Origin of the sequence: Arthrobacter sp. ERGS1:01, assembly GCF_001281315.1 — a bacterium.
Lineage (GTDB): Bacteria > Actinomycetota > Actinomycetes > Actinomycetales > Micrococcaceae > Specibacter.
This window is the reverse complement of record NZ_CP012479.1, coordinates 2,809,791-3,036,823: the sequence shown is the minus strand read 5'-3', so window position 1 is coordinate 3,036,823 and position 227,033 is coordinate 2,809,791. Positions and strand designations below refer to the sequence as shown.

Here is a 227,033-nt window from a genome sequence, read left to right as displayed (position 1 = left end):
GAGTTGCTCGTGCCGTGCCCGCTCACCGGGCGGGTGGTGGCATCAGCGCTGCCGGCCGGACAAGTGGCGATGACCGTTCACCATGGGCCGTACTCGGGCCTGGGCGCCGCGCACCGTGCCGTGACTGACTGGTGCGCCGCACAGGGAAGACAACGGTCCGGCACGCTGTGGGAGGTTTACGGACCCCACAACGACGATCCCGCCAAGGTATGGACCGAGGTCTACCACCAATTGGCCTGAACGCGCTGCCGGCTGATTCTGGCTCAAAGTCTGAACTATTTGGCTTTGAGGCTGAGATCGCAGCATTCGGTCGGGGTGGGGCGGTTGGCGTGGATAGGGTTGCAGCCATGGAAACAGTTCTTAAGTTAGCGAAGCGTTGGGGCGCCCTTTGGTGGCGATCGTTTTCTTTTCCCTGTGGTGCGTGGGTGAAGCCGGCAGGATGAACGGATCCTTTCTTGTCTGGGAGGGTGGCTGGCCGCTGGTCTTGATGACCCTTGCGATTGCGACGGCTTCTTGGCTGCCGGTGGTGTCAATCGGCTTCACGGTGGTGCTTCTTGTCGGCCAGTTGACGCATGTCGTACCGGTCATGGAATCCAACCATTGGGCGATCTATATTGGTTCGTTCTTCGCCCTCGCCTTCATCTTGTGGAGCGGATCGCGCAGGGTGCGTTGGATCGCTGCGGGGATCAATGTGGCGGCCGCTGCGGTGATGGCCTTCCTGATGCTTTCGTGGAGGTACAGCGACGGCGTCGGCTGGTACCAGCCAATGTATTACGGGGACATGCCGATGCTCAGGGCCTATGGATGGCAGCTTTTTGCACTCCTGCTCCTCATCGCTGCGGGCTGCGCCGCTGTTGGTCTTCTCCTGGCGCAATATGAGGAACGAGGACGCCTGTTCCGTGCAAAGGAATTGGCCCAGCGCAGTCTCCTGGAGGCTGAAGTCAACTTGGTCGTGGAGCAGGAACGAACGCGTATTTCCAGGGACCTCCATGACGTTTTGGCCCACTCGCTCGCCGTCATCGCAGCGCAGGCTGACGGGACACGCTATCTGAGCAAGGATCAGCCCACGTCGGTAGTCAACGCGCTGGAGACCATTTCCAAGGCCGCACGTCATGCATTGGTTGACGCCCAGCGGGTCATTGAGGGTATCGGCGACGACGGGACGGCTTCACCGCAGCCACAGCTAAGTGACATCCCGGCACTTATCGACGGCATGCAACGCGGCAGTTTGAAGATCAATTCCGGCGAATCCGGGAAAGCGGTGAAACTTTCGTCGGGTCAGGAAGTGGCCGTTTTCCGTATCGTCCAGGAGTGCCTGACCAACGCGCTCAAACATGGCGGCCGGGGTACTGACGTCAGGCTCCATTTCGACTGGTCCGGTCCCGGACTTACCCTCCATGTCGCCTCGGCCATGGTTTCCCCCGAACCCGACGTTCACGGCGATTCCGCCCGACCCGTGTAGGCCGTGGGCTGCCGGGAATGCGAGAACGCGCCTATATGGCTGGCGGCTGGCTGACGGCCGGCCCTGATGGCGAGCACTTCCGCGTGACGGTCTTCGTTCCTTACGGAGTGCTGGAAAGCAGCCCCGACGATGACGACGCCCTGGTTGCGGCCTGGGCACCTGTTGCCGCCATGGCGGGAATTGACGGGACTCCCGCCCTTGCCGGTGTGGGACTGCCGCAGTCGGCAGGAACTGAAGGGACGACGTTTTACCGTGGGTGATGCTGATTTGGCCATTTCCGTGGCCATGGTTGATGACCAGCCGATGTTCATTGCGGGAATACGCATGCTCATCGACAGCCAGGAGGACATGGAATTTGTTGGGGAGGCCGGTAATGGAGAACTCGCCATTGCGTTGGCGTCCGCCAAACGTCCGGACGTCATGCTGATGGATCTGCGAATGCCTGTCATGGACGGTGTGGAGGCGACCCGAAGGATCGTTCAGGAGGCAGATGCGGCCGGTGCCGAAAAGCCCAGGATCATCGCGCTAACCACCTTTAACCGGGATCAGGCCGTGGTCCAGGCGGTTCAAGCCGGTGCTAGCGGATACCTGCTCAAGAGTGCCGAGCCGGAGTTTCTCCTGGCCGCCATTCGCACGGTTCATACCGGGTATTCCGTCATCGCGCCCGGATCCATTCACACGCTCTTTGAGCATGCTGCCCGGAACGTCCCCTCCATGGGTCCTGACCTCTCGGTCCTCGACGTCCTCTCCGTCAGGGAGAGGGATATTTTTGTCCTCGCGGCGAAGGGACTAAGTAACAGTGAAATGGCGCAGAGCTTGTTTGTCTCGGAAGCGACCATCAAGACCCATCTGCGCAGCGTGCTGGACAAGCTTGAACTCCGCACCCGGCTCCAGCTGGTTGCGTTTGCGTACGAACGGCGCCTTTTGGGCAGCTAGATAAAACTGAAGCTATCGCTACGCGGGGAGGTGACACGTGCGTATGTGAAGCGTGACCCTCCTCATCGTGTGTCCGACCTAGCCTTGATCCTTGGTGGCATGCAGCCGGGCTAGGTCGGTGAGCAGCGCTGAGATTGCTCCGAGGTCGACAGCCCCGCTGCCGGCGGCACGCTCTCCCGCCGCCGGCCGGAGAGCGTCGAACGCACGTCGCCCTGCGGCCCCGTGTCCGCAGTCGATCGCGGCAAGTCCGATGAGGGACCATGAAACTTCGAGCATCAGATCGTGCGGCGGATCTGGAAGAGTGTCGAGAGCTGCCATGGCATCCTCCCGGCGCCCGCCTCGGGCAAGAAGAAGGGGGCGCACCCACGACTCGTATGGCCCAAAATGTCCGTCAGGAAGCGCAGTTCCAGCTCGGACAGCGTCGGAGAGTCTCGTCAGTTCGCGGAGCCCGATCCTGAATCCAGGCATCTCGCTTCCTCCCGGCGGAGCAGGTCCATCGGTGAAGACCCAGCGAAACCAGGCGGTGAGGACGGATGCAAGGGGCCGATCGAATCGGGCTGCAAGTAAGTCGATCCGCCCGGCCTCGTCCGAGGCGGCAATGACATTGTCCCGGGCGCAGAGGGCCTGCATCCTGATCAAGCGCCCCTGGATCTCGAAGGTCGGCAAATCTGCGTCCATGGCTAGAGCTATGATCTCGGAGCCGATGGATTCGCGTGTTCCTGCCCGGCCGGCCGTTTCAAATTCCTGCAGGTAGAGAGCGCTGAGCGCGAAGCACAGTAATGCCGGATCAACGAGTCGCCTGGCAATTCGTTCTGCCTCGACAGCCTCAGCGTGCCGGTTGGCGGTGCCACGTGATTCCATGGCAACGGTGGCGAGGAGCGTCGCCCGTACCCGGTCCGACGTCCCGGATGGCAAGGCCGCGATCGTCCGCAAAGCTGCGTCAACGATCGCTGCCGACCGCTCGGGATCGTCGGATCGGGTCCAGCAGCCGGGCACGGCAAACCCGCCTATGACGCGGGCTGTTAATTCCGGGTCACCGAATTGCTCGGCAGCGGCGATAGCGGCCAATCGTTGTTCATCCGCGAACTGGACCGAGCCGGACACCGCGAGCAGCGGAAGGAGTGCGGTAACGCTCTCCAATTGGGATCGTGCACCTGAAAGCGCGGCAACGGTCTGGGAGAGGATCGTTTCCCCGTCGTCGGCGAGTTCGAGTGAGGGATCACGACGCAGGATACCGTGCTCCAGCTCAGCCAGCCGGTCACTGGGGTCAAGGCCTAGTTCTTGCCTGAGGGTGGCACGAGCTTGGGAGAGCACACCGAGCGCATCTCCCTGGCGCGCGGACCGATATAGGGCGAGTGCGAGCAACCTCCAACCTTCCTCTCGCCAAGGATGTTCACCGATGTGGTCATTGAGAAGCGTGACGACGTCCTTCGGCCGCCCGAGCGCAAGCCGGGTTTCTGCCAGGTGTTCGGCCACTCCGGCCCGGAGTTCAGCGATCCGGACCCTCTCGCTCTGGGCCCAGAGGCGCGTGCCGAACTCCTCGAAAGCGACCCCGCGCCACTCCTCCAGTGCAACAGTCAACAGCGATTCGCGCGTGCCCAAGCTCATTCCATCCGCGGTCTGAACAGCCCGCTCGACCCGCCAGAGGTCGACGGCGGTCAACGTGAGGTTGAGAGCATAGCCGTCACCCATGGTGATGAGATTCGCGGGGGGCGTGCGAGCAGGACGCTCCGGCTCGAGGATCCGGCGCAGCTCACCGACGAAGGTGCGAACGGCGCCCACCGCGCCGGCAGGGGGTCCTCCCACAACTCGTCGACCAGCCTGCCCGTCGACACCGTCCTGCCGTGAGCAGCCACCAGGATGCCCAGGATCTCGCGGTGTCGTGCTTTGGAGAGTGGAAGAGAGTGGCCGTCGATCTCCGCACCGATAGGACCTAGAACACGGACTCGAAGCTTGCTCACCCGCCCAGTCTAGTTCGCAGGCATGGCCGGCTGATCGGGCGCTGATCCAGGTGGGGCATGATCGCCTTGAACCCGTGCTGGAATTCCCGGCATCGGAAGTGATCGCAGTTTTTATTGTGCGATGTGAAGGAGACATGAGTGGATCTGCAACTCAATGGCAAGAAGGCTTTCATCAGCGGATCAACCCAAGGAATCGGCTACGCGATCGCAAAAGCATTGGCCCAAGAGGGCGTCGACGTGACGCTCAACGGACGTGAGGAGGCGAAGCTGTCAACAGCAGTCGAATCGCTGCGCCTCGACGTACCCGGGGCTTCCATCGAGGGTATCGCGGCCGATTTCTCCGATCCTGCCCAGGTGAACCGGCTATGCGCCGACCTTTCCGACATCGACATCCTGATCAACAACGTGGGACTCTTCGAGTTGAAACCCTTTGACCTCATTTCGGACGACGATTGGCGAATGTACTTTGAGGTCAATGTGCTCAGTGGTGTGCGCCTTTCCAAGCGTGCAATGCCGGCAATGCTGGATCGAGGGTGGGGCCGGATTATTTTCGTGAGCAGTGAATCGGGTGTCAACATCCCGGCCGAAATGATCCACTACGGCGCGTCAAAGACGGCGTTGGTGGCGGTTGCAAACGGCTTGGCGAAGCTCACCAAGGGCACCGACGTCACCGTGAACTCGGTTCTTGGGGGTCCCACGTACTCAGACGGCGTCGCTCAAACAGTCGAGACACTTGCTCATCAATCCGCCATGGCAGTGGCCGATATGAAAAGGGCGATCATCGCCACGAACCAAACCTCACTGCTCGAACGGTTTATCGAACCGAGTGAGATCGCGAATATGGTGACGTTCCTGGCAAGCCCTGCCGCATCTGCGACGAACGGATCAGCGGTGCGCGTCGACGGAGGCGTGCTGACAGCGCTGTTCTAAGCAAGCAGGCGCACTTTCCAGCTAAATTCGACTACCTGCAGAGAGCAGCCGCCGGATGGGTCGTTGAAGTGGACCATGAAGCCCCTTACTTCGGTCGATTCCAAAGCCCCTGTGATTGACTGACAAGAAGAACAATCATTTTTGAACGCACCAGTTTTGTAGTGATCGTAGAAAAAATCCGGGGGATTCTGAATGTCTGAGCCAATACGCATCGCATCACCACGCATGTTCCTGTGGCGTACAGCGTCCTGGTTGTCTGCACTTTTCGCAGTTCTTGCGCTGCTGATGCCATTGACGGCCCTGGTGGGGGCGGCGCTCGCGGCCCTCACTCTGGCGTTGGGATTCCCCACCTGCAGCTCGATCCTCCGACAGGGAGTGGCTCGTCGACTTGTTCTCTGGTGGCTCGTCCTGTCCGCGGTGTCGATACTGGCACTGGTAGCGAAGGTGGGCCTATTGATCATGCCTGTCCCTCGCTACGCGGATTACTATCCCCATGAACAAGTCTCGCCGCTGAGGCAAGCCATTCTTGATAACGCATCGATTCTCTATGGGGGCGCCGGCTGGACGTCGGTCATCGCCACCGTCGCGGGGGCAGTGGTTCTTGGGTGGGTGTTCCAACAATTGCCGTCCGTCCGCAGCAAGACGGCAAATTACATCAATCAGTAAATCCCCGGGTTTTGATCGACGGCCGGTACATTCAGCCTATGAATAGTGTCGTGCTGGCCAGAATTGGTGCTGTTGCCGGGAGCCTTGTAGCGCTGATGGTGATCGGAGCCTGGTTCTACGTCCGGCTTTGGATGGGGTTGGACGCCGAAATGCCGGCCCAGTGGCAGCTGTATCGTTTTGCCGTGGCCGCCATCCTGTGGGCTCCTCCCGCCGTTGTCCTGGTTATTGCGGCACGAGGCAACCGAATCCGGCAGCCCGGAGCCAGCCGGGACTACCTTTTGCTGGCCGGCTTGAGCATTTTCTGGATTTTCGCGGCAGGCATGGCATCGGCGGTTTTGGGTTTGTAGTCCGTCCGATAGATTCGTGCCAACAACGCGCAATGAAGTGGAGTCGACATGTTGCCTGCGGCCAGCGGCTGGGCTTTTGCCCTCGCAGCCTTCGCCCTCATCGTCATTCCCGGCCCGAGCGTGCTCTTTGTCATCGGCCGGTCGCTCTCCCTGGGTCGCAAAGGGGGCTTTCTCAGCGTGCTGGGGAATGCACTTGGAATGCTCCCGGCCATAGCTCTCGTCTCACTCGGCGTTGGTGCCATTGTTGCCGAATCCGTGGTCGTTTTCGTCATCATCAAATTCGTCGGAGCCGCCTACCTGATCTACCTCGGAGTGCAGGCGATCCGGCACCGCAACGACCACACCGGAACTATCGCCTCGCGACGCGGGCGACCGTCGTCGTTCCGCCTCATCCGTGAGGGATTCTTCGTCGGAATAACCAACCCCAAGACGATCGTTTTCTTCGTCGCCGTGCTGCCTCAGTTCGTCAACTACGGGCACGGCGGCATCCCGCTTCAGATGGCAACGCTCGGGATGATCTTCTTCGGGATCGCCCTCGCTAGCGACAGCATGTGGGCACTCACGGCCGGCACGGCACGAGAATGGTTTGCCCGCAACCCGAAACGCCTCTCCCGCATGGGTGCCAGCGGCGGAGTGGTGATGATCGGCTTGGGCGGCGCGCTGGCACTCACCGGCAACAAGAGCTAGGTTCGCGCAGAATTGGACGGCCCGGTCCGGGGCAATAACTCTTGACATAGCTTGATCACAATAGGGCAGAGGGGCGAGGTTGGCGCGGCGCGAAGCCCTACCCATGCACCGTGTAAATCGCCAGGACAGCTTTGTGGTCCGTCGGCCAGGGCATTTCGGCCAGCACGAATGAATCCTTCCCGGACTCAACCACCCGCTGACTTCGCACAATTGATTCTCGCGGGCCCGCGAGCCGTGCATCCGTCAGCCGCAATCGGTGATCGGGATGGTGGAAAACAAAATCAATCCGGTCCCGCTCGTCGGCCTCCCTTGCCCAGCTCAGCTCGTTGGCTTCAACCAGGGGATTGCTCGCGGGCCACGTGAATCCGGGATGAGTGGCGGGGTCCGGGTGTTGGTGCCGGTAGGCATCCACAAACCCGGCATCGCCCAGCGCCTGCGTCGACGCCCACGGCAGAACCACCCCATTGTGGTCGAACAGCTGCGCCGTGCGGGACGTCCAATCCAACGCCGAGGGCTCGTTGAAATCGCCGCCCATGATGACCACGCGGCCATGCCGCCGCTCGTTGTCAGCATCCTCGAGGAACTGGGCGATCGCCTGTGGCCGACCGGAATCTTCATTGACCCGGGCAACCCTCGCCGTGTCGGTCACCGGACCGCTCGGAATCTTGGCCCAGCCGTGCTCGGAAAACTCTCCACTGGGTGCCCCCGGGCCATAACCGCGGGGCAGGTACGTTGCGTACCACCGGTATTCCAAATGGGCCGCATAGGCCGCGATCTCAACAGCACCTACCCTCACGATCGCCTTGGTCATGCCCGGAAGCGGGGTCGCTTCGCCGATCGGGTAGGCCGAAATAATCGCGCTGTCCCCGGTCGTTCCGTGCTGGAAGTTCAGTCCGTGCGCGTTGAGTGTGGCCACGATGTCCGGCGTCGTCTCCGTGGCCTCCGGGATAAGGACCAGGGAGGCGCCGGATTCCCTGATGATGTCCGCGATCATGCCAACCCCGCCGGGGACCTTCGTGCCGCCGTGCCAGGCGTTAAGCACCAGGACTTTGAGGGTGACCTGGGACGACGACGACGGCGTCGCGGCGCAGGCGGTTCCCGGCATCGGCAATGTCTCCGCATCAGTGGCACCAGCCGGTTCTCCAGCAGCGCTTCGGCGAGATGCCGGGTGCATCCTGTTCCTTTTCCATGGATCGTATGGTTCACCCGCTTGGGCAAAGTTTTTACCTGGGAACCGTTGGCGCGACCGTTGAGTAAAGTGCGCTCATCTTGATCACGAAATTGATCGTGAAAACCAGGATGACGGCCACAAATGCCCAGAGTGGTTCGAGCCCGCGGCCGGGGGCAATCTTATGGACGACGACTGTGCGGCCAATAATGTAGACCCCGGGCAGAAATCCCCAGCCCCAGTGAAACGGGCGGACCACGCCATCGCGTCGGAGCCTCTGCCAGTCACGGTAGGCAAAGAACACGCAGAGGCCGGTGATGACGAATGAAGCTGTAAGCAGCAAAAAATACACCGGATTGAAGATGGTCGTTGCGTCTGCGAGCGGAACTTGGCCGGTGTCGAAGGTTCCGCCACCAAAGGCCGGGTTCCAAGCAAACAGAAGCAGGTTTGAGAGCGGCGGAATCAGGACCATGAGCCAGATAAACGGGTTGAGGACCGGAGTCTGTGGGCTGATGAGTGGACGGGCAGGGAGGACATGCGGTGCGGTTGGAGTTGGGGCCGCACGGTAGTGGTTGGTCCAGGTGATGCCGTCCCACCACCGTGAGCGGTTTGAGCCGGTTGGGTCCGGATACCAGCCAGGCCCCATGGGGTCCGGATCCCACTCGGAATCCAGAACCGCGTCGTTTGGCGAGTCCGTCATTTTTCCCCCAATGTCGATTTCACTAGAGGGTACAGCATGGGCTATCGCCGAGGGGGCACGGCATGCGCCCGAGTATTTTGCGCCCTGCATTTGAACGCTTGGCGGGCCGGCCTTAGCGGGGGAGATCGTCCGGTCGCGGCGTTCGACGTCGAAGTTCAACCAGGTGCAATGTGGCGCCGATGAGCAAACCGAGCAGCGCGCAGAGAAGACACGACGGCATGCCACGTGGGCTCAACGGATCAACCGGCCGGACCTTCCAGGGCACGAGCTTGGGCCTGCAACAATGGGCGTATGGCGTTCCAGTATTATCCGGTCCGGGGGCTGTCGGAGGACCCCAGCAATGTCCTTGACCGTGCCCAATGGCCGGCAACCATGCCGCCCGTCGCGCAGGTGCTTGATCACGGACTGGATTTGACTGCCGCCACCGTCCTCGTCGGCGAAAACGGCTCGGGCAAGTCAACCCTCGTTGAGGCGATCGCGATCGCCTATGGTTTGTCACCCGAAGGCGGATCCACGGGTGCCCGCCACACCACGAGGTCCACCGAATCGGTCCTCGCCGACCACTTGCAGTTGATCAAGAATGCCGGAACAACAAGGCGGGGGTACTTCCTGCGGGCCGAAACCATGCACGGATTCTTCAGCTATCTGGAGGACAATCCGGGCAGAAACGGTGACCTTGAGTTCCACCGCATGTCCCATGGTGAGTCATTTCTGGAACTGGCCGTCGATCGATTCCGCGGAGCCGGGCTCTGGGTCCTCGATGAACCGGAGTCCGCGTTGTCCTTTTCGGGATGCCTTTCCCTGCTCGCCGTCCTCAAGGACCTTCTGGCTACCGGCAAGTCCCAGGTGATCCTGTCGACGCACTCGCCACTTCTGGCCGCTCTGCCCGGCGCCCAAATCCTGGAAGTCGGGCCATGGGGCCTTCGCCCACAGCGTTGGGAAGGCCTGGACCTGGTGACGAACTGGAAGTCATTCATGGACCGGCCCGAGCAGTTCCTGCGACACATCTAGGTATATTGTGCCTTCCACTGAGGCGAGCCAGTCCGACGTCGTTCTACCGCGGCCGCACGAGGTCGAAGCGGCCCTCGGCGAGGATCTCGAAGTAGGCGGTCGGCCCTCCTGCGCGCAGGACCGGGTGCGCGAGGGCCGTCTGGTAGATCCCGTCGGAAAGCATGGCCTCATCGATGTGCACCGCGACGACCTCCCCGATCGTGAGCACACCGGCAGAAGGGCGCCCGTCTGCGCCGCGCAGGGGAATGACATCGCTGACCCGGCACTCAAAACTCACAGGAGAGGCAGCGACGCGGGGTGCGCCGATATCAACGGAATCCGCGGCCGCCAGTCCTGCGGCGAGGAATTCGTCGACGTCGGCCGTCGTCGACGTCGCGTTCATCTGCACGGCGAGGTCGCGCGTCACAAGGTTCCAGGTGAACTCCCCGCTCAGCCGGGCGTTGCGGGCGGTGTGCTTGGGCGTGGTGCTTGAGAAGCCAATGAGCGGAGGCTCGTAGGAGAACGCGTTGAAGAAGCTGTACGGAGCGAGATTGCGAACCCCCGCAGGGGAAAGGGTGCCAATCCATCCGATCGGACGCGGCCCGACAATTGCATTGAACGGGTCATGCGGAAGACGGTGGCCCTCGGCGGGGCGATAAAAGTGCGAACTCACCCGACCAGCTAACCACCAATCGGGCCCGGTGCCGCATAAATGCTGCGATCGACGGGGCGGCCGTTCGAGTCGCTGTTGTGTCGGGGGAGCGGCGCACGGCAGGATGGGTCCATGACCATCGACGAACTGTACCGCGACCTGCACGCCCATCCGGAACTCTCCTTTCAGGAGACTCGCACAGCCTCAATCGCCGCCGTCGAACTCCGTGCCGCGGGATTCGATGTCATCGAGGGCATTGGGATCACCGGGGTGGCCGGGGTGCTTCGCAACGGTGACGGACCGACCGTACTGCTGCGGGCCGACATGGATGGGCTGCCCGTGACGGAGGCTACCGGCCTCGCGTACGCGAGCACCGAGAACGGGGTCATGCATGCGTGCGGGCACGACGTGCACGTCGCGTGCCTGATCGGCGCGGTCCGGAACCTTGCCGCCACGCGAGCGGACTGGGCCGGCACGGTTGTCGCCGTGTTCCAGCCGGCCGAGGAAGCCGGCGGCGGCGCCCAGGCGATGATCGAGGACGGCCTGTATGAGAAGGTGCCGGTGCCGGACGTGGTGCTCGGCCAGCACGTCGGTCCGGCGCCTGCCGGGATGCTCGGCGCCCACCCCGGCGCGGCCTTTGCCTCGGCCGACAGCATCGACATCACGCTGCGTGGACGCGGCGGCCACGGCTCCCGGCCCGAGACCACGATCGATCCGATCGTCATTGCGGCGGCCGTCGTGGGCCGGCTGCAGACGATCGTCTCCCGTGAGATTGCACCGCAGGAAACCTCCGTTGTGACCGTCGGGCGGATCAACGCCGGCACGAAGAACAACATCATCCCGGAGTCCGCCGAGCTGGGGCTGAGCGTGCGCGCCTACAGCGAGGACATGCGCCAGCGCATCATCGCCGCGATCAAGCGGATCGCCAACGCCGAGTCCGCGGCGTCGGGAGCACCCGAGGCAATCGTCGAATTCGCCGAATCCTTCCCGGTGACTGTCAACGATCACGGTGCCACCGAACGCACGATGGCCGCATTCCGGTCGGCGTTCGGCGAAGAATCGGTGCTCGACCCCGGCCCCGTCTCCGGCAGCGAGGACGTTGGTCTGCTCGCGACGGCGGTGGGCGTGCCCCTGGTCTACTGGATACTCGGTGGTGCAAACCAGGAAAAGTACCTCGCAGCCGCGACGGCGGGGACCCTCGATCGCGACATTCCCTCGAATCACTCGCCCTATTTCGCTCCGGAAATCCAACCGACCCTTGATCGGGGAGTCGCGGCACTGGTCGCCGCAGCCCGCGAGTGGCTGGGATAGTAGGGCCGCTGAACCCGTCCCTGACCGCCGTCGTCGTTGAACTGGCAGCGTTGAACCGGTGGCCCGGAGCGCGAATGCTCAGATCGTCAGGATGATGGGGCCGTCGTCGGTGATGGCGATGGTGTGCTCACTGTGCGCGGCGCGGGCTCCCGTGGCACTTCGCAGTGTCCAGCCGTCCCGGTCCGTGACGAGGTCGGCAGTGCCCGCCATGACCCATGGTTCGATGGCCAGCAGCAGGCCGGGTCGAAGTTGGTAGCCCCTGCCGGGACGGCCCGCGTTGGGGATGTGGGGATCCTGGTGCATCGTGGTCCCGACGCCGTGCCCGCCGAAATCGGTGTTGATCAGGTATCCGGCCGCTGCAAGGACGGTTCCGACTGCATGGGAGATGTCCCCGATGCGGGCCCCGGGGTGGCGGCCGCGATGCCGGCGTCCAGCGCCCGCTGGGTCGTCTCGATCATCGCCGCATCTGTCGGGTTGGCGGGCACTCCGACGATAAAGCTGACGGCGGCATCGGCGACGATTCCGTGGAGGGAAGCGGCCAGGTCAAGGGTGAGGAGGTCACCATTCCTGAGGGCGTAATCGTAGGGCATTCCGTGCAGTACGGCGTCGTTCACCGAGGTGCAGATGAAGTGGCCGAAGGGCCCGTCACCAAATGAGGGAGCGTAGTCGACGTAGCAGGATTTGGCGCCTGCCTCCGCAAGCATCTCGCGCGTCCACTGGTCGATCTCCAGGAGGTTAGTGCCGACCCGGACCCGTTCCCGCAAGGTCCGCAGAACTGTCGCAATGAAGCTTCCGCTCCGCTTGGCATTCTCTAGCTCCATGGGGCTGAATAATTCGATCATGCGACCGTCCTTCCACAGTTTCCAATAACTATACCGGTAAAACAATACCGGTACTATAGTTGGAAGCATGGTCAGACTCCCGCTCACCGCCGCCGAGATAGAACGCGGACAACATTTGGGCGCACTCCTGCGCCATGCGAGAAAGAACCGCTCCATTCTCGAGGTGGCTGTTGCCGCGGATATTTCACCGGAAACACTCCGGAAGATTGAGACGGGCCGCGTGGCCACTCCCGCGTTCTCGACGATTGCAGCGATCGCGACCGTCCTCGATCTCTCCCTCGACGAGGTTTGGTCCGCAATCAACCCGCCGGCGCAAGCGTCCAGGTTCGGCCAGGTTCCGGACCAACGGGCCGATCGGCTGGCGTCCTAGGATCCGGGCGGGCGTCGCGGTCCTTCTCGGCCGGTACCCGGCTCTTAGCCGCTCCAGCTCCTCTTTCCTTCGATTGGGCAGCATCGTGACCGTGGCCAACGGAGCATGCTGGTAGGTTCGTGGACATGTCACTCAGCGGGCCCAAATCATCAAAGACGCATGCCGCGAGGATCGCGGAGATCGAGGGCGTGCAAGTTCCTGACCGTCAGGGAGCTGATGCGCTGACCCTTGCGCAGTTGCTGGACCACTTTCGGGTTCCAGGGGTCAGCGTTGCCGTCATTGACGACTTCGAGGTCGCATGGACCAAATCGTGGGGCATGGCCGACGCGCAGTCCGGTGCGCCTGCGACCGATGAAACGCTCTACCAGGCAGCCTCGATCAGCAAACCGGTGGCGGCCATGGCAACCCTGAAGGCGTCCCAGCTCGGGTTGTTCGGTCTCGATCAAGACGTCAATACGATCTTGAAGAGCTGGAAGCTGCCGGATGAACCATTCGGTGGCGGCGCCGTCGTTACGCCGCGGATGCTCATGAGCCACACCTCCGGGCTTGGAGATGGCTTTGGGTTCCCCGGATATGAACCGGGTGAACCTCTGCCGACCATCCTGCAGATCCTTGATGGGCAGGCGCCCTCACCCCTGCCCGCGGTTCGGCTGGCACGCCCAGCCATGACGGCCTACCAGTATTCCGGCGGCGCCATCGAGATCGAACAACTCATGCTCACCGACACCGTGGGAGCGCCCTTTGCGAAGATCATGCACGACTGGGTCCTTCAGCCGCTCGGGATGACCAGCAGCACCTTCGAACAGCCGCTACCGGCCCGACTCGAAGACCGGGCCGCCTGCGCCCACGACGTATCGGGTGCGGCGATGGGCGCACCGTGGCACGTCTATCCGGAGCAGGCTGCTGCAGGCTTGTGGACGACGCCGGGAGACGTGGCCAAATTTGTGGTGGACGTCCAGAGGACACTGTCCGGCCGGTCATCTCTGGTGCTGGACCGCGCGACGGCGCGAAACCTGATCACGCCGGTTGGTGTGGGCCCGTTTGCTGTCGGTTTCCTCGTGTCCAGGAAGGGTGAGGGCTGGTACTTCGAGCACGACGGCGACAACTGGGGCTACAAGGCTCAAGCCATCGGGCACGTCGCCAAGGGCTACGGTGTGGTGATCATGACAAACGGCGACAACGGCGGGTCAGTGATGGCGGAAATCCAGGGCCGGGTTGCGGCGTCGTACGGCTGGGACCTGCTCGACAAGCCCTTGCTCCGCTGAGCCCCAAGTGGACGACTCCAGGGTACGCACGGCGGCGTCACCAGGCGAGGTCTGTCTCGCCCAGTGAGCAGAATCGCGGCGAAGTCGGGTCCCCGGAATCGACCAATTCCCGTAGCTGCCGTGCCGCAAGGCGGGGGTCCTTGGATGCATCGGGCTGGCCCATGCCCGTGGACAGCTTCCCGGGGTGGACGGCCCAGGCCCTGATCCGCCCCTGAAGCTCTTGGGCCAGGGAAATCGTGAGCATGTTCTGCGCCGCCTTGGAGATCTTGTAGGCGTAACTGGTTGAAAGGTCGGAAAAATCATCCCTCGCCTGGGCTGATACGGAGCCAAGGCGCGAGGTCACGTTGATAATGATCGGCTCCGATGCAGCCAATAGATTCGGAAGGAGCGCTTGCACCAGGCGCAGGGGCCCTCCCACATTGACATCCACAGCGTTCATCACGCCGTCGGTAGATATGGATCCCAGCCCTTGATGCTCTGCGCCTTGGGCGGCATTGTTGATCAGCAGGTCAACCGGACGCTCGCCAATGACGGCATGGAGCTCATGGAAGTCATCCGCCCGGACATCGTGCATCACTGTCTCAACCATGCCAGGCGACGTCCACGCCAATGGGTCGGGCTGCGACCGACTGGCAGCAACAACAACCCAGCCCGACGCCGAGAACTCATCAACGAGCGCCTTGCCCCATCCCCGAGCTGCTCCGGTAACTACAACCAGTCTCTTCATAGCTACGAGGCTAGTCGCCCGGACTGCATTGCCATGTGGAAACCCTGCGACAGCGACCAATAACGACTCCTTTCGCCCGGACTAGGCTGGTGGCATGCCGAAATTTCGCCCGCTTGCCAATAACCTGGAGACCGCGCGCCTTCGTATGCGGCCGTGGACCCCTGCCGACAGCACGTCGATTCGCCGGCTCTGGGAAGAACGTGATCCACGCGCACTTCGTCGGATCGACTCGGATGGGCGGCCCACGGTCGAGGAATTTCGCACCAACATCGAAAACCAACTCGCGGAATCAGCGCTGAACGGACTGGAGCTGCTCGCCATCGAGACGAAGCACGACGGCGAATTCATCGGCTATTGCGGCTTGGTCGTTGGCAATTCGACCCTGGACGAGCCCGAGATCGCGTACGAGTTGTTCAAGCACGCACACGGCAACGGATATGCGACGGAAGCATCACGCGCGGTCCTCTCAGCCGCCCAAGACACGGGGCGAACCCGCCTCTGGGCCACGGTTCGCGCGTGGAACCTCGCATCGTTTCGCGTCCTGGAGAAGGTCGGCTTCGTCGACAGTGGAAAGGTTGATCCCGATCCCGTGCGCGGCGACTCAGTTTGGATGACCTGGCCTGCCCTGCCCAGCGGCCACAACTGAGCAAAGGTCGACGCCGGTGCACTGGCGCAGCGCCGTGGCCGCGGTCAGCCGAGCCGTTCAGCCAGGGCCACGATGATTCCCTCCGGGCCGCGCACATAGGCCATGCGCCAGACGCCTTCATACTCGCCGACGCCACCGACAAGCCCGTACCCCTCCGTGGCCATCCGGTCTACCTGTGCCTGGAGATCCTCGACTTCGAAGGACAAACTGCGAAGCCCCAGCTCGTTGGCCATGGCGGCGGGCGATCCCTGTTCGGGGTCGGGGCGAACAAAGCTGGAAAGCTCTACACTCGTACCGCCGCCCGGCGGCCGCAACATGACGATTTCCGTCTGGGAATCCGGGATCGCAATGACCGTGTCGATAAATTCGCCTTCCACGAACGCCCGGCCCTCGACCTCGAGACCGAGTCCGAGGAAAAACGCCGTCACCCGGTCCAGGTCCCGAACAGTGACACCGACGTGGTCGAATCGAATCGTTCCCGGCATGAGCGGCCCCTCCAAGCGTTTGTCCCGCGCGGTCTGGACCCGAGTCTAAGGTGGGTTCCGCGAATGGCAAAGAGTCTCAAGCGGTGAGGTGACGCACCTGCCGCCACGCCGGGACGCTCGCGGATTCGACGGTGAGGCTGCGAAGTGCCTCAGGGCGGCGCCATCGGCAGTCACGCCAGCCCCGAAAGGAGGCTCCCCGTGGCCCGGGACCCTAGCGGCCGATCGTGGTGAATGCGTCGTCGAGCAGGGTTTGGACGGGGGTGGATCCTTCCCGGCGGGTCCACTCGGCGAGGGCGACGTCAAGGCAGGACAGGGCTGTGTGGATCAGGGTCTGCGCGCGGAAGCTGCGGGTATCCTTGTCGCCGTCGAGCCGGTCGATGATGACGGGTTCGAGCATGGCGGCCCAGGCGATGTGTTTTTCAAGATTGCGGGCACGGAGCGAGGCGGTGCTCATCATGACGCGCATGGTGCGCAGTCCTCTGGTGACGTCCTCCGGCGTGTCGAGCTCGATCGGGTCGAAGGCCCGCCGCAGGACTGTCCAGACCGGTTCGGTGCCGGGCCTGGAAGCGGCCGCATCCCTGACCTGCCGACCGACGGGCAGGGGGTCGCCAATGACCACGTCTTCCTTTGCCGGGAAGTAACGGAAAAAGCTGCGGGCGGAGATCCCCAGATCCGCGGCAACGTCGTCGACCGTGGTTGCGTCGAAGCCGTGCTCGTCGAACAGCTGGAGCGCCTTTTCGGCGACGTGGGCGCGCACGGAAGCCCGGGCCACGTCGCGCAGCCCGGCCTTGCCCTCACTTTTCAGGTTCGTCACTCGTCAATCCTAGTCCAATTTCGTCACCTTCAGCAGAAGCTGTCAGTTCATGACACGAAGGGCGTATGCTGACTGAACCTCGATTGAAAGGATTGCGACCATGCAGAAGCGAACATTGGGTCAGCAGGGACTGGAAACGTCGGCGCTCGGCTTCGGAGCGATGGGTATCTCCATCGCCTACGGGCCCGGAGATGAGCAGGAGGGTATTGCGACCATCCAGAAGGCGCACGATCTGGGCGTCACCTTCTTCGACACTGCGGAGCTGTACGGATGGGGTGCCAACGAGAAGATCGTTGGGCGGGCGGTGAAGGGATTCCGGGACGATGTGGTGATCGCGACGAAGTTCGGATTCACCCGTGACTATGGCCAGGACAGCCGCCCCGAGCATATCCGTGAGGTCGTCGAGAACAGCCTGCGGTACTTGGGTGTGGACTACATTGACGTGCTGTACCAGCACCGGGTGGATCCGGCCGTTCCGATCGAGGACGTTGCCGGCACCGTCAAGGAATTCATCGACGCCGGTGTGGTGAAGTACTTCGGCCTCAGTGAAGCCGGCCCGGAAACGATCCGCCGCGCCCACGCCGTCCAGCCCGTCTCGGTACTCCAGACCGAGTACTCACTCTTTGAACGGGACGTCGAGGCGATCTTCCCCACCCTCACGGAACTGGGCATCGGCTTCGTGCCATACTCACCCCTGGGACGGGGCTTCCTTACCGGCACGGCCAAGCCCGCTGACGAGTACGGAGAGACCGATATGCGCCGCACGGACCCGCGCTGGCAGCCGGGCAACTACGAAAAGAACCTTGAGGCAACACGCCTGCTGGGCGAGTTGGCTGCCTCCAAGGGCGGCACCGTTGCACAACTGGCCCTCGCCTGGCTCCTGGCCCAAGGCCCGGACATCGTCCCGATCCCCGGAACCCGCAGCCCACAGCGACTCGCGGAGAACCTTGGCGCCGCTGACCTCGTTTTGACCGCGGCGGACCTCGCTCGCATTGCCGAAATCCTGCCCACCGGCGGATTCGGCGCCCGCTACGCCGGAAAGATCCCCGTTTGGATCTAGTCGTGACAAAGCCCGTCGACGCGCTCCAGGGGTGAACCGCTATCGGTGGTTTTGTGTGAGTGCTTGGCCCAGGACCCGGGCCCCCTGCGGATAGGCTCCGGGGTTCGCTCCGGAGTAGTTGAGCCGGACAAAGGGTCCGGTCGGCTCGGCGGGGAACCATTCGTTGCCTGCGGCGATGATGACCCCTGCGCTCTCGCATTCATTGGTGAGCCGTTCAAGGTTGGTGCCATCCGGCAGTCGCAACCACAGGTTGAGCCCGCCCTTGGGGACGCTTTCGATGTGGGCCAGGGGTGCGTGCTCCCGGATGCTGCCGATCAGCAGGTCGCGGCGGGTTTGAAGCTGGTGGCGGAGATTGCGCAGGTGGGTTTGCCAACCCGGTTGAGTGACGACGTCGAGGGCTGCGGCCTGCAGGACGCCGCTGACATACATGGTTTCGGCACCCCGGTCGGCGAGGATCCGCTCCCGGGCCGGGCCGCGGGCAATAACGGCCGCGATGCGTATGGCCGGGGAAACGCTCTTCGTCAGGGATCGCAGGTAAATGACGTGGCCGGAATCGTCCCGTGCGGCAATCGGGGCGGGGGTGGTGGTGATCCCGAAGTCGTGGGCCCAGTCGTCTTCGACCAGGAACGCGCCGTGGTCACGGACGACGTCGAGCACTTGGCTGCCGCGTTCCGGAGACCATTGCGCCCCCGTGGGATTGGCGAAGTGGGGCTGCGCGTAGAACATGCGCGCGCCGGTCTCTTCGAAGGCCCTGGCAAGTTCGGCGGGGTCGGGGCCGTCGGGACCACTCGGCACGGGGACGAGCCGGACGCCGGCGTTGCGCGCGGCCAGGATGGCACCCCAGTAGGTGGGGGATTCGATGAGCAGGGGCTGCCCGCGACCGACCAGGGCGCTGAAGATGGAACTGAGACCGCTTTGGCTTCCCGGCAGCACGATCACGTCACTCGGTGTCGGAGGGTTGATCCCTGCGGGTGTCACGGCGCCGAGTTCCCGGGCGAACCAGGACTGCAGCTCCGGCAGGCCCGCAACGGGTGGGCGGGAGAGTGCCGCGTCGCCCCGTGCAGCCCTGGCCAGCGCCGCCTGGACGAGGCGTTCGGGCAGCAGCTCCCTGTCGGGATAGCCGGAGTGGAAGGAAATGGCTTCGTTCGAAACGCTGCGCATGGTGGAGGAAGTGGTGGGCAGCACCGCCCGGGGGGAGCCCAGAGCGGCACTTTGCCAGCCGTAGTCCGACGGGCGGGCTGTTCGTACGGCGCGTACGAACGTCCCCACGCCTGGCCGGCTTTCGATGAGCCCTTGCATGGTCAGGGTCTGCAGGGCTTTCTGAACGGTGACGGGACTGGCCTGGAACTCATTGACCAAAGACCTCGTTGACGGCAGCCGGGATCCCGGTGCGGAGGTGGAGATTCGATCTTTCAGTCGCGCCACAATACGGGAACTGCTATCGTTGTTCATGAGAACCAATGATAGCGCTACTGTTGAAATTCGCCCAGCAATACCGCATCAGGCGCCGACCGGCCTGTGGTGGGGGCTGCTTGGTGTAGCGGCATTCTCCTTCACGGTACCCCTCACCCGGGTCGCCGTCGGCGGGTTGTCGCCATTGTTTGTGGGGTCCGGGCGGGCCGTGATCGCAGCCGTTTTGGCCGCACTTGCACTTGCCCTCACCCGGGCGCGCCTGCCTCAGGGAAGGCAGTGGTTGCGGCTCGCGGTGATCGCCGGCGGGATCGTGGTGGGCTTTCCGCTGCTCACCTCCTTCGCCCTCACCTCTGTTCCCGCCAGCCACGGCGCCGTCGTAATTGCCCTGCTTCCTGCCGCAACGGCAACCGCGGCCGTCCTTCGCGGCCGCGAACGCCCATCCAAGGCCTTTTGGGCAGCCACCATGGTGGGAGCATTGGCCGCAATCGGCTTCGCATTCCTCCAATCGGGAGGGTTCGGCACGCTTGGTTGGAGCGACCTGCTGCTCTTCGGTGCGGTCATCGCCGCCGCCATCGGGTACGCCGAAGGAGGCCTGCTGGCCCGCGAGCTCGGCGCCTGGCAGACCGTGTCCTGGGCGCTGGTCCTCTCCTCGCCACTGATGGTCATCCTTGTCGGACTCGCCGTGGCACAGCAGCCGCCATCGGCAACCCCCGTGCAATGGGCCTCGTTCGCCTATTTGGGCGTGATCAGCATGTTCCTGGGCTTCTTCGCCTGGTACCGCGGCCTGGCCATCGGCCCCATGGCCCAGGTCAGCCAAATTCAACTCGTCCAACCCGTCCTCAGTCTTTGCTGGGCTTGGCTTCTTTTGGGCGAGACCCTCACCTGGACCACGATCCTCGGCGGCCTCGCCGTCATCCTGTGCGCGGGCGCCGCCGTCCGCGTCCGACTCCGTCCGGCAGGGGCGCCGAGGAGCCTCTAGCCACCCGCATCCCCTTCCGAAGGAGCATTGCCATGTACATCCCGGAGCACTTCACCGCCGGCCCCGCCGCCATTCAGGACCTCCTCAGCGGTCCGTCCGCCGCCAATTTGGTCACCATGAGCGCCAGCGGCTTGCTCGCAACACTGCTGCCGTTCGTCTACGACCCCACGATCGGCGAGCACGGAGCCCTGCACGCCCACCTTGCACGCAACAACACCCAATGGTCGGAAGCTGCCATTGGTGAATCGCTGGCCATCATCCAAGGCCCGGACTCCTACATCTCGCCCACCTGGTACGCATCGAAAGCCGACCATGGGCGGGTGGTGCCAACCTGGAACTACACGACAGCCCACGTGTACGGCCACCTCGCGATCCACGACGACGTCGACTGGCTGGGCCGGCACGTCCGCGCGCTAACCGTCCTCAATGAAACCGGTTCGGAACACCCCTGGGCGGTGGATGACGCGCCCGAACGCTTCATCTCCGGCCAGCTCAGGGCGATCGTTGGAATCGAGCTCGTCATCACCAGGATCGAGGCAAAGACAAAACTCAGCCAGAACCGGCCGGCCAAGGATATCGCGGGCGTTGTCGCGGGACTCCAGGGAACCGGCCACGCCCAAATGGCCGCCCAGGTGGAGCAAGCCGGCACTTCCTGACGCGCGCCGAGCTTGCGAGCGGTGGGAGGGGGTGGGGAGGAACGAGGTCGGATGTGCTGGTTGGGCCCACAGCGGCAGGGTTCCCTGGCCGAGGCACGAGGTTAGGGTGCCGCTGGGGAATAGGCTTGGCCCATGGAGACTGAAAAGCCGTTGGCGCCGTTGGAAGATGCCTGCACCGTGGTGCTGTTGCGCGACGGTGCCGAAGCCCTTGAGGTGTTGATGCTTGAACGCCCCGGCACCAGCAGTTCTTTCGCCGGGGCTTGGGTTTTTCCCGGCGGCAAGGTGGATCCGGAGGACCGTGTTGGCGCGGACGGTGCCGAGCTGGCCGACCTCCCGGCGGCGCACGTTGCGGGACTTCGCGAGGTCGCCGAGGAAACGGGTCTGCGACTCGCGCCCGAAAGCCTGGTGTGGCTTTCGCAATGGACGCCCATGCAGCGGCTGCCCCGCCGTTTCCGCACCTGGTTCCTGATCGCCGCGGCCCCCGGCGCGGAGGTGGTGCTGAACCCCGGTGAGCACGAAAACTTCGCATGGCTGGCACCGGCCGAGGCGCTGCGACGGCACGCGGCAGGGTCCATGACCCTGGCGCCGCCCACTTGGGTCACCCTGCACCACCTCGCGGAATTCGGCACCGCAGGCGACGCCCTGGCCCAGGCCGCCGCATCCGTGCCGTTTGCGTATGAGAGCCTCCTGGTGGAGGGCGACGCCGGAGCGTCCGCGTCCGGGGCGCAGGCCGGCATCATGTGGCACGGGGATGCGGAGTACCCCGGCCACGCACCGGTGGGTGCGCGCCACCGGCTGACCATGACGGCCCTGCCGTGGGTGTTCGAATCAACCCCGGGCAACCCGGGCCCAGGGCGCTAGACTGGCCACATCCGCACCACCTTCCGTCAGGAGAAACGATGGCAGCCAAGCAACGCTGGAGCAATCTGAGCAAACGGGCCAAGGTCCGGATCGTGGTGGGAGGATGCGTCCAGATAGCACTCCAACTGGCCGCCCTGCGGGACCTGTCCCGACGCAAGCCGCTGGAAGTCAACGGGCCCAAGCCGGCCTGGGTGGCGGCGTCGTTCATCAACTTTGCCGGACCCATCGCGTACTTTGTGTGGGGTCGGAAGAAGTAGCCGCCGTGACTTTCGCCAGGGATCCCCGGGTCGATGACTACATCGGCGCCCTGCCGGCCTGGCAGCAGGAGATCTGCGAACGCGTCAGGGGACTGATCCACGACGCCGATCCCGCGGTGGTCGAGACCATCAAGCGCACCGTCCAGCCGTACTTTGTGCTCGACGGCAATGTGTGCGCGCTGCTCGCCGCCCGGGACCACGTGAACGTCTTCCTGTACGACGGCGCCATGGTCCCCGACCCGGAGGGCATCATTACGGCGGGCCACGACAACGCGACAGCGCGCACCGTAGCATTCCGGGAGGGGGAGCCCATCAACGAGCGCGCCCTGCTGGCCATGTTCCGCGCCATCATCGCCAACAACCGCGCCGGCGGCTGGCGGAAACTCAAGGCTGACCCGGACCGCCGCCCGGGACTTTAGGAAAATTTTTGTGAAGCGACTGGACAGGTATGCCCTGCGGATCTATATTTAACAAATCAGCTAAATAACAGATTGGTTAAATAGGAAATGGCAACGGACCGGCTCAGCTTGATCTTCGGAGCCCTGGCGGACCCCACCCGGCGGGCCATTCTGGCCCGTTTGAGCGAGGGCGAGGCCACGGTTAACGAATTGGCGGAGCCGTTCAGCATCTCACTCCCGGCCATCTCACGGCACCTGAAGGTGCTTGAAACCGCCGGACTCATTTCCCGCAGCCGGACCGCCCAATGGCGATCCAGCCGACTCGAAGCCGCACCACTTGCGGAAGTCACCGCATACATGGAGAAGTACCGCCGTTTTTGGGACGACAGCTTCAACCGGCTCGAACGCCACTTGGAACAGATCCAGACAGAGGACAAATCATGAGCAACGAACCCACCACCGATTCCCAACGCACCGGCGAGAGCATGGATGCCGCCGCGAACACGCTGACGATCGTGCGTGTTTTCAACGCGCCCCGGGAACTGGTTTTCGCCGCCTGGACCGACCCCGACCAGCTCGCCCAGTGGTGGGGACCGAAGGAGCTGTACACGCCGCGGGAAAAGGTCGCCGTCGATCCGACCGTGGGCGGCACCTGGACGGCCACCATGGTCATGAAGGAAACCGGCATGGAGTTCCCCAGCACGGCAAAGTTCATCAGCATCGACCCTCCCCGCGGCTTTGAAATGCGCGAAGAGGCCGGCGACATCTTCCCGTTCGCCGTGACCATGACGGCCACCTTTGAGGAACTCGATGGCCGCACCACCATGACGGTTGTGCAGCACTTTGACGTGGACAACTTCGACTTCTCCAATTCCATCCTGGGCTGGGGAAGCCAGATGGAGAAGCTGCGCGACCTGCTGGAAGGCTGATGCCCGAACGCTAGGGTACCGCCCGAAACGCCATCCTGGCACCCGGCGCAAGCTGGGCCGCCTTGTCCAGGTCCGCCCGAAGGACCACCCCGATCACCGGATAGCCGCCGGTGACGGGGTGGTCGGCCAGGAACAGGACCGGCAGGCCGGACGGCGGCAGTTGGATGGCGCCGGCCACCATGCCCTCACTGGGCAGTTCCCCCTTCCGGGCAAGTTCAAGGGCGACGCCGTCGAGCCGCAGCCCCACGCGGTTGGACTGCGCCGTGACGGTCCAGTCCTGGCTCCGGAAGGCGGCCACGGAATCGGGGGTGAACCAGTCCTCCCTGGGGCCGGAGATAAATCGGAGCACCGTAACGCCGTCCCCCGGCGGCGGCTCGGGCTCGGGGAATCCCACCGCGCCGGCATGGGCCGCGGCCACCGGCAGGAACATGCCCGCCGAAAGTGGTGCCGGGCCCGTGCCGGACAAGGCATCGGTGGACCGGCTGCCAAGGACGGCCGGGACGTCCAGCCCGCCGCGGACGGCCAGGTAGCTCCGGAATCCGGTTGCCGCATCGGGACGCATGAGCAGGGTGTCGCCGTCGCGGAGCTGGATGGGCGTGCCCGAAGGGGTGGCGTTTTCCAGCCCGCCCGAGACGGTCACCCATTGTGTGCCGCTGCCCGTCACGGCCACGATCTGGCTCCCGACGGCCTGCAGCGCCAGGGCGCCGGCAACGATTTCCAAACCGGCGTCTCCGGTGCCCACTCCCGGATTGCCCACCAACCGGTTGGCGCGGCGCAGGGCGGCCCGGTCAAGGGCGCCGGAGGCTGTGAGGCCAAGATGGGCAAGGCCGGGACGGCCCAGGTCCTGCACCGTGGTGTGCGGTCCCGGCGACAGAACCCGGAAACCCCGCAAGCGATGCCCCGCGGAGTCACGCTCCGCCGCGGCACCGCGCCCCGCTTCGGCAACGGGCGTGGCCCTGTGTCGGGACACCACGGCCACCTCGCGCACCGGGCGGAACCGCACGCGGTCCCCGGGCTGCACCAGCGCCGGGATGGTGCGCTCCGGATCCCACAGCGACTCGCCAACCCGCCCGATCAACTGCCAGCCACCCGGCGACGGGCCGGGATACACGGCCGAAAACCCGCCGCCCAACGCCACGGAACCGGCAGGCACCACGGTGCGCGGGGATGCCCTTCGCGGCATGGAGATCGGTGTTTGCGTGGGGGAGAGGTACATGAAACCGGGTGCGAACCCGCCAAACGCGGCCACCCACTCCTGCCCGGAGTGCCACGCCACCAATGCATCGCTGGATACGCCCGCGTGCCGCGCGGCGTCGGTGAGGTCATCGCCGTCGTACACGGTCTCCAGCGTGAGAGTCGCTCCAGCGGAAGACGGCGCCGCGACGCCGAGGTCTGCCCGCCGAATCCAGCGCACCGCCGCCCGCAGCGCCGCCGGTGTCTCCGCCGTGACCAGCACTGTTTGGGCGGCACCCACCACATCGATGACCCCGGGAAGGGCCGCATTGCGCAGCAGCAGCTGCAGGCCCGTGGCATCGGAAGGGTGTTCGAGTTCCACCAGGACGGCGGCCTCGCCCATGGGTAAGAAGCGCAAGAAAGTCACCCGGTTCCGTTACGCGAAGCTGCGGATGGCCACGCCGGCCTCGACAAGGGCCCGCCGCACGGCCGCGGCCATGGCGACGGCGCCGGGGGTGTCCCCATGCAGGCAGATACTTTCCGCGGACACGGCCACCTTGCTGCCGTCGACGGCCCTGACCTCCCCGCGCAGGGCGATGTCCAGGCATTGGGCCACCACGGCATCGATGGTGGTGAGCAAGGCGCCGGGGAGCATGCGGGAGACCAGCGTGCCGCCCGCGTTGTAGCCGCGATCGGCAAACGCCTCCGTGACCACGCGCAGTCCCGCCGCTCCGGCCAGCCGGGCCACCTCCGAGTTCGGGGCCACCAGCAGCGGCAGCGCCGGGTCCGTGGCGAGGACGGCGTCGACCACGGCCTGCGCCTGTCCGGCGTGGTGCACGATTGCGTTGTACAGGGCGCCATGCGGCTTGACGTAGCTGACGGTGACGCCCTCGGCCGCGGCCAGCGCTCGCAAGGCGCCTATCTGGTAGATGGTCTCGTCGCGCAGTTCGGCGGGCTCCATGTCGATGAAGCGGCGGCCAAATCCGGCCAGGTCGCGGTAGCCGGGGTGGGCGCCCACGACGACGCCGGCTGCCGCCGCTGCGGCGCACGCCTTGCGGATGGCGGAGGGGTCGCCGGCGTGGAAACCGCAGGCGATGTTGGCGCTTGAGGTGGAGGCCATGACGGCCGCGTCATCGCCGAGCGGCCACCGGCCAAAGGATTCGCCGACATCGGCGTTCAGGTCGATGCAAGGCAGCGTGGAGTTGTTCATCATGGGCAGGATTCCAGCGTCGGCTAGAAGAGTCCAAGCTCCCTTACGGCGTCGCGTTCGGCGGACAGTTCGGCCACGGACGCATCGATCCGGGCACGGGAAAAGTCGCTGATCTCCAGTCCCTGCACAATGGAATACTCGCCGCCGGAGGTGGTGACGGGGAAGGAGCTGACCAGCCCTTCCGGCACGCCGTAGGAGCCGTCGGAGGGCACCGCCATGCTGGTCCAGTCGCCGTCGCGCGTGCCCTGTACCCACAGCCGCATGTGTTCGAGGGCGGCATTGGCTGCCGACGCCGCGGAGGAGCCGCCGCGCACCGAGATGATTTCCGCACCCCGGTTGGCCACCCGCGGAATGAAGTCCTCCGCGATCCAGGCCTGGTCCACGAGCGAGGCGGCGGGCCGCCCGTCCACGGTGGCGTGGTTGATGTCCGGGTATTGGGTGGCCGAATGGTTGCCCCAGATGGCCAGCTTCCTGATCGCGGACACCGGTGCGCCGGTCTTCGCGGCCAGCTGGGCCAGGGCGCGGTCGTGGTCCAGCCGGGTCAGGGCCGTGAAGCGCGACGCCGGGATGTCGGGGGCGTGGGAGGCGGCAATCAGCGCGTTGGTGTTGGCCGGGTTGCCGACCACCACGGCCTTGATGTCGTCCGCCGCGCCGTCGTTCAGGGCCCGCCCCTGGACGGAGAAGATGCCGCCGTTGGCGCGCAGCAGATCGGCCCGTTCCATTCCCGGCCCGCGCGGCCGTGCCCCGACCAGCAGGGCGATGTTGGCGCCGTCGAACGCCTGGGCGGGGTCGTCAAAGACGTCCATGCCGGCCACCAGCGGGAATGCGCAGTCCAGCAGTTCCAGTACGGTGCCTTCCGCGGCCTTGGCGGCCTGCGGCACCTCCAGGAGGTTGAGTTTGACCGGGACGTCGGGGCCCAGCATTGCTCCGGAGGCGATGCGGAACAGGAGGGCGTAGCCAATTTGACCTGCGGCCCCGGTGACCGTGACGGTGACGGGGGATTTCGGCTGTGCGTTCATGCCGCCAGTCTAACGCCAGGGGTTTGGGGGGTCGGGAGTATTTTCGGCATGTTCCCAGCGCATGTCCATGCGATTCCCAACAACGCGTCTGTATAATCGTCTGCGTTGGGGTCTATAACATGGCTGTTCCTCGAGGAGTTGAACGGATGCCGCTTTGGCTGCTTATTGCCATCATTGTGGTGGCGTGGCTTCTTGCCGTGGCCATCATCGTCATGTTCATGATGGGCGCTGCCCGTGGACGAAACCGGGCACGGCAGGACAAACTGCGCCATCTCCAAGCGGCACGCGCCGAAGACGCGGACCGCGAAGCCTAAGCAATCCCGACTGATGTAGCGCCACTGACCGAGGGGACCGGCCATGCCCGGTCTGCCGGACACATCGAATTACGCCACGCTGCCGCTTTAGCCGCGCTTTGTCGCAAGGAAATACGAAGGGGCGGGTTGGCCGGTGAATTTCACTGGCCAACCCGCCCCTTGATCTTTATGCTGCCGTTGCGGTGTCCCTGCCCCTAGGCGTGGGTGGACTTCCGCTTGCGGCGGCTGGTGAAGCTCACCACGCCGACCAGGACCAGGACCAATCCGCCCAATAGGAACGGAGTGGTGTTCGCACCCGTGCTGGCCAGCTCGTGGTCAGTTGACGGGGCGCTCGTAGCCGATGGCGTGCCGGCCGGGGCGGCGGCCGAAGACGTTGCCGGCGGCGTGCCGGTGGCGGACTTCGTTGCGGCCGGTGACGTGCCGGACGTCGTCGGCGCCGTGGAACCCGTCGGGTCGGACGTCGGGTTCGTTGTCGGGTCGATCGTCGGGGTGGTCGACTCGGTCGGATCCGTGGTGGGAGTGGCGGAATCCGTCGGATCCGTGGTGGGAGTGGCGGAATCCGTCGGATCCGTTGTGGGATCGGTTGTCGGCGTCGTGGTCTCCGTGGGGTCCGTCGTCGGGGTTGAGGTCGGCTCCGTCGTCGGCTCGGTGGTGGGAACGTCGGCCGGGGCCACGGTCAGTGCGAAGGACGCCGTGATCGCGCCGGCGGTGGCGACGATCGTGTGGTTGCCGGCCTCGATCGTCGACGGGATCGTGACGGTCTTGGTGGCGGCGCCGTTTGCGTCGGTGGTCACCGTGCCCAGGTCCACGGGGGTGGAGTGCAGGGACAGGCTGACCGGCGTGTTGGCCGCGAAGCCCTTCAGGGACAGGTCCACCGTGCCGCCGGCCTTGATGGTGCCAACGTTGGCGCTGACATCGGGAACCGTGGCGCCCGGTGCGATGCCGCCAACATTGAGCTCGGCAGCTCCGCCAAAGGCGTTGCCGGCCATAGAGTTCAGGCCGACGAACTTCACGTACCGGCCAACCTTGCCGCCGGAAATCGTGACAACCTGCGCACGGTTCACGTCAAGGAACGTACCCGAGGCAACCTTGGTGCCAAAGTCCGTGAGGCTGTCGGATACGTAAATCTCGTAATCCTTCATCTTGCCGTTGGTGTTGGACTGGCGCTGCGTGTACTCAAAGCCGGTGACGTTGAAGCTCTTGCCCAGGTCCAGGACCAGGGAGTGCGGGAACGGGTCGGAACTCCCTGACCACTGGGTGTGCCAGTACGTGTTGGGATCGCCGTCGAGGGCTGCCGCGGCGGGGCCGTTGGGAGCGGGCTCGCCCGTCATTTCCTGGGAGTCCACGGACTTGATGGTGAGCTGGTTCTGCGGGATCTTGTTGGCCAGCGGAACAAGGGTGGAGGTCACCGCCACGTTGCCGGTGGCCACCCGGGTGCCCTGGGTTGCCGTCAACGCGTAGCTGCCCGAGTAGATGCTGGGGGGTACTGGCAGCTGGAAGGTGATGGTGCCGTTGGCGTCGGGCAGGACCGTGCCAACCACGTTCGTGCCCACGGCCATGGTGACGTACTTGCCGGGCTCGAAGCCGCTGAGCGCGGTTTGCAGGCGGTCGCCGGCCTTGGTGGTCGGGGCAGCCGTCATGGCCGCGGTCTGCGAGGTGTCCCACGGGGTGGGTTCCTGCGGATCGGCGGTGCCGGCCGCAACCGTGACGGTGAACTTGGCCACCGTGCCGTCGCTGGCCGTCAGGGTGCCGTTGAAGTTGCCGGCCGCCGCGTAGCTGTGGGTCGACTTGAGGGTGTAGAGGCTGCCTGCTGACAGTGAGGTGCGGTCGCGCTTGGCTGCGAAGGTTGCCGGCGTTGCGGCAGTGCCGTCACCCCAGTTGACGGTGACGCCCAGGTTCCCGGCGACCGTGGAGGCGCTGACGCCGTCGGCGTCGTCGACCGAGTCAACCGCAATGGTTGCGCCGTTGGCGGCGACCTTCGTGCCCGGTGCCGCGAGCTGGCCCACGGCCAGGTTCAGTGCCTTGCCGGGAGCAACGGCCACCGGGGAGCCGGCCATCGACCAGCTCCACTTGGCGTTGTTTCCGTCGTAGAAGTTGGTGCCCGAGGTAAGCATGCGCTGGCCCATGGCCGCCATGCGGACCTTGAAGTCGTTCACGTTGCGCTTGGCCTGCGGGGTCCAGCCGATCTCGGCGAAGGAGACCACGCGGGGGAAGGCCATGAACTCGGCCTGGTCCCCGCCGCGGATCGTCTCGGACCACTGGGCCGCCTCGACGCCGAGGATGCTGGCGTCGGGCAGGTTGGCGCCGGCGTTTTGCACGGTGGCGGCCGGATCCCAGTCGTAGTACTTGGGGAAGTCCCCCGTGCCGGCCCAGGTCAGGCCGATCGGGGTCTTGGCGTTGTACTTCATGTCGATGTAGGAGGTGGAGCCGTTGGAGACCATGAGCTTGGCGCCCTTGGTGTTGATGGCGGAGAGGGTGTCCGCCGTGCCGCCGGTCCAGTACTGGATGCCGTCGCCGGCCTGCAGCCCGCCCACGGCGGCCTCGTTCCAGCCGATCGGCTGCTTGCCGAGGTCGTGGATGATCTTCACGGTCTTGGTGATGAAGTTGACGTAGTCGTCGTGTGGGGTGGCGTGGGATTCGTCGCCGCCAACGTGGATGTACTTGCCCGGGGTCATCGCGGCAATCTGGGTGTAGACGTGCGTGAGGAAGTTCCAGGTGGCCGGTTCGGCAACATCAAGGGTGGAATAGCCGACGTCGCCGGTACCGTTGGCCGGCACCACGCCGCTTTCGTCCTTGCCCGGCTTGGATGCGGCCGTGTTCAGCTGCGGGATGGCATGCAGGGCGGCGTTCGTGTGGCCCGGCACGTCGATCTCGGGGATGACCTCGATGTGCCGGGACGCGGCGTAGGCGACGATGTCCTTGTATTCGTCCTGGGTGTAGAAGCCCGTGTGGCCCAGTTCGTCCTGGAAGCCCATGGCGCCGCCGCTGGAGTTGCGGGTGGCCGCCGTCTTGCCGGACACGCCGGTCAGCAGCGAATAGTCGATCGTGTCGCCGGCGACCTTGCCGTCGTTGGTGATCTGGATCCGCCAGCCCTGGTCGTCGGCCAGGTGGATGTGCAGCGTGGAGATCTTGTAGGCCGCGAGCGAGTCGATGACGTGCTTGACCTCGTCGGGGCGCTTGAAGTCGCGGGCGACGTCGAGCATCATGCCGCGCTTGTCGAAGCGGGGTGCGTCGGTGATCTGCACGGCGGGCGCGGTCCAGTCGGCGATGACTTTCTGCTTGGACTCGATGAACGCCGGGAAGAGCTGGCGGAGGGTCTGCACGCCGTCGAACACGCCGTCGGAGGTGGCGGAGGTGATTTTGGTGCCCGTGACGGGGTCAACGCTGAGCGAGTAGGCCTCGGACTGCAGGCCGGCACCAAGGTTGGCGATGTCGCCCGGGGTTTGGGAGAGCACGATGTCGTCGCTGTCGCCGGTGGTGCCGTCGACGACGGGCAGGGCCAGCCCGGTGGAGGCGCGGAAGATGCCGGCCAGGTAGTTGCCGGTGGCCTTCGTCTCGGCGTTGTTGGCCACAATGCGTGAGCCCGCGCCAAGGACGAAAGGCGCCTTGTCCGGGGTAGTCATGTTCACGGGCATCGGGATCAGGTTGATGCCGGCGGCGGGAACCACCGGGACGGGCTCGGGGCCGGTCCACACCTCGAATTCCCACATGGACATGCCGTACTTGACCCCGCCGATGGGCGTGCGGGCGATTCCCTGCATGCGGATGTACTGGTACGGGGTGGCTGCCAGGGCCGCCTTGATCTTTTGGCTGTCCCGCCCGTCACAGGTGGGGGAAATGACGTCGGTGGCATCGGTGAAATTGTTGCCGTCGTTGGAGACCTGGAGCTTGTACTGGGCGGCGCAGGCCTTTTCCCAATCGATGGTCACGTGGTCGATCAGGGTGGGCTGGGCCAGCTTGACCGTGATGGCGGCGTTGTCGGCGGTGTTGGAGGACCAGCGCGACTGCGAGGCGTTCGGCTTGGAGCGGTCGGCGTCGCCGTCGATGACCAGTGCCGGTCCCCACTGGCCGGCCACTTCCTGGCCCGTGGCGGTCACGGTGGCGCCGGAGGCGGCCAGGGCCACGTTTGCGGCAGGGGCGGCGGGGGTGTCCCACACCTCGAACTCGAACAGGGAGATGCCCCACTTGGCACCGCCAATCGGCGTGCGGTCAATGCCCTGCATGCGCACGTACTGGTACTTGGTGGTGGAGATCCCGGCGTTCAGTGCAGGGGCGTCGTTGGCCGCAGCGGCGCAATCGGGACGGCTCTGGACATCCGTGGCATCGATGAAGTCGACGCCGTTGGTGGAGACCTGCAGCTTGTACTTGGCGGCGCAAGCGGCCTCCCACTTGATCACGACCTTGCTGATGAGGGTCGGCTGGGCCAGCTTGACGGTCAGTGACGCGGTGTCCGAGGTGTTCGAGGACCAGCGCGAGGTGGCGTCGCCGTCGATCGCGTCGCCCATCTGGTGGACGCCAACCTGCTCATTGCCCGAGGCGGTCACGGTGGCGCCGGCGCTGGCCAGGGCCACGTTCTTGCTGACGGGGTCGCCGGGCGCCGCGACGACGGGTGCCGCCGTCATGGTCAGCAACATGGCCGGGGCAACCACCGCCATCGCCAAAGTCTTTTTCCACATGGAGTGCACGTGTTCATCCTTTTTTCGAATCGGGAGACATAAATCACACGACTTCGATGTTATCGATCACACATGGGATTGGAAAGGGTGATTGACGCGCACTGGCGCGGTTTGACGGGCTTTGAGCCCCGAATTTCAGGGCTTCTTTGGTACGGGTGGCCGGTGAATTCCTGAAAATCAGCCAGCTTCGCCGAGGGTGAATATGCTATATTCCGGCGGCCATGGGAGCCATAACAGCAAAAAAGCACCACCCTCCGACATTGTGCGGAGGGCGGCGCTTTAGTGCTGAAAGTTTATTTTTCGCCGGGACTTATTTGGCGAAATAAATTCTCTAGAGGGTCTCGGTGGCCACATCGAACTCGAGGCGGGCCAGGCGGTCGCGGTCCACGACGCCGTTGGGCTTGCCCAGGTTGACCACCATGAACACCTGGTGGGTGGAGTCGGCGTTGAACTCGGCGTCCATGCCTTCCATGTCGAAACCGGTCATCGGGCCGGCGGCCAGGCCTGCCGCACGGGCTGCCATCACGAAGTAGCCGGCCTGCAGGTGGGCGTTGTTCGCGGCCATCGCGTGGCGGACGGCGACGTTCTCCTCGAACATGGGAATCATGCCGGCCATGTGCGGTGCCGTGGTGGGCAGGAGTTCGTGCCAGTCCTTGTTGTAGCTGAGCAGCGCAACCACCGGGGCGGTCAGCGTCTTGGCCTTGTTGCCGTCGCCCATGTGGGCCACCAGGCGCTCGCGGGCCTCGGCCGAACGGATCCAGCTGATGCGCAGCGGCTGCATATTGAAGGCGGTCGGGCCCATCTTGGTCAGCGCGTACACGGCCTGCAGCGTCTCGTCCGAGATCTCGTCGTCGGCCCAGCTGTTGGCCGTACGCGCATCCAGGAACAACGCCGCCGCAGCATCCGCATCCAAGATGAGTTCGTCCTGCAGGTTGATTTCGGTGGCGATGTCGACGCTCATGCTTTCACACTTTCTTCGAAGAATTTGCTTTCGTAGTGGTTCAGCGCCGGCGGGCGACGTTTTGTTTCCATCCCGGCCGTGAGTTGTGTCACGCAGCCGTGTGCTCGCTAGGCTTGGGCGGTGGGAAATTCAAGTTCGACGCCGGCCCGTGCCTCCTCCTTCAGCCGCGCCCTGGCCCTTTTGGTGGCCGGCACCTACTTCATGGAGATCCTGGACGGCACCATCATCTCCACCGCCGCGGCCGGCATGGCCGCCGATTTGCACGTCCGGCCCGTGGATATCAACCTGGCCATGACGGCCTACCTTATCACCCTTGCAGTGGGCATCCCCATCAGCGGCTGGCTGGCCGAAAGGTACGGTGCGCGCCGCGTGTTCACGGCCGCCATTGCGGTCTTCACCCTTGCGTCGTTGCTGTGTGCGCTGAGCCCCAACCTGGCGTTCCTGTGCGGCGCCCGCATGCTCCAGGGCATGGGCGCGGCCATGATGGTGCCGGTGGGCCGGCTGGTGGTGCTCCGGGATGCCGACAGGAAGGAGTTCCTGGACGCCATCGCGTTCCTGACCTGGCCGGCACTCGTGGCCCCCGTCATCGCACCGGCGCTGGGCGGCCTGCTGACCACCTATGCGAGCTGGCACTGGATCTTCCTTATCAACGTGCCGCTCGGCATCATCGCCTTCGTGACGGCCCTGCGCGTGGTGCCGGACATCCGCGCGCACAAGGTGCCGCCGCCGGACTGGACGGGCTTTGTGTTGTGTGGCGTGGCCCTTGCCTCGCTGGTGATCGGCCTCGAACAGATTGGCGCGGCACCCACGCCCTGGGTCGCCGTCGTGCTGTTCCTTGGTGTGTCGGTGGCGAGTGGCGGCGGGGCGCTGTGGTGGTTCCGGCACTCCCGCCACCCGCTGCTGGACCTGCGGGCGCTGCGCATTGCCACGTTCCGGATCGGCAACGGCGGCGGCGCCCTGTACCGGCTCGTCATCAACGCCGTGCCGTTCCTGCTGCCGCTGATGTTCATGCTCGGTTTTGGCTGGAGCGCATTTGAAGCCGGGCTGATGACCATGGCCGTCTTTGCCGGCAACGTGCTCATCAAGCCCGCCACGACGCCGCTGATCCGGCAGTTCGGCTTCCGTGCAATCGTGCTGCTGAGCGCCGGCGGCGGCGCGCTGGTGCTCGGGGCGTGCGCCCTGTTGCAGCCCGCCACGCCGCTGCCCGTCATTGCCGCCGTCCTGTTTGCCAGCGGCGTGCTGCGCTCCATCGGCTTCAGCGCCTACAACACGCTGCAGTTCGCCGACGTGCCGAGGGCCCGGATGTCCGGCGCCAACACGCTCTCGTCCACAATCGCGCAGATCGCCACCGGGCTGGGCGTGGCCGTTGGCGCCTTGATCCTCCGCGCCGCCGAGACATTGCTGGCCCCGGTCCAGGGCACGACGCCGGTGACCGCCTACCAGTGGACCTTCGCCGTGCTCGGGGTGCTCATGCTCTATCCGGTGGTGGAGGCACTGCTCATGCACCGCACGGCCGGCGAAGCGGTGCAGGCCCGGTAACCGGGCGTGGCCACTTTCCTTTATGCGACCGATTCGCCGTGAGTTCGATGCAGAGTTTCACGGGCCGTCCACCTTATGCGCCAAACCCGAACTGGGTCTGGCGCCCGTGTGGTGCGTGCGCCGGACCCGCCGGGGGTTCGGCGCATAAGTGCGGACGCCTTGGCATATGCGCAGCGCCCCGGGCCACCCGTGCGCATAAGGGAACGGCCGCCCGTGGACACCCCTCGACCCACGCGGGCGGGCCGTGCCATGATGCCTAGCACGGCAACGCAAAGGAGCGCTGGGCAATGACATCGTGGAAGATCCGGGATTTTCACTCGCAGGACGTGGAGGGGATCCTGTCCCTGTGGCAATCCCTGCGCGCCAGCGGGGTGGAACCCGTCTATGACCTGTCCGAGGTGCTGGCCTCCTGCGAGAAGGACCACGCCGTGGTGGCCGTCCAGGGCGAACAGATCGTGGGTGCCGCCGTCGGCCGGGCCGCCCACGACCAGGGCTGGATCGTGTTCCTGTCCACGCTGCCCGAGTTCCGCGGCCGGGGGATCGGCACGTCGCTGCTGGCCGCCGTCGAAAACCGCATGGCCGCGCACGGGCTGAACAAGCTCTCCGCCCTGATGCCGGACACCGAGAACCGGGTGGAGGCGTTTTCCAACCGCGGCTTCGTGGTGAAGAAGAACCTGCGCTACTTTGAGCGGCGCATCCCGGTCCAGCGGGCCGAACTGGGCGCCCTGGAAGAGCTGGGCGGCCGGCTGCTGCCGCGGGACTTGTGGCACCGGGTGGCCGGAATGACGGCGGAGAAGGAACTGCTGGAACGCCGGCTCGTGCTGCCGCTGGCCGAGTCCGAGCTCGCCGAGGAGTTCGGCGTGGTGCCGCCGCGCGCCGTCGTGCTGTTCGGCCCGCCCGGCACCGGCAAGACCACCTTCGCCAAGGCCATCGCGTCCCGGCTGGAATGGCCGTTCGTGGAGGTCTTTCCGTCCCGGCTGGCGGGGGAGCCCGGCGGCCTGGCCGGTGCGCTGCGCCAAACCTTCCTGGACATTGCCGAGCTGGAGCACGCCGTGGTGTTCATCGATGAGGTGGAGGAGATCGCCTCGCAGCGCTCCGGGGAGCCGCCCTCGCCCATGCAGGGCGTGACCAACGAGCTGCTGAAGATCATCCCGGCCTTCCGGGACCAGCCCGGGCGCTTGCTGGTGTGCGCCACGAACTTCATCCGCTCACTGGATTCGGCGTTCCTGCGCCACGGCCGTTTCGACTACGTCATCCCCATCGGCCTGCCCGACGCCGAGGCCCGCACCGCCATGTGGTGCCGCTTCATCCCGGACACCGTGCTCGAACACGTGGATGTGGCCGGCCTGGTCGCAGCCAGCAGCGGCTTCTCCCCGGCGGATATCGAGTTTGCCGCACGCAGCGCCTCCCAGCGTGCCCTGGAAAAGGCCGTGTACGACGTCGATGCCGGGGTGGGCGGGCCTCTCACCGACCCGCGCGGTCCGGTCACCGCCGACTACCTGGAGACCATTGCCGACACCCGGGCCACCGTCAGCGAGGCCGTGGCCGCGGACTTCCTCGAGGACATCGACGCCCTGGCCCGGACGTAGCGAGCCGGACATAGTTAGCTGAACGCACCAAGCCGGACGTAACAAGCTGAACGCAGCAACGGCGCGGCGGCGGGCTTCGGCTAGACTCGCTGGCAGTGACACGGGGTGCCCCTTGCGGGGCTGAGAATCACACCCGTTGAACCTGATCTAGTTAGCACTAGCGAAGGGATGTCCCGCCGGTTTTTGTGCGCCCGCCTTTCGCGGCGCAGCATCGCCGTGCCCATCTTTTCGCCTTATTTCAAGGTGGAGTACCATGCAGTTTTCAGAACAAACAGTGCTCGTCACGGGTGCCGGCCGCGGCCTGGGCACCCACATCGCCCGGGCGTTTTTGGGTGCCGGCTCCAAGGTGGTGCTCAACTACCGCAGCAGCGCCGACGGTGCCCGGGAACTGGCCACCGAGGCCGGGCCGGACCGGGCGCTGGCCGTGCAGGGTGACGTCACCAGCCCGGAGGAGGTGGCGGCCATGTTCGCGGCGGCGGAGCAGCACTTTGGCGCCCCCGTCACGACCGTCGTGAACAACGCCCTGGCCGCGTATTCCTTCAACGGCGACGCCCGCGCCACCGCCGCCGGGATCGCCTGGGCCGACTTTGACGCCCAGTTCTCCGGCAGCGTCCGCGGTGCCTTGAACACCACGCAGGCGGCCCTGCCCGGCATGAAAGCGCACGGCTTTGGCCGGGTCGTGAACATCGGCACCAACCTGTTCCACAACCCCGTGGTGCCGTACCACGACTACACGGCGGCAAAGGCGGCGCTGCTGTCCCTGACCCGCACGCTGGCCGCGGACCTCGGCCCGGAAAACATCAGCGTCAACATGGTCTCCAGCGGCCTGCTGCGCACCACCGACGCGAGCGCCGCAACCCCCGATGAGGTGTTCGACTACATTGCCGCAGCCACGCCGCTGCGCCGGGTCACGACGCCGGCCGAGCTCGCCGACGCCGTGCTGTTCTTCGCCTCGCCGTGGGCCCGGTCGGTGACCGGCCAGAACCTCATGGTCGACGGCGGACTGGTGATGAACTGATGCCCGGCACGTCCGCCCGGCAACTGCACCTGAACGTTTTCCTGCACGGCTGCGGCCACCACGGAGCGGCCTGGCGGCTGCCCGACTCGCCGATTGCGGAGCTGGGCGACATCCGCTTCTACGAACGGCTGGCCCAAGTGGCCGAACGCGGGCTCTTCGACGCGGTCTTCTTCGCCGACGGCCAGTCCGCCGGCGATCCGGCAAGTGGTCCGCTGTGGCACCTGGAACCCCTGACCATGCTGGCGGCCATTGCCCGGGCCACCGATCGGATCGGGCTGGTCAGCACGGTGTCCTCCACGTTCTATGAGCCGTTCCACGCCGCCCGCATGCTGGCGTCGCTGGACCACATCAGCGGCGGTCGCATGGGCGTGAACGTGGTGACGTCCATGTTCGACGCCGAGGCCCGCAACCACGGGATGCCCGCCATGCCGCCGCACGAGGAGCGCTACGCCCGGGCCGCCGAATTCATTGACGTTGCACAGGGTCTGTGGGACTCCTGGGACGGCGACGCCCTGCTGCGGGACCGGGCCGGGCGTTACGCGGATCCGTCCCTGGTGCGCCCCGTGCTCCACCAAGGTGCGCATTTCAGTGTTGACGGGCCGTTGAACGTGCCGCGCTCGCCGCAGGGCCGGCCCGTGCTGTTCCAGGCCGGAGCTTCCGAGCCCGGCCGCGCACTCGCCGCCAGCTATGCCGAGGGCGTGTATGCGGTGGCCTATGACCTGCCCAGCGCCCAGGCGTACTACGCCGACGTCAAGCGCCGCATCGCCGAGGCCGGGCGGGATCCCGACGCCGTCGCCATCATGCCCGGTCTGGTCACCTATGTTGCCGCCACCCGGGAGGAGGCGCTGGCCAAGCAAGCCGCCGTGGACGCCGCCCTGCCGGTGGAGACCTCGTTGGCCCAACTGGGCCGGTTCGTCCAACGCGACTGCAGCGGCTGGGAGCTTGACGCTCCCGTGCCGGCCCTGGTGCCGGCGTCGGACTTCACGGGGCCGGCGGGCCGCTACGCCACGATCCTGCGGATCATCGAGACCGAGCAGCCAACGGTGCGCCAACTCCTGGGCCGGCTGGCGGCCGGCGGCGGCCACGCCACCATGGTGGGCACCCCGGCCGAGGTGGCCGGTCAAATGCAGCAATGGTTTGAGGAGGGCGGTGCGGACGGTTTCAACCTGATGCCGCCGCTGCTGCCCGAATCTCTGGAGGACTTCGTGACGCTGGTGGTGCCGCAACTGCAGCGGCGCGGATTGTTCCGCACGGAGTACACGGCCACCACCCTGCGCGGACACCTGGCCCAGCGCACCGCGGCCTAGTCTCAGGCCGTGCGGGGGCCGCTGCCCTCGCCGGCCAGCCCGGCGAGGAACAGCTCCAGGCCGTAACCGAACGCCGCATCGGTGTCGGAGTCCATGGCGTCCAGCAGGCCCGCCCGGGTGAAACCGGCGCGGGTCTGCTCCTGCGTGACGGCGCCCAAAATGTAGTTGACCACCGCGTCGGCGGCCCACCGCCCCTCCTGGTCCGTCAGGCCCTGCGCGTCCAACAGGCCCCGTACACGCAGCAGGGCGGAAGGCCCCGCCGGCGCCAGCACATGGGCCAGGGCCACCACCTCGGCGCCGTCGCGGACGGCCAAGAGGGCGGTGCGGATCGACACGGCCAGTTCGCGCAGCGTGGCCGCCTCGCCCACGGGTGCCAGAATCCGCCCGGCCAGCACCGTCAGCAGGTCCTGCTTGTTCTTGATGTGCCAGTAGAGGGCGCCGACCTGGACGTCCAGGTCCCGGGCCAGGCGGCGCATGGAGAGGTCAGCGAGCCCGTATTCGCGCAGGATTCCCAGGGCGGCGTCGACGATCTGTTCGCGTGTCAGCGCCATGGCCAGCTCCCCTTCGGCAAAGTCCTAGCGCCCCTGCGGCGCCCCTTTATCTTCCCCCATGCCGGGGTGCCCCGATTGACAGCGGGGCCGCCGCCTCACACACTTGAACAGTGTTCAATTACTTTAACGACCTTGCCGACCGGCAGCTGTCCGGTGCCGAGCTGACCCGTGAAGAGGCGCTCGCCGTCCTCGAATCCACCGACGACCAACTGCTGGAGGTGGTGGCGGCCGCTGCACGTTTGCGTCGCGCCCACTTCGGCAACACCGTCAAGGTGAACTACCTCGTCAACCTGAAATCGGGGCTTTGCCCGGAGGACTGCACCTACTGTTCGCAGCGCCTGGGCTCCGCCGCCCAAATCCTGAAGTACACCTGGCTCAAGCCGGAGGAGGCGCTGGCCCAGGCCGCCACCGGCATCGGCGCCGGGGCATCGCGCATCTGCATGGTGGCCAGCGGCAAGGGCCCCAGCGATCGCGACGTGGACCGCGTGGCCGGGATGGTCCGCGAGCTCAAGGACGGCAACCCCCACGTCGAGGTGTGCGCCTGCCTGGGCATCCTCAAGGACGGCCAGGCCGATCGCCTGAAGTCCGCGGGGGTGGACGCCTACAACCACAACCTCAACACCAGCGAATCCATGTACGCCGACATTTGCTCCACGCATGAATTTTCCGACCGCGTGCGCACCGTGGAGCACGCCAAGGACGCCGGCCTCTCGCCCTGCTCCGGCGTCATCGTGGGCATGGGCGAAAGCCATAACGACCTCGTCGACGCCGTCTTCGCACTGCGGGCACTGGGCAGCGAATCCATCCCCGTGAACTTCCTGATGCCCTTCGACGGCACCCCCCTGGAAGGGACTTGGCTGCTGACCCCCGCCGCCTGCCTGCGCATCCTGGCCATGGTCCGCTTCGCTCGCCCCGACACCGAGCTGCGCATGGCCGGCGGGCGCGAGATGCACCTGCGCACGCTCCAGCCGCTGGCCCTGCAGGTGGCCAATTCGCTGTTCCTGGGCGACTACCTGACCAGCGAGGGCCAGGCGGCCAAGGCCGACCTCGAGATGATTGCGGACAACGGTTTCACCGTCCTGGGCAGCCGGGAGCCCGGCACTCAGGACCCGGACGACGCCGTCGCCTCCCCGGGCGGGTCCCTTGCCATCCGTCGCCGCGGGGCCGGCACGGCCATGGCCCCCAATGCCTAGGGGAGCACTCCTGTCGCATCCGGAGTCCGCCGTCTCGGAACAGGCAACGACTCCCGCGTCCCTCATCGCCCGTGACCGCGGGCTGCTGTGGCACCCTTATTCACCGCTCGACGGCGATGCCCCCTTCGCCGTGAACGCAGCGGAGGGCACGAGGCTGAGCCTCACCGCTGCTGACGGCACCGCCTTTGAGGCCGTTGATGCCATGAGTTCGTGGTGGTCGGCGATCCACGGCTACCGGCACCCGGCCCTGGACCGTGCACTGCTGGACCAGGCCGGCCGGTTCAGCCATGTCATGTTCGGCGGCCTCACGCATGAACCCGCCGTACACCTGGCCGAACGGCTCGTCGACCTGGCACCGGAGGGCTTGGCGCACGTGTTCCTGGCGGACTCCGGGTCCATTTCCGTGGAGGTTGCCCTGAAGCTGGCGCTTCAGTACCAGTTAGGCATGGGCCGGCCCCGGCGCACCCGCTTCCTTGCACTGCGCGGCGGCTACCACGGCGACACCTTTGCGGCCATGGGCGTGTGCGACCCCGTGGACGGCATGCATGCCGCCTTCCCGTCCGTGATTCCCCAGCAACTCTTCCTGCCCCGCCCGCCCGCCGCCCGGCTGGTGGACGGCGAACTCGTGGCCGACGCCGCAGAGGTGGCGGCCTGGATCGGGATCCTCGAGGAAACGGTGGCCCGCCACCGCGACGAGCTTGCCGGCATAGTCCTGGAGCCCATACTCCAAGGCGCCGGCGGCATGTACATCTACGCACCCGCCGCGCTCGCCGCCGCCCGGCGCGTGGCCAGCGACAACGGCCTGCTGCTGATCTGCGACGAGATCGCGACCGGGTTTGGCCGCACCGGGACGCTGTTTGCCGTCGAATGGGCCGCCGTTGTCCCGGACATCATGTGCGTGGGCAAGTCTTTGACGGGCGGCTACCTGACGCTGGCCGCCATGCTGTGTTCTGCGGCCGTGGCCGACGTCGTCACCGCCTCGCCGCTGCGTTCCCTGCTGCACGGCCCCACGTTCATGGCCAACCCGCTGGCCTGCGCCGTGGCGGGCGCGTCCCTGGAACTGCTGGCTTCGGCCGGCTGGCAGGGCCAGGTTGCCCGGGTCGGGGAGGGGCTGGCCGCCGCGCTGGCTCCGGCCGCCGGGCTGGCTTCCGTCCGGGACGTGCGCACGCTCGGTGCCGTGGGCGTCGTCGAGCTGTCCGGCCCCGTCGATGTCCCGGCCGTGACCCGCGCAGCCCTGGAGCATGGCGTGTGGGTGCGCCCCTTCCGGAACCTGGTCTATACGATGCCGCCGTACGTGAGCACGGCCGAGGACATCGCCGCGATCGGTGCCGGAATCCACGCCGCGGTGGCCCGGGTGCACGGCTGATGGCGGTCACGGAAACGGCCATGGATTCCTGGTTGCGCTCACGGGCCGCGGTCCGGGTGCGGCGCGGACTCGTGCGCCGCACGGAACCGCAGGCCGGGCTGATCGACCTCGCCTCCAACGACTACCTGGGCCTTGCCGGCGATCCCCGCCTTGCGGCCGCCGCCGCCCGGGCGACGGACGAACACGGCACGGGAGCCCGCGCGTCCCGGGTGGTGTGCGGCACCACCGGCGCCCACCAGGGACTCGAACGGGCGCTGTGCCGGCTCACCGGACAGGATGCGGCCCTGGCATTTTCCAGTGGATACACGGCAAACCTTGGCGTGCTGACGGCGCTGGGCGGACCCGGCACCTTGTTCATTTACGATGCCCACGTCCATGCCTCCCTGCTGGATGGCATCAGGCTGTCCCGTTCCGAGGCCGTCGAGGTGCCCCACAACGATCTGGCCGCAGTTGCGACGGCGTTGGCCGCACGCGGCCAGCCGCGGGCCGTCGTGGTGCTGGAATCCATCTATTCGGTGTTGGGCGACGCCGCCCCGCTGGCCGAGGCGGCAGCACTCTGCGCGGAGTTCGATGCGCTCCTGCTGGTGGACGAGGCCCATGGGATCGGTGTCGCGGGGGACGGCCGCGGTGCGGTGCATGCGGCCGGGCTGGCCGGTACGCGCCATGTTGCCGTCACGGCTACATTGTCCAAGGCGCTTGGCTCGCAGGGCGGCGCCGTCCTGGGCTCAACCCTGTTGCGTGAGCACCTGGTGAACACGGCCAGGACCTTCATCTTCGACACCGCCCTGGCACCGGCGGCCGCGGCGGCAGCGGCCGAGGCGGCCGGGATCGTGCTGGCCGAACCGGAACTCGCCCACCGCGTCCTCCGCAACGCGCAGGTGCTGGCGCTCGCGTGCGGCACGGAGCCGTCGGCCGGGGCCGTGCAGTCCATCCCCGTCGGTTCGCCCGAGCGCGCCGCAACCGTGACCGCCGCCTTGCGCGCAGCCGGTGTTGCCGTCGGCTGTTTCCGGCCACCCAGCGTGCCCGACGGCGTGTCCCGGGTGCGGCTCACGGCCCGGGCCAACCTCACGGATGCGGAGCTCCGGCGGGCCGCTGCCTCGGTGAACCGGGCGCTGGAATCCGGGCTCCAAGAGGTCCCGGCATGAACTACGCAGGCATGGATTATGCGGTCATCGGCGATCCCGGGCAGGTCCGGGACATCATGCGCCGCACGGAGGACTTTGCCCCCACCAACGCGCTCACCTCGGTAGTTCCGCTGGCACCGGCCACCCTGCGGATCCTGAGCAAGGCGCGCTTTGCCCTGCCGCCCGTCCTGGCCTCGGCCACGGGGGACCGGCACCGTGCCGTCCGCACCATGGTGGCCCGGTTCTTCACGCCCGCCAAGGTGTCCGCCGTGGCGCCCCGCGTGCGGGAGCTGGCCCGGCAGCGGCTGGCCGCGACCGGCGTCGCCCTTGAACGCGGCCATGTGGACCTGGCCGACGCCGTGGGCCGGCACATCCCGCCCGTCGTCATGGCGGAGCTGACGGGGCAGGCAACCCCGGAGTTGGAGTTGTTGAAGCGCTGGAGCCAGGACTCACTGGAGCTGTTCTGGGGCTGGCCCGATCCGGAGCGGCAACTGGTGTTGGCCCGCAGTGCCGCGGAATTCTACGGGTGGCTCCGTGACGAGGCCGCGGCGGCCCGCGGCACGGATTCGCTGTTTGGCGTGCTCGACGCCGCCGGGCTCAGCCAGGCCGAGGTCTGTTCGCTGGGCTACTTCCTGGTCATTGCGGGCCAGGAGACCACGGCGCAGCTGATCAACACGGCGCTGTACCGCGGGCTCCACGCCCCGGACGGCTGGGCGTTGCTGGCGGAACCGGACGCAGCCCGCGCCCATGTACGCGCGGTGCTGGCCACGGAATCCTCGGTCCACACCTGGCGGCGGGCCGCGCTCCGGGACACCCGCGTGGGCACCCTGGAAGTCCCCGCCGGGGCGGAGATCCTGCTGGAGCTGACGGGGCGGCACCCGGCCGACGCAGCGCCCACGGCGTATTCACTCGCGTTTGGCCACGGCCTGCACCGTTGCCTGGGCGCCAAGCTGGCCGAGCTGGAAACCGCCCTGGTGGTCGAGGAAACCGCCCGCGCCCTGCCGCGCCTGCAACCCTTTGGGCCCGATCCCGGGTGGCTGCGGCTGCTGTCCTTCCAATCACCGCTGACCGTGACCGCACACCACCCGAACGAGGGATCTCCATGAAACTGCCCGCCATCACCTATGTCACCGGCACGGACACCGACGTCGGCAAGACCATCACGACGGCGGCCCTCGCCGCGGCACTGCTGGCAGGCGGCGCCACCGTGGCCGTTTACAAACCGACCCAGACCGGCGTTGCCCCGGACGGGCACGGGGATATGGACGAGGCGGTCCGGCTTTGCGGAGTCGCGACGGTCCGCGAAGGGGTCCGGCTGTTGCACCCGATGGCGCCCGCGGCCGCGGCGCTGCGCGAAAACCGGACGCTGCCCAAGCTCGCGGACCATGTGGCGCACATTGCCGACTTGGCGCAAGGGCACGACCACGTGCTGGTGGAGGGCGCCGGCGGACTGCTCGTTGAACTCGACGACGCCGGGCACACCATCGCCGATCTGGCCGCGGCCACGCCCGGCGGAGTCCGCCCGGGCATCGTGGTGACGTGCCGCAGCGGGCTCGGCACGCTCAACCACACCCTGCTGACCCTCGAGGCGTTGCAGCACCGCGGGCTGCCCGCACCGGCCCTCGTGGTCGGCTCCTGGCCCGCTGCGCCGTCGGACATCGACCTCAGCAACCGGGACAGCCTGCGCGCCTGGGGAAAACCGTTCCTTGGGAGCATCCCCGAAGGGGCGGCCCTGCTGGACCCGAGGGACTTCCAACGGCTGGCCCCGCAATGGCTGGATCTACCCCACCGGACCTAAGCCGGATGGTGGGCGCAGGCCGGCATTTGCTCGGTGACTATCCGACACCACGGCCGCGGGCGGCCTTAGGTGTCTCCTTTACGTCACCTACGCAAACACCAGCCTGCGCCCCCAGAGCTTGCGGGCCGCGAGCCGGGCCGCAGGGCTTGGAGATCAGTTGAACTGGTTCGGGTGGGGCCCCACGCGGCCGTTGTTGTCCAGGGCTGCGATCGCTGCCATGTCGGCGTCGGTGAGCTCAAAGTCGAAGACGTCGAAATTGGCGGCGATGCGCTCCGGCGTGACGGACTTGGGGATCACGATGTTGCCCAGCTGGAGGTGCCAGCGGATGATCACCTGGGCCGGGGCCTTGCCGTGCGCGGCGGCGATGGCCGTGATGGCGGGGTCCTCGAGCAGCTGGCCCTGGGCCAGGGGGCTCCAGGCCTCGGTGTGGATGCCGTGGGCGGTGTTGAATTCCCGGAGCACCGACTGCTGCAGGCGGGGGTGCAGTTCCACCTGGTTGACTGCCGGGACGGTGCCGCCGAGGTCGATGATGCGCTGGAGGTGCTCGGGCTCGAAATTGGAGACGCCAATGGCCTTGGCCCGGCCGCCGGCCAGGATCTCCTCAAACGCCCGCCAAGTGTCCAAGTAGGTGTCCTTTTCCGGTGTCGACCAGTGGATCAGGTACAAATCCACGTAGTCCAGGTCGAGCTTGCGCAGGCTCTCATCGAACGCGAGCAGCGTCTTTTCGTAACCCTGGTCGGTGTTCCACAGCTTGGTGGTGATGAACAATTCCTCACGGGGTGTGCCGGATTCGGCCAGGAACGTCGCGATGGCCTCGCCAACGCCCTCCTCATTGCCGTAGACGGCGGCGGTGTCGATGCTGCGGTACCCGGCCTGCAGGGCTGCGGTGACGGCCGCCGTCGACTCCTCGTTGGGCACCTGCCACACGCCGAACCCGAGTTGCGGCATGGCAACGCCGTTGTTCAGCGTGACGGTGTTGATCTTGGCGTGTCTGCCCATTGCAGGCTCCTTGGGGCTTGGCGTAACAACAAAATTTCAACCATTGTGTCAGCCAAATGCCGCAACTGCGGGCAACGAGGGGCAGACAGGGCCGCTACAACCAGGATTTCTTCTTGAAAATCACGTACATGACGAAGCCCACCAGCAGCATTAGGCCGATGGCGAACGGGTAGCCCCACGGCCACTCAAGCTCCGGCATGACCTTGAAGTTCATGCCGTAGATACCGGCCACGAACGACGGGGCGAACAAGATGGCGGCCCAGGAGGAGATCTTCTTCAATTCCTCGTTCTGTGCCGCATTGGCCTCGTTTTGCCGGTTCGCGGTCAGGGTGCCGTCCACCGTGAGGGCGTTTTGCAGCAGTTGTCGGAAGGAATCCGCACGCACCGTCAAGGACTCCACATGGTCCTCCACGTCGCGCAGGTTGCGTTGGAGCTCCACGTTCACGCCGTACTTGGCGAAACCGCCCTTGAGCTGGTGGAGAATTTCCTGCAGCGGGTGGATGGCGCGCTGAAAATGGATCACCTCGCGGGAGAGCTGGTAGATGCGCCGGGAGACGTTGGGGTCGCCGGCAAACAGCTGGTCCTCGATCTCGTCAATGTCGTTCTCGAGCCCGTTGACCACCGGCTGGTAGTCGTCCACCACCTGGTCGAGGATGGCGTAGAGCACGGCCTCCGGGCCCATGGCCAGCAATTCCGGATCCGCTTCCAGCCGGGTCCGGGTGGAGGCCAGCCCGGGGGTTTCGGCGTGGCGAATCGTGACGACGAAGTCCTCCCCCGTGAAGATATGGAGTTCGCCGAACTCCACGGCCTCTTGTTCGTCGAGGTACCGGGCCGGGCGCAGGACGGTGAACAGGACGTTGTCGTACTTCTCCAGCTTGGGGCGCTGGTGGGCCATGATGGTGTCCTCAACGGCCAGTTCGTGCAGCGAGAACTCCGACGCGAGCGTGGCCATTTCCGCGGCATCGGGCCGGAACATGCCAATCCAGGCCATGCCGTTGCAGGAGGCCATGACCTCAAAGGTTTGATCGAGGCTGCTGGGTTCGGCGAAGCGCCGGCCGTTGACGTAGACGGCGTTATCGATGATGGTCACAAGCCCATTATGGGTGCTGGCGGCGGGCGCCCTGCACGTCAGCCGTGGCTCATGCCCTCAAGGAGCGGCTGGAGGCGGTACGGGATGTGCTCGTGGAGTGCCAGGGACGTTTCGGTGCGGATCACGCCCTTGATGCGCAGCAACTGCCGCAACGCACTTTGCAGGTGCTGGACGTCCCTGGCCACGAGCCGGCACCACACATCGCCGCGGCCCGAGATTTCATACACCTCCAGGATCTGCGGGACGGCGCGCATGGCGGCAATGACGCCGTCGAGGTCCCGGTGGGTGACCTCGATCGTGACGAAGGCGACGACGTCGTAGCCGATGGACGCCAGGTCAACGTCCCGTCCCCCCTGGCGCAGGGCGCCCGTCCGGGCCAGCCGGCGCAGGTGGGCCTGGACGGTGTTGCGGGCGACCCCGAGCGAATCGGACAGTTCGCCGATTTGGGCGCGCGGATCCGCGATCAGCGCCAGCAGCAGGCGCACGTCAAGGGGGTCCAGGATGCTCATGGGGATCACTCCGGGTTCAGGTTGAGGGCAATACTTGATCATTTTGATTCAAACAGAAGTAAAAAACGAATCAAAGCGGGCTGTCTCCATCATTCTATAGAAGCATTTGCGGCGGCCGGCGTGACGGGTGGCGCTCGGCTAAATCGCGGCACACGCCGCCCAAAGAACTTGAAGAGGAGGGGCCGTGACGGTCCTGCAGGAACTGGCCATGCGCCCCTCGCCCGCCCACCGGTGGTCCTGGGACGCATCCGTGGCAACCCGGCTGTTTCTGGCCGGCACCGTCATCTTCACCCTGCTGGTGGGCGCCAACCTGGCCACCCCGTTGTATCCGCTGCTCCAGGCGCGGATGGGGTTTGACTCAGTGGGCGTCACCGTCGCATTCACCGCATACGTCGGGGCGCTGATTGGCGGGCTGGTGGCCTTTGGCCACTGGTCCGACCACATCGGCAGGCGGGCCGCCCTGGTGCTCGCCGTCGTCGTCGGACTGGCCGGCGGGCTTGTCTTCGCCACAGCCGGCGCCCTGCCGGAACTGGTGGCGGGGCGTGCCCTGCAGGGCCTGGCCGTCGCCATCGGCACGGGCGCCAGCGCCGCCGCCCTGCGGGACCTGATGCCCGGCAAACCGGAGTGGGCCTCGCGTTTCACGCTCCTGTGCTCCTCGGGCGGCGTGGCCGCCGGGCCCGTCATTGGCGGCCTGTTGTCGATGTTGCCGGACCACACGCAGGCGCCGTTCCTGGTGCACTCCGCGATCCTGCTCCTGCTTTTGGTGCCGTTGCTGTTGCTCGACGCCCGCCCGGCCATCAACCCGGCACCGGCCGGCCAGGGCCGGAACTACCTGCGCCCGCGCGTGCCCGCACTGGAGCGCAACGCGCGCGGCACATTCTGGTTGGCGGCCGTCACGGGGTTCGTCAGCTTCGCGGTCTTTGGCTTCTGCCTGTCCCTGGCGCCGGGATACTTTGCCCAGATCATGCACGCCGATTCCCGGCCGCTGATCGGCCTGCTGGCTGCCGTCACCTTGGGATGCTCGGCCCTGAGCCAGCTATTGTCGCTGCGCGGCCGATTCCTGGTGCCCGCCGGGCTCGTGTTGCTGGGCGTCTCGGTGCTGCTGATTGCGGCGGCCGGCACGGCGCATTCGCCGCTGCTGCTGGTACTGGCCAGCATCTGCGCCGGGCTGGGGCAGGGTGCCGCGTTCCGGGTGGTGTTCAACGACGTCGCCTCGGCCGTGGACCCGTCGCGGCACGCCCAGATCATTTCCGCCGTGTACATCGTGACGTACCTGGGCAGTGCCATCCCCGTCCTGGGGCTCGGCCTGGCCGTGAAGGCATGGGGGCTGCAGGTCTCGGTCACGGGTTTCGCGATTCCCATTGCGGCCGCCTGCGCCGTGCTGGCCGTCGTGGCGCACCGCCGCTCCCGGTCCGCCGGAACGCAGCCCGCCGCGTCCTAATGCGCGTTCAGTCCAGCGGACCGGCGTGCCCGGGCATGTGCTTGAACACCAGGGTGGTTTCCGTGTGGCCCACCACGGGATCGGTGGTCAGGTTGTCCAGCACCCAGTCCCGCAGCGCGTCGGTGTCGCGCACGGCAATGTGGAGCAGGTAGTCCACCGAGCCCGAGGTGTGGAACGTGGCCAGGACCTCGGGCAGGTGCGGGACCCGGGAGGTGAAGGCGTCGATCTGGTCGCGGTCGTGGGCGCGCAGCCGGACGGCGATTAGCGCCTGCACGGCCCGCCCAATGACGGACAGGTTCAGCTTCGCCTCAAAGCTTTCAATGGCCCCGCGTTCCATCAGGGACCGGGTGCGCATGAGGGCCGTGGACGGCGCAATTCCCACGGCGTCGGCCAGGTCCCGGTTGGTGATGCGCGCATCCGCCACGAGTGCGTCGATGATTTGACGGTCGACGGCGTCGAGCGGCTCCGGCGACGGGGCCGCCGCCTGATCGCGTCGAACGTTCTTCGATATTGACGCCATTGTGTCCTCCGCTTTGATACAAAAATGCGAACCCGCCGAATGGTTCAGCTAATAGTTCGAAATCCTACCAAATATCTGCACTTCTGAGCCATACTTGCTTCCAAACAAAGTTCTTTGTGACCGGCAAAGGTGCCGGGAAAGCGGGTGTCCAATGGTGGGATGGGATTCAAGGGCGGTTCACGCCGGGCGTGAGGATTTGGCCGGGTTGGGTGTGCACGCCCTGCCGCTGGACTTGTCCACGACGGCGCCGCTGACAACCGTGGCCGAGGGCGGAGACGCCTACGAACTGCTGGCCACCGGCGGTGTCCCCGGCCCCGGGCAAAGCACCGTCTACCAGAGGTTGTGGAACCCCACCGTGGCCCGCTTCGAGGCCGGGGTTTCGACGTTGGAGGGTGCCGCCGAATCCGTTTCCTTTGCGACCGGCATGGCCGCGCTGACCGCGGTGCTGCTGGCCGCCGTCGCCGGTGGAAAGCCCCACGTGGTGGCGGTCCGGCCGCTGTACGGCGGTTCCGACCATGTGCTGGCCACGGGGCTGCTGGGCACGCGGGTCACGTTCGTGGGCCCCGGCGGGGTTCGTGCGGCCTTGCGCCCGGACACCGGCCTGGTCCTGGCCGAGACCCCGGCCAACCCGGACATGCGCCTGCTGGACATCAAGGCCCTGGTGGCCGAGGCCGACGGCGTCCCCGTCATGATTGACAACACCTTCGCCACACCCGTGCTGCAGCGTCCTTTGGAGCTGGGTGCCGCGCTGGTGCTGCACAGTGCCACGAAGTTCCTGGGCGGGCACGGCGACGCGATGGGCGGGGTGGTTGCCACGGACCCGGAGTGGGCGTCGCGGCTGCGGCAGGTCCGCGCCATCACCGGCGGCCTGCTCACACCGTGGCCGGCGTACCTGCTGCACCGCGGACTGGCCACCCTGCCGGTACGCGTGCGGGCCCAGCAGGATGCCGCCCACAAGGTAGCCATGGCCCTGGCCGGCCACGAAGCCGTCACCCGCGTGCTCTACCCGGGCCTGGCCGAGTGCGATCCGATGGGGCTGGTGGGTACGCAAATGTTGGGCCCGGGTTCACTGCTGTCCTTTGAGGTGGAGACCGCCGAGCTCGCCGAAGCCATTCCGGCCCACGTGGAACTTGCCACCCATGCCGTGTCCCTGGGCGGGATCGACACCTTGATCCAACACCCGGCCGGGCTGACCCACCGGCCCGTGGCCGCCGAGGCCAAGCCGCACGCCACCATGCTGCGGGTTTCCATCGGGCTCGAGGATCCCGACGACATCATTGCGGACCTGGTCCGGGCCGTGGAGGCCGCCGCGGCCGCGGGCTGAGCGGCGTCGCACGTCATTCCTGCGCACGGTTGTCCCGCAACTCTGCGCCACTTTCGCAGTGGCGCAGAGTTTGCGCTCAACTCGCCGCTGGCGTCACGGCCGCGGGTACGCCCCGCCCGCCGGGCAGCAAGGCCACGGCGACGACGGCGGCAATCACGGCCAGCGCCACCAGTGCGCCGGCCAGCGCGGACCAGCCAAACCCCTGGAAGAGGAATCCCGCGCTCCAGCCCACCACGCTGGAGCCGGCGTAGTAGCTGAGGTTGTACAGGGAGGACGCCTGCGCCCGGCCCGAGGCGACCATGGCGCCGGTCCAGCCCGAGGCAATTGCGTGGGCGCCGAAGAACCCGGCCGTGAACAACACCAACCCCGCCAAAACCGCCGGCAGCGGCGACGCCAGGGTGACGGCCAGCCCGGCCACCATGGCCGCGATGGAACCCAGCAACACCGTCCGTCTGCCAAAGCGGGCGGCCAGGCCCGCCACCATCCGGGACGACGCCGTCCCGGCCAGGTAGGCCAGGAACAGCAAGGCCACGGCGGTTGCCGGCAGCAGGTAGGGCGGCGCCTCCAGCCGGAAGCCGAGGTAGTTGTAGACACTGACAAACGAACCCATGAGCAGGAAGGCCTGGGCATACAGGGCCACCAGCTTCTTGTTGCGCAGCGGGGGGCCCAGCCGGGACAGCAGGGCTCCGAACCCTCCTCCCGACACCGGAACGAAGCCGCGGGAGCGCGGGGCCAGCCACAGGAAACCCGCGGCCGCGACGGCCGCCGTCAGCGATACCACCAGGGTGGCCGTTCGCCAGCCGGCAAGATCGGACACGGGCCCGGCCAGCAAACGCCCGGACAGCCCGCCCAAACTGGTGCCGGCCACGTACGCGCCGGCGGCCGCTCCCGCATGCAGTGGGTTGATTTCCTCGTTGAGGTAGGCGATGGCAAGCGCCGGAATCCCGCCCAGCGCGGCACCCTCCAGCGCTCGCAGGACGATCAACACCTCAAAGTTGGGGGCCGCGGGCACCAGCAGTCCCAGGATCGTGGCCAGGATGACCGCCAGCCCCATGGTGCGGACCCTGCCAAAACGGTCGGCCACGAAGGACCAGGGCAGCACGGCAACCGCCAGCCCCAACGTGGCCGCGGAAATAGCCAGCGATGCCTGGGCCGCGCTGACCCCAAGCTCCCGGGACATCAGCGGCAGCAGGCCCTGCACCGAGTACAGCTGGGCGAAGGTGGCGACCCCCGCGCAGGCCAGCGCCGCCATGATGCGCCGGTAGCCGCGGCTGCCCGGCGGGTGGCCGTTCCACGCGGGGGCAGGGTTCGCTGGTGCAGTGTTCGCGGGTGCTGGGTTGAGGATGGGAGTCACAACATCAACGGTAGAACTCGCCGAGTCATGCGTCTAATGCATAAATGATACCTAAATCATGCTCATTTCGGATGTGAATCCGGGTTAATGTGTGGTTCAGTGAACCATGCGTGAGGAACAATCCGAGCTGGCCAAACTGTTGCCGATCCTGCCCATCCTTGCCGAGCTGGGGGTTAGCGGCCATGTGAGCGCCACGGCGGAGATCCTGGAAATCCCACAGTCCACCGTGAGCCGCGCACTGTCCCGGGCGGCCGCCGTCGTCGGCACGCCGCTGGTGGCCCGCAAGGGCCGCGGCATCCAGCTGACCCCCGCCGCGCTGGTTCTGATCCCGCGCATCACCGCCGCCCTTGAACAGGTGCAGGCGGGGCTGGCCGAGGCCCGGCAGGAGTCCGGGCGCTCGTTTGGCCGGATCAGCCTGGCGTTCCAGCACACCTTTGGCGAGGCGGTGCTGCCGCTCCTGCTCCAACAGTTCACCCGCGACCACCCTGGCGTGACGTTTGAGCTGCAGCAGGGGAGCCGGGCGTTTTGCCTCGAGACGCTGGCCGCGGGCGGCGCGGACCTGGCGATCGTGGCGCCGCCGCCGGCCCCGAGCCGTTCGATCAACGCGGAGGTGCTGTATTGGGAGGCGTTGAAGCTTGTGGTGCCGGCCGGGCACCGGCTGGCCGGGCGGGAAAGCGTCCGCCTTGAGGAGGTCCGCGGCGAACGCTTCGTGGTGCTCGAACCCGGTTACGGCATGCGCGGCATCGTGGAGCAACTGTGCAAGAGCGCCGGGTTCCGGCCCCGGGTGGCGTTCCAGGCGCAGGACGCGCACACCATTCGCGGCCTCGTCTCCGCGGGCCTGGGCGTGGGCGTCGTGCCGCCGGCCGAGAGCGTCAACCCCGAACCGGCGTCGGGTCCGCTGGGGTGGCGGGAGCTGGACATTGAATTCCCGCCGGCTCACCGCGACATCGGCCTGGTGTGGCGAAACCGCGGCGACGAACCCGAACAGGTGGGCCGCTTCAAGGCCATGGTGCTTGGCGAGGGCAAGGAACAGCTGCTTGCCGCGTCCGCCGCCCGGCTCAAGGCTCCACCTGCTGATGAGCCTGTCTAGAGTCCCTTCAGGAACCCCTCGATGATGTCCGCCACGGGTCCGTCCTGCGCCTGGCGCCATGAGGTGCCCGCCCACAGGTTCAGCGCCTCGCGGTCACCGGCAGCAGCGGCCGCGGCGCGCAGGGGCGCCGTGAGGAAGTGGACCTCCGGATAGGCCTCGGGCGCGCCAGCTGAATGGCGGCTCACAAAGTCATTGACAAGCGCCCGGGCGGCCTTGCCCGTGAAGGCGCGCGTGACGGCCGTCGCGGTGAACGCGGGGTCCGCCAGCGCATCCTTGTGCAGGGCCCTGGCCCCGCTCTCCTCGGACCGCAAAAGCGCCGTGCCAAGCTGAACCGCAACGGCTCCCGCGGACAGCACCGCCTTGGCTGTTGCGGCATCGCCGATCCCGCCGGCCCCCACCAGCGGAAGAACGACGGCGGCACGCACCGCGGCGACCAGCTCCACCACGCCGCCGGGGCCGGGAGAAGCTCCGGGGCCGGGTGAAACCGCGGGCAGGAACGCCGCGCTGTGCCCGCCGGCGTTGCCGTGCTGCACCACCAGGGCGTCCACGCCTGTTGCCGCGGCGGCCACGGCCTCCGCAACGCTGGTCACCGACGCCACCACCCGCGTGCCCGCCCGGTGAAGCGCCTGAACCACGGATTCCGGAGCAAGGCCGAAGGTAAGGCTGACCACCGGCACGGGATCGGCCAGCAGCAGCTGGATCTTCTCATCCCAAAAGTCGGTTAATTGTTCATTCGTGATGGTTGGCCCGGCGCCGCCCGGCAGGCCGTCGTAGCCCGCGGCGGCCAGCTCGTCCCGGTAACGCAGCAGTGCGGCAGCGTCCGGGGCCGCCAGCGGTTCGCGGCGCGGCACGAACAGGTTGACGCCAAAGTCGGTGCCCGCGGCCCGCAACGGCGCAAGGTGTTCGGCGAGGGCCTCGGCGGTCTTGTAGCCGGCGGCCGCAAACGGAAACGCCCCGGCGCGGTCGGCAGCCAACGCAAGGGCCGCCGTCGTCGTGCCCCCGGCCATGGGTGCGGCAATGATGGGGGAGGAGAACATTCCATTAGTCTAGATGAGTGACTTTCAACACTTTCAATCATGTGACCTCGTCGGACGCCGTGGTGGGCCTGGACATTGGCGGCTCAAAAACCCGCGGAATCCTGTGGGTGGACGGTGCCGTCGTGGCGGACGCCAGCGCGGGCAGCGCCAACGTGCAAAACGTCAGCCCCGAGACGGCCGCCGCCAACCTGGCCGAACTCTTCGCCCAGCTCGGCGACACGCGGGCCGGCGTGGTGTTTGCCGGGGCCGGGGGAGTGGACACGGACGACGACGCCGCCGCCCTCCGCGACTTGATCGCCCCCTTCGTGCCGGGCGCCAGGATCACGGTGGTCCACGACACCAGGCTGCTGCTCGCCGCCGGCGGCGCGTCAACCGGCGTTGCCGTGATCTCCGGAACCGGATCGGCGGCCTGGGGTGCGAATCCCGCCGGCGACGAGGCTCGCGCGGGGGGCTGGGGATACCTGCTGGGGGATGAAGGCAGCGGTTACTGGCTGGGGCGCGAAGCCGTCCGGCACAGCCTCCACCAGATGGACCTCGGCGCCGAACCCGACGAGCTGACCCGCGGGCTGCTGGACTACTGCGCCCTGGCGACCCCCGGCGAACTCATCGGCCATTTCCACCAGGGCACCACGCGCCGTTACTGGGCCGCGGCCTCACCCGTGATCTTTGCCGCCGCCGCCAACGGCCATGCGCACGCCCTGCACCTGGTGGACCAGGCCGGGGCCGACCTCGCCGGAATGGCCGGCCAGGTGGCCCGCCAGCTGGGGATTGCCGGGCCCATCGTGCTGGGCAGCGGCCTGGGCAGCAACGTCCCGGCCCTGCAACAGGCCTTCGTCAAGCACCTGGCCGCGGCCGGGATCACCGATGTGCGGATCCTGGACCAGGACCCCATTTTTGGCGTGCCGCTCCTGGTGGAAAACCAGGAGCGCCTGGCGCCGCGCTAGGCGGACGGCGGCGGGGCCGTGCTGCCACGCACCACCAGGGTCGGCGCCACGAGGTCGGGCAGGCTTTCCATCTCCGGGTTGGCGATCTGTGCCACGAGGCGGAACACGGCCCTGCGCCCGGTGTCCTCGAAGGACTGGCGGATGGTGGTCAGCGGCGGGTTGGAGTATGCGGCCAGGTCGATGTCGTCGATGCCCACCACGGACACGTCCTCGGGGATGCGCCGGCCCAGCTCGCTGAGGGCGCGAATGACGCCGAACGCCATTTCGTCGCTGGCCACCAGGATGGCGGTGACCTCGGGCATGCGGCCCAGGATCAGCCCGTTGCGGTAGCCGGACTCCGGGCTCCAGTCGCCGTGGAGTTCAGGGGGAACCTCCCGGCCGGATTCAACAAGCGTGCGGCGCCAGCTTTCCAGGCGGCTGGAGGCGTCGGACCAGTCGCTGGGGCCGGCCACATGCCAGACCGTTTTGTGGCCAAGATCGAGCAGGTGCTTGGTTGCCAGGACCGCGGCGATGTCCTGGTCCACGCCCACCAGGCTGTTGCCGGCCCCGGAGGAGCCGTCGGTATTCACGGTGGGGATCCGGGACGTCAGCTTGCCCACCTTTGCGGCGGCGTCCTGCAACGGTGCGGCAATGATGATGCCGTCCACGCCCTGGTGCACCAGCCGGCTGACGGCGTCGGTCAGAGCGTCGACGCTCAAGACGGATGTCACTGAGTTGACGGTGTAGCCGGCCTCGCGGGCGCCAAGCTCCACACCGAGCGCCAGGGAGGAGCGTGAGTAGTTGTTGGTGGCCAGCGTCAGCACGCCGATGGTTTTGGACTGGCCCGTCACCAGGGCACGCGCCGTGTTGTTGCGCCGGTAGCCCAACTCCTCCACGGCTGCCAGCACGCGGCGCCGGGTGCCTTCCTGGACGTTGGGGTGGTCGCTAAGAACCCTGGACACCGTCTGGGCGGAAACGCCCGCGGCATCGGCGACGTCCCGCATGGCAGGACCCCTGCTGAACTTGCGTTCCATGATGTACGTCCTTGCTGCTTGGGAGTGGCGGACCGCCGGAGCTGACCGGTGGATTTTATCCTGGCACCAGTGTAATTGTTCCTTGTAACATGCCATGAAAACGTCAAGTCTTGGCGGGTCGGGTTCAAAAACGCTGGTTGGTGAGGCTATTCTTGTTATCCATAACAGTATGTCCATATCCGCATCCAGGGAAAACAAGCGCCAGGAGTTTAGTTGTCTACGCACGCCATCTTGTCCGGAGTTGAACGGGACCTTCCCGCAGAACCAGACGGCCTTCCCGTCACGACGGTCCCCGGCTCCGCCCCGGCCCTGAGCTACGCCAACCGGACGCTGTTCAAGAACGGGCAGACGCACCGCATCATTGCCGGCGCCATCCACTACTTCCGCGTCCATCCGGACCAGTGGCAGGACCGGATCGAGCGCTTGGTGGCGATGGGCGTGAACACCCTCGACACCTACGTCGCCTGGAATTTCCACCAGCCGGCCAAGGAAACCGCCCCCGACTTTACCGGCTGGCGGGACCTGGCCCGGTTCATCACGCTGGCCGGCGACGCGGGCCTGGACGTCATTGTCCGGCCCGGACCCTACATCTGCGCCGAATGGGACAACGGCGGATTCCCGTCCTGGGCCGTCTCCGACCCGGACATGGTGCTGCGCTCCTCCGACCCGCTCTTCACCGGCGTCGTCGAGGAATGGTTTGACGTACTGCTGCCCGTCATCGAGCCGCTGCAGGCCCGCCACGGCGGACCGGTCATCGCCGTGCAAATCGAGAACGAATACGGCAGCTACGGCGACGACAAGGAATACCTGCGCTGGAACCGGGCGGCCCTGCAGGCCCGCGGCATCACCGAAATGCTGTTCACGGCCGACGGCGGCACCGACTACTTCCTCGACGGCGGCGCCCTGCCCGATACGTGGGCGACGGCGACCCTCGGCTCCCGCGGTGACGAGGCCGACGCCGTTTGGGAACGCCGCCGTCCCGGCGAACCGTTCTTCAACGTGGAATTCTGGAACGGCTGGTTTGACCACTGGAGCGAGGACCACCACACCCGCCAGGCGTCGGAAGCGGCCGCGGAAGTCACCAAGATCCTTGACGTTGGCGGCTCGGTCTGTCTGTACATGGCCCATGGCGGCACGAACTTCGGGCTCGGCGCCGGCGCCAACCACGACGGCGTCATCCAGCCGACCATCACCAGCTACGACTCCGACGCCCCCATCGCCGAAGACGGCAGGCTCACGGAGAAGTTTCACGCCATGCGCGAGGCCTTCTACGCGGCGTCCGGGCGCGAACTCACGCCCGTTCCCGCACACCTGGCGGCCCCCGCGCCGGTGCTCCCGACCGCATCGATTTCACTGACCCGCGGCACCGCGCTGCTGGACTTCGTCCGCGCCATTGCCCCCGTCAGCAGCGTCAAGCCGCTGTCCTTTGAAAAGCTCGGACTCGACCGCGGGCTGGTGCACTACAGTGCCAAGGCGGTGCTGCCCAACGGCGAGGCAACCATCAAGGTGCGTGGCCTCCATGACCGCGCCTACGTCTGGGTCAACGGCGATTACGCCGGCGTGCTGACCGACGGCAACGGCGCGGACGGCCTGAAGTACCCCGGCACCGGCGAGTTGGTGGAGCTGGAAATCCTGGTGGAAAACCAGGGCCGCATCAACTACGGCCCCCTGTTTGGCCAGGGCAAGGGAATCCTCGACGGCGTGCTCATCAACCAGCGCTTCGTCTTCCACTGGGAACAGCGCCCCATCAACCTGGAGCAGCCGCTCACCGAGCTCCTCACCGTGGGGGCGGGAACGGCCGCGGCCGCCGGAAATGACAGCGACGCCGGATACTTCCACGGCGAATTCGCCGTCACAGAACCGGCAGACACCTACCTGGCCCTGCCCGGCTTCGGCAAGGGCGTCGTCTGGCTCAATGGATTTCTGCTCGGCAGGTTCTGGGAAATCGGCCCGCAGATCACCCTCTACGTTCCGGCCCCGCTGCTCCAAGCCGGCACCAACACGCTCACCGTGCTGGAACTCGAACACGGAGGCACGCACGCGCAGCTGCTGGAAGAGGCCAAGCTCGGCTCCGTCGGCTCCACCCACGTGGAGGACTTGGGCTGACGACGCCCACACACGCCACCTCGTAATCGCTCACGCGCCCCACCGGTAGGATTGACTGGTGGGGTGCGTTTTGCGCGCAATCCCGTATTCAGAGAATTCCGCGCCCGCCACGTCCGGGCTGCACACCAGCAAAGGGGAGAGCGTGCATCTGCGCCGTCTTACCGCAACCCTTGGCGTGCTTGCACTGGCACTGGGGAGCCTTACGGCCTGCACCTCCGGCCCCATCGTCGTCATTCCCAGCATCTCCCACACCGCCGGGCCGGCCTATGTGGTCGGTATCCCGGCCGTCCCCGACGGTTCAAACCCGTTGGAAGGGGCGCTGCTGGCCCACGTCTACGCCGCGGCCCTGGACGCGGCCGGGGCAAAGGCGACCATCGCGGCCGAAGATCCTCAGGATCCCACCCTGCTCGACAAACTGGGTACGGGAGCGGTGGACCTTGTGCCCGGCTACTCCAGTTCGTTCCTTGACGTCCTGGACCCGCACGCCCAGGTCACCACCACCGGCCAGGTCCTGGACGCGCTCAAGTCAGCCCTTCCGGCAAAAATTTCTATGCTGGACGCGGCGAAGGCGCAGGACAATGACGGCATGGTGGTCACCACGGTAACGGCGCAAAAGTACAACCTGAAGACGATCGCCGACCTGGCCAAGGTATGCGACAAGCTCGACTTTGGCGGTTCCGAGAACTTCCGCACGAAGGAGCACGGCCTCGCCACCCTGGGATCGGACTACAACTGTGTCCCCAAAGCCTACGAGGAACTGCCCAACACCAATGAGGAGCTCCTGCTGGCGTTGTTGCGCGACAAGATCCAGGTCGCTGACATCCACAGCTCCTCACCGGCCATCGAAGACAACGCGCTGGTGGTCCTGACGGATACGAAGCAGGTATTCCAGGCCCAAAGCATTGTCCCGCTGGTGTCCACCAAGAACGTGCCGGCGGACATCCAAGCGGTGATCAACAAGGTCACGGCCGCCCTCAGCGACGAGGAACTGATCAACCTGAACCGCCTTGCCGACGGCAGCAACAACGCCTCCCTGGACCAGGCGGCCCACGCATGGCTGGTGCTCATGGGCCTCCTCAAGGCCACTTCTTAGGCATTGGCCCGGCCCCTGGCGGCGTAGCATCCGCGCTCCCGCGCCGCGCTATGCGATATTGGGTGCATGGCAGATTTCAAACAATCCAGCAAGCTCCACAACGTTCTCTATGACATCCGCGGTCCCGTGCTGGAACGGGCCCAAAAGTTGGAGGCCGAGGGCCACCGCATCCTGAAGCTGAACATCGGCAACCCCGCCCCGTTCGGCTTCGAGGCGCCCGACGCCATCCTGGTCGACATGATCCGCCATCTGCCGCATGCCCAGGGCTACAGCGATTCCCGCGGCATATTCTCGGCGCGCACCGCTGTGGTCCAGTACTACCAAACGCGCGGCATCCACAACATCCACGTCGACGACGTCTATCTGGGCAACGGCGTCAGCGAACTCATCACGCTGTCGCTCATGGCGCTGCTGGACACCGGCGACGAGGTGCTGGTGCCCACGCCGGACTACCCGCTGTGGACCGCCTCCGTGAGCCTGGCCGGCGGGCGTCCCGTGCACTACCTGTGCGACGAGGACAACGAGTGGTGGCCCGACCTGGAGGACCTGGAAGCGAAGATCACGCCCCGCACCAAGGGCCTGGTCATCATCAACCCCAACAACCCCACGGGCGCCGTCTACCCGCGCCACATTGTGCAGGGCATGGTGGATTTGGCCCGCAAGCACGGCCTGGTGGTGTTCTCGGATGAGATCTACGAGAAGATCCTCTACGACGGCGCCGAGCACCTCAACACGGCCACCATCACCGGCGACGACGTGCTGTGCATGACCTTTAGCGGACTGTCCAAGGCGTACCGGATCTGCGGTTACCGTTCCGGCTGGCTTGCCATTTCCGGCCCCAAGAGCCGGGCCGCCGACTACCTCGAGGGCATCAACCTGCTGGCCAACATGCGCATGTGCGCCAATGTCCCCGGACAGCACGCCATCCAGACCGCGTTGGGCGGGCACCAGAGCATCGAGGACCTCATCCTGCCCGGCGGCCGGCTGAAGGAACAGCGCGACATCGCCTACCGGCTGCTCAACGAGATCCCCGGCGTGTCCACCAACCAGGCCCACGGTGCGCTGTACCTGTTCCCGAAGCTTGACCCCGAGGTCTACCCGATCAAGAGTGACGAGCAGTTTGCCCTGGACCTGTTGGAGCAGCAGAAGATCCTGGTCTCGCACGGCACCGCCTTCAACTGGATTCGGCCCGACCACTTCCGGCTTGTCACCTTGCCCAACGTCAAGGACCTCGAAGAGGCCATCGGACGGATCGCGGAGTTCCTGAGCACGTACAAACCCTAAGGAAAGGCCCCACAGTGTCATTGCCCCTTGGTTTCAGCGATCATCCCGCCGGTCTGTTGCGGGTGGGTCCCGGCTTCACCCTGGCCGGCCACTCCACGAACGCCTCGCCCGGTTTCTCGGGCAAGAAAGCCGACGGCGCCGCGGCCCTGGCTGCGCGGGCGCCGGTCTTGTCCCAACTCCAGGAGCAACTGTTCGCGGAGAGCCGCTTTGGCGGGAAGAAGTCGATCCTGCTGGTGTTGCAGGCCATGGACACCGCGGGCAAGGGCGGCATTGTGGGGCACGTGGTGGGCTCCGTGGATCCCCAGGGCATCAAGCTCACGGCGTTCAAGGCGCCCACCGCCGAGGAGAAAGCGCACGACTTCCTGTGGCGGATCCGGCCCGCAGTGCCGGGGCCGGGCATGTTTGGCGTCTTTGACCGCTCCCACTATGAAGACGTGCTGATCCACCGCGTCCACGGCTGGGCGGATGAGGCCGAGCTTGACCGCCGGTACGCCGCCATCAACGGCTTCGAGGCCGAGCTGGCGGCGGCCGGAACCACAGTGGTGAAGGTCATGCTGAACCTTGGCCGCGACGAACAGCTCGACCGGCTCAGCGCCCGGCTGAAGGATCCCACCAAGTATTGGAAGTACAGCCCCACCGACCTCGACGAGCGCGCCTTCTGGCCCGACTACATGGATGCCTACCAAAAGGTGTTCGAGCGCACCAGCACGCCCAACGCACCCTGGTACGTGGTGCCGGCGGACAAGAAGTGGTACGCCCGGCTGGCCGTCCAGGAAATCCTGATCGAGACCCTCGGCTCATTGAACCTGCAATGGCCCGCCGGCGACTTCGACGTGGCCCACGAACGGGCCCGCCTCAAGGACGCCTAGCCGAATCCGGGAGCTCGCCGTCGAAGCCGGCATTTTCTCGCCGACTATCCGCCCCACGGCCGCGGGCGGCCTTAGGGTCTCCTTTACGTCGGCTACGAAAACACCGTCTCCGCCAGCGCTTAGCGCCGGAGCTAGCCCTCGGTGTTGGCGCGGGCGGCGTCGAGGCGAGCCTTGGCGCCGTCGAGCCATTCCTCGCACTTCTTGGCCAGGGCTTCGCCACGCTCCCACAGGGCCAGGGAGTCCTCGAGGCTGGAGCTGCCGGCCTCGAGCTGGTTGACCACGGCGACGAGCTGTTCGCGGGCCTGTTCGTAGCTCAGCGCCGCGACATCGGCGTTGGGGGTCTCTTGTGCTGCCTTGCTCATGGGTGGTCCTTACTGTGGGGCGGAAGTGGCTGCGGCGGTGAAGTCGCCACCGGCCACGCGGATTTTCAGGGGAGTGCCGTCCGGTGCCTGGGCGGGATCGCGCACAATGCTGCGATCCTCCAGCTGGACCACGGCGTAACCCCGGTCGAGGGTTTTTTGCGGCGACAGGGCACGGACCTGGGCGCGGAGGTGCTTCACTTGGTCGGTGTGGCGGCCCACCTGGCCACGCACGGCGGTCAAGGCCCGCCCGCCCAGCCGGGCGACGTCGTCGTGCCGGGCAAGCAGCATGGACTCCGGGTTGGCCAGGGCCGGTCGGGAGCGCAGCTGTGCGAGGCGGTCGCGCTCCCGGTCGAGCAGTTGGTTGACGCGCCGGTTCAGCTGGAGGCGGGCCTGATCCACGCGGCGCATCTCCTCCGTCACGTCCGGCACGATCCTTTTGGCAGCATCCGTGGGTGTTGAGGCACGCAGATCCGCGACATCGTCGAGCAGGGGGCGGTCCGCCTCGTGGCCAATGGCGCTCACGATCGGGGTCACGGCGTCGGCCGCGGCGCGCACCAGCGATTCGTGACTGAACGGCAGCAGGTCCTCCATGGAGCCGCCGCCGCGGGCAATGACAATCACGTCAACCTGCGGATCGGCGTCGAGCTCACGCAACGCTCCGATGACGGCCGTGACGGCGTTGACGCCCTGAACGGCCACTTCGCGGACCTCGAACTCGACGGCGGGCCAGCGCAGTGCGGCGTTGCGCAGGACGTCCTTCATGGCATCGGAATTGCGGCCCGTGATCAGGCCGATCCTGTGCGGCAGCAGCGGCAGTGGTTTCTTGCGGTCGGCATTGAAGAGGCCTTCGGCTGCCAGGGCCTGGCGCAATTGCTCGATCCGGGCCAGGAGGTCGCCGAGGCCCACCGGGCGGATGTCGCGACCCTGCATGGATAACCGGCCCGTCTTCATCCAGAAGTCCGGCTTGAGCGAGGCCACCACCCGGGCACCGCGTTCCAGCGGCGTGGCCAGCTGGCTGAGCACCGAACCCCACACGGTGACGCTGAGGGAGACCTCGTCGTCAATGTCGCGGATGGTCAGATAGCTGACATTGGCGCGCTTGTTCAGCTCAATGATCTGCCCTTCAACCCAGGCTGCGGGGGCTTTTTCAATGTGCGACTTGAGTTTTTGGCTCAACAGTGCCAGCGGCCACGGGTTCTCCGGAGTGGTTTCCGCCGCCGTGGCGGGAATGGTTTTCCGCTCCGGGGTTTCCTGCATGGGCACCTCTCACCGTCCTTGTTGGGCTGTAAAACTTGCTTCCACTCTAGCTTTTGCCACCGACACCAGCGCACGGCTATCCACAGGCCCGCGGGCGGGGACCGTGGGGCAATGACATAAAGTGGGTTACTCACCACTTCTACCAAGGGACGGCAGATGCGCTCAGTTGGCTCGGCAGTACTGGTCATCGTCGCGTTGTTGCTGGCGGCAGTCGCAGGTCCGGCCATTTGGGCCGAACGCAACGTTGTCAGCGAATCGGGTTTTGTGGCCCTGGCCGGCCCGCTCGGCGCCAACAAGGATTTCCAGCAGGGACTGACCACAGTGGTGGCCACACAATCAGCGGCCCAGCTGGATCTTCCGCCCCAGCTGCAGAACCTTGCGGCAGGCGTCATCAAGTCCGCCGCGCGGACCCTTTACACCCAGCCGGGCTACGCCGAGGCCTGGGCCGAGACCCTGCGCCGCAGCCACGCCTTGACGTTCACGCCGGACGCCGGCCAGCAAGGCCGCGGCAGCCTGAACCTCGACATCGCCCCCATGGTGGGCCTGGTGGCGACGAAGGTCTCGGCCGACCTCGGCGTGAATCTGCCGGCACCCAAGGAAGTCCTCATCAGCATGGACCAGCCGACCGTTGCCAGGGCGATCCCCGCTGTGACCACGCTGGGAGGTTGGGGAATCTGGTTGGCGATCTTCGCCGTCGTCCTTCTGGTGCTGGCAATCGTCGTGGCCCGGAACAGGTCGCTCACCACGGTGCTGGCCGGCCTGGGCCTGGCGCTCGTGGCACTCGCCTGGGCCCTGGCCTCTGGGTTCGTGGCGGGACAGTTTGCAAACTTAGGCACGGGTAACGAGGTGGCGGCACAATTTGGCAGCGAGCTCGGCGCCCTGGCCAAGAACAGCTGGCAGTGGGGCATCACTTTTACGTTCATCCTGGCCGCCGGCCTGGTCATTGGCGGTGGCGCAGCTCGCATGGTGAGGCGCATTTCCACCCCGTAGGATGGAATCATGAGCACCACTGCCGTTTCCTTTCCCATGCCCGCCGTACCGCGCCGCCGCCGGTCGCCCGAAGAGGTGGCCGCTGCCGCCCCGGTAGCTGGAACGAAGCGCGTCCTGCTGGCAGCCCCGCGCGGTTATTGCGCCGGTGTGGATCGTGCCGTGATCGCGGTCGAAAAGGCCCTGGAACACCACGGCGCGCCCGTCTACGTGCGCAAGCAGATCGTCCATAACGTCCACGTTGTCTCCTCACTTGAGGAAAAGGGCGCCATCTTCGTCGAGGAAAATGAGGAAGTTCCCGAGGGTGAGCTGGTGGTGTTTTCCGCCCACGGCGTCTCACCCGCCGTGGTGCAGTCGGCCGAGGACCGCGGGCTGCGCACAATCGACGCAACCTGCCCGCTGGTGACCAAGGTCCACAAGGAAGCCGTCCGCTTCGCCAAGGCTAAGAACCACATCCTGCTGATCGGCCACGAGGGGCACGAGGAGGTTGAGGGAACGTACGGCGAGGCGCCGGAGAGCACCACGATCGTGAACAACCCGGCCGAGGCGCGCACGGTCCAGGTCGAGGACCCGGACCACCTGATCTGGCTCTCGCAGACCACGCTCTCGGTGGACGAGACCATGGAAATTGTCGACATCCTCAAGGAGCGTTTCCCCAAGCTCCAGAACCCGCCGAGCGACGATATTTGCTACGCCACCACCAACCGCCAGGTGGCCATCAAGAAGATCGCACCGCAGGCTGAGCTGGTCATCGTGGTGGGCTCGGCCAACTCCTCGAACTCCGTCCGCCTCGTTGAGGTGGCCCTGGAATACGGCGCCAAGGCCTCCTACCGGGTGGACTTCGCCAACGAAATCGACGAGACCTGGTTTGAGGGAATCGCCACGGTTGGCGTCACCAGCGGCGCCTCCGTGCCGGAAATTCTGGTCCAGGACGTGCTGCGCCTGCTGGCCGACTACGGCTTCGGCTCCGTTGAAGAAGTGGTGACGGCCGAGGAGGACATCCTGTTCTCGCTCCCCAAGGAACTCCGCGCCACCATGAAGGCGGCAGGGGACAGCACCAGCGGGCTGGGCGGGCACGGCAAGCGCCCAGTGAACTAGTCTTCACCCGCTCCGCGAGAACTGCATCCGGCACCGAGAACTGCTTTTAGTGCCGAAAACTGAGGCCGTGCATGCGATCGCGTGCACGGCCTCAGTTTTCGGCGGCCAATGCAGTTTTCGGTCGCCAAAGCAGTTCTCGGCGGGTTCCCTATCCGGCGCGCTCTTCCAGTTCCGGCGCCGTGAAGGTCCGCGGCGACACCTCCACCAGGACCGGTGCGGCCAGGGTTCCGGGGTCGAAGGCGTTGAGTTTGCGGGCGGTTGGAAGGACCCGGGCTTCGAGGGTGCCCACCAACTTGTTGTAGCGGTCCACCGACGTTTTCAGCGAGGCGCCCACATTGGAGACCGCCTCACCCATGACGCCAAGGCGCGTGTACAGCTGGGCGGACAAGTCAAAGAGCTCCTTGGCGCTTTCCGTCAGCACATCCTGGCGCCAGCTGAAGGCGATCGACTTCAGGATGGCCAACAGCGAGATGGGCGAGGCCAGCACCACGTTCTTCGCCATGGCGTAGTCCAACAGTCCCGGATCGGCCACGAGCGCCGCGGACAGGATCGACTCGACGGGCACGAAGCAGATCACCAGTTCGGGGGAGTTGTGGGCCGAGGTCCAGTACTTCTTGGCCGACAATGCGTCGACGTGGGCCTTGACGGCTTTTGCATGGCGGGCCAGGTGTTGGTGGGAATCGGAGTCCTCGGAGGCTCCGGCGTCGTGCGCCTGCAGGTAGGAGGACAGCGGCACCTTCGCATCAAGGACCAGTTCCTTGCCGCCGGGCAGCCGGACCACCATGTCGGGGCGGTGCGCGCCGTCGTCGGTGAGCGTGTGGACCTGCTCCTCAAAGTCCACATGGGCCAACATGCCCGCGGCCTCCACGACGCGGCGCAACTGCACCTCGCCCCACTTGCCGCGGGCGTTGTTGGACCGCAGGGCCGACTCCAGCGACGTGGTGGTAGCCAGCAAACGGGCATCGGCGTCCTTGGCGTCGCGCAGCTGTTCGGCGAGCTGGCCGTACTGCTCCACGCGGTCGCGCTCCAACAGGGCCACCTGGCGCTGCACCGCGCTGAGCTTCTCCGAAACGGGCCCCAGCGCCTGCAGCACGGAGGAATCCGAGGACTGCTGGACCGACATGGCACGGTTCTGGTTGAACAACAGCCGGCGCTCGGCATCCGCCGCGGCAAAGTTCGCCGTCAATTCACCCACCCGGGCCTGCGCGGCGGCGGACTCCTCCCCGGCCACAAGGAGCCGCCCGCGCAGGTACCAGGCCACGGCAGCCGCCCCCAGCACAAGGCCCGCCAGCAACATCAATACGGCCACAAGCCATCCAATTCCAGTCATGGAGCCACCTTGCCACGAGCCACTGACATCGTTCGCCATGTAAGCAGGCAGCAAATCCGGGACCCTGCCGGTAACGCTTCCCGGCCCCCCAGTTTCGCCGCAGGCGGCAAAATTGGGACCCTGCCGGTAAGCTTGGTCCGTGGCTCTTACTATTGGCATCGTCGGACTGCCCAACGTCGGCAAATCAACCCTTTTCAACGCACTGACGCGCAACAACGTGCTCGCAGCGAACTACCCGTTCGCCACGATCGAGCCCAACGTTGGCATGGTCAGCCTGCCCGATCCGCGCCTGGCAAAGCTCGCCGAGGTCTTCGGATCCGCCCGCCTGCTGCCGGCCACGGTGTCCTTCGTGGACATTGCCGGCATCGTCAAGGGTGCCTCCGAGGGTGAAGGGCTGGGCAACAAGTTCCTGGCCAACATCCGCGAGGCCGAGGCCATCGCCCAGGTCATCCGCGTCTTCGACGACCCCGATGTTGTCCACGTGGACGGCAAGGTTGACCCGAGCTCCGACATGGAGACCATCAACACCGAACTGATCCTCGCGGACCTGCAGACCATTGAAAAGGCTGTGCCGCGCATCGAAAAGGCCGTCAAGCTCAAGCAGCGCGAGGCCGCCGAGCTCAACGCGATCAAGGACGCCCAGAAGGTCCTGGAACGCGGCGACACCATTTTCTCCTCCATCAAGAGCGACAAGCTGGAGATGGAACACCTCAAGGAACTGGGCCTGCTCACGGCCAAGCCGTTCATCTACGTGTTCAACGTCGACGACGCCGTGTTGGGCAACCCGGAGCGCCAGGAGGAACTGCGCGCCCTGGTGGCCCCCGCGGATGCGATCTTCCTGGACGCCAAGCTCGAGGCCGACCTGGCCGAGCTTGACGAGGAGGAAGCCCGCGAAATGCTGGAGATGAACGGCCAGGACGAGTCCGGCCTGGACCAGCTGGCCCGCGTCGGCTTCCACACGCTGGGCCTGCAGACCTACCTCACGGCTGGTCCCAAGGAAACCCGCGCCTGGACCATCCACCAGGGTGATACGGCCCCCCAGGCTGCCGGCGTGATCCACTCCGACTTCCAGCGCGGCTTCATCAAGGCCGAGGTTGTCCACTTTGAGGACCTCATCGAAGCCGGCTCCATGCACGAGGCCAAGGCCAAGGGCAAGGTCCGGATCGAAGGCAAGGACTATGTCATGCACGACGGCGACGTGGTGGAGTTTAGATTTAATGTTTAGAGTCAAATCAACCTAGACATTAAGAAATGCCCGGAGTGTATGAGCTCTCCGGGTATTTCTGTGATCGGCGCTGATTCGTGTTCAACAAATGGTCAAAGAACGACGTGAAAAAGGCTGACTTCAGAATCTGGAATGAATGACACACCGGAGGCCTTTGCTTTTCAGAGCTTACAATCGACTTCAGCACAAACAGCCCATTCGGAGTGCCCTGAGGCATCAAATTGTCTTGCAGCAGGAACCGCTCTGCTGGCTGCAGAGTGGCAGGTTGCTCATAGAGTTGAGTTCGAATCGAGGAAATAGAATTCTCCGGTACCTTTCTCAATAATGCTGTGCACGCGATTTAGATTACGAAGCGTCAGCCTGATGTAGGCAGGGACTTTCGAGAGTACGTCGTCCAATTCGGCTCGCCACTCGATCTTTGCACCATCGAATCTAGGCGGAAACAGGGGTATTTCTTGCCGATCGACAATGAGCCGCTGAGCGAAATTGATCTGTAATGCGGTCGGAGCCTGAAGTCCCAATTCATCGATGTACTCACAAATGTTGCGGCCAGAATAGATCGCAGAATCGTAGTCGACGGCAAAACGTAGGGGAGGAATCCCTTGTTTCATATCTGCGTCGAGGACGGTGAGCTTCAGGCCTGGCTCGTTCGTCCACGATGACGTGAGTACAGTCTGAAGAGTCACCGGAGTGATATTGCGGTGCTTGTTGGCGTTCGAGAGCTTGCTGATAAAGACCGCAGATAGATTAGCCGGGATGTCCAGCATTCCGCCCGCATAGTTCGGCTGGGCGCGTTCAATGACCTCTACGAAACGGTCATCGAGACGGTCGATGAAAGTGCGAAGCCCGCGTCCCTTTCGAGAGTTGACACGCTTCTCGGCAAAGTTATCTTCGAGGGGAAACTGAACCTGTACGCCGTGTTCATCTAGTCCATAATTCCTCCAAATTGCATCTATGGCCATATCGAGGCATGAGCGTGCGTCGGTGACGATATTACCGATGAGGAAATTGATGGTGGACGGCAGCTCCGGCGTTGGGTGGACACCAACCTCGAACTCAAAGTGCCCTTCGTTCGTCGCCAATTCATCTATTGCCGTCGTTAACCGCGCGTGATTTGCCAAAAGAGTCCATGGCTCCGCGAGCCTGCGTACTCTCTCGACCTGATCTTCAACCCAAGAGAGTCGGCTCCATGAGTCGTTGAAGATTGTTGCTTGCGTTTCATGTTCCTTAACCATAGCTGGAGTCTATGTCTCGACTGCGACAGAGATGTCGATCCCAGCTCAGGTTCGCATACCGGCGCCGGCCAAACGCCTGGCTGACTTTTGCCGAATGAGTTTGTCGGTCGAGATGGATCTACCTAACCGATAGTCTGCATGATCCAACTGCCGGTCGTTCGCGACGAATAGGGTGTATTGGATTTGTCGCTGAGGCTGTTCGGCTACGAAACGTGGTGGAGTTCCGCTTCAACGTCTAAGCCGCTGGACTGCTTGAAACCTTTTGCGAGGGTCGCCGGGAACACGTGTTCCTGGCGGCCATCCGCTTTTTTGAGGGTGGCCACGCCAATGCGGCAGGCACTTTGCTGCTAACCGAACGAGTGGCCAAGCCCGTGGCCGCAAGTCCTTTAGAATAGCGGCCAGGGCACCGCGGACATCTCACCGCTTGGAGCGGGAAACCGCCCTTCCAATCGCAACCGGGCGCAGCGCGCGGCGAGAGACTCGATTTCCTCGGCAGTGAGCAAGTCCGCCAGGTTTCGGCCCAGCTCACCGTGCAGTCCTTCGCTGACGCGATCTATGCCGTCTTCTTCGTCGGCAGTTAGAGCGTCTCCCATCCACCCCCACAGCACCGTGCGCAGCTTGTGGTCACGGTGGAAGGTGAGCCCGTGGTCCACGCCGTGCCGGTGTCCGTCAGCCAGGGCAAGGATGTGGTCGCCCTTGCGGTCGGCGTTATTGACGACGACGTCGAACACCGCCATGCGCCTGAGTGCCGGCGAGTCTTCGTGGACGAGGGCGACCATCCGACCGTTCTCATCCCGCCCCTTGAGGACCTGTTTCCAACCTGTCTCCGGCACGTGATCCGCCGCGATCAGGTCCACGGCGTCCTGGGCGGGGTCCTGCTCCTGCCAGAGCTGCACCATTCCTTCGCCCATCGGACCATCGCGCAGCCAGGTGCGGGGCACAACGCCCCAGCCAAAGGCCTGCGAGACCAGGTAGGCGGCCACCTCCCGGTGGGCCAGCGTTCCCTGCGGAAAATCCCACAGCGGACTTTCGCCGGCTATCGGCTTATAGACCACCGTTACGTCGCCGATGCTGCCAAGGAATGTCGCGTTTGAAGCCGTCGTGATTCGGCCGGTGAGAGTCAGCTCGGCGGCCATGAGGTCCGGCGTTGGCATCAAACCTCGGGAAGGGTGCAGGTGTGTCCGTCGGCGTCCACGGGATAACCGCAGAGCGGGCACATCGGACGGCCGGCACCCACGATCTCGCGGGTGCGCTTGGCGAATGCGCGGGCGCTGCCCACCGGCATTCGCACGCGCAGCATTTCGGACTCGGCGGCCTCGTCCTCATGATGCGATTCGTCATCAGCATCAGCATCAGCATCAGCATCAGCATCAGCATCAGCGTCAGCGTCGTCGTCATCGGTGAGGGGGTGGGCCTCAATGACGATCTGGGCTGTGGTTGGGTCCCACCCGAGACTCATTGCCCCGGTGCGAAACTGCTCCGTGACGGCCTCGAGCGGGTCATTGTCGACAAGTTCAATAGGGGTCCCCGTGGGAATGCTGAAGGGGTTGCTCTCGACGGTGATGAGCTGGTCGAGAATTTCGTCGATCTTCTCCGCGAGCAGAGCCGACTGTTGCTTCTCCAGGGCGATACTCACGATTTGCTTTCCTGCGCGCACCTGGAGGTAGAACGTACGCGCTCCAGGAAGGCCGATGGTGCCAATGACGACCCGATCGGGCCAGGAAAACTCGTGAACACGTGTGCGCATGTCAGTATTCTAGGCCCACGAGCTTCATGGCGCCCGTTGCCCTGCACCGCCACCCACCGGCGTATCGCCAGAGCGGATGCCGTTCGACAACCACGACAGATCACCCGCATCGGTGTTGCTCGCGTAGACGGTCGGCCGGCTGGCGCCGTAGTGCACGATCGATATGGAGGCGGGACCCACGTTGATGCGCTGGAACAGGTCAAGATGCATGCCGAGCGCGTCAGCGAGGATCGACTTGATGATGTCACCGTGACTCACCGCCGCCCACACGGCCCCTGGCCCGTGCTCGGCTTCGAATGCTGCGTCGTGGCGTCGAATCGCTGCCACTGACCGGGCCTGCATCGCGGCCATGGATTCACCGCCCGGAAAGACGACGGCGGACGGTTGCGACTGGACCACCGGCCACAAATCCTCGGTCGCGAGATCACTGAGCATGCGGCCCTGCCACTGACCGTAATCGCACTCGGTGAGATCCGGGTCAATGGGCGCGTACGGAGCGCCAGTCTGGCGATCGATGATGAACTGGGCGGTCTGCCGACAACGCTCAAGAGGACTCGACACCACCCCGACCAGCGGCACGGGAGCAAGCCGGTCTCCGCTAATGGCCGCCTGGTCCCGGCCAATCTGGTCCAGGCTGACGCCGAATGCCCGGCCCGCCAGGAGCCCTGTGGCATTGGCTGTGGAGCGGCCGTGCCGCACGAGAATAACTGTCGCCATCCACCCAGCCTAACCACCCGCCGTCGACGAGCCCAGCGGAGACGCTGAACGCACCAACTTCATGGCCGAGTGCATCCGGCGTCCATTCTCATGCCAGGCACCTGCCGTCGAAAATGATTGCCGTTGGAAATCACCCTGGGCTAGGGTTCAAATGGTTCCTGACTTCAACAACACAGGGAGTTCCCATGGTCCGAACCCGAGTCCACAACCTGCTCGTTTCCTCAGATGGATATGCCGCCGGAGATCACGTGACGCTCGAAAAGCCGATCGGTGGAGCCGAGGCGCTTTTCGGCAAGTTCGACGGACGCGTCATCCACGGCATCCATGGCACCGAGGACCCCGTGACCGTTGATCGGGCCATGTTCAGCATGTGGGGCCAGGGCATCGGGGCGGAGATCATGGGCCGCCGTAAATTTGGGCCCCAGTCGGGCGAATGGCCCGACGACGGCTGGCAAGGGTGGTGGGGAGATGAGCCGCCCTTCCTGACCCCGGTGTTCATCCTGACCCACTTTCCCCGCAAGACGCTCGAGTTCGCCAACGGCACCAGCTTCCACTTCGTCGATGCGTCGCCGGAGGAGGCGCTTCGCCTTGCACAGGATGCGGCAGGCGGCTTGGATGTTCGGATTGGCGGCGGCCCGTCGACCGTGAGCGAGTTCCTGCAGGCCGATCTCATCGACTTCCTGCACGTGGCGATCGTTCCGATCGTGCTTGGCGCCGGTGTCCGGATCTGGGATGACCTTGCCGGATTGGAGGACAGGTTCAGCGTCGAATCCGTCAGCTCGCCCAGCGGACTGACGCATCAGCTATGGAACAGGAAGGAACGCGCGTGAAGGCGCCCAGGAGCTATTAACCAGCTGCCCTGAACTGGAATGTGGTCGAGTCACGATTCAATATCCAGGTTCACCTGACTACCTTTTGATACGCCCGTGAGCCTTCGGTCAACCGAACATATCTGGGTCATGTGCGTCCATGTCCCGCCGTCCCTGCATGTACAACCGCCTGTATTTGATGGAATTCACGCAGTGGATATGCCACTATTTCTTGTCAGGGATTCCGAGGAGAGGCGATGACGTGGCAACTGGTGCGCAAGAAGGCTGGTACGACGACGGCTCCGGAACGACGCGATGGTGGGACGGACAGAACTGGACCGATCAAGTTCAATCTCCGAAGCCGGCGACTGGTGGACTGGGCGGGATGGTCGGCCGGATCGAGGCCGAAGCTGTCGCCGGGGGTCGTCCGCGGCCGGCTCCAGAAGGCATGAGCTACGTTGTCCTTCAAGTAATCCTCAAGGAGAAGCTTTGGGGAACTGGATCCGGAAATCTCACCGAACTGGAGAAGGCAATCAATGCGCAAGCTGCATTGGGTTATCGCCTCCACACCATCACGACCGCAGCCTCGGGCAGTAAGGGTCTCGGTGGCGGTGATCGAATCCAGGCCACGATGATCTTCGAACGAATTTCATAGAAAGTTTGACCTCTGCGCACACGCCAGGGATCTGTGGGTTGGCGAAGCGTGGACCGAATGGGCGAAAGGTAGTCTCGGAGGCATGACGCACCCATCTCCGGTCGGCAGTGAGCCGCTTGCCGATATTCGCACAGCCATCGACCGGATCGATGAAGACATCATTGGCCTGATCGGGGTCCGCGAGGGCTGGGTTGAAGCCGCGGGCAAGGCAAAAGCCCTCAGCACGGAGGTTGTCGTGGAGACCGTCGATGCACCGGCGCGAGTCCGGCAAGTCATTGAAGTCGCCCGGGCAAGAGCCGCCGCCGCGGGCGCCTCGGAAGACGTCGTCGAGGCAACGTACCGGGCTATGATCGGGGCATTCATCGAGCTCGAACGCGGCGTACACCGAACCGCCACTGAGCAGTCTTAGCGCGTTAGCCGGGCGGGCCTGAACCCACTACGGCGTTTGCTGCCCGTCGGACGCCGGCGCCCATCCCAGCGCCGGACCCAACTTGGTGGCGATGTCGGTGAGGATCTGAACGTAGTCCTCATGGTCAAAGCTGAACGGTAGCGCGAACGCCACCTCGTCGACCTCCCGGAACCCCGCATGGGCGTGCAACTGCTCGGCAATCTGATCGCTGCTCCCGATGAGGTCCGGGGCGAACAGCATGCCCTTTGGTCCCTGCGGTGCCAGCGTGCGGGGAGTGCGCTCGTCGACGTACCGCTGGTACTTCTCACGCTGCTGCGCCGACGCCGAGTCCGTGGGGATCACCACGAGCCCCTGCGAGACCCGGGCCGATCCGTGTGCGGGGGCCGACGTCGACGCCGCCTCACGGTAGGCGCGGATCTGTGACTGCTGGATGTCGGCAAAGAATGGTCCCTGATCCGCCTCGGCGAAGATCACGCTGCTGGTGAGCAGATTGAATCCGTTGGCACCGGCCCAGACAGCCGATTTCCGGCTGGCCGCCCCGTACCAAAGCCGTTCGCGCAGTCCGGGGGAGTGTGGCTCCACCCGGTTGGAGAATTCCTCGACAACGCCTTGCTTCCCGGAAAACTCCCGGACGGGTTCCCCCGCGATCAAACGGGCCAGCCGGTCAACCCGCGCGTAACTGAAGTCCTCGACGTCGGCGGAATCCGGGTACAGCTCGTGCTTCACCGTGCCGTAGTGCATGGGTTCACCCACGCTCAGCCCCGGGTTGATGCGGCCGCCGGCGAGCAGGTCCACGGTGGCCAGGTCCTCGGCAAGGCGCAGGGGGTTTTCCCAGCCCACCGGGGTCACGGCGGTGCCCAGCTCGATCCGCGAGGTGCGCTGGCTGGCCGCGGCCATGACCGCAATGGGGGAGGAAATGCCGAACTGGAGGTGGCGGTGACGCAACCAGGCGGTGTCGAAGCCAAGCCGCTCGCCCAGTTCAATGACCTGCAAGGTGGATTCGTGCCCCGCCGCCGGATCCGCCGGATCGAACAGGCCGATGGTGAGGAACCCAAGTTTGCGCAATGGACGTGAGGAGTCGGGCATGGCTACCTTCCAAGGATCGGCGTATGTCTGTTTCCCAGAATATGTGCGGAACCCGGAAGGAACTGTGGGACGTTACCCACTAAGTCGCAGGCCGTCAGCCGATGGAGTAGATGAGCCCAAGACCCAGGCCCGCCAGCTGGGCCGTGAACTTCCGGGCCTCGCCCAGATGCCACTCCACATAGTTCCTTCGCCCGTCCATGATGGCGGCCAAATCCGGGGAAAACGACGGCGTGCAGTCCTGGTACAGCCCGGCCATGCTCACCGCTGCGAGGTCGTTCGCCACGGCAAGGACCTCCTCGGCCGAGAGGACCCGGTCATACGGAATCCAGCCATAGCCGTACTGGGCCACCTCACCGCGAACCAACTCGTACGCCGGCCGCGGGGGATTTGCCTCCCGCCCGCCCAAAAGCTGTTGCAGGTCCCACCAGCTCTTGTCCAGGTCCAGGAACCCGGGCCGGTCCGGCGGGTCCGACCACGATTGCCAAAAGTGCTGGTCGGACAGGAATGCCCGCGGATTGATGCGGGCAATCCCTACCAAGTGAGGCGGCACCGGAAGCGCAAAGTATCTGATTCCCATGAAGCAATTTTTCCAGCGAACCGGAATTCCTGCTCGAAGATATCCACAGGCACGGCTACTCCGCGAGTTCGGCCTCCGTATAGGCGCGCAGCACACAAAACTCATTGCCCTCGGGGTCGGCCAGGACCACCCAGGTCACGGACGTGCCCTGCCCGATGTCGACGCGCCGGGCGCCCAGGGCCTCCAACCGCGCCACCTCGGCGGCCTGGTCTGCCGGGCGCAGGTCAAGGTGCAGCCGGTTCTTCCCGGCTTTCGCCTCGGGCACGCGCAGGAACAACAGGTCGGGCACGACGCCGTCCTCCGGGCTCCCAGCGGGTGGCTCCAACACCACCTCGTCCGCGTCCTCCTCAGTGATGCGCCAGCCCAGGGCGGCCTGCCAGAATCGTGCCAGCGGGGCCGGATCGGCGGAGTCCACGGAAATGCTCTGAATACGGATGTCCATGCCATGATTCTGCCGCCGCGGGCCCCAGCTGGCTACCCCCGAAAGTCCGCCACGCCGTGCCGCAACCCAGCGCTCAACAGGAAAACCCCGTGGCGTTAGAGTGGTTCCACAGCTCGCACGGCCTGCTGCGGGAGGAGCCCGCGCCGAAGCCATGGGCCGGAATTCCCAAGGAGCAGCAATGGAAGCCGCAAGAACCCCGGTTGTTCCCGACAACCGCACCCACCTGGATTTCCTGGCCGGCGACCGGGAGTCGCTGGAGGGGTGGCTGGACTTCTACCGGCAAACCCTGCCGATTAAACTCGGCGGCCTCACGGCCGAACAATTGTGCCTGCCCGCAGTGCCGCCGTCGTCCCTGACCCTTATCGGCATTGCCCGGCACCTGGCCGATGTGGAGCGTTACTGGTTTTCCAATGTGGCCGCCGGCACGGATGAGCCCGCCCACTTCCGCGCGGATGACCCCGACGCCGATTTCAACGCCGTCTCCGTCGCAACCGCCCTCGCCGATGCCCGGCACTTCGACACCGAGATTGTGCGCAGCAGGGCCACCGCCGCGACCGTGGCGGACCTCGACGCGCCGCTGGCCGGGCTCCGCCGCGGCAAAGCCATCAACCTGCGCTGGATCTACACGCACATGATCGAGGAGTATGCCCGCCACCTGGGGCACGCAGACCTGCTGCGGGAGTGCATCGACGGCGCCACCGGATATTAGAGGCGGCCGGTCCGCGCCGGCACCCACAGGCCGCCGCAGCCCGCTGCGGTAGTCTGGCAGGCGGGCTCAATCCCGGGTCCGGCACGCCGCCGGCACCCGTTGACGTCCTTCTCGGATCGAAAAATGGAGGTGGAATGCGCGTCGGACGCATTTCGAAGGTAGCGGCACTGGCTGTCGCGGCGGTACTTGCCCTGGGCGCGTGCACCGGCCAGCCGCCGGAGCCCAACGGCTCGACGGCGGCCGCCACGGCGTCGCCCGGCGGCAACGTCACCGTGGTCGAGGAGAGCCCGTTCACCTCCTTCAACCCGGACAGCGTCACGGGCACTGCGGCGACGAACGCCCGGATCAACTACGCAACTCATTCAGGGTTCAACTACGTCGATGACAACCTCAAACTGGTCCGCAACACCCAGTTCGGCAAGTATGAGAAAATCTCGGACCGCCCCCTGACGGTGAAATACACCATCAACTCCGGCGTCCAGTGGTCCGACGGCGAACCCGTCACGGCCGCCGACCTGCTCCTGCAGTGGGCCGCCGCATCCGGATACTACAACGACGCCACCCTGGACAAGAACTTCAAGGTCACCAAGGGCACCGCCTATTTCAACTTCGCCGGCGACACCACGGGGCTCTCGCAGACCTCGCTGCCGCAAATCGGTGACAACGGCACCTCCCTGACGCTCACCTACAACAAACCGTTCTCCGATTGGGAGACGGCACTGGGATCGGTGGTCAGCATCCCGGCGCACATCGTGGCCGTCCGCTCGGGCCTCAAGGACGCCGACGCCCTCTCCGCGCTGCTCCTGGGACTGCCCAAGGGCGACGCCGGCGCACCCGCCACGCCGAACCCCACCCTGCGCAAGGTGGCCGACTTTTGGAACACCGGCTTCGATTCAAAGTCGATGCCGGATCCCACCCTCGCGCTCTCCAACGGCCCCTACCTGGTCAAGAGCATCGTGCCCGGCAAGGAGCTGGTGCTGACTCCCAACACGGATTACGTGTGGGGGAGCAAGCCGGACCTGGACACCATCACCGTCCACTACAACAGCAACGCACAGGCCCAGATATCGGCGTTGCGGGCCAACACCGCCGACGTCGTCTCGCCCGCCGCCACGGCCGACAACGTTGCGGAGCTGACGGCACCGGGAACCGTGGACGTCAAGGTTGACCAGGGCCGGAGCCTCGGCTTTGACCAGGCCGTGCTGAACTTCAAGGGTGTTCTGGCCAAGCCCGATTACCGCACGGCGTTCATGAAGACCGTGCCGCGTCAGGACATCGTGGACACCACCTCCCGGGCCGTGGACCCCACCGCGGACGTGCTCAATTCCTTCGTGTTCCTGCAGGCACAGCCCACCTACAAGGAATCCTCCGCAAGCAACGGCAGCATCGGCTTCGCGGACGTTGACATCGACGGGGCAAAAGCACTCCTGGCGGGTGCCAAACCCACCGTGCGGATCCTGTACAACTCGGACGACCCGCTCCGGGTCATCGAGTATTCGTTGATCAAGGTTTCCGCCGAACAAGCCGGGTTCACGGTGGTCGACGCCGGCAAGGACGCCGGGAAGTGGCAGGCGGCCCTGCACGACGGCGCCTTCGACGTGGCCCTGTACGGCTGGACCAGCAACGCCACCGGATCCGTCCAGGTGCCGCAGGTATTCAAGACCGGTGCCATCTCCAATCTGAACAATTTCTCCAACACCGTGGTTGACCAGCTGGCCGAGCAACTCGCCGCCACCTCCGACGACGCGAAGCAAAACGCGCTGAAGCTGCAGATCGACAAGCTCGTCTGGGAAGCCGGCTACGGGGTGCCCCTGTTCCAACGCCCGGCCATGGTGGCCACGGGCCCGCACGTCACCGGAGCACGGTACTCGCCGGTCGGCGTCGGGGTCTGGTGGAACGTCTGGGACTGGAAGTTCCAGAAGTAACCGGGACACGCGCCAACGGGCGCCCGTGCCGTCCGGCGAGCCACGGCGGCGGGTGAGTTTCGTCACGGAAGTCTCGCGCCGGCGTCGTGCTTCCACGGTGAAAATCCGCCACAGCGGGCCATTTTGGGCCTTCGCAGCGGCCGGATGGCGAAAAACACGCCCCGTCATGCGATAAAGTGGCTAGGCCGTATTTGGCACTACGTCTAGAATGGTGTTATCTGCCGATCATTCACGGCCAAACATAAATGTGACTTTCTGCCGTCGCCCGCTTCGGGCCTGCAGCCGGGCCCAACTGAAACGAGTCTTCACGCATGAGCGACACTTCACTCAACACTGCCTCGCGCACCGACCTGCGCAACGTCGCCATTGTGGCGCACGTTGACCACGGCAAGACCACCCTGGTCGACGCCATGCTCCAGCAGACGCACTCCTTTGCCGAACACGGTGTGGTTGCAGAGCGTGTCATGGACTCCGGTGACCTGGAGCGCGAAAAGGGCATCACCATTCTGGCCAAGAACACGACGGTTGCCTACAACGGCCCGTCCGCCGACGGCCAGGTCATGACCATCAACGTCATCGACACCCCGGGCCACGCCGACTTCGGTGGCGAAGTTGAGCGCGGTTTGTCCATGGTCGACGGCGTTGTCCTCCTCGTTGACGCATCCGAGGGCCCGCTGCCGCAGACCCGCTTTGTGCTGCGTAAGGCACTTGCCGCCAAGCTCCCCGTCATCCTGCTGGTCAACAAGACGGACCGCCCCGATGCCCGCATCGACGAGGTCGTTGCCGAGTCCATGGACCTGCTCCTTGGCCTGGCCTCCGACATGGCCGACGAAGTCCCCGACCTGGACCTCGACGCCGTCCTGAACGTTCCGGTTGTCTACGCCTCCGGCAAGCTGGGCCGCGCGTCCCTGACGCAGCCCGACAACGGTGCCGCCCCGGACAACGAGGACCTTGAGCCGCTGTTCAAGACCATCATCGAGCACATCCCGGCCCCCACGTACAACCCGGACGGCGTCCTGCAGGCACACGTCACCAACCTTGACGCCTCCCCGTTCCTGGGCCGCCTGGCACTGCTGCGTATCTTCAACGGCACCCTGACCAAGGGCCAGACCGTTGCCTGGGCCCGCCACGACGGCACCATCAAGTCCGTCAAGATCACCGAACTGCTGGCCACCCAGGCACTGACCCGTGTCCCGGCCGAGTCCGCAGGCCCCGGCGAGATCGTGGCCGTTGCCGGTATCGAGGACATCACCATCGGTGAGACCCTGACCGACGTCGACAACCCGCAGCCGCTGCCGCTGATCACGGTTGACCCGCCCGCCATCTCCATGACGATCGGTATCAACACCTCGCCGCTGGCCGGCCGTGTCAAGGGCCACAAGGTCACCGCACGCCAGGTCAAGGACCGCCTCGACAAGGAACTCGTCGGTAACGTTTCCCTGAAGGTTCTCCCCACCGAGCGTCCCGACGCCTGGGAAGTCCAGGGCCGTGGCGAATTGGCCCTGTCCATCCTTGTTGAGCAGATGCGTCGCGAAGGCTTCGAGCTGACCGTTGGCAAGCCGCAGGTTGTGACCAAGCAGGTCGACGGCAAGACCCACGAGCCGATGGAACACATGACCATCGACGTACCCGAGGAATACCTCGGCGCCGTCACCCAGCTCATGGCAGCCCGCAAGGGCCGCATGACCAACATGGCCAACCACGGCACCGGCTGGTGCCGCATGGAATTTATCGTTCCGGCCCGTGGCCTGATCGGTTTCCGCACCCGCTTCATGACCGACACCCGCGGTGCAGGTATTGCCTCCTCCATTGCCGAAGGCTACGAGCCGTGGGCCGGCCCGATCGAGTACCGCAACAACGGTTCGATCGTGGCTGACCGCTCCGGCGTCGTCACCCCGTTCGCCATGATCAAGCTCCAGGAGCGCATGAACTTCTTCGTGCAGCCCACCTCCGAGGTCTACGAAGGCATGATCGTGGGCGAGAACTCCCGCGCCGACGACATGGACGTCAACATCACGAAGGAAAAGCAGCTCACCAACATGCGAGCAGCTTCCTCGGACACCTTCGAGAACATGACCCCGCCGCGCAACCTCACGCTGGAAGAGTCCCTCGAATTCGCCCGTGAAGACGAGTGCGTCGAGGTGACCCCGGAAGCCATCCGCATCCGCAAGGTCATCCTGGACGCTTCCGAGCGTGCCAAGGCCTTCCGCAGCCGCGCCAAGGCATAGCGCGCAGTTGGCCTCGGCCAGCGCCTCGTAGCAGCAACTTTCAACAGCCCGTCCCGGCTTTCGCCGGGGCGGGCTGTTGTTGCTTTAAGGTTTCATCTCGGTAAAGATCTGGTCCCAATGTGCTCTGGATTACTTGCAAGTAATGTTTTGCCGGTAGCCTAGTCCGGTATGAGTTGAGACACGTCGGCTTCAACGAAGAAGTTGGCGGCCAAGCAGTTTTCTTGTTTCGACTTGCAACCATTTCATAACCAAGGAGGCGGAATGCGTTACTCGCGCACTTCCAAAGCACTGGGCCTGGCTGCTGTTCTTGCCATGTCCCTCACCGCATGTGGCGGCTCTACGGGCGGCGGGAACAACGCAACCGGGAACACCACGAAGGTCATCACAGCCAACAGCACCGAACCGGCGCAAGGCCTGCTGCCCGCCAACACCAATGAGGTTGGTGGCGGTCGCGTCATGGACCTCATCTTCTCGGGCCTGGTCAGCTACAACGCCAAGGGCGCGATTCAGAACGAACTCGCCGATTCCATCACCACGACGGACGCGCAGAACTACACCATCAAGATCAAGTCCGGTGAGACGTTCAGCGACGGCACGCCGATCACGGCGAAGAACTTTGTGGATGCCTGGAACTTCGGTGCCGCCGCCAAGAACGCACAGCTGAACAGCTACTTCTTCGAGTCCATCAAGGGCTACGACGCTGTCAGCGCCGAGAAGTCCACGGTTGACACGATGTCGGGCCTGAAGGTTGTGGATGACCACACCTTCACCGTTGAGCTTTCCGCACCGGAGTCCGACTTCCCGCTGCGCCTCGGATACACGGCGTTCTACCCGCTGCCCGAGACCGCATTCAAGGATCCGGCCGCATTTGGCCAGAACCCGGTCGGCGATGGCCCGTACAAGCTGGCCGCCAACGGTTGGTCGCACAACCAGTCCATCACCCTCGTCCCGAACGAGAAGTACAACGGACCGCGCAAGGCCAAGAACGGCGGTGTGACGTTCAAGTTCTACAACAGCACCGACGCCGCTTACACCGACGTGCAGTCCGACAACCTTGACGTCCTGGACCAGGTCCCGCCGAGCGGCCTGCAGAACTTCAAGACCGACTTCGAAGGCCGCTTCGTCAACCAGCCGTACGCCGGCAACGCGACGATGACGATCCCGAGCTACCTGCCCGAGTTCTCCGGCGAGGCCGGCCAGCTGCGCCGCCAGGCCATCTCCATGTCGATCGACCGCCAGCAGATCATCGACAAGATCTTCTACGGCAACAAGCAGATCGCCAAGGACTTCACCTCGCCCGTCCTGGACGGCTACAACGGCAGCCTGCCCGGCGCCGACGTGCTGACCCTGAACGTTGCCAAGGCCAAGGAACTGTGGGCACAGGCTGACAAGATCAGCCCCTGGCCCGCAGGCAAGGTCTTCACCATCACCTCGAACATCGATGGTGCCGGTAACAAGGAATACATCACGGCCATGGCCAACCAGATCTCCACCAACCTGGGGATCAAGGCTCAGCTGAACCCGATTGCCACGTTCAAGGAAATGCGCAACCTGGTCAACACCAAGAAGCTGACCGGTGCCTCACGCGCCGGCTGGCAGGCTGACTACCCGTCGCTGTACAACTTCCTCGGCCCGCTGTACGGCACCGGTGCTGGTTCCAACGACGGTGACTACTCCAGCAAGGCGTTCGACGCCAAGCTGACCGAAGGCCTGTCGGCCAAGACGGTTGAAGACGGCAACAAGATCTTCAACCAGGCCCAGGAAATCCTGCTCAAGGACCTGCCGGTTATCCCCTTGTGGTACCAGGCAGTCCAGGGCGTGTGGAGCAACAACGTCAACACGGTTGAGTTCGGCTGGAACGGTGTTCCGCTGTACTACGACATCACGGGCAAGTAACAACGCTTACTAACGCCTTGCATCTAGGGGGACCCGGCGTGGGGGCGCCGGGTTCCCCTTATGTGCTATTGACACACATATGTGTTATTTTCCGTACAACGTGCAGCGGAGAGATCCCGCGCATGCCCTGTACTGACAACTACTGAACAGGTAATTTCATGAACGAATCGCGATTTGGGACGCGGGGAGTGGTGACGCCGTAATGGTCATGTTTACGCTTCGCCGTTTCCTGCAGCTGATTCCCGTCTTTTTCGGCGCAACGCTGCTGGTATATTTCCTCGTCTTTGCAACCCCCGGTGATCCCATCGCCGCACTGTCCGGCGGCAAGCCGATGGCTCCCGCCGTCGAGGCCGCCCTTCGGGCACAGTACAACCTCGACCAGCCCTTCTGGGTCCAGTACGGGCTGTACCTCAAGAACCTTGTAACCCTCAACCTGGGGCAGACCTTCTCCGGTCAGGAAGTTTCGGCCGTCATTGGCCGCGCCTACCCCGTTACGGCCCGTCTTGCCATCATGGCACTGGCCTTCGAAGCCATCTTTGGTGTCTTCTTCGGCGTCATCGCCGGTCTGCGCAAGGGCAAGCTGTTCGACAGCACGGTCCTGGTCGCATCCCTCGTGGTCATCGCCGTTCCCACCTTCGTGCTTGGCTTTGTCCTCCAGCTCGTGGTCGGCGTCCAGCTTCGCTGGGCCAAGCCGACCGTCAGCGGTGCGGCACACTGGAACGAACTGGTCCTACCGGCCCTCGTCCTGGGTCTTGTCTCCCTGGCCTACGTCATTCGACTGACGCGCGCGTCCATCAGCGAGAACATGAATGCCGACTATGTGCGCACCGCAACTGCCAAGGGCCTGAGCCGCCGCCGCGTGGTGCTGGTGCACATCCTGCGCAACTCTCTTATTCCCGTTGTCACCTTCCTCGGTGCCGACCTTGGCTCGCTCATGGGCGGCGCCATCGTCACCGAAGGCATTTTCAACGTCCCCGGCATCGGCAACCTGCTGTACAAGGCCATCCTGAACGGGGAAACCCCCACAGTCGTGGCGGTCGTCGGCATCCTGGTCATCGTGTTCGTGGTGGCCAACCTTGTTGTGGACCTCTTGTACGCCTGGCTCGACCCAAGGATTCGCTATGTCTGAGAACCTGACACCCGAAAATGAGAACCTCCGGACGGCAACCCCGTCCGCCCGGCAGGGCAAAGTGTCCAGCCGGGTCATTGAACACTATGTGGCACCGCTGGAGGAGACCCCCCTGGCCGCCGTTGACAAGGTCGATGAAACCGCCGCACCGTTGAGCCTGTGGGCCGACGCCTGGCACAACCTGCGCAAGCAGCCGTTGTTCATCATCTCCGCCCTGTTGATCGTGCTGGTGGTCGTCGTGGCGATCTTCCCACAGTGGTTCGCCACTGAGAATCCCACGACCTGTCCGCTCGCCAACTCGGCTGAGGGTCCCGCGCCGGGGCACCCGCTTGGCTTCACGCTGCAGGGTTGCGATGTTTATGCCCGCATGATCTATGGCACGCGCGCCTCCCTCATGGTGGGCTTGTTCACCACGATCGGCGTATTGATCATCGGTGGAGTCATGGGCGCCCTCGCCGGCTACTACGGCGGCTGGCTTGACGCCATCCTGGCCCGCCTGGGCGACATCTTCTTCGCCCTGCCGCTGATCCTCGGCGCCATCGTCATGATGCAGCTGCCGGCCTTCCGCGACAACCGCAGCGTCTGGACCGTGGTCCTGGTGTTGGTGATCTTCGGCTGGCCGCAGATTGCCCGTATCACCCGAGGAGCGGTGATCGAGAACCGCAACGCGGACTTCGTGACCGCCTCCAAGGCGCTGGGGCTTTCCCGCTTCAATGCCCTGGTCCGCCACGTAGTGCCGAACTCGCTGGCTCCCATCATCGTGGTGGCCAGTATCTCGCTCGGTACCTTCATCGTGGCCGAGGCAACCCTGTCCTTCCTGGGACTGGGTTTGCCGGACACCGTCATGTCCTGGGGTAATGACATCGCCGCGGCCCAGTCGCAGGTGCGCAACAACCCCGCCGTGCTCCTGTGGCCGGCCCTTGCGCTGTGTATCACCGTGTTGAGCTTCATCATGCTTGGTGACGCGCTGCGTGATGCGCTCGATCCCAAAGCAAGGAAGCGGTGACGGCCATGTCCAACAATGAAAAAGGTATGCCCGTGAACGCCGCAGCACCCAGGAACGACGACATGCCGCTGCTGGAAATCCGCGACCTGGCGATCACCTTCGACACCCAGAACGGCCCCGTCAACGCGGTCCGCAACGCGCACCTGACCATCATGCCCGGTGAAACAGTGGCGATCGTGGGCGAGTCCGGCTCGGGCAAGTCCACCACCGCGTTGTCGGCCATTGGCCTGCTGCCCTCCAACGGGCGGGTCAGCGGCGGAAAGATCATTTTCGACGGCGAGGACATCACCCACGCCAGCGAAAAGCGCATCATCGAACTGCGCGGCAACTCGATCGGCATGGTTCCCCAGGACCCCATGTCGAACCTGAACCCCGTGTGGAAGATCGGCTTCCAGGTCAAGGAGACGCTCAAGGCCAACGGCCTGGACGGCGCCAACTCCAAGGAGCGCGTGGCGGAGGTGCTCTCCGAGGCCGGCTTGCCGGACGCGGCGAACCGCGCCAAGCAGTACCCGCACGAGTTCTCCGGCGGCATGCGCCAGCGCGCGCTGATCGCGATCGGCCTGGCCTGCCGGCCGCGCCTGCTCATCGCCGATGAGCCCACGTCCGCACTGGACGTGACGGTGCAGGGCCAGATCCTTGACCACCTGGACCGGATGACCACCGAGCTTGGCACCGCCGTGCTGCTCATTACGCACGACCTCGGCCTTGCCGCCGAACGTGCCGAAAAAGTAGTCGTCATGTACAAGGGCCAGGTTGTCGAATCGGGCCCCGCGTTGGAGATCCTGCGCAACCCGCAACACCCGTACACGCAGCGCCTCGTCAACGCCGCGCCGTCGCTCGCGTCACGGCGACTGACCTCCACCAAGGTCAGCGAGCCCGCACCCGCGGACGCGCAGCCGGCCGCAGCGTCAACCGGTCGCCGTGCCGCCGCCAAGGGCGAGGACCTGATCGAGGTCAAGAACCTCACCAAGGTCTTCAAGCTGCGCGGCGCGTTGGGCAAGTCCACGGACTTCAAGGCCGTGGACGATGTCTCCTTCAGCGTCAAGCGCGGTACCACCATGGCGATCGTGGGGGAGTCCGGCTCGGGCAAGTCCACCGTGGCGCAAATGGCCTTGAGCCTGCTGGCGCCCACTGAGGGAAGCATCAAGTTCGACGGCACCGACGTGACCACGTTGAAGGGGAGGCCGCTCTTTGACTTCCGCCGCCGCGTGCAGCCCATCTTCCAGGACCCGTACGGATCGTTGGACCCCATGTTCAACATCTTCCGGACCATTGAGGAGCCGCTGAAGATCCACAAGATCGGCGACTCCAAGTCCCGGGAAAAGAAGGTGCGCGAGCTGTTGGACCAGGTTTCCATGCCTGCGGCCACCATGCACCGCTACCCGAACGAGCTCTCCGGCGGCCAGCGCCAGCGCATCGCCATCGCGCGGGCCCTGGCGTTGAACCCGGACGTGATCATCTGTGACGAGGCGGTGTCGGCCCTTGACGTGCTGGTCCAGGCCCAGGTGCTCAACCTGCTCAACGAACTGCAGGCAGAACTGAGCCTGACCTACCTGTTCATCACGCACGACCTCGCCGTGGTCCGGCAGATCGCCGACCACGTCACCGTCATGCAAAAGGGCAGGGTCGTCGAGGCCGCCTCGACCGACGACGTGTTCAACAACCCGCAACAGAAGTACACGCAGGACCTGCTCAACGCCATTCCCGGCGCCACACTGCTGGTCTAGCCACCGGACAAAGGCCGGCATCTCCTTACGTGATTTCACGGATTGGGCGGTGCCGGCCTTTTCTGTGCCCGGTGCACGTGCCCGGGCGTCATTGGGGTCCGGCGCCGGCCAGCGAGTAGATTGGTGGCATGGACACCAGCCCCGCCCACCTGCTGCCCGGCGTCGGCCCCGACGCCACCGTGCTCTTCGCGCACGCCCACCCTGACGACGAAACCCTTGTCACAGGTGCCACGATGGCCGCCTACGCCGCGGCGGGCGCCCGCGTGGTGCTCTTGACCAGCACCCGCGGGGAATTGGGCGAGGTCATCCCGCCCGAGCTGGTGCACCTTGAAGTGGGCCGGGCCGCCGCGGAATCTGGCACGCCGGCGGACGGCACCGGCCTGGCGCGGGTTCGCGAACGGGAACTTGCCGCAGCCCTGGCCGCATTGGGCGTGCGCGAGCACATTTGGCTGGGGCAGGGACCCGCGGCCCCCGAATCGGGCCCCGTCACCTTCCGCGACTCCGGCATGCAGTGGGGCCCCGATGGCCGTGCCATGGCCGCCGGCACCGTCCTGCCCGGATCACTTTCCCGCACACCGCTGGCGGAGCTGGCGGCCCTGGCTGCCAGGGCCATCCGGGACGTCCGGCCGGACGCCGTCGTGACCTACGCGGCCGACGGCGGCTACGGACACCCCGACCACGTGCGCACCCACGACCTTGTCATGGCGGCCCTTGCCCTGGCCGAAACCCCGGCCGACGGGCAGGATGCCTGGACCGTCCCGCACGTCTTTGCCATTGTTAGCGACCGCCCCGAGCGACCCCTGGAACCCGGCGTTCCGCGGATTGCCGTGCATGGCGACACGGACGCCAAGACGGAGGCCATGCGCGCGCACCGGACCCAGATCACGGTTGCCGGGGACCGCTATGCGCTGTCCGACGATGTCTGGAAGGACATCTCCGGCATCGAGGAATTTGTTGATGCCAGCGCAGCGCCAGGCGAGGGGCGAAACGGCGGGGACCGGAATGAGTGATCAACTGGATCCCGGCCTGGAGCACGGCGAGCTGAAATTGCCGCCGCCGCGCCGCTGGGCCGTGGTGGTCGCCGCGGTCGCGGCCGGCCTGGGCACGGGACTGCTCGGCACGTCACTGCACGGCCATGCCTGGTTCGGCAATGGCTTTGTGATTCCAGTGGGTGCCGCGGCGGCGCTGGTCATGCTGGCCGCCGTCGAACTTTTCGTGGGGCTGTGGAGCAGGAATGCCTGGGTCGTGGTGCTTTGCGGGGCGGCGGCCTACCTGTGCGCCGGCACGCTGTCCCTGCAACTGGGCGGCTTCGGCATGATCTCCAACAACCTCCAGGGCCTCGTGTGGCTGTACGGAATCGCCGTCGTCACGCCTCTCACGGGGCTCGTGGCCCTGGGCGTGCTCCGGGCAAAGAAGCCGCGAAAGTAGCGCCGGGGCAATCGCCCTGCGCGGCGCCGTCCTAGATGATGCGCCGGTCCCGCCGCGGCGGGGGAGGCGGCACCTCCTTGGCCAGTTGCACATCGGCCAGCGCCACCACCACCTCGCCCGTGCGCGTGGCGACGGTGCAACTGAGCGCATCCCGCGCCGCCAGTTCACCCAGCGCATCCGTGCTGCCGCCGGGGATCCGGTAACGCACCACCACCCGGGTGCCCAGGGGGAGGCCGGCGAGGCGTGCAAGTGCTTGGTTCACGTCTTCATACTAAGTCGTACCGGTCCGGGCGGTGGTGCGAGGGGGCGTAGCGTGGGGGATAATGAACGTGTCCGGCATCAAGTTCGGACAATGAGTCTTTTTGCGAGGAAGGTCGGGACGTGACGTATGTAATTGCGCAGCCGTGCGTGGATGTCAAGGACAAGGCATGTGTTGAGGAATGCCCCGTTGACTGTATCTACGAAGGCGAACGCTCGCTCTACATCCACCCCGACGAATGCGTTGACTGTGGCGCCTGCGAACCGGTGTGCCCCGTGGAGGCCATCTACTACGAGGACGACACCCCGGACGAGTGGGCCGAGTACTACAAGGCCAATGTGGAGTTCTTTGACGTGCTCGGTTCCCCGGGTGGTGCCGCCAAGATCGGCAACACCCACACCGACCACCCCTTCGTTGCGGCCCTGCCCCCGCAGAACCAGGACTAGAGCGAACAGTTATGGCCTCCACCCCGGCACAGCACGCCCCTGACCGCGCCCCGTTTGGACTGCGTCTGCCCGACTACCCCTGGGACGCCATGGCGCCCTACCAGGCGACGGCGGCCAAGCACCCCGACGGTGTGGTGAACCTCTCGATCGGCACCCCCGTGGACCCCACCCCGGCGCTGATCCAGGACGCCCTGGTGGCGGCAGCGGACGCCCCCGGGTATCCCACCACGCACGGTACGCCGGCCCTGCGCCAGGCGATCGTGGACTGGTTTGCCCGGCGCCGCAACGTGCCCGGACTGAACCCCGACGACGTCATGCCCACGGTTGGTTCCAAGGAACTGGTGGCGTGGCTGCCGATGCTGCTGGGGCTGGGAGCGGGCGACGTCGTCGTCCGGCCCACCGTCGCCTACCCCACCTATGACATGGGTGCGGTCTTTGCCGGGGCCACCGCGGTTGCGGCGGACAACCTTGACGAGCTCGACGCCGACACCCGTGCCCGGGTGCGCCTGGTCTGGGTCAACTCCCCGGGCAACCCGACGGGAATTGTCCGCAACGTCGACGCACTTTCGGCCATCGTGGCCCAGGCGCGCGAAATGGGCGCGGTCGTGGCCTCCGACGAGTGCTACGGCGAACTTGGCTGGGGGGAGTGGGACCCGGAAAACGGCGGCGAAGCCGTGCCGAGCGTCCTTGACCCGCGCGTCACGGGCGGCAGCACCGATGGCCTGCTGGCCGTGTACTCGCTGAGCAAGCAGTCCAATGTGGCCGGCTACCGGGCGGCCTTTGTTGCCGGGGATTCGGCCATCATGGCCAACCTTGTCAACAGCCGCAAGCACGCCGGCATGATCGTGCCCTACCCCGTGCAGGAAGCCATGCGCGTGGCCCTCGGCGACGACGCCCACGTCAGCGCCCAAAAGGCCCTCTACCGCAACCGCCGCGAACAGCTCGTGGGCGCGCTGGAGGCATTTGGCCTGCAAATCCACCACTCCGAGGCCGGCCTGTACCTGTGGTGCACGGCGGGGGAGGACACCTGGACCACCATCGGGCGGCTGGCCGAGTTGGGAATCGTGGCCGGACCGGGCACGTTCTACGGCGAAGCCGGCAACGGATTCATCCGCGTGGCCCTGACCGGAAGCGACGAAAGAATCGCCGCGACCGTGCAAAGACTCACGGTGAATTCTTAGCGATTTCGCGCACATCGGCGCAAAATACGGCGCAGGATTAGTGTTGAGGGGCTCTAAAGCGGTAGTTTCGTAGGTAGACATCTATGCCACCGTGCGCTTTATTCGCTGACTCGTTCTACTGCTGAGCCGCACACAAGTCTTACGGTGCGCGGTGAACCCCGCGGGCGGAAAAGTAGCATAGATCTAAGCAAAGCCTCACAAAGGCCACCTCATGAAGGGGACTCCATGACTGATTCCACGAGTGCAACACTGCGCTACGACGGCGGAGAACTTGAACTCCCGCGCATCGAAGCCGTAGAAGGCAACGCCGGCTATGACGTGTCCAAGCTGCTGAAGAACACCGGCGCGGTCACCTACGACCCCGGTTTCGTCAACACGGCCGCCACCTCCTCCGCGATCACGTTCATCGACGGTGACGAGGGAATCCTGCGCTACCGCGGCTACCCGATCGAGGAACTGGCCCAGCACTCCAGCTTCCTGGAAGTGTCCTACCTGCTCATCTACGGGAACCTGCCCACCCCGGCGGAGCTGGACAAGTTCGACCAGCGGATCCGCCGCCACACCATGCTCCACGAGGATCTCAAGGGCTTCTTCGGCGGCTTCCCGCGCGACGCCCACCCCATGCCGGTGCTGTCCTCGGCCGTGTCCGCGCTGTCCACGTTCTACCAGGACTCCCTGGACCCGTTCGACGACGAGCAAGTCGAGATGGCCACGATCCGTCTCATGGCCAAGATGCCCGTCATCGCCGCCTACGCGCACAAGAAGTCCATCGGCCAGCCCATGCTGTACCCGGACAACTCCATGAACCTCGTGGAGAACTTCCTGCGCCTGAGCTTCGGCCTGCCCGCCGAGGCCTACGAGATGGACCCCGTAGTGGTCAAGGCCCTTGACCTGCTGCTGATCCTGCACGCAGACCACGAACAAAACTGCTCCACCTCCACGGTGCGCCTGGTGGGCTCCGCGAACGCCAACATGTTCGCGTCCGTCTCCGCCGGCATCAACGCCCTGTTCGGCCCGCTGCACGGCGGCGCCAACGAGGCCGTGCTGAACATGCTCCGCGATATCCAGGCCAGCGGCGAGCCCGTTGAGAAGTTCGTCGAGCGCGTGAAGAACAAGGAAGCCGGCGTCAAGCTCATGGGCTTCGGACACCGCGTCTACAAGAACTACGATCCCCGCGCCAAGATCGTCAAGGAAACCGCGCACGAGATCCTCGAGAAGCTCGGCGGCAACGACGAACTCCTGGCCATCGCCATGCGCCTGGAAGAAGTTGCGTTGACGGATGAATACTTCATCTCCCGCAAGCTCTACCCGAACGTGGACTTCTACACCGGCCTGATATACAAGGCCATGGGCTTCCCCGAAAAGATGTTCACGGTGCTGTTCGCCATTGGCCGCCTGCCGGGCTGGATTGCCCAGTGGCGCGAAATGATGAAGGACCCGCAGACCAAGATCGGCCGCCCGCGCCAGCTGTACACAGGCGAACCGGAGCGCATGTACCCCTCGCGTTAACCTATGCTCCCGCTCCCCGGCCGCTCCCACTGCTCGCAAGCTCGCAGCGGGTCCCTCGCGGCCGGGGCCCCAGGCTTGACCACCGGTGGTCGAGCCTGTCGAGACCTCGACGGCGGCGGGCGGCTTTCCCTTGCGGATCGCCGCCCGCCGCTGTCGTGTACCCGGCCCCAAGAAATCCCATCCACTTCAGGAGAATTACGAATGTTGAAAATGCTTGTCCAGTCCTCCGCCCTGGCCCTGGGGCTTGTCACCGTTGTTCTCGGCGTCGTGGCACTTGCCGGGCACTCCGAGCTGTTCCCGTTCGTCATAGGTGCAGCGGTCATCACGGTGGTCCTGGTGGTGCTCTGGATCGTCGAATCGAAGAAGGGTGCCTCGGCCAGGGACGGCCAGTCCAAGTAGCCGGCACCACAAGGGCGAAACATCTGTGCTAAAAAAGATGTGTGCCCAAAATTGTTGACGCGGATGACCGCCGCGAACTTGTTGCAGATGCCGTCTTCGAAGTCATTGCCGACCGTGGACTGACACAAGCCTCACTACGTAACGTGGCGGAGAAAGCCGGGCTGGCGCTTGGCTCCGTACGGCACTACTTCGACAACCAGGCCGAGCTGATGGAATTCGCGTTCCGGGTCAATTCCGAACGCATCCACCTGCGGGCGCTGGACAAGCTTGAGGAACTCGAGTCCGGCAGCCTGCCGTCCGATGCCCACGCACTCGTGGACGAATGCGCCGTGGTCCTGGAGGAGCTGCTCCCTCTGGATGCGCAACGCCGGGCCGAGGCCGTGGTCCACATGGAGTTCATGCTGGCCGCCCGCACTGATGGCAGGCTCTCCGACGCGGCACAGGACGATTACCGGGCCACCGGCGCCGTCGTCGGCCGGGTGGTGCTGCAACTGCTGGAAAGCGGGCTCATGGCCGGCAACCCCGAACCCGTTGACGAGGCCGAGCGGCTGATCGCCGTGCTGGACGGGCTGAGCCTGCGCCTGGTGCTCCAGCCCGGGTGGTCGGCCCCGGAACAGGGCCAGGCCACGCTGCGCCGCCACCTGGTGTCACTGCTGGAAGGGTAGCCGCTTCCTGATTGCCCGCCCAGAAAACCCTGGGGAAGAGTAATCTTGAATGAGGGAGTGCCGCGGGATGTCCGGCGGCTACTGGAGGCGATAACTATGCATCATACGGGTGGACCCGGCTGGCGCATCACCATGGATACCTGCGGGCCCATGATGATAGCCCTTTACATTCGCGACGTGGCGGGTTTGACGGGTGCCGGCAGCCCCGCCCTCTCCCATGCGGAGCCGCACATCCGGGCAGCAGACCACAGCCGGCTGACGGCCCATGTCGGCGGCACCGACGCGCTGCGGGAGCAATGGGAGCAGTGGTGGACGGAGCTGTTGGCCGGCTATCCCGAGACCGAGGCATCCATGACCCCGCCGGACTTCCCCGAATTTTCCGCCATGCCGGCCCTGCACCGTGTGGTCCAGGCCCATTTTGGTGCCGCCCTGACCTGGGCGCGCGAACAGAACAGCGCCTATTCCCTCATGGCGGCCGAACGGGAGACCCTGGGCGGGCACAAGATCCTGGCGGACCTGGTGCAGAACCGCGAGATGGAATTGGGACGCAGCGCCCGGGACTTCACCCTGACGATCGTGGAGATGCCGCTGGCCGAGCAGCGCGCCTGGTTCATTGAGCCGAACCGCTTGATCATGAGCCAGCACCTCCTCGACGACCAGCCAACATTCCTCAGCTACGTCCAGCCGGTGGTGGAACTGCTCGTCTAGGTGCTGCTCGCCTAGGGCGCTGCGGGCGCGGTTGCCAGGAGCACCGTAACCTGGCCGGCCGGGGACGGGTCCTTGGCCGGCTTCCAGCCAACGTTGGTGCCGGAGTCGTTCGCGGCCCGGTCCCATTCCTGGCCGTCGTAGCTGACGGCGGTGATCCCCAGCGCCGACGCGTTGGCGACGGCCCACTGCGCCGCAGCCCAACCCACGGAGTCCGTGACCGCCAGCTGCACGTTCGCCGCGGATCCGCCGGAGGTGACCGGGATCTGGCCCAGTTCGGCGTGGATCGACGTCTCCAGGTCCTGCGGGGATCCCGCCGTGGTGGCCGCAGGGAGCGTGCAGCTGAAAGTGGCGGGCGTCTGGCCGGTCAGGGCCGAGGCAAAGGCCCGGGACAGGTCCTCGTGCTGGGCGTAGGCGTGCGGGAACGCCGAGCGCTGCACGATCTGGGCGGCGTCGTTCAACGGCATGTCCACGTAGCCGTCCACCTTGTCCAGGGCGTCATAAAACGCATTGGTCGAGTAGACGGGGTCCATGATCTGTTGGGCCGTGCCCCAGTCCTGCGAGGGGCGCTGCTGGAACAAGCCCACGGAATCCATGTCCCCGTAGTCGATGTTCCGCAGCTTGGACTCCTGCAGGGCCGTGGCCAGCGCAATGGAGGCCGCCCGTGCCGGCATGCCCCGCTGAACCGAGATGGCCGAGATCAGGGCGGCATTTTGGGCCTGTTCGGTGGTCAGGCGGAACGACGCCGTTCCCACGGCGGCCGTGCAGCCAACGCTGAGCCCGGGCGCGAACGCATCCTTGAGGTAGTTCGACACCCAGATGCCGCCGCCCACCAGCAACGCGGCCGCCACCGCCGTGACGGTAATCCAGGCGGTGAAGGCGCGGCCGCGCCTCACGGCAGGGCGCCGATCGTGGCGGAGGTCAAGCGGCCCTAGTTGCTGTGGAGGGAGTCGTTGAGCTCCACGGTGGAGCCCTTGCGCGGCAGCACCTCGACCTCGCCGGTGCTGGAGTTGCGGCGGAACAGCAGGTTGGCCTTGCCGGAGAGCGCGCTGGCCTTGACGATTACGGTGGTGTCCTCGCCGTCGTCGTTCTTCGGGCCAAGCACGCGCACCCGGGTGCCGGCGGTCACGTACAGGCCGGCCTCCACGACGGAATCGTTGCCGATGCTGATGCCGACGCCGGAGTTGGCGCCGAGCAGTACGCGCTCGCCCAGGGTGATGCGTTCCTTGCCGCCGCCGGACAGCGTGCCCATAATGGACGCGCCGCCACCAACGTCGGTGCCGTTGCCAACAACGACGCCGGCGGAGATGCGGCCCTCCACCATGGAGGCGCCGAGCGTGCCGGCGTTGAAGTTGACGAAGCCTTCGTGCATGACGGTGGTGCCGTCGGCCAGGTGGGCGCCCAGGCGGACGCGGTCGGCGTCGGCGATGCGCACGCCGGTGGGCATCACGTAGTCCACCATGCGCGGGAACTTGTCCACGGAGTAGACGATGACGGTGCCGCGGCGGCGCAGCTTGCCACGCGTGAGCTCGAAGCCCTCCACCGGGACGGGGCCGAAGTTGGTCCAGGCCACGTTGGCCAGGGTGCCGAAGATGCCGTCGAGGTTCAGCGAGTTCGGGGCGGCCAGGCGGTGCGAGAGCAGGTGCAGGCGCAGGTAGGCGTCGACGGCGTCGGCCGGGGCGGCGTCCAGGTCGATCTGGGCAAAGACCACTTTCTGGGTCACGCCGCGGTCGGCATCCGTGCCGGCCTCGGCAAGTGCGGAAAGTTCGGGATCGGCGTCGGGGGCTGCGCCGAGGGAATCAACGCCGGCGCCCAGGGCCGGGGCGGGGAACCAGACGTCCAGCACGGCTCCGCCGTCGGCGATCGTGGCCAGGCCAAATCCATGGGCGGTGCGCTCGGTGGCGTCGGAAGCTGTCGGGGAGGCGGGTGTCTGCGTCATGGATAAAGTCTATCGATACGCCGGGCGGTGGCGAAAAGCCGTCCAGCCCCGCACGCCTCACCCGCCCCGCTCCGTCGGCTCATACGACCGTGAACGTAATGGAATGCCAGCCCGTGGAGCCGTCGGGCTCCGGCGGGGCCTGCTCCTCGATCTGCAGCACGCCCTGGGCGTTGTAGGCGCGGACCTTCACATTGTGCGTGCCTGTCGTGGCGCCGTCCCACATGTACGACCACTGCCGCCACGTGTCCACGGAGGCCTCGGCCGAGAGGACCGCCGGCTGCCATGGGCCGCCGTCGAGCTGGATTTCCACCTTCGAGATGCCCGTGTGCTGCGCCCAGGCGGTGCCGCCGATGCCTACCTTGCCGGCGGGCACCCGGGCCAACGCCCGCGGCACCTCGACCCGGGAGGCGGTCTTGATGGGGCCGTGGGAGGACCAGCCGCGGGTTGTCCAGTAGCCGGTCTTCGCCGCGAAGGTGGTGACCTCCAGATCCACCACCCATTTGGTGGCGGAGACATAGCCGTACAGGCCCGGCACCACCATCCGCACGGGGAATCCGTGTTCCAGCGGCAGCGGCTGGCCGTTCATGCCAACCGCCAGCAGGGCGTTGCGGTTGGCGTCCTGGAGGACCGGCAGCGGGGTGGAGGCGCTGAACCCGTCGACGCTGGTGGAGAGCACCATGTCGGCGCCCGGCTTCGGCTTGGCCCGGGCCAGGACCTCGCTCAGCGGGTAGCCGAGCCATTTCGCGTTGCCGGCCAGATTGCCGCCCACCACGTTGGAGACGCAGGTCAGCGTCACGTAGGTCTCAAGCAGCTCGGCGCTCAGGAGGTCGTTGAAGGACATGGTGAATTCCTCCTCGACCATGCCGTGGACCCGCAGCTCCCACTGGTTCGGATCAACCTCGGGCACGATCAGGGCCGTGTCGATCCGGTAAAAGTCGTTGTTGGGGGTGACGAACGGGGTCACGCCGGACACGGCCGACTGGACGCCGCCGGGAAGTGTTGGGGCGGGGGTCTTGGGCGCCGGCAGTTTGAGCGCGTCACGCACTTGCCGGGCCGTGTTCCGTGCCGAGGAGAGGATGTTTCCACCCACGCCGATCACGATGGCGGCTCCCGCCACCAGGGCCGACCTCACCAGGAAGGTGCGCCTGCTGGGCAGGGCGGGGGCGTCGTCGTCCTGCTCGGCCGGCACTGGCTTGGCAGCGCCCGCGTTGGTCAGGTAGCGGAGGGCCGCCAGTCCGGCCAGCGTGCCCACCAGCAGCGGGACGAGGTCAACGGCAGAGGCGCCGGAACGGGAGATGATGCAGGCCCCCATAACCACGGCAAAGGCAACCACCATGGCGGCGCCGGCCACGAACTTCCTGCGGGCCACCACACCTGCGGCCGCGGCCAGGACGATCGCGCCCACGGTCAGCGAGAGCAACAGCACGGTCTTGTCGTTCGTGCCAAAGGTGGCGATGGCGAAGTTCTTCATCCACGGCGGCGTGAAGTCGATGAACGTGGACCCCATCGAGGTCAGCGGGGAGGAAACGGTGGCGAAGAATGCCGACAGAATCTGGGCCACGGCAAACAGCACGCCGGCCGCGATCACGCCAATGGCCGCGCCGGTGAACAATCCCCACCAGAAATGCGTCGCCTTGCCCTTGCTTGTGGTGCCCTTGTGTTTGCTGGCCGGTCCCATGACGGGCTCCTTAGTACTGATTTGACGTGCACAGGTGTGGCTACCGGGATGGAACTGGTAGCAATGCTTGCCTGTACTTCGGAGCCGGTTGCGCCGCGGATTGGAAACGGCGGACCCCCAATGTGGGGATCCGCCGTCGTCCGGGCCTTCGCTGAGCCGTAAGCCCGGGTCTTAGAGGGCCTGCACCAGGATGGGAGTGGTGGTCGGTTTGGGTGAACCGCCCGCGGGCTCCACGGTGATGCCCACGTGGGTTGCGCCGCCGAGCGGACCGTCAAGGACCTGCATGCTCGGCACCGCGGGATCGTGGTCGTTCATGAGGCCGGCGGCCACGGCGCCCGTGGCCGAGATGAACCACAGTTCGTAGGTCTTGCCGGCCGGAGGTGCCGGCAGGTTCCGGACCATGACCGCGGCCTGGTTGGCCTTGCCGGAAGAGGCAACCGTGACGGTTCCGCCGTCGGCAATGCTCGAGGTGGCGATCTTGGCGTCGGAGGATGCCATGATGGCCAGCAGTGCCTGCTGTTGCTGCTGGATGTTCTTTGAGTCGGCAACCTGTGAACTCTGCGAGTTCTGGCCGATCGCCCAGCCGCCTACGCCGACGCCGCCCAGCACGGCAAGGGCCGCCGCGGCGCTGACCAGGGGAACCCAGCGGCGCCGCTGCACGGGAACAGCGTGCGTGGACCGGCTGCGGGCCGAGGAAATGTCGCGGACCACGTTGCTGGCCGGCAACTGGCGGGTGTTGCGGATGGCGGCCATGACGTTGGCCTTCAGCTCCGGCGGGGGAGTCTCCTCCGCCGTGCCGTAGGCGAGCAGCGCAGCGGTCGCGCTGAGTGTGCGAACTTCCTCACGGGTCTCGGCGTTGCCCAGGGCATGGCGTTCAAAGTCTGCCCTGTCGGCGTCGTTGACGGCGTTGAGGGCGTAGGCGCCGGTTAGCAAATGCAGTTGTTTTTCCATCACGCCACTCCTAACCTGTCCCTGAGCCTGATCATGCCATCGCGAATTCTTGTTTTCACGGTGCCCACCGGGATCTTCAGCAGCTCTGCCACTTCCTGGTGCGTATATCCACCGTAGTAGGCCAATCTGATGGCTTCCTGTTGTGGTTCTGTTAATGTCGCCAGTGCCCGCTGTACGCGCTCTGCCTCCATTGCGGTTTCCACGGTGTCTGCGACGTCGTCGTAGCTTTCCTGGAACTCCTTGATGCCCTGGCGCATGTCGCGGTCCATACTTGCCTGGCTGGCCCTTACCCTGTCCACCGCCCGTCTGTGGGCGATGACCAGGATCCACGACATGGCCCGGCCCCTGTCCGCATCGAAGCGGGCCGCCTGCTGCCAGATGTCAACGAAGACTTCCTGGGTGACTTCCTGGCTTTGGGATGGATCGCGGACCACTCGGCGCACCAGGCCAAAGACCCGGGGTGCCACGGCATCGTAAAGTTCCTCGAAGGCCGCCTCGTCGCCGAGGGCGACGAGGCGGATCAAGTCCTCATGGGTCGGCGGGGCCAGTGGTTCCACTGCTCGCAGCCAAGGTAAACGCATGGTGTCTACCTTGCCACGATCCCCGCCCATGATGGTCATCCTTACAATTCGTGTTGCTGCCGGATGCGGTGTTTGTTACTTCTTGGCCGGCGGCATCAGGACGGTGTCGATGAGGTAGACGGTGGCATTGGCCGTCTTGACTCCGCCACAGATGACCTTGGCGCCGTTGACCATGATGTTGTCGCCGCTGCCGGTGACGTCAAGGGTGCTGCCCTCTGCCGTGGCGTGGGTTCCGTCGATCTCGCTGGGGGAGAGCTGGCCGGGGACCACGTGGTAGGTCAGGATCGATGTCAGCGTCTTGGAATCGGTCTTCAGTCCGTCAATGGTGGCGGCCGGAATCTTGGCGAAGGCGGTGTCAACGGGGGCGAAGACGGTGAACTGTCCCGAGTTCAGCGTGTCAACCAGGTTGACGTCCTTGTTCAGCTTTCCGGAGACCGCTGCGGTCAGGGTCTTCAGCAGCGGGTTGTTGGAGGCGGCGGTGGCGACCGGGTCGGCGGCCATGCCGGCAACCGAACCTGCACCACTCGGCACTGCTGCGGCGTAGGCGGCACAACCGGAGCCGACCAGGTCGCCGGCGGGTGCCATCGAGGTAGCCGCAGGTGCGGAGGTCATGGCGGGAGCGGAAGACGTTGAGCTCGAGGCAGTGGTGGTACCGCTGCAAGCGGTCATGCTCATTGCGGCAATGGCGAGGATGCCCATGCCGAGGCTGAGGCTCTTGCGGGTGCCGAACTTCTTGGTGGTGTTCATGATGATTCTCCGTACCTTGAAAGCGGATAAGTTCCACTTGCTTCCCTTGCCGCTGCTCCATTGGCTGCAGTGCGGTGCGGGCTGTCAGAGAGTACTTCGGAGCATCGCCGCAACCGGATTGGAAGCAATTCAAAAGAAAATTCCGGGCCCTCTCCGCCCCGGTAAACTGGGCCCGTGACCCATGAAAATAACCCCGCCGCGCCCGTCCTCGACCTTCGCCAGGACGTGGCCCATTTGACGGCCGCCCTGATGGACATTGAAAGCGTCTCCGGCAATGAGGCCGAACTTGCCGACGTCGTCGAGGCCGCCCTGCGCGCCCTGGGACACCTGGAGGTGACGCGCAATGGCGACTCCATCGTGGCGCGGACCAATCTGGGCCGGGCCGAGCGGATCATCCTGGCCGGCCACCTGGACACCGTGCCGCTGCCTACCGCCGAGGGTTCCCGCGGCACCGTGCCGAGCAGCTGGGATGGGGACGTGCTCTACGGCCGCGGCGCCACCGACATGAAGGGTGGGGTGGCCGTACAGCTGGCCATCGCGGCAACGGTCGCCGAGCCGACCAAGGACATCACGTTCATCTTCTACGACCACGAGGAAGTGGCCGCGGTCAAGAGCGGGCTGGGCCGGCTGGTGCGCGAGAACCGCGAGCTTTTGGATGCCGACTTTGGGATCCTGCTCGAACCCACCAACGGCACGGTGGAGGGCGGCTGCAACGGCACCATCCGTTTCGAGGTCACCACCCACGGCCTGGCAGCGCATTCGGCCCGGGCATGGATGGGGGAGAACGCCATCCACGCCGCCGCGCCCATCCTGGCCAGGCTGGCCGCCTACGAGCCCGCCACCGTGCGGGTGGACGGGCTCGACTACCGCGAATCCCTGAACGCCGTGAAGATCCACGGCGGCACGGCCGGCAACGTCATCCCCGACCTGTGCGTGGTGGAGATCAACTACCGCTTCGCCCCCGACAAGACCCCCGACGACGCCGAGGCGCACGTGCGCGAACTGCTGACAGGCTTCGAGCTGGTACGGACCGACTCCTCGGCGGGTGCCCGACCGGGCCTGAACGCGCCGGCGGCGGCGTCGTTCGTGGCGGCCGTGGGGCGCGAACCCCTGCCCAAGTACGGCTGGACCGACGTGGCCCGGCTCAGCGAAATGGGCATCCCGGCCGTCAACTTTGGCCCCGGCGATGCGCTCCTTGCCCACAGCGACAACGAGCACGTGGCCGCGGACGACATCCGCGCATGCCTCGCCGCGCTGACCCGCTGGCTGGCATAGCCCGGACGGTTATGCGCAGAACCCGGTGCGGGTTTGGCGCTGAACACTGTCGGGCGCAAAACCCGCCACGAGTTCGGCGCAGCTTCGTCCGCGCAGCCCCTCTAGTTGCGCAGGATTTTCGAGAGGAAGTCCCTGGCGCGCGTGCTGCGCGGACTGGTGAAGAACTCCTCCGGTGGTGCTTCCTCGACGATCTGGCCATCGGCCATGAACACGACCCGGTTGGCGGCCTTCCGGGCAAAACCCATCTCGTGCGTGACCACCACCATGGTCATGCCGTCCCGGGCCAGGGCGGTCATGACGTCAAGGACCTCGCTGACCATTTCCGGGTCGAGGGCGCTGGTTGGTTCGTCAAAGAGCATGACCTTCGGGTCCATGGCCAGTGCCCGGGCAATGGCCACGCGCTGCTGCTGGCCGCCGGAAAGTTGGGCCGGCAGCTTGTCCGCCTGCCCGCCCACGCCCACACGGTTCAGCAACGCAAAGGCGCGTGCCTCGGCGTCGGCCTTGGGAATGCCCTTGATCTTGACCGGGCCCAGCGTCACGTTGTCCAGGACGGTGATCTGCGAGAACAGGTTGAATGATTGGAACACCATGCCCACCTCTGCACGCAGGGCGGCCAGTGCACGGCCCTCCGCCGGAAGCTCCCGGCCGTCAATGCTGATGGTGCCGGAATCGATGGTCTCCAGGCGGTTGATGGCGCGGCACAGCGTGGACTTTCCGGCCCCCGAGGGGCCGATCACCGCCACGACCTCCCCGCGGGCCACCGCAAGGTTGATGTCCTTGAGCACATGCTGATCGCCGAAATGCTTGTTGACACCCACCAGCTCCACCAGTGACCGGGATTGCGCTTGAGTGCTCATGGGGAGAATCTACCGAGGATCCGCGTTCGCCGTAAGCCGCCGTGCCGCCAACACGCCCCGGCCGGCAGCCCGTGGGCACACCCTACTGTCGCGTAACCTTGGATTTATGAGTGCACCCACCGGATCCAGCAGGCCCGCCCGTCTCAAGAAGCAACGCTTTGGCGGGTGGCGGAAGGGCGCGCCCGAAGGCTCCACCGCCGACTCCCGGCTCCTTGACACCCCGAGGGACACACCGCAGAGCGATGACTTCACGCACACGGACCCGTGGCGGGTCATGCGCATCCAAAGCGAGTTCGTGCAGGGCTTTGACGCGCTCGCCGACATTGGGCCGGCCATCAGCGTGTTCGGTTCGGCCCGTACCAAGCCGGAAAGCCGCAACTACAAGATCGGCGTCGAGGTGGGCAGGCTGCTGGCCGAGGCCGGCGTCGCCGTCATCACCGGCGGCGGGCCCGGCTCCATGGAAGCCGCCAACCGCGGCGCCAGCGAAGCCAACGGGCTCTCGATCGGCTTGGGCATTGAGCTGCCGTTTGAGCAGGGCATGAACCAGTGGGTTGGCCTGGGCGTGGACTTCCGCTACTTCTTTGCCCGCAAGACCATGTTCGTGAAGTACGCGCAGGGCTTCGTGGTGCTCCCCGGTGGCCTGGGCACCCTCGATGAACTGTTCGAGGCGATGGTGCTTGTGCAGACCAACAAGGTCACCCAGTTCCCGATCGTGCTCGTGGACAGCGCTTTCTGGGCGCCGTTGTTGGGCTGGATCAAGGACACCATGGTTGCCGAAGGTCTGGTCTCACCCGGTGACATGGACATTCTCCAGCTGGCCGATACACCCGAGGAAGCCGTGGCCCTCGTCATGGCCGGCCAGGCCGGTGCGAAGGTCGACGCGGACTGACGTAATCCGCCACTGCGGTGCCACCGTCCCGGCACCGGATCTGGCACGATGGAGGTGTGACCTACTTCCTGATCTTCCTTGCCGTCATGTTGGCCGCCGCCGTGGCCGTCTACGTGGTGGGCCTGAAAAAGCCGGACGACGACTCCGAGATCTACCACGACGGCCTGGGCGAGCCGGTTTCCGGGCTTCCGCCGGTGCTGCTGCCCGCACAACCGGCGCCGGCCGACGTCGACAAGCTACGGTTTGCGCTGGGCCTGCGCGGTTACCGCATGGACCAGGTCGATGAGGTCCTTGACCGGCTGCGCGACGAGCTGGCCGCGAAGGATTTGCGCATTGCCGAGCTGGAAGGGGCCGCCGGATCCGTGACGGCCACGGTCGACGCCGTCGAGCCCGGCACTGCTGTCGCTGCCGCGCCCGCCCCAGACGCCGACGCCGGGGACTCCCCGGCCCCATCCGCACCAACCCTGAACGCGTGAGCATGGACGACGTCGTTGTAGGCGCCGACGGCCGGGCCCGCTGCGCATGGGCCGGCATGGCCGGGGACGAGCAATACCAGCGCTACCACGACGAGGAGTGGGGGCGCCCAGTCGACGGGGAACGCGAACTTTTTGAACGGCTGAGCCTGGAGGCGTTCCAGTCCGGACTGAGCTGGATCACGATCCTGCGCAAACGCGACGCCTTCCGGTCCGCCTTCGCCAACTTTGAGCCGGCGGCCGTGGCCGAGTTTACCCAGGCGGACGTTGAGCGGCTCATGGCCGACGCCGGAATCGTGCGCAACCTGATGAAGATCAACGCCACGATCGGCAACGCCCGGGCGCTGCTGGAGCTGCCCGACGGCGTATCGCTTTCGTCCCTGCTCCGCGACCATGCGCCCGCCGTTCCCCGGCACCCCGATACCCCGATCCCGGGCAAGACCGCTGAATCGGCGGCGCTGGCCAAGGTCCTCAAGAAGCGCGGCTTTTCCTTTGTGGGCCCCACCACCGCCTACGCCATGATGCAGGCGATCGGCCTGGCCAACGACCACCAACCCGGGTGCTGGGTGGCCGGGGCCCTCGCGCAGACGTGAGCGGCAGCCAAACCGCGCGCCCCACTTTCAACGACGACCTCTTTGCCGCGATTCGCCGGCTCATGGCCCCGCTGCGGGCGGCGCCATGGTGGCTGAAGGTTACGCTGCTCTATGCGGCCGCACGCCTTGTCTCCTTCCTCATCCTGGCCGGGGCCGCCTGGCACGCCGGGGCGTCGCCGTGGGGCGGGGACCGGCCGGACTACCTGACGTTCATCAACCGGTGGGACGCCGGCTGGTACGAGCGCATCTTCAACGGCGGCTATCCCACCTCGATTCCCCGCAACGCGGACGGCACGGCGCAGCCCAACCAATGGGCGTTCTACCCGCTGTTCCCGTTGCTCGCGCGTGGCCTGAACAGCGTCACGGGCCTGCCCTGGATGGTGGCCGGGCCGCTCGTGGCCACGGTCGCCGGGTTTGCCGCGGCCCTGATGATCTACGTCCTGTTTCGCCGCTTTGCCTCACCAACCACCGCGCTGTGGGGCGTTGCCTTCTTTGCCATGTTCCCCATTGCGCCGATCCTGCAGGTGGCCTACGCGGAATCGCTGAGCACCTTCCTGCTGGCCGCGGCCCTGTACCTGCTGATCCGGCGACGATACTGGCTCGCCGTGCCCGTGGTGATCCTGCTGTGCCTGTCCCGGCCGGCGGGGGTGCCGTTTGCCGCCGTCGTCGGCATCCACCTGCTGTTGCGCTGGTGGCGCCGGCGGTCCGAGCCGTTCCCAGTCCGGGAGATGGTATCGGGTGTGGTCCTGCTGGTGGTCAGCGGTTTCATGGCGTTCGCCTGGATGCTCGTAGCCTGGTGGGTGACGGGGGACCGCAGCGCCTACACGGACACGGAGACGGCCTGGCGCGGGACGCACCTGCAGCTGTTCCTGCCGTGGTTCAACGCCGGTGTGAAGCTGGTGGGCCCGCTCTGGGGGCCGCTGCTGCCGGTGTTGCTGGTGGGGCTGGCCGCCCTGTACCTGAACTCGCATGCCGTGCGGCGGATCGGCGTTGACCTGACGGTATGGTGCGGCGCCTACCTGCTGTACCTGTTGGCGGTGCTTGACCCGCAATCGAGCACGTTCCGGATGATGCTACCGCTGTTTCCGCTGGCGCTGGCCGCCGCGTTCATCTCCACATCCCGCGCCTACCGGTGGAGCGTGCTGCTCATGTTCACGGTGCTGCAAATCGTGTGGGTTGTATGGTTGTGGCAATTTACCACCATCAACACCGGCGTGAGCTGGCCGCCCTAGCACTCCGGGAAGTTTTTGGTCCCCGCGTGGGCGTGCCCGATTAGCGCCCGGCGGTCGAAATACGGAATAATGGACTGTGAGGGATACAACACGAACCTGCCAGTGGGGAAACCCCACAGACCGGTTGGTTCGTACTATGAAAAGGGGAAGTCCTGATGGCCGCCATGAAACCCAGAACCGGCGACGGTCCAATGGAAGTGACCAAGGAAGGGCGGAGCCTGATCTTGCGACTGCCACTTGAAGGCGGCGGGCGACTCGTGGTGGAAATGAACGCCGACGAGGCCAGCAGCCTCAAGGAATGCCTGGTCGGAGTAACCGAGTAGCCCACGGCTGCACACATACTTACCGGGACACCGATTTACCAAGCGGGGCGGCACCAGCCGCCCCGCTTGGCGTTTAAGTCGTGTATTGCGTGTGAGTCCGCACAGATGTGCTGGCCCTGCTAGCGCTTGACCGCCAACAGCAGGCCGTCGCCGGTGGGCAGCATGGCCGAGACCAGGGCCTCGTTGTCGCGGATCAGCTTGCCCACGCGGCGCAGGGTCACGGTTCCGGGCTCGCGGATGGCCGGGTTGGAAACCCTGTCCTTGTCCATGGCGTCATTGATGATCAGCAACCCCCCGGACTTCAGCAGCCGGATGCCCTGTTCCACGTACTCGGGGAAGCTGGGCTTGTCCGCGTCGATGAACACCAGGTCGTAGGCGGAATCGGTCAGGCGGGGCAGCACGTCCTGGCCGCGGCCGGAGATGGTGCGGGTGCGGTTGGCGGGGGAGCCGGACTCGATGAACGCCTCACGGGCGGCCCTGAGGTGGTCCACGTCCGGATCAATGGTGGTCAGCACGGCCTTGGGGCCCAATCCGCGCAGCAGGGCCACGCCGGATACGCCGGCACCCGTGCCAACCTCGACGGCGGTCAGGGCCTTCGAGGAGGCGGCCAATACAGTCAGGGCGGCGGCGACGCCGGTGCTGACGGGGAACAAGCCCAGCTCGTGTGAGCGTTCGCGGGCGCGACGCAAGACGTCATCTTCCACGGGCAGGCCCTCTGCGTAGGACCAGCTGGTGGACTTGTCGGCGCTCATGGGTGGTGTTTCCTATACTCTCGCGGTGGGTCCCTCTAGCCTACTGCCTGCGCCGTGGGCTGAATTTCTCACTTCTTCAGCTAAATGTCAGCTTTGTTTGGCACACTATGGGGACTTGGGAACCATTTCCCGGGCAGGTTCTTCGAGGATTCAGTGCAGCCGCAAGCCGTACGAAAAGAGGTGCAGCCATGAGTTCAGCCACCAGCTCCACAGCCGTGCCTGCGTTGAAAACCGCCGTTCCAGCCGAGCCGATCGAGCCGGCCTGGACCCCGCCCACCTGGGATGAAGTGGTGGAGAACCACTCAACGAAGGTCTTCCGGCTCGCCTACCGCCTCACGGGCAACAGGTTCGACGCCGAGGACCTCACCCAAGAGGTGTTTGTCCGCGCGTTCAAATCCCTGGCCAACTTCAAGCCGGGCACCCTGGACGGCTGGCTGCACCGCATCACCACCAACTTGTTCCTGGACCAGGCCCGCCGCAAGCAGCGGATCCGTTTTGACGCCCTGGCCGAGGACGCCGAGTCGCGGCTGGCCGGTGCCGATCCCGGACCGGAACGCACCTTTGAGTTCAACAACCTCGACGTGGACATCGCCGCCGCCCTGGAGGCGTTGCCGCCGGACTTCCGTGCCGCCGTCGTGCTGTGCGACATGGAGGGGCTCTCCTACGACGAGGTTGCCCACGTCCTGAACATCAAACTTGGCACCGTCCGCTCCCGCATCCACCGCGGCCGGGCGATGTTGCGCGAATCGTTGGCGGACCGGGCACCGGGACGCAGCAAGGATGTGCGCACGCCCAAGAAGCCGCTGCTGTCGCTGCCGAGAATCGTCGGGATGCACTAGGCGCAACGCTGTTCCACCGTCATGTAAGAGCAAGCCAACGACCAAAAAAGATCATTACCCCCGCGGAATCGTTGCTTTGAGTGTTGAGAGGGTAATCTTCCTAACGTGTTTGGTATCAATACCCCCGAGCTGGTCCTGATTGTCATTGTGGCACTCCTGGTGATCGGCCCCAAGCGGCTTCCGGGCTACGTGGACAAGCTGAAGAACCTCATCCGCGAAGTACGCCGGATGGCTTCCGGCGCGCGCGAAACCATCAAGGATGAAGCCGGCCTCGATATCGATGACATCGACTGGAAGAAGCTGGACCCGCGCCAGTACGATCCCCGCCGGATCATCCGCGAGGCCCTGCTGGACGACGACGACGTCGACGCGCTCAACTCCCTCAAGACGGCACCTGCCGCAGCCATCGCCTCCATGCTCGGCAAGGACGACGACAAGGCCATCGAGTCGGTGCCGGCCGAAACGCCCGTCGAGCGCCTGGCCGTGGGGCAGCTGGCCCCGTTCGACCTCGAAGCAACCTAAGCACCGCGCTCCACAAAATCGATTGCGCAGATAAGGCGACTCCCAAGCGTTGGGAGTCGCCTTATCTGCGCAATCGGTCTTTTCGGAGGCTGTCTGCGGCTAGCGTGGGGTGACGCCAAGGCTCATGCCGGCAAGGCCGCGAGGGCGGACCGCCAATTTATCGGCAATCCCCAGCAGCGCCGCCGCGGCCGGCGACTCGGGATTGGCCAGCACGATCGGTGCGCCAATGTCCCCGCCCTCGCGCAGGGCCACGTCCAGCGGAATCTGGCCCATTAGTTCAACGGTGGCGTTGACGGTTTGGCTGAGCCGCTTGGCGAGGATTTCGCCGCCGCCGGAGCCAAACAAGTCCATGGTGGTGCCGTCCGGCAACGTCAAGAACGACATGTTCTCGATGACGCCGGCCACCTTCTGGCCAGTCTGCACGGCGATGGCGCCTGCCCGCTCGGCGACATCGGCGGCGGCCGCCTGCGGGGTGGTCACCACCAGGATCTCGGCCTTGGGCAGCAGCTGGGCCACCGAGATGGCCACGTCCCCGGTGCCCGGCGGCAGGTCCAGGAACAGGGCGTCAAGGTCGCCAAAGTACACATCGGTCAGGAACTGTTCCAGCGCCCGGTGCAGCATGGGCCCGCGCCAGGCGACCGGCTGGTTGCCGGTGACGAACATGCCGATCGAGATGACCTTCACGTCGTGGGCCACGGGCGGCAGGATCATCTCATCGACCCGGGTAGGCGTCTGGGTGATGCCCATGAGCGCCGGCACGGAGAAGCCGTAAATGTCGGCGTCCACAATGCCCACGCGCAGCCCCTTGGCGGCCATGGCGCAGGCCAGGTTGACGGTGACGGACGATTTGCCCACGCCGCCCTTGCCGCTGGCCACCGCGTAGACCCGGGTCAGCGACGATTCCTCGTTGAACGGGATACCGCGCACGGCCCCGGCGCCTTGGAGCTGGTCCTTGAGCGCCGCGCGCTGCTCCGCCGTCATGACGGACAGCTCAACGTCCACGCCCGTCACGCCGGCCACGGCCATGAGGGCCGCCGTGGCGTCCCGGGTGATGGTCTCCCGCAGGGGGCAACCGGCCACCGTGAGCAGGACGACGGCGCGTACCCGGCCGCCGTCGTCGGCCGCCACGGACTCGACCATGCCCAGCTCGGTGATGGGCCGGCGCAGCTCGGGGTCGATGACGGTGGCAAGGGCGGCCTGCAGCGAGGCGGCAGTGGGGGCGTTCATGGGGAGGTGCCTTAGGAGTTGTTGGTGCGTTTTGCCGAGACCGTCTTCATGGTGCTCGTGGCCGGGGATCGCGGGGAACGGGAGTCTCTGACCGGTTCACCGTCCTCGGAGATGGCCAGGAGCTCCTCGAGCAGGCTGCGCAGTTCCGAGCGGACGAAGTCGCGGGTGGCCACCTCGCGCAGCGAAATGCGCAGCGCCGCGACCTCACGGGTGAGGTACTCGGTGTCGGCAAGGTTGCGTTCATTGCGGGAACGGTCCTGCTCGATCTGGACGCGGTCGCGGTCGTCCTGGCGGTTCTGGGCCAACAGGATCAGGGGCGCCGCGTAGGACGCCTGGGTGGAGAAGAAGAGGTTGAGAAGGATGAACGGATAGGGGTCCCATTTGAGCCCGAACAGCCCCACCACGTTCAGGGCGATCCAGACGACCACAAAAATGGTCATGTACAGCAGAAAGTTCGCCGTGCCCATGTAGCGGGCAAAGCGTTCGGCGAAGCGGCCGAACAGATCGGGGTCGCCGGCCAGGTTGGGCAGGAGCCGGGACTTCAGCTCCATGGGCGTATCGAGGCCGCCGCCCTTGGCATGGTGCCGTTCAGCCAATGCGTCCTCCTAATTTCCTGATGGGTGCGCCGTCATCGTGGGTGCGCCAGTCTTCGGGCAGCAGGTGGTCAAGCAGGTCATCCACCGTCACGGCCCCCACCAGGCGGCCTTCTCGGTTCACCACGGGCAGGGCGTTGAGGTTGTAGGAGGCCATCATGTGGCTGACCACGCTGATGTCCTCCTGGTCGGAGACCGGCTCCAGGTTCTTGTCCACCAGCGTGCCCAACTGTTCGGGCGGGGCGCTGCGGAGCAGTTGCTGGATGTGGACCACGCCCAGGAAACGGCCCGTGGGCGTTTCCAGCGGCGGGCGGCAAATAAAGATCGCGGATGCCAGGGCGGGGGAGAGGTCCTCGCTGCGCACGTGGGCCAGCGCCTCGGCCACGGTGGCTTCCGGCGGCAGGATCACCGGCACCGGCGTCATGAGCGCACCGGCCGTGCCTTCCTCGTATTGGAGCAGGCGCCGGACATCCTTGGCCTCGTCGGGCTCCATGAGCAAGAGCAGTTCCTCGGCCTTGGCCTGGGGAAGGTCGGCGAGGAGGTCGGCGGCGTCGTCGGGGTCCATCTCCTCCAGGACGTCGGCGGCGCGTTCGTTGTCCAGGGCGGACAGCAGGCTGACCTGGTCCTCCTCGGGGAGCTCGGACATGATGTCGGCCAGGCGTTCATCCTGCAGTTCGCCGGCAACCTCCACCCGGCGTTTGTCGCTCATCTCCTGCAGGGCGTCGGCGAAGTCGGCCGGTTTCAGGTCCTCGTGGGTGGCCACGAAGTGCAGGGCGCCCTGCGGTTCGGCCGCGTCCCTGGGATGGGCGTCCGCCCAGTCGATGAGCAGCGTGTGGCCGCGGCGCAGGCCCCGCAGCCGCGAGGTGGAGGTGCCGCGGCGCACAAAGAGTTTCGTGACAAGCCAGTCGCCGTTGCGTTGCTGGTCCATGGCGATGTCCTCGATCACGGCGTCGCCGCTGCCATCCACCAGGGTGACCCTGCGGTCAAAGATGCCCGCCACCACCAGCTGCTCGGCGCCACGCTGCTCAAAGCGGCGTAGGTTGACCAGGCCGGTGCAGATGATCTGCGACTGGTCCATGGACGTCAGCCGGGTCATCGGCACGAACACGCGTTTCTTGCCGGGAACCTCGACGACGATACCGACGGCGTGGGGTGCCGCGTTGGGGGCCCCGCGTCCGAGGACCACAACGTCCCGCAATTTGCCCAGACGGTCGCCCAGGGGGTCGAAGACGTCAAGGCCCAGGAGTCGCGCAACAAAGATGCGCGTAGGTTGTGTGCTCACCCTTACAATCTACTTCCCCGGACGGACATTGGCGTAACCCCCGGCTCCCGGCTATTTCACTACCAGCGATACTCCAGCCAATGTGCAGGAAGATGGTGAACAATGGAGATATGGCTAACATCTTTGGACGTACCCGACCCTTTGATGAGGCACGTGTTGTCCCGACAGGGGAAACCATTGGCTCCTACACGTCTTACCTCGACGCGCAAAAAGCCGTTGACTACCTGGCTGACGAGAAATTCCCGGTCCAGCACGTCTCCATCGTGGGCAATGACCTGAAAATGGTCGAGCGGGTCACGGGCAAGCTCAGCTACCCCCGGGTGGCGTTCTCCGGCGCCATGACGGGCGCCTGGTTTGGTTTGTTCATCGGCGTCCTGCTGTCCTTCTTCGACGGCACCTCCGGCACCGCCGGCGGACCCTATGTGAACGTCTTCACCGCCATCTTGTTGGGTGCCGCGTTCTGGATGCTGTTCGCGATCATCGGCTATGCCGCCCAGCGCGGCAAGCGCGACTTTACCTCCACCAACCAGGTGCTGGCCTCCAACTACGACGTCATCGTCACCCCCGACGTCGCCATGGACGCCCGCCGCATCCTGGCCCAGCTGCCCATGAACTCCACGGCCCCGCGCCAGCACCAGTCGCCGTACCAGGGGCCGGGCCCGCACCAGGGTCCGTATCAGGGACAAGGGCAGGGCCCGTACCAGGGCCAGGGTTACCAGCCGCCGGCCGCACCCACCCAGGCCCCGCCGGCACGCCCCGAGGGGTGGCACGATCCCTATGGGGCCCCGCAGCAGCCCGCACCGCAGGAAGTCCCCACAGGACAGGCCCCCGACGACCACACCCGTCCCGGCCAGGCACCGCTGAACGGGCCGCGCCGCGGCCAGTTCCCCGACCTGCCCGACGGCCGCCCGCAGTACGGCATCCGGGTGGACACCCCGCCCGCCCCTCCTGTTACACCGGCCGAGCCGGAAGACAAGCCCGCGGAGAACTAAGACTCCCCACCGGCCCGCATTCGTTCTACGAGTGCGGGTCGGCGCTGTTTAAGGAATCGATCCCGAGGATCGGGGAGCGCAGAGGGTTATTGACTTTCCATTGCGGAAAGTGATTGACTTTCCACTATGGAAAACGAATCGATGCGTGATGCCCGCGAAGCCCTTGCCGCCGTTGGAAGCGCTCGCTCCGCCGCGGCGGACCGCCTCGTCACCCCGTGGTGGTACCACCCTGTGCTCGGCCTGCTCGTGGCCGGATTCGTGCTCGTCTATGCGTTGGGAAACCTGGTCGTCATCGTCGCCGGGATCGTCGTCTACTTCGTCGGGTTGGGAATGCTGATGGCCGCCTACAAGAACAAAACCGGCATCTGGGTTTCTGGATTCCGCGCCGGGGCAGCCACTCCGCTGGCCCTCGTGCTGGTGGGCCTTTATCTGGCGTGCATGATTATCGCGATCCTGTTGGCCAGATTGGCATCCCTTGATTGGGTGGCCTGGGTTGCGGCGCCCGTGCTGTTTATTGCCACCGTCGTCGTGGGGCGGCGCTTCGATGCGGCCCTGCGCGCCCAGTTGCGGGAACAGCCGTGACGGAGGGACTCAATGAGGTCATCCACGCCCCCAACAGACTGCGGATCTGCGCCTACCTAAGCACCATAGACCAGGCGGAGTTCGCAGCCATCCGGGACATGCTCGGCGCCGCCGACTCAGTGACCAGCAAGCAGCTGAAGGTGCTCGAGGACGCCGGCTACGTGAAGCTCTCCAAGCCGACGGGCCGGGGGCGGGTCAAGACCTGGGCGGAGCTGACCCCGGATGGCAGGGCCGCTTATCGGGCCCACGTGGCCGCGCTCAAGGCGCTGATCGAAGGCTGACCCGACCCGCGTCGTCGGGCTTAAACAACTGTGTTGCACTTATTCGACGAAAATCACCGAAATTCGGGGAAATCCGTCCAACAAGTGCAACACAGTCGGAGGGGGCTAGGAGCTCAGGCGCGCCATCCAGGCTTCGACGTCGTCCGGGGTGCGGGGGAGTGCCGCGCTCAGGTTGACGGGGCCCTCGGCCGTGATGAGGATGTCGTCCTCGATGCGCACGCCGTTGCCGCGGAACTCGGCCGGGATGGCCAGGTCCTCCTCCTTGAAGTACAGGCCGGGCTCGATGGTGAACACCATGCCCTCGGTGATGACGCCGTCCAGGTACAGCTCGGCGCGGGCCTGGGCGCAGTCGTGCACGTCCAGGCCAAGATGGTGGCTGGTGCCGTGCGGCATCCAGCGGCGGTGCTGCTGGCCGTCCACGGACAGGGCCACCTCGGCGGAGACGGGCAGCATGCCCCACTCCTGAAGGTGCGCGGCCAGGACCTCCATGGCGGCCACGTGGACGTCACGGAACTTCCGCCCCGGCACGGCGACGGCGAACGCGGCGTCGGCGGCGTCCAGGACGGCCTGGTAGATCTTGCGCTGCACGGCGGAGTACGTGCCGTTGACCGGGATGGTGCGGGTGATGTCGGCCGTGTACAGGGATTCGGCCTCGACGCCGGCGTCCACCAGCAGCAGCTGTCCCTCGTTCACGGTTCCGGTGTTGCGGTTCCAGTGCAGGATCGTGGCATTGTTGCCGGCAGCGGCAATGGTGTCGTAGCCGAGCTCGTTGCCTTCCTCGCGGGCGCGGGCAAAGAAGGCGCCCTCGACGACGCGCTCGCCACGGTGGTGGGCGACGGCGCGCGGCAGGGACTTGATGATCTCCTCGAAGCCGGCGGCGGTGGCGGCCACGGCAACCTTCATCTGCTCGATCTCCCAGGCGTCCTTGATCAGGCGCAGCTCGGAGAGGGCCTCGGCCAGCTTCTCGTCCTTGGCATCCAGGGCGCCAAAGTCCATGTTGTCCGGGTCCTGGGCCGTGTTGTAGCGGGCCGTGTCGACCAGGGCGTCAATGTTCTCATCGACCTTGCGGACCAGGCGGATGGAAATGCCGCCCACGGAAGGCTCGCCCACGTTCTTGGTGATGGCCACCTCGAGCTCGGCCAGGTCCGCCGTGTCCAGGCCCAACAGGGCCGCGAACTCGGCCAGGGACGGGCGCCGGCCAATCCAGAACTCGCCGCTGCGGGAGTCGGCATAGAACGCCTTCGTGTCCCGGCCGGCCATGGGGCGGAAGTACAGGCTGGCGTGGTGGTGGCCGCCGTCGTCGCCCGCACCGTCGTCGGTCGGGTCAAGGATCAGCACGGCGTCGGGCTCGTGGTCAACGCCCAGGCCGGTCAGGTGCGCGAACGCAGAGTGCGGGCGGAAGCGGTAGTCGCAGTCGTTGGAGCGGACCTTCAACGGGCCGGCGGGGATCACGAGGCGTTCGCCCTTGAACTGCTCGGAGATGGCACGACGGCGGCGCGCGGCGTGGTCCGCCACGTCGGCACGGGCGGGAAGTTCTGCGGTGGACGGGGCCCAATTGGCGGCCATGAAGGCGCGGAACGCATCCGAATCGGGGCGGTGTGAACGGTTGTTCACGCGCTCCTCGAGCGGCTGCTGGGTCGACGGGTCTGGGTGCACGGAGGATTGCTCAGTCTGGTTCACCCCTTAAGTCTCTCACCGCGGGTACGGAGCCACAAAGGACGCACGCCACGTCTGGCGGACAACGGACGTAGTCTTGGGGAGTGAGGATCGATCTGCATACGCACTCCAACGTCTCCGACGGCACGCAACCCCCCGCTGAGTTGATGGCTGCGGCGGCCGCTGCGGGACTGGATGTGGTGGCGTTGACCGACCACGATTCCACCGACGGCTGGGCCGACGCCCGGACGGCGGCCCGCGCCCTGGGCATTGGCCTGCTGCCCGGCATGGAGGTGTCCTGCAAGACGTCGCAGGGGATCAGCGTGCACCTGCTGTCCTATCTGCACGACCCCGACCATCCCGGCCTGCTCGAGGAGATCAACAAGGCCAAGGACGCACGCCGGACCCGGGCCGAACGGATGGTCGAGCGCCTGGCCGAGGACTACCCGCTGAACTGGGACGACGTCAGCGCGCATCTGGCGCCGGGCGCGACGGTGGGACGGCCGCACATTGCCGATGCCCTCGTGGCAGCGGGCATCGTGGCCGACCGTAACGAGGCCTTCGCCAATATCCTGACCTCGCATTCACGGTATTTTGTCAGCCACTACGCCGCCGACCCCGTCCTGGCCGTGGAGTTGGTCCGGGAGGCCGGGGGAGTGCCGGTATTTGCCCACCCCGTAGCTTCGGCGAGGGGCAGGGTGGTGTCGGACCAGACTTTCCATGACATGATCGACGCCGGCCTGCTGGGCGTGGAGATCGACCACCGGGACAACCCGCCCGAGGGCCGGGCACAGCTGCGACGCCTGGCCGCACGGAGGGGCCTGATCATCACGGGGTCCTCCGACTACCACGGCGCCGGCAAGCCGAACCTGCTGGGCGAGAACCTCACCTCGCCGGAGATGCTGGAGCGGATTCTGGACGCCGCGACGGGATCGGCGCCGTACCTGCCGTAGCTGCGGTTCCCTGATTTCCAGGTCCCGCCCTCAACTGGAATCGGTGGTGCAGCTCCTGCGGGTTCGCGGCGCCTCACGATTTCGGTGGTGCAGCAGATGCGGGCCGACGGCGCCGGAGGTCGCAGGAGCTGCACCGCCGGTACGGGGTAGCAGTCGCAACCCGCAGGAGCTGCACCATGGATGGCGGAACGCGGGCCTTGGCGCTGATTTGCCGCTTGCGCGGAGCCGGACTCGTCGTACAGTGAAGGCACGCCAGCACTTGGAACACGGAGGAGCACTAGCCATGGAAGCGGCACGGTCAAACGGCGCTCGAAGCTACTTCGCGCACCCGGTGCATGGCCCGCTTCCCGCGCTCCTGCTCCTACTGACCCTGGGTACGGGCCTCATTGACGCGATCAGCATCCTTGGCCTCGGCCGGGTCTTCGTGGCCAACATGACCGGAAACGTCGTATTTATCGGCTTCGCGCTGGCCGGCGCACCCGGCTACAGCTTGTCGGGTTCGCTCGTGGCGCTCGCCGGATTCCTCCTGGGAGCAGCGGCCGGCGGCATTGTCATCTCACGGTTCTGCGGACACCGCGGCAAGCTCCTCCGCAACGCGCTCGTGGTGGAGTTCGTGCTGTTCCTGGCGGCGCTCGTGATCAGCCTGAGCGCCGGGCCGCAGCTCACGATCGCCGGGCAATTGGCGATCGTGGCCGTTGGTGCGATCGCCCTTGGAGTTCAGAACGCCGTGGTTCGCCACCTTGGTGTCCCAGACATGACGACGACGGTGCTCACCATGACGCTCACCGGTATCGGCTCGGATCTGCGCAAGCGGGATCTCGCCACTGCGACACGGCGCCTCATCGCGGTGCTCGCAATGTTGGCGGGAGCCGTAACCGGCGCGATCCTGGTCCTGCACTATGGTGTCAGCACCGGAATCGTGGCCGTGGCGATACTGCTTGCGATGGCGCTGATCGGCTCGGTTTGGGCAGCGCGCGGAACACCCGGGTGGGCCACCGGCGCCACTGGTCAGCGCCCCGGCTAGGGCGCCGGGTTTTCGACCACCGTGGCCACATGCCCCAAACGGGCAGCCATGACCTCGATGGCCTGTGGGTTCTGGTCGACGCACACAAAGTGGCGGCCCAGCTTCGCGGCCACGGCGCCCAGGGTGCCGGAGCCGGCGAAGAAGTCCAGCACCCAGTCGCCCTCGCGGGATGACGCGGCGACGGCGCGGCGCAGCAACCCTTCCGGTTTTTGCGTGGGGTAGCCGGTCTTTTCCTTGCCCGTGGGCGAGACGATCGTGTGCCACCAAACATCCGTGGGCAGCTTCCCGAGCTCACGCTTTTCGGGGGTGACAAGCCCCGGGGCCATGTAGGGCTCCCGGTCCACCTCGGCATTGTCGAAGTGGTACTTGGCCGGATTCTTCACGTACACCAGGATGTTGTCGTGCTTGGTGGGCCACCGGTTCTTGGCCCGCGCACCATAGTCGTACGCCCAGATGATCTCGTTCAGGAAACACTCTCGGCCAAAGATCGCATCCAGCATGACCTTGGCGTAGTGCACCTCCCGGTAGTCCAGGTGCAGGTACAAGGTGCCGTCGTCGGCCAGCAGCCGCCACGCCTCAAGCAGCCGCGGCTCCAGGAACGACCAGTAGTCGGTGAACGCGTCGTCGTAGCTGTGCAGCGCACCCTTGATGGTGTCGTAGCTGCGCCCGCCAAAGCCGGTGCGGTCGCCGTCGCCGTCGGTGTTGCGCACCATGGTGGTTTGCCGACGACTCTGCACCCGCCCCGTGTTAAAGGGCGGGTCCACGTAAATCATCGTGAAGGAGCCGTCGGGCAGGGTGGGCAGGAACTCCGAGTTGTCCGCGTGGACTACCAGGTTCGGCCCGTCAGCGTCCGGCTGCCATGCAGTCGTCATCGAAACCTTTTACTACTCGCCGGTGCCGGCTTCCGGCTGGCCCACTACCTCGCCATTGCGGCGGCGCGTGCGGCTGCGGTTCCGGCGGGGACGTGCGGCGCCTTCCGCGGTCTCCGAGGTGCCTTCGCTTGCCGCCGGGGCCTCGGAAGAGGAGGCAGCGGAGGAGGGACGACGGCGGCTGCGGCCACCCTCGGTACGCTCGCCGTCGCGCTTCTCACCGGTGCGGGCGCCGCTGTTGCGCTCGCCCCGGCCACCACGGCCGCCGTCGCGCGAGCCCGACTTGGGTGAGTTGCGCTTACCGGTCTCGCCCAGGTCCTCCAGGACCTCCGCGTCGATGCCGGCGTGGGTGCGCTTGCTGCGCGGCAGGCGGCCCTTGGTGCCCTCGGGGATGTCAAGGTCCGTGTAGAGGTGCGGGGAGGAGGAGTACGTCTCGATCGGCTCCGGGACGCTGAGCCCCAGGGCCTTGTTGATCAGACCCCAGCGCGGCATGTCGTCCCAGTCGACGAACGTGACGGCCGTGCCCTTGTTGCCGGCGCGGCCCGTACGGCCCACGCGGTGCAGGTAAATCTTTTCGTCCTCTACGCACTGGTAGTTGATGACGTGGGTGACGTCGTCGACGTCGATGCCGCGGGCGGCCACATCGGTGGCGACCAGCACGTCGACCTTGTTGTTGCGGAAGGCGCGCAGTGCCTGTTCGCGGGCGCCCTGGCCCAGGTCGCCATGGATGGCGGCGGCTGCGAAGCCGCGGTCCACGAGTTCCTCGGCCACCTTCGCGGCGGTGCGCTTGGTCTTGGTGAAGATGATGGTGCGGCCGCGACCCTTGGCCTGCAGGATGCGGGCAACGACCTCGGTCTTGTCCAGGTTGTGGGCGCGGTAGATCAGCTGGCGGATGTCGCGCTTGGTCAGGCCCTCATCGTCCGGATCGGCCGCACGGATGTGGGTGGGCTGCGTCATGTAACGGCGGGCCATGGCAACAACCGGGCCGGGCATCGTGGCGGAGAACAGCAGGGTCTGGCGGACGGCGGGGGTCCCGGCGATGAGCGTCTCGACGTCGGGCAGGAAGCCCAGGTCGAGCATTTCGTCGGCCTCGTCCAGGATCACCATGCGCACGTGCTTGACGTTCAGGTGGCGCTGCTTGAGCAGGTCGATCAGGCGGCCCGGGGTGCCCACAATGAGCTCTACACCCTTTTGCAGGGCGTCGATCTGGGGCTCGTAGGCGCGGCCGCCGTAGATGGTGGCGATGCGGATGCCGCGGTGCTTGGAGGCGGTGGTGAGGTCGCTGGCGACCTGGACGGCCAGTTCGCGGGTGGGCACGATGACCATGGCCTGGGGCGCGCCGGGGGCGGCCATCGACTCAAAAGCCTCGTCCTTGGGGCTGATGATCCGGTTCAGGGCCGGGATGCCGAAGCCGAGCGTCTTGCCGGTACCGGTCTTGGCCTGGCCGATGATGTCGTGCCCGGTCAGGGCAATCGGCAGCGTCATGGCCTGGATGGGGAAGGGGTGGGTGATGCCGGCCTCGGTCAGCGAGGACACGATCTCGTGGTGCACGCCAAAGCTGGCGAACGTCTCTTTTTCCTCGTGGCGGGCCGCTTCGGTGCTGCTGATGCTGCCGTCAATTTCAACTTTTTCGTTGCTGTCTTCTGCCTGCAGAAGTGAATCTGTCTCAATGCTCAAGTGCTTACCGCTCAATTCGTCTATACAGGTGCCGTTTTTCACGGGCTCAACGCCGGCAGCTATTTGCCTGACGGAGCCGGAGCGCGGCACAACCTTGGGGAAGCCGATCGCGGGCTAACAAAAACGTGCCCTCCCGCCGCCGTGATGGTTGGCAGCTACAGGGAGGAACATAAAAGACGCGCGTAGGGGCGGGTTTATTGAACTTAAAATCATGTTTCAACGACCGGGCATCCATGTCTACACCCCCAGTCTAGCCGTACCACCCCCAAAACCCGCCCGCATTCGTCCGCGCCGGGCCTATTGTGCCGGGGCGAATGCGATGGTCCGGGTGCCGATGTCGGCGGCGACCAGCTTCACCCGCACCACCGTGCCCGGTTCCAGGTCACCCTCGCAATAGGCGGTCACGGCCGGTTCGGTGATTTGGATGGAGCTGCGGGCGGCGCCGACCTTGGTGGTGTGCCCGTTCTTTTTGGGCCCGGCCAGGACGACGGCGTCGAATTCCGTGCCGACCCTGTGGCTCAGCAGCGCCGCTTCCACCGTGTCAATGGCGGCCCTGTCCACCCGGCTGGCGAGCTGGTTGGAGGCGTTCATGATCTCGGGCAGTTCGGTCAGGGCGTCGACCGCCCAGCCTGGTACGTCGTCGCCGGCGCAGAGCGCCGCACAGATGGCCAGCACGAACCTGTCCACGAGCCGGCGCAGCGGCGCCGTGGCGTGCGCATACGGGGCGGCGACGGCTGCCTGGAGCACGTCGTCCGGCACTGTGCCGTTAAAGGGGGTGTACCCGGCGCCGCGGAACAGCGTGGTGGCCGCGTGCATGAGGGCCAGCTGCTTGGGATCGGTGGTGTCCAGGGTGCGCAGGTAGGCGCCGTAGGCGACGTCGGCGTCCCACGGTTTGCCCAATGCCACGGTTTGGAGCCGGTACGCGGCGATCGCACCGTCGTCCGGGGCCGGCATGGTGCGCAGGATCCCCACCTTGCCCTCAATCATGACCTGGGCGGCGGCCATGCCCGTGAGCAGCGAAATCTGCGCGTTCCAGTCCTCGATGGGCAGGCCCGGCCGGAACTCGAGGACGTAATGGCCGTTGACGAATTCCACTTCCTGCTGGGGCACGTTGAGGCTGGCGCCGCCGCGGGAGCGTTCAAGCTCGATGCGCTTGCCCCCGATCTCAGCCAACAGCCCCAACGTGCCGGCATAAGCGGGCGGGGCGGTGCCGGCGTCGAGCATCTTCTGGGCTTGCTCGTAACCAAGCTTGGCGACGCTTTGCACCGTGGCCCGGCGGACCCTTGCCGAGGTTTGGGTGCCGTCCTGTGCCAAATGGATTTCCCAGACAAAGGCGGAGCGGGGATCGTTGGCGAACAGGCTGGCCGCACCCTCGCTCAGCGGCGTCGGGTGCAACGGAATCCGGTTGCCCGGCGTGTAGATGGTCTGGCCGCGGCGCCGTGTCTCGCCGTCCAGGGGCCCGCCGGCGGGGACAAAGGAGGGGACGTCGGCGATGGCGTAGTGCACCACGTAGCCGTCGCCCTCGCGTTCCAGGAACATGGCCTGGTCCAGGTCCTGCGAGGTGGGCGGGTCGATCGTGATGAACGGCAGCGCCGTCAGGTCCGGTGCGGGGAGCTGGTGGCCGGCAATGACGTGGTCCACCTCGGCCAGCACCAGCGGATCGAACTCGCCCGGAAGCTTGAACTCATGGCTTAGTGCGGCGAGGGCCTGGGCCAGTTTCTGCTGCGCGGCGCTGCTTCGAACGCCAATGTGGGAGTACGGCACGGTTTCAGCGTAAACGATTCGCCGCCGGGAGCAAGAGGGGGCACGGCACGGACTACGCTGGAGCGTATGAGTATTCCGCCGTCCGACGCGTTTGATTCCATAACCGCAGGGGAACTAAGCGCCCGCTATGACAAGTTCGTCACTGATTTGCTCGGCGGCATCGCCTATGGGGAACTGTCCGCCTTTGAACGGCTCTCCTCCGATGCCCGGTACTCGCCAACCCTCAACGACAGGGCCGTGCTGGGCAGGATGGCCGTGACGGAGTTTGGCCACTTCGAGGCGGTGTGTGCCCGGTTGCTGGAGATGGGCATGGACCCGGAACTGGCCATGCTGCCGTTCCAGCGCATGGTGGACGCCTTCCACGAGCGCACCCGGCCCGCCGATTGGCATGAGTCCCTCATGAAGGCCTATGTGGTCGATGCCATCACCGAGGACTTTTACGCGGCCATTGCCGAACACCTGGATGCCGACACCCGTGGCGTCATTGCCGCCGTGCGCACCAGCGAGGAGCAGACGGCCCTGCTTGCGGATCGGTTGAAGACGATGCTGGCCGAGGATCCGCGGCTCTCGTCCAGGCTGGCATTGTGGGGGCGGCGGCTGGTGGGCGAGGCCCTGACCCAGGCCCAGCGCATCGGCGCCAAGCACAGCTTCCTGGTGGGCCTGACCCCCGACGGCACCCAGAAGGACGCCGAGACCGAGGTGGCCGCGATCCTGACCTCCCTCACCCGCGGCCATTCGCGGCGGATGAGCAAGCTGGGGCTGACCGCCTAGATCCGGGTGGACTTTTGTGGGCCTTACCGCGCTCCGGCGGCGGCCAGGATCCGGCTGATGGTGGCCTCCGCGGATTCCCCGGCCGTGATGCGTTGTTCGGCAATCCCCTCCAGCGGGTCCCAGCCGTGGTACCAGCCGCGCATCTCCTTTTCGCCAAAGTCGGCGAGCTTGTGCGGCCGGGTGGCGTGGCGGCGCAACGTCTCCTCCAGGGTGAGGTCGTAGGCGTAGAACAGGCTCGGACCGCTGTGGCCGTCGCGCAGCGCTCGCAGGGTGCGGCTGTATTTGCTGGCGTTGAACATGCCGTCCATGATCACGGTGCGTCCCCGGCCCAGGATCAGCGCGGCGGCCGTTTCGATCAGGTCCACGCTGAGTGCGGAGTAGTTACCCGTCTCGCCCAAAATGCGGCGGCGGAAATAATCCTGTTCAATCCAGGCGGCGCCAAGGTCGCGCTGTAGGGCCTGGGCCACGGTGCTTTTGCCGGAGCCGGAATTGCCGCGCAGCACAATCAAGGTGGCCATGGATCCATCAAAGCACAACCGACGCGGTGCTATGCTTGGGCATCGAATATTTGTACTAGGGGGTGGCATGGTGTTTGGCATGGATTTGGCGGCGCCCGTTGCCCCGAATACCGATCCGCGCGGGTTTCCGTCGCCGGCTCGTGACTACTTCCACGGCGGTATCGATCTCAACAGGCACCTGATTCGCGATCGCACCAGCACCTTTGTCATGCGGGTCGCTGGGGATTCCATGGCGGCGGCGGGGATTGCCGACGGTGACGAGATCATCGTGGACAGGTCGCTGACGCCCAAGGACGGTTCCGTGGTGGTGGCCGTGGTGGAGGGCGAGCTGTTGATCCGCCGCCTGGTGATGAACGACGGCGTTGCCGCCCTGGTCACGGACCGCACCGACGCGTCGTCCCCGGCTCCTTCGGCGGGAATCCTGTCCGCGGAGATGACCGTCTGGGGAGTTGTCACCCGGTGCCTGCACCACGTCTAAGACGCTAATTGGCAAGGAATTAGGGGACCAATGGAGACGGCTGAACGATTTACCTTGACTCCCGTCAGCTATGTGATCTTCCGGCGTGGGGACGCAGTCCTGCTCCAACTGCGCCAGGGAACGGGGCACATGGACGGCCATTGGGCCACGGCCGCCGCCGGCCACGTTGAGGCCCATGAATCTGTTGCCGAGGCAGCCCGCCGCGAGGCTCGGGAGGAAATCGGCGTGGTCATTGCCGCCAAAGACCTGCTTGCGATCACCACGATGCATCGGCCCGCGGAGGGACGCGTCGATTTCTTCTTCAGCTGTGAGTCCTGGTCCGACGAGCCGAGGATCATGGAACCCGACAAATCGGCGGGCTTGGCGTGGTTTGACCTTGACGACCTTCCCGGGGCGCTTGTTCCGCACGAACGGTACGTCCTGGAAAATCTGCGAGCCGGTCTGCCGCCCATCGTCACCTTTGGGGTGCCAAGCTCCCCCTGAGGGAAGAGCGCCACAACCAGCGGGCAATGCCGAGCAGGAATGAAGAAGCACCGCGGCACGGTGCGGGCATAGCCTGTTCCTGGAAGGCGGCCACCAGCACCGCGAACATCAAAGGGAGAACGAAAATGCCAACCACGAACGCAAGCTCCGAATCCACCGGCTTCTCCCCGGCGGAGCACGCCGCAATAAAACAGCGCGCCGCCGAATTGCGCGCCGAAGGGAAACAGGGAGCCAAGAATGCCGACGGCCTGCAGGCAGTCCTCGACAGCATCGGAAAAATGACACCGGAAGATCGCCTGATCGCGGAGCGGGTGCACGTCGTAGCCACGGCGAATGCCCCGGAGCTCCTGCCGAAGACCTGGTACGGGATGCCGGCCTACGCGACCGCGGACGGCAAGGTCGTTTTCTGTTTCAAGAACGCGGGCAAATTCAACACCCGCTACTCAACCCTGGAATTCCAGGAAGCCGCACGCCTCGACGACGGCGAGATCTGGCCGGTGTCGTATGCGCTTCAAACGTGGAGCCCGGCAGTGGAGGCGAAGATTGCCGAACTCGTGAAGGCCTCGGTCTCCTAGCGGCTCTTTGCATCAATCTCGGCGCGCCGTGCCTCGACGATGCGGCGCAGGGCGGCGTCGGGCAGTTGATGTTCCGCGGAAAAGTGGATGCTGCCGGTGGTCGTTTCAAAGCCGGCCAGCACCTCGGAATTCGCTGCAATGACGGCGCCGCTATAGGGGTAGATCGACAGGAACTTCCTTGCCTGGACCGCGGCGACGAGCCCCTTGCCACGGTAGAGCAGGGCAGCCATGGCGTAGCTGGTGCCCTCTTCGGCCTCGGGCACGACTTCGCCGGCGATCGCGTAGATGCGTTCAAGTGCGGCGCGATCGGCGCCCTCGACTGTGCCCAGATATGTGCCAACGGTACCCATGCTGCGATCCTACGCCGGCACGGGCCGGACGCCCATCGGATCAATCCCGGAGCGGGGAACCGACCACCTCGAAGCGGAAGCCGCCGAATTCACCGGAGAGAAGCGGCCGTGCCGCCGCTATGGCGGCCTGGACCTCCGGTGCTGCTAGTGAGGATTGGTGGGCTTCGGCGCTTTCCCACAGCTCGATGACGAACACGGTGTCGGGTTGCTGATCGTTCACCCCCACCTCGTATGCAAGGCAGCCAAGCTGCCGCAGCTTCTCACTCCGGGCGGTCAGGTGTGCAACCAGCTCGTCGCGCCTGCCTGCAACGGCGCCGAGTGTCCCGGCATTCGCGAAAGTCATGGCTGCCACGCTATCCGGACCCGCCTGGACCTGGCAATGGGCCACGCTTTGGCCCGCACCTCCCGGACGGCATTCAGCAATCCGCATTGCTACGCTGAACGCCATGGCAACATTGTGGTGTAAAACCCTGGAAAGTTTTGAACGAGATCTGAAGTCGGCAGGCGATCACCGTGTCGAAACCATGCGCCAGTGGGCGAGTGACAAGGAAGATTCGGCGGAGCAAATACGATGAAGTCACTCAAAAATGGATGGCTGCAGACCGTGGATCTTCGGTCTTCGATCGATTTGATTCTTGCGGACGATCCTGACGGACTGTTCAATACGGCCAATGATCTTCAATTGGTGAGCAAGAATGAGCTCGTCGAAACCTTGTACTTGATGGCGATCGACCGCGGCGTCGTTGAGGCATCACTGAATCTTGGACTCTTTCTCAGGGGCCTCAACCGGGACGCCGACGCGATCCCGCATTTTCACAAGGCCCACGAACTCGGTGACCGGAATGGTGCCGTCGCGCTGGGGCAGTCGCTCTTCGAGACTGGCAGCTATGCCGACGCCGTACGCTGGCTCAAGACTGCCGGCGATAGCCCGCATGCACCCCTTTGGCTGGCGCGGGCCTACCGGGCCCTCGGGGATCCCGTATCCGCAACGCGGGCGCTACGGGACGGTTGCGCCTACAGCCCCGAAGCAGCGGTGGAACTTGCGATGACGACAAGCGAGCTTTCCACTGCCGCCGCCATCGAGTTGCTGGAACGCCACCTCGCCGAAGGCGAGGTGGCTGTGCTGATTCCGCTCGCAAACTTGTACTCCTTACAGGGAGACAGTGCCAAGGAGATCGAGCTGTTGCGGCGCAGCGTTGCCGCGGGCGAACTGTTCGCAATGCACAACCTGGGGGTGGCGCTTACGGAGATTGGGGAGTCCAAGGAAGGGTTCGAACTTCTTCGGAAAGCGGCGGCCGCAGGGGACAAGATGTCGCCCGGAACCCTTCGGCGGCTTCGCCGAAAGCGCCGTCGCCTGGATCCCCAGCGACGCCGTCGTCATTGATCCATCGCGGAACCAGCCGACGAATAACCATGGCCCAAAAAAGCGGCCGGTCCGGCACACGGGAAGTGTGCCGGACCGGCCGCCTCAAACAATGACGTGCCTGGCGTCAACTACGCCTGCGGGATGGCCGCAACCACGTCGATTTCCACCAGGAAGTCGCCGAGGAACGAGCCCACGGTGGTGCGGGCGGGGAACGGAGCCTGGACAAATTCCTCATAGACGGCGTTGAAGCCGTCGAAGTCGCGGCCGGGGTGGTGCAGGTGCACGGTGGCCTTGACCACGTGGGAGAAGTCCAGCCCGTGGGCCGCCAGGACCTCACCGAGGTTCGTCATGGCCTGGACGGTTTGCTCGCCGATCGTGGTGCCGACGGTCTCGTCCGTGACGGGGTGGTGCGGGGTTTGCCCTGCCGTGTAGAGGAAGCCGTTGGCGGCGATTGCCTGGGAATAGGGGCCGGCCGGGACGGGTGCCTTGTCGGTGGTGATTTGCGTGCGCAGCATGATGGGTGTTCCTTCTCTGGCTGCCGGCCGGAAGTGCCGGCAGCCGGTGTCAATGATGGGAAAGTGCTTAGAGGACCTTGGACAGGAACGCCTTGGTGCGCTCGTGCTGGGGGGCGTCCAGGACCTCGGAGGGCGGGCCGGTTTCGACCACGACGCCCAGGTCCATGAAGACCACCTGGTCGGCGACCTGCTTGGCGAAGGCCAGCTCGTGGGTGACGACCACCATGGTCATGCCGTCGGCGGCCAGGTCCTTCATGACCTCGAGCACTTCGCCAACGTTCTCCGGGTCAAGCGCGGACGTGGGCTCATCGAAGAGCATGAGCTTGGGCTTCATGGCCAGGGCCCGGGCAATGGCGATGCGCTGCTGCTGGCCGCCGGAGAGGTCCTGGGGGTAGGAGTGGCCGCGATCGCCCAGGCCCACCCGGTCCAACAGGACCTGGGCTTCGGCGATGACTTCCTTCTTGGGCCTGCCCAACACGTGGACGGGCGCCTCGATGACGTTTTCCATGACGGTCATGTGCGGGAAGAGGTTGAAACGCTGGAACACCATGCCGGCCGTCAGGCGGGACTTGGCGGTCTGGCTTTCCTTCTTCTCGTACAGCTTGCCGTTGCGTTCGGTGTAGCCCACCAGCTGCTCGTCCACATACAGCCGGCCGGAGTTGATCTTTTCCAGGTGGTTGATGCAGCGCAGGAACGTGGTCTTGCCGGAGCCGGACGGGCCGATCAGGCAGGTCACCGTGCCTTGTTCAATCTTCATGTCGATGCCCTTGAGGATTTCAATGGCACCGTAGTTTTTGCGGACCCCTTGGGCTTCCACCATCACCGTAGACATTATGCTTTCCTTCTCTTGGGCCGGAGCACTCGGCGGGTTGCGGTGTCAAAACCGCGTCCGTAGCGTCGCTCCAATTTGGTTTGGAAGAAGCTCAGGACGGTCGTCATGAGCAGGTACCAGAGGCTGGCCACGATGAGCAGCGGGATGGTCTGGTAGTTGTTGGAGTAGATGATCTGGGCCGAGTACAGCAGATCGGAGATGGCCAGGACGCTGACCAGGGACGTGCCCTTGAGCATCGAGATGACCTGGTTGCCGGTCGGCGGCAGCACCACGCGCATGGCTTGGGGCAGGACGACCCGGGTCATCAGCTTGGCGCGGTTCATGCCCAGGGCCCGTGCGGCGTCGTACTGGCCCTTGTCGACGGAGTTGATGCCGCTGCGGATGATCTCGGCCATGTATGCGGCCTCGTTCAGGGCCAGGCCCAGCAGTGCCGCCCCGAGCGGGGAGATCAGCACGTTGGCCGAACCGATCACCAGGGACGGGCCGCCGAACGGCAGTCCCAGCGCGATCACCGGGTAGAGGGCCGCGATGTTGTACCAAAAGATCAGCTGGACCAGCAGCGGGGTGCCGCGGAAGAACCAAATGTAGGCCCGGCTGAGGGTGTGCAGGATCGGGTTGGTCGAGAGGCGCATGATGGCCAGGACCGTGCCCAGGGAGATGCCGACGGTCATGGAGACCACCGTGAGCATCAGCGTCAGCGCCGCACCGGTGAGGATCTGCGGGGAGAACAGGAAGGAGACGACGACGTCCCAGTGGTAACGCTGGTTGGTTGCCACGTTCAGGGCGGCGCTGGCCGCCAGGATGACGATGACGACGGCGATGGCGTTCCGGACCGGGTGCCGAAGCGGCACGACCTGGACAGAATCACCGGATGCGGTCTCGGGAGCCTGCCTGGTGGAGACGGCTGTGGGTTGTTGCTGCATGGTGTTCACCTCCTATTGGGCGAAGTTGACGCGGGGATCGGTGATGGCGCTGCTTTCCAGGCCGTATTTCTTCAGCACTGCTTTGTATGAGTCGCTCTTGACGATGTCGACCATTGCGGCGGAGACGGACTTGATGAGCCCCGAGTCCTTCGGCATGCCGATCCCCACGGGCGTGAATTCATACTTCGAGGAGATCACGATGGTCGGGTTGGATTTGGCGGCGAAATCCATGATGGGGGAGTCGGCCAGCACGGCGTCGAGCCGGCCGCTGGTGAGTGCGGAGATGGCCTGGCGCGTGTCCTGGAACTCGCTGGTTGCCAGCTTCGGCTTGCCCTCTTTCGTGCAGTCCGCGTTGGCCTGCGGCACGTTCGCGGTGAGCTGGTAGGAGCCCGTCAGCAGGCCCACCTTCTTCCCGCAGAGGGCGTCCTGGTTGTTGATGCCCAGCGGGTTGCCCTTCGGAACAGCGATGGAGTTTCCCATCTGCAGGTAGTCCACGAAGTCCAGGACCTGCATGCGCTGGGTGGTCGGCGTCATGGAGGACACCGTCATGTCGTACCGGCCGGCCGCGATGCCGGGGATGATGGAGTCGAAGTTCGAGACCTTGATTTCGACCTTGACGCCCAACGCCTGACCCACGAGCCGGGCGATATCCGGGTTGGCCCCGGTCATTTCCTGCGTCCCCGGCTTGTAGAACTGGGTCGGCGGCTCATTCGTGGGAATGGCCACGATCAGGATCTTGGAGGCCTTGATGGACTCCGGCAGGTTCGCGGCGGCGTCCTTGTTGACGGCCATCGCGGGGACTGTTGGGCCGAGCTCGGCGATGCCGTTCGACGCCGTCGTCCCCCCGCAGGCGGTCACGGAGAGCAGGAGCGCCGCCGTCGCTGCGGCTGCGGGAATCCGGAAACGGGCCATGCCCTTCGCAGTTGAGTGCACCCGGGTCTTCATCAGGGGGTTCCCAGCTCTGCGAAGTCCAGCTCGGCCGCGGTGCTCCGGGCCGGGCGGGGGCGGGCGAAGGATTCGCTGTGGTGGCGGATCAGCTCGCGGCCGTCCTGGCGCAATTCTGCAATGGACGTGACGCCCAGCAGGGCCATGGTGCGGGTCATCTCCTGGGAGAACATCTTCAGGACGTGCGCCACGCCGGCTTCACCGGCGGCGGCGAGGCCGTACAGGTAGGGGCGGCCGATGGCGCAGGAATCGGCGCCCAGGGCCAGCGCCTTGATGACGTCGGAGCCGCGGCGGATGCCGCCGTCGACAATGATTTCCAAGCGGCCGGCCGCGGCCTCAACCATGTCCGGGAGGACATCCATGGGCGAGGCCATGTGGTCCAGTTGGCGGCCGCCGTGGTTGCTGACCTGGATGGCGTCGAAGCCCATGCTTGCCGCGATCGCGGCGTCCTTCGGGTTCACGCAGCCCTTCAGGATGATGGGGCCGTTCCAGCGGGTGCGGATTTCCTCGAGGTCGCTCCAGTCGGTGGGCTCGTAGGCGCCGGCCAGCAGGGTCCGCCACATGTCCGGGGTGCTGGTCATCGGGCCCTCGGGCACCTCGGCGTCGAGGTTGGGGAAGGCGATGGCGTCGTTGGCTAGGAAGCCCAATGCCCAGCGGGGGTGCAGCGCCCCCTCGACGACGGTCCGGGGCTTGATGGACGGCGGGGCCGTGAAGCCGTTGTGGTAGTCGCGTTCACGGTGCCCGATGTCGCGGCAGTCGATGTTGACGATCAGGGCCTCGTAGCCGGCGTTGGACACGCGGTCCAGGACCGCCTGCAGCATGGCCTTGTCGTTGGTGGGTTCGAGGTTGAACCAGCGGCGCAGGCCGGGCGTCGCCTCGGCGACGTGTTCCATGGGCGTGGTGCTCAGGTGGGCCAGGCCGTAGGGGACTCCGGCCGCCAGGGCGGCGCGGGCCGCGGCAATCTCGCCCTGCGGGTGGAACAGGCGGGTGCCGCCGGTGGGGGAGAGCATCAGCGGCATGGTGGACGGACCGCCCAGGATGGTGGTGGCCAGGCTCAGGTTTTCCACCGAACCCCACTTCGGCATAAAGGACCAGTCTCCGTAGGAGGCGATGTTGCGGCGCATGGACGCCTCGTCCTCGCCGCCGCCTTCGATGTAGTCGAAGATGCTCTTGGGGAGGCGCTTGGCCGCCATCTTCCGCATGTCTCCGACGCTGTAGCAACGCCGGTCCAGGCGTTCCGCGGCCGACCGGGCGGGTCCCTGGATCGAGGCCAGGGCCGTAATGTCCTTGAGCTTCATGGTGCATCCTTCGAAAGTTCTTGGTGGAGATTTTTTGTCACATCCGTCCTTCAATGGTGACGCAGATCTCACGGCGTCAATATGTGAGTTTTCACAAAAGAATTAAAATCTCTTGTGGTATCTTCCATTCATGGATCATGATGAACTTTCTGTCGCGGCATCCGGGCTCCATGCGGCCGTTGTGCGGCTCTCCGACTGCCTGCAGCTGATGCAGGCGGATCTGGTGCACGCCAATCCCACGCCCGAAAACCTGGCGCACCCCGTCTCCGACGTGCTCATGTACGACCCCCTGGACGCGTGGACCAGCCAGGATGACCGCATCATCCTGGCCGTGGGGCTCACCCACGGTTCGGTGGACTTTGACCAGCTCCTGCACCGGGCATCGAACAGCAATGCGGCCGCCGTCGTCGTCAAGGCGCACGGGGCATCCATGGAGGCACTGCGGTCCGCCGCCGTCCGGAACAGCCTCGCCGTCCTCGTTGCGCCCGATGCCGCGGATTGGACACGGCTGGTAGCACTGGCCCGGGCCTCCGTGGTGGGCGCGGCCGCGGATTCCATTTCCGGGGTGCGCCTGGGCGACCTCTACGCCTTCGCCAACGCCGCCGCGTCGATGACCAACGGCGCGGCCAGCATCGTGGACCCGCTGGGCCGGGTGCTGGGTTATTCGACCTTGCCTGGGCAGCCGATCGACGAATTGCGCCGGTTGACCACCTTGTCCCTGCAGGAGCTCACCCCGCCGGCCTTCGACGCCGACTTCAAGGCCGTGTACGCCGCTGCAGGTGCCATGATGGTCCCCGCGGAGGACGGCGGATTGGCCCGCCTGGGCCTCGCCGTGCGGGCCGGCGGGGAGCTTCTGGGATCCATTTGGATCATCGATCCGGGCGAGGACCGGCGGGACGCGGCGCTCGAGGCGCTCGGCAGGATGGCGCCCCTGGCCGGGCTCCACATGCTCCACGCCCGATCGGCTTCCGACTTTGGCGAACGCCGCAACGGTGACCTGATCCGGACCCTGATGGACGACCCCGCCCATGCGCAGTTTGCCGCGGCACAGCTGGGCCTGGATGCCGACCACGGGCTGGCCGTGGCGGCGTTTTCGATCGCGCGGCCGGAAACAGGCAGCCTGGATTCCGTGCGCGACATCCACCGGCTGCTGCACCTTGTGACCACCGTGTGCACCGTCCAGTTCAAGGTTGGCCACACGGCGCTTATTGGTTCGGTCGTCTATGCCCTCCTGCCCAGCGAGGGCGCCTCACCCCGGGCCGTGCACCGGCGGGTGATCCAGGAGATGGGTGCCTACGCGCACACCATCAGCTCGTTCCCGCTCATCGCCGCGGTGGGCGGGATCGCCGCGGGGGTCGACGGCCTGGCGGCGTCCCGGGCGGAAGCGTTGCAGACGCTGCACTACCTGCGGGGCGGACTAGCGGCATCGGCGGGGAACCGCGGCGCGGCGGCCCCGGCCATGGGCCTTTTTGAGGACTACCGGGTCCCCCTGGGCCTGTTGAAGGTGGGGGCGTTCATGGGCGAGAACGGCCTGGCCGGTGATGACGAAATCGCCAGGATCCGGGCCCGCGACGCCGAACAGCACACCGACTACCTGGACACCCTGCGCGCGTATTTGGCCACGAACGGCAACTACTCGGCCATGTCGGCCCTGCTGCACGTGCACAACAACACCGTGCGGTACCGGATCGCCCGATTGGTCAAGGATTTCAACCTTGGGCTCGACGACCCGCAAAACCGGCTCTGGCTGTGGCTGCGCATCACAACGATGGACCTCGCCGCGGAACCGGCGCGGTCGGCGGGGGCCCCGGACTGACCTTGGATTAGTCCGATTGGGCGCCCAGCGTGCGCGCCAGCCACTGGCCGTCGCGGGCCACGAGCTTGGGTTTCAGGAGCCGGTGCCGGACGCTTGGGCCTGCCGCGGGTTCGGCTGATCCGTTCGCCGATCCCGGGCCGTTGGTGCCCGTCCCGGCCAGCAGTTCCAGCACCGCGTGGGCCACGTCCTCCAGGGGCTGCTCAACGCTGGTGAAGCCCAGCGCCGACGCCGTGGGGGTGTTGTCATAGCCGCTGACCGGAATCGCGCCGAAGGAGGCCAGGATGGCACCCAGGGCGAGGGTATCGCTGGCGCACACGACGGCGTCGACCGCGCCGGGCCGGCCCAGCAGCTCGGCCATGGCCGCCTCGCCCTGGCTAACGTCGTCCGCCACGGCAACGTCAAGCGCCGCGATCTCCGCCTCGGTCAAGCCGGCTTCCTGCATCATGGCGTCGTGCCAGCCGCGCCGGCGGTCCTCGCCCGTCCCGGACGGGCTGGGCCAGCCGATGTAGCCAACCCGGGTGTGGCCGTTGCGCAGCCGGTGCACCGTGGCGTCGTACAGCCCCGAGTATCCGTCCACGTCCACCCAGGGGCGCCGGGGATCATCCATGTCGTCGGCACCCCAGGGCCGGCCAAACATGACGAAGGAGTGGCCGTTCTCGATCAGCCAGCTGGTGCGGGGGTCGTCATAAAACGTCGAGGTCAGCACGAACGCGTCGACGTCCGCTCCGTCGAGGAGCCGCCGAAACTGCGAAATCTCATCCTCGGGGCTGTCCGCCGTGAACAGCAGAATCCTCAGGCCCCGGCGGTCCGCCTGCTCGGTCAGGGCGTGCAGGAACCTGTCCAAGACCGAGCCGGAGATGCCATTGGTGGCCGGATCGAGCCGGATGCCGATCGTGGAACTCTTGCGGGTGCGCAGGCGCCGTGCCGAGGCGTGCGGCCGGTAGCCAAGTTCGGCGATGGCCTGGTTGACCCGTTCAAGGGTCTTGGGTCGCACGATCGCGGGGGAGTTGATGGCGTTGGAGACCGTTTGGCGCGAAACGAGCGCCACACGGGCCACATCGTCGATGGTGGGGAGCGGGGAAGTCGCCACGGGCCTCCCTTCCGGATCGGTCTGGATCGTTCAAATTATTGCTCCCACCACTATGCCACGGTATTTCCCTTGAGCGTCAAGGGTTGACTTTTCCAAGGCGGGCCGATTAGCGTAAAGCCATCATTTGATCGTTCAAATTTTTTCAGCGATGCGCCAATTTGAACGATCCATTTTGACCAGCCAGCACGGCCGCGCACCACGTTCCACCGGCCGGCCGGGCAAGAATTCATGCGGCAGCGCCCCTCCGGCGCAGGGCCGATTCGTGCACGAATGAGGAGAGAAACATGCAAAGAAGCAAGTCTCGTTGGATGCTTGGAGCCGGAATCATCACGGTGGGCGCCCTTCTGCTGACAGGGTGCGGCGGTTCCGGTTTTGACGACGGCGCCAAGTCCGCCGCCCCCGGTTCACAAAAGCTCACGGTCATGATCGGTTCCTCCGGTGACGCCGAGACCGCCGCCGTCAAGGAGGCCGTGGCCGGCTGGTCAACCTCCAGCGGCACCGCCTCCAGCGTGATCGCCGCCGCGGACCTGAACCAGCAACTCAGCCAGGGCTTCGCCTCCGGCAAGCCCGCCGACGTCTTCTATGTGTCCACCGATGCGCTGGCCGGCTTCGCCGCCAACGGCTCCCTGTACGCCTACGGCGACAAACTCGCCAACAAGGCCGACTTCTACCCGGGCCTCGTGGACTCCTTCACCTACGGCGGGAAGTTCTACTGCGCGCCCAAGGACTTCTCCACCCTGGGCCTGGTCATCAACACCGAGATGTGGAAGGCCGCCGGGCTCACCGACGCCGACATTCCCACCAACTGGGATCAGCTGAGCGCCGTAGCCAAGAAGCTGACCTCCGGCGGGCACGTTGGACTGGCGTTGTCCCCCGAATATGCCAGGCTGGGCGCGTTCATGGTCCAGGCGGGCGGCACCTTGCTGAACGCCGACCAGACCCAGGCCACCGTCAACACCCCGGCGAACCTCGCGGGCCTGGACTACGTCAAATCCCTGCTGAAGGACGGCAGCGCCAAATTCACCACCGAACTCGGTGCGGGATGGGGCGGTGAGGCATTTGGCAAGGGCAAGGCGGCCATGACGGTCGAGGGCAACTGGATCGCCGGCGCCATGACCGCGGACTACCCGAAGGTCGGCTACAAGGTGGTTCAGCTGCCCGCCGGCCCGCAGGGCGCCGGAACCCTGCAGTTCAGCAACTGCTGGGGCATCGCCGCCGACAGCCCCAACAAGGACGCGGCCGTCAAGCTCGTGGAGAAGCTCACCAGCACCGACCAGCAGATGGCCTTCGCCAAGGCCTTCGGCGTCATGCCGTCCGTACAGTCCGCCGCTGCCCAGTGGAAGAGTGCCAACCCCGCCATGACGGCGTTCCTGGACAGCGCTGCCGGCGCGAAGAACATGCCCTCCATCAAGGGTTCGGCCGACGTCGTCGCCGACCTGAACTCGCAGCTGGAATCGCTGGCCACCGCCGACCCGGCGAAGATCCTGGCCTCGACGCAAAAGAACATGGAAGCCGTGGTGTCCGCCAAGTAGTCCGGACGAGCAAGCCGCGGACCAATCCCGCGGACCAAACCGGCCATGCAGGGGTGGTGGGCCGGAACTCCCGCCCACCACCCTGCCCCGAGCCACGGCAGAGCGGCTCACGCTCTTGTTGAACTGAGGAACCCTTATGACAGCAGTAACCACGGCGCCGCCCACCGCGGCCCCCGTGCCGAAGAAGAAGCACCGCCCGCGGGACACCATCGCCGGCTGGCTGTTCACGGCACCCATGCTCGTGATCCTCGGGCTGTTCCTGGTGGTCCCCGTCGGCATGGCCCTCTGGGTGAGCTTCTCGGACTGGACGGGCCGCGGCAGCCCCTTCTCCGCCAACGTGGCCTTCGTGGGGATGAAGAACTACCAGGACCTCCTGGGCGGCGGGGGACTGGCCGAACGCGACTTCGGCACGTCCCTGCGCAACAACGCCTGGTACGTGGTGCTGGTGGTGCCCATCCAAACCATCGTCGCCATCGTCCTGGCCGTGCTGGTCAACCGCCAGGTGCTCAAGGGCCGGGGCTTCTTCCGCACCGCGTTCTACTTTCCGTCCGTGACCAGCTCCGTCGCCATCACCGTGCTGTGGCTGTTCCTGTTCGGTGCCACGGGTGCCGTCAACAAGGTGCTCGGGTTCCTGGGAATCCACGGGCCCAGCTGGTTCCAGGACCCGTCGGGCGTCGTCCACAACATACTGGGCGCCTTTGGGATCACCCAGGGCCCGGCCTTCCTGACCGACAATACGGTCCTGGGCCTGCCCCTGTGGGACTGGCTGGCCGGGCCGTCGGTGGCCATGAGCGCATTCATCATCATGGCCGTCTTCACCACGAGCGGCACGTTCATGCTCCTGTTCATCGCCGCGCTGCAAAACCTCAGCGGCGAGGTCCAGGAGGCTGCCCTGATCGACGGCGCCAACGGCTGGCAACGCTTTTGTTACGTCACGCTGCCCCAGCTGCGGCCCACCATCTTCACCGTGGTGACCCTTGGCCTGATCGGCACCTGGCAGGTCTTCGACCAGATCTACACGGGCACCCAGGGCGGGCCCGGCAAGACCACCCTGACCCCCGCCTACCTTTCCTACACCTCGGCCTTTGAAAGCCAGGAATGGGGACGCGGCGCCGCCATCGCATTCGTCCTGTTTGTCATCATCGTCTTCTTCACCCTCCTCCAGCGCCTGGTGCTCCGCGAACGGCCCGTCTCACGGCGCCACCGCCGCATCTACGGTGCCCCGTCCCAAGGAGCCGGCAAATGAGCGCCACCCCAGTCGTAGCCGAACGCCGGTCCGGCCCGCCCGCAGGGTCCCTGCCCGCCGGGAAACCGTCCCGGAGCCGGTTCCGCCTCTCCACAAGCTCCCTGCTGTACGCGGTCCTGGTGGTCATCGCCGTCATCTACATCGGCCCGTTCCTGATCAGCATCGCCACCTCGTTCAAGACCGACGCCGACGCCGCCACCGACCCGTTGTCGCTGATTCCCCAGACGTGGTCGACGGCGGCCTACGCCAAGTTGTTCCTGAACTCGGACTTCCCCACCTGGTTCACGAACTCGGTCATCGTGACCGTGTTCGTGACGGCGGGACGGGTGTTCCTGAACTCGTTGGCCGGTTACGCCCTGGCCCGACTCGAATTCCGTGGGCGGAACCTGGTGTTCGCGGCGCTGATCGCCGTCATGGCCGTACCCGGTGTCGTGCTTTTGATCCCGAAGTTCCTGGTCATCAACCAGCTGGGCATCTACGACAGCTACGCCGGCATGATCGTGCCGCTGCTGGTGGATGCCGCAGGCGTATTCATCATGAAGAACTTCTTCGAGTCCATTCCCGCCAGCGTGGAGGAACAGGCCCGCGTGGACGGTGCCGGCACATTCCGGATCTTCTGGTCCATTGTGCTGCCCATGGCACGGCCGGCATTGATCACGATCGTGATCCTGTCGTTCCAGGGCTCCTGGAACGAACTCTCGCACTTCATCATTTCCACCCAGTCGCCAGGCCTGACCGTGCTGACCAAGGGTGTGGCCTCGCTGGCGTCCGGCCAGCTCAGCCAGGGCACCCAGTACCCGCTCAAACTTGCCGCGGCGGCCCTCATGACCATTCCCGTCGCCGTGGTGTTCTTCGTGTTCCAAAAACGCATCATGAACTCCAGCGACGGATCCGTGAAGGAATAGCGGCACCGCACCTTCGCCACCCCGTACCTTCACCACCCCGTTCACCAAGATTTGCGCACCAAACCCCGCGCACCAAACTCCTAGGAGCAACAGCCTTATGTCCCACCCCCTGCAGCCACTCCTGCACGACGCAACCGTGGCCCTTGCTGCACCGACCCAGACCTGGTCCGGCCGCGACGGGCAGATGATCGGCGGAATCCACGGGATCTACCATTCGGACAGTCGCGTGTTTTCCACCCGCAGCCTGCGGGTGGGCGGGGCCGTCCCGGAGCACATTTCCACGGCGTCCGTATCGGCGTCGGACGTGGTGTTCGTGGCGCTGGCACGCAATGTGGACGACGCCGCCGCGGACCCGCGCGTGCAGGTGGAAACCCTGCGCCAGGTCAGTGCGGGCCGCGTGGCCGAGTCCGTCACGATCCGCTCGACGCTCAAGGAGCCCTTGTCCACCATGGTGGAACTGCGCCTGTCCGCGGACTTTGGCGACATGCAGGTGGTCAAGTCCGGACTCGGTGCCGGCGGCAACGCGCAGTCCATGACGGCAAACCCGGGCGGGGCCGGAACGCTTGCCCTGGCCCACGGCACGGTGACAGCCGACCTTGCCGCTGACGGTGCCGACATCGCCGTCGACCCCGCGACGGGCACCATCACGCTGTCCTGGGCCGTGGAGGTGCCGGCCAAGTCCCAGGCCACGGTCCACTGGGCCGCGGACCTGGCCGACACCGCGGCCGTGGTGGCCGGTGCCGCCGATTTCCCCGAATGGCAGGGGGCCGGCGTCGAATCCGGGGACTCGCGCATCAGCCGCTGGGTGGAACGCGCCCTGGAAGACCTTGGTGCATTGCGCATGTGCACCACGGCCCGCCCGGCGGAGGCCTTCCTGGCCGCCGGCGCACCCTGGTTCTTCACCCTGTTTGGCCGCGATTCGCTGATCTCAGCCCGCATGCTCCTGCCGCTCGGCACCGACCTTGCCGGCTCCACCCTGCGCGTCCTGGCCGGGCTGCAGGGCACCGGGACCGACAATGACACGGCCGAACAGCCCGGCAAGATCATGCACGAACTTCGGCCCAAGGAATTGACCATCCCGGGTGAGGGCGTGACCCTGCCGCCCCTGTACTACGGCACCGTCGACGCCACGGCACTGTGGGTCACCCTGCTCGTGGACGCCTGGCGCTGGGGCCTGCCCGACGACGAGGTCCGCGAACTGCTGCCGCACATGCTGGCGGCCCTCGATTGGATCCGGACCGACGGGGACAGCGACGGTGACGGCTTCCTTGAATACGCCGACCTCACCGGGCACGGGCTGGCCAACCAGGGCTGGAAGGATTCGGGCGACTCCGTGCAGTGGCGTGACGGCAGCCTGGCCGAGGGGCCCATCGCCCTGTGCGAGGTCCAGGCCTACGCCTTCGAGGCGGCGAGCGGCGCGGCGGAACTCATGGACCACTTTGGGCTGGCCGGCGGCGATGAGTGGCGTCACTGGGCCGCCGGGCTGGCAACGCGCTTCCGCGAGCAGTTCTGGATCGCCGATGCCGACGGCGCGTACCCCGCGATTGCCCTCGACGCGCACAAGCGTCCCGTGGACACCGTGACGAGCAACATCGGCCACCTGTTGGGCACCGGCCTGCTCAATGTCGAAGAGGAGGCGCTGGTCGCGGCCCGGCTGGTGTCGCCGGAACTGAACTCCGGCTTCGGACTGCGCACCATGTCCACGGACTCGGCCGGCTACTGGCCGCTGAGTTACCACGGCGGCTCGGTCTGGACCCATGACACCGCGATCGCCATCCAGGGCCTCACGCGGGCCGGATTCCCGGCGGAGGCGGCCAACCTCAGCCGCGGCCTGCTGGCGGCAGCCGAAGCGTTCGACTACCGCATGCCCGAGCTCCACTCGGGTGATTCGGCCGCCGATGCCCGGACGCCGGCCCCGTACCCGGCGGCCTGCCGTCCCCAGGCGTGGTCGGCGGCGTCGGCCATTGCCGTGGTGGCCTCGGCCCTGGACATGCGCCCCGACCGCAACACGGGCACCGTGGAAACCTCGCCCGTCAGCGCCCTGGGGTCCCTGAGCGTCTCGGGAATCCGCATTGGGGGAGTGGCGGTCGGTACGGTCCGCGCGGGTTAATACTTAACATTTTCCTTTACTTTTTGGATGGTTAGGCGGATCGTTAACCTTTGTGACCACCCAGGAAAGCCTTATCGGCCAGGTGTTCCAAGCACTGGCCGATCCCACCCGGCGAAGCATCGTCGAGCGCCTCATCGCCGGCCCCGCCACGGTCAACGACCTGGCCCGGCCGCTGGAGATGTCCCTGCCCGCAGTGATGCGGCACTTGTCCCTGCTCGAGGAGTGCGGGCTGATCCGCTCCGTCAAAACCGGGCGGGTGCGCACCTGCCAGATCGAGCCGGACACGCTGCGCATGGCCGAGTCCTGGCTCGCGGAGCGGCGCACGGTGTGGGAAAGCCGGCTCGATCATTTGGGTGACTATCTTGCGGAGCAGAGCGTTCCGCTGCCAGAAAGGAAAATGTGATGACCGACCATTCCGTAGTGCACGCAACCTTTACGCTGGAGCGGAACTACCCCGTGCCGCCCGCCCGGGTCTTTGCCGCCTGGTCCGATCCGGTTGCCAAAATGCGCTGGTTTGCCGGCCCGGACTCGGGGCATGAACTCGATTTCCGGGTGGGTGGCCGCGAGGTCAACCATGGCGACCACGACGGCGTCCGGATGGAGTTCGAATCGTTCTACCGAAGCATCGTCGAGGACGAACGCATCGTCTTCAGCTCCACCATGACCGCCGACGGCGACGTGACCACCGTGTCCATGACCACCATCGAACTCGTGGCCAATGGTGACGGCACCACGCTGACGCTCACCGAACAGGATGCCTTCCTCGACGGCCATGAGCTGCCCGAATGGCGGGAACGGGGCACCGGCGACTGGCTCGATTCACTCGGCGAGGAACTGGCCGTGCCGGCGATTCCCTGAGCGGGTCAGTGCGTGGCGGTATGGATCCCGTGGTCCGGATGTACCGGGGCGGCAACCGCCCGGAGCATGACGTCGTCGAGCTTCGGCAGGGCATGGCCCAGCCGGTGCTCGGCGGCGTGCAGGGTCTGCTCCACCTCGGATAACGCGGCATCCGCGACAACGAGGGTGGCGGCGCCCTGCAGGCGGTGGCCCACCCAACGCAGCTGGAGGGTGCTCACCGCAATGACGCCCGGCGTCCCGGCCAGGGCCGTTTCCGCCCGGTCCACGAGTTCGGGTTCGATGCCGTCCATGAGCCGGCGGCCAATGCTGCGCACGGTGCCCCACAACAGCACGATGATGGCGGCCGAGATCAACAGCCCGACGATCGGATCCGCCAGCGGGAAGCCCAGCATGACGCCGCCGGCGCCAACCACGACGGCGAGGGAGGTGAATCCGTCGATCCGTGCGTGCACGCCGTCGGCCACCAACGCGGCCGAACCAATCTGCCGGCCCACCCGAATCCGGTAGACGGCCACGGCCTCGTTGCCGGCAAAGCCGATCAGCCCGGCCGCGAGCACCCACCACAGGTTGTGCAGGGGTTGCGGCTGGATAAGCCTGTCGATGGACTGCCAGGCCGCGACGACGGCGGACAGGGCGACGACGGCGACGATGAACAGCCCTGCAAGGTCCTCGGCCCGCCCGAACCCGTAGGTGTAGCGGCGGGTCGCGGCGCGGCGGCCCAGGATGAACGCAATCCACAACGGTACGGCCGTCAGGGCGTCGGAGAAGTTGTGGATGGTGTCCGCCAGCAGGGCCACCGAACCGCTGATGAGCACCACGAGGAACTGCAAGATGGTGGTGCCCAGCAGGATGAACAGGCTGATCTTCAGGGCGCGGACGCCCTGGACGCTGGACTCCAGGGCGTCATCGATGGAATCGGCCGCGTCGTGGGTGTGCGGCACGAACAGCTCGAACAGCCAGCCCTTCAAACCCGTGTGGTGCTTGTGGGAATGTCCGTCGTGGTCGTGGTCGTGGTCGTGGTCGTGATCGTGGTCATGGTCGTGGTCATGGTCATGGGAGTGGCCGTCGTCGTGCGTGTGGTCATGGGCCACCGGCTGGGGCGTGCTCATGCGGTTTCCCGGGGGTTGCGGTGGTGTGCGGGCATCCCGCCGAGCGCGTGCTCGGCCTGGTAGATGGCGTCGGCCACCAGTTGGCGGGCGTGTTCGTTTTCCAGCCGGTACATGACCTTCGTGCCGTCCTGGCGGGTGGAGACCATGCGGGCCAAACGCATTTTCGCAAGATGCTGCGAGACCGCGGCGGGTGATTTTCCGACCGTCTCGGCCAGCGCCCCGACTGCCATTTCGCCGTCCCTCAGGGCGAGGATGATGCGCACCCGGGTGGCGTCGGCCAGCATGGCGAACACCTCCACCGCCAATTCCACGTATTGGCTGTCGGCGTCGAGCGAACAAATACTCTTATCTGCGTTCATACGCATATTCTTACATTAAAGTGCGGAGCGGTCCATCGCCTAGTCTTGGCTCATGCAGAGCGAAGAGACTTTGAACGGTTCAGCGTTGTTGGCGTCGGTGCAAAGCGCCGTGGCCACCCATGGAATTGTCCACGAGGTCATGGCGTGCCCGGCCGAGCTGGCGGACACCGCGGAGTTCTGCGCGCACTTCGGCGTGTCCCTGGAGCAGTCGGCCAACACGATCGTGGTCACCTCCAAAAAGGTCGACCCGCCGCACTATGCGATCTGCGTGGTGCTCGGCACCACCCGGCTCGACGTCAACAAGAAGGTCAAGGAGCTGCTCGGCGTCAAGCGTGCCTCCTTTGCCGACGCGGACACGACGACGGCGCTTACCGGCATGGAAATTGGCGGCGTCACCGCGATCGGCGTGCGGGACTTGCCCATCTACATTGACAGCGCCGTCATGGAACAAACATACGTGGTCATGGGCGGCGGAAACCGGACCAGCAAGGTGCGCCTTGACCCGCGCGAACTCGCCAAACTGCCCGGCGCCGCAATCGTCGAGGGCCTGGCCAACCCGAAGGACTGACGCAGCCCGGCGCCGTCGGTCCGGCCGGCGTGCCGCTAGAGGTGCCCGCTGAGCCGGTCCCGGAACACGGTGCTGCGATCATCGAGCCCCGTGATGGACAGTTCGGCGCCGTGCCTGGCGTATTTGCCTTCAATCGAATCCAGGGCCGCAACCGTGGAGGCGTCCCAGATCTGCGCATGCGTGAGGTCCACGCGCACCTCGGCGGGGTCCTCGGCATAGCTGAACTGCGCCACCAGGTCGTTGCTGCTGCCAAAGAACAGCGGCCCGCGCACCAGGTAGTCGACGGATGCGCCATCCGGGGCCACGGCGCGCTCCACCGTGACCACGTGCGCCACCCGCCGGGCAAAGAGCACCATGGCCAGGACGGCGCCCACCAGCACACCCACCGCCAGGTTTCCGGTGGCCACCACCACGATCACCGTCACAACCATGACAATGGTCTCCGGAACGGGCATGCGCGCAAGGGTTGCGGGCCGGACACTGCGCCAATCCACCGTGGTCACGGCCACCACCATCATGACGGCGGCCAGCGCCACCATGGGGATCTGCGCCATGATTCCGCTCAGCCCGGTGACCAGGAGCAGCAGGACCAGCCCGGCCGCGAACGTGGACACCCGGGTGCGCGCACGGCCGATCTTCACGTTGACGATGGTTTGGCCGATCATGGCGCACCCGGCAATGCCGCCGTAGAAGCCGGACAGGATATTCGACACGCCCAGCGCCCACGATTCCCGGCTCTTGTGCGATCGGGTGTCGGTCAGCTCATCGACCAGCTTGGCGGTCAGCAACGTCTCCATGAGCCCAACGAACGCAACGCTCAACGCCGTGGGCCAAATGATGCCCAGGGTGTCCAGGTTGAAGGGCGCCAGGAACGGGGTCAGGCCGGGGAGACCACCGGTCATGGGCCCCTCGCCGGCCACGTTGGGCACGGAGAGGTGCGCAATCATCACGACGGCGGTCACCACCACGATCGCCACGAGCGGCGCCGGCACGGCCGAGGTCAGGCGGGGCAGGATCAGGATGATTGCCAGCGTCACAATGAACAGCGGGTAGACCAGCCATGGCACGTTGAGCAGGTGCGGAACCTGCGCCACGAAGATCAGGATGCCCAGGGCGTTGACGAAGCCGATCATGACCGACCGAGGAATGAAGCGCATGAGCCTGGACAGCCCGGCCAGGCCAAACACGATCTGCACCAGCCCGGCCAGCACCACCGCGGGCAGCACGTACTCCACGCCGTGGGCCTTGACCAGCGGCGCGATCACCAGGGCCACCGAGCCGGCAGCCGCCGTGACCATGGCGGGCCGGCCGCCCAAAATGGACATGGTCAACGCCAAAACCACCGAGGCGATCAGGCTGACCTTGGGGTCAACGCCCGCGATGACGGAAAAGGAAATGACCTCGGGGATCAGCGCCAGGCTGGTGACGACGCCGGCCAGCACCTCGCGGGTGAAGAGCCGCGGGGTGCGCAAAACGTTGAGCACGCTATCGCCGTCCAGCCGGGGCACAGTTGGGGAAGTCGGGTGTGCGCTGGTCATGGGGTCTCCGTAATGCAGTGCCGGAACTGCCCTCCCATTGTACGGACGCCCGCGTCGATGGTTGCGGCGGAGGTCATGCCGTTACCGGATCTGGTCGTTATGCCGAACGGGGTAGCCAAGCTCTTCCGCGGCTTCAAGGACGGCCTGGGGCGATTGGGCAAGGAATGTCCAGGGCATGTTCTCCTCGGCGAGGAAGTTCACCTGCGAGGGCGCCAAGTCGTTCAAACGGCCCAGGTAGACCTCGCGGATGGCCGAACGTTCGACCCGCCACGGCCCAGCAAAACGCGCGAGCCAACGAAATCTCATCCGGAATTCAATATGTGACTCGTCCAGGATCAGCAGAACCCAGGGGCCCAGAATCCGTGTCATTTTCCTGGGCCTTTCCAAGCCGCCTTTGAATACATGAGTCATCCGAATACCTTTGATGGATTGAAATGTAGCCATGCCTGTGTCCAAGTATTGCTCTCCCCGAATGGACTTCGTCCAAGGGTGAAGCACCGATACCGAGATTCACGTCGAGTCGGAGTTTCACGCTGCCCGGATCATCACTACATTTGCCGTCCAAGATCCCGCCCCCGCCGAAAAGAGATCCTTTTGCGGTGAGCCCACGGTATCCAAAAGCGCCACCCAACTCGTCAAATGTTCGGATCTTGAGGGTGAGGGTGCAGTAGGGGTCGTGTTGGCTTCCGTCGGTGGGCGCGAGGCGGCAAATTCGTCCCGGCGTCCTGATCGTAATGCAGTGCCGGAACTGCCCTCCCATTGTACGGACGCCCAGGAGGCGGCCGGCAGGGTTGCCCGCCGGGCCAGGCGGTAGACTTGGTTGTTAGAACATTTGTTCGCGTCCGGGGAAGGGGAGTGGTGCCCATGGCTGGTTCCTCCCAAGCGGCTACCGCCGGGCGCATCGCCCTCGTGGACGTGAACAACTTCTATGTCTCCTGCGAGCGGGTTTTCGACCCGCGGCTGGAAGGCCGGCCCGTCGTCGTGCTTTCCAATAATGACGGCTGCGTCGTGGCGCGCTCGGCCGAGGCCAAGGCGCTGGGCGTCAAGACCGGCGCCCCGTGGTTCCAGGTCCAGGCGCAGGCCAAGGCCTGGGGGCTGGTGGCCCGCTCCAGCAACTATGAACTGTACGGGGACATGAGCGCCCGGGTCATGGAGGTCGTGGGCCGTTTTGGCGCGTGGCAGGAGGTGTACTCCATCGATGAATCGTTCGTGGGGCTGATGGGCGACGCCGGTGCCCTCGCGGAATCCGGGAGGCAAATCCGGGCGGCAGTGGACCGGCACGTGGGCGTCCCCGTCTGCGTGGGCGTTGCGGGCACCAAGACGCTGGCCAAGTTCGCCAACCGGATCGCCAAGCAAAACCCCGCCCTGGGGGGCGTGTGCGCCCTCGACGCCATGCCGGCCGGGCAGGTGGATGCCGTGCAGTCGCGGGTGCCAGCGTCGGGGCTGTGGGGCGTGGGCGGGCGCACGGCGGAGCGGTTGAAGCTGCTGGGCATTGAATCCATCGCCGACCTCAAGGCCGCCGAACCGGCCATGATCCGCAAGAAGTTCTCCGTGGTGCTCCAACGCACGGTGCTCGAACTCAACGGCACCGAATGCATCCCGCACACCGAGGAACGCGTGGACAAGCAACAAATCATGTTCTCGCGCAGCTTCTCGACCCCCGTCACCACGGTGGAGGGCATGGAATCGGTCATGGCCGTCTACGCCCAGCGCGGGGCCGCCCGGCTGAACCAGGAGGGCCTGCGGGCCTCGGCCATGACCGTGACGGCCGGGACCAGCCGCTTTGCCGCGGGGGAGGGCAGCTTTCCCGCCGTGACCCTCCGCTTCGCCGCCCCCACGCAGGACCCCATCGTGTTGATCCGCGCCGCCGTGGCCGCGATCCGGCAAAGCGCCGTCCCCGGGGCGTCCTATCTGCGCGCCGGGGTCATGTTCTCCGGCCTGGAACCGGCGGCGGGCCAGGACGTCCTGGACGTTTTTGACACCGCCGGCTCCCAACCCGGGGTGGGCGACGTGCTGGGGGAGGTGCGGAACAAGTTCGGCTCCCTGGCCATAGGACTCGGGATCGGCGGGCTGGCCGAACCGCCGTCGTGGTCCATGAAGCGGGAGCACTCCTCCCCGCGCTACACCACCGAATGGGCCGAACTGCCCGTGGTCAGGGCCTGACGATGGACCCCGTGCCGGGCCTCGCTAGACTCGAAGCCATGGCCAACCCACACTCATCGAAGTCCCGGCGCCTGGCGCTGTTCATTGCCGGCGCCGCCGTCGCGGTTCTTGGCCTGGCTCTACATTTCCTGGCCGCGGGCGACGCCGCGAGCCTGGTGGCCGATGCCCTGTACACGGTGCTGGTGTACCTGCTGTTCGGCTTCGTGGCCCCGGCCGCCCGGCGGCACCGCGTGGCCCTGGCCGCCTTCGCCTTCAGCGCCGTCATTGAAATCGCCCAACTGACGGGCATTCCGGCGCAGCTGGGGCAGGCGTTCCCGCCGTCCCGGCTCTTGCTGGGCACCACCTTTTCCGCCCTTGACCTGGTGGCCTACGCGGTTGGCGCCGCGGCCGCCTGCGCCGCGGACACGGCACTGTCCCGGAGGGCCGCATCCCGGCGCGGCCGTGCGTGGCTTGCCTCACGTTCGGAATAGGAGCCGTTGAGGGCCCGTTTTTACGGGTAGGAACAACGCAAGATGACGGAGGCTTTTCATGCTGGACGTGGTGATCATTGGTGCCGGGCAGGCGGGGCTCTCGGCCGCCTACTACCTGGCCCGGCACGGACTTGAGCCGGAACGCGACTTCGTGGTCCTGGACGCGAACGACGGTCCCGGCGGGGCCTGGCGCCACCGCTGGCCGTCCCTGACCCTGGGTGCCGCCCACGCCGTCCACGACCTTCCCGGCATGAAGCTGGGCCAGGCGGATCCCGCCGAACCCGCCAGCGCCGTCGTCGGCCGCTACTACGGCAGCTACGAGGACGCCTTTGAGCTGCCGGTCCACCGCCCCGTCAAGGTCAACGCCGTCCGCCCCGCCCCCGGGAACGACGACGGCGCCGCCTCCGGTACGCCCGGCTCGCCGCTGGCTGTGGAGACCGACCGCGGCGTCTACCTGGCCCGGCTGGTCATCAACGCCACGGGCACCTGGGACAAGCCGCACTGGCCGCACTACCCCGGTCAGGAACTCTTTGCCGGCACCCAGGTCCACACGCACGACTTCGGCTCCGTGGCCGACTTTGCCGGCAAGCACGTGCTGGTGGTGGGCGGGGGAACATCGGCCGTGCAGTTCCTGCTACAGCTGGCCGAAGCAGGCGTGGAAACCGCCTGGTCCACGCGCCGGGCACCGGAATTCACCACCCGCGAATTCAACCCCGACTGGGGCAGGGACGTGGAGCGCCGGGTCAACGAGCGCACCTCGGCCGGGCTGCCGCCACTGAGCGTGGTGGGCGTGACCGGCATACCCTTAACACAGCAGTACCAAAACGGGATTGCCGCGGGAACCCTGGTGTCCCGCGGGCCATTGCAGCAACTGCTCCCGCACGCGGCCGTGTTTGCCGACGGCACCGAGTTTGCCGCCGATGCCATCTTGTGGGCCACCGGATTCCGCGCCGCCCTTGACCACCTGGCACCCCTGAAGCTGCGCGAACCCGGCGGCGGGATCACCATGGACGGGGTCAAGGTGGCGCGCGAACCGCGACTGCTGCTGGTGGGATACGGCGCCTCCGCCTCGACCCTGGGCGCCAGCCGGGCCGGGCGGGCCGCGGCGCTCGCCGCCATCGAGCGGCTCAGCGCCCCCGCCGTCGTCTGAGGTCCCCTGCAGGGCACGCTGTGATGTGCACTTCGTGCCCATGGTTGCGGAAATATCCGCGGGCCACGCGGGGTTGGCGCTAGGGAGACCCTTTTTAGGAAAGGCACCACCCATGACGCTTCCTGTTTCCATCCTTGACCTTGCCCACATTGGCGACGACGGCATCGCCGCCAGCTTTGCCGCGTCCGTCGAATTGGCCCAAAAAGCCGAGGGCTGGGGGTACAAGCGCATTTGGTACGCCGAACACCACAACATGGCCTCGATCGCCTCCTCGGCCACGAGCGTCCTGATCGCCCACGTGGCCGCCAACACCTCCTCGATCCGGCTCGGCGCCGGCGGCATCATGCTGCCCAACCACTCGCCGCTGCAGATCGCCGAACAGTTCGGCACCCTGGAAACCCTGCACCCGGGCCGCATTGACCTGGGCCTGGGCCGCGCCCCGGGCAGCGACCAAAACACCATGCGCGCACTGCGCCGGGACCCCATGGCTGCCGACACCTTCCCCTCCGACGTGCAGGAACTGCAGGCCTACTTTGCCGGCGCAACCCGCATCCCCGGCGTCAACGCGTACCCCGGCAAGGACACCCACGTGCCGCTGTACATCCTGGGATCCTCGCTCTTTGGTGCACGGCTCGCCGCCGCCCTGGGCCTGCCGTACTCCTTCGCCTCGCACTTTGCCCCGCAGGCCCTCGAAGACGCCGTCAAGATCTACCGCCGCGACTTCCAGCCCTCGGCAGCCCTGGCCGAACCGTATGTGATCGCCGGAGTCAATGCGATCCTCGCCGACACGCAGGAGGAGGCCGACGCCTTGTTCCTGACGGCCAAACGACGCCGGGTGGCCGCCATGGTGGGCGGCGGACGCAAGTTCACCGACGCCGAGGCCGATCTGCTGCTCGAGTCCCCGGCCGGCCAGCAGGTGCTGAACATGGTCCGCTATGCGGCCATCGGCACGCCGGACACGGCGCGCGGCTACCTGGAGGACTTTGCCAAGCTGGCCGACGCCGACGAGCTCATCGTGGCCACGCAGGTCACCGACCGCACCGCCTGGATCCGTAGCTTTGAACTGCTGGCCGGGGCCATGGAACTGGTGCCGGCGGGATAGCGCAGCTGCATGGCTGTCGTCCGATTTCCTTCACTGGTGGTTGGTTGATCAGTGGGGCGTTCCGCCCGGCGAAGTGGTGTCCTCGCGCAGATGGACGCGTTCTCCCTGCCGGCCGAAGAGGCTGAGGATCTCGGCGGGATGGGTGGTTGCGCTGCCGAACCAGTGCGGCCGGCGGGTGTCGAATTCGGCAGCTTCGCCGGCATCCAGGATGAAGTCCTGTGAGCCGAGAATAAGCCGCACCTGCCCTCTCAGCACGTAGAGCCACTCGTATCCGTCATGGGTCCGGAGTTTGGGCGGGCGCGTGGAGTACGGAATCCGGATTTTCCAGGCCTGCACTCCGTCAGAGTGGCGCGTCAACGGCCACGCCTCCCGCCCGTTGATGGTGCGGGGCTCCAGCCGAATGCGTGGGTCCTCCGTGTCCGGAACGCCCACCAGGTCATCCAGGGGTACCTGGTACGTCCGGCTGATCGGCAGGAGCAGCTCCAAGGTGGGGTTGCGCTTTCCGTTCTCCAGCCGGGAGATGGTGGAAGGGGATATGCCGGTCTGCTCGGAGAGCTCATCCAGGGTCAGCCCGCGTTCCAGCCGAAGCGTGCGCAGGCGTGGTCCGACATCGCGGAGAACATTATCCTCGGGGGCGGGTTGCGGCATGTCCTTGAGCCTACGCCGTCTTGCCGAGTCAGCAAGTACATTTGCCGGCAATGATTTTGGGCTTCTAACCTCCCAGTTATGGAACACCAACACACAGCCCGGGACCACCCGGCCGCTCCAGAGGTTGACACGAAATCCCTCTTTGTCAAGGTGGCTCCGCTGGCCCTCGTGGCGGTCATTGCCGCCTTGGGAACCAGCCTGGTCAACGTCCTCTTGCCGGCGGTGGCCGGCGAATTCGGCGTCGCAATGCCGTCCGTGCAATGGGTGACGCTCGCCTTTTTGCTCAGCAGCACCGTGATGATCGTTCCGGTTGGCCGGTGGGCTGACATCCTGGGGCGCGCACGCGTGCTCAGGATTGGCCTGGGTGTCTTCATTCTGGCATCCCTGCTTGCGAGTTTCGCGCCCGGCCTGGAGGTGCTGGTCGCTGCCCGTGCGCTCCAGGGCGCCGGTGTCGCGGCGATGGTGTCCCTTCCGGTGGCGTTGGTGCGTGAAACCGTCGCGAAGGATCAGATGGGGCGGGCCATGGGCATGATCGGCACAGCGATGGCCACTGGCATGGCGGTGGGGCCGGCCTTGGGTGGCGTGCTCACGGCCAGTGCGCTGGGCTGGCACGGCACGGTCTTTTTGTTTGTTCCGATGGGAGTGGCCTCATGGCTGCTGTTACGGAAACTGCCCGCTGCCGTCGCAGTGGCACCTCAACGCACGGCGATGGACATTGCCGGACTGGCTCTCTTGGCCGCGGTGTTGGCCGGCTATGCAATGGCGTTGACCTTCACCCCGGGCGGTTGGCTGGGCACCGCCGGGCTGCTGGGTCTGGCGGCCCTGGGCTTCGTGCTGTGGGTGCGGGTGGAGAAACGGGCCGTTGCGCCCCTGGTGGATTTGGCGAAACTGCGTGAGCTGGGCGTCTTCCCCGGGCTGGTCCTGAATTTTTGCGGCTCGCTCATCATGATGACCTTCACCATCATTCCGCCGTTCTACCTCACCCTTGGGCTCGGGTTGGACATGGGACGGATGGGGCTCGTCATGGCTGTTGGGCCGGTTGCCGCCATTCTTACCGGGGTGCCTGCCGGGCGGTGGGTTGACCGATGGGGTGCCACGCGCATGGCGGGTGCAGGATTGGCGGCCATGACGGCGGCCGCGCTGGGCTTCGCAATCCTGGTTCCGCTCTGGGGAGTGGCCGGGTTCCTGGTGGCCGCTGTGGTGTTGACTCCGGGAAACCAGATGTTCATGGCCGGCAACAACACGGCCATCATGTCCCGGGCGGGTGCCGCACAGCAAGGCGCGGTGTCAGGCATGTTGACCCTGGCCCGCAACCTGGGATTCATCACCGCAACCGCGGTCATGGCCCTGGTTTTCAACCTTGCCGTCGACAGAGCCGGCGGTCCATCCGGGGCGACCCTCGGCATGGCGGCATGCTTCGGGATCGCGGCCATCGTGGGAATCCTGGCGGTGTCGCTGTCCTGGTCGAGACGCCGCGCCCCCGTCCCTCCCGGATCATGAGATCGGCCGAGCCCCGGTCCGTACAGTGACACCCACGTTGGCCCGCGGCCCAACCGCGAATACGGTTTGCTCAGGCTGCGCTATTCAGGTGTGCCTTGTCCGTGCGGGAAATGCTGACGGCCGCCACCAGCACGCCGATCACCACGCCCACCAGGGTGTCGACCACCCGGGTCATGGCGGCCTCCGGCCCGAGGTGGCTGCCCAGGCCCGTCATGATCAGGGCCATGGGCGTCACGGCAATCGTGGTCAGCGTGTAGTTCTTCAACACCAGCAACTCCGCCGCGACCTGGAAAACCACCACCATGGCCACCGAGGGCCAGAAGCCCAGCGACAATGACAGCAGGGCGACGGCGAGAAGTGCGCCGGCCACGTTTCCGAGCAGCCGTTGGATGCCGCGCTGGACCGTCATGCTGTAGTTCAGGCCCTGCAGCGTTGCGACGGCGCCCATGGCGGCCCACAGCGGGTGGCCAAGCCCGAAGGCCGCGGCAGCCCAGCCGGCCAGGGCGGAGGCCGCGGCCATGCGCAACGCCTGGTGCAGGTTCGCCCGCGATGCAAGGCCGGTGCGGGCCACGGTTCGCAGCGACGGTGCCGCCAAGGTGGAGCTTGCGACGGCGGGCCGGTCAAGTTCCGGCACGCCGAGCACCGTGCGCAGCGCCGCCTCGTGCTCGGCCAGTTGGTCCGCTGCCTCCCGGAATCCGGGGGTGCCCGCCAGGTCCAGCGCGGCCCGGGCATCCTCGAGAAGTGCATGCAGTTGTCCCGCCTGGCGGCGCAGCCGGGTGTTGCGTTCGGAGGTGCCGCCCCAGGCCCGGGTGCTCAGCGCAACGGAGGTGCGGGCGTTGCCCACGGCGGCCTCTGCGGCGGCGCGCGAGGTGCCGCCGTCGTCCCGGCCCAACCGCACGACGGCGGCAATGGCACGGGCCGTTGCCAGCCGGGCCGGGCCCAGCGGCACCACCAGCACGGGTGCCAGTGCCACGAGCCAGCCGACCACGGCGCCGATCCCCACGGCCGCACCAACCTGGGGTATGGCGGAAAACGAATGGGCAAATCCCGCGCCGGCGGATGCGGCAAAGACCAGGATGACGGGCCCCGGGCCGGTGATCCCGAGTCCCGTGAACAGCTGGGCGGCGGCCCCGGCCAGGACCGAGAGCACGGCAATTTGGAGCCACACCGAGGTGCCCGAGGCACCCATGAGGGCGCCGATCAGGGCTGCCGCGAGGAGTGCCACGGCCACCACGGCCAGTTGGCGGGCCAGCCGGCTATAGGGCTGGTAACGGCCAAACGCCGACGTCAGCGCGCCGAGCGAGGCGATCCCGGCGAGTTGGGGTTGGCCCAGCAGGCCCCCGGCCACGAGTACCAGGGTTGCCGCCACACCCACCTTCATGGCGGGGGCGAACCATGCATCGGCCGGGCGCATCCGCATCGCATTCCGCCAGGCCGACTGCGAGACGGGATGCGTGAGGGCGGTGCCAAAGTGCTGGAGGCGTGCTGTGGTGGTCATCTTCCAAGACTACAATATATTTTACTAGTAAAATAGATGTGAACTATGTGAGTGTGCTCTCTAGACTGGAGGCATGGACACTTTTGCGACCTCCGGGGACTTTGTCGACACGGCCCGGCAGGGATGGGCGCAATCGCGTCCAGGGCTCGACGTCTCCAGCATCGAGGTCATGGGTCGGATTACCCGCATCGGGGCGCTCGTGACCCAGCGCGTGGAACACGACCTGGCCCCGGAAGAAATCACGCGGACCGAATTCGACGTGCTGTGCACCCTGGCCCGCGGCGGCAGGCCCCTGCGCGCCAGCGAGGTCACGGCCGCCACCATGCTCAGCGGCGCCTCCACCACCAAGAACGCGGACCGGCTGGAACGGCGCGGACTCATCGAGCGGCTCCCCTGGGAGCGCGACGGGCGGGTGGTGCTGCTGCAGTTGACGCCGGCCGGCAACGCCCTGGTGGACCGGGCCTTTCCGCGTTTCCTGGAACGGGACCAGGAACTGCTCAACGGGCTGAGCGACGCCGAACAAGCCACCCTGGCCGCACTGCTGCGCAAGGTCGCCCTGAACCTGGAAGTGCCCGGCTAAGCAGTACTGCCGAGCCCGGTTGCCTAGCCCTGGCTGCGCCACCACTGGACGGTTTGCCCCGCGGCAGTGGGCAGGGGAGTGGGCGCCAGGCCCAGCAATTGCTCGCTGGCAGTCGAATCCAGAATGAACGGCGCCTGGAACTGGTACAGGGTCTCCGCCAACTCACGCATGTCCGGTAACGCAATGCCGAGGCCCTTGATGACCCAGCCCGGGATGGCACTCACCTTCGGCGCGGACAGTCCGGCCGCCGTTGCGAACGCGGTGGCCAGCTCCCGCTGGGTGAGGGGCGCGTTGGTGGGTGCGTGCAGCACCGAATTCCACAGCTCGGGCTTCTCCGTGGCCCGGATCATCGCGGCCGCCAGGTCCGGCACATACGTAAAGGAATGCGGGATCGTTGCGCTGCCCACCACCTGAACGCGCTTGCCGGCCAGGACCAGCGGCACCATGCGGTCCCCGGCGTGGGCGGTGCGCACCCGGGGGCCAAAGAAGTCCGACGCCGCCACACTCACCGTGGGGGTTGCGGAGGCCTGGCGGGCGGCCAGCAGCGCGGTCCGGATGCCGCGTTTTCCGCCCTGCGCGTCGCGGGGGCCGGTCTCAACCATTCCGGTTTCCGGGGTGGTGTAGGAGTAAAGGCTCTCCGGGAAGACGACGACGGCGCCCGCCCCGCCGGCCGCCGCCAGGACGGTCTGCTCAGCATCGGGAAGCTCGCGTCGCCACGCCTCGGCGCTGTACTTGGAGCCGTGGATGCAATGGAAGACGGCGTCGGCGCCTTCGAGCGCCTGGCTTAGAGCAGCGGGTTCGCTCACGTCCACGCGGCGGCGTTCGATCAGTTCGTGGTCGGGACCCGAGCCCGACCTAGTCAGCACGCGGACGCGCTGCCCCGCCTGGGCCAGCTGGGTTGCGACATTCCAGCCAACGGGACCTGCTCCCGTGACAACTTTGATGGCATCCATGATGTGGACTCTTTTCTTTCAATGAGTGGTCAATCCAGTTCGTGAGAGCGGTGCTCTCGCTTTAACTATGGAGCGGATCAGAATGGAAGTCAAGAGCACTGCTCACAAAAGTTGACGTTGCTCTCGTGGCGCGGGATGCTGGTGGCATGAGTCAGACACCGCGTGAACGGGCCAGGGAGCAAACCATGGCCGAGATCCTCCGGATTGGGCGCAGCCATTTGGCGCTGCATGGCGCCGCTGGGTTGTCATTGCGGGCCGTTGCCCGCGACCTGGGCGTGGTGTCGTCGGCCGTGTACAGGTACGTCAGCAGCCGCGATGAGCTGCTGACCCTGCTGGTGGTGGACGGCTACAACGCCCTGGGCGACGCCGTCGACGCGGCCGTAGAGGCCGCTCCCGCACAGGATTTCGCCGGCCAGTTCCAGGCCCTGGGCCGGGCCGTGCGGACGTGGGCGCTGGCCGAGCCCGCGCGCTACGGACTGCTTTTTGGCTCTCCCGTGCCCGGCTATGAGGCACCGGCCGAGCGGACCACGGGCCCCGGAACGCGCGTGATCGGCCAACTCGTGCGGATCTTCGAGGGCGCCCATCGGGCCGGCGTCCTAGCGACGGAAACTGCACGCGGGGAGCCGGCAGGCGGGCCGCCGGCGGATTTCCAAGCCATCCGGGACGAACTTGGCGTGACCCTGGGCGACGCGGCCCTCACGCGCGGCGTGCTGGTCTGGACGGCCCTGTTCGGCGCCGTGAATTTTGAGGTTTTCGGCCAATACGGATCCGGCACGTTCAGCGATCCCGGCCTGCTTTTTGAATCCCAGCTGGCACTCATGGCCGGCGTCGCCGGGCTTGTGGAATAGTGGGCCGCATGGATCAAAAGGCCGACCTCCTCAAGTACCTCCGCGTTCGCCGTGCAGACCTGCTGGCAAAACTGGACGGCTTGGACGACTACGACATTCGCCGCCCCATGACCCCCACCGGGACCAACCTCCTGGGGCTCGTCAAGCACGTCAGCAGCGTCCAGCTGGAGTACTTTGGCTCCGTCTTTGGCCGGCCTAGCGGACGCGCCATGCCGTGGATGGACGATGACGCGCCCGCCGATGCCGACATGTGGGCGGCGCCCGGCGAAAGCCGGGCGGACATCGTGGAGTTCCATGAGTTTTCCGCCCGGCACAGCGATGCGACCATCGAAGCCCTGCCCCTTGACGCGCAGGGGGAGGTGCCCTGGTGGACGCCCGAACGCCGGAACGTGACGCTCCACCAGATACTGGTCCACATGTGCGTCGAGACGGCCCGGCATGCCGGCCACGCCGACATCCTCCGGGAGATGATCGACGGCGCCATCGGCAACGGGGCAGCGGACCCAAATGTCCCTACCCGGACGCCCGGGCAATGGGCGGAATACCGCGCCAAACTTGAGGCAGCGGCCCGCGCGGCTTCCTAAGCCCGGGCCGAATTCAAGCACCGCCCGGGAGGCAGCCCGGGCCGAAAACTAGCCCAGTTCGGGCAGGCGGGAGAGCAGTTCCTGGGCGGCCGCCGTCGGATCTTTGGCGTCGGTGACGGCCCGCACCACCACGATGCGGGACGCGCCGGCGGCCACCACGGCGTCCACGTTGCCCAGGTCAACCCCGCCAATGGCAAACCACGGCTTGGTCGTGTTCAGGGATGCGGCATGCTCCACGAGTCCCAAGCCCACGGCGGAGCGGCCCGGCTTGGTGGGCGTGGCCCACAGCGGCCCCACGCAGAAGTAGTCGACCAGCGGATCGGCGTCGGCGGCGGAGGCTTGGGCCGGGTCATGGCTGGACAGCCCGATGCCCACGGACGGCCCCACGAGCGAGCGCGCGTCCGGCAGGCGGAGGTCCTTCTGGCCGATGTGGAACACGGGCGCGCCGGACAGCATGGCGATGTCGGCGCGGTCGTTCACGGCCCACAACTTGCCAAATTCCGCGGCCACGGACCGTAGCACGGCCAACAATTCCAGCTCCTCGGCGGCCTCCAGCGACTTGTCCCGCAGCTGGATGATGTCGACACCGCCGGCGTAGGCGGCCCGCAGGAAATCGGCAAAATCACCGCGTTCCCGGCGTGCATCGGTGCACACATACAGCCTGGCGTCGGCAACGGACGGGGTGGATTTGGCGATGGGGGCGTCATCTGTGACGAAAGGGTGGCTCATATCTCATAGACTAGTTCAGTACCGCGGGAGCCAGGCAAGCTGGCTGAGAGGGCGCCTGATGCGCCGACCGAAAGACGCCCCAATGGGCGTGGAACCTGATCCGGCTCATACCGGCGTAGGGAAGGAGTCCTTGATGGCGCGCACCGTGCTGGAAATTATTGCCACCGACGTGGCCGTCATTGGCGGCGGAATCGTGGGCCTCGGCATCGCCTGGGAAGCCCAACGGGCGGGCCACAACGTCACCGTGATCGACCCCGCCCCGGCCACCGGCGCCACGTTCGCGGCCGCCGGCATGCTGGCCCCCGTCAGCGAACTCCACTACCAGGAAGAGGAATTGCTGGCGCTGACCCTTGCGTCGGCACAGCGCTGGCCCGGATTCGTGGCACCCCTGGTGGCAGCCGGCCATGCCGATACAGGTTTCCGCACGACGCCGACCCTGGTGTTGGGTGCCGACGCCGCGGACCGCGCGGCCCTGGCCGACCTGCGGGACGTCCAGCTCCTGCACGCACTGGACGTGGAACAGCTCTCCATCCGCGAAGCCCGGAAGCGCGAACCCCTCGTGGGCCCGCAGATTTCCGCCGCCTACCTGGTGGCGGCCGACCACCAGGTGGATCCGCGCGGGGTGGCCACTGCCATCCGGGTTCAGCTGAACGTGGTGGCCGCCGAGCGGGGCAGGCTCCGCGAGGAGCAGACGTCCATCCGCCGCACCGCCGTCGGCCTGCTCCACGAGGACCCGGACAATACGCATTCGCGGGTCACGGGCGTGCTGCTGGAGGACGGCCGCGAGGTCCATGCCCGCGAGGTGGTGGTGGCCAACGGACTCGGCGCGCCTTCCCTGGGCGGATTGCCGGACGGGCTCGTATTGCCGGTACGCCCCGTGTACGGGGACATCCTGCGGCTGGGCGTCCCCGAGCACCTGCGCCCGCTGACCACCGCCACGATCCGCGGCCTGGTCCGCGGGCTGCCGGTCTACCTGGTGCCGCGCAACGACAACACCGTGGTCATTGGCGCCACGAGCCGCGAGGACGGCCAGGCCGGGGTCAGCGCCGGGGGAGTGCACCAGCTCCTGCGCGACGCCCAGGTCCTGGTGCCCGCCGTCGCCGAACTCGAACTGCTCGAATTCACGGCCCGTGCCCGCCCCGGCACCCCCGACAATGCCCCGCTGCTGGGGCGGTTGGGCGACTCCGCCGGGCGCGACATCCCCGGACTCATCATCGCCACCGGATTCTTCCGGCACGGCGTGCTGCTCACGCCCATCGCCGCCCACATCACCCGGCAGCTGATCGGCCACATCACCGACCTGGCCTGGGAGGGCTTCCGCCCCGACAGGTTCTCATCAGCCAAACCCGCAGTCCCAGTTCCCGGAAGGACACCATGAACACCCTGACCCTCAACGGAGCCGCCCACCCCTTCAGCGAGGGCTCCACCGTGGCGGACCTCGTGACCACCGTGACCGGGCGGTCCATCCTGGCCACCGGCCAGCCCGCCGACGGCGGACGGCTCGGCGTGGCCGTGGCCCGCAACGCCGACATCGTCCCGCGCAGCCAGTGGTCCCAGACCCTGGTGGCCGGCGGCGACGACGTCGAAATCGTCACGGCCGTCCAAGGCGGCTAGGCCCGCCAAACCCCACACGTTCCACGAAAGAAGACCATCATGACTGAAATTCTCACCGACCACGACCCACTCGTGATCGACGGCGTGACATTGGGCTCGCGGCTGATCATGGGCACCGGCGGCGCCCCCAGCCTGGACGGCCTGGGCGCAGCGCTGGCCGCGTCCGGCACCGAGCTGACCACTGTGGCCATGCGCCGCTACTCGGTGGGCGGGGCCGGGCAACCCGGCGACGGCGGCAGCAACCTGTTTGAGCTGCTGGTGGAAAACAACATCCGCGTGCTGCCCAACACGGCCGGCTGCTTCACGACCCGCGAGGCCGTCATGACGGCCGAATTGGCCCGCGAAGCCCTGGAAACGGACTGGGTGAAGCTGGAAGTCATTGCCGACGAGCACACCCTGCTGCCCGACGCCGTGGAACTCGTCGATGCGACCGAACAGCTGGTCAACCGCGGCTTCAAGGTGTTCGCCTACACGAACGACGACCCCGTATTGGCGCTGCGCCTGGAGCAGCTCGGCGCCGCGGCCGTCATGCCGCTGGGCGCCCCCATCGGCACGGGCCTGGGCATCCTGAACCCGCACAACATCGAGCTGATCGTCTCCCGCGCCGGCATCCCCGTGGTGCTCGACGCCGGAATCGGCACCGCCTCCGACGCCGCGCTGGCCATGGAGCTTGGCTGCGACGCCGTGTTGCTGGCCACCGCCGTGACGCGCGCCCAGGACCCCGTCCGCATGGCGCAGGCCTTCAAACACGCCGTGATCGGTGGCAGACTGGCAGCACAGGGCGGCCGCATCCCCAAGCGCCGGCACGCGTTGGCCTCCTCCGCCATGGAGGGCCGCCCGGACCTGTAAACAGACCAGCAAGGGAGCCTGCCATGGCCGCGAACGACGTCTTGACCCGGGCACAGATCGACGCGGAGCTTGCCTCGCTGCCGCACTGGCGCTACCGCCTCGGCGGCTTGGCGGCGGTACTGAAATGCCCGACGTCGGCCGCGGCCCTGGAGCTCTTCGCCACCATCGGGGCGATGGCCCAGGCGGCCAACCACCACCCCGACGTGGACTGGCGCTACGACACCTTGTTCGTGACGCTGACCTCGCACGACGCCGGCTCAAAAGTGACGGCACGCGATGCGGCCCTGGCCACGGCCATCTCCGCGGCAGCCGTCCGGGCCGGTGCCACGGCCCACCCGGAGTTGTTGCGCGCCGTCGAAATTGCCCTGGACTCGGACGACTACGCCGCCATTGCGCCCGTGTGGGCGGCGGCGCTGGGCTTCAAGGCGGGGGAGTCGGATGACTTGCTGGACCCGTCCGGCCGGCTGCCCAATATCTGGTTCCAGGAAACGCAGACGCCCAACCCGAACCGTTTCCACTTCGACATCCACGTGCCTGCCAGCGAGGCGCAGGGAGTGCTTGCGGCGGTGGAGGCGGCGGGGGCAACCCTCGACCACGCCAACGCGCCGGCCTTCGTGATCGCCACGGACGCGCAGGGGAACCGGCTGTGCATCTGCACCGAGGAGGGCCGCGACGGGGCCTGAGCGGATTCCTGCACGGAGTTGACGGCCAACTCGGCGCCACTTTCAAAGTGGCGCAACGTTTGGGTGGAACACGCCGCAGGACTTGCCGGGAGGCCTATTTCAGGATGGGGTGGTCGCCGTTGAGGCTGATGGTTTGGCCGGCGGCAAGGGTGCCGCTGGGCAGGTCTGTGAAGTCAAACCATTCGGCTGTTGCGTTGTCGTGCGGACGGTTGGCGTCGGCCAGCTCCACCATCTGGAGGTTGAAGCGACCGGCAATCTGCATTTCAATGTCGCCTTCGGCCGTGGTGTACGTCAACGGGATGCCTTTTGCGTCGACGGTGAAGGTCCCCGTGGCGCCGTGAATCTTCAGCTCACCGGGCATCAGGCTGATTTTGCTGCCCGGCGGAATGGTTGCATTCCCAGAAAGGTCCGGGTTGTAGCGCAACAAGGCGGCCTTGTTGACCCGGAATTTGTAGCCCACGCTGTCGAGGCTGTCGCCCCGCACGCTGGTGTAAAAGATCGGATGGCCGGCCGAATTATTGACCACGGCGCCCTTGCCCGAGCGGGCGTCGACGGGGCGGACCAGCAGTTCAACCACGTCGCCGGGATGCAGGAAATAGTTGTTGCCAACGGAGACGAAATCCGGAACCATGTTCGCCTCGGCCAGCACGTCGGTGGTGATGCCAAAGCGGTAACCGATGCCGTCCACCGTGTCGTCCTGCACCGCCGTGTAGCGCTCAGGCACGCCTGCGGCATTGAGGATGGCCGTGCCCATGGCGCCCGGGATGGGCTTGAGCGGGGATGCGGCAGGTCTGGCCGTGGGAGTTGGCGCGGCCGGGCTGGCCGGAATGCTTGAAGGGGCGGTCGCGCTGCTTGATTGCGGGCCCGGTTCTGCGGTGGGCGGCATTCCGTCAGCGGCGGGGGAGCAGGCCGAGGCGGTCAGCAGGGCAAGCCCCAGCAGTGCACCCACAAGTGATCGTCGCATGGCAGCCCCCAGATTTGTCGTGCCGTCACAAAAGTTAGTGCATGTGCAGGATTGCGTTGATCTTTTCCAGCTGGTGCGCGTGGCGGGCCCGGCCGATGAAACCTGCCGTGGCCCAGGCGACGGCGCCGCCCACCGCAATGGAGAGGATCCAGGGGATCCACGCCGTCGCGGAGGCGGAGCCGAGGCCGGCTGCCATGGTGATCATCCAGACGATGAGCGACGCGGTGACGGCCGCGCCGGCGGGAAGCAGGGCGCCAAAGGTGGTGCGGTACTTGTCAACGGCCCAGGCAATTGCGCCCAGGGCTCCCGCTATCAACGCAACGATGACCACAGCGACCATGAATTTCCCTCTTCTACAACGAACTCAAAAACAACTTAGGGGCGGGGCCGCCTAGAGTGCGGCAAACCCCACGCTGCGAGCCTTCTCGCCGCCCAGTTCAACGTACCCGAGGGCACTGCCGGGAACAATAATGACGCGGCCCTTCTCATCTTTAAGACGAAGCTCGGTGCCCTTGGCCAGGGCCTCGGAAACCTGTGCCGCGATTTCGTCCACTCCTTGCTCGGATTCAAGGACAATTTCACGGCCGATGTTCTGGATGCCGATCTTGATTTCCACAGGTGTCTCCTCGGTGCAAACGTGCAAAATGAAAGTACAGTCCACCCACTCTAGGGGCAGGGCGCTCAGGATTCCTTGGGGAACCGGCTAATTCCGCGCCAAGCTAAACGGTAGACAAGTTCGCTGGCCACCTCGATGTCCAGGTCGCCGTTGGCCTCAAGCCAATAACGGGCACTGACCTGGGCCATGCCGGCCAGGGCGCGGCCCAGCAAGGTGGCCTCCAACGGTGCCAGTTTCGTGTCCTCTGCGATGACCTCGGCAATGGCGTTGGCGTATTCGGAGTTGAACTTTTCCAACCGGGCGGCCACGTCCGGATCGTTGACAAGATCGGATTCAAACACGAGCCGGTGGGCCTGGTCGTCGTTGGCCACAAACTGGAAATAGGCCTTCATGGTGGCCTGGACGCGCAACTTGTTGTCCGTCGTCGAGCCCAGTGCGGCCAGCAGCATCTCCGTCAACTTGGCCAGATGGCTGTCCAGCAGGGCCAGGTACAGTTCCCGCTTGCTGGGGAAGTGCTGGTACAGCACGGGCTTGCTGACCCGGGCGGCCTCGGCAATCTCATCCATGGCGGCACCGTGGTAGCCGTTCGTCACAAAAACTTCCAGGGCCGACGCCAGCAATTGCGCCCGGCGTTCGTCCCTCGGCAATCGGGCTAGAGGGGCACGGCGTGTGGGTTGATCCCCGGTGCGAGCTTCCAACGTCATGGTGCGTGCCTCTCTCTTAGCTCCGGCCATCATCACCCCATGGCCGGTTCCCTGTCATTCTAGCGTCGCGTAATAACCCAAGCCCGTCAGGCGGGACTAGATTGTTAAACATGGTTTCCCTGATCCAGCCCTCCATCAAGAGTCCCGCCCTCCGTCTGCCCCCGTTGGTGGAGCCGGGCCCGCCCCTGGACGCCGAGGAACTTCAACGGTATTCGCGCCACGCACTCATTCCCGAGATCGGAATCGAGGGCCAGCGCAGGCTGCGCAACGCCAAGGTCCTGGTGATCGGTGCGGGTGGCCTGGGCTCGCCTGCACTGCTGTACCTGGCCGCCGCTGGCGTCGGCACGCTGGGCATCGTCGACGACGACACCGTGGAGCTGAGCAACCTCCAACGCCAGGTGATCCACGGTGTGGCGGATATTGGCCGGAGCAAGATCGAATCGGCCCGCGACTCGATTGCCGCCATCAACCCCGGCGTCACGGTGGTGCTGCACCCGGTGCGGCTGGAGGCGTCCAACGCCCTGGAACTTTTCGCCGATTATGACGTGATCCTCGACGGTGCCGACAACTTCTCCACCCGTTACCTGGTCAACGACGCCGCCACGCTGCTGGGCAAGCCCTATGTGTGGGGATCGATCCTGCGCTTTGACGGCCAGGTCAGTGTCTTTTGGGACAAATACGGCCCCAGCTACCGCGATCTGTACCCCGAACCGCCGGCGCCGGGCACCGTCCCGTCCTGCGCCGAGGGCGGCGTATTCGGCATGCTGTGCGCCTCGATCGGCGCCATGATGGTCACCGAGGCCGTCAAACTGATCACGGGCACGGGCCAAACGCTCCTGGGCCGGCTGCTGATCTTTGACGCACTCACCTCACGCTGGCGCGAAATCCGGATCGCCAAGGACCCAGCGGCCGTGCCCGTCACCGAACTCATCGACTACGACTTCTTCTGCGGGATCGTGCCGCCCGAGAACGACGGCGCTCTCATCACCGCGGACCGGCTCGCCGAGCGCCTGGCCCGGCGGGACCGCGGCGAGGAGAACTTTGTGCTGATCGACGTCCGCGAACCGCTGGAACACGAAATTTCCAGGATCCCCGGCTCCATCCTGATTCCCGTGGGCGGCATCAAGGACGGCTCCGCCCTGGCGGCGATCCCGCGCGACGTGCCGCTGGTGCTGCACTGCAAGTCCGGCGCCCGCTCGGCCCAGGCCCTGGCAAGCCTCACGGCGGCAGGCTTCACCGGCGTCGTCCATCTTGACGGCGGCATCGACGCGTGGACGGCTCGGGACATTCCTTCCCGACAGGTGTAAATTTCGCTCCAAGAACTACGCACTCGACGAAGAGGCTCCCACCATGATGCACACGGCACGAGAACACACCCCCCAGCAACCCCTTGACTCGGGCTTTGGGCACGACACCACGGCCGCCCAGATCCTCGACGGCGTTGACCTGGCCGGCTGCGCGGCCATCGTGACCGGCGGCTACTCCGGCCTGGGCCTGGAAACCGTCAAGGCGTTGAGCGACGCCGGCGTGGCCGTGACGGTCCCTGCCCGCCGGCCAAGCCATGCCCGTGAGGTGCTCGCCGCCGCCGGCCTGGCGTCGGTGGATGTGCGCGCCATGGACCTGGGCGACCAGGCAAGCGTGAAGGCGTTCGCGAAGGGCTACCTGGACGCCGGCCGCGGGCTGGACATCCTGATCAACAACGCGGCCATCATGGCCTGCCCGGAAACGCGGGTGGGGCCCGGTTGGGAGGCGCAGTTCGCCACCAACCATCTGGGCCACTTCACCCTGGCCAACCAGCTGTGGCCGGCCCTGGCCGACGGCGGCGCCCGGGTGGTGGCGCTTTCATCCACGGGGCACAAGCTCTCCGGCATCCACTTCGACGATCCCCAGTTCACCAAGGGCTACGACAAATGGCAGGCCTACGGGCAGGCGAAAACCGCCAACAGCCTGTTTGCGGTGGAGCTGGACAACCGCGGCCGCGACCACGGGGTGCGCGCCTTCGCCGTCCACCCGGGCGGGATCATGACCGAACTCCAGCGCCACCTGCCGCGGGAGGAAATGGTGGCAGCCGGCTGGATGGATGAATCCGGCAAGGTCCGGGAGGGCTTCAAGACCCCGGAGCAGGGCGCGGCGACGTCGGTGTGGGCCGCCACGTCCTCGGAGCTGGACGGGATGGGCGGGGTGTACTGCGAGGACTGCGACATTGCGCAGCCCACGGATCCGGAGTCGCCCCTGGCCCGCTTCGCCGGGGTGGACGCCCATGCGATCGACCCCGACAGCGCCGCCCGGCTGTGGGAACTCTCCGGCAAGCTGACGGGCGTGAACGCACTGGGCTGACGCTGCCCCTGCGCCCCCAAGCTGGTGTTTTCCATTGAATCTGGTGAGGGCCGGGCTTAAAATCACTAGTGGCCCGCAACGTGCGGACACACCAGTGAGGAACCCTCATGAGACTTTCATCGTGGACTAAATCGTTGTTTGTCGTTGTAGCCCTTGCCCTGGCACCGTTGGGTGCAGCCCTCCCAGCCGGTGCGTCCATGCCGCCGGCCGGAATCGCCCCCGCTGTTGTGGCCGCGGGCGTTCCCGGCACCAGCGGTGCCGTCGGCGCCAAGTATGCGTCGCTGGGCGGGGCCGGAAGCTATCTGGGCGTTGCCATCGCAGCCATGCGGTGCGGGCTGGTCCGGGGCGGCTGCCTGCAGTCCTTCAAGAACGGCTCCATCTACTGGTCGCCGGCGACCGGGGCGCATACGGTGACCGGCGGCATCAGGGACAGGTGGGGCACGCTCAAATGGGAGGCCGGCCTGCTGGGTTACCCCACCAATGACGCGCAGTGCGGGCTGGTGTCCGGCGGCTGCTACCAAAACTTCCAGGGCGGGAAGATCTACTACCTGCCCGCAACCGGGTCCCAGGTCGTGAAAGGGGCCATTGGCGGCAAATGGGGGCAGATGGGCTATGAGCGGAGCCCGTTGTCATACCCGGCAAGCGGCGAATCCTGCACCGGAACCGGCAACATCACCTGCACGCAAAGGTTCCTGGGCGGCACCATCCGCTGGAACACGTACCAGGGAACCAGCGTGGCACCCTACGCCGGAACCATCGCCGCCGTCGTCAACAAACGCCGGCCCAATGTCCCGATCGACCAGGTCCCGCCGGACCTGGTGGGGGTTGGCAGCCAGCTCATGCGGCGTGAGGCGGCCGCGGCAATGTCGCGCTTCATCAATGCCGGCGCCGCAGCCGGCGTGCCCATCACCACGGTGAGCGGGTACAGGTCGTACTCGACCCAGTACAACCTGTACTACTCCTATGTGGCGTCCTACGGGCAGGCCTACGCGGACACCATCTCGGCCCGGCCGGGCTTCAGCGAACACCAAACAGGCCTGGCCATGGACATTGGCAACCCCAGCGGCGCCTGCGGCCTGCAGACCTGCTTCGCGAACACCTCCGCCGGAGCCTACGCGGCCGCCAACGCCTGGCGGTACGGCTTCATCGTCAGGTACACCAACGGCTATACCGCCATCACGGGGTACAGCTACGAACCGTGGCACCTGCGCTACGTGGGGTTGACGATCGCGGCCGACATGCACAACAGGGGGTTCCACACCCTGGAGCAATACTTCGGGATGCCCGCCGCGCCGGGGTACTAGCGGGGATTGGTACCAGCCGGACATCGAAGCAAGCGGACGGCCCGATCAGGCGGTGCTTGGCTCGGCGTCGAGCTCGCCAGTGAGTTCGCCGGCGGGTTCCTGCAGCGTTGCCGCAGCCGCGGCACCCACCACGGCGGGCTCGACCTTGATCCCGTACAGGGCGTCAAGGGCGGCCATGTAGCTGGCGGCGTCGCCGGCGGCGGCCAGTTCCTTGGCCCGTACCGTGGGGACGTGCAGGAGCTGCTTGACCATGCGCCGCATGGCGAACTCCACCTCGGCCGTGGCCGCCGTGCAACCGTGCTGCTGGCGGATCTTCGCGATCTCGTCGTCCAGCACGCCCATGGTGTGCCGGCGCAGGGCCACAATGGCATGGTCGAGGGAGCGTGCGTTTTGGGCCTTTTCGAAGCTTTCCGCGGCGTCGGCCACCAAGGCGGCGGCCTCCGACAGGGTGGATTCCTGTTCGGAGGGTGCGGCCTGGCGCACCGTTTCCAGCGTGAGCAGGTCGACGTTGGGCAGTTCGGCGATTTCCGGGGCGAAGTCGTGGGTCAGGGCCAGGTCGATCACCGTCAATTGCGTGGAAATTCCGTGGCGCACCTGCGCCAAATCGTTCGCCGTGACCTGCCGGTCGGAACCGCTGCAGCCCATGAGCAGGGTTGCCTCGGCCAGTGCGCCGGGCAGGGTGTCGTCGCTCAGGGCCGTCCCGCCGCGCGAGGCGACAAACGTTTCGGCCCGGCCCGAGGATGAATACACCCGGATGTCGGTGCAGCCGCGCTGGGTCAGCTGGGCCATGGCCGCACCGGCGTAGGCGCCCGTGCCAAAGAGCACGGCGGTGGTGCCGGCCAGGGAGGGGACGTCCTGGAGGTCGGTGGCCAGATCGAGGGCCACGGACACGATCGACATGCCGCGCCGGCCCAGGGCGGTTTGTGCTCCGACGTCCTTTGCGGTCTTGGAGGCCGCCTGGAACAAGCGCACCAGGGCGGGGGTGCTGACCCCGGCGTCCTGGGCGGAGCTGAGGGCGCGGCGCACCTGGCCGGCAATTTCACGTTCGCCCACCACGGCGGATTCCAGGCCCGTGCTGACGGCGAAAAGGTGGCGGGGGACTGCCATTCCTTGTTGGGTGGCAAGTGCTGCGGAGACCTGCTGCTCGCTCAGGCCCGTGCGTCCGCTGACCGCGGCAATGAGGGTGCTGCGGGCCGATTCGACGTCGTCGGCGCTGCGGGCCTGGGCGTAGAGCTCATAGCGGTTGCAGGTGGCCAGCGTGACCAGTCCGACCACGTCGTTGTCACCGGAAATGACGTCGACACTGACCTCGGACGCTCCGGCGCTGAGGCGGGCAACGGTTTCGAGGTCAAGGTTTGAGTGCGAGGCAACTAAGGAAAAGAGAACCACAATTTCATAATGGTAGACCTTAAACATGTGGGTTTAGGGACAGGGTGCCCTAATCTGTCACCAAAGACTTGTGATGCTCACTACCCTGGCCTGCCGGTCCGGGCTCTGTATTGGCGACAGCTTGTGCACAAAATCCTCAAGGATTCCAAATGTAGGGTGGTGCCATGACTCTGAGCCCAAACCACCCCCTGATGGATGGCCGCACCGCCAATTCCCCGCTCATCACCGCTTACCGCGGCGGCAAACCCGCCCGGCGCCCCGTCTGGTTCATGCGCCAGGCCGGCCGCTCCCTGCCGGAATACCGTGAGCTGCGGGTGGGAACCACCATGCTCGAATCGTGCCTCAAGCCCGCCATGGCCGCGGAAATCACCCTGCAGCCGGTGCGCCGCCACGACGTGGACGCCGCGATCTTCTTCTCCGACATCGTGATCCCGCTCAAGCTGGCCGGCGTGGGCGTCGACATCGTTCCGGGCGTGGGCCCCGTACTGGAAAAGCCCATCCGCACCGCCGAGGACGTGGCGAACCTCCCCGAGCTCACCGACGCCGCCCTTGAGCCCATCCGTGAAGCCGTGGCGCTCACCGTGGCCGAGCTGGGCAGCACCCCCTGATCGGCTTTGCCGGAGCCCCGTTCACGGTGGCCGCCTACATGGTGGAGGGCCGCCCCTCCCGCGACCACCTGGGCCCGCGCACCATGATGCACGCCGACCCCGAGGTCTGGAAGGCCCTCATGGACTGGGCCGCGGACGCGTCCGGGAAGTTCCTGCGCGCCCAGATCGAGGCCGGTGCCAGCGCAGCCCAACTGTTCGACTCCTGGGCGGGATCGCTGGGCCTGGACGACTACACCGCCCACGTGGCGCCGGCGTCGGCCCGGGCCCTTGACCACGTGCGGGACCTGGGCGTGCCGCTGATCCACTTCGGCACCGGTACCTCGGAACTGCTCGGCGCCATGCTCGAGGTGGGCGTGGACGTCATGGGCGTTGACTACCGCCTGCCGCTGGATGAGGCCAACCGCCGGCTGGGCGGGCGCGTGCCGCTGCAGGGAAACATCGACCCCGCACTGCTGAACGCCCCGTGGCCCGTGTTGGAGGCGCACGTCCGTGAGGTCATCGCCGCCGGCTCCGCAGCCCCCGGCCACGTTCTCAACCTTGGCCACGGAGTCCCGCCGGAAACCGACCCGGCCGTGCTGACGCGCCTGGTGGAGCTCATCCACTCGATCGCACCCTAAGCCCCGAACCGAATGCCAGCGTAGGAGAACCATGCCCCAGGCCAAGCCCCCCGCCGTACCTGCCACAGCACCGGCCGGCACGCCCGCTGCCGCTAACGACGGCGCCGCCCCCCGGCGCGCCGTGGTGGTGGGCGGCGGCGTGTCCGGACTGGTGGCAGCGAAGGACCTCGCGGCCGCCGGCTACCGGGTGGACGTGTACGACGCCGCCGCCAGCTGGGGCGGCTGCGTGGGGGTTCACGAGGTGGCCGGGGTGGTGCTGGACAGCGGGGCGGAATCGTTCGCCACCCGCAGCACCGCCGTGGCCGACCTCGCCGCCGAACTTGGCCTGGCGGAAAACATCACCACCCCGGACCCGTCAGGCGCCTGGGTGTGGCTGCCCGGCGGCCCCGTTCCGCTGCCGCGCACGGGGGTCCTGGGGATACCCGCCGACCTGCACGCACCCGAGGTGCGTGAGGCGTTGGGGACGTCCGGGATCCTGCGGGCGGCCCTTGACGCCACGATGCCCGCAACCGTCGGCACCACCGAGGCGGTCTCCAGCGTGGCCGATCTGGTGCGCGCCCGCATGGGCCGCCGCGTCCTGGAACGGCTTGTGGCCCCCGTGGTGGGCGGCATCCATTCGGCGGACCCCGAAGTCCTGGACGTGGACATGGTGGCGCCAGGGCTGCGGGCCGGCATCCGCAAGCACGGTTCCCTCGCCGCCGCCGTGGCAGCCCAGCGGGCCGGCGGCAGTAAGCCCGGATCCGCCGTGGGCGGCCTGCGCGGGGGCATGCACACCCTCGTCACGGCACTCGTGGCGCAACTGCGGGAATCCGGTGTGGCACTGCACGCCGGCCACACCGTGACCGCCGTCCGCGGCGAGGCCGCCAACGAGGCAACCAACGAGGCGGCTGGCGAGGTTTCCGGTGCGGCCGGGCGCTGGAGCATCGACTGGAGCGCCGGCACCGATTCTGGCAACACCCCCGGCACCACGACGGCGGAGCTGCTGGTGGTTGCCACCGACGGCCCGACGGCCGTGAAGCTCCTGGCCGCCGAACTGCCCGGGCTGCTGCCCCACGCCCCGGCGCCCGGTCCGGACATCCGCCTCGTCACCCTCGTGGTGGACGTCCCCGAACTCGATTCCAAACCCCGCGGCACCGGGATCCTGGTGGCCCCGCAAAGCGAGGGGATCACCGCCAAGGCGCTCACCCACGCCACGGCCAAGTGGGAGTGGCTCGCGGAATCCACCGGCCCCGGCACTCATGTGCTGCGGCTTTCCTACGGGAAGGCCGGGATTGCCGCCGCGGACGCAGTGCGGCTGACCGCCCGCGTCGTCACGGACGCCGACTTGATCGCCACGGCGCTCGCCGATGCCACCACGCTGCTCGGGGTGTCCGTCACGGACGCCGATTTGGTGGGCGCCGACGTCGTCCGCTGGCGCGGCGCACTGCCGTTTGCCGCCGTCGGACATCTGGCCAAGGTGGCACAGATCCAGGAACTGGCCGATGCCCGCGAAGGACTGGTGCTCACGGGCGGTTGGCTCTCGGGCAACGGACTGGCCGCCGTCGTGGCCGGAACGCGGCGGCAAATCGCGGCCGTCACGGGCGCACCGCCGGCGGCGTGACCTTCCTCACTTTCTACGTAACGTAGAGAAGTTCGGTTTTAGGTTTCGGGGCCCATGGGTGCAGACTTGAACGCATGAGCCACACTTTCGCGGAATCTGTCACCAAAACTTCCGAGCCGGCGGACGCCCTTGCCACGCCCTTTACGCTGTGGACGGTGTTCAAGCGCACCGGCACATTCGTCGCGGGCGACGGCGCCGCCGCCGGCTTCGAGGCCCTGGTTGCCTCGCTGGCCGACGAGAAAATCACCTTGCGCGGAGCCTACGACGTCTCCGCCATGCGCAACGACGCCGACGTCATGATCTGGCTCGTGGGCCCCAACCCCGAGGGCCTCCAGCAGGCCGTCCGCAACATCCGCCGCACGGACTTGTTCGCCGCCACGGAAATCGCCTGGTCCGCCATGGGCGTGCACCGCGAAGCCGAATTCGCCAAGAGCCACGCCCCCAGCTACATGGGTCCCAACGAGCCCAAGGGCTGGGTCTGCGTCTACCCGTTCGTGCGCTCCTACGACTGGTACATCCTGCCCGCCGAGGACCGCAGCCGCATGCTCCGCGAACATGGCATGCTGGGCCGGGAATTCCCGCAGGTCCAGGCCAACACGGTCTCCGCCTTTGCCCTCGGTGACTGGGAATGGCTGCTGGGCCTGGAAGCGGACGACCTCACCGACCTCGTCGACATGATGCGCCACCTGCGCTACTCCGACGCCCGCCTGCACGTCCGCGAGGAAGTGCCGTTCTACACCGGCCGCCGCATCAGCGCAGCCGAGGTAGCCGAGGTCCTGCGATGACCGCCCCCGTCTCCGCACCTGCCCACTACGACGCGATCCTGCTGGCCTCCTTTGGCGGCCCCGAAGGCCAGGAAGACGTCATCCCGTTCCTGCGCAACGTGACCCGCGGCCGCGGCATCCCGGACGAGCGCCTCGAAGAGGTCAGCCACCACTACCGCAAAAACGGCGGCATCAGCCCCATCAACGCCCAAAACCGTGCGCTCAAGGCCGCGCTGGAGGCCGAGCTGGCCGCCCGTGGCATCGAGCTGCCCGTGCTGTGGGGCAACCGCAACTGGGACCCCTACATCCCCGCCGTTTTGCAGGACGCCTACGACGCCGGCCACCGCCGCCTGCTCATGGTCACCACCAGCGCCTACTCGTCCTACTCCAGCTGCCGCCAGTACCGCGAGGACATCGGCATGGCACTGACCGAGACGGGCCTGGACGGCCTGCTCGCGGTGGACAAGGTGCGCCAGTACTTCGACCACCCCGGCTTCGTGGAACCGTTCATCGAGGGCACCGCGGCGTCCCTGGCCAAGGTCAAGGCCGAGCTGGCCGCCGCCGGCACGCCGGAGGCACCGGTGCACGTCATGTTCGCGACCCACTCCATCCCCACCCGCGACGCCGAGGCGTCCGGCCGGTCCGTTGACGAGGACCGCGAGTTTGCCGAAAACTCCGCGTACGTGGCCCAGCACCTGGCCGCCGCCGAGGCCGTCATGGCCCGCGTGGAACCTGACCAGGAGTGGTCGCTCGTCTACCAGTCCCGCTCCGGCGCCCCACACGTGCCCTGGCTGGAACCGGACATCAACGACGCCCTGGCCGAGCTTGCCGCGGCCGGCACCAAGGGCGTCGTCGTGGTCCCGTTGGGCTTTGTCAGCGACCACATGGAGGTGCTCTGGGACTTGGACACCGAGGCCGCCGAGACCTGCGCCGAACTGGGCCTGGCATTCCACCGGGCCCCCACGCCGGGCACGCACCAAAAGTTCGTTGCCGGCCTCGTGGACATGATCTGCGAACGCACCATCGAGAACAACATCGCCGAGCGCCCCGCCATGACCAAACTGGGCCCGTGGTACGACGTCTGCAACCCCGGCTGCTGCGCCAACTTCCGCGGCGAGAAGCCCGTCATCGCCGAGGTTGGCAGCACCGTGGGCCTTGTCGCGGCCGGTGCCGGGAATAGCCACTAACGCGCCGCGAGAAGGGATAATACACACTGTGAAAATTGGAACCCGCGGAAGCAAGCTGGCCCTGAGCCAGACCCAACAAATTACCGAGATACTCAGCGCCATCGGTGGCTTTGACGCCGAGCTCGTGACCATCAAGACCGACGGCGACGTGCTGACCGGCCCGCTGTCCCAAATGGGCGGCACCGGCGTGTTTGCCGTCGAGCTGCGCACCGCCTTGCTTGATTCACGCGTGGACGTGGCCGTGCACTCGCTCAAGGACCTGCCCACGGCCGCCGTGCCGGGGCTCTCGCTGGCCGCCGTGCCCATGCGCGGCGATTCCCGTGACGCCCTGTGCGCCCGGGACGGGTTGACACTGGCCCAGCTGCCGCAGGGCGCCACCGTGGGAACCGGTTCGCCACGCCGCGCGGCCCAGCTGCTCGCCGCCCGCCCGGACCTGGCCATCGTTGACATTCGCGGCAACGTGGACACCCGCCTGGCCCGCGTTCCAGGCCTGCCCGGCAACGCCTCCGATGACGTTGTGCCCGGCAAGACCGCCGACCTCGACGCCGTCGTCCTGGCCGCCGCCGGCCTGACCCGGATCGGCCGCATCGACACCGTCACCGAATTCCTCGAAAATGACGTTATGCTCCCGGCCCCCGGCCAGGGCGCCCTGGCGCTGGAATGCCGCACCGAGGACACCTCATTGGCCAGCGTCCTTGGCCAGGCGCTCAATGCACTCGATGACCAGGACACCCGACTGGCCATCACGGCCGAACGGGCCCTGCTGGCCCGCCTGGAAGCTGGCTGCAGCGCGCCCGTCGGGGCGTTCGCTTTCCGCAATGGCTCCAGCTTGTTCCTGGAAGCCGTGGTCTGCTCGCTCGACGGCGTCCGCTCCCTGCGCCTCAAGGAAGTCACCGAGGAGCTCAGCATCGTCGGCGCCACCCTCCTGGGCATCGAACTGGCCGAGGGGCTCCTCGCCGGCGGCGCAGCGGACCTGGCGGATCTGGCCGGCTCGGCAAAATGACGTCAACCGGGGCCAGCAAGGCCGACCCGGTGATCGAGCCTGTCGAGATCCAGGGATCGCTCGCCGGGCTGCGGGTCGCAGTGACCCGCAGCCCCGACCGGGCGGGGGCTTTGGCTGATGCCTTGGCCGCGGCCGGGGCTGAGCCGGTGCTGGTGCCGCTCATCGACTTCGAAACGGCCACCGGACCGGAACTCGGCGAGGCGCTTGGCCGCTTGGCCGCGGGGGAGTACGCGTGGCTGGTTGTCAGTTCCATCACCACGGTGCGCGCCATGAAACAGTGGTGTGAGACGGCCGGCGTCACGCTTTCCGCGCTCATTCCGGCCGGGACCCGGGTGGCGACGATCGGCCCCACCTCGGTGGCCGTGCTGGCAGCCGAGGGAGTGCACGCCGACCTTGCCCCCGTGGACCTGCAATCTGCCGCCGGGCTCGTGGCCTTGTGGCCCGAATACCCCGCCGACGGCGCCGGCAACACAGTCCTGCTTCCGCAGTCGAACCTGGCCGAGCCCACCATCGCCCGCGGATTGGCAGCCAAGGGCTGGGCTCCGGAAGCGGTCACGGCCTATACAACCGTCGACTACCCGGCGGAACCAGCCAGGCGGCTGACCTCCGTGCTGGCCAACTCGCGTCTGGCCGCCCCCGGCAACGGCTACCCGCAGCTCTCCCCGGCCGAGGCGGCCCGGGAGGCACAGGCGGGCCGGATCAACGCCGTCGTGCTTGCCTCGCCGAGTGCGGCCGCCAGGGTGGCCCACACCATGGCGCCGCTGCCGGAGACGGCGCTGGTGGTTGCGATCGGGCAACCCACACGGGATGCCGCCCTTCATCTTGGCCTGCGCGTCGCCGCAACGGCCGCCACGCCCACGCCGGCGGGCATCGTGGCCGCCCTGGCCGCCGCCCGCACCGATTTACACACCCCGTAGTACAGGAGATACCCACGTGAGCTTCCCCAGCACCGCCCCCGCAGGCTGCGCACCACCACCGCCATGCGCCGGCTTGTCAGCGAATACCGGCTGGCCCCGGCGGAGCTGATCCTGCCCGTTTTCATCCGGGAGGACCTCAGCGAGCCCAAGCCCATCACGTCCATGCCCGGCGTGGTCCAGCACACCTCCGCCTCACTCATCGAGGCGGCCCGCGAGGCCGTGGAGCTGGGCCTGGGCGGCATCATGATCTTCGGCATCCCGGCCGTCCGCGACGCCGCCGGCAGCGCCTCCCTTGACCCCGAGGGCGTCCTGAACAAGGCGATTCGGGACGTTCGGGCCGCCGTCGGCGACGACCTCGTCGTCATGAGCGATCTCTGCCTGGACGAATTCACCGACCACGGCCACTGCGGCGTCCTGGACGCCAACGGCACCGTGGACAACGACGCCACGCTGGCCATCTACGCCAAGATGGCCGTGGCCCAGGCGTCCGCCGGCGCCCACGTGGTGGCCCCGTCCGGCATGATGGACGGCCAGGTCGCCGTGATTCGGGAGGCCCTGGACGCCGCCGGCTTCGCCGACGTCTCCGTGCTGGCCTATGCGGCCAAGTACGCCTCCGCGTTCTACGGCCCGTTCCGCGAGGCCGTCGATTCCCAGCTCGACGGCGACCGCCGCAGCTACCAGATGGACCCGGGCAACCGCCGCGAGGCCCTGCGCGAGGTGGAACTGGACCTGGCCGAAGGCGCCGACATCGTCATGGTCAAACCCGCCATGAGCTACCTGGACGTCCTGGCCGACGTCGCCGCCATGAGCCCGGTCCCCGTGGCCGCCTACCAAATCTCCGGCGAATACGCCATGATTGAGGCCGCCGCCGCAAACGGCTGGATCAACCGGCGCGCCGCCATCGAGGAGTCCGTGCTCAGCATCAAGCGGGCCGGCGCCACCATGATCCTCACCTACTGGGCGGCCGAACTCGCCGGCTGGCTCCGCAGCAACTAGCCTCTCATCCCTTCTTGACCCGTTTGACCAAAGGACCCTTCATGACCAGCTCGCAGGAACTGTTTGACCGCGCCAAGACCCTCATGCCCGGCGGGGTGAACTCGCCCGTGCGCGCGTTCGGCTCCGTGGGCGGCACCCCCCGCTTCATGGTCAACGCCAAGGGCGCCTACCTGAGCGACGCCGACGGCCGCGACTACGTGGACCTGGTCTGCTCCTGGGGTCCGGCCCTGCTGGGCCACGCACACCCCGACGTGCTGGCCGCCGTGCACGCCGCCGTCGACCACGGCCTGAGCTTTGGCGCCTCCACCCCGGCGGAAGGCGATCTCGCCGCCCTGGTCATGGGCCGGGTGTCCGGAGTGGAGCGCCTGCGCATGGTCTCCACCGGCACCGAGGCCACCATGACGGCCGTCCGGCTGGCCCGCGGCTTCACCGGCCGGGACCTGATCGTGAAGTTTGCCGGCTGCTACCACGGCCACCTAGACGGCCTGCTGGCCGCCGCCGGCTCCGGCCTGGCCACGCTGGCCCTGCCCGGCTCGGCCGGCGTCACCGCCGCCACGGCCGCCGAAACCCTGGTGCTGCCGTACAACGACCTCGCCGCCGTCGAAGCCGCGTTCGCCGCACACGGGGACCGGATCGCCGCCGTCATCACCGAGGCCGCTCCCGCCAACATGGGCGTCGTGACACCGGGGGAGGGCTTCAACGCCGGCCTGTCCCGCATCACCACGGCCCACGGCGCCCTGCTGATCCTGGACGAGGTCCTGACCGGCTTCCGCACGGGCCCGGCCGGCTTCTGGGGCCTGACTGGCCAGAACGAGGGTTGGACGCCGGACCTGTTCACGTTCGGGAAGGTCATTGGCGGAGGGCTCCCGACGGCGGCCCTGGGCGGCCGCGCCGACGTCATGGACTACCTGGCGCCCCTGGGCCCGGTCTACCAGGCCGGCACGTTGTCCGGTAACCCCGTGGCCATGGCCGCCGGCGTTGCCACGCTGACCGCCGCCACGGCCGAGGTCTACGCCACGGTGGATGCCCGCTCGCTGGAACTGTCCGCCGCGCTGTCCGGGGCCCTGGCCGCCGAGGGCGTGGACCACTCCATCCAGCGCGCCGGAAACCTGTTCTCCGTGGCGTTCGGCACCTCCGCCAACGGCGTGCACAACTACGACGACGCCCAGGCCCAGGACGTGTTCCGCTACGCGCCGTTCTTCCACTCCATGCTGGACTCCGGCGTGTACCTGCCCCCGAGCGTGTTCGAGGCCTGGTTCCTGTCCGCCGCGCACGACGACGCCGCCATGAACCGGATCTTCGACGCCCTGCCGGGTGCCGCGAAGGCCGCCGCGGCCGCGACCGCCTAATTCCGGGAGCATTGCCCGGCTCTTGCCGGTGTTTCGACAAACACCGGCAAGAGCCGGGCAAGCCAACGGCGTGGCGGACACGTGCCGGGTTGGGTGCCGGTGCGGCCCGTGCGGCGTAGAATTTGCGCTACCACAGTCCTGCTACCTAAGCCGTGTGCGCGATGCGTCATCCACTCAGACACCGTTCCTTCAAGTCCCTTGCCCTTGTTGCCGCGTTCCTGGCGGCGGCACCCTTCCTAGGTGCCGCGCCGGTCCAGGCGGTGCCGGCCGCCGTCGCACCGGCCACGGCGGCAAAGGCGGCGTCCCTGACGCCGGCCCAACACCTGGCGCTGATGTCCCTGGAGCAAAAAGTGGGCCAGCTGTTCATGGTCGATGCCGCCGCCACGGGTGCCAGCATCAACACCATGAGCGACCTGACCAGATATCACGTCGGCAATGTCTACCTGGCCGGCCGGTCCTATAACGGGGTTGCCGCGACGGCCGCCGTCGTCAGACAAATGACCAGCACCATCACGGCCTCCACGACGTCGTTGACCAAGCTTTTTGTCGCCACGGACCAGGAGGGCGGCTACGTCCAGGTGCTCAACGGCCCCGGATTCTCCTCGATTCCCACGGGTCTGGCCCAGGGCACCATCGCGCCGTCCACCCTGACCGCTGATGCGAGGGCGTGGGGCAACCAGCTGCGCGCGGCCGGAATCAACGTGGACCTTGCCCCGGTCCTTGACACCGTGACGCAGTCCTTCGCACCCTTCAACGCACCCATCGGCTACTTCGAGCGCGAATACGGGTACACGCCGGCACAGGTGTCGGCCGAGGGGAACGCGTTTGCGACGGGCCTCAAACAGGCGGGGATCGCCCCCACGGCGAAGCACTTCCCGGGGCTGGGGCGGGTCACCGGCAACACCGACACCACCGCCAATGTCCGCGACACCCAGACCACCAGCAACGATCCGAACCTCCTGCCGTTCAAGACGGCCATCAATGGCGGGATTCACTTCGTGATGGTCTCCAGTGCCTACTACTCAAAGATCGACCCGACCCACATTGGCCCGCAGTCCCAGATCATCATGCAGAACCTGCTGCGCACCACGGACCATTTCTCCGGGATCATCATCTCCGACGATCTGTGCAACGCCGCCCAACTCCAGCCGTGGAGCCTGGGCGTGCGCGCCAATGACTTCTTCAACGTTGGCGGGACCATGCTGCTGTGCGGCAACGAACGCGACATCCCCACCATGTACTACTCCCTGATCGCGCTGGCCCAGGCCCGGCCAAGCTTCATGGCCAAGATCAATGCCGCGGCACTGAAGGTGTTGGAAGCCAAATACGAGCTCTAACGGGCAGTACCGACGGTTCCCGGTGGCATGCCGCGGCCAGGCATAGACTGGCCGCGTGAACGAAACTGCGCAGATAGCGGCCGTGCATGCCGACGACGGGCACCGCTTCAGTAAACAATCCGTCGACTTCCTTGAACTGGTGGCCGGGCACGGTGTGGCGGGCGACGCCCACTACGGGACCACCGTGCAACACCGTTCCAGGGTCCGGGTCGACCCCACCCAACCCAACCTGCGCCAGGTCCACCTGATCCACCAGGAGCTCTTCGAAGAGCTGGCACCCAAGGGGTTTGCGGTGGCTCCCGGGGCCCTGGGCGAGAATGTCACCACCGTCGGCCTCGAGCTGTTGGCGCTGCCCCGCGGCACCCGCCTCCACCTGGGGGAGACGGCCGTGGTGGAGGTGACAGGGCTGCGCAATCCCTGCAGCCAGATCGACGATTACCAGCGCGGGCTACTCAAGGAACTCGTGGGCTACGACGACGCCGGCACCCTGGTGCGGCGGGCGGGCATCATGGGGGTCGTCCACCGGGGCGGCACCGTGCACCCGGGTGACCGCATCGCCGTCGAACTTCCCGAAGAACCGCACGAGGCGCTCGAACGGGTTTAAAACAAAACTGTGTTGCACCTATTGGACAAAATCACGCTCGGGAAGCGCATTCCGGTCCAACAAGTGCAACACAGATGAAAACGGTTAGAGGACGTCCGAGAGGAAGTTCTTCAGCCGGTCGGTCTTCGGGGCCGAGAACAGCTCATCCGGCGGCCCGGTCTCCACCACGACGCCGGCATCCATGAACGTCACGGTGTCCGAGACGTTGCGGGAGAAGCCCATCTCGTGGGTCACGACCACCATGGTCATGCCGCCCTTGGCCAGATCGGTCATGAGCGCGAGGACGCCCTTGACGAGCTCCGGGTCCAGGGCGCTGGTGGCCTCGTCAAAGAACATGACCTCCGGCTCCATGGCCAGGGCCCGGGCGATCGCCACACGCTGCTGCTGCCCGCCGGAAAGGTTTCCGGGCCGGACATCGGCCTTGTGCTTCAGGCCCACCAGGTCCAGCTGCTCCATGGCCTTCTCCCACGCCTGCTCCTTGGGCAGCTTGCGCAGCCGGCGAAGGGCAAACGCCACGTTCTCGCCGACGGTCTTGTGCGGGAACAGGTTGAACTGCTGGAAAACCATGCCAATACGGCGGCGGAGCTCGTCCGGGCTGTCCTTCAGGACAGAGCGCCCGTCGAGCAGGATGTCGCCCGCATCCGGTTCAATGAGCCGGTTCATGACGCGCAACAACGTGGACTTGCCCGAGCCGGACGGGCCGATCACGGACGCCGTGGTGCCCTGGGGCACGTGCAGGTCGATGCCGCGCAGCACATGGTTCGAGCCAAAGGACAGGTGGACGCCCTTGGCGGTCAGCGAACCCGATTCAAACTGGCTCATGAGTGTGCTCCCTTCCCGACGATGGCCGCTGCCGTATCGGGTTCTGGCTTGGGTTTGCTGCCGGTGCGCAGGCGGTTGTCGATGTAGTTGACCAGGTGCGTGAGGGGGATGGTCAGTGCCAGGTAGAAGATCGCGGCGGCAACATACGGGGATAGGTTACCGCTGCGGGCGGCGGCGTCCTGGCCGATCTGGAACAGTTCGCGTTCGGTGGACAGCAGGCCCAGGGTGAAGACCAGGGACGAGTCCTTGATGAGGGCGATCAGCTGGTTCATCAGTGCCGGGAGCACCCGTCGGATGCCCTGCGGCACCACGATCGCGCGCATGGACGGGCCGTAGCCGAATCCCAGGGCGCGGGCGGCCTCAAGCTGGCCCTTGTCCACGCTCTGGATGCCGGAGCGGAAGATTTCGCCAATGTAGGCGGCGGCCATCAGTGACAGGGCTGCGACGCCCATGGGGTAGGGGCTGTTGCTGCCCGTTATTTCACGGAAGATCGGGCCAAAGCCGAGTCCGATCACCAGGATGGTGAGGACCGCCGGGAGTCCACGGAACACGTCCGTGTACGCCCGGGCGGCCCACCGTGCCACACGATTACGGGAAATACCCATGAGCGCAAGGATCAGCCCCAGGAAGGTGCCGATCAGGCCGGAGGAGATGGCCAGCACCAGGGTGTTGGGCAGGCCCACGGCAAACATGCTGGGCAGTACTTGGGCGATCTGATTCCAGTCAAGGAAGGTCTCGCCGAGTCTATTCAAATAATCCATGTGGTTTCGCTATTTCTCTCTGGCCTGCTTCTAGCTGGCCGGAATCTTGACGGCCTTGCTGCCCGGCTTCCAACCCTCGGGGGTCTGCTCGGCAGCGGTCTTGCGGTCCGTGTACCACTGCGAGGTCAGCTTGGTCCAGGTGCCGTCGGCGATCACTGCGTCCAGCGCCGAGTTCAGGGCTGCCAGCAGGGCCGGGTTGTCCTGGGCAACGGCGTAGGCGGTGAAGTTCTGCGTGTTGAGCTTCTTCTCGGCGATCTTGGTGCCGTCGCCGGCCTTGACCTGTCCGGTGGCCTGCTGGGACGGGGCGACCCAGGCGTCAACCTGTCCGCTCTTCAGGCTCGCGAAGACCGTGTTGTAGTCGGGGAAGGAGACCGGGTCCATGCCGAGCGTGTTCTTGACGTAGTCTTCCTGCACGCTGCCGGAGACGACGCCCACGCGCATGCCGGGCTTGAGTGCGGCAAACGTCTGCGCCTTCGCATCGTCCTTGGTCACCAGGGCCATGTAGCCGAAGTCGTAACCGTTGGTGAAGGCCACCGTCTGGCGGCGGGCATCCGTGGTGGAGATGGAGGAGGAGCCAACGTCGAACTGCTTGTTCTTGACCTGGCTCAGCAGCGCCTGGAACTTGGTGGAGGCAAACTCGATCTTCAGGCCCAGCTTGTCGGCCATGGCGCGGAGCAGCTCGTTGTCGTAGCCGGTGAAGTTGCCGTTCTTGTCAATGAAGATGTTCGGCGGGGCGTCGGAGAGCGTGCCAACCTTGATGGTGCCGGGGGTGATCAGGCCAAGCTTGGAGGTGTCGATCTTATCCAGCGGCGTGACCGATTCGGTCGTGTACTTGCTGGTGTGCTGCTGGTCGGCGCCGGCCAGGGCGTCGGCGGAGGAGGCCGTGCTGCCGGCGGATCCGCCGCAGGCGGCAAGGGAGAAGGCCAGGGCGACGGCGACAGGAGCAGCGGTGAGCCACTTCAAGGCTGTTTTCTTCATGGAGCATTCACTTTCATTGCAGGTGCCCCGCCCGAAGACGACCGGGCAGGGGGTTCAAGAAGGCGCGGGGGAGCTCATGAATGAAATTCAAGGGAGATTCATAGCAGAACCCAAGCCGCTGAACTAAATTATGTCATCCAGCCCCCAAATGTGGCGGATGCGAACTAATGCTTCACAAACTTGGATTTCGCAGAACAATCTGCGCACAATGCCGCCTTGTGGCGCCGGCCACCCCGGCAGTGGGTTGCGGGGCCTGTACGACTGACGCGTCACAAGGCGCGCGGAAGCGGCGGTGCGGGGTGTGATTTAGATCATGCTGGGCGAAAATCGCTCACGGTCCGGCGGTGGCGGCCGCGCCGGGTTTACGCACGATTCCAATGGAAGTGCGGTTCCTCCTGCGGTGCTGGTCTTAAAGCAATGCGGTCCCTACGGAAGCACGGGCCAGTCGCCTTCGATCACGGCGGCGGGGTCCTTGGCCCGGCGCAGGTACGCCTGGAAATCCGCGGCCTGCTCGCGCGCCCAGCCCTCCTGGGCCTCGTGCAGCTGCGGCAGGTCCACCCGCAGGGCGCTGTATTTGGCGGCGAGGGCGTCGGCCAGCCGGAGCGTGGCCAGGGCGTCGGCGGCGGAGGTGTGGGCGTCGTCGAGCGTGATGCCGTACTCCTCGCACAGGGCCACCAGCGTGCGGCTGCCGCGGCGGAACTTGTCCACGTGCTTGTTGCAGATGAAGGGGTCGATCACCGGGGTGGGCGTGATCTGGGCCAGGCCGTGGCGGCGGGCCTCGTTGGCGAGCACCGTGAAGTCGTAGCTGGCGTTGAACGCGATGACGGGGATCTTGTTCTCAAACAAGGTGGCCAGGACTGCGCCAACCTCGGCCGCGACAACGTCGGCGGGCCGGCCGTTCTCGCGGGCGTGGGCCGTGCTGATGCCGTGGATGGCGGCGGCCTCCTCGGGAATCTCCACACCCGGGTCCGCAAGCCATTCCTGGGTCTCCGCCACCGCGCCGGCCTCGTCGACAATCACGATCGACGCGGTCACGATCCGGGCCGTGCGGGGGTCCTTGCCCGTTGTTTCCAAATCAAACGCGGCCCGGGGGTGCATGCTCCAGCTAGTCATGCCCCAACGCTACCTGCTGGCACCGACACCGGTGGCACCGGCGGACCGACCCGACAGGGGCCGGGACAGGCCGGCGGCGAACTACGCTGGTTTCATGCGTGCAGAGTATGTTGAAGCGGTTCTTGGGGTGGCGGAGCTGATTCCGGCCGGACGGGTCCTTTCCTATGGGGACATTGCGGCGCTGCTGGAAAGCGGCGGCCCGCGCCAGGTGGGGTCCGTCATGTCGCACCATGGATCGGCCGTGGCCTGGTGGCGGGTCATCCGGGCGGGCGGGCAGCCGCCGCAGTTCCACGATGCCGCCGCCCTGGTGCACTACCGGGAGGAGGGCATGGCGTTGCGCGGGGAAACAGGAGGTACGCACCCTTCCTGGCGGGTGGACATGGCCGTAGCTCGCTGGAATCCGGCCGAATCAGACTTCCTGGCCATCGACGCCATTGCCGCGCGCCTGCACGCCGGGGAGGCCGGGGCGGAAATGTCGGAGCCCCGTGATGGACTACAAGCATGAGCGCACCACAGCAGTCCTCACTTCCGCGCCTGACCCTCGTGGCGCCGACGGCGTCCCTGGCGGCCCCGCCGTCGCTGAGCCCCGACCAGCAGGCGGTGGTGGACCTTGCTCCGGGCTCCGGGCCCGTGCTTGTCTGGGGTGCCCCGGGCACCGGGAAGTCGACGGTGCTGGTGGAGGCCGCCGTGAAGCGGATGGAGCACGACGGCGTCGATCCGGCGGGTGCCCTGCTGCTGGCCCCGTCGCGGCTGGCCGCCGCACGCCTGCGCGACGGTTTCAGCGCCCGGCTCACCCGGAGCCTGAGCACGTCCCCGGCCCGCACCTGGTCCTCCTATGCCTTCGACCTGTTGCGCCGGGCCAAGGTGGAGGGCCGCATGCCCCACATTGACGGACCGCCCCGCCTCATGAGCGGCCCCGAACAGGACCTGATCATCAAGGAGCTGTTGGAGGGTCACCAGCTCGGCCTGGGCACGCCCCCGCCCTGGCCCGCGGACCTGGCCGAGGCCCTGGACACACGCGGCTTCCGGCAGGAGGTGCGGCAGCTTTTCGACCGCGTGATCGAGTACGATCTGGACCCCGAACGGCTGGCCGCGCTGGGCGTCGAGTGTCACCGCCCGGACTGGGTGGCCGCGGCGTCCCTGTACCGGGAGTACCGCGACGTGGTGGATTGGGGAAAATCCGAGTCCTTCGACCCCGCCGGCATCATCACGGCCGCCGCCACGCTGCTGCGCAACGACCCCGAATTCCTGGAGCGCGAACGCGCGCGCCTGCACCTGATCCTCGTCGATGACATCCAGGAGGCCAACCGCTCCGTCCACGACCTCCTGCACCTGGTGGGCCGGGGCAAAGACATGCTGGTCACGGCCTCCCCGGACACCGTGGTCCAGGGCTTCCGCGGAGCCCGCCCCGACCTGGTCGGCACCCTGCGCGAATCCCTCGCCACGGACACCATCCCGGTCACCGAGTTTGCGCTGTCCACCTCGCACCGGATGACCCCGGCACTCGCCGCGGCCTGGTCCGCCGTCGCCGAACGGATCTCCCACACACCGGGCGGGCACAAGGCACGCCTGCTGCAGTGGCCCGCGCCGGCAGCGAGCGCGCCCACGCCGGCGGATCCCTTGACGGCGGCTCCCGGGGCGGATCTGGGCACACAGGCCGGGGACACGGCGTCGAACGTCGTGGCGCACGTGGTGGCCTCCGAGGTCCACGAGTTGCGGCTGGTGGCCGAGCGCATCCTGAACCTCCAGCACCTGGCCGGCCACAGCCTGGCCGAAATGGCCGTGATCGTGCGCACGGGTTCGGCGCTGGCGTCCCTGCAGCGGTATTTGAGCGGCCAGGGCATCCCGGTCAAGGTGCCCGTGGCGGAGAACCCCGTCCGCGACGAACCCGCCGTCCGGCCGCTGTTGGAGGCGTTCCGGGTGGCGCTGGACCCTGCCGTGCTCGACGCCGAACTGGCCGTCTCGCTGCTGACGTCGCGGCTGGGGCGCTCCACGGCCCTGCACCTGCGCCGGCTGCGGCAGGCGCTGCGAACCCAGGAGCGCCTTGCTGGCGGGGGCCGGGCCAGCGATGAACTCCTGATCGAGGCGCTCAACGACCCCGCGAAACTGGCGAACCTTGGCTGGGAGGGGCAGAACGCCGCCCGGATTGCGGCCATGCTGGCCGCGGGCAAGGCGGCCGTGGCCGAGCCGGGCGCCAACGCCGAAACCGTGCTGTGGGCGCTGTGGGACGCCGCCGACTGTTCCGGGACATGGGAATCCCAGGCGCTGCGCGGCGGGCCCACCGGCATCCGTGCCGACAGGGACCTGGATGCCGTCATGGCGTTGTTCCAAACGGCCGAACGCTACGTGGACCAGCTGCCCGGCTCCAGCCCGCAGCAGTTCCTTGACTACCTGCTCAGCCAGGAACTCCCCATGGACACCCTGGCGGCGCGCGCGCAGCGGACCGACGCCGTGGAAATCCTGACGCCGGCCAGCGCCGCCGGGCGCGAATGGCCCGTGGTCATCGTGGCCGGCCTGCAGGAAGGCGTCTGGCCCAATACCCGGCTGCGCGGTGAGCTGCTGGGCAGCCAGCTGCTGGTTGACGTCCTGGAACGCGGTGCCGCCGCTGCCCGGCAGATCGACCCGGCCACCCGCCTGCGGGACATCCGCTATGACGAGTTGCGCAGCTTTGCCGCGGCCATGTCCCGGGCCAGCCGGCAGCTGATCCTCACGGGCGCCTCCGGCCACGACCTCCAGCCGTCACAGTTCATCGACCTGGCTGCCCCCTATGTGCCCGTCACGGACTCCGGCGGCGAATCCCAATATCCCGTCCGGCCCGTTGAACAGGTGCCCCGGCCCATGACGCTGCGCTCCCTCGTGGCGGAGTTGCGCCAGGAATCGGAGATGCACGCCGAACCGGAGGCCGCCCGCATGCTGGCTGTGCTCGCCACGGAGTCGGTGCCTGGCGCCGCCCCCGCCACCTGGTGGGGGTTGGCCCCGTTGAGCACGGATGCGCCGATCGTCCCCGAGGGCGAGCCCGTGACGGTCTCGCCGTCGAAGGTTGAGGCGGTGCTGAAATCGCCGCTGAACTGGTTCGTCAAGGCCGCCGGCGGGGAGGCGACCACCGATTTTGCCCGCAGCCTGGGCACGCTCATCCACGCCATCGCCCAGGACATCCCCAACGGTGCCGGGCACGAGTATCTGGACGAACTGGAAAAACGCTGGCCGTCGCTGGGCATGGGCGAGTCCTGGGAGGCCGAACAGGACTACCAGCGGGCGCAGGAGATGCTGCGCAAACTCGCCCAATACGTGGTGGACGCCCGCCAGCAGGGGCGTACGCTGATCGGCGTGGAGCTGGACTTCGCCGTCGACGTCCCAGGAGACGCGGACCGGCCGGGGGAGCGGCCGGCCCGGCTGCGCGGCCAAGTGGACAGGCTGGAGGCCGACGCCAACGGCAACCTAGTCATCATCGACCTGAAGACCGGGCGGAACAAGCCCACGAAGGCCCAGATCGCCCAACACCCGCAGCTGGGCGCCTACCAGGCCGCCGTGCTGGCCGGCGCCTTCGCCAGTGAGGCGGCCATGGCGGGATTTGCGCATGCGGGTCCGGGTGGCGCCGCGCTGCTCCCCCTGGGGGACGGCACCAAGGCCGTCAAGACCCAGGACCAGCCGGCCCTGCTCGCCGGCCCGGAGGACTGGGCCACCCCCGAGGTCCTCAAGGCCGCCCACCTCATGGCCCAGGCCACGTTCCCGGCCCGCCACGGCGCCGACTGGACCGAACGCAGCGGCTGCCCGCTGCCCACCATCTGCCCCCTGTGTCGCGAAGGGAAACAAGTCACCGAATGAGTACCGAGACCATCCTTGACCCCCTGCTGACCCCCTACGAACTGGCCGATCTGCTGGACCAGCGCCCGCCCACCGCGGAGCAGGCGGCCATCATCTGCTCCCCGCTGGAACCGTTGCTGGTCATTGCCGGCGCCGGGTCCGGGAAGACCACCACCATGGCCGACCGCGTGGTGTGGCTCGTGGCCAACGGTCTGGTGCGCCCCGAGGAAATCCTGGGCGTCACGTTCACCCGCAAGGCCGCCGGGGAGCTGGCCGCCCGCATCCGCGGCCAACTGGCCAAGCTGGGCACCCTGGCCCGCTCCGGCGTGGTGGAGCTGGCCCCGGCCGCTGCCGCCCGCGACGCTCTGGAACCAAAGGTGTCCACCTACCATTCCTACGCGAGCGGCATCGTCACCGACTACGGCCTGCGCCTGGGCATTGAACGCGACGCCGTGGTGCTGGGCGCGGCGGAGGCCTGGCAGCTGGCCAGCGACGTCGTCGAGGCCCACGACGGCGACCACCATCACTTCACGGCCGCCAAGTCCACGCTGATCCAGTCCGTCATGGACCTGGCCGGCGAATGTGCCGAGCACCTGCAGGACCCCCTGCACGTCCGCGCTGAGCTTGACGCATGGGTGGCCGGCTTCGAGGCCCTGCCGTACATCGCCGAGACGGCCAAGCCGCGCACCCAGGCGGCCGGCAAGCTTTTGGATGTGCTGCGCACCCGCGGCACCGTGGTGGATCTGGTCCAGCGCTACGCCGAGGCCAAACGCCGCCGCAACGCCCTGGACTACGGCGACCTCGTGGCCCTGGCGGCCCGGATTGCCGCCGAGGTGCCGCACGCCGGTGAGATGGAACGCCAACGGTTCAAGGTGGTGTTGCTGGACGAATTCCAGGACACCTCCCATGCGCAGCTGCAACTGTTCGCCCAGCTCTTTGGCGGCGGCCACCCCGTCACGGCCGTCGGCGATCCCCACCAGTCCATCTACGGTTTCCGCGGGGCCTCGGCCGGGCAGTTGTTCCGCTTCCCGGAGATCTTCCGCAAGGACGACGGCGGCTATGCCGAGACCGCCGAACTCACCATTGCGTGGCGCAATTCGGCGCGGATCCTGAAGGCCGCGAACGTGATGTCCGCCGAGCTCACGCACGCCCAGGAACGCAAGGCCAACGCCCGGCTGGCCGCCGGGCTCAGCGAGGCGGAGCGGGCCGCGGCCGGGCCCCGCGTGGTGGTGTCGCCGCTGCGGGAAAAACCCTCCGCACCGGACGGGGCGGTGGTGTTGGCCCGCTTCGAGACCGAAATGGCGCAGGCCGAGGCCGTTGCCGCGGAAATCCTGGACCGCAAGGGCGACTTTTCCTCGCACCAGGGCGCCCAGGGTGCCATGACCGTGGCCGTGTTGTGCCGGCGCCGGGCGCAATTTGCCGGCTTCCAGGCCGTGTTCGAGGCCCACGGCATCCCATATGAGATCGTGGGGCTGGGCGGGCTGCTGTCCACCCCGGAAATCGTCGACCTGGTGGCCACCTTGCGGGTCATTGCCGATCCCGGCCGCTCCGATTCGCTCATGCGCCTGCTCACGGGTGCCCGCTGGCGGATCGGCCCGGCTGACCTCATGGCGTTCGCCGACTGGTCCCGGTACCTGGCCCGTCGCCGGGAATGGGCGGCCAAGAACCAGGTGCCCTTCGACCCGGCCGCCGTGGCCGGGGGAGAGGATCCGGCCGGCACCGCCGCCGAGGCGGAGGAGGAAACCGTGGTGACCTCCGACGTCGTCGACGCCGCCTCCCTCATCGAAGCGCTCGACTACCTGAGCCCCGACTACTGGCCCGAGGCCGCCCGGCCGCTCTCCGAGCCGGCCCGCGAACGCCTGCTCGCCCTGCGTGACGAGCTGCGGCTGCTGCGCACCTTTGTCGGCGACGAGCTGACGAACCTGCTTGGCGTCGTGGAGCGGACCATGCTGCTCGACATTGAACTGGCGGCCAAGCCGGGCTCCAGCATCCACCACGCCCGGCGCAACCTCGACGCCTTCGCCGACGCCGCCATGACGTTCATGCAGGGCGCCGAACGCGTTGACCTGGCGGCGTTCCTGGCCTGGCTGGAGACGGCGGAATCGGAGGAGGGTGGCCTGGAGATGACGGCGGTGGAGACCAACCCGGACGCCGTGCAGCTGCTGACCGTCCACGCCTCCAAGGGCCTGGAATGGGATGTGGTGTTTGTCCCCGGCATGAACGCCGGTGCCTTCCCCAGCGCCCGCGCCGACAGGTGGACCACGGGGGCCAAGTCGCTGCCCTGGCCGCTGCGCGGGGACCGGGACGACCTCCCCGAGTGGGACCTCAATGTCCCCGACCTGAAAACGCTCCTGGACAACGAGAAACTCTTCGCCGACGACGTCAAACTGCACGGCGAGGAGGAGGAGCGCCGCCTGGCCTACGTGGCGTTCACCCGGGCCCGGGACTTCCTGTTGTGCAGCACCACGGTGTGGGGGAGCGGCAAGGCGCCGCTGGAACCGTCGCCGTTCCTGGCCGAACTGCTGCCGCTGGCCGAGGGTGCCCAACAGAGCGCAGTCATCGGCGAGTGGCGGCAGGATCCGGAAGAGGACGCCGAGAACCCAGTCAGCGCGGGGGAGGAGACGGCGTTGTGGCCCTATGACCCGCTCAACGGCCCCGTCATCACGGGCCGGCAGGGCGTTGTGGCCAGGACGGGCAGGCGCGACGCCGTGGAGGCCTCGGCCGCCGCCGTCCGGGACGCACTTGCCGAGGGCGCGGATCACCCCCACGCAGATGCTGCCGGGCCGGGCCTGGCCGGGTTCCTGGCCGCCAATCCGCGCTGGGGCAGGGAAACCCAGGTGCTGCTGGCCCAGGAAAAGGTGGAGTCAGACCAATTTCGGGTGGAACTGCCCCCGCACATTTCCGCCTCGCGCCTGGTGGCTCTGGGGGAGGACGCCGAAAAGGTCACGCGTGCCATGCGCCGGCCCGTGCCCACCAAACCCGGCATGGCCGCGCGTAAGGGGACCGCGTTCCACGCCTGGATCGAGGACTACTTCGGCAGCACCGGTCAGCTGGAATTGGACGAGCTGCCCGGCGCCGACGCCTATGTGGACGAGGCGTACGGGCTGGCGGAGATGCAGGAGACCTTCAAGAATTCGGCGTGGGCCAACAGGACCCCCGCGGAACTGGAGGTGCCCATCGAAACCCGCGTGGCCGACGTCGTGGTCCGCGGGCGCATCGACGCGATCTTCAAGGATGCCGACGGCGGCTGGGACCTGATCGACTGGAAGACCGGCAAGGTCCCGTCCAAGGCGCAGCTGGCGGTGCGCGGCGTCCAGCTGGCCGTGTACCGGCTGGCGTGGTCACGGTTGAAGGAGGTTCCGCTGGAGCAGGTGCGGGCCGCGTTCTACTACGTTGGCCAGGACAAGCTGATCCGGCCGGTGGACCTGGCCGGCCGGGCGGAATTGGAGGCAATCGTCACGGGCGCCTACACGGAATCCGGCAGCTGAGCGGGCCTACTTCGTGGAGAAGACGGTCAGCCACACATTGGCGTCCGCCGGGACGTCGATAGTGACTGCCGTGTCCTTTGACGGGGCGGGAAGTTCGTAGATCGCGGTCGAGCTGTTCTCCGTCGAACAGACCCCGCTGGACCAGCCCACCCGGGCGAAGGAGACCTTCCATTCCCCGGCTCCGCTGCAGATGACGATGGAGCCCAGCCGTTTCTGGCCGGGTGCCAGCGGTGGGATGTGAAGGGTGGTCGGCCCGGTCCCGCTGTAGTGCTTCACGACGGTGCCGGGAGTAGACGTTTTCGGTCCGATTTGCTTCTTTTGGACCTCGAAGATGATCGCCGAGCCGGGAAGGTCCTTTGCCGGCGCCGACGCCGATGCAAATGACGAAGCCGACGACGGCGTCACGGTCGGTTGCGTTGCGGTCGCTTCGGCGCTGGTGCAGCCGGACAGTGCGGCCGCCCCGAAAATGATGGCGGCGATGGCGGCAAGTGAGCGGTGTGTGGTCCCCATGGACGAATCATTGCATAACACCCATGGCCGGGCGGGGATGTTCCGCTGAAGGTTTTCCAAGCGAGTGCCGCCAGGCGGCAACAGCCGTGGCCTAGGTGTTGGGCGTTGCCTTCAACGGAATGACTTTCATGGCCGTCGTGTCGACGTCCTCGCCGCCTCCGGCAGCGTTGTCGGCAGCGGTGTCGTCAGTGCCGGCGTCGGGCCCGGTCGTGGCCTCGCCTGCGGTCCCGGCTTCGGCGACGTCGGCCGCGGCGTCATCGTCCGCCGGGGCGGAATCGGCGCCCTTGGCCTCTGACCCGGGAAGCTCCACGGCGGGCTTGGCCTCGACCGGCTCAACCGCCGATACCGCCGGGGACGCCATGACCACCTGGATGGCACCCGTCGCGTCGGGGTCCACGGAAGTGCCCACAACGGACTCAGAGGCGGATTCGGTGGTCTCGGTCTCGGTCTTGGCGGGCTCGGCCACGGGTGCCGGCTCGGTGCTGATGGGCTGGCCGCCGTGCAGGTCGATGTCGGCCTTGAGCGTGCGGAGCATGGTTTCGGCGTCGGCCACCATGCGGGCGCTGTCCGCCGCGAAACCCTTGACCAGCCACTGGGCCAACGCAAACTCGGCGCTCAGGGCGGCCCGGCGCAGCAAATGCGGGTCGGGTGTCTCGTGCCGGGCGGCGGCGTAGGCCTGCATCACGGTGTCGACGAAGGCGGGATCGTTGATCGCCACGAGCCAGGCAAAGTCGTCGGCGGGGTCGCCGACGCGCAGGTCGGTCCAGCCCATGACGGCCGTGACCTTGGTGCCGTCCAGCAGGATGTTGTCCTCGTGCAGGTCGCCGTGGACCACGGAGGAGTTGAAACGCCAGAGGGCCACATCCTCCATGGCGTGCTCCCAGCGAAGGAGCAGGGACGGCGGGATCTTGCCCGTGGTGGCGGCCTGGTCCAGTTCGTTGAGCTTGCGCTGCCGGAACTCGTTGGCCGTGTAGCTGGGCAAATCGGCGTTGGTGACAAGTTCCTGCGGCAGATCGTGGATGGCGGCAATGGCGGCACCAATTTCCAGCGCCAGCGCGGCCCCGCCGGAGGAGAGCTCCTCCACCGATTCGGCCTTGCCCACAATGTGGGAGTACACAAAGGTGATCAGCTCGCCCTGGCGGACGGTGCCGGCCACGGTGGGGAGCAGGAACGGCAATTCGGCCCGGATGGCGGGGGAGAAGGCGCGCAGAACCTGGCGCTCGGTCTCCAGCCGTGCGCTGGCCTCGACATGCTTGGGGGAGCGCACGCGCCAGCGGCGGTTTTCCGAATCCACCAACAATGCGGAGCTGAAATCGGCTGCATCGTCGGGTTCGGGCCCAAACGCCGTGACGTTGAGTCCGGGCACGGCCGCGCTGGCAATAGCGGCCAATTCGATTGCAGTCATTCGTCTCACCCCTCCACCGTAGAGCGCGGAACGGGCAACTGCCTGCCCATGCCGCGGCGAGTCGCAAGAAGTCCTCCGGCCGGCCCGCTCCACGGACCCCGGCCCGGTCCTGCAGGAGGAATGTAAAAAGTCGCCCGGACTGCGTACGGTAGAAGCATGATCCAAGCCTTGCCCTCCCTCGAAGCCGTGCTCGATCGCGACTGTGAACAACGTGTCGAACCCGGCTACCTGGAAGCGGTGCAGGCCCGGCCCGGCCATCGTGTCCTGCTTTTTCAGGCCGGCAAGGCCCCCGTCCACGGCAATGCCCTGGCATTCCTTGACCCCGCCGGGGTTGCCGGAGGACTGCCGGCGGACACCCTGACCATCTACCTTGGCAAAACCGTGGACGGCAGCCATCCCACACTGCCCGACGGCACCGACCTGGTGCTGAAGGTGTTGGCGGACGACGCCGGTGCGCCGGCTTTGTTGCCCGAGGGCGCCGAATTCCTGGGGTACCGGGACGCGGCGGGCCTGCTGTCCGCTGCCGACGCCGCCATATTCATCCAGGCCCAAGCCGTGGCGAACTGGCACAACAGCCATCCCCGGTGCCCGCGGTGCGGTGCCGCCACCGAATCCGAGTGGGCCGGCTGGATGCGCCGCTGCACGGTGGACGGCTCCGAGCACTTCCCCCGCACCGACCCCGCCGTGATTGTTGCCATCGTTGGCGCGGATGAAAAGATCCTGCTCGCCAGCAACTTCGCCTGGCCGGCCAACCGCTACTCCACCGTGGCGGGATTCGTCGAAGCCGGTGAAAGCGCCGAACAGGCCGCCGTGCGCGAGATCGCCGAGGAAGTCGGCGTCAAGCTGCACGCCGTCGAATACCTTGGCTCGCAGGCCTGGCCGTTCCCGCGGTCGCTCATGCTCGGCTTCCTCGCCCACACGGCCGATACAGTCCCCGTGCCCGACGGCGTCGAGGTCAGGGAGGCCCGCTGGTTCAGCCGGGAGGAACTGCAGTCCGCCGTCCTCAGCGGGGATGCCGGCATCCCCGGGCGGCTTTCGATTGCCCGGGAGCTCATTGAACATTGGTACGGCGGGCCCATCAGTGAGCCCGGCGACGCAGCAGCCACCGTGGCCGGGGTCCGGGCATGAGCTTCGATCCACGCCAGCTGGGCCTGCCCGTCATGGACGAGCGCACGGCCGAGGAACGCATCCTGGCCGGCCTCGACGACGAACAACGCGCCGTGGCCACCACGCTGGCGGGGCCCCTGTGTGTCCTGGCCGGCGCCGGCACCGGCAAGACGCGTGCCATCACGCACAGGATCGCCTACGGCGTGCACACGGGCGTCTACAACCCGAACCGCCTGCTGGCCGTCACGTTCACGGCCCGGGCCGCCGCGGAAATGCGCACCCGCCTGCGCGACCTCGGCGTCGGCACCGTCCAGGCCCGCACCTTCCACGCCGCGGCGCTGCGCCAGCTGCAATACTTCTGGCCGCACGCGATCGGCGGCCAGCTGCCCGGACTCCTTGAACACAAGGCGCAGATCATCGGTGAGGCCGCGCGCAGGCTGCGCCTGCCCACCGACCGGGCCGCGATCCGGGACTTGGCCGCGGAGATCGAGTGGGCCAAGGTGTCCATGCTGACCCCGGAAACATACCTGACGAAGGCGGAGGACCGCGGCGAACCCGGCGGGCTGGACAAGGTCGCCGTGGGGCGGCTGTTCCAGGCGTACGAGGACGTGAAGGCGGACCGGAACCTCATCGACTTCGAGGACGTACTGCTCATCACGGTCGGCATCCTGGCCGAGGATCCGCGCGTTGCGGCCACCGTGCGGGACCAGTACCGGCATTTCGTGGTGGACGAGTACCAGGACGTTTCCCCGCTGCAGCAACGCCTGCTTGACCTGTGGCTGGGCGGCCGGGACGAGCTCTGCGTGGTGGGCGACGCCAGCCAGACCATCTACTCCTTCACCGGCGCCACCCCGCGGCACCTGCTGGACTTCCCGGCACGCTATCCGGACGCCAACGTTGTGAAACTTGTCCGCGACTACCGCTCCACCCCGCAGGTGGTGGGCCTGGCCAACACCCTGCTGAACAGCAGGCGCAGCGGCGGGCTGACAGCCGACGCCCTGTGGTCCCAACCCCTGCACTTGGTGGCGCAACGGCCCAACGGCCCCGTCCCGGAATTCCTGGAATGCAGCGACGACGAGGCCGAGGCCGCCGCCGTCGCCGCGCGCATCAAGATCCTGATCGAGCACGGCACCCAGGCCAGCGAGATCGCCGTGTTGTTTAGGACCAACGGCCAATCCGAAGCCTACGAACAAGCCCTGACGGCGGCCGGCGTCGGCTACCAATTGCGCGGCGGGGAGCGGTTCTTTGCCCGCAAGGAAGTCCGCGACGCGATCCTGCAGATGCGGGCCGCCTCCCGGGCCGCCGAGGACGAACCCCTGGGCCAGCTGGTTCGGGACATCCTGGGCAACCTTGGCTACCAGGCCGAGGCACCCAAGACCGGAGGCGCCGTGCGCGAACGCTGGGAGTCGCTGGCCGCGCTCGTGGCATTGGCGGATGAGCTGGTGGTTTCGCGCAGCACCCCCGAACACGCGTTTTCGTTGGCCGATCTGGTGGCGGAGCTGCAGGAGCGCGCCTCGGCCCAGCATGCGCCCACGGTGCAGGGCGTCACCCTGGCGTCGCTGCACTCGGCCAAGGGCCTGGAGTGGGACGCCGTTTTCCTGGTGGGCATGAGCGAGGGCCTGATGCCCATCTCCTTTGCCGACACGGCGGAGGGCGTCGATGAGGAACGCCGGCTGCTCTATGTGGGCATCACCCGTGCCCGCGAGTTCCTGAACTTTTCCTGGTCCACGGCGCGCACTCCCGGCGGCCGGGCCAACCGCAGGCCCTCACGTTTCCTGGACGGACTGCGTCCCAGCTCGGTGGGCGGGGCCCCGACCGGCCCGCGGCAGCCGGCCGCGCGCAAGTCGCGGAAGGCGGCCGCGCCGTCGGTCTGCCGGGTGTGCGGGAAGATGCTCAGTACGGGGGCCGAACGCAAGATCGGCCGCTGTTCCACGTGCCCGCCCGGCTACGACGAGGCGGTCTTTGAGGACTTGCGGGCCTGGCGGCTGAAGATTGCCACCGCCGCGGACATCCCGGCGTTCGTGGTGTTCACGGATGCCACGCTCATGGCCATCGCCGAAGCCGCGCCCCAGGACCTGGACGAGTTGTCCGCCCTGCCCGGGGTGGGCCCGTCAAAGCTGGAGCGCTACGGTGAGGACGTCCTGGAGATCGTTGCCAGCGCCTGACGCTGCAGTTGGCAGCCGCACTCCGGGTGAGCTCTAAATTCCTCCTGCGTCCACCGGCCGTTGTCCGGATGGAACGTCATGACCGAGGACCAGGTGCAGGGCTGGTTGACGCCGTCCAGGAACAAAAGCGCCTGGGCGGCGGCTGTCCCGGCCAGGGACGTGGCGAGGGCGGCGCTTTCCAGTAGTTCGGCACGGGGCCTGTGGTCATCGGCCGGGCCGCCGCCTTCCGCCAGCTGCTCGCACACCTCCCGCCACTGGGGGTCGTGGCGGCTGCGGTGCCGTTCGACGCATTCCGCGCACGCCGTCTCGCCCGGCAGCACCAGCGGCCCCACCGTCCCGTCCTGCTCCCGCACCAGCACCAACAGGTGGGGCCGGTCCGAGCTCATGAACCGGGCCGCGGTGCCGGCCGAGACGGCGTCGTGCGCCACCACGATGGCCAGGTCCAGGCAGCGCGAATCGGGGCCTCCCGTGCCGCCCTCATGAAGCACATGGGCGTGGCAGCTGGGGTCCACTGATAAGGCATGGCGGCGCACGGCCACGGATCTCAACAGGCCGATGTCGGCCAACTTGAACCCGCCCGGCCCCACGTCGACCGCGGTCACCGGCCTGTCATCCTCGAGCAGGATGGTTCCCACGCCCGCCCCGGCAAGCACCAGCGCCAGGGCCGCACCCGTGCGGCCCAGCCCCACGACATGGACGACGCCGCGTTCCCGGCGGGCCATGGAGTCCTTGCAGGAGCCCTGGTGCAGGCCAAGGAGGGCCGATCTTTCGGGCAGCAGCCGTTCGGCCCGGAATCCCCGGCTGGCCAGTTCGGCATCGCCGAAGAGCAGGCCCGCGAGGCTGATGCACACCTCCTGGGCCCGTTGCTCCGTCAGCCCCAGGGCAGCCGCCTTGGCAAATACCTCGGCATCGGCGATGCCGTCCCGCAGGGCCTGGACAAAGGCAAGGTCGCGGGGTTGGAGTCCGTCGATGACGGTCCCGCCCGGACCCACACCGATCTGGACGCTCTGGGCGTCGCGCCGAACCATGCGCAGTCCCGGATTGATACGGGTCATGGCTGCCTCCCCTCGGATCGGGCCCGCCCCATCTGCGGACCGTCCCTTGATCATGGCACCGTGCCCGGATCCGCGCCCGGACTTATCCACAATCCGGCGTTGTCCACAAGGCGGGGGAGGCCGGGTCGATTTTGCCGGGTGCGGCGTTGTACGGTCGAAGCATGGCAGCACAGAGGGATCCAGCACGCAGGGCAATCGGCAAGGGCACGCCCGGACCGCTTGGCGACTCCGTTTCCGGGCATCAGGCCGGCAACGGCGCACAGGTGGTGGTGCGCCGCACCCGGCGCCGCACCACGGGTGTCTCGGCTTTTTGGGAGGAGGGCCGGGCCGTCATTGCGGTTCCCGCGCGGCTGACCCTTGAGGATGAGCAATTCTGGATTCCGCACATGGTGGCCCGCTTGGAGGCGGACATGCGGGCCCGATCCGGTGGCCGGCGGCGCGTTCCCGAGAGCGACGACGCCCTGCTCCGGCGGTGCCTGGACCTCTCGGCACGGTATTTGGGCTCCCGGGCCATCCCGGAGTCCGTGCGGTGGGTCACCAACCAGCGGGGGAGGTGGGGATCGGCCACGAGCGTCCGCAAGACGATCCGGATTTCACACCACGTCAAGGGCATGCCCGAATGGGTGCTGGACTACGTGCTGCTGCACGAACTGGCCCACCTGATCCACCCCAACCACAGCGCGGCATTTTGGGCCGAACTCGACGGCTATCCACACCAGGAACGGGCCAAGGCATTCCTGGAGGGGGCGTCGTTCGCCTCGGCCCGCAACCTTGCCGGCATGGGCGGGAACCTCGACGACGAACCCGAACTCGACGAATCGGACCTGGATGAGCCCGATTCCGGCGAACCCGGAGCCCCCGGCGCTGTGAGCGCCGGGGGCGACGGCACGAAATGGTCCGCGGAGTTGTCTTAGGCAGCAGGTTTTAGCCAACAGGACAGGAGAGGGGGCCGTTCCGGTCATGCGCTGCCGATCCACCAGCTGCGCATGACCGGAACGGCCCCCTCGGTGCGAAAACTCGGTGCGAAAACTCGGCGCTTACTTGTCCGTGCCGGTGCCCTCGCCGGAAGTACCCGGCTCCTCGGAACCGCCGGCCTCGCCGGAGTCGGGTCCCTCGGCCGGGGGAACGTCGTCGAAGCCGCCGTCGAGCAGCTTGGCCAGCGCGGCGTCGACGTCGGACTCGGATGCCTCGGAGGCGTCGCGACGGGCGCCGAAGCCCGCAGCGTCGTCAAGGTCGGCGGAGGTGGGCAGCAGGTCCGGGTGCGCCCAGATGGCGTCGCGCCCGGCAATGCCGCGCTGCTCCTTCAAAGAAGCCCACAGCGCGGAGGCCTCGCGGAGTCGGCGCGGGCGCAGTTCCAGGCCCACCAGGGAGCCGAAGGCGTGCTCGGCGGGACCGCCCGTGGCGCGGCGGCGGCGGATGGTTTCGCGGATGGCGGCAGCGGAGGGCAGGTTTGCTGCGGCCTCGAACGTGACCTCGTCCACCCAGCCCTCCACGAGGGCCAGCGCCGTCTCCAGCTTGGCCAGCGCGGCGTCCTGTTCGGGCGTGCGGGCCGGCATGAAGACGCCTTCGGACAGGGCGGCCTGCATGGCCTCGGGATTGGCCGGGTCCAGGTTGTGCGCCAGGTCCTCGATCCGGGACATGTCGATGTGGATGCCGCGGGCGTAGGACTCGATGGTGCCCAGCAGGTGTCCGCGGAGCCAGGGGACCTGCACGAACAAGCGGGCGTGGGCGGCCTCGCGCAGGGCCAGGAACAGCCGGATTTCCTGCTCGGGAACTTCCAGGCCCTCGCCGAAGGCCTTGACGTTGGCCGGCAGCAGTGCCATTTGCAGGTCGGCCAGCGGGATGCCAATGTCCGTGGAGCCCACCACTTCCTTGGCCAGGGCGCCCACGGCGGCACCAAGCTGCAGGCCAAACAGGGCCCCGCCAATGTTTTGCATCATGGAGGCGGCGCCGCCCATCATGGACTTCATCTCTTCGGGGAGCTGTTCGTTCATGGCCCCGGAGATGGCGAAGGCGATGCTGTTGGCCACCGGTTCGGTCAGCCGCTGCCAGGTGCCCAGGGTTTCCTCGACCCACTCGGCCCGCGACCATGCCCGGCCAATGATGCCGGTGGCGGCGAGCTCGGTGAAGGGGTCCAGCCACATCTCGGCAAGGCGCAGGGCCTCGTCCACTTCGCGGGACTGCACGGCGGAGACTGACGGGTCGTCCCCGGCCGCGGCCTTCCGGGCGGCGTCGCGCGCCATGTCCCAGTTCACGGGGGTGTCGGAGGAGTTGTTCATCATGGCCTGGACCTGGGCGAACATCTGCGCGAGCGCGTTGGGATCGGACGGCAGCCCGGCAGCCTTGGCCAGTTCCGCAGGGTCAAAACCCTCGATGCCCTGGCCGCCCATCAGGTTCGCCAGCATTTCGGACAGCGGGTCCTTCGGGGTGTCGTCGTCGTTGTTGGCTGGTGTGGAAGACATGATGACCCGATCGTTGCAGGAGATGCTGAATATCTTCACGTTACCGCCGCTGCCGGGCATTGTCGCCCCATGGACGGGCCCTGTTCGCTCTAGGCAAAGGGTGCGCCCGGCGCCGCATCCACCGGCGCTTCTTCCCCGGAACCTCCCAGCATTGACGGGCGCAAGACACAGTAGGGTGGAACGGTGGTGTTCGCGATCACGCGGCATCCGCCCATCGCCGGGAGTCTTGGAAAGGTAAGAGATTGAGCCAGGAGCACCAACCCGTGGCGGCGCCGCCAAAAGTTGCCAGGGACGGGCGCGTTTCGCTGATGACCGTCTCCGGCGTCATCGCCGTGGTGCTGGCCATTGCCGCCCTGACCATCCCGGTCCCATACGTTGTCGAGTCCCCGGGCCCCGCCATCAACACGATCGGCACCATGAACAACCAGCCGGTCATCACGGTGGCCGGCCATCCAAGCTTCCCGGCCACCGCCGGCAGCCTCGACCTGACCACGGTTCACCTCACGGGTGGCCTGCCGGACAGCCAGATCAACATTTTCCAGGCCCTGCAGGCGTGGCTTTCGCCGTCGAACTCGCTCTACCCGGCCGAGCTCATCTACGCCCCCGGCATCAGCCAGGACGCCGTCAACAGCGAAAATTCCGCGGCCATGACCGGCTCCCAGGAGAACGCGACGGCCGCGGCGTTCAAGGCCCTGAACATTGATTTCAAGACGGCGCTGGCCATCGCCTCCATTCCCGACGACGGCGCCTCCGCCGGCATCCTCAAGCCCGACGACGTCCTGCTCACCCTTGACGGGAAGGCCGTCACGGGGCTGCCCATGATCCAGGCCGAACTGGCCGCGGGCAAGGGCAAGCCGGTGGAACTGTCGGTGCTCCGGGCCGGCGCCAACAAGACCGTCACCGTCACACCGAAGGCGGGCACCGACGGGAAATTCCTGCTGGGCATCTCGCTGCAGGACAAATTCACCTTCCCCTTTGACGTAACCATTTCGCTGAGCAACATTGGCGGTCCCAGCGCCGGCATGATCTTCGCCCTGGGCATCATGGACACCCTCACGCCCGGCAACCTGACCGGGGGCAAGGACTTCGCCGGCACCGGCACCATCGATCCGGACGGCAACGTTGGCGCCATCGGCGGCATCGCCCAAAAGATGATCGGCGCCCGGGACAACGGGGCCAACTACTTCCTGGCGCCGTCGGCAAACTGCAGCGACGTCGTCGGGCACGTCCCAAACGGGCTTCAGGTGATTAAAGTCGCTACGCTGAAGGAAGCCTACGACGCCGTACAGCTCGTGGGCTCGGGCAAGGACTCCTCGTCGCTGCCTACCTGTAAGTAACAATTGCGCAACAGACGGAACCACACCCCGTGGCCATTCGTGGCAACAGTAGGACACTGGCAGTAGCACGCCAGTGACGCGGCCGCTGCGAAACCACCGTGGCCGCGCCGGCATCATCCCCGCAACCAGCAACAGCAAATAGAGGTACGAGTGACATCCCGCCCAGCCCCTTCCCCGAACAATTCCGTGAGACCCAGGCGCCGCGGCGCGCTGCTGCCAACCATCATCGTGGTGGCGGTACTGGTGGTGGCCCTGGTGATCTTCGCCGGCGTCTACACGGACCTGCTGTGGTTTAGCCAGCTTGGCTATTCGGAGGTGTTCTGGCGCGAAAAGCTCGCCAAGCTGCTGATCTTCCTTGCCGGCTTCCTCATCATGTCCGTCAGCGTGTACTTCTCGATCCGCACGGCGTACCGGGCCCGGCCCATCTACGCCCCCGACAGTGCTCGGGACGAGAACCTCAACCGCTACCAGATCCAGCTCGAACCGATCCGCCGCGTGGTGATGATCGGCATTCCTGTGGTGTTTGGCCTGTTTGCCGGCACCGCGGCCATGGCCCAGTGGGAGAAGGTGCTGCTGTTCCTGTACCGGGTGCCGTTCGGCCAGACGGATCCCCAGTTCGGCCTGGACATCAGCTTCTACACCAACACCCTGCCGTTCCTCGGATTCGTGATCGGGCTGCTGATCAGCGTCACCGTCATCGCCTTCATTGCCGGCCTGCTGACCCACTACCTGTACGGTGCGGTCCGGCTGACCGAGCGCGGCCTGTTCACCTCCCGCAATGCCCAGGTCCACATGGCCATCCTCGCAGCCGCGTTCCTGCTGCTGCTGGGCCTGAACTTCTGGCTTGACCGCTACACCACGCTGCAGAACAACGGCGGCTACCGTGCCGGCGCCATGTTCACGGACGTGCACGCCGTCATTCCCACCAAGGCCATCCTGGCCGTGGCCGCCATCATCGTGGCCATCCTGTTCATCGTGGCCGCCTTCATCGGCCGCTGGAAACTGCCGCTGATCGGCACCGGCATGCTGGTCATCACGGCCATCGTGGCCGGCGGCATCTACCCCTGGGCCATCCAGGGCCTGCAGGTCAAGCCCTCCCAGGGTTCGGTCGAGGCGCCCTACATTGCCCGCAACATCGACATGACCCGGCAGGCGTACGGCCTCTCCGACATGGAGGTCACCCCTTACAACGCGACGACGACGGCGACCGCCGGCGCCCTGCGAAAGGACGCCGACACCGCCGCGAACATCCGCATCCTGGACCCCAACCTGGTCTCTTCCACGTTCGCCCAGCTGCAGCAGTACCGTCCGTACTACGAGTTCCCGAAGACGCTCAATGTCGACAGGTACACGATTGACGGCAAGGTCCAGGACACCGTTATTGCGGTGCGTGAACTGAACCCGCAGGGCATCAACCCTGGCCAGCAGACCTGGTACAACCAGCACCTGGTGTACACGCACGGCTACGGCGTCGTCGCCGCCTACGGCAACACCGTTTCGGCGGACGGCAAGCCCGTGTTCATGCAGTCCGGCGTTCCCTCCACCGGCGTCCTGGGCACCGACACCAGCTACCAGCCGCGCATCTACTTCGGCCAGTCCCTGACCGACTACTCGATCGTGGGCGCCCCGGAAGGTGCCGCGCACGTTGAACTTGACCGCCCGCAGGGCACCGGCACCACGGCATCCGACAGCTCCGCCACCGACACCGGCGAGTCCATGACCACCTTCACCGGCAACGGCGGCCCGAGCATCGGCAACTGGTTCAACCGGCTCATGTACGCCATGAAGTTCCAGTCCTCGGACCTGCTCCTGACCAACGGCGTCAACGACAAGTCCCAAATCCTCTACGACCGCACCCCCGAGCAGCGGGTGGCCCAGGTGGCGCCGTACCTGACGATCGACGGCAACCCGTACCCCGCCGTCGTCGACGGCCGGGTCAAGTGGATCGTGGACGGCTACACCACCAGCCAGTACTACCCGTATTCCCAGCAGCAGCAGCTGCAGGAAGCCACTACGGACTCGCTGACGAACCAGAACGGGACCGGCGCGCTGCCCAACACCTCCGTGAACTACATCCGCAACTCGGTCAAGGCCACGGTGGATGCCTACGACGGCTCCGTGCAGCTGTACGCCTGGGACACCCAGGATCCGATCCTGAAGTCCTGGGAGAAGGTCTTCCCCACCACGATCAAGCCGTATTCGGACATGTCGGCCGACCTGATGGCGCATGTGCGCTACCCGGAGGACCTGTTCAAGGTCCAGCGTGAACTTTTGGGCCAGTACCACGTGACCAACCCCAGCGACTTCTACAACAACACGTACGCGTGGAGCGTGCCGGATGACCCCACCACCGCGGCCAAGGACAAGCAGCCGCCGTACTACCTCTCGCTGAAGATGCCGGGGGCGGACAAGACGGCGTTCTCGCTCACCACCGACTTCATCCCGCAGGAGGTGGCCGGCACCGAGTCCCGCAACGTGCTGTACGGCTTCATGGCCGCCAACGGCGACGCCGGCAGCGTCAAGGGCGTCAAGAGTCCCGACTACGGCAAGCTGCAACTGCTGCAGCTGCCACCGGACACGCAGGTGCCCGGCCCAGGCCAGGTGCAAAACACGTTCCAATCGGATCCGTCCGTCTCGGAGCAGTTGAACCTGCTCAAGCTCGGCCAGTCCGACATCAAGAACGGCAACCTGCTCACCCTGCCCATGGGTGGCGGCCTGCTGTACGTCCAGCCGGTCTACGTCCAATCGACAGGTTCGACGTCGTACCCGACCCTGCAGCGCGTCCTTGTCGCGTTCGGCAACAAGATCGGTTACGCGGCCACGCTGAACCAGGCCCTGGACCAGTTGTTCCAGGGTGATTCGGGCGCCGCCGCCGGTGACGCCAACGTGGTCAAGGAACCAAACGCCGCGGGCAGCTCCAACGGCAACAGCGCAGGGGACACCAACCCGGCCCTGGCCAAGGCCCTCAACGACGCCAACACGGCGCTGCAGAACGGCACTGCCGCCCTGGCCAAGGGTGACTTTGCCGCCTACGGTGTGGCCCAGAAGGCGCTGAAGGCCGCCATCGACGCCGCCATCGCGGCCGAGGGTGCCACGCCCAGTGCCACCGCCACGCCGAGCGCCACGGCAAAGCCGAGCGCGACGCCCACGCCGAGCCCCAAGCCCTGACGGCACGGTTGATTGATTAGTGGAAGGGTCCGGTCACCGCACGGTGGCGGGACCCTTCCGCATTCGGTGGTCGAGCCTGTCGAGACCCGGCCGTATCCGGTGGTCGAGCCTGTCGAGACCCGGCCGTATTCGGTGGTCGAGCCTGTCGAGACCCGGCCGTATCCGGTGGTCGAGCCTGTCGAGGCCCGGCCGTATTCGGTGGTCGAGCCTGTCGAGACCCGGCCGTATCCGGTGGTCGAGCCTGTCGAGACCCGGCCGTATTCGGTGGTCGAGCCTGTCGGGGCCCGGCCGTATTCGGTGGTCGAGCCTGTCGAGGCCCGGCCGTATTCGGTGGTCGAGCCTGTCGAGACCCGGCGAGACGAAGGTCACGCCCCGCCAATTAGGCTCCCGGTTGCAGGCGGCGTAAAGTAGAGATCGCAACGCGGGGTGGAGCAGTTCGGTAGCTCGCCGGGCTCATAACCCGGAGGTCACAGGTTCAAATCCTGTCCCCGCAACCATGATGAGGAAAACCCTCGGCCTGATGGCCGGGGGTTTTTCGTTTGTGCGCCCGTTTCCGGAGGGCGCCATTGAGGCGAAGCAGCCAGGTGGGGAAGAGGGGCCGCGGCGGATGGCGCCGGGGATTCTCCGCCAGGGGTCCGCTTACGGTCACGACGAACCAAACCCTGAAAAGTGTCACCAATGCCGGTGGCAAAAGCGCCGGGGCAACTTCCGCGACCGCAATCCCGAACGGAATCTTGTTCCACCCGAATATGAAAATGGCAATTGTCAGAATTGAAGGAATTGCGTAGATTCCGGGCAGTGACAAAGTGACCAGGTGATTCCGTCATCGATGATCGAAGCGGAGCCTTCTAACGTAAGTAAAACGTGACCCGAACCTGTGGGTTTGAATACCGCCACCTGTTACGCTGACCCCAGATACGTGGCGGCCACAGGTCATCAGCGTGACTCGACGGGCCCGCACAGGCGGATTCGTCGTCGAAATTCATTCAAAAATTGGGACGTATCGTGAACTTCTTGGAAACCTTTTGGTCCGTCATCATCTTCTGCCTTTTCCTGTCATATTTAATTCTGCTGTTCCAAATTGTGGGGGACATCTTCCGGGACTCCACCCTGTCCGGCGGATATAAGGCGCTGTGGGTCTTTTTCCTGCTGGTGGCGCCCGTCATCACGGCCCTCGTCTACATCATCGTGCGTGGCAATGGCATGACCGAACGCAACATCCGGGCCGTGAGCAACGCCCAGAAGGAAGCCGAGGAGTACGTGCGCAGCGTGGCCGGCACGCCCAGCCCGGCGGACCAGATCGCCGCCGCCAAGTCACTGCTGGACGCCGGCACCATCAACGATGCCGAGTTCCAGCAGCTGAAGGCCAAGGCCCTGGCCTAAGGAATCCCGGCGCAGCGGCGGACTCGCAGGAGACCGCCGCTGCGCCGTTTGCTGTTCGGCCCCGACTTGCGTGCACTAATCTTTGTAGTGGCCCAATCCCGTAGGAGATGACATTCCGTGAGCATCAGCACCTGGTTGGGTAACGCCGACCACCTCGCCTGGCTCCTGCTGGCCCTGCACGTGGTGATGGGCGCCGTCGCGGTGGCCTTCATCTCCGCCCGACGACGGCCCGCCACCGCCATCGCCTGGATGCTCACCATCATCTTCATCCCGTACATCGGCCTCGTGGCGTTCCTGCTGGTGGGGTTCAACCGGCTGCCCAAGGCCCGGCGGGACAAACAAAGACACGTCAATGACTTGATCGTTGAACGCACCGAGGGACTGGGCCAGCTCAGCCACCGGGACGACTGGCCGCGCGGGCTGTCCACCCTGGCCACCCTGAACACCAACCTGGGTGCGCTGCCCATGGTGGGTGGCAACGGCGTCGAACTTTTGCCGGACTACCACGGTTCCATCGCCGCCATGGCTGCCGAGATCGACACGGCCCGGCGCTACGTGCACGTGGAGTTTTACATCCTGGTCCACGACACCGCCACACAGCCGTTCTTCGACGCGCTGGAGCGGGCCTGCCGGCGCGGGGTGACGGTGCGCGTGCTCAGCGACCACCTGGCCGCGCTTATGAACCCCGGACGCAAGGAAACACTGGCTCGCCTGGCCTCCATGGGCGCCGAGTACCACGCCATGTTGCCGCTGCGGCCGTGGCAGGGGCATTGGCAGCGCATCGACCTGCGCAACCACCGCAAGCTCCTGGTGGTGGACGGCAGGACGGGCTTCACCGGCTCACAGAACCTGGTGCACGAGAGCTACAACAAGAAAAAGAACATCGCCCGCGGCCTGCGCTGGCACGAACTCATGATGCGCCTGGAGGGTCCCGCCGTCCGCGAGCTCGACGCCGTTTTCGTCACCGACTGGTTCAGCGAGACCGACGTGCTGCTCGAGTTGGACACCTCTCCCGTGGTCCTGGACCCGGCGCCGCACCTGGTGGACGCGCAGGTGGTGCCCAGCGGGCCCAGCTTTGAAAACGACAACAACTTGAAACTGTTTGTCGCCATGATCCACCAGGCCACGGAACGCGTCAGCATCACCAGCCCCTACTTTGTGCCGGAAGATTCGGTGCTGCTGGCCATCATCACTGCAGCCGGGCGCGGGCTCGACGTGGAGCTGTTTGTCTCCGAGATCGGCGACCAGGCCATGGTCTACCACGCGCAGCGCTCCTACTATGAGGCGCTGCTGCGTGCAGGCGTGCGGATCTATCTGTACAAGGCGCCGGAGGTCCTGCACTCCAAGCATTTCAGCATCGACTCGGACGTCGCAGTGGTGGGCTCGTCCAACATGGATGTGCGTTCGTTCTCGCTGAACATGGAGGTCTCGGTGCTGATCCACAGCGCCCCCTTCGTGGCGGGGTTGCGCGAGGTGGAGGACGGTTACCGGGCCAACAGCCGTGAATTGGAGCTGGCGGACTGGGTCAAGCGGCCCGTGTGGGAAAAGTTCTGGGACAGCGCCGCGCGCCTGACCTCCAACCTCCAGTAGCCCGCCCCCTACGCCGTATCACTTTTGGCACCCTTTTCGGCGACGCGGTATCACTTTTGGTTCGGAACTACGCGACGCGGTATCACCTTGGCAGTCCTTTTGGGAACGCGATATCACCGCCGCTGGCCGTGCCCGGTGCGTCCACCAAAAGTGATACCGTGTTGGCTGTTTTGGTGCCAAAAGTGATACGGCGTCGGTAGGAATGGCGCCAAAGGTGATACGGCGTCGGTAGGAATGGCGCCAAAGGTGATACGGCGTCGGTAGGGGTTAGGGCGCCTTCTTTGCCTTCGCGGCCGCCTTTTGCTCCTTCAGCAGTGCCTTGGCAGCGGAGACATCCCCGAGGAGCGGTTTCAGCCACGCGGACTGCGGGTGGGAGTCGACCAGGATGGCCCGGGCAAAAAGGGTCAGCGGCACGGCCAAGAGCGCGCCCAGCGGCCCCAGCAACGCCGACCAGAAGATGACCGAGAGGAACGTCAACGTCATGTTCAAGTTGACCGAGCCGGCCACGAACTTGGGCTGGATGACGGATTGGATCAGTGAATTGATCACGCCGTAGAACGCCACGACGGCAATGAAGGACGGCAGCCCGCCGGCCAGCAGGGCCATGATGGCGGCCGGCACCAGGCTGATCCAGAAACCGATGAACGGGATGAAGCCGCACACAAACGCCAGCATGGCCCACAGGCCGGCGCCCGGCACCCCGAGCACCAGCAGCAGGATCAGGTTCAGCAACGCCACGATGGCGCCAAAGACGGTGGTCATGACCATGAAGGAGCGTGACAAGGCGGCAAAGTGTGCCAGCGCCTCCACCATGGGGGCCCGTTTCTTCTTCAACGCCGCCAGGATGGTCGGGAAGTAGACCGCGTCGATGCTCATGAACATCACGAGCAACAGCAGGAAGATCGTGCCGGAACCAACGTTCATGGCACTGCCAAGCAGGTTGGCGGCGGCGTTGAGCAGCACCCGCGGGTCGATCGAGGAGACGACGGCGCGCACCTGGTCATCGCCGATGCCAAGGTCGTCATGGAGGAAAATACGCAAACTATCCCGCATCGCCGAGATTTGCGGGGCAAACTGCGGCAGCAGCCTGGTGAATTGCACGGCGGAAACCCACAGTGCCGCAATGAGGGCGCCGACCATGGCGTAGACGCTCAAAATGGATGCCACCGTGGCCAATCCGGCGGGGGTGCCGCGGGCTATCAGGCGTTGTTTGAGCGGATAAACGCAAATGGTCAAAATAAGGGCAAGAAATACCGGCCCCACAATGGAGGAAATGCGGCCCAAGCCGAAGAGGACTATGACGGCAGCGGCCAAGGCAATCAGGATCTTGGAGCCGGAGGAATGGTCCCCGGGTTTGGCAGGAATGTTCCCGCTTGTTTCGCTCATGAGGTGCCCGTTTCGGTGCTGCCATTCTCCATGCCCCAGTGGCATTGGAAATATCTTATCCGGCACCCGTGAATACCGGTGGCTGGTGGTGATTTCTGCGCCTTTACCAAAAGGACATTCCGTGGCCGGCGGCAGTGGAAGGGCAATGGCCTACACTGCCAACAACTACACTGCCAACAACAGGGGAGGACCCATGAACGCAGCGTTGTCCGAAACGCCACTACCCGGCCTGGCCGGCAAAACCATCGTCATGTCCGGCGGTTCACGCGGGATCGGCCTGGCCATTGCGCTGCGGGCGGCCGTCGACGGCGCCAACATTGTGCTCATCGCCAAAACCGACACCCCGAACCCCCGCCTGGAGGGCACCATCCACACGGCCGCCGCGGCCATCGAGGACGCCGGCGGGCGGGCTCTGCCCGTGGTGGGCGACATCCGTGACGACGTCACCATCGCCCGCGCCGTGGAAGCGGCCGTGGGCACCTTTGGCGGGATCGACGTCGTCCTCAACAACGCAAGCGTCCTCGCCCTGGAGGGGACGCTTGACCTCAGCCCCAAACGCTTTGACCTCATGGCGGACGTCAATGTCCGCGGCACGTTCATGCTGAGCCGGGCCGCGCTTCCGCACCTGGTCAAGGCGGCCAACCCGCACATTCTCACGCTGAGCCCGCCGCTGAACCTTGCGCCCCACTGGCTCGGCGCCCACCCGGGCTACACGCTGGCCAAATACGGCATGACGCTGTGCGCCCTTGGATTCGCCGCCGAGTTTGCCGCACAGGGCGTGGCCTCCAACACCCTGTGGCCGCGGACCACCATCGCCACCGCCGCCGTCGCCAACGTCCTGGGCGGGGAGGCCATGATGCGCCGCTCACGCAAGCCCGCCATTATGGCCGACGCCGCCCACGCGATCCTCACCACCGGCAGCCGGGAGATGAGCGGGCAGTGCCTCATTGACGAGGAACTGCTGCGCGCCCGCGGCATCACGGATTTCGAAGGCTATGCCGTGGACCCGACGGCAGGGCTGATGCCGGACCTGTTCCTGGATGGCTGACCCGCCGGAACCCTGACCCTCGGGAACCCTGGACCCGCGGGACAGCCGCGGACCCCAGGGCCGGGGGATCAGCCGGTGACGGCCGGGATGGCGTCGCTGACGATGACCAGGAGCGTGCTGGCCAGCAAAGCGTGAACCTGGGGCCGGGTGAGCGTCTTGCGCAGCAGCCACTCCCGGGCGCCGCTGCGGGCCAGCTGCACATAGACGCGGAACAAGGCGCGGATTTGTTCGTGGTGTTCGGCGTTCCCGGACAGCCCGCAGGCCTCGATGAGCATCTCGATCGAGTCGTTTTCGGCGCCAATGAGGATCCTCTCCAGGTCCGGGTCCCGGTCCAGGCCGCCGGATGCCAGCGCCAGCCAGCTGGTACCGGTCTGCTCCAGCGAGTCCAGGAACCAGGTGACGGCCGCGTCGATCCGTTCCCGGGGCGTGCCGGCGGGCAGGGTGGCCATGGCCAGCTCCGACACCGTCGAATTGACCTTGATGACCTCCAGGTAGAGGGCGCGCTTGTTGCCGAAGTAGTGGTTGACTAGCCCGCGCGCCACGCCGGCCGCCGCCGCAATGTCGGTGGCCGAGACATCCTCATAGGCCCTTGCCGCAAACAGGGTCTGGGCGCAGGCAAAGATTTGCTCCCGCCGTGCGTCCGGGCTCAGCCGCTGCCGGCGCGGTTCCGTGGTGCCGACGCCGACGCCGACGCCGACGCCGACACTGGGCGCCGTCATCGCCCGGTGTCCCCGGCCACCCAGGGCAGCCATTGCGGGATGTCCGCCGGTAGCGTCAGCGGGAAGTGCGGCGGCCGTTTCGCCAGGAAGGACGCCACGCCCTCCACGGCGTCGTCGTTCGTCCCCAGCCCGGCGATCAGCCGGGAGTCGACGGCGTGCACGGGAAAAGGGGAGTCGAGCCCGCTGAGCCGGTTGAGCATCTGCTTGATGACGGCGGTGGAGACGGCGGAGGTGTTGGCGATGATGTCCCGGGCCAGGGCGTACGCGGCCTCCAGCACGTCCCCGGGTTCATGGACGGAGGTGACGAGCCCGGATTCCAGGGCCTCGGCCGCGTCGAAGAGCCGCCCGGTGAGCATCCAGTCGGCCGCCCGGGTCATCCCCACCAGGCGCGGCAGGTACCACACCGAGGCGCCCTCGGGGAAGATCCCGCGGCGGCTGAACGGGAGCGAGAAACGCGAATCGGTGGAGGCCAGGCGGAAGTCGCAGGACAGCGTAATGGTCAGCCCGCCGCCCACGGCCACCCCGCGCAGCGCGGCAATGACGGGTTTGTCCATGCCGTAGATGGTCTTGGAGCAGCGCCCGGCCGGCTCCTGCCAGTCGCCGTCCCCGTCCCAGGCGCCCAGCAGGTCAAAGCTGCCGCCGCTGAGGTCGGCACCCACGGAGAAGTCACGGCCGACGCCGGTCAGCACCACCGCGCGCACCCCGGGGTCGGCGTCGGCCGCCTTCAAGGCGTGCTCCGCCTCGTCGGCCATCGTGAACGTGTAACCGTTGCGGGCCTCGGGCCGGTTGAGGGAGACCGTGGCGATGCCGTCGACGACCGCGTAGGTGATGGCCGTGTAGTCGGGCGTGCTCACAGCTGGTGCTCTCGGGGGAAACTCCGGCGGACTATTGACATGGTGTCAATAGTTCTGAACTATTGGCGGTATGTCAACAAGTCTCTTTTCCGCGAGGTGGAGCGACGACGAAGTCCGCGAGGATGGCCCGCACAGCCATGGACGCCACTGAAAGGACGCAGCTCCCGTGAGCTCACCAGCACCCACCGACGCATTTGTCTATGACGCCATCAGGACCCCGCGGGGCCGGGGCAGGAACGGCGCTCTGCACGGCACCAAACCCATCGACCTGGTGGTGGGCCTGATCAACGCGCTGCGGGACCGCCACCCGGGGCTGGATGAGGACCTCATCGACGACCTCATCCTGGGCGTCGTGTCCCCCGTGGGTGACCAGGGCGCCGTGATTGCCCGCACCGCCGTCCTGGCCGCCGGACTGCCCAACACGGTGGGCGGCATGCAACTGAACAGGTTCTGCGCCTCCGGCCTGGAAGCCGTCAACACGGCGGCCCAAAAGGTGCGCTCCGGCTGGGACCGGCTCATCATCGCCGGCGGCGTGGAATCCATGTCCCGCGTGCCCATCGGCTCCGACGGCGGTGCCTGGGCCATGGACCCGGCCACCAACTACGACAGCTACTTCGTGCCGCAGGGCATTGGCGCGGACCTCATCGCCACCACCGAAGGCTTCAGCCGCGCGGACGTGGACGCCTACGCCGTGCGCTCGCAGCAACTCGCCGCCCGCGCCTGGGCGGAGGGCCGCTTCGCCAACTCCGTGATCCCCGTCCGGGACCAAAACGGCCTGGTGGTGCTGGACCGCGACGAACACATGCGCCCCGGGTCCACGCCGGAATCGCTCGCCGCGCTCAAGCCGTCCTTCGCCGGCATGGGGGAGGCCGGCGGATTCGACGCCGTCGCCCTGCAAAAGTTCCACGGCACGGAGCGCATCAACCACGTCCACACGGCCGCGAACTCGTCGGGGATCGTCGACGGCGCGGCCCTGGTCTTGGTGGGCAGCGAGGAGATGGGCGGGCGGCTGGGCCTGGCGCCGCGCGCCCGGATCGTGGCCACGGCCACCTCCGGCGCCGACCCCACCATCATGCTCACCGGCCCCACCCCGGCCACCCATAAACTGCTCAAGCAGGCCGGCCTGGGGGTGGACGACATCGACCTGTTCGAGATCAACGAGGCGTTTGCCGCCGTCGTCCTGAAGTACCAAAAGGACCTGGGGATCCCGGAGGAAAAACTGAACGTGAACGGCGGCGCCATTGCCATGGGCCATCCGCTGGGCGCCACGGGGGCCATGATCCTGGGCGCCACGATCGATGAGTTGGAACGCCGCAACGCCCGCCGGGCCGTCGTGACCTTGTGCATTGGCGGCGGCATGGGCGTGGCCACGTTGATTGAGAGGTTTTGAGCATGAGGAACACCATCCGCTGGGAGCAGGACGCCGACGGCGTCGTCATCTTGACCATTGACGATCCCGAGCAGTCCGCCAACACCATGAACGAGGCCTACGCCGCGTCCATGCAGGCGGCCGTGGAACGGCTCACGGCCGAGAAGGACTCCATCGCCGGCGTCATCCTCACCTCCGCCAAGCGGACGTTCTTTGCCGGCGGCGACCTCAACGACCTCGTGGCCGCGGGACCGGCGGACGCCCAGAAGATCTTCGACCTGGGCACCGCCATCAAGACCCCGTTGCGTGCCTTGGAGACCCTGGGCCGGCCTGTTGTGGCCGCCATCAACGGTGCCGCGCTGGGCGGCGGGCTGGAAATCGCGTTGGCCACCCACCACAGGATCGCCGCCGACACCCGCGGCTCGGTCATTGGCCTGCCCGAGGTGACGTTGGGCCTGCTGCCCGGCGGCGGCGGCATCGTCCGAACGGTGCGCATGCTGGGGGTGGCCGACGCCCTGACGAAGGTGCTGCTGGAGGGCCGCCGGTACAAGCCCCGGGAGGCACTCGAGCTGGGGCTCGTGGACGAGGTGGTGGACACCGCGGAGCTGCTGCTTCCGGCCGCAAAGGCGTGGATCGCGGCCAACCCGGACGCCGTCCAGCGCTTCGATGTGCCCGGCTACAGGATCCCCGGCGGTACCCCGGCCACGCCCGCCTTTGCTGCCGTCCTGCCGTCGTTCCCGGCCAATCTGCGAAAGCAGCTCAAGGGCGCCAACTACCCGGCCCCGCGCGCCATCCTGGCGGCCGCCGTCGAAAGCACCCAGGTGGACATCGATACCGCCTTGTCGATGGAGTCCCGCTACTTCGTGGAGGTCGTGACGGGCCAGGTCTCCACCAACATGACCAAGGCGTTCTTCTTCGACCTGGCCCACATCAACGCCGGAGGCAGCCGCCCGGCCGGCTTCGAAAAGTTCACGGCCAAAAAGGTCGCCGTGCTGGGCGCCGGCATGATGGGGGCCGGCATCGCGTACGTGTGCGCCCGCGGCGGCATGGACGTGGTGCTCAAGGACGTGTCATTGGAGGCCGCCGAACACGGTCGGGCGTACTCGCGGACCCTGACCGAGAAGGCCGTGGCCCGCGGCAAGTCCAGCCAGGCGCAGGCCGACGAACTGCTGGCGCGGATCGTCCCCACGGCGACGGCCGCCGATGTGGCCGGCGCCGACCTGGTGATCGAGGCCGTCTTTGAAAACGTCGAGGTCAAGCAGCAGGCGTTCGCCGAGATCCAGGACCTCGTGGCGGACGGCGCCCTACTCGGCTCCAACACGTCCTCGCTGCCCATCACCCGGCTGGCCGAGGGTGTGAAGGACCAGCCAAACTTCATCGGCCTGCACTTCTTCTCCCCGGTCGACAAGATGCCGCTGCTGGAGATCATCGCGGGGAAGAACACCTCCGACGAAACCCTGGCCCGCGCCTTCGACATCGCCCAGCAAATCCGCAAGACGCCCATCGTGGTCAACGATTCCCGCGGATTCTTCACGAGCCGGGTCATCGGCACGTTCATGAACGAGGCCATCGCCATGCTCGGTGAGGGCATCCACCCTGCGTCCATCGAGCAGGCCGGCGCGCAGGCCGGTTACCCGGCGCCGCCGCTCCAACTTGCGGACGAGCTGAACCTGAGGCTCATGTCCAAGATCCAGAAGGAGACGAAGGCGGGCCTGGAGGCCGACGACGGCGTCCAGCAGTACCGCCACCACGCCGCCTACGACATCGTGGACACCATGATCGGGGACTTCGGGCGCCCGGGAAAACTGGCCGGCGCCGGTTTCTACAACTATGCCGACGGCCACCGCACTGGCTTGTGGGAGGGCCTTCTCGAGCGTTGGGGCGGCACGGCCGAGATCCCGTTCGAAGACATGAAGGAACGCATGCTCTTCGCCGAGTCCCTGGAAACCGTCAGGTGCCTGGACGAGGGCGTGCTGCGCAGCGTCGAAGACGCCAACATCGGCTCCATCCTCGGCATCGGCTTCCCCGGCTGGACCGGCGGCGTCCTGCAGTACATCAACGGCTACGACGGCGGCCTGCCCGGTTTCGTAGCCCGTTCGCTGGAGCTGGCGAGCCGGTACGGCGAGCACTTCCTACCGCCGGAATCCCTCGTGGCCAAGGCACGTGCCGGGGAAAGCTACTGATGGGCGCGCACGAGGACGGCACAGTGCCGCAAGCGTGGAAGGCGTTCACGGTTGAGGCGGCACCCACGCCGGGGGTCGCCGTCGTCCGGCTGACCGGGCCGGGGCGGGGCAACATGATGGGCCTGGACTTTTGGGCCGAACTACCGGCCGTGTTTGCCGCGCTCGACGCCGACGAGACCGTGCGCGCCGTGGTCCTCACGGGTGCCGGGGCGCAGTTCAGCGTAGGCCTGGACGTGGCGGAGGTATTGGGGCCGTGGCTGGGCAAACTGGGCCCCGGCGCCCCTGCCCAGGCCGCGCAACGGAGCGAGCTCCTGGGCCTGGTCCGCATGCTCCAGGACGCCGTGACGTCGGTGGCCCGGTGCCGCAAGCCCGTCATCGCGGCCGTGTCCGGCTGGTGCATTGGCGGCGGCGTGGACCTCATCAGCGCCGCGGACGTGCGCCTCGCCTCCGCCGACGCCAGGTTCAGCATCCGTGAGGCGCGGCTGGCCATCGTGGCCGACGTCGGCAGCCTCCAGCGGCTGCGCGGCATCATCGGCGAGGGGCAGCTGCGCGAATTGGCCCTGACCGGCAAGGACATCCCGGCGGCCCGGGCCGCGAAGATCGGCCTGGTCAACGATGTGTTGCCGGACCAGGAGGCGCTCATGGCGGCGGCCCTGGCCATGGCGGGGGAGATGGCGGCCAACTCGCCGCTGGCCGTGGCCGGCACCAAGGCCGTGCTCAACGAGGGCCGGGAGGAAGACATCGGCCGGGGCCTGCGGCATGTGGCGCTGTGGAACTCGGCGTTCCTGCACAGCGAGGACCTGCTCGAGGCCGTTGCCGCCCTGGGTGAAAGGCGCCCGGCCGTGTTCCACGGCAAGTAGGCGTCACACCCATGAACACGATCAGCTTCTGGAGGGCACCATGATCACCATTACCGGACACGAACAATTCCGTGCCTGGCAGGAGAAAACCATGCCGGCTGTGGAGGAGGTTCGCCCCGGCGTCTGGTCGATCCCTGTCCCGTTCCCCGGCAACCCCATGCGGTACACGCTTGCCTACCTGCTGGTGGGTGAAGGCGAAGCGGTGCTCGTTGACCCTGGCTGGGACAGCGACGAAGGCTGGGCCGCCCTTGTGGCGGGTTTGGCAACTGCCGGGATCACGCCGTCGTTCCTCACGGGGATCGTGGCCACCCACTTCCACCCGGACCACCTGGGCATGGCGGCCCGGTTGCGGGCGGCGTCGAACGCGTGGATGGCGCTGGGCGAGCATGAGCCGCTGCCGTCCCAGTGGTCCCAGGACACCCGGGAGTTCGTGGCTGCGGACAGGACACAGTTCCAAGCGTGGGGCGTGCCGGCCGGCAGGCTGGACGAGGTGGCGTTCCAGGCACGGACGTGGCAGCTGATGCGCGGCATGCAGGAGCCCGAACTGCGCCTGGCCGACGGTGTGCTGTTGCCCGTGGCCGGGTTGGCCGTGCGCGTCCTCTTCACCCCGGGCCACACGCCCGGCCACATCTCGCTCATCGACGAGGTGAACCAACTGGTGCTCACCGGCGACCACATCCTGCCGCGCATCACCCCGCACGTCTCCCTCGAGGCCCACGGACACGGCAACCCTCTTGCCGACTACCTGAATTCCCTGGACGCAATGGATATTGCATCCGCCATGGAGGTGCTGCCCGCCCACGAGTACCGCTTCACCGGACTGCCGGAGCGGTTGGACGAACTGCGGGAGCATGCGCAGGAACGCTCCCGGGAAGTGGCCGGCGTGCTGGCCGCCGGAAACGCCGCGTCCGTCTGGGGCGTGGCCCGCGAACTGACGTGGTCGCGCGGCTTCGACTCGTTACACGGTTTCACCCTGCGCCTGGCGCTCGCCGAAACCGCCAGCCACCTGGTCTACCTGCGCTCGCAGGGCGTTCCCGTCGACATCGCCGTGCCCCGCGGCGCCCCGGCCTCCGCCCGCTGACCGACGCCGTATCACTTCTGGTCGCCTTTCGGGAGACGCCGTATCACTTCCGGTTCCGGGTGATACCGCGTGCCAGAGAACGCCGCCAAAGGTGATACCGCGTCCGGGGGAAAGGCACCAAAGGTGATACCGCGTCCGGGGGAAAGGGCGCCAAAGGTGATACGGCGTCTAGAGGGGTTCGGGCTGGGGCGCCGGGTCGGTGAAGTCGCCCGAGGCGCGGCGGAATCGGGCCAGGATGGCGGTCATGGTGCGCAGGTCCCCGGCCGGAATGCCCGGATCGGTGAAGACCCCGGAGTTGAGCACGGCCGTGGCCTCCTCCACGAGGATGCGCCCGGTATCGGTCACCACCACCAGCGTGGCCCGGCCGTCGGTGGGATGCGCCTCCCGGCGAACCAGCCCGTCTTTCTCCAGCCGGTCCACGACGTTCGTGATGGAGGTGGGGTGGACCTGGAGCCGGGTGCTGGCGCTGGCCATCGGCAGGGCGCCGTCGCGGGAGAAGGACAGCAGCCGGAGCAGCTCGAGGCGCGCATAGGACAAGCCCAGGGGTTTCAGGAGCGCGTCGACCCGGCTGTACATGATCTGGTGGGCGCGCATCACGGAGGAAAACGCGGCCATGCCGTCGGCGGCGTCGGACCAGCCGTGGACAATCCATTGGCGCCGGGCCTCCGCAATGGGATCCATGGGAAGCGGCGATGCGGGTGCCATGAGTGGGTCCTTTCGCGCGATGGATGCTGGCGTGGTGCGTTCCTGATAATTTACTTGGAATACCTAGTAAATGCTAGCAGTCCCTAGTAACGTCGTCGGTGGATGAAGAGTCTTGCATCAAGGGAGATGTCAATGAAAATCGTTGTGCTGATCAAACAGGTACCGGACACCGCCGAGGAACGCACGCTGGACCGCGCCACGGGCCGGCTGGTCCGCGACGGTGCCGCGAACATCGTCGACGAGATCAACGAGCGCGCCCTTGAGGTGGCGCTGCGGATCAAGGACGCCGACAAGGCCACCGAGGTGGTGGTGCTGACCATGGGCCCTGACGAGGCTGCCAAGGCGGTCCGCAAGGCGTTGTCCATGGGCGCCGACGCCGGAATCCACGTCCTCGACGACGCCCTGGCCGGCGCCGATATTGCCCGCACGGCGGCAGTCCTTGCGGCCGCGTTGCGGACCACCGATGCCGATGTGATCCTGGCCGGGAACGAATCAACCGACGGCCGCGGCGGCATGGTCCCGGCCATGATGGCCGAGTACCTGGGCCTGCCGCTCGTGGGGTCCCTCGCCGCCGTCGCCCTGGAAACGGGCAAGATATCCGGGGAACGCCAGGGTGAACACGGAACGCTCACGGTCAGCGCGGCCCTGCCCGCCGTCGTGACGGTGACGGAACGGACCGCTGAGGCCCGTTTCCCCAATTTCAAGGGCATCCTCACTGCCAAGCGCAAGCCAGTCACCACCCTGACTCTCGCAGATCTGGACGTGCCGGCGACCCCCGCCCAAACCGTGGTGCTCAACAGTTCCGAACGTCCGGCCAGGGTTGCCGGGCGCAAGATTGTCGACGACGGCACGGCGGGAACGCTGCTGGCGGACTACCTCATCGAAAACCGTTTGGTCTAGGAAGGGTTGGGCATGGCGAACATCCTGACATTTGTTGAACTGACCCGCCAGGGCGGCATTGCGGCCTCGGCGCGCGGGCTCCTGGCCGCGGCCGCCGGCCTTGGCACGCCCGTGGCCGTGGTGGCAACGCCGGCTGCGCTGGCCGACGACGTCGTCGCCGGGCTGGGTGCGCTGGGCGCGGCGGCCGTTTACCAGGCCGTGGGGCCCGACGCCGCCACGGTGCTGGGCACCCCCGCACTGGAGGCGATGACCCTGGCTGTGGCGGCATTGGAACCCGCGGCGGTGCTGGCGGCCAACTCCGTGGACGGGCGCGAGGTCGCGGCCCGGCTCGCCGTCCGCACGGGCGGGGCGTTGATCGCCGACGCCGTCTCCGTCCGTTCGGACTCCGGAAAGATCATCGCCGGACATTCCGTGTTTGGCGGCTCCTACTCGGTGGAGTCGGCCGTGGAGGGCGGGCTTGCCGTCATCACCGTGCGTCAGGGTGCCATCGAGGGAACCGCCCCGGCGGGGTCCGCGGAAGTCACTACGGTGGCACTGCCCCAGGGAACGGGCACGGTGCGCATCGACGCCGTCCACGACGCGCCCGTCACGGCCAGCCGGCCCGAGCTGCGCGGCGCCAAGACAGTGGTCTCGGGGGGCCGCGGCCTGGGATCCAAGGAAAACTTTGCACTCGTGGAGCAGCTGGCCGACGCCCTCGGTGCGGCAGTCGGGGCGTCCCGGGCCGCCGTCGACGCCGGCTATGTGGCCCAAACCGCGCAGGTGGGCCAAACGGGTGTGAGCGTTTCGCCGCAGCTCTACATTGCGCTGGGCATCTCCGGGGCCATCCAGCACCGGGCCGGGATGCAGACGGCCAAGGTGATCGTTGCGGTCAACAAGGACGCCGATTCACCCATCTTCGAGGTGGCGGATTTTGGCGTGGTGGGAGACGTCTTCACGGTGGTGCCGCAACTCATCGAGGCTCTGGCGGCCCGGCCTCGTTGACGCCCCTGTTACAGCGGATAAGCGGTTCAGCGGGCAGACCTGTTAGAAATAGAGCTGTTGAAAGCCGCATCGACGGCTTAGGTTCATAGAAGTCCTTGGAAGAGGTGTTGCAAACCGTGTCCACCCCCGCAAAGAAGAAGTCCGGGACCACGAACAAGTGGGCCAAGCCCGCGATCGTGGCCGCCGGTGTTGTGATCGGCTTGCTGGTCCTGGTCCTGGCCGCCCGCTGGTTTACGGGCCTGGATGCCGTGAAGTCGTTCATGACCACCTACCCGGGGCAGTCCGAGCTTCCCGCCACGGCGCCCGTCGGCTTCCCGGTGTGGCTGAGCTGGCAGCACTTCTTGAACATGTTCTTCATTGTGCTGATCATCCGTTCCGGCTGGCAGGTGCGCACCGTCAAACGCCCGCCGGCGCACTGGATCCGCAACAACAAGGGACTGATCAAGACCCGCAACGCACCCACCAAGATCAGCCTCGATTTGTGGTTCCACCTGACCCTGGATGCGCTGTGGGTGCTCAACGGGCTCATCTTCATCGTCGTCATCTTCGCCACGGGGCAGTGGCTGCGCATTGTGCCGACCTCCTGGGACGTGTTCCCCAACGCGATCTCCGCCGGCCTGCAATACCTCTCGCTGAACTGGCCCACGGAAAGTGGCTGGGTCAACTACAACGCGCTGCAGCTGCTGACCTACTTCACCACGGTGTTCATTGCCGCGCCCCTGGCCATCCTGACGGGCATCCGGATGTCCGGCGCCTGGCCCAAGAACGCCCGCACGCTGAACAAGATCTTCCCGATTGAGGCGGCCCGCAAGGTGCACTTCCCGGTCATGATCTACTTCGTGCTGTTTATCATCGTCCACGTGACACTGGTGCTGGCCACGGGCGCCCTGCGCAACCTGAACCACATGTACGGCCACAGCGACGTCGTGAACTGGTGGGGCTTTGGCATCTTTGCCGCATCCCTGGTGGTCACGGTGGCCGCCTGGTTTGCCGCCCGCCCCCTGTTCCTGAGGCCCATCGCCTCCCTGACGGGGAAGGTCAGCAAGTAAGCCTTTCCGTCCCGGCCCACCGTGCCGGGACGGACCCGAGGACGGGCTGAACCTTCCAGCCCGGCAGTGTCAAAGGAGACGCCATGGAAAACCTCACCGAAGAACAGCAGGCCGTTGTGGCGATGGTCCGTGACTTTGCCGCCACGGCCTTGGCCCCGCATGCCGCCGCCTGGGACGAGGAGAAACACTTCCCCGTCGATGTGCTGGCGGAGGCCGGGGCGTTGGGCATGGGCGGCATCTACGTGGGCGAGGATTACGGCGGCTCCGCCATGACCCGCACCGATGCCGTGCTGATCTTCGAGGAACTGGCCGCCGCCGACCCCTCCATGGCCGCCTACATCTCCATCCACAACATGGTGGCCTGGATGATCGACGCCTTTGGCAATGAAACGCAGCGCGCTGCCTGGCTGCCGGGCCTGACCGCCATGACCGAGCTGGGCAGCTACGCCCTGACCGAACCGGGCGCCGGGTCCGACGCCGGTGCCCTCACCACCCGGGCCGTGCGCGACGGCGACCATTACGTCATCAACGGCACCAAACAGTTCATCTCCGGGGCCGGCACCTCGGCCTGGTACGTGGTCATGGCCCGCACGGCCGACACGGGCAGCCGCGGCATCACCGCCGTCGTCGTCCCGGACGGTACCCCGGGGCTGTCCTTCGGCGTCAACGAAAAGAAGATGGGCTGGCGCGCCCAACCCACCCGGCAGGTCATCTTTGAGGACGTGCGCATCCCCGTGGCCAACCGGCTCGGCGAGGAGGGTGACGGTTTCATGATCGCCATGAAGGGCCTCAACGGCGGCCGCGTGAACATTGGCGCGTGCTCCCTCGGCGGCGGCCGGGCGGCCCTGGAAAAGTCCATCACGTACCTGAAGGAGCGGCAGGCGTTTGGCGGGCCGCTCATCAAGCAGCAGCACCTGCTCTTTGAAATCGCCGACATGGACACCGAGCTCGAAACCGCCCGCACCCTGCTGCTGCGCGCCGCCGAGGCCCTGGAGAACGGCGCTCCGGACACCGTGAAGCTGTGCGCCATGGCCAAGCGGGTGGCCACGGATGCCGGCTTCCACGTGGCCAACCAGGCCCTGCAACTTCACGGCGGGTACGGCTACCTTTCCGAGTACGGCTTGGAGAAGATCGTGCGCGACCTGCGCGTCCACCAGATCCTGGAAGGCAGCAACGAGATCATGCGGTTGATCGTGGGCCGCCTGGCGGTTGAAGACTAGGCGGGGCGCACACCATGGCGGAGGATGGGCACATGAACAACAACGACGTTCTGGCTACGCGCGCGGGGCATTTGGGGCACCTGGTGCTGAACCGGCCCGCGGCGATGAACGCACTCAACCACGGCATGGTCGTGGCCGTGGCCGCGGCGCTGGATGCGTGGGAGAACGACGACGGCGTCGCCACCGTGCTGATTTCCGGCGCCGGTGAGCGGGGCTTGTGTGCCGGCGGGGACATTGTCACGATCTATCACGACGCCCGTACCGGCGGCAATGAAAGCGAACAGTTCTGGCGCGACGAGTACCACCTCAACGCCCGCATCGCCCGCTATCCCAAACCGGTCGTGACGCTCATGGACGGGGTGGTGCTGGGCGGGGGAGTGGGCATCTCCGCGCACGCCTCCCACCGGATCGTCACCGAACGGTCAAGGGTTGGCATGCCCGAGACCGGCATCGGCTTCGTCCCCGACGTGGGCGGCACCTATCTGCTCTCCCGGGCGCCCGGCGAACTGGGCACGCACGCGGCGCTGACGGCGGCCCTGGTCAGCGGCGCGGACGCCATCGCCATGGGACTGGCCAGCCACTACGTCGACTCGACACACCTGGCCACGCTGGTGGGGGAGTTGTCGGAGCGAACCGCAGCCTCCGTCGTCGGCCGGTATGGGCAGGTGCCGCCGGAATCGGCACTCATGTCCCAGCGCCCGTGGATTGACGAGGCCTACGCGGCCGACGACGTCCGGACCATCCTGGACCGGCTGGCCGGGGTGGATGACCCCGCGGCGCAGGCCGCGGCCGGCACCATTGCGGCAAAGTCCCCGACAGCCGTGACGATCACCCTGGCGGCACTGCGGCGGGCCCGGGCGCTGCCCTCGCTCGAGGCGGTGCTCGACCAGGAACTGCGGGTATCCCTGCGGGCGCTGCACTGGCCCGATTTTGCCGAGGGCATCCGCGCACAACTGGTGGACAAGGACCGCAACCCGGCCTGGCACCCCGCCACGCTCGCGCAGGTGCCGGCGGCCCTCGTGGAAGAAACGTTTGAAGGACTGGGCGCACGTGAGTTGGGCCTGGCGGACGCACGGAACGGATCGGTGGAAGCACAATGAATGATTCAACCTCGAAGCGGACAATCGCGTTTATCGGACTCGGCCACATGGGCGGGCCCATGGCGGCCAACCTGGTGGCGGCCGGGTACCAGGTCACCGGCTTCGACGTGGTGCCGGCCGCCCTGGATGCGGCCCGGGCCGCCGGCGTGGTGGTGGCGGACTCCTCCGCCGGGGCCGCCACGGGCGCCGACGTGGTGATCACCATGCTCCCCGCCGGCAAGCACGTTTTTGCCGCGTACGACGGCGACGGTCCCGGCGGCGGGCTGCTGGCGGCCGCCAAGCCGGGCTCGCTGTTCCTGGAATGCTCCACGATCGCCGTGGAGGACGCCCGCACGGCGCACGAGATGGTGTTGGCCACCGGGCACCGCGGCCTGGACGCCCCGGTCTCCGGCGGGGTGGTGGGAGCCGAGGCCGGCACGCTCACGTTCATGGTGGGCGGCTCCGCGGAGGACTTTGCCGACGCCGCCGAGATCCTCGAGGTCATGGGCCGGCGGATCGTGCACTGCGGCGGGCCGGGCGCCGGGCAGGCCGCCAAGGTCTGCAACAACATGATCCTGGGCGTGTCCATGATCGCCGTCAGCGAGGCGTTCGTGCTGGGCGAAAAGCTCGGGCTCACCCACCAGGCGCTCTTCGACGTTGCCGCCAACGCCTCGGGCCAGTGCTGGTCGCTGACCACCAACTGCCCCGTCCCCGGACCCGTCCCGGCCAGCCCGGCAAACCGCGACTACCAGCCCGGTTTTGCCGGCGCCCTCATGGCCAAGGACCTGGGCCTGGCCGTCGAGGCGCTGAACGCGACGGGCGTGGACGCATCCCTGGGCCGGGCCGCCGAGGAAATCTACCGCACCTTCGCCCTGGAGGGCGGGGCCGGCACCGATTTCTCCGGCATCATCAACACCATCCGGGCGGCATCGACCGCCACCGACGAACAGTAAGGGCTTTGCCTCAATGGGCGACTACTCCTTGATCCTGACCGAACAACGCGGCCGCGTGGGGCTCATCACGCTGAACCGTCCGGAGGCGCTCAACGCCCTCAGTGACGCCATGGGGCACCAGATCCTGGCCGCCGCGCAGGCCTTTGAACGGGACCCCGGGGTGGGGGCCATCGTCATCACGGGCTCCTCCCGGGCCTTTGCCGCGGGGGCCGACATCAAGGAAATGGCCGCCAAGTCCTCCGTGGACATGTACATGGCCGACTGGTTCGCCGTCTGGGACCGGCTGGCCCGGATACGGATCCCCATGATTGCCGCCGTCGCCGGCCATGCATTGGGCGGCGGATGCGAGCTGGCCATGATCGCGGACTTCATCATCGCCGCCGACAACGCCAAGTTCGGCCAGCCCGAAATCAAGCTCGGCGTCATCCCCGGCATGGGCGGCTCCCAGCGGCTGACCCGCGCCATCGGCAAGGCCAAGGCCATGGAGATGGTGCTCACCGGACGCGTCATGGGCGCCGTGGAAGCCGAACAGGCCGGCCTCGTGGCCCGCGTGGTGCCCCTGGACTCCCTCCTCGAGGAGGCCCTCGCCACGGCCGCCGTGATCGCCGGCATGTCCAAACCCGTCGCCATGATCGCCAAGGAAGCCGTCAACGCCGCCTGGGAAACCACCCTCGCCGAAGGCGTCCACCAGGAACGCCGCCTCATCTACGCCTGCTTTGCCACCGAGGACCAAAAGGAAGGCATGGCGGCGTTCATGGAGAAACGCCCCGCGGATTTCAAGAACCGCTAGGCGGGCCGGTGGTTGAGCCTGTCGAAACCCGGATCTCGACAAGCTCGATCACCGCAGGGACCTCTCGAGTTGGTGTTTCGCTCAAACACATGTACTGTTGAGGACGCAACGCGGGGTGGAGCAGTTCGGTAGCTCGCCGGGCTCATAACCCGGAGGTCACAGGTTCAAATCCTGTCCCCGCAACCATGATGAGGAAAACCCTCGGCCTGATGGCCGGGGGTTTTTCGTTTCCCCGGGCCCGGAATATTAGCGTCGGATTATTTCTTCACGCCCACCATGAACCGGTTGAGGTTTTCCACGATCTCCCTTGACTTGGTGTGGTGGAGATAATGGGTGGCGTCCAGGGTAACCATTTCACCGTGGTCCACGCTGGCCACCTGCTGTTGATGCAGCGGGATCCAACCCTCGACGTCGTGGTTGGCGGCCTGGACAAATTCAAGCACGGGGAGATCGTGCGGAAATGATTGGGATTTGCCGGCGGTAAAGTTTCTTTCGAAATTCTCCATCTCATTTGAATAAGTCGCCGTGGAGGTATTCTTCAGGGACAGCATCCTTATTTGTTCCTTGGTTGCCTCGTCATACGGCAGTCCGTCGTAGGGGTCGCCGGCCATGGACACCAGGACACGGGTCAGGCCCAGGGCCTTGGCCGCCTTCATGGCGCCGATGGGAAGTTTGTCGTCCATGCCCGGCTGGTTGGGCACGCTGCTGTCGATTCCCACGAAGGCCTGAACTTCGGCCCGGTACTTGTTGGCGTAGTCGAGGGCATAGATGCCGGCGATGGAATGACCCATCAGCACGTAGCGGTCAATGTTCAGGCCGGCCAGGGCCTCGTGGACCTCGGAGGTGATGTTGTCCGTGGTCCGCGGCTTGTCCGTTTGATCGCTGAGCCCATAGCCGAACGGCTCAACGACCACCACTTTGTAGCGTGGCAGGAGTTCGGCCACGAGCGGCTTGAAGTCCAGGGCCGGTGCGGCCGTGCCGAAGCCGGGCAGCAGCACCACCGTCTCCGGCCCGTCACCCTTGACGACCACATTCATGTTCTTGCCATCGACCGGAACCAGCCGGCCGTAGGGTTCAATCTTTTCGGCTTCGGAATTTCCGGCGACCACGTTGACTATCGACGTGGTTGCGAGGGTGGCAACGACCAGCGCCACAAAGCCCGCCGCCACGATGAGGGTAATCCTTAGAAACTTTCTCACGTATTTTCCGTTCGTATCTTTTGAGATTCCGGGCATAACAAAGTCCGGGCGTATAAAAGGTATTGGCCGCTATTGATCCGCATAAGGGGTTTCGGTATTCACCGGCCCGGGGTAATTTAATTACCTCACAATTTACGGGCCCGCGGCCAGCCGAAATGGAAATTTCATCACTTGGGATGAGCGCCGAAACCGGCGATGGTCCAAAGGGCGTAGCAGGAGTGGGTGAAAGATCGTCCGCGGGATCGTGGACTCCCGCGCGGCCGGTTCAGGCCGGGTAGACGGCCACCTCGGCGGCCTTGACCACGAAGAACACCTCGGAGCCGGGTATGAGTCCCAGTTCGGCCGTCGCGGCGGGGGAGATGTCGGCGGCGAGCCGGCCGGCACGGACCCGGATGTGGTCCCCATGCGGCTCCAGCTCCGTCACGGTTGCGGCGAAGCAATTGCGTGGGCTGCCCTGGGGCGGGGACAGGAACACGGAGACGGCCGACGGCGGGAATGCGGCCATGCCGTCCTGCCCGCCTTCCACGTCTGGTCCGGCAGGAACGCCAAGGGGGCCGTCCGTGCCCGGACCATCGGCGGGCGCGCCGGTCAAGCGGCCCGTGACCAGGCCGGCGTCGGACGTCAGGACGGTGGCGCCGGACAGGGTCCCGGTGAGCACGTTGAGCCCGGCCAGGGACGCGGCAAAGGCGCTGCGGGGGTGGGCCAGCACGGCGGCGGTGGGCCCCTCCTCGACGATCCGGCCGTGCTCCATGACGATGATCCGGTCGGCGAGCATGAGTGCGTCGAGGACGTCGTGGGTGACGATGATGGCGCGCCGGCCGGCCAGCACCCTTTTGAGCAGGCTGCGCAGGAACGGGGCGCTGTTGACGTCCAGGGCGGCCATCGGTTCATCCAGGAGCAGCAGCTCGGGGTCCGTGGCCAGGGCGCGGGCCAGGGCCACCCGCTGGGCCTGCCCGCCGGACAGCTGGGCCGGTTTGCGGGCGGCGAATCCCTCCGTGCCCACCTCGCGCAGCCAGTGCCGGGCCGCCTCCGCGGCATCGTGCCGGCCACGGCCCTGGCTGCGCGGACCAAACGCGACATTTTCCAGGACGCTCAGGTGCGGAAACAGCAGCGAATCCTGGGCCAGCAGGCCGATTCCCCTCTCATGCGGCGGCAGCCAAACTGATGGGAGAGCGGAGCGGAACAGCGCCCGGCCATCCAGCGCGGCCGCTCCGGAATCGGGCTTCAACAGGCCCGCGAGGATCTGCACCACCGAAGATTTGCCGGCGCCGTTGGGGCCCATGACGGCCACGGTTTCCGCCGGGCCCACGCGCAACTCCAGCTCGAGGTTGCGGGCGGCCAGGGCGGCGCTGAATTCCAGGGTCACGGGGTACCCGCCAAATCGCGCCCGACGTCGCCGGAGACCATGGCGCGCAGCGGCGACTTCGGCGTGCGGTACGTCAGCGCGACCACCACCACGGCCACGGCTATCAGCAGGAACGACAACGCGACGGCCGTGTCGGGATCGGTCTCCCGCTGCAGGTAGATCTCCAACGGCAGGGTGCGCGTGACGCCCTGCAGGCTGCCCGCAAACGTCAGGGTGGCGCCAAATTCGCCCAGGCTGCGCGCAAAGGACAGCACGGCCCCGGACACCAGGCCCGGCAGCACCAGGGGCAGGGTGACGCGCCGCAATACGGTGGAGGGCCGGGCGCCGAGGGTGGCGGCCACGGCCTCATACTTTTGTCCGGCCGTGCGCAGCGTACCCTCCAGGCTCAGCACCAAGAACGGCATGGCGACGAAGGCCTGTGCCATGATGACGGCCGTGGTGGAAAACGCAATGTCGATGCCGGCCAGGTTCAGGTACTTGCCGATCAAGCCCTCCCGGCCAAAGGTGTACAGCAGGGCCAGGCCGCCCACCACGGGCGGGACCACCAGTGGCAGCAGGATCAGCGCCCGCAGGATTCGCTGGCCCGGAAACGTGGCCCGGGCCAGCACCAGCGACAGCGGCACGCCAAAGATGATGCACAGGGCGGTGCTGGCGGCGGCCGTCTTCAGACTCAGCACCAGCGCGTCAAGCGACGACTCCGAGGTGACGAGCGGGATGAACTGGCCCCAGTTGACCCGCGCCACCATGCCCAGCAGCGGCACCAGGATGAACAATGCCCCCAGTGCCGCTGCAACGTAGACCCAGCGCGGAACGGCGTGGTACTCCCACAGCCGTGGTGCCTTAGGGCGCCCCGAAGCCGGCATCCTTGAGGACTTTCTGGCCGTCGGCGCCGGTCACGAGCTTGATGAAGGCGTCGGCCGCGGCCTGCTGCTTGGACTTGGCGACGGCGGCAATCGGGTATTCGTTGACGGTCGGCTTGGCCAGGCCCAGCGGGATGGCCTTGACCTTGTCGCCGGCGCCCTTGGCGTCGGTCACGTAGACCAGGCCGGCGTCGGCCTCCCCGGAGGTGACCTTGCTCAGCACGCCGGTCACGGACAGTTCCTCGCTGACGGGCTTGAGCGTGATCCCGGCGCTGGCGGCGTCGGCCTTGGCGGCGGCGCCGCAGGGCACCTGGGCGGCACACACCACAACCTTCACGCCCGGCTTGGCAAGATCGGCGAACGTGGTGATGTTGGCCGGGTTGCTGGGCGGGACGGCAATCGTGAGCACGTTGGTGGCGAAGTCGACGGGGGTGCCGGCTGCCATGGAGGCGGCGGTGAGCTTCTTCATGTTGGCCAGGTCCGCGGAGGCGAAAACGTCGGCCGGGGCGCCCTGGGTGATTTGGGTGACCAGCGTGGAGGAGCCGTCAAAGTTCAGCGACACCTTCACCTGCGGGTGGGCCGCCTCGAACTGGGTGGCCAGCTGGGTGAACGTCGCCTTCAGGGACGCCGCGGCAAAGACGTTGAGGGTGCCGGAGTAGTCCGCGGCAGAGGCGGACGACGACGGGGAGGTGCCGGCGTCGTTGGTGGCCGAGCACGAGGACACCGTGGCGGCGAGCAGGGCTGCTGCGGCGAGGGCGGTCAAACGCTTCAGGGGCATTTTCATGAGTCTTTTCCTCCATGGGGGACTTCAACGATCACATTGGTTGACTTGACGACGGCGGTGGCCACGGAACCGGGCTCCAGGCCCAGCTCCCGCACCGCCTCGCTGCTCATCAGCGACACCACCCGGAACGGCCCGCACTGCAGCTCAACCTGGGCCATGACGGTGTCCGCAATGACGTTCGTGACGAGGCCGACGAACCTGTTGCGGGCCGAGCTGTCGCTCCGGTTGGGATCCTCGGGCGGCTGGGACAGGGATTTGGCCAGTTCCGCCAACTCCAGGCCGTCGATGACGATCCGGCCCTGGGCGTCCTTGCTTCCGTTGAGGGTTCCGTTATCCAGCCAGCGCCGGACGGTGTCGTCGCTGACGGCAAGGAAGCGGGCAGCCTCCGATACACGTATGAGTGTCATTTTCCGAGTCTATATCCTCAAATACGGATTGCCGGTGACTTCTGTTCCGCATATGCCACATTGTGATGAAGTTACGCGCCCAGCCCGGCGAGTTGATCGGACAGCGCCATGTGTGCCGGGTTCACCACCCGGGCCTCGGGGTGCATGATGTGCCAGGCCATGGCCTGCGCGGCGCCGACGGCGTAGGGGATCCGGGCGGCAAAGTCCGGCACGAGTGCCTTGATCTTGGCGTTGGAGAAGATGACCGAATGCGATTTGTCCCCGAGCAGGCCCGGGCCGAGCTCCGGCGCCGCGGCGGCGATCGTGTCGCTGGCCACGTGCACCAGCAGCGGTTCGGGCACGCCGGCGGCCGCCGCGACGGTCTGGTAGACGGCATCCCACGGAAGCACCTCGTCGGAGGTGATCGTGAAGCTCTCTCCCACGGCCGCCGCCAGGCCAAACAGGCCCACGAAGCCCACGGCAAAGTCGTCGGTGTGCGTCAACGTCCACAGCGAGGTGCCGTCGCCATGCACCACCACGGGCAGCCCGGCCCGCATCCGGTGTACGTCCGTCCAGCCAAACAGCAGCGACAGGCGCGTGGGATCGTAGGTGTGCGAGGGCCGCACCACGGTGACGGGAAAACCGTTGTCCCGGTAAGCCGCCATGAACAAGTCCTCGCAGGCAATCTTGTCCCGCGAATACTGCCAGAACGGGTTCCGCAGCGGCGTCGATTCCGTGATGGGGAGCCTGGCCGGCGGCTTTTGGTAGGCCGACGCCGTGCTGATGAACAGGTACTGCCCGCACCGCCCCGTGAACAGTTCGACGGCGTTGCGTGCCTGTTCGGGCGTGAAGGAGAGGAAGTCGGCCACCACGTCAAAGGTCCGGTTTCCCAGGGCGGCACGGACCGCGTGGGGGTCGCGAACATCCGCCACCAGGACCTCGACGCCGGGCGGCACCGGGCGGTACGTCGTGGTCCCCCGGCCGAGCACCGTGACGGTGAACCCCAGGCCGACCGCGCGGGCCACGGAGGCGGCGCTGATGACGCCCGTGCCGCCCAGGAACAACACCCGCGGCCCGGTCAGCGGGACGGGCAGGTGGGCTGCCCCGGACAGCAGGCCGCCAGGCCCGTAGCCCTGATGCCCGGCGTGCCACGGCGTGCCGGGCCAGGGGGCGGAGCCGGCGTGTTCGGCTGCCGGTCCCGGGCCAAGCCCGACCCGGACGTCGTCGGTGAAACCGCTCACCAGGCGTAGTCCTCCGGCGCCGTCTTGGGGCCCGGAAAGATCTCGTCCAGGCGGGACAGCGCTGCCTCGTCCAGGGAGACGTCGAGGGCCCGCAGCCCGGCCTCCAGCTGGGCCGCCGTGCGCGGGCCGATGATCGGGGCCGTGACGGCCGGCTGGTGCAGCAGCCAGGCCAGGGCCACGTCCCCGGGCGCATGGCCCAGCTCCGCGGCGAACGCCTCGAAGGCGGCGATGGCGTCATGGGACTTGGCCAGCGCGTCGGCGGCGCGGCCTTCGGAGCGACGCACGCCGTCGTTCTGCTTTTGCAGCACCCCGCCCAGCAGCCCGCCGTGCAGCGGCGACCACGGCAGCAGCCCCAGCCCGTAGTGTTGCGCGGCCGGAATGACCTCCCGCTCCACGCTGCGTTGCATGAGGTTGTAGATGGACTGTTCGCTCACCAGGCCGGTCACGGGGCGGCGGGCTGCGGCCTCCTGCGCGGCGGCAAGGTGCCAGCCGGCAAAGTTGGAGCTGCCCGCATACAGGATCTTGCCCTGCGTGATCGCCACGTCCACGGCCTGCCAGATCTCATCCCACGGCGTGTCCCGGTCCACATGGTGGAACTGGTACAGGTCGATGTGGTCCGTTTGCAGGCGCTTGAGGCTCGCATCCAGGGCGCGCCGGATGTTCAGGGCGGAGAGTTTTCCGTCGTTTGGCCAGTCGGTCATGGTGCCGTACACCTTGGTGGCCAGTACCGTCCGCTCACGCCGGCCTCCGCCCTGGGAGATCCAGCGCCCGATGATCTCCTCGGTCCAGCCGCGGCGCTCCGTGCCGCCATAGGCGTTGGCCGTGTCAAAGAAGTTCAGCCCGGCATCGTGGGCCTGGTCCATGATCTTGTGGGCGTCCGCCTCCTTGGTGTGCGGACCAAAGTTCATGGTGCCCAGGCAAAGCTTGGAGACTTTCAGGCCGCTGCGGCCCAACTGCGAGTACTTCATGGCTCGATCCCTTCCTGGCGCACGGCACAGTGCGCAGATAATGCGGCCTGGGTGGGTCCCAAGCCGCAGTATCTGCGCACCCGATGGTTACAGCTTGTCGAAGTCCGCCTCGTCAACCGTGTCCGAGTCGGACGCCGCGGTGATCGCGGCCGGGGCGGGGACGCCGCCGGACTTCAGGGCGGCCAGGCGGGCCTCCACCTCGGTTTGCTCACCCAGGTCCTCAAGGCTGTTGAACTGGGCGTCAAGGCTGGAGGCGGCGAGTTCGTTCTGACCGCGCACCTTGGCCTCTTCGCGCCGGATCTTCTCCTCGAAACGGCTGACCTCGCTCGTGGGGTCCATGATGTCGATGCTCTTCAAGGCATCGTGGACCTGGGTCTGGGCCTCGGCCGTCTTGGAACGGGCGATGAGCTCATTGCGCTTGCTGGAGAGCTCGGTCAGCTTGCCCTGCATCTGGGTCAGGCCGGTCTTGAGCTTGTCGACGACGTCGGTCTGGGCAGCGATGTTGGGAGCCGACGCCTTGGCCTCGTTCTCGGAGCTGATCTGGCGCTGCAGGGCCACCTTGGCCAGGTTGTCGAACTTCTGCGCGTCCACGGGGTTGCCGGCGGTCCGGTATTCGTCGGCCTTGCGGCTCGCGGCCAGGGCCTTGGTGCCCCAGTCCTGGGCGGCCTTGACGTCCTCGTTGTAGTCGTCCTCCAGCATGCGCAGATTGCCGATGGTCTGGGCAACGGCGCTCTCGGCCTCGGTGATGTTTTCCTTGTAGTCGCGAACCATCTGGTCCAGCATCTTTTCCGGATCCTCCGCCGAGTCCAGCAAGGAGTTGATGTTTGCCTTGGCCAACTGCGCGATTCGGCCGAAAATTGACTGCTTAGCCATTCTTTTCCCCTTTTTTCTACTGTTGAAAAACATCCGTGCTTGATCTTTTCTTGACGTGCTGGTGGAACCTGACAGTGAGTCTAAGTGACTTTGCTCCGCTGCGGGCGGGAACGTGCCCAGAAGTTGTGGTTAGAAGTTGCCGCCACCCCCTCCGAAGCCGCCACCGCCGCCGCCGAAGCCGCCGCCACCTCCACCGCCGCCGAAGCCACCTCCGCCGCCAAAGCCGCCACCCCCGCCGAGGATGCCGCCAATGATGCCGCCGAGGATGGCACCGCCCACGCCGTTCATGCCGGAACCGCCGCGGCCGCCGTATCCGCCGCCCATGCCTCCCATGCCGCCGCCGCTGAACCTGTCGACGTCGGACTGGGCGTATTGGATGGCCTGCTGGGCCAGCGACTGGGCCTGCTGGGCGTATTGCAGGGCGTTGGCGGGATCCTTGTCCGCGATGGTCATCGCG

At 66.7% G+C, this 227,033-nt stretch carries 222 protein-coding genes, 2 tRNA genes, 3 pseudogenes and 1 riboswitch (2 of these 228 cut by a window edge); of the genes and pseudogenes, 136 read left to right on the top strand and 91 right to left on the bottom strand.

Features of this window, described 5'->3' with window-relative positions; translation table 11 throughout:
- The 4 genes from AL755_RS17755 to AL755_RS17740 all read left to right on the top strand — a co-directional run.
- A protein-coding gene (locus AL755_RS17755) for a GyrI-like domain-containing protein (protein ID WP_202813527.1) crosses the window boundary here: on the top strand, positions 1–240 show its end. The gene continues 372 nt to the left of window position 1, outside the view; 240 of the gene's 612 nt are visible here — the last part of the coding sequence; the start codon falls outside the window, past its left edge; its stop codon occupies positions 238–240.
- Between the two features lie 151 nt (positions 241–391).
- The gene (locus AL755_RS17750) at positions 392–1,462 is read left to right on the top strand and encodes a sensor histidine kinase (RefSeq protein WP_237762536.1); all 1,071 of its coding nucleotides are present in this window, start codon (positions 392–394) and stop codon (positions 1,460–1,462) included.
- Between the two features lie 17 nt (positions 1,463–1,479).
- Positions 1,480–1,722, top strand: a complete 243-nt coding sequence (locus AL755_RS24150; protein ID WP_237762535.1) for a hypothetical protein — start codon at positions 1,480–1,482, stop codon at positions 1,720–1,722.
- Positions 1,723–1,747: 25 nt separating this feature from the next.
- Complete coding sequence (locus AL755_RS17740) at positions 1,748–2,398, top strand: response regulator (protein WP_054013172.1); 651 nt, start codon at positions 1,748–1,750, stop codon at positions 2,396–2,398.
- Positions 2,399–2,476: 78 nt separating this feature from the next.
- On the opposite strand, the gene AL755_RS17735 is transcribed toward AL755_RS17740, so the two are convergent.
- Positions 2,477–4,180 carry an AfsR/SARP family transcriptional regulator gene (locus AL755_RS17735; RefSeq protein ID WP_237762534.1) on the bottom strand — a complete coding sequence of 568 codons (1,704 nt, stop codon included), beginning with the start codon at positions 4,178–4,180 and terminating at the stop codon, positions 2,477–2,479.
- A gap of 317 nt (positions 4,181–4,497) precedes the next feature.
- Between AL755_RS17735 and AL755_RS17730 the strand changes: the two genes are divergently transcribed.
- From AL755_RS17730 to AL755_RS17715, 4 genes are all read left to right on the top strand, one after another.
- Positions 4,498–5,289, top strand: a complete 792-nt coding sequence (locus AL755_RS17730; RefSeq protein ID WP_054012131.1) for an SDR family NAD(P)-dependent oxidoreductase — start codon at positions 4,498–4,500, stop codon at positions 5,287–5,289.
- 192 nt (positions 5,290–5,481) lie between these two features.
- Positions 5,482–5,955, top strand: coding sequence for a hypothetical protein (locus tag AL755_RS17725; RefSeq protein WP_160318927.1), 474 nt, complete (start codon positions 5,482–5,484; stop codon positions 5,953–5,955).
- Positions 5,956–6,005: 50 nt separating this feature from the next.
- Positions 6,006–6,302 (top strand): hypothetical protein, encoded by a 297-nt coding sequence (locus AL755_RS17720; RefSeq protein ID WP_054012129.1) that lies wholly within the window; start codon positions 6,006–6,008, stop codon positions 6,300–6,302.
- Positions 6,303–6,350: 48 nt separating this feature from the next.
- Positions 6,351–6,989: a LysE family translocator gene (locus AL755_RS17715; protein WP_054012128.1), complete on the top strand. Its 639-nt coding sequence runs from the start codon at positions 6,351–6,353 to the stop codon at positions 6,987–6,989.
- Between the two features lie 97 nt (positions 6,990–7,086).
- Here AL755_RS17715 and AL755_RS17710 read toward each other — a convergent pair whose 3' ends face one another.
- Together AL755_RS17710 and AL755_RS17705 are read right to left on the bottom strand one after the other, a co-directional pair.
- Positions 7,087–8,094, bottom strand: a complete 1,008-nt coding sequence (locus AL755_RS17710) for an endonuclease/exonuclease/phosphatase family protein (RefSeq protein WP_237762533.1) — start codon at positions 8,092–8,094, stop codon at positions 7,087–7,089.
- Positions 8,095–8,212: 118 nt separating this feature from the next.
- On the bottom strand, positions 8,213–8,857 hold the full coding sequence (locus AL755_RS17705; RefSeq protein ID WP_054012127.1) for a DUF2510 domain-containing protein: 645 nt from the start codon (positions 8,855–8,857) through the stop codon (positions 8,213–8,215).
- Positions 8,858–9,148: 291 nt separating this feature from the next.
- Here AL755_RS17705 and AL755_RS17700 point away from each other — a divergent pair, with 291 nt between their 5' ends.
- Positions 9,149–9,868 carry an AAA family ATPase gene (locus AL755_RS17700; protein WP_054012126.1) on the top strand — a complete coding sequence of 240 codons (720 nt, stop codon included), beginning with the start codon at positions 9,149–9,151 and terminating at the stop codon, positions 9,866–9,868.
- A 43-nt stretch (positions 9,869–9,911) separates the two neighbouring features.
- Here AL755_RS17700 and AL755_RS17695 read toward each other — a convergent pair whose 3' ends face one another.
- Entirely contained in the window at positions 9,912–10,520 is a 609-nt protein-coding gene (locus tag AL755_RS17695; protein WP_054012125.1) for a flavin reductase family protein, read from the bottom strand.
- Between the two features lie 111 nt (positions 10,521–10,631).
- On the opposite strand from AL755_RS17695, the gene AL755_RS17690 reads away from it, so the two are divergent.
- Entirely contained in the window at positions 10,632–11,810 is a 1,179-nt protein-coding gene (locus tag AL755_RS17690) for an amidohydrolase (protein WP_054012124.1), read from the top strand.
- A 78-nt stretch (positions 11,811–11,888) separates the two neighbouring features.
- On the opposite strand, the pseudogene map reads toward AL755_RS17690, so the two are convergent.
- Positions 11,889–12,652, bottom strand: a pseudogene (gene map, locus AL755_RS17685) (type I methionyl aminopeptidase).
- A 67-nt stretch (positions 12,653–12,719) separates the two neighbouring features.
- On the opposite strand from map, the gene AL755_RS17680 reads away from it, so the two are divergent.
- Together AL755_RS17680 and AL755_RS17675 are read left to right on the top strand one after the other, a co-directional pair.
- Complete coding sequence (locus AL755_RS17680; RefSeq protein WP_054012123.1) at positions 12,720–13,022, top strand: helix-turn-helix domain-containing protein; 303 nt, start codon at positions 12,720–12,722, stop codon at positions 13,020–13,022.
- A 125-nt stretch (positions 13,023–13,147) separates the two neighbouring features.
- Complete coding sequence (locus AL755_RS17675; RefSeq protein WP_054013170.1) at positions 13,148–14,287, top strand: serine hydrolase domain-containing protein; 1,140 nt, start codon at positions 13,148–13,150, stop codon at positions 14,285–14,287.
- A gap of 37 nt (positions 14,288–14,324) precedes the next feature.
- On the opposite strand, the gene AL755_RS17670 is transcribed toward AL755_RS17675, so the two are convergent.
- Positions 14,325–15,014, bottom strand: coding sequence for an SDR family NAD(P)-dependent oxidoreductase (locus tag AL755_RS17670; protein WP_054012122.1), 690 nt, complete (start codon positions 15,012–15,014; stop codon positions 14,325–14,327).
- 94 nt (positions 15,015–15,108) lie between these two features.
- Here AL755_RS17670 and AL755_RS17665 point away from each other — a divergent pair, with 94 nt between their 5' ends.
- On the top strand, positions 15,109–15,660 hold the full coding sequence (locus tag AL755_RS17665; protein ID WP_054012121.1) for a GNAT family N-acetyltransferase: 552 nt from the start codon (positions 15,109–15,111) through the stop codon (positions 15,658–15,660).
- A 44-nt stretch (positions 15,661–15,704) separates the two neighbouring features.
- Here the strand turns inward: AL755_RS17665 and AL755_RS17660 are convergent, their stop codons facing one another.
- Together AL755_RS17660 and AL755_RS17655 are read right to left on the bottom strand one after the other, a co-directional pair.
- Positions 15,705–16,145: a VOC family protein gene (locus AL755_RS17660; RefSeq protein ID WP_054012120.1), complete on the bottom strand. Its 441-nt coding sequence runs from the start codon at positions 16,143–16,145 to the stop codon at positions 15,705–15,707.
- A gap of 211 nt (positions 16,146–16,356) precedes the next feature.
- On the bottom strand, positions 16,357–16,959 hold the full coding sequence (locus tag AL755_RS17655; RefSeq protein ID WP_054012119.1) for a TetR family transcriptional regulator: 603 nt from the start codon (positions 16,957–16,959) through the stop codon (positions 16,357–16,359).
- A gap of 100 nt (positions 16,960–17,059) precedes the next feature.
- On the opposite strand from AL755_RS17655, the gene AL755_RS17650 reads away from it, so the two are divergent.
- Positions 17,060–18,019 (top strand): aldo/keto reductase, encoded by a 960-nt coding sequence (locus AL755_RS17650; RefSeq protein WP_054012118.1) that lies wholly within the window; start codon positions 17,060–17,062, stop codon positions 18,017–18,019.
- A 39-nt stretch (positions 18,020–18,058) separates the two neighbouring features.
- Here AL755_RS17650 and AL755_RS17645 read toward each other — a convergent pair whose 3' ends face one another.
- Positions 18,059–19,471 carry an aminotransferase-like domain-containing protein gene (locus tag AL755_RS17645; protein WP_054012117.1) on the bottom strand — a complete coding sequence of 471 codons (1,413 nt, stop codon included), beginning with the start codon at positions 19,469–19,471 and terminating at the stop codon, positions 18,059–18,061.
- Between AL755_RS17645 and AL755_RS17640 the strand changes: the two genes are divergently transcribed.
- The 7 genes from AL755_RS17640 to AL755_RS17610 all read left to right on the top strand — a co-directional run bounded on the left by AL755_RS17640 (position 19,470) and on the right by AL755_RS17610 (position 23,512).
- Positions 19,470–20,411, top strand: coding sequence for a DMT family transporter (locus AL755_RS17640; protein WP_054012116.1), 942 nt, complete (start codon positions 19,470–19,472; stop codon positions 20,409–20,411). The genes AL755_RS17645 and AL755_RS17640 overlap by 2 nt on opposite strands.
- 32 nt (positions 20,412–20,443) lie before the next feature.
- Positions 20,444–21,067: an FMN-binding negative transcriptional regulator gene (locus tag AL755_RS17635; protein ID WP_054012115.1), complete on the top strand. Its 624-nt coding sequence runs from the start codon at positions 20,444–20,446 to the stop codon at positions 21,065–21,067.
- A 132-nt stretch (positions 21,068–21,199) separates the two neighbouring features.
- On the top strand, positions 21,200–21,928 hold the full coding sequence (locus AL755_RS17630; RefSeq protein ID WP_054012114.1) for an NUDIX hydrolase: 729 nt from the start codon (positions 21,200–21,202) through the stop codon (positions 21,926–21,928).
- Between the two features lie 38 nt (positions 21,929–21,966).
- Complete coding sequence (locus AL755_RS17625; protein WP_054012113.1) at positions 21,967–22,185, top strand: PLDc N-terminal domain-containing protein; 219 nt, start codon at positions 21,967–21,969, stop codon at positions 22,183–22,185.
- A gap of 5 nt (positions 22,186–22,190) precedes the next feature.
- Entirely contained in the window at positions 22,191–22,604 is a 414-nt protein-coding gene (locus AL755_RS17620; RefSeq protein WP_054012112.1) for a DUF1801 domain-containing protein, read from the top strand.
- A gap of 87 nt (positions 22,605–22,691) precedes the next feature.
- Positions 22,692–23,027, top strand: coding sequence for an ArsR/SmtB family transcription factor (locus AL755_RS17615; protein ID WP_054012111.1), 336 nt, complete (start codon positions 22,692–22,694; stop codon positions 23,025–23,027).
- A complete protein-coding gene (locus AL755_RS17610) occupies positions 23,024–23,512 on the top strand; it encodes an SRPBCC family protein (protein WP_054012110.1) in 489 nt (162 codons plus the stop codon). Before AL755_RS17615 ends, AL755_RS17610 begins: the two co-directional genes overlap by 4 nt.
- A gap of 10 nt (positions 23,513–23,522) precedes the next feature.
- Here AL755_RS17610 and AL755_RS17605 read toward each other — a convergent pair whose 3' ends face one another.
- Genes AL755_RS17605 through AL755_RS17595 form a run of 3 tightly spaced genes read right to left on the bottom strand, consistent with a single transcriptional unit; the run spans position 23,523 to position 26,914 of the window.
- The gene (locus tag AL755_RS17605; protein WP_237762532.1) at positions 23,523–25,112 is read right to left on the bottom strand and encodes a 5-oxoprolinase subunit B/C family protein; all 1,590 of its coding nucleotides are present in this window, start codon (positions 25,110–25,112) and stop codon (positions 23,523–23,525) included.
- A gap of 9 nt (positions 25,113–25,121) precedes the next feature.
- Entirely contained in the window at positions 25,122–25,880 is a 759-nt protein-coding gene (locus tag AL755_RS17600) for a LamB/YcsF family protein (protein ID WP_192841699.1), read from the bottom strand.
- Between the two features lie 38 nt (positions 25,881–25,918).
- Complete coding sequence (locus AL755_RS17595) at positions 25,919–26,914, bottom strand: malate dehydrogenase (RefSeq protein WP_054012108.1); 996 nt, start codon at positions 26,912–26,914, stop codon at positions 25,919–25,921.
- A 146-nt stretch (positions 26,915–27,060) separates the two neighbouring features.
- Here AL755_RS17595 and AL755_RS23540 point away from each other — a divergent pair, with 146 nt between their 5' ends.
- Positions 27,061–27,228 carry a hypothetical protein gene (locus tag AL755_RS23540; RefSeq protein WP_160318926.1) on the top strand — a complete coding sequence of 56 codons (168 nt, stop codon included), beginning with the start codon at positions 27,061–27,063 and terminating at the stop codon, positions 27,226–27,228.
- A gap of 194 nt (positions 27,229–27,422) precedes the next feature.
- Here AL755_RS23540 and AL755_RS23280 read toward each other — a convergent pair whose 3' ends face one another.
- Together AL755_RS23280 and AL755_RS17585 are read right to left on the bottom strand one after the other, a co-directional pair.
- Positions 27,423–31,883, bottom strand: a complete 4,461-nt coding sequence (locus AL755_RS23280) for a family 20 glycosylhydrolase (RefSeq protein WP_160318925.1) — start codon at positions 31,881–31,883, stop codon at positions 27,423–27,425.
- Positions 31,884–32,235: 352 nt separating this feature from the next.
- A complete protein-coding gene (locus tag AL755_RS17585; protein WP_054012107.1) occupies positions 32,236–32,865 on the bottom strand; it encodes a malonic semialdehyde reductase in 630 nt (209 codons plus the stop codon).
- Between the two features lie 120 nt (positions 32,866–32,985).
- Between AL755_RS17585 and AL755_RS17580 the strand changes: the two genes are divergently transcribed.
- The 4 genes from AL755_RS17580 (at position 32,986) to AL755_RS17565 (ending at position 38,318) form a co-directional block, all read left to right on the top strand.
- Positions 32,986–34,404, top strand: coding sequence for an MFS transporter (locus AL755_RS17580; RefSeq protein ID WP_054012106.1), 1,419 nt, complete (start codon positions 32,986–32,988; stop codon positions 34,402–34,404).
- A 287-nt stretch (positions 34,405–34,691) separates the two neighbouring features.
- Positions 34,692–35,993, top strand: coding sequence for an ATP-binding protein (locus AL755_RS17575; RefSeq protein WP_054012105.1), 1,302 nt, complete (start codon positions 34,692–34,694; stop codon positions 35,991–35,993).
- 91 nt (positions 35,994–36,084) lie between these two features.
- Positions 36,085–36,179, top strand: a riboswitch (TPP riboswitch).
- 67 nt (positions 36,180–36,246) lie between these two features.
- Complete coding sequence (locus AL755_RS17570) at positions 36,247–37,011, top strand: 3-oxoacyl-ACP reductase (RefSeq protein ID WP_054012104.1); 765 nt, start codon at positions 36,247–36,249, stop codon at positions 37,009–37,011.
- Complete coding sequence (locus tag AL755_RS17565) at positions 37,011–38,318, top strand: LLM class flavin-dependent oxidoreductase (protein WP_054012103.1); 1,308 nt, start codon at positions 37,011–37,013, stop codon at positions 38,316–38,318. The genes AL755_RS17570 and AL755_RS17565 overlap by 1 nt, the downstream gene beginning before the upstream one ends.
- A gap of 2 nt (positions 38,319–38,320) precedes the next feature.
- On the opposite strand, the gene AL755_RS17560 is transcribed toward AL755_RS17565, so the two are convergent.
- Positions 38,321–38,869 (bottom strand): TetR/AcrR family transcriptional regulator C-terminal domain-containing protein, encoded by a 549-nt coding sequence (locus AL755_RS17560; RefSeq protein ID WP_054012102.1) that lies wholly within the window; start codon positions 38,867–38,869, stop codon positions 38,321–38,323.
- 110 nt (positions 38,870–38,979) lie between these two features.
- Between AL755_RS17560 and bioB the strand changes: the two genes are divergently transcribed.
- From bioB to bioD, 5 genes are read left to right on the top strand one after another with little or no spacing between them, the layout of a single operon-like run.
- Positions 38,980–40,062 carry a biotin synthase BioB gene (gene bioB, locus AL755_RS17555; protein WP_054012101.1) on the top strand — a complete coding sequence of 361 codons (1,083 nt, stop codon included), beginning with the start codon at positions 38,980–38,982 and terminating at the stop codon, positions 40,060–40,062.
- Positions 40,055–41,428 (top strand): adenosylmethionine--8-amino-7-oxononanoate transaminase, encoded by a 1,374-nt coding sequence (locus tag AL755_RS17550; protein ID WP_082369392.1) that lies wholly within the window; start codon positions 40,055–40,057, stop codon positions 41,426–41,428. The genes bioB and AL755_RS17550 overlap by 8 nt, the downstream gene beginning before the upstream one ends.
- Positions 41,429–41,448: 20 nt before the next feature.
- Positions 41,449–42,573, top strand: coding sequence for an 8-amino-7-oxononanoate synthase (locus AL755_RS17545; RefSeq protein WP_054013167.1), 1,125 nt, complete (start codon positions 41,449–41,451; stop codon positions 42,571–42,573).
- On the top strand, positions 42,570–43,658 hold the full coding sequence (locus AL755_RS17540) for a cytochrome P450 (RefSeq protein WP_237762531.1): 1,089 nt from the start codon (positions 42,570–42,572) through the stop codon (positions 43,656–43,658). The genes AL755_RS17545 and AL755_RS17540 overlap by 4 nt, the downstream gene beginning before the upstream one ends.
- The gene (gene bioD / locus AL755_RS17535; RefSeq protein WP_054012100.1) at positions 43,655–44,350 is read left to right on the top strand and encodes a dethiobiotin synthase; all 696 of its coding nucleotides are present in this window, start codon (positions 43,655–43,657) and stop codon (positions 44,348–44,350) included. Before AL755_RS17540 ends, bioD begins: the two co-directional genes overlap by 4 nt.
- A 153-nt stretch (positions 44,351–44,503) precedes the next feature.
- On the opposite strand, the gene AL755_RS17530 is transcribed toward bioD, so the two are convergent.
- The 3 genes from AL755_RS17530 to AL755_RS17520 form a co-directional block, all read right to left on the bottom strand.
- Positions 44,504–45,349 (bottom strand): aldo/keto reductase, encoded by an 846-nt coding sequence (locus AL755_RS17530; RefSeq protein ID WP_054012099.1) that lies wholly within the window; start codon positions 45,347–45,349, stop codon positions 44,504–44,506.
- 94 nt (positions 45,350–45,443) lie between these two features.
- On the bottom strand, positions 45,444–46,439 hold the full coding sequence (gene corA, locus AL755_RS17525) for a magnesium/cobalt transporter CorA (protein ID WP_054012098.1): 996 nt from the start codon (positions 46,437–46,439) through the stop codon (positions 45,444–45,446).
- Positions 46,440–46,477: 38 nt separating this feature from the next.
- The gene (locus AL755_RS17520; protein ID WP_054013165.1) at positions 46,478–46,948 is read right to left on the bottom strand and encodes an Lrp/AsnC family transcriptional regulator; all 471 of its coding nucleotides are present in this window, start codon (positions 46,946–46,948) and stop codon (positions 46,478–46,480) included.
- A 184-nt stretch (positions 46,949–47,132) separates the two neighbouring features.
- On the opposite strand from AL755_RS17520, the gene AL755_RS17515 reads away from it, so the two are divergent.
- On the top strand, positions 47,133–48,389 hold the full coding sequence (locus tag AL755_RS17515; protein WP_054012097.1) for an MFS transporter: 1,257 nt from the start codon (positions 47,133–47,135) through the stop codon (positions 48,387–48,389).
- 7 nt (positions 48,390–48,396) lie between these two features.
- On the opposite strand, the gene AL755_RS17510 is transcribed toward AL755_RS17515, so the two are convergent.
- A complete protein-coding gene (locus tag AL755_RS17510; protein ID WP_054012096.1) occupies positions 48,397–48,909 on the bottom strand; it encodes an Lrp/AsnC family transcriptional regulator in 513 nt (170 codons plus the stop codon).
- A gap of 151 nt (positions 48,910–49,060) precedes the next feature.
- Between AL755_RS17510 and AL755_RS17505 the strand changes: the two genes are divergently transcribed.
- Positions 49,061–50,233: a trans-sulfuration enzyme family protein gene (locus AL755_RS17505; RefSeq protein ID WP_054012095.1), complete on the top strand. Its 1,173-nt coding sequence runs from the start codon at positions 49,061–49,063 to the stop codon at positions 50,231–50,233.
- 76 nt (positions 50,234–50,309) lie between these two features.
- Here AL755_RS17505 and AL755_RS17500 read toward each other — a convergent pair whose 3' ends face one another.
- Complete coding sequence (locus AL755_RS17500) at positions 50,310–51,587, bottom strand: MFS transporter (RefSeq protein WP_237762530.1); 1,278 nt, start codon at positions 51,585–51,587, stop codon at positions 50,310–50,312.
- Positions 51,588–51,693: 106 nt separating this feature from the next.
- Here AL755_RS17500 and AL755_RS17495 point away from each other — a divergent pair, with 106 nt between their 5' ends.
- Positions 51,694–52,677: a LysR family transcriptional regulator gene (locus AL755_RS17495; protein WP_054012094.1), complete on the top strand. Its 984-nt coding sequence runs from the start codon at positions 51,694–51,696 to the stop codon at positions 52,675–52,677.
- Here AL755_RS17495 and AL755_RS17490 read toward each other — a convergent pair.
- The gene (locus tag AL755_RS17490; protein WP_054012093.1) at positions 52,674–53,714 is read right to left on the bottom strand and encodes a nitronate monooxygenase; all 1,041 of its coding nucleotides are present in this window, start codon (positions 53,712–53,714) and stop codon (positions 52,674–52,676) included. The genes AL755_RS17495 and AL755_RS17490 overlap by 4 nt on opposite strands.
- A gap of 17 nt (positions 53,715–53,731) precedes the next feature.
- Between AL755_RS17490 and AL755_RS17485 the strand changes: the two genes are divergently transcribed.
- Complete coding sequence (locus AL755_RS17485; RefSeq protein WP_054012092.1) at positions 53,732–54,658, top strand: N-acetylglucosamine kinase; 927 nt, start codon at positions 53,732–53,734, stop codon at positions 54,656–54,658.
- On the opposite strand, the gene AL755_RS17480 is transcribed toward AL755_RS17485, so the two are convergent.
- Positions 54,655–55,671, bottom strand: coding sequence for a LacI family DNA-binding transcriptional regulator (locus tag AL755_RS17480; RefSeq protein WP_054012091.1), 1,017 nt, complete (start codon positions 55,669–55,671; stop codon positions 54,655–54,657). The two genes, AL755_RS17485 and AL755_RS17480, sit on opposite strands and share 4 nt — an antisense overlap.
- 213 nt (positions 55,672–55,884) lie before the next feature.
- Between AL755_RS17480 and AL755_RS17475 the strand changes: the two genes are divergently transcribed.
- The 4 genes from AL755_RS17475 (at position 55,885) to AL755_RS17460 (ending at position 61,023) form a co-directional block, all read left to right on the top strand.
- Entirely contained in the window at positions 55,885–57,777 is a 1,893-nt protein-coding gene (locus AL755_RS17475) for a glycoside hydrolase family 35 protein (RefSeq protein ID WP_237762529.1), read from the top strand.
- Between the two features lie 142 nt (positions 57,778–57,919).
- A complete protein-coding gene (locus AL755_RS17470) occupies positions 57,920–58,870 on the top strand; it encodes a glycine betaine ABC transporter substrate-binding protein (protein ID WP_160318924.1) in 951 nt (316 codons plus the stop codon).
- Positions 58,871–58,936: 66 nt separating this feature from the next.
- A complete protein-coding gene (locus AL755_RS17465; protein WP_054012089.1) occupies positions 58,937–60,154 on the top strand; it encodes a pyridoxal phosphate-dependent aminotransferase in 1,218 nt (405 codons plus the stop codon).
- Positions 60,155–60,168: 14 nt separating this feature from the next.
- On the top strand, positions 60,169–61,023 hold the full coding sequence (locus AL755_RS17460) for a polyphosphate kinase 2 family protein (protein WP_054012088.1): 855 nt from the start codon (positions 60,169–60,171) through the stop codon (positions 61,021–61,023).
- A 131-nt stretch (positions 61,024–61,154) separates the two neighbouring features.
- On the opposite strand, the gene AL755_RS17455 is transcribed toward AL755_RS17460, so the two are convergent.
- Both AL755_RS17455 and xseA read right to left on the bottom strand, forming a co-directional pair.
- Positions 61,155–61,385, bottom strand: coding sequence for an exodeoxyribonuclease VII small subunit (locus AL755_RS17455; protein WP_054012087.1), 231 nt, complete (start codon positions 61,383–61,385; stop codon positions 61,155–61,157).
- A gap of 9 nt (positions 61,386–61,394) precedes the next feature.
- Entirely contained in the window at positions 61,395–62,642 is a 1,248-nt protein-coding gene (gene xseA, locus AL755_RS17450; protein ID WP_054012086.1) for an exodeoxyribonuclease VII large subunit, read from the bottom strand.
- Positions 62,643–62,798: 156 nt separating this feature from the next.
- On the opposite strand from xseA, the gene AL755_RS17445 reads away from it, so the two are divergent.
- Both AL755_RS17445 and AL755_RS17440 read left to right on the top strand, forming a co-directional pair.
- A complete protein-coding gene (locus tag AL755_RS17445; protein ID WP_054012085.1) occupies positions 62,799–63,632 on the top strand; it encodes a hypothetical protein in 834 nt (277 codons plus the stop codon).
- 9 nt (positions 63,633–63,641) lie between these two features.
- A complete protein-coding gene (locus AL755_RS17440; protein WP_054012084.1) occupies positions 63,642–64,727 on the top strand; it encodes a 4-hydroxy-3-methylbut-2-enyl diphosphate reductase in 1,086 nt (361 codons plus the stop codon).
- Between the two features lie 148 nt (positions 64,728–64,875).
- On the opposite strand, the gene AL755_RS17435 is transcribed toward AL755_RS17440, so the two are convergent.
- Positions 64,876–66,057 (bottom strand): DNA recombination protein RmuC, encoded by a 1,182-nt coding sequence (locus AL755_RS17435; RefSeq protein ID WP_054012083.1) that lies wholly within the window; start codon positions 66,055–66,057, stop codon positions 64,876–64,878.
- A 139-nt stretch (positions 66,058–66,196) separates the two neighbouring features.
- Here AL755_RS17435 and ychF point away from each other — a divergent pair, with 139 nt between their 5' ends.
- Positions 66,197–67,282, top strand: a complete 1,086-nt coding sequence (gene ychF / locus AL755_RS17430) for a redox-regulated ATPase YchF (protein ID WP_054012082.1) — start codon at positions 66,197–66,199, stop codon at positions 67,280–67,282.
- A gap of 269 nt (positions 67,283–67,551) precedes the next feature.
- Here ychF and AL755_RS17425 read toward each other — a convergent pair whose 3' ends face one another.
- The 4 genes from AL755_RS17425 to AL755_RS17410 all read right to left on the bottom strand — a co-directional run bounded on the left by AL755_RS17425 (position 67,552) and on the right by AL755_RS17410 (position 70,981).
- Positions 67,552–68,517, bottom strand: a complete 966-nt coding sequence (locus tag AL755_RS17425) for a hypothetical protein (RefSeq protein WP_150117154.1) — start codon at positions 68,515–68,517, stop codon at positions 67,552–67,554.
- Between the two features lie 386 nt (positions 68,518–68,903).
- Positions 68,904–69,671 carry an SCO1664 family protein gene (locus AL755_RS17420; protein WP_054012080.1) on the bottom strand — a complete coding sequence of 256 codons (768 nt, stop codon included), beginning with the start codon at positions 69,669–69,671 and terminating at the stop codon, positions 68,904–68,906.
- Positions 69,671–70,264 (bottom strand): DUF3090 domain-containing protein, encoded by a 594-nt coding sequence (locus tag AL755_RS17415; RefSeq protein ID WP_054012079.1) that lies wholly within the window; start codon positions 70,262–70,264, stop codon positions 69,671–69,673. Before AL755_RS17415 ends, AL755_RS17420 begins: the two co-directional genes overlap by 1 nt.
- A 24-nt stretch (positions 70,265–70,288) precedes the next feature.
- Positions 70,289–70,981, bottom strand: coding sequence for a histidine phosphatase family protein (locus AL755_RS17410; protein ID WP_054012078.1), 693 nt, complete (start codon positions 70,979–70,981; stop codon positions 70,289–70,291).
- Between the two features lie 185 nt (positions 70,982–71,166).
- Here AL755_RS17410 and AL755_RS17405 point away from each other — a divergent pair, with 185 nt between their 5' ends.
- From AL755_RS17405 to AL755_RS17395, 3 genes are all read left to right on the top strand, one after another.
- Positions 71,167–71,811 (top strand): dihydrofolate reductase family protein, encoded by a 645-nt coding sequence (locus AL755_RS17405; RefSeq protein WP_054012077.1) that lies wholly within the window; start codon positions 71,167–71,169, stop codon positions 71,809–71,811.
- Positions 71,812–72,052: 241 nt separating this feature from the next.
- Entirely contained in the window at positions 72,053–72,445 is a 393-nt protein-coding gene (locus AL755_RS22560; RefSeq protein ID WP_082369609.1) for a DUF4177 domain-containing protein, read from the top strand.
- An 82-nt stretch (positions 72,446–72,527) separates the two neighbouring features.
- On the top strand, positions 72,528–72,854 hold the full coding sequence (locus AL755_RS17395) for a chorismate mutase (RefSeq protein ID WP_054012076.1): 327 nt from the start codon (positions 72,528–72,530) through the stop codon (positions 72,852–72,854).
- Positions 72,855–72,881: 27 nt separating this feature from the next.
- On the opposite strand, the gene AL755_RS17390 is transcribed toward AL755_RS17395, so the two are convergent.
- The 3 genes from AL755_RS17390 to AL755_RS22975 all read right to left on the bottom strand — a co-directional run bounded on the left by AL755_RS17390 (position 72,882) and on the right by AL755_RS22975 (position 74,959).
- Complete coding sequence (locus AL755_RS17390; RefSeq protein ID WP_054012075.1) at positions 72,882–73,940, bottom strand: LLM class flavin-dependent oxidoreductase; 1,059 nt, start codon at positions 73,938–73,940, stop codon at positions 72,882–72,884.
- Positions 73,941–74,034: 94 nt separating this feature from the next.
- The gene (locus AL755_RS17385) at positions 74,035–74,517 is read right to left on the bottom strand and encodes a DUF1877 family protein (protein ID WP_054012074.1); all 483 of its coding nucleotides are present in this window, start codon (positions 74,515–74,517) and stop codon (positions 74,035–74,037) included.
- A 55-nt stretch (positions 74,518–74,572) separates the two neighbouring features.
- Positions 74,573–74,959: a VOC family protein gene (locus AL755_RS22975; RefSeq protein ID WP_054012073.1), complete on the bottom strand. Its 387-nt coding sequence runs from the start codon at positions 74,957–74,959 to the stop codon at positions 74,573–74,575.
- Between the two features lie 178 nt (positions 74,960–75,137).
- On the opposite strand from AL755_RS22975, the gene AL755_RS17375 reads away from it, so the two are divergent.
- The 9 genes from AL755_RS17375 to AL755_RS17335 all read left to right on the top strand — a co-directional run bounded on the left by AL755_RS17375 (position 75,138) and on the right by AL755_RS17335 (position 87,007).
- Positions 75,138–75,668, top strand: coding sequence for a DinB family protein (locus AL755_RS17375; RefSeq protein ID WP_054012072.1), 531 nt, complete (start codon positions 75,138–75,140; stop codon positions 75,666–75,668).
- A gap of 134 nt (positions 75,669–75,802) precedes the next feature.
- On the top strand, positions 75,803–77,593 hold the full coding sequence (locus tag AL755_RS17370; protein WP_054012071.1) for an ABC transporter family substrate-binding protein: 1,791 nt from the start codon (positions 75,803–75,805) through the stop codon (positions 77,591–77,593).
- 311 nt (positions 77,594–77,904) lie between these two features.
- Entirely contained in the window at positions 77,905–79,821 is a 1,917-nt protein-coding gene (gene typA, locus AL755_RS17365) for a translational GTPase TypA (protein ID WP_054012070.1), read from the top strand.
- Positions 79,822–80,082: 261 nt separating this feature from the next.
- A complete protein-coding gene (locus AL755_RS17360) occupies positions 80,083–81,717 on the top strand; it encodes a peptide ABC transporter substrate-binding protein (protein WP_054012069.1) in 1,635 nt (544 codons plus the stop codon).
- 202 nt (positions 81,718–81,919) lie between these two features.
- A complete protein-coding gene (locus AL755_RS17355) occupies positions 81,920–82,846 on the top strand; it encodes an ABC transporter permease (RefSeq protein ID WP_054012068.1) in 927 nt (308 codons plus the stop codon).
- Positions 82,839–83,852 (top strand): ABC transporter permease, encoded by a 1,014-nt coding sequence (locus AL755_RS17350; protein WP_082369388.1) that lies wholly within the window; start codon positions 82,839–82,841, stop codon positions 83,850–83,852. The genes AL755_RS17355 and AL755_RS17350 overlap by 8 nt, the downstream gene beginning before the upstream one ends.
- A gap of 26 nt (positions 83,853–83,878) precedes the next feature.
- On the top strand, positions 83,879–85,579 hold the full coding sequence (locus AL755_RS17345; protein WP_054013160.1) for an ABC transporter ATP-binding protein: 1,701 nt from the start codon (positions 83,879–83,881) through the stop codon (positions 85,577–85,579).
- Positions 85,580–85,707: 128 nt separating this feature from the next.
- Positions 85,708–86,589 (top strand): PIG-L family deacetylase, encoded by an 882-nt coding sequence (locus tag AL755_RS17340; RefSeq protein WP_054012067.1) that lies wholly within the window; start codon positions 85,708–85,710, stop codon positions 86,587–86,589.
- On the top strand, positions 86,582–87,007 hold the full coding sequence (locus AL755_RS17335; RefSeq protein WP_054012066.1) for a hypothetical protein: 426 nt from the start codon (positions 86,582–86,584) through the stop codon (positions 87,005–87,007). The genes AL755_RS17340 and AL755_RS17335 overlap by 8 nt, the downstream gene beginning before the upstream one ends.
- 31 nt (positions 87,008–87,038) lie before the next feature.
- Here AL755_RS17335 and AL755_RS17330 read toward each other — a convergent pair whose 3' ends face one another.
- Positions 87,039–87,269 carry a putative acetyltransferase gene (locus AL755_RS17330; protein WP_054012065.1) on the bottom strand — a complete coding sequence of 77 codons (231 nt, stop codon included), beginning with the start codon at positions 87,267–87,269 and terminating at the stop codon, positions 87,039–87,041.
- Between the two features lie 119 nt (positions 87,270–87,388).
- Between AL755_RS17330 and fdxA the strand changes: the two genes are divergently transcribed.
- From fdxA to AL755_RS17300, 6 genes are all read left to right on the top strand, one after another.
- On the top strand, positions 87,389–87,712 hold the full coding sequence (fdxA, locus tag AL755_RS17325) for a ferredoxin (RefSeq protein WP_054012064.1): 324 nt from the start codon (positions 87,389–87,391) through the stop codon (positions 87,710–87,712).
- A gap of 11 nt (positions 87,713–87,723) precedes the next feature.
- Positions 87,724–88,893, top strand: coding sequence for a succinyldiaminopimelate transaminase (gene dapC / locus AL755_RS17320; RefSeq protein WP_054012063.1), 1,170 nt, complete (start codon positions 87,724–87,726; stop codon positions 88,891–88,893).
- Positions 88,894–89,118: 225 nt separating this feature from the next.
- Positions 89,119–90,402 carry a citrate synthase gene (locus tag AL755_RS17315; RefSeq protein ID WP_054012062.1) on the top strand — a complete coding sequence of 428 codons (1,284 nt, stop codon included), beginning with the start codon at positions 89,119–89,121 and terminating at the stop codon, positions 90,400–90,402.
- A 201-nt stretch (positions 90,403–90,603) separates the two neighbouring features.
- Complete coding sequence (locus tag AL755_RS17310) at positions 90,604–90,801, top strand: hypothetical protein (protein WP_054012061.1); 198 nt, start codon at positions 90,604–90,606, stop codon at positions 90,799–90,801.
- Between the two features lie 41 nt (positions 90,802–90,842).
- Positions 90,843–91,466: a TetR/AcrR family transcriptional regulator gene (locus AL755_RS17305; protein ID WP_054012060.1), complete on the top strand. Its 624-nt coding sequence runs from the start codon at positions 90,843–90,845 to the stop codon at positions 91,464–91,466.
- Positions 91,467–91,562: 96 nt separating this feature from the next.
- Positions 91,563–92,174 carry a hypothetical protein gene (locus AL755_RS17300; RefSeq protein WP_054012059.1) on the top strand — a complete coding sequence of 204 codons (612 nt, stop codon included), beginning with the start codon at positions 91,563–91,565 and terminating at the stop codon, positions 92,172–92,174.
- Positions 92,175–92,185: 11 nt separating this feature from the next.
- Here the strand turns inward: AL755_RS17300 and AL755_RS17295 are convergent, their stop codons facing one another.
- From AL755_RS17295 to AL755_RS17270, 6 genes are all read right to left on the bottom strand, one after another.
- Entirely contained in the window at positions 92,186–93,067 is an 882-nt protein-coding gene (locus tag AL755_RS17295) for a hypothetical protein (protein ID WP_237762528.1), read from the bottom strand.
- Positions 93,068–93,102: 35 nt separating this feature from the next.
- Positions 93,103–94,110, bottom strand: a complete 1,008-nt coding sequence (dapD, locus tag AL755_RS17290) for a 2,3,4,5-tetrahydropyridine-2,6-dicarboxylate N-succinyltransferase (protein WP_054012058.1) — start codon at positions 94,108–94,110, stop codon at positions 93,103–93,105.
- A 79-nt stretch (positions 94,111–94,189) separates the two neighbouring features.
- Complete coding sequence (locus AL755_RS17285; RefSeq protein ID WP_082369387.1) at positions 94,190–95,788, bottom strand: molybdopterin-dependent oxidoreductase; 1,599 nt, start codon at positions 95,786–95,788, stop codon at positions 94,190–94,192.
- 171 nt (positions 95,789–95,959) lie between these two features.
- Positions 95,960–96,739 carry an anti-sigma factor gene (locus tag AL755_RS17280; protein ID WP_054012057.1) on the bottom strand — a complete coding sequence of 260 codons (780 nt, stop codon included), beginning with the start codon at positions 96,737–96,739 and terminating at the stop codon, positions 95,960–95,962.
- Complete coding sequence (gene sigK, locus AL755_RS17275) at positions 96,739–97,350, bottom strand: ECF RNA polymerase sigma factor SigK (RefSeq protein WP_445290483.1); 612 nt, start codon at positions 97,348–97,350, stop codon at positions 96,739–96,741. The genes AL755_RS17280 and sigK overlap by 1 nt, the downstream gene beginning before the upstream one ends.
- Before the next feature lie 45 nt (positions 97,351–97,395).
- Positions 97,396–98,067 carry a fasciclin domain-containing protein gene (locus tag AL755_RS17270; protein ID WP_082369386.1) on the bottom strand — a complete coding sequence of 224 codons (672 nt, stop codon included), beginning with the start codon at positions 98,065–98,067 and terminating at the stop codon, positions 97,396–97,398.
- Between the two features lie 174 nt (positions 98,068–98,241).
- On the opposite strand from AL755_RS17270, the gene dapE reads away from it, so the two are divergent.
- A complete protein-coding gene (dapE, locus tag AL755_RS17265) occupies positions 98,242–99,342 on the top strand; it encodes a succinyl-diaminopimelate desuccinylase (protein ID WP_054012055.1) in 1,101 nt (366 codons plus the stop codon).
- Positions 99,343–99,443: 101 nt separating this feature from the next.
- On the opposite strand, the gene AL755_RS17260 is transcribed toward dapE, so the two are convergent.
- The gene (locus AL755_RS17260) at positions 99,444–100,199 is read right to left on the bottom strand and encodes an amino acid ABC transporter ATP-binding protein (RefSeq protein ID WP_054012054.1); all 756 of its coding nucleotides are present in this window, start codon (positions 100,197–100,199) and stop codon (positions 99,444–99,446) included.
- A 106-nt stretch (positions 100,200–100,305) separates the two neighbouring features.
- On the opposite strand from AL755_RS17260, the gene AL755_RS17255 reads away from it, so the two are divergent.
- The 5 genes from AL755_RS17255 (at position 100,306) to AL755_RS22550 (ending at position 103,709) form a co-directional block, all read left to right on the top strand.
- Positions 100,306–101,088, top strand: coding sequence for an LOG family protein (locus AL755_RS17255; RefSeq protein ID WP_054012053.1), 783 nt, complete (start codon positions 100,306–100,308; stop codon positions 101,086–101,088).
- 56 nt (positions 101,089–101,144) lie between these two features.
- Entirely contained in the window at positions 101,145–101,564 is a 420-nt protein-coding gene (locus tag AL755_RS17250) for a DivIVA domain-containing protein (RefSeq protein WP_237762527.1), read from the top strand.
- Between the two features lie 2 nt (positions 101,565–101,566).
- A complete protein-coding gene (locus tag AL755_RS17245) occupies positions 101,567–102,154 on the top strand; it encodes a DNA-3-methyladenine glycosylase I (RefSeq protein WP_054012052.1) in 588 nt (195 codons plus the stop codon).
- Positions 102,151–103,386 carry a hypothetical protein gene (locus AL755_RS17240; protein ID WP_054013156.1) on the top strand — a complete coding sequence of 412 codons (1,236 nt, stop codon included), beginning with the start codon at positions 102,151–102,153 and terminating at the stop codon, positions 103,384–103,386. Before AL755_RS17245 ends, AL755_RS17240 begins: the two co-directional genes overlap by 4 nt.
- A 155-nt stretch (positions 103,387–103,541) precedes the next feature.
- Positions 103,542–103,709 carry a DUF3117 domain-containing protein gene (locus tag AL755_RS22550; RefSeq protein ID WP_082369385.1) on the top strand — a complete coding sequence of 56 codons (168 nt, stop codon included), beginning with the start codon at positions 103,542–103,544 and terminating at the stop codon, positions 103,707–103,709.
- Between the two features lie 119 nt (positions 103,710–103,828).
- Here AL755_RS22550 and AL755_RS17235 read toward each other — a convergent pair whose 3' ends face one another.
- A complete protein-coding gene (locus tag AL755_RS17235) occupies positions 103,829–104,461 on the bottom strand; it encodes an O-methyltransferase (protein ID WP_054012051.1) in 633 nt (210 codons plus the stop codon).
- A 107-nt stretch (positions 104,462–104,568) separates the two neighbouring features.
- On the opposite strand from AL755_RS17235, the gene sigE reads away from it, so the two are divergent.
- Together sigE and AL755_RS17225 are read left to right on the top strand one after the other, a co-directional pair.
- The gene (gene sigE / locus AL755_RS17230; RefSeq protein ID WP_082369384.1) at positions 104,569–105,300 is read left to right on the top strand and encodes an RNA polymerase sigma factor SigE; all 732 of its coding nucleotides are present in this window, start codon (positions 104,569–104,571) and stop codon (positions 105,298–105,300) included.
- A 105-nt stretch (positions 105,301–105,405) separates the two neighbouring features.
- A complete protein-coding gene (locus AL755_RS17225; RefSeq protein WP_054012049.1) occupies positions 105,406–105,822 on the top strand; it encodes a twin-arginine translocase TatA/TatE family subunit in 417 nt (138 codons plus the stop codon).
- Between the two features lie 99 nt (positions 105,823–105,921).
- Here the strand turns inward: AL755_RS17225 and AL755_RS17220 are convergent, their stop codons facing one another.
- Genes AL755_RS17220 through AL755_RS17210 form a run of 3 tightly spaced genes read right to left on the bottom strand, consistent with a single transcriptional unit; the run spans position 105,922 to position 108,924 of the window.
- Complete coding sequence (locus AL755_RS17220) at positions 105,922–107,049, bottom strand: Mrp/NBP35 family ATP-binding protein (RefSeq protein WP_054012048.1); 1,128 nt, start codon at positions 107,047–107,049, stop codon at positions 105,922–105,924.
- 11 nt (positions 107,050–107,060) lie between these two features.
- A complete protein-coding gene (locus tag AL755_RS17215) occupies positions 107,061–107,645 on the bottom strand; it encodes a DUF1003 domain-containing protein (protein WP_054012047.1) in 585 nt (194 codons plus the stop codon).
- Positions 107,638–108,924, bottom strand: a complete 1,287-nt coding sequence (locus tag AL755_RS17210) for a magnesium transporter MgtE N-terminal domain-containing protein (protein ID WP_054012046.1) — start codon at positions 108,922–108,924, stop codon at positions 107,638–107,640. Before AL755_RS17210 ends, AL755_RS17215 begins: the two co-directional genes overlap by 8 nt.
- Positions 108,925–109,034: 110 nt before the next feature.
- Here AL755_RS17210 and AL755_RS17205 point away from each other — a divergent pair, with 110 nt between their 5' ends.
- The 3 genes from AL755_RS17205 (at position 109,035) to AL755_RS17195 (ending at position 110,779) form a co-directional block, all read left to right on the top strand.
- Positions 109,035–109,916, top strand: coding sequence for a general stress protein (locus tag AL755_RS17205; protein WP_054012045.1), 882 nt, complete (start codon positions 109,035–109,037; stop codon positions 109,914–109,916).
- Positions 109,917–110,042: 126 nt separating this feature from the next.
- Positions 110,043–110,498: a hypothetical protein gene (locus tag AL755_RS17200; RefSeq protein ID WP_054012044.1), complete on the top strand. Its 456-nt coding sequence runs from the start codon at positions 110,043–110,045 to the stop codon at positions 110,496–110,498.
- Positions 110,495–110,779, top strand: coding sequence for a transcriptional regulator (locus tag AL755_RS17195; RefSeq protein WP_054012043.1), 285 nt, complete (start codon positions 110,495–110,497; stop codon positions 110,777–110,779). Before AL755_RS17200 ends, AL755_RS17195 begins: the two co-directional genes overlap by 4 nt.
- A 105-nt stretch (positions 110,780–110,884) precedes the next feature.
- Here the strand turns inward: AL755_RS17195 and AL755_RS17190 are convergent, their stop codons facing one another.
- Positions 110,885–112,459, bottom strand: coding sequence for an aminopeptidase P family protein (locus AL755_RS17190; protein ID WP_237762526.1), 1,575 nt, complete (start codon positions 112,457–112,459; stop codon positions 110,885–110,887).
- Positions 112,460–112,539: 80 nt separating this feature from the next.
- Between AL755_RS17190 and AL755_RS17185 the strand changes: the two genes are divergently transcribed.
- Positions 112,540–113,388: a PHP domain-containing protein gene (locus AL755_RS17185; protein ID WP_054012041.1), complete on the top strand. Its 849-nt coding sequence runs from the start codon at positions 112,540–112,542 to the stop codon at positions 113,386–113,388.
- 283 nt (positions 113,389–113,671) lie between these two features.
- Positions 113,672–114,412, top strand: coding sequence for a YoaK family protein (locus tag AL755_RS17180; RefSeq protein WP_082369383.1), 741 nt, complete (start codon positions 113,672–113,674; stop codon positions 114,410–114,412).
- Here AL755_RS17180 and AL755_RS17175 read toward each other — a convergent pair.
- The 3 genes from AL755_RS17175 to AL755_RS17165 form a co-directional block, all read right to left on the bottom strand.
- Entirely contained in the window at positions 114,409–115,284 is an 876-nt protein-coding gene (locus AL755_RS17175) for a DNA-methyltransferase (RefSeq protein WP_054012040.1), read from the bottom strand. The genes AL755_RS17180 and AL755_RS17175 overlap by 4 nt on opposite strands.
- A 12-nt stretch (positions 115,285–115,296) precedes the next feature.
- Complete coding sequence (locus AL755_RS17170; protein WP_237762737.1) at positions 115,297–116,901, bottom strand: DEAD/DEAH box helicase; 1,605 nt, start codon at positions 116,899–116,901, stop codon at positions 115,297–115,299.
- Between the two features lie 354 nt (positions 116,902–117,255).
- Positions 117,256–118,722, bottom strand: a complete 1,467-nt coding sequence (locus tag AL755_RS17165) for an RNB domain-containing ribonuclease (protein WP_054012038.1) — start codon at positions 118,720–118,722, stop codon at positions 117,256–117,258.
- A gap of 66 nt (positions 118,723–118,788) precedes the next feature.
- Between AL755_RS17165 and AL755_RS17160 the strand changes: the two genes are divergently transcribed.
- Positions 118,789–119,493, top strand: a complete 705-nt coding sequence (locus AL755_RS17160; protein ID WP_054012037.1) for a ferritin-like fold-containing protein — start codon at positions 118,789–118,791, stop codon at positions 119,491–119,493.
- 23 nt (positions 119,494–119,516) lie between these two features.
- On the opposite strand, the gene AL755_RS17155 is transcribed toward AL755_RS17160, so the two are convergent.
- Positions 119,517–120,011: an AAA family ATPase gene (locus AL755_RS17155; protein ID WP_054012036.1), complete on the bottom strand. Its 495-nt coding sequence runs from the start codon at positions 120,009–120,011 to the stop codon at positions 119,517–119,519.
- A 67-nt stretch (positions 120,012–120,078) separates the two neighbouring features.
- On the opposite strand from AL755_RS17155, the gene AL755_RS17150 reads away from it, so the two are divergent.
- The 3 genes from AL755_RS17150 (at position 120,079) to AL755_RS17140 (ending at position 121,547) form a co-directional block, all read left to right on the top strand.
- Positions 120,079–120,489 (top strand): LexA family protein, encoded by a 411-nt coding sequence (locus AL755_RS17150; protein ID WP_082369602.1) that lies wholly within the window; start codon positions 120,079–120,081, stop codon positions 120,487–120,489.
- A 30-nt stretch (positions 120,490–120,519) separates the two neighbouring features.
- Entirely contained in the window at positions 120,520–120,972 is a 453-nt protein-coding gene (locus tag AL755_RS17145) for an NUDIX domain-containing protein (RefSeq protein WP_054012035.1), read from the top strand.
- Between the two features lie 125 nt (positions 120,973–121,097).
- Complete coding sequence (locus AL755_RS17140; RefSeq protein ID WP_054012034.1) at positions 121,098–121,547, top strand: iron chaperone; 450 nt, start codon at positions 121,098–121,100, stop codon at positions 121,545–121,547.
- On the opposite strand, the gene AL755_RS17135 is transcribed toward AL755_RS17140, so the two are convergent.
- Both AL755_RS17135 and AL755_RS17130 read right to left on the bottom strand, forming a co-directional pair.
- Complete coding sequence (locus AL755_RS17135) at positions 121,544–121,897, bottom strand: iron chaperone (protein WP_054012033.1); 354 nt, start codon at positions 121,895–121,897, stop codon at positions 121,544–121,546. The genes AL755_RS17140 and AL755_RS17135 overlap by 4 nt on opposite strands.
- A gap of 40 nt (positions 121,898–121,937) precedes the next feature.
- Positions 121,938–122,240, bottom strand: coding sequence for a putative quinol monooxygenase (locus tag AL755_RS17130; RefSeq protein ID WP_054012032.1), 303 nt, complete (start codon positions 122,238–122,240; stop codon positions 121,938–121,940).
- Between the two features lie 228 nt (positions 122,241–122,468).
- Between AL755_RS17130 and AL755_RS17125 the strand changes: the two genes are divergently transcribed.
- Positions 122,469–123,281, top strand: a complete 813-nt coding sequence (locus AL755_RS17125; protein WP_054012031.1) for a tetratricopeptide repeat protein — start codon at positions 122,469–122,471, stop codon at positions 123,279–123,281.
- A 110-nt stretch (positions 123,282–123,391) separates the two neighbouring features.
- Here the strand turns inward: AL755_RS17125 and AL755_RS17120 are convergent, their stop codons facing one another.
- The 5 genes from AL755_RS17120 to AL755_RS17100 all read right to left on the bottom strand — a co-directional run bounded on the left by AL755_RS17120 (position 123,392) and on the right by AL755_RS17100 (position 127,776).
- Positions 123,392–123,778: a RidA family protein gene (locus AL755_RS17120; RefSeq protein WP_054012030.1), complete on the bottom strand. Its 387-nt coding sequence runs from the start codon at positions 123,776–123,778 to the stop codon at positions 123,392–123,394.
- Between the two features lie 67 nt (positions 123,779–123,845).
- The gene (locus AL755_RS17115; RefSeq protein WP_054012029.1) at positions 123,846–124,610 is read right to left on the bottom strand and encodes an amino acid ABC transporter ATP-binding protein; all 765 of its coding nucleotides are present in this window, start codon (positions 124,608–124,610) and stop codon (positions 123,846–123,848) included.
- Positions 124,610–125,533, bottom strand: a complete 924-nt coding sequence (locus AL755_RS17110) for an amino acid ABC transporter permease (RefSeq protein WP_054013154.1) — start codon at positions 125,531–125,533, stop codon at positions 124,610–124,612. Before AL755_RS17110 ends, AL755_RS17115 begins: the two co-directional genes overlap by 1 nt.
- 12 nt (positions 125,534–125,545) lie before the next feature.
- Complete coding sequence (locus AL755_RS17105; protein WP_237762525.1) at positions 125,546–126,466, bottom strand: ABC transporter substrate-binding protein; 921 nt, start codon at positions 126,464–126,466, stop codon at positions 125,546–125,548.
- An 11-nt stretch (positions 126,467–126,477) separates the two neighbouring features.
- Positions 126,478–127,776: an alpha-hydroxy acid oxidase gene (locus AL755_RS17100; protein WP_192841628.1), complete on the bottom strand. Its 1,299-nt coding sequence runs from the start codon at positions 127,774–127,776 to the stop codon at positions 126,478–126,480.
- Positions 127,777–127,906: 130 nt separating this feature from the next.
- On the opposite strand from AL755_RS17100, the gene AL755_RS17095 reads away from it, so the two are divergent.
- Positions 127,907–129,592 carry a PucR family transcriptional regulator gene (locus AL755_RS17095; protein ID WP_054012027.1) on the top strand — a complete coding sequence of 562 codons (1,686 nt, stop codon included), beginning with the start codon at positions 127,907–127,909 and terminating at the stop codon, positions 129,590–129,592.
- A gap of 7 nt (positions 129,593–129,599) precedes the next feature.
- Here the strand turns inward: AL755_RS17095 and AL755_RS17090 are convergent, their stop codons facing one another.
- The gene (locus tag AL755_RS17090) at positions 129,600–130,682 is read right to left on the bottom strand and encodes a LacI family DNA-binding transcriptional regulator (protein ID WP_054012026.1); all 1,083 of its coding nucleotides are present in this window, start codon (positions 130,680–130,682) and stop codon (positions 129,600–129,602) included.
- A 284-nt stretch (positions 130,683–130,966) separates the two neighbouring features.
- On the opposite strand from AL755_RS17090, the gene AL755_RS17085 reads away from it, so the two are divergent.
- The 6 genes from AL755_RS17085 to AL755_RS17060 all read left to right on the top strand — a co-directional run bounded on the left by AL755_RS17085 (position 130,967) and on the right by AL755_RS17060 (position 137,333).
- Positions 130,967–132,214: a sugar ABC transporter substrate-binding protein gene (locus AL755_RS17085; protein ID WP_054012025.1), complete on the top strand. Its 1,248-nt coding sequence runs from the start codon at positions 130,967–130,969 to the stop codon at positions 132,212–132,214.
- A gap of 136 nt (positions 132,215–132,350) precedes the next feature.
- Positions 132,351–133,460, top strand: coding sequence for a carbohydrate ABC transporter permease (locus tag AL755_RS17080; RefSeq protein WP_082369380.1), 1,110 nt, complete (start codon positions 132,351–132,353; stop codon positions 133,458–133,460).
- On the top strand, positions 133,457–134,365 hold the full coding sequence (locus tag AL755_RS17075; protein WP_054012024.1) for a carbohydrate ABC transporter permease: 909 nt from the start codon (positions 133,457–133,459) through the stop codon (positions 134,363–134,365). Before AL755_RS17080 ends, AL755_RS17075 begins: the two co-directional genes overlap by 4 nt.
- Positions 134,366–134,462: 97 nt before the next feature.
- A complete protein-coding gene (locus tag AL755_RS17070; protein ID WP_054012023.1) occupies positions 134,463–136,475 on the top strand; it encodes a glycogen debranching N-terminal domain-containing protein in 2,013 nt (670 codons plus the stop codon).
- A gap of 52 nt (positions 136,476–136,527) precedes the next feature.
- Complete coding sequence (locus AL755_RS17065) at positions 136,528–136,878, top strand: ArsR/SmtB family transcription factor (protein ID WP_054012022.1); 351 nt, start codon at positions 136,528–136,530, stop codon at positions 136,876–136,878.
- Positions 136,878–137,333 carry an SRPBCC family protein gene (locus AL755_RS17060; RefSeq protein WP_054012021.1) on the top strand — a complete coding sequence of 152 codons (456 nt, stop codon included), beginning with the start codon at positions 136,878–136,880 and terminating at the stop codon, positions 137,331–137,333. The genes AL755_RS17065 and AL755_RS17060 overlap by 1 nt, the downstream gene beginning before the upstream one ends.
- Positions 137,334–137,338: 5 nt before the next feature.
- On the opposite strand, the gene AL755_RS17055 is transcribed toward AL755_RS17060, so the two are convergent.
- Together AL755_RS17055 and AL755_RS17050 are read right to left on the bottom strand one after the other, a co-directional pair.
- On the bottom strand, positions 137,339–138,442 hold the full coding sequence (locus tag AL755_RS17055; RefSeq protein WP_054012020.1) for a cation diffusion facilitator family transporter: 1,104 nt from the start codon (positions 138,440–138,442) through the stop codon (positions 137,339–137,341).
- Complete coding sequence (locus AL755_RS17050) at positions 138,439–138,801, bottom strand: ArsR/SmtB family transcription factor (RefSeq protein WP_054012019.1); 363 nt, start codon at positions 138,799–138,801, stop codon at positions 138,439–138,441. The genes AL755_RS17055 and AL755_RS17050 overlap by 4 nt, the downstream gene beginning before the upstream one ends.
- 52 nt (positions 138,802–138,853) lie before the next feature.
- Between AL755_RS17050 and AL755_RS17045 the strand changes: the two genes are divergently transcribed.
- Positions 138,854–139,369, top strand: a complete 516-nt coding sequence (locus AL755_RS17045; protein WP_054012018.1) for a YbaK/EbsC family protein — start codon at positions 138,854–138,856, stop codon at positions 139,367–139,369.
- Positions 139,370–139,404: 35 nt separating this feature from the next.
- Here AL755_RS17045 and AL755_RS17040 read toward each other — a convergent pair whose 3' ends face one another.
- A complete protein-coding gene (locus tag AL755_RS17040; protein WP_054012017.1) occupies positions 139,405–140,907 on the bottom strand; it encodes a SulP family inorganic anion transporter in 1,503 nt (500 codons plus the stop codon).
- 81 nt (positions 140,908–140,988) lie between these two features.
- Complete coding sequence (locus tag AL755_RS17035) at positions 140,989–141,276, bottom strand: hypothetical protein (RefSeq protein WP_150117153.1); 288 nt, start codon at positions 141,274–141,276, stop codon at positions 140,989–140,991.
- Between the two features lie 495 nt (positions 141,277–141,771).
- On the opposite strand from AL755_RS17035, the gene AL755_RS17030 reads away from it, so the two are divergent.
- The 4 genes from AL755_RS17030 (at position 141,772) to AL755_RS17015 (ending at position 145,792) form a co-directional block, all read left to right on the top strand.
- Complete coding sequence (locus AL755_RS17030; protein WP_054012015.1) at positions 141,772–143,070, top strand: Y-family DNA polymerase; 1,299 nt, start codon at positions 141,772–141,774, stop codon at positions 143,068–143,070.
- 38 nt (positions 143,071–143,108) lie between these two features.
- Positions 143,109–143,540, top strand: a complete 432-nt coding sequence (locus AL755_RS17025) for a ribosomal maturation YjgA family protein (protein WP_054012014.1) — start codon at positions 143,109–143,111, stop codon at positions 143,538–143,540.
- Between the two features lie 58 nt (positions 143,541–143,598).
- The gene (locus AL755_RS17020; protein ID WP_054012013.1) at positions 143,599–144,690 is read left to right on the top strand and encodes an FAD-dependent oxidoreductase; all 1,092 of its coding nucleotides are present in this window, start codon (positions 143,599–143,601) and stop codon (positions 144,688–144,690) included.
- A 112-nt stretch (positions 144,691–144,802) separates the two neighbouring features.
- The gene (locus AL755_RS17015) at positions 144,803–145,792 is read left to right on the top strand and encodes an LLM class flavin-dependent oxidoreductase (protein WP_054012012.1); all 990 of its coding nucleotides are present in this window, start codon (positions 144,803–144,805) and stop codon (positions 145,790–145,792) included.
- Between the two features lie 48 nt (positions 145,793–145,840).
- Here AL755_RS17015 and AL755_RS17010 read toward each other — a convergent pair whose 3' ends face one another.
- Positions 145,841–146,440, bottom strand: a complete 600-nt coding sequence (locus AL755_RS17010; protein ID WP_054012011.1) for a helix-turn-helix domain-containing protein — start codon at positions 146,438–146,440, stop codon at positions 145,841–145,843.
- A 78-nt stretch (positions 146,441–146,518) separates the two neighbouring features.
- On the opposite strand from AL755_RS17010, the gene AL755_RS17005 reads away from it, so the two are divergent.
- Positions 146,519–147,940: an MFS transporter gene (locus AL755_RS17005; protein WP_054012010.1), complete on the top strand. Its 1,422-nt coding sequence runs from the start codon at positions 146,519–146,521 to the stop codon at positions 147,938–147,940.
- 70 nt (positions 147,941–148,010) lie between these two features.
- Here AL755_RS17005 and AL755_RS17000 read toward each other — a convergent pair whose 3' ends face one another.
- Entirely contained in the window at positions 148,011–149,438 is a 1,428-nt protein-coding gene (locus AL755_RS17000) for an FUSC family protein (RefSeq protein WP_054012009.1), read from the bottom strand.
- Positions 149,439–149,511: 73 nt separating this feature from the next.
- Between AL755_RS17000 and AL755_RS16995 the strand changes: the two genes are divergently transcribed.
- A complete protein-coding gene (locus AL755_RS16995; protein ID WP_054012008.1) occupies positions 149,512–150,018 on the top strand; it encodes a MarR family winged helix-turn-helix transcriptional regulator in 507 nt (168 codons plus the stop codon).
- A 23-nt stretch (positions 150,019–150,041) separates the two neighbouring features.
- On the opposite strand, the gene AL755_RS16990 is transcribed toward AL755_RS16995, so the two are convergent.
- A complete protein-coding gene (locus AL755_RS16990) occupies positions 150,042–150,971 on the bottom strand; it encodes an NAD-dependent epimerase/dehydratase family protein (RefSeq protein ID WP_054012007.1) in 930 nt (309 codons plus the stop codon).
- Positions 150,972–151,117: 146 nt separating this feature from the next.
- Between AL755_RS16990 and AL755_RS16985 the strand changes: the two genes are divergently transcribed.
- On the top strand, positions 151,118–151,819 hold the full coding sequence (locus tag AL755_RS16985; protein WP_054012006.1) for a TetR/AcrR family transcriptional regulator: 702 nt from the start codon (positions 151,118–151,120) through the stop codon (positions 151,817–151,819).
- 8 nt (positions 151,820–151,827) lie between these two features.
- Entirely contained in the window at positions 151,828–152,403 is a 576-nt protein-coding gene (locus AL755_RS16980; protein ID WP_054013151.1) for a DinB family protein, read from the top strand.
- A gap of 48 nt (positions 152,404–152,451) precedes the next feature.
- Here the strand turns inward: AL755_RS16980 and thiE are convergent, their stop codons facing one another.
- On the bottom strand, positions 152,452–153,132 hold the full coding sequence (gene thiE, locus AL755_RS16975) for a thiamine phosphate synthase (RefSeq protein WP_054012005.1): 681 nt from the start codon (positions 153,130–153,132) through the stop codon (positions 152,452–152,454).
- A gap of 133 nt (positions 153,133–153,265) precedes the next feature.
- On the opposite strand from thiE, the gene thiO reads away from it, so the two are divergent.
- Genes thiO through AL755_RS16955 form a run of 4 tightly spaced genes read left to right on the top strand, consistent with a single transcriptional unit; the run spans position 153,266 to position 156,278 of the window.
- Positions 153,266–154,510 (top strand): glycine oxidase ThiO, encoded by a 1,245-nt coding sequence (gene thiO, locus AL755_RS16970; protein WP_054012004.1) that lies wholly within the window; start codon positions 153,266–153,268, stop codon positions 154,508–154,510.
- Positions 154,507–154,746 (top strand): sulfur carrier protein ThiS, encoded by a 240-nt coding sequence (gene thiS / locus AL755_RS16965; protein ID WP_054012003.1) that lies wholly within the window; start codon positions 154,507–154,509, stop codon positions 154,744–154,746. The genes thiO and thiS overlap by 4 nt, the downstream gene beginning before the upstream one ends.
- Before the next feature lie 39 nt (positions 154,747–154,785).
- The gene (locus AL755_RS16960) at positions 154,786–155,595 is read left to right on the top strand and encodes a thiazole synthase (RefSeq protein WP_054012002.1); all 810 of its coding nucleotides are present in this window, start codon (positions 154,786–154,788) and stop codon (positions 155,593–155,595) included.
- 23 nt (positions 155,596–155,618) lie between these two features.
- Entirely contained in the window at positions 155,619–156,278 is a 660-nt protein-coding gene (locus AL755_RS16955) for a 4a-hydroxytetrahydrobiopterin dehydratase (RefSeq protein ID WP_054012001.1), read from the top strand.
- 94 nt (positions 156,279–156,372) lie between these two features.
- On the opposite strand, the gene AL755_RS16950 is transcribed toward AL755_RS16955, so the two are convergent.
- The 4 genes from AL755_RS16950 to AL755_RS16935 form a co-directional block, all read right to left on the bottom strand.
- Positions 156,373–157,242 (bottom strand): LysM peptidoglycan-binding domain-containing protein, encoded by an 870-nt coding sequence (locus AL755_RS16950; protein WP_082369378.1) that lies wholly within the window; start codon positions 157,240–157,242, stop codon positions 156,373–156,375.
- A gap of 34 nt (positions 157,243–157,276) precedes the next feature.
- Positions 157,277–157,582 carry a hypothetical protein gene (locus AL755_RS16945; RefSeq protein ID WP_054011999.1) on the bottom strand — a complete coding sequence of 102 codons (306 nt, stop codon included), beginning with the start codon at positions 157,580–157,582 and terminating at the stop codon, positions 157,277–157,279.
- Between the two features lie 51 nt (positions 157,583–157,633).
- Entirely contained in the window at positions 157,634–157,858 is a 225-nt protein-coding gene (locus tag AL755_RS16940; protein WP_054011998.1) for a DUF3107 domain-containing protein, read from the bottom strand.
- Between the two features lie 65 nt (positions 157,859–157,923).
- Positions 157,924–158,562 carry a TetR/AcrR family transcriptional regulator gene (locus tag AL755_RS16935; protein ID WP_054011997.1) on the bottom strand — a complete coding sequence of 213 codons (639 nt, stop codon included), beginning with the start codon at positions 158,560–158,562 and terminating at the stop codon, positions 157,924–157,926.
- 110 nt (positions 158,563–158,672) lie between these two features.
- Between AL755_RS16935 and moeB the strand changes: the two genes are divergently transcribed.
- The 3 genes from moeB (at position 158,673) to AL755_RS22545 (ending at position 162,203) form a co-directional block, all read left to right on the top strand.
- Positions 158,673–159,869 (top strand): molybdopterin-synthase adenylyltransferase MoeB, encoded by a 1,197-nt coding sequence (gene moeB, locus AL755_RS16930; protein ID WP_054011996.1) that lies wholly within the window; start codon positions 158,673–158,675, stop codon positions 159,867–159,869.
- A gap of 43 nt (positions 159,870–159,912) precedes the next feature.
- Positions 159,913–160,899, top strand: a complete 987-nt coding sequence (locus AL755_RS16925) for an SDR family NAD(P)-dependent oxidoreductase (protein WP_237762524.1) — start codon at positions 159,913–159,915, stop codon at positions 160,897–160,899.
- A gap of 107 nt (positions 160,900–161,006) precedes the next feature.
- On the top strand, positions 161,007–162,203 hold the full coding sequence (locus AL755_RS22545; protein WP_082369377.1) for a D-alanyl-D-alanine carboxypeptidase family protein: 1,197 nt from the start codon (positions 161,007–161,009) through the stop codon (positions 162,201–162,203).
- Between the two features lie 45 nt (positions 162,204–162,248).
- Here AL755_RS22545 and AL755_RS16915 read toward each other — a convergent pair whose 3' ends face one another.
- Positions 162,249–163,592, bottom strand: coding sequence for a glutamyl-tRNA reductase (locus AL755_RS16915; RefSeq protein WP_054013148.1), 1,344 nt, complete (start codon positions 163,590–163,592; stop codon positions 162,249–162,251).
- Between the two features lie 164 nt (positions 163,593–163,756).
- Here AL755_RS16915 and hemE point away from each other — a divergent pair.
- The 10 genes and pseudogenes from hemE to AL755_RS16865 all read left to right on the top strand — a co-directional run bounded on the left by hemE (position 163,757) and on the right by AL755_RS16865 (position 174,574).
- A pseudogene (hemE, locus tag AL755_RS16910) lies at positions 163,757–164,817 on the top strand (uroporphyrinogen decarboxylase).
- 31 nt (positions 164,818–164,848) lie between these two features.
- Positions 164,849–166,417 carry a protoporphyrinogen oxidase gene (gene hemG, locus AL755_RS16905; protein WP_082369376.1) on the top strand — a complete coding sequence of 523 codons (1,569 nt, stop codon included), beginning with the start codon at positions 164,849–164,851 and terminating at the stop codon, positions 166,415–166,417.
- A gap of 74 nt (positions 166,418–166,491) precedes the next feature.
- Entirely contained in the window at positions 166,492–167,202 is a 711-nt protein-coding gene (gene hemQ / locus AL755_RS16900) for a hydrogen peroxide-dependent heme synthase (protein ID WP_054011995.1), read from the top strand.
- On the top strand, positions 167,199–168,368 hold the full coding sequence (locus AL755_RS16895; protein ID WP_054011994.1) for a ferrochelatase: 1,170 nt from the start codon (positions 167,199–167,201) through the stop codon (positions 168,366–168,368). Before hemQ ends, AL755_RS16895 begins: the two co-directional genes overlap by 4 nt.
- A 19-nt stretch (positions 168,369–168,387) precedes the next feature.
- Positions 168,388–169,371, top strand: a complete 984-nt coding sequence (gene hemC / locus AL755_RS16890; RefSeq protein ID WP_054013146.1) for a hydroxymethylbilane synthase — start codon at positions 168,388–168,390, stop codon at positions 169,369–169,371.
- The gene (locus AL755_RS16885) at positions 169,368–170,288 is read left to right on the top strand and encodes a uroporphyrinogen-III synthase (RefSeq protein WP_054011993.1); all 921 of its coding nucleotides are present in this window, start codon (positions 169,368–169,370) and stop codon (positions 170,286–170,288) included. The genes hemC and AL755_RS16885 overlap by 4 nt, the downstream gene beginning before the upstream one ends.
- A gap of 24 nt (positions 170,289–170,312) precedes the next feature.
- Positions 170,313–171,284, top strand: a pseudogene (hemB, locus tag AL755_RS16880) (porphobilinogen synthase); the annotation flags it as partial.
- Positions 171,285–171,325: 41 nt separating this feature from the next.
- Complete coding sequence (gene hemL / locus AL755_RS16875) at positions 171,326–172,633, top strand: glutamate-1-semialdehyde 2,1-aminomutase (protein WP_054011991.1); 1,308 nt, start codon at positions 171,326–171,328, stop codon at positions 172,631–172,633.
- Positions 172,634–172,794: 161 nt separating this feature from the next.
- Positions 172,795–173,970, top strand: a complete 1,176-nt coding sequence (locus AL755_RS16870) for a glycoside hydrolase family 3 N-terminal domain-containing protein (RefSeq protein WP_237762523.1) — start codon at positions 172,795–172,797, stop codon at positions 173,968–173,970.
- Positions 173,971–174,025: 55 nt separating this feature from the next.
- Positions 174,026–174,574: an MOSC domain-containing protein gene (locus tag AL755_RS16865; RefSeq protein ID WP_202813525.1), complete on the top strand. Its 549-nt coding sequence runs from the start codon at positions 174,026–174,028 to the stop codon at positions 174,572–174,574.
- An 84-nt stretch (positions 174,575–174,658) separates the two neighbouring features.
- Here the strand turns inward: AL755_RS16865 and AL755_RS16860 are convergent, their stop codons facing one another.
- The 4 genes from AL755_RS16860 to AL755_RS16845 form a co-directional block, all read right to left on the bottom strand.
- The gene (locus tag AL755_RS16860) at positions 174,659–175,396 is read right to left on the bottom strand and encodes an amino acid ABC transporter ATP-binding protein (RefSeq protein WP_054011990.1); all 738 of its coding nucleotides are present in this window, start codon (positions 175,394–175,396) and stop codon (positions 174,659–174,661) included.
- Entirely contained in the window at positions 175,393–176,157 is a 765-nt protein-coding gene (locus AL755_RS16855; protein WP_054011989.1) for an amino acid ABC transporter permease, read from the bottom strand. Before AL755_RS16855 ends, AL755_RS16860 begins: the two co-directional genes overlap by 4 nt.
- 30 nt (positions 176,158–176,187) lie before the next feature.
- A complete protein-coding gene (locus AL755_RS16850) occupies positions 176,188–177,135 on the bottom strand; it encodes an ABC transporter substrate-binding protein (protein WP_054011988.1) in 948 nt (315 codons plus the stop codon).
- A gap of 426 nt (positions 177,136–177,561) precedes the next feature.
- Positions 177,562–178,248, bottom strand: coding sequence for a 3'-5' exonuclease (locus AL755_RS16845; RefSeq protein WP_054011987.1), 687 nt, complete (start codon positions 178,246–178,248; stop codon positions 177,562–177,564).
- A gap of 94 nt (positions 178,249–178,342) precedes the next feature.
- Here AL755_RS16845 and AL755_RS16840 point away from each other — a divergent pair, with 94 nt between their 5' ends.
- Genes AL755_RS16840 through AL755_RS16830 form a run of 3 tightly spaced genes read left to right on the top strand, consistent with a single transcriptional unit; the run spans position 178,343 to position 185,540 of the window.
- On the top strand, positions 178,343–178,753 hold the full coding sequence (locus AL755_RS16840) for an MGMT family protein (RefSeq protein WP_054013143.1): 411 nt from the start codon (positions 178,343–178,345) through the stop codon (positions 178,751–178,753).
- Positions 178,750–182,073, top strand: coding sequence for an ATP-dependent helicase (locus AL755_RS16835; protein ID WP_054011986.1), 3,324 nt, complete (start codon positions 178,750–178,752; stop codon positions 182,071–182,073). Before AL755_RS16840 ends, AL755_RS16835 begins: the two co-directional genes overlap by 4 nt.
- Positions 182,070–185,540, top strand: a complete 3,471-nt coding sequence (locus tag AL755_RS16830; protein WP_054011985.1) for an ATP-dependent helicase — start codon at positions 182,070–182,072, stop codon at positions 185,538–185,540. The genes AL755_RS16835 and AL755_RS16830 overlap by 4 nt, the downstream gene beginning before the upstream one ends.
- A gap of 6 nt (positions 185,541–185,546) precedes the next feature.
- Here AL755_RS16830 and AL755_RS16825 read toward each other — a convergent pair whose 3' ends face one another.
- Together AL755_RS16825 and AL755_RS16820 are read right to left on the bottom strand one after the other, a co-directional pair.
- Positions 185,547–186,050, bottom strand: a complete 504-nt coding sequence (locus AL755_RS16825) for a hypothetical protein (protein ID WP_054011984.1) — start codon at positions 186,048–186,050, stop codon at positions 185,547–185,549.
- A 91-nt stretch (positions 186,051–186,141) separates the two neighbouring features.
- Positions 186,142–187,455 (bottom strand): macrolide 2'-phosphotransferase, encoded by a 1,314-nt coding sequence (locus AL755_RS16820; RefSeq protein WP_054011983.1) that lies wholly within the window; start codon positions 187,453–187,455, stop codon positions 186,142–186,144.
- Between the two features lie 156 nt (positions 187,456–187,611).
- Here AL755_RS16820 and nudC point away from each other — a divergent pair, with 156 nt between their 5' ends.
- Together nudC and AL755_RS16810 are read left to right on the top strand one after the other, a co-directional pair.
- The gene (nudC, locus tag AL755_RS16815; protein ID WP_054011982.1) at positions 187,612–188,583 is read left to right on the top strand and encodes an NAD(+) diphosphatase; all 972 of its coding nucleotides are present in this window, start codon (positions 187,612–187,614) and stop codon (positions 188,581–188,583) included.
- Positions 188,580–190,727, top strand: coding sequence for an ATP-dependent DNA helicase UvrD2 (locus AL755_RS16810; RefSeq protein WP_237762522.1), 2,148 nt, complete (start codon positions 188,580–188,582; stop codon positions 190,725–190,727). The genes nudC and AL755_RS16810 overlap by 4 nt, the downstream gene beginning before the upstream one ends.
- Here AL755_RS16810 and AL755_RS16805 read toward each other — a convergent pair.
- Positions 190,688–191,782 carry a TOMM precursor leader peptide-binding protein gene (locus AL755_RS16805; RefSeq protein ID WP_054011981.1) on the bottom strand — a complete coding sequence of 365 codons (1,095 nt, stop codon included), beginning with the start codon at positions 191,780–191,782 and terminating at the stop codon, positions 190,688–190,690. The genes AL755_RS16810 and AL755_RS16805 overlap by 40 nt on opposite strands.
- A 161-nt stretch (positions 191,783–191,943) precedes the next feature.
- Between AL755_RS16805 and AL755_RS16800 the strand changes: the two genes are divergently transcribed.
- Complete coding sequence (locus AL755_RS16800) at positions 191,944–192,696, top strand: M48 metallopeptidase family protein (RefSeq protein ID WP_082369373.1); 753 nt, start codon at positions 191,944–191,946, stop codon at positions 192,694–192,696.
- A 123-nt stretch (positions 192,697–192,819) separates the two neighbouring features.
- Here AL755_RS16800 and AL755_RS16795 read toward each other — a convergent pair whose 3' ends face one another.
- Complete coding sequence (locus AL755_RS16795) at positions 192,820–194,244, bottom strand: zinc-dependent metalloprotease (protein ID WP_054013140.1); 1,425 nt, start codon at positions 194,242–194,244, stop codon at positions 192,820–192,822.
- Between the two features lie 242 nt (positions 194,245–194,486).
- Between AL755_RS16795 and AL755_RS16790 the strand changes: the two genes are divergently transcribed.
- The 6 genes from AL755_RS16790 (at position 194,487) to cls (ending at position 201,722) form a co-directional block, all read left to right on the top strand.
- Positions 194,487–195,581 (top strand): YlbL family protein, encoded by a 1,095-nt coding sequence (locus AL755_RS16790; protein ID WP_054011980.1) that lies wholly within the window; start codon positions 194,487–194,489, stop codon positions 195,579–195,581.
- A gap of 186 nt (positions 195,582–195,767) precedes the next feature.
- On the top strand, positions 195,768–198,749 hold the full coding sequence (locus tag AL755_RS16785; RefSeq protein WP_237762521.1) for a UPF0182 family membrane protein: 2,982 nt from the start codon (positions 195,768–195,770) through the stop codon (positions 198,747–198,749).
- A 66-nt stretch (positions 198,750–198,815) separates the two neighbouring features.
- Positions 198,816–199,160 carry a hypothetical protein gene (locus AL755_RS24145; protein WP_237762520.1) on the top strand — a complete coding sequence of 115 codons (345 nt, stop codon included), beginning with the start codon at positions 198,816–198,818 and terminating at the stop codon, positions 199,158–199,160.
- A gap of 9 nt (positions 199,161–199,169) precedes the next feature.
- Positions 199,170–199,246, top strand: a tRNA-Met gene (locus tag AL755_RS16775).
- Between the two features lie 508 nt (positions 199,247–199,754).
- Positions 199,755–200,132 (top strand): SHOCT domain-containing protein, encoded by a 378-nt coding sequence (locus AL755_RS16770; RefSeq protein ID WP_107503875.1) that lies wholly within the window; start codon positions 199,755–199,757, stop codon positions 200,130–200,132.
- A 123-nt stretch (positions 200,133–200,255) separates the two neighbouring features.
- On the top strand, positions 200,256–201,722 hold the full coding sequence (gene cls / locus AL755_RS16765) for a cardiolipin synthase (RefSeq protein ID WP_107503941.1): 1,467 nt from the start codon (positions 200,256–200,258) through the stop codon (positions 201,720–201,722).
- Positions 201,723–201,989: 267 nt separating this feature from the next.
- On the opposite strand, the gene AL755_RS16760 is transcribed toward cls, so the two are convergent.
- Entirely contained in the window at positions 201,990–203,108 is a 1,119-nt protein-coding gene (locus AL755_RS16760) for an AI-2E family transporter (protein WP_054011976.1), read from the bottom strand.
- Positions 203,109–203,301: 193 nt separating this feature from the next.
- On the opposite strand from AL755_RS16760, the gene AL755_RS16755 reads away from it, so the two are divergent.
- Positions 203,302–204,156: an SDR family oxidoreductase gene (locus AL755_RS16755; RefSeq protein ID WP_054013138.1), complete on the top strand. Its 855-nt coding sequence runs from the start codon at positions 203,302–203,304 to the stop codon at positions 204,154–204,156.
- Positions 204,157–204,224: 68 nt separating this feature from the next.
- Here AL755_RS16755 and AL755_RS16750 read toward each other — a convergent pair whose 3' ends face one another.
- Together AL755_RS16750 and AL755_RS16745 are read right to left on the bottom strand one after the other, a co-directional pair.
- Positions 204,225–204,875: a TetR/AcrR family transcriptional regulator gene (locus AL755_RS16750; protein WP_054011975.1), complete on the bottom strand. Its 651-nt coding sequence runs from the start codon at positions 204,873–204,875 to the stop codon at positions 204,225–204,227.
- The gene (locus tag AL755_RS16745) at positions 204,872–205,729 is read right to left on the bottom strand and encodes an enoyl-CoA hydratase-related protein (RefSeq protein ID WP_054011974.1); all 858 of its coding nucleotides are present in this window, start codon (positions 205,727–205,729) and stop codon (positions 204,872–204,874) included. Before AL755_RS16745 ends, AL755_RS16750 begins: the two co-directional genes overlap by 4 nt.
- A gap of 166 nt (positions 205,730–205,895) precedes the next feature.
- On the opposite strand from AL755_RS16745, the gene AL755_RS16740 reads away from it, so the two are divergent.
- From AL755_RS16740 to AL755_RS16725, 4 genes are read left to right on the top strand one after another with little or no spacing between them, the layout of a single operon-like run.
- Positions 205,896–207,119: an acetyl-CoA C-acetyltransferase gene (locus AL755_RS16740; protein ID WP_054011973.1), complete on the top strand. Its 1,224-nt coding sequence runs from the start codon at positions 205,896–205,898 to the stop codon at positions 207,117–207,119.
- Between the two features lie 2 nt (positions 207,120–207,121).
- The gene (locus tag AL755_RS16735) at positions 207,122–209,281 is read left to right on the top strand and encodes a 3-hydroxyacyl-CoA dehydrogenase NAD-binding domain-containing protein (RefSeq protein WP_192841626.1); all 2,160 of its coding nucleotides are present in this window, start codon (positions 207,122–207,124) and stop codon (positions 209,279–209,281) included.
- On the top strand, positions 209,281–210,141 hold the full coding sequence (locus AL755_RS16730; protein WP_054011971.1) for a crotonase/enoyl-CoA hydratase family protein: 861 nt from the start codon (positions 209,281–209,283) through the stop codon (positions 210,139–210,141). Before AL755_RS16735 ends, AL755_RS16730 begins: the two co-directional genes overlap by 1 nt.
- Positions 210,142–210,181: 40 nt before the next feature.
- Positions 210,182–211,222, top strand: coding sequence for an MBL fold metallo-hydrolase (locus tag AL755_RS16725; protein WP_237762519.1), 1,041 nt, complete (start codon positions 210,182–210,184; stop codon positions 211,220–211,222).
- Positions 211,223–211,390: 168 nt separating this feature from the next.
- On the opposite strand, the gene AL755_RS16720 is transcribed toward AL755_RS16725, so the two are convergent.
- Complete coding sequence (locus tag AL755_RS16720) at positions 211,391–211,927, bottom strand: MarR family winged helix-turn-helix transcriptional regulator (protein WP_054011970.1); 537 nt, start codon at positions 211,925–211,927, stop codon at positions 211,391–211,393.
- A gap of 132 nt (positions 211,928–212,059) precedes the next feature.
- Here AL755_RS16720 and AL755_RS16715 point away from each other — a divergent pair, with 132 nt between their 5' ends.
- The 8 genes from AL755_RS16715 to AL755_RS16680 all read left to right on the top strand — a co-directional run bounded on the left by AL755_RS16715 (position 212,060) and on the right by AL755_RS16680 (position 219,085).
- Positions 212,060–212,827, top strand: coding sequence for an electron transfer flavoprotein subunit beta/FixA family protein (locus AL755_RS16715; protein WP_054011969.1), 768 nt, complete (start codon positions 212,060–212,062; stop codon positions 212,825–212,827).
- Positions 212,828–212,839: 12 nt separating this feature from the next.
- On the top strand, positions 212,840–213,808 hold the full coding sequence (locus AL755_RS16710) for an electron transfer flavoprotein subunit alpha/FixB family protein (protein ID WP_054011968.1): 969 nt from the start codon (positions 212,840–212,842) through the stop codon (positions 213,806–213,808).
- 116 nt (positions 213,809–213,924) lie between these two features.
- The gene (locus AL755_RS16705) at positions 213,925–214,857 is read left to right on the top strand and encodes a cytochrome b/b6 domain-containing protein (RefSeq protein ID WP_054013136.1); all 933 of its coding nucleotides are present in this window, start codon (positions 213,925–213,927) and stop codon (positions 214,855–214,857) included.
- Between the two features lie 83 nt (positions 214,858–214,940).
- The gene (locus tag AL755_RS16700) at positions 214,941–216,077 is read left to right on the top strand and encodes an acyl-CoA dehydrogenase family protein (RefSeq protein ID WP_054011967.1); all 1,137 of its coding nucleotides are present in this window, start codon (positions 214,941–214,943) and stop codon (positions 216,075–216,077) included.
- Positions 216,078–216,109: 32 nt separating this feature from the next.
- Complete coding sequence (locus tag AL755_RS16695; RefSeq protein ID WP_054011966.1) at positions 216,110–217,177, top strand: enoyl-CoA hydratase/isomerase family protein; 1,068 nt, start codon at positions 216,110–216,112, stop codon at positions 217,175–217,177.
- The gene (gene mmsB, locus AL755_RS16690) at positions 217,174–218,109 is read left to right on the top strand and encodes a 3-hydroxyisobutyrate dehydrogenase (RefSeq protein WP_054011965.1); all 936 of its coding nucleotides are present in this window, start codon (positions 217,174–217,176) and stop codon (positions 218,107–218,109) included. Before AL755_RS16695 ends, mmsB begins: the two co-directional genes overlap by 4 nt.
- A gap of 13 nt (positions 218,110–218,122) precedes the next feature.
- Positions 218,123–218,899, top strand: a complete 777-nt coding sequence (locus AL755_RS16685; RefSeq protein ID WP_054011964.1) for an enoyl-CoA hydratase — start codon at positions 218,123–218,125, stop codon at positions 218,897–218,899.
- Positions 218,900–219,008: 109 nt separating this feature from the next.
- Positions 219,009–219,085 (top strand) — tRNA-Met (locus tag AL755_RS16680).
- Positions 219,086–219,156: 71 nt separating this feature from the next.
- Here AL755_RS16680 and AL755_RS16675 read toward each other — a convergent pair.
- The 9 genes from AL755_RS16675 to AL755_RS16635 form a co-directional block, all read right to left on the bottom strand.
- A complete protein-coding gene (locus AL755_RS16675; protein WP_237762518.1) occupies positions 219,157–220,098 on the bottom strand; it encodes an alpha/beta hydrolase in 942 nt (313 codons plus the stop codon).
- A gap of 265 nt (positions 220,099–220,363) precedes the next feature.
- Positions 220,364–221,464: a sulfate/molybdate ABC transporter ATP-binding protein gene (locus tag AL755_RS16670; RefSeq protein WP_054011962.1), complete on the bottom strand. Its 1,101-nt coding sequence runs from the start codon at positions 221,462–221,464 to the stop codon at positions 220,364–220,366.
- Positions 221,461–222,327 carry an ABC transporter permease gene (locus AL755_RS16665; RefSeq protein WP_054011961.1) on the bottom strand — a complete coding sequence of 289 codons (867 nt, stop codon included), beginning with the start codon at positions 222,325–222,327 and terminating at the stop codon, positions 221,461–221,463. The genes AL755_RS16670 and AL755_RS16665 overlap by 4 nt, the downstream gene beginning before the upstream one ends.
- Positions 222,305–223,108 (bottom strand): molybdate ABC transporter substrate-binding protein, encoded by an 804-nt coding sequence (gene modA / locus AL755_RS16660; RefSeq protein ID WP_054011960.1) that lies wholly within the window; start codon positions 223,106–223,108, stop codon positions 222,305–222,307. The genes AL755_RS16665 and modA overlap by 23 nt, the downstream gene beginning before the upstream one ends.
- A complete protein-coding gene (locus AL755_RS16655; RefSeq protein ID WP_054011959.1) occupies positions 223,105–223,515 on the bottom strand; it encodes a TOBE domain-containing protein in 411 nt (136 codons plus the stop codon). Before AL755_RS16655 ends, modA begins: the two co-directional genes overlap by 4 nt.
- Before the next feature lie 71 nt (positions 223,516–223,586).
- Positions 223,587–224,576 carry an SDR family oxidoreductase gene (locus AL755_RS16650; protein ID WP_082369597.1) on the bottom strand — a complete coding sequence of 330 codons (990 nt, stop codon included), beginning with the start codon at positions 224,574–224,576 and terminating at the stop codon, positions 223,587–223,589.
- 155 nt (positions 224,577–224,731) lie between these two features.
- The gene (locus AL755_RS16645; protein WP_054011958.1) at positions 224,732–225,703 is read right to left on the bottom strand and encodes an aldo/keto reductase; all 972 of its coding nucleotides are present in this window, start codon (positions 225,701–225,703) and stop codon (positions 224,732–224,734) included.
- Between the two features lie 87 nt (positions 225,704–225,790).
- A complete protein-coding gene (locus AL755_RS16640) occupies positions 225,791–226,576 on the bottom strand; it encodes a PspA/IM30 family protein (protein WP_054011957.1) in 786 nt (261 codons plus the stop codon).
- Positions 226,577–226,705: 129 nt separating this feature from the next.
- A protein-coding gene (locus AL755_RS16635; RefSeq protein WP_054011956.1) for a TPM domain-containing protein crosses the window boundary here: on the bottom strand, positions 226,706–227,033 show its 3' end. It continues 1,763 nt past the right edge of the window; only the last 328 of its 2,091 coding nucleotides appear in the window; its start codon lies off the right edge, out of view; the stop codon is at positions 226,706–226,708.

Coding starts and splice junctions, on each gene's coding strand:
- AL755_RS16640 (WP_054011957.1), bottom strand. CDS start 226,576: ATGGCTAAGCAGTCAATTTTCGGCCGAATCGCGCAGTTGGCCAAGGCA.
- AL755_RS17060 (WP_054012021.1), top strand. CDS start 136,878: ATGACCGACCATTCCGTAGTGCACGCAACCTTTACGCTGGAGCGGAAC.
- AL755_RS16805 (WP_054011981.1), bottom strand. CDS start 191,782: ATGACCCGTATCAATCCGGGACTGCGCATGGTTCGGCGCGACGCCCAG.
- AL755_RS17725 (WP_160318927.1), top strand. CDS start 5,482: ATGTCTGAGCCAATACGCATCGCATCACCACGCATGTTCCTGTGGCGT.
- AL755_RS17155 (WP_054012036.1), bottom strand. CDS start 120,011: ATGGCCACCTTGATTGTGCTGCGCGGCAATTCCGGCTCCGGCAAAAGC.
- AL755_RS22975 (WP_054012073.1), bottom strand. CDS start 74,959: ATGGACATCCGTATTCAGAGCATTTCCGTGGACTCCGCCGATCCGGCC.
- AL755_RS17070 (WP_054012023.1), top strand. CDS start 134,463: ATGTCCCACCCCCTGCAGCCACTCCTGCACGACGCAACCGTGGCCCTT.
- AL755_RS17545 (WP_054013167.1), top strand. CDS start 41,449: ATGGATTCCTGGTTGCGCTCACGGGCCGCGGTCCGGGTGCGGCGCGGA.
- AL755_RS17055 (WP_054012020.1), bottom strand. CDS start 138,442: ATGAGCACGCCCCAGCCGGTGGCCCATGACCACACGCACGACGACGGC.
- AL755_RS17565 (WP_054012103.1), top strand. CDS start 37,011: ATGCCCGGCACGTCCGCCCGGCAACTGCACCTGAACGTTTTCCTGCAC.
- AL755_RS17095 (WP_054012027.1), top strand. CDS start 127,907: ATGGATCATGATGAACTTTCTGTCGCGGCATCCGGGCTCCATGCGGCC.
- AL755_RS17410 (WP_054012078.1), bottom strand. CDS start 70,981: ATGGCGACAGTTATTCTCGTGCGGCACGGCCGCTCCACAGCCAATGCC.
- AL755_RS17385 (WP_054012074.1), bottom strand. CDS start 74,517: ATGGGAATCAGATACTTTGCGCTTCCGGTGCCGCCTCACTTGGTAGGG.
- AL755_RS17560 (WP_054012102.1), bottom strand. CDS start 38,869: ATGGCGCTGACACGCGAACAGATCGTCGACGCCGCCCTGGGAATCCTG.
- AL755_RS17660 (WP_054012120.1), bottom strand. CDS start 16,145: ATGCCGGGAACGATTCGATTCGACCACGTCGGTGTCACTGTTCGGGAC.
- AL755_RS17510 (WP_054012096.1), bottom strand. CDS start 48,909: ATGGCGTCAATATCGAAGAACGTTCGACGCGATCAGGCGGCGGCCCCG.
- AL755_RS17025 (WP_054012014.1), top strand. CDS start 143,109: ATGGCCAACCCACACTCATCGAAGTCCCGGCGCCTGGCGCTGTTCATT.
- AL755_RS17235 (WP_054012051.1), bottom strand. CDS start 104,461: ATGAGCGCCGACAAGTCCACCAGCTGGTCCTACGCAGAGGGCCTGCCC.
- AL755_RS17010 (WP_054012011.1), bottom strand. CDS start 146,440: ATGCCGCAACCCGCCCCCGAGGATAATGTTCTCCGCGATGTCGGACCA.
- AL755_RS16735 (WP_192841626.1), top strand. CDS start 207,122: ATGAGGAACACCATCCGCTGGGAGCAGGACGCCGACGGCGTCGTCATC.
- AL755_RS17350 (WP_082369388.1), top strand. CDS start 82,839: ATGTCTGAGAACCTGACACCCGAAAATGAGAACCTCCGGACGGCAACC.
- AL755_RS17645 (WP_054012117.1), bottom strand. CDS start 19,471: ATGAACAACGATAGCAGTTCCCGTATTGTGGCGCGACTGAAAGATCGA.
- thiS (WP_054012003.1), top strand. CDS start 154,507: ATGAACACCCTGACCCTCAACGGAGCCGCCCACCCCTTCAGCGAGGGC.
- AL755_RS17310 (WP_054012061.1), top strand. CDS start 90,604: ATGTTGAAAATGCTTGTCCAGTCCTCCGCCCTGGCCCTGGGGCTTGTC.
- AL755_RS17245 (WP_054012052.1), top strand. CDS start 101,567: ATGGACGACGTCGTTGTAGGCGCCGACGGCCGGGCCCGCTGCGCATGG.
- AL755_RS16720 (WP_054011970.1), bottom strand. CDS start 211,927: ATGGCACCCGCATCGCCGCTTCCCATGGATCCCATTGCGGAGGCCCGG.
- AL755_RS17505 (WP_054012095.1), top strand. CDS start 49,061: ATGGTGGGATGGGATTCAAGGGCGGTTCACGCCGGGCGTGAGGATTTG.
- AL755_RS16945 (WP_054011999.1), bottom strand. CDS start 157,582: ATGGTCGCTGTGGTCATCGTTGCGTTGATAGCGGGAGCCCTGGGCGCA.
- modA (WP_054011960.1), bottom strand. CDS start 223,108: ATGAAAATGCCCCTGAAGCGTTTGACCGCCCTCGCCGCAGCAGCCCTG.
- AL755_RS17375 (WP_054012072.1), top strand. CDS start 75,138: ATGGAAGCCGCAAGAACCCCGGTTGTTCCCGACAACCGCACCCACCTG.
- AL755_RS17640 (WP_054012116.1), top strand. CDS start 19,470: ATGAGAACCAATGATAGCGCTACTGTTGAAATTCGCCCAGCAATACCG.
- AL755_RS17490 (WP_054012093.1), bottom strand. CDS start 53,714: ATGTTCTCCTCCCCCATCATTGCCGCACCCATGGCCGGGGGCACGACG.
- AL755_RS17415 (WP_054012079.1), bottom strand. CDS start 70,264: ATGCGCACACGTGTTCACGAGTTTTCCTGGCCCGATCGGGTCGTCATT.
- AL755_RS16850 (WP_054011988.1), bottom strand. CDS start 177,135: ATGAAGAAAACAGCCTTGAAGTGGCTCACCGCTGCTCCTGTCGCCGTC.
- AL755_RS17100 (WP_192841628.1), bottom strand. CDS start 127,776: ATGAAGCTCAAGGACATTACGGCCCTGGCCTCGATCCAGGGACCCGCC.
- AL755_RS16935 (WP_054011997.1), bottom strand. CDS start 158,562: ATGACGTTGGAAGCTCGCACCGGGGATCAACCCACACGCCGTGCCCCT.
- AL755_RS16885 (WP_054011993.1), top strand. CDS start 169,368: ATGACGTCAACCGGGGCCAGCAAGGCCGACCCGGTGATCGAGCCTGTC.
- AL755_RS16820 (WP_054011983.1), bottom strand. CDS start 187,455: ATGACTGCAATCGAATTGGCCGCTATTGCCAGCGCGGCCGTGCCCGGA.
- AL755_RS17445 (WP_054012085.1), top strand. CDS start 62,799: ATGCGCTCAGTTGGCTCGGCAGTACTGGTCATCGTCGCGTTGTTGCTG.
- AL755_RS17220 (WP_054012048.1), bottom strand. CDS start 107,049: ATGAACGCCCCCACTGCCGCCTCGCTGCAGGCCGCCCTTGCCACCGTC.
- AL755_RS17345 (WP_054013160.1), top strand. CDS start 83,879: ATGCCCGTGAACGCCGCAGCACCCAGGAACGACGACATGCCGCTGCTG.
- AL755_RS16725 (WP_237762519.1), top strand. CDS start 210,182: ATGATCACCATTACCGGACACGAACAATTCCGTGCCTGGCAGGAGAAA.
- AL755_RS17455 (WP_054012087.1), bottom strand. CDS start 61,385: ATGAGCAAGGCAGCACAAGAGACCCCCAACGCCGATGTCGCGGCGCTG.
- AL755_RS17075 (WP_054012024.1), top strand. CDS start 133,457: ATGAGCGCCACCCCAGTCGTAGCCGAACGCCGGTCCGGCCCGCCCGCA.
- AL755_RS17145 (WP_054012035.1), top strand. CDS start 120,520: ATGGAGACGGCTGAACGATTTACCTTGACTCCCGTCAGCTATGTGATC.
- AL755_RS17035 (WP_150117153.1), bottom strand. CDS start 141,276: ATGACACGGATTCTGGGCCCCTGGGTTCTGCTGATCCTGGACGAGTCA.
- AL755_RS17495 (WP_054012094.1), top strand. CDS start 51,694: ATGCGTGAGGAACAATCCGAGCTGGCCAAACTGTTGCCGATCCTGCCC.
- AL755_RS16960 (WP_054012002.1), top strand. CDS start 154,786: ATGACTGAAATTCTCACCGACCACGACCCACTCGTGATCGACGGCGTG.
- AL755_RS17625 (WP_054012113.1), top strand. CDS start 21,967: ATGGCAGCCAAGCAACGCTGGAGCAATCTGAGCAAACGGGCCAAGGTC.
- bioD (WP_054012100.1), top strand. CDS start 43,655: ATGAAACTGCCCGCCATCACCTATGTCACCGGCACGGACACCGACGTC.
- AL755_RS16980 (WP_054013151.1), top strand. CDS start 151,828: ATGGATCAAAAGGCCGACCTCCTCAAGTACCTCCGCGTTCGCCGTGCA.
- AL755_RS16700 (WP_054011967.1), top strand. CDS start 214,941: ATGGAAAACCTCACCGAAGAACAGCAGGCCGTTGTGGCGATGGTCCGT.
- AL755_RS22545 (WP_082369377.1), top strand. CDS start 161,007: ATGAGACTTTCATCGTGGACTAAATCGTTGTTTGTCGTTGTAGCCCTT.
- AL755_RS17005 (WP_054012010.1), top strand. CDS start 146,519: ATGGAACACCAACACACAGCCCGGGACCACCCGGCCGCTCCAGAGGTT.
- AL755_RS17405 (WP_054012077.1), top strand. CDS start 71,167: ATGGTCCGAACCCGAGTCCACAACCTGCTCGTTTCCTCAGATGGATAT.
- AL755_RS17140 (WP_054012034.1), top strand. CDS start 121,098: ATGCCAACCACGAACGCAAGCTCCGAATCCACCGGCTTCTCCCCGGCG.
- AL755_RS16955 (WP_054012001.1), top strand. CDS start 155,619: ATGGCCGCGAACGACGTCTTGACCCGGGCACAGATCGACGCGGAGCTT.
- AL755_RS16810 (WP_237762522.1), top strand. CDS start 188,580: ATGAGCTTCGATCCACGCCAGCTGGGCCTGCCCGTCATGGACGAGCGC.
- AL755_RS16925 (WP_237762524.1), top strand. CDS start 159,913: ATGATGCACACGGCACGAGAACACACCCCCCAGCAACCCCTTGACTCG.
- AL755_RS16800 (WP_082369373.1), top strand. CDS start 191,944: ATGGCAGCACAGAGGGATCCAGCACGCAGGGCAATCGGCAAGGGCACG.
- AL755_RS16855 (WP_054011989.1), bottom strand. CDS start 176,157: ATGGATTATTTGAATAGACTCGGCGAGACCTTCCTTGACTGGAATCAG.
- AL755_RS17030 (WP_054012015.1), top strand. CDS start 141,772: ATGGCTGGTTCCTCCCAAGCGGCTACCGCCGGGCGCATCGCCCTCGTG.
- AL755_RS17045 (WP_054012018.1), top strand. CDS start 138,854: ATGCAGAGCGAAGAGACTTTGAACGGTTCAGCGTTGTTGGCGTCGGTG.
- AL755_RS17440 (WP_054012084.1), top strand. CDS start 63,642: ATGAGCACCACTGCCGTTTCCTTTCCCATGCCCGCCGTACCGCGCCGC.
- AL755_RS17740 (WP_054013172.1), top strand. CDS start 1,748: ATGGTTGATGACCAGCCGATGTTCATTGCGGGAATACGCATGCTCATC.
- AL755_RS16645 (WP_054011958.1), bottom strand. CDS start 225,703: ATGAAGTACTCGCAGTTGGGCCGCAGCGGCCTGAAAGTCTCCAAGCTT.
- AL755_RS16695 (WP_054011966.1), top strand. CDS start 216,110: ATGAACAACAACGACGTTCTGGCTACGCGCGCGGGGCATTTGGGGCAC.
- AL755_RS17575 (WP_054012105.1), top strand. CDS start 34,692: ATGACATCGTGGAAGATCCGGGATTTTCACTCGCAGGACGTGGAGGGG.
- AL755_RS22550 (WP_082369385.1), top strand. CDS start 103,542: ATGGCCGCCATGAAACCCAGAACCGGCGACGGTCCAATGGAAGTGACC.
- AL755_RS17355 (WP_054012068.1), top strand. CDS start 81,920: ATGGTCATGTTTACGCTTCGCCGTTTCCTGCAGCTGATTCCCGTCTTT.
- AL755_RS17080 (WP_082369380.1), top strand. CDS start 132,351: ATGACAGCAGTAACCACGGCGCCGCCCACCGCGGCCCCCGTGCCGAAG.
- AL755_RS17260 (WP_054012054.1), bottom strand. CDS start 100,199: ATGAGCACTCAAGCGCAATCCCGGTCACTGGTGGAGCTGGTGGGTGTC.
- AL755_RS17670 (WP_054012122.1), bottom strand. CDS start 15,014: ATGAAGAGACTGGTTGTAGTTACCGGAGCAGCTCGGGGATGGGGCAAG.
- AL755_RS17520 (WP_054013165.1), bottom strand. CDS start 46,948: ATGAGCATCCTGGACCCCCTTGACGTGCGCCTGCTGCTGGCGCTGATC.
- AL755_RS17480 (WP_054012091.1), bottom strand. CDS start 55,671: ATGGAACGCAAGTTCAGCAGGGGTCCTGCCATGCGGGACGTCGCCGAT.
- AL755_RS16845 (WP_054011987.1), bottom strand. CDS start 178,248: ATGACTAGCTGGAGCATGCACCCCCGGGCCGCGTTTGATTTGGAAACA.
- AL755_RS17665 (WP_054012121.1), top strand. CDS start 15,109: ATGCCGAAATTTCGCCCGCTTGCCAATAACCTGGAGACCGCGCGCCTT.
- AL755_RS16990 (WP_054012007.1), bottom strand. CDS start 150,971: ATGGATGCCATCAAAGTTGTCACGGGAGCAGGTCCCGTTGGCTGGAAT.
- thiE (WP_054012005.1), bottom strand. CDS start 153,132: ATGAGCCACCCTTTCGTCACAGATGACGCCCCCATCGCCAAATCCACC.
- AL755_RS17570 (WP_054012104.1), top strand. CDS start 36,247: ATGCAGTTTTCAGAACAAACAGTGCTCGTCACGGGTGCCGGCCGCGGC.
- AL755_RS23540 (WP_160318926.1), top strand. CDS start 27,061: ATGCCGCTTTGGCTGCTTATTGCCATCATTGTGGTGGCGTGGCTTCTT.
- AL755_RS16795 (WP_054013140.1), bottom strand. CDS start 194,244: ATGTCTTCCACACCAGCCAACAACGACGACGACACCCCGAAGGACCCG.
- typA (WP_054012070.1), top strand. CDS start 77,905: ATGAGCGACACTTCACTCAACACTGCCTCGCGCACCGACCTGCGCAAC.
- AL755_RS17700 (WP_054012126.1), top strand. CDS start 9,149: ATGGCGTTCCAGTATTATCCGGTCCGGGGGCTGTCGGAGGACCCCAGC.
- AL755_RS16840 (WP_054013143.1), top strand. CDS start 178,343: ATGCGTGCAGAGTATGTTGAAGCGGTTCTTGGGGTGGCGGAGCTGATT.
- sigE (WP_082369384.1), top strand. CDS start 104,569: ATGGGGACTTGGGAACCATTTCCCGGGCAGGTTCTTCGAGGATTCAGT.
- AL755_RS17420 (WP_054012080.1), bottom strand. CDS start 69,671: ATGCCAACGCCGGACCTCATGGCCGCCGAGCTGACTCTCACCGGCCGA.
- AL755_RS17340 (WP_054012067.1), top strand. CDS start 85,708: ATGGACACCAGCCCCGCCCACCTGCTGCCCGGCGTCGGCCCCGACGCC.
- AL755_RS17160 (WP_054012037.1), top strand. CDS start 118,789: ATGAGTATTCCGCCGTCCGACGCGTTTGATTCCATAACCGCAGGGGAA.
- AL755_RS17115 (WP_054012029.1), bottom strand. CDS start 124,610: ATGTCTACGGTGATGGTGGAAGCCCAAGGGGTCCGCAAAAACTACGGT.
- AL755_RS17540 (WP_237762531.1), top strand. CDS start 42,570: ATGAACTACGCAGGCATGGATTATGCGGTCATCGGCGATCCCGGGCAG.
- AL755_RS16730 (WP_054011971.1), top strand. CDS start 209,281: ATGGGCGCGCACGAGGACGGCACAGTGCCGCAAGCGTGGAAGGCGTTC.
- AL755_RS17715 (WP_054012128.1), top strand. CDS start 6,351: ATGTTGCCTGCGGCCAGCGGCTGGGCTTTTGCCCTCGCAGCCTTCGCC.
- AL755_RS17360 (WP_054012069.1), top strand. CDS start 80,083: ATGCGTTACTCGCGCACTTCCAAAGCACTGGGCCTGGCTGCTGTTCTT.
- AL755_RS17125 (WP_054012031.1), top strand. CDS start 122,469: ATGAAGTCACTCAAAAATGGATGGCTGCAGACCGTGGATCTTCGGTCT.
- AL755_RS17280 (WP_054012057.1), bottom strand. CDS start 96,739: ATGGAAAAACAACTGCATTTGCTAACCGGCGCCTACGCCCTCAACGCC.
- AL755_RS17710 (WP_237762533.1), bottom strand. CDS start 8,094: ATGCCGGGAACCGCCTGCGCCGCGACGCCGTCGTCGTCGTCCCAGGTC.
- AL755_RS16835 (WP_054011986.1), top strand. CDS start 178,750: ATGAGCGCACCACAGCAGTCCTCACTTCCGCGCCTGACCCTCGTGGCG.
- AL755_RS16715 (WP_054011969.1), top strand. CDS start 212,060: ATGAAAATCGTTGTGCTGATCAAACAGGTACCGGACACCGCCGAGGAA.
- AL755_RS16685 (WP_054011964.1), top strand. CDS start 218,123: ATGGGCGACTACTCCTTGATCCTGACCGAACAACGCGGCCGCGTGGGG.
- dapC (WP_054012063.1), top strand. CDS start 87,724: ATGGCCTCCACCCCGGCACAGCACGCCCCTGACCGCGCCCCGTTTGGA.
- AL755_RS17635 (WP_054012115.1), top strand. CDS start 20,444: ATGTACATCCCGGAGCACTTCACCGCCGGCCCCGCCGCCATTCAGGAC.
- AL755_RS17370 (WP_054012071.1), top strand. CDS start 75,803: ATGCGCGTCGGACGCATTTCGAAGGTAGCGGCACTGGCTGTCGCGGCG.
- mmsB (WP_054011965.1), top strand. CDS start 217,174: ATGAATGATTCAACCTCGAAGCGGACAATCGCGTTTATCGGACTCGGC.
- AL755_RS17690 (WP_054012124.1), top strand. CDS start 10,632: ATGACCATCGACGAACTGTACCGCGACCTGCACGCCCATCCGGAACTC.
- AL755_RS17550 (WP_082369392.1), top strand. CDS start 40,055: ATGCCTAGGGGAGCACTCCTGTCGCATCCGGAGTCCGCCGTCTCGGAA.
- sigK (WP_445290483.1), bottom strand. CDS start 97,350: ATGGGCGGGGATCGTGGCAAGGTAGACACCATGCGTTTACCTTGGCTG.
- AL755_RS17175 (WP_054012040.1), bottom strand. CDS start 115,284: ATGACGACTGCATGGCAGCCGGACGCTGACGGGCCGAACCTGGTAGTC.
- AL755_RS17705 (WP_054012127.1), bottom strand. CDS start 8,857: ATGACGGACTCGCCAAACGACGCGGTTCTGGATTCCGAGTGGGATCCG.
- AL755_RS17015 (WP_054012012.1), top strand. CDS start 144,803: ATGACGCTTCCTGTTTCCATCCTTGACCTTGCCCACATTGGCGACGAC.
- AL755_RS17390 (WP_054012075.1), bottom strand. CDS start 73,940: ATGCCCGACTCCTCACGTCCATTGCGCAAACTTGGGTTCCTCACCATC.
- AL755_RS16750 (WP_054011975.1), bottom strand. CDS start 204,875: ATGACGGCGCCCAGTGTCGGCGTCGGCGTCGGCGTCGGCGTCGGCACC.
- dapD (WP_054012058.1), bottom strand. CDS start 94,110: ATGACGCAGACACCCGCCTCCCCGACAGCTTCCGACGCCACCGAGCGC.
- AL755_RS16870 (WP_237762523.1), top strand. CDS start 172,795: ATGCGTCATCCACTCAGACACCGTTCCTTCAAGTCCCTTGCCCTTGTT.
- AL755_RS17110 (WP_054013154.1), bottom strand. CDS start 125,533: ATGCAGCAACAACCCACAGCCGTCTCCACCAGGCAGGCTCCCGAGACC.
- AL755_RS16655 (WP_054011959.1), bottom strand. CDS start 223,515: ATGACACTCATACGTGTATCGGAGGCTGCCCGCTTCCTTGCCGTCAGC.
- thiO (WP_054012004.1), top strand. CDS start 153,266: ATGGCGCGCACCGTGCTGGAAATTATTGCCACCGACGTGGCCGTCATT.
- AL755_RS16950 (WP_082369378.1), bottom strand. CDS start 157,242: ATGCGACGATCACTTGTGGGTGCACTGCTGGGGCTTGCCCTGCTGACC.
- AL755_RS17680 (WP_054012123.1), top strand. CDS start 12,720: ATGGTCAGACTCCCGCTCACCGCCGCCGAGATAGAACGCGGACAACAT.
- AL755_RS17615 (WP_054012111.1), top strand. CDS start 22,692: ATGGCAACGGACCGGCTCAGCTTGATCTTCGGAGCCCTGGCGGACCCC.
- hemL (WP_054011991.1), top strand. CDS start 171,326: ATGACCAGCTCGCAGGAACTGTTTGACCGCGCCAAGACCCTCATGCCC.
- AL755_RS17270 (WP_082369386.1), bottom strand. CDS start 98,067: ATGAACACCACCAAGAAGTTCGGCACCCGCAAGAGCCTCAGCCTCGGC.
- AL755_RS23280 (WP_160318925.1), bottom strand. CDS start 31,883: ATGGCGGTGGTTGCCCCGGCCATGTTGCTGACCATGACGGCGGCACCC.
- AL755_RS16860 (WP_054011990.1), bottom strand. CDS start 175,396: ATGAGCCAGTTTGAATCGGGTTCGCTGACCGCCAAGGGCGTCCACCTG.
- AL755_RS17630 (WP_054012114.1), top strand. CDS start 21,200: ATGGAGACTGAAAAGCCGTTGGCGCCGTTGGAAGATGCCTGCACCGTG.
- AL755_RS17180 (WP_082369383.1), top strand. CDS start 113,672: ATGGAAGCGGCACGGTCAAACGGCGCTCGAAGCTACTTCGCGCACCCG.
- AL755_RS17135 (WP_054012033.1), bottom strand. CDS start 121,897: ATGGGTACCGTTGGCACATATCTGGGCACAGTCGAGGGCGCCGATCGC.
- AL755_RS17595 (WP_054012108.1), bottom strand. CDS start 26,914: ATGAACGCACAGCCGAAATCCCCCGTCACCGTCACGGTCACCGGGGCC.
- AL755_RS17465 (WP_054012089.1), top strand. CDS start 58,937: ATGGCAGATTTCAAACAATCCAGCAAGCTCCACAACGTTCTCTATGAC.
- AL755_RS16710 (WP_054011968.1), top strand. CDS start 212,840: ATGGCGAACATCCTGACATTTGTTGAACTGACCCGCCAGGGCGGCATT.
- AL755_RS17530 (WP_054012099.1), bottom strand. CDS start 45,349: ATGGGCAGACACGCCAAGATCAACACCGTCACGCTGAACAACGGCGTT.
- AL755_RS16760 (WP_054011976.1), bottom strand. CDS start 203,108: ATGAGCGAAACAAGCGGGAACATTCCTGCCAAACCCGGGGACCATTCC.
- AL755_RS16825 (WP_054011984.1), bottom strand. CDS start 186,050: ATGGGGACCACACACCGCTCACTTGCCGCCATCGCCGCCATCATTTTC.
- AL755_RS16755 (WP_054013138.1), top strand. CDS start 203,302: ATGAACGCAGCGTTGTCCGAAACGCCACTACCCGGCCTGGCCGGCAAA.
- AL755_RS17020 (WP_054012013.1), top strand. CDS start 143,599: ATGCTGGACGTGGTGATCATTGGTGCCGGGCAGGCGGGGCTCTCGGCC.
- nudC (WP_054011982.1), top strand. CDS start 187,612: ATGATCCAAGCCTTGCCCTCCCTCGAAGCCGTGCTCGATCGCGACTGT.
- AL755_RS17000 (WP_054012009.1), bottom strand. CDS start 149,438: ATGACCACCACAGCACGCCTCCAGCACTTTGGCACCGCCCTCACGCAT.
- AL755_RS16985 (WP_054012006.1), top strand. CDS start 151,118: ATGAGTCAGACACCGCGTGAACGGGCCAGGGAGCAAACCATGGCCGAG.
- AL755_RS17285 (WP_082369387.1), bottom strand. CDS start 95,788: ATGGGACCGGCCAGCAAACACAAGGGCACCACAAGCAAGGGCAAGGCG.
- AL755_RS17675 (WP_054013170.1), top strand. CDS start 13,148: ATGTCACTCAGCGGGCCCAAATCATCAAAGACGCATGCCGCGAGGATC.
- AL755_RS17200 (WP_054012044.1), top strand. CDS start 110,043: ATGGAAAACGAATCGATGCGTGATGCCCGCGAAGCCCTTGCCGCCGTT.
- AL755_RS24150 (WP_237762535.1), top strand. CDS start 1,480: ATGCGAGAACGCGCCTATATGGCTGGCGGCTGGCTGACGGCCGGCCCT.
- AL755_RS17085 (WP_054012025.1), top strand. CDS start 130,967: ATGCAAAGAAGCAAGTCTCGTTGGATGCTTGGAGCCGGAATCATCACG.
- AL755_RS17395 (WP_054012076.1), top strand. CDS start 72,528: ATGACGCACCCATCTCCGGTCGGCAGTGAGCCGCTTGCCGATATTCGC.
- AL755_RS17335 (WP_054012066.1), top strand. CDS start 86,582: ATGAGTGATCAACTGGATCCCGGCCTGGAGCACGGCGAGCTGAAATTG.
- AL755_RS17120 (WP_054012030.1), bottom strand. CDS start 123,778: ATGCTGCGCACGCAAATCACCACCGACAAGGCACCCGTCCCGGCCGGC.
- AL755_RS17315 (WP_054012062.1), top strand. CDS start 89,119: ATGACTGATTCCACGAGTGCAACACTGCGCTACGACGGCGGAGAACTT.
- AL755_RS17130 (WP_054012032.1), bottom strand. CDS start 122,240: ATGACTTTCGCGAATGCCGGGACACTCGGCGCCGTTGCAGGCAGGCGC.
- AL755_RS17435 (WP_054012083.1), bottom strand. CDS start 66,057: ATGACTGGAATTGGATGGCTTGTGGCCGTATTGATGTTGCTGGCGGGC.
- AL755_RS17610 (WP_054012110.1), top strand. CDS start 23,024: ATGAGCAACGAACCCACCACCGATTCCCAACGCACCGGCGAGAGCATG.
- AL755_RS17050 (WP_054012019.1), bottom strand. CDS start 138,801: ATGAACGCAGATAAGAGTATTTGTTCGCTCGACGCCGACAGCCAATAC.
- hemG (WP_082369376.1), top strand. CDS start 164,849: ATGCCCCAGGCCAAGCCCCCCGCCGTACCTGCCACAGCACCGGCCGGC.
- AL755_RS16995 (WP_054012008.1), top strand. CDS start 149,512: ATGGACACTTTTGCGACCTCCGGGGACTTTGTCGACACGGCCCGGCAG.
- AL755_RS17300 (WP_054012059.1), top strand. CDS start 91,563: ATGCATCATACGGGTGGACCCGGCTGGCGCATCACCATGGATACCTGC.
- AL755_RS16830 (WP_054011985.1), top strand. CDS start 182,070: ATGAGTACCGAGACCATCCTTGACCCCCTGCTGACCCCCTACGAACTG.
- AL755_RS16895 (WP_054011994.1), top strand. CDS start 167,199: ATGACCGCCCCCGTCTCCGCACCTGCCCACTACGACGCGATCCTGCTG.
- AL755_RS17255 (WP_054012053.1), top strand. CDS start 100,306: ATGAGTGCACCCACCGGATCCAGCAGGCCCGCCCGTCTCAAGAAGCAA.
- AL755_RS17585 (WP_054012107.1), bottom strand. CDS start 32,865: ATGAGCGTCGACATCGCCACCGAAATCAACCTGCAGGACGAACTCATC.
- xseA (WP_054012086.1), bottom strand. CDS start 62,642: ATGCAGGAAACCCCGGAGCGGAAAACCATTCCCGCCACGGCGGCGGAA.
- AL755_RS17040 (WP_054012017.1), bottom strand. CDS start 140,907: ATGACCAGCGCACACCCGACTTCCCCAACTGTGCCCCGGCTGGACGGC.
- AL755_RS16665 (WP_054011961.1), bottom strand. CDS start 222,327: ATGCCGGCTTCGGGGCGCCCTAAGGCACCACGGCTGTGGGAGTACCAC.
- AL755_RS17205 (WP_054012045.1), top strand. CDS start 109,035: ATGGCTAACATCTTTGGACGTACCCGACCCTTTGATGAGGCACGTGTT.
- AL755_RS17425 (WP_150117154.1), bottom strand. CDS start 68,517: ATGGTTAAGGAACATGAAACGCAAGCAACAATCTTCAACGACTCATGG.
- AL755_RS17150 (WP_082369602.1), top strand. CDS start 120,079: ATGGTGTTTGGCATGGATTTGGCGGCGCCCGTTGCCCCGAATACCGAT.
- moeB (WP_054011996.1), top strand. CDS start 158,673: ATGGTTTCCCTGATCCAGCCCTCCATCAAGAGTCCCGCCCTCCGTCTG.
- hemQ (WP_054011995.1), top strand. CDS start 166,492: ATGAGCCACACTTTCGCGGAATCTGTCACCAAAACTTCCGAGCCGGCG.
- AL755_RS17650 (WP_054012118.1), top strand. CDS start 17,060: ATGCAGAAGCGAACATTGGGTCAGCAGGGACTGGAAACGTCGGCGCTC.